Genomic DNA, 230686 nt, shown 5'->3' with positions numbered 1-230686 from the left:
GCGAACAGAACAAATTAGGGAAAGTGCCGCTACCATGACCTCCCGTCGCAGCATCGACAGCAGGATGCAGCAAACTCTTGAAGAGTTTCCAAGCACGGTTTCCGTCACCCAAACGAGCCCAGAAGTTTATCTTCCAAGCACGGCTCCAACCGGTACCCTCATCTCCACGACGGTTCAAGGTCATCCGGCAGGCTTCGGCAAGCTCGGGGGTAGCCTCCGGCGAAATCAGGTTTCCCGGATGCAGGCCGTAGAGATGGGAAACGTGGCGATGGTGCACATCCACTTCCTTATAATCCTCCAGCCATTCCTGCAAATATCCTTCCTTACTGATTTGCATGGGTGGGAATCTCTTCAGGTCCGCCTCAAGCTTCGCCACATAATCCGCATCACAATCCAGCAGGCGGGCGGCGGTAATGACATTGGTATAAAGCTCGGTGAGCAGTTGCACATCCATAGTGGGACCCACACAGATGCTGACGGGAGTCACGCTGTCACCCGGCACATAGAAACTATTTTCCGGAGAAGAAGTGGGGGCAGTTACCAGCCAGCCATGAGAAGGCTCCTGCACGGTGGTGGAACTAAAGAACCGGGCGGCACCTTTCAAGACGGGATAAATACGACGCAGATAATCCCTGTCTTGCGTATACAGATAGTGTTCCCACAGATGGGCACACAGCCACGCACCACCGGTATTGGTCGCTCCCCAGGAAGGATGTTCACCGGGAGCGGTGTAATTCCATACATTGGTCATCATGTGGAGCACCCAGCCATCTGCCTCATCGCCATAGAAGGTACGCGCACTTGCCTCTCCCGAAGGGATAAGGCGCTCCATCAGCGTCGTCAGCGGCTGATAGAGTTCGGAGAGGCCGGCTTGCTCCAAGGGCCAGTGGTTCATCTGGATATTGATGTTCGTATGATAGTCCCCGTTCCAAGGAGTCGATACTCCATTTGCCCAGAGTCCTTGCAGATTGGGCGGCAGACTGCCGGGACGGGTACTGCTGATAAGCAGATAGCGTCCGTAGTTATAGTACAGAGCAGCCAATGCCGGCGACTCCTGCTGTGTGAAGCGGAGGATGCGTTCGTTCGTCGGGAGCGTATCATCCGGCGTGGCAGGAAGCGTCAAGGAAACACGGTCGTAGAGGGAACGGTGAGCGGTGACATGGTTGGATAATGAAGAATGGAGAATGGCACATGGAGAATTAGCGGGGGCGGTGAAAGGACGGAGCAAGCTGTCGCAGACTTCCGCATAGCGTTCGCCCGGGAAGTCGGTACCGGCAGCGGCATAGGAGGTAGCGGCAGAAAGTATCAGCCAGGCTTCCTGCCCGTTCTTCAAGCGGATACCGTTTTCCGGGCTGACAGATGATTCACCACCGTTCTGTACGAGTTGCATGGCTACACAGTATTTCATACCGTCCAAACCGGGTTTACCGCTTTCCAACATGCCGTCCATCAAAAGGGTGTTCCCTTGGACAGTCACCGAGCTATGTTCCGCACGGCTCAAACGGGCAGAGAAATTCAGAGCTCCTTCACGTCCGGCAACCAGATGAATCAGCATGACATCACGGTCACGGGAAACAAAATACTCACGGCGATAATCGACATCTTCCAGCCTGAAAGCCGTATATGCCACCGCATCGCGCAAGTTGAGCCAACGGCGATAGTTGTTTAATGGAGAGTTGAGAATGGATAATGAAGAATTGTAGGTAAAATCTATATCCAAATCGCCCAATACCTGATAGGTTCCATATCTCCCGTCAGTCTCCTGCTTCTTCGGAACAAAACTGCTGTACATCAGCTCCTGTGCCTCTCGGTTCTTTCCCTCAAACAACAGTTGCCGGATGGCAGGCAGACTCTTCGAAGCATCCGGATTGCTATAATCCGCCTCCATTCCGCTCCATAATGATATTTCATTCAGCACAATGTGCTCACGGAGAATGCCTCCGTCGGGCATCATGCCCAAGCGTCCGTTGCCCAAAGGAAGAGTCTCCTCCCAGATAGCGGCAGGCGACGTATAGTACAACTGATGATTACAACTGTCGGCAGGCGCATCGGCTGCACGAAGCAGCAACGAGGCTGCAAGCAGAAATAGAGTGGCAAGTGTCTTCATATTGTTTTTTGATTCTGATTTCAGGCTGCAAATTTACTGCATACACTTTGCAGCATTGCTGCATACCTTTTGCAGTGACGCTGCAAAGCAATTGCAGTAGCGCTGCAAAAGGTATGCAGTACCACTGCAAAACAGTTGCACTGATTTTGCAGTGGTTACGCACTGATTATAAGATTATTGCATTTCGAACGAAACTACACCACGGACGTCGGCAGACGAAGCGCAAACGTATGCCTTGAACTTACCCGGTTCGTACTTCCAAGCTGCGGAAGCCTCATCGTAGAACTTCAAATCATCCGGAGTAAGGGTGAAAGTCACGCTCTTCTCCTCGCCCGGCGCCAAACCGACTTTTGCAAAATGTTTCAGTTCCTTTACAGGACGAAGCACACTGCATTTATCATCGCCTACATAAAGCTGTACAATCTCTTTTCCGGCAATGCTACCCGTATTCTTCACGGCAACTGTCACCGTCAGCGTACCGTCGGCAGCCATGGCCTTGGCAGAAGCCACCGGTTTGCCATATGTAAAGGTAGTATAGCTCAAGCCATGACCGAAGGGGAAGAGAGCCGGAATCTCCTTGGTGTCGTGCCAACGATAGCCCACCAGAATATCTTCCTTATACTCCTGCTTAATGCTGTCGCCCGGATAACTGAGTTCATCAAAAGCATGTGCACCGCAATCCGTCAACTTGGCAGGGAAAGAAAAGGGCAACTTTCCGCTTGGATTCACCGCACCACTCAGGATGTCAGCCAGAGACTTGCCACCCATGGAGCCTAAATACCAGCCTTGCACAATGGCAGGAACCCGGGATACCCACGGCATTTCCACCGCATTACCACTGAGAAGCACCAGAACCAGGTTCTTGTTTACCCCCAGCAAAGCTTCAATCAGTTCATCCTGCCCGAAAGGCAAGCCGTATTCCAGACGATCGCCGCCTTCACAATCCTGGAAGTGGTTCTTGTTCAATCCGCCTACCAGTACCACCAAGTCTGCCTTTTTCGCCATTTCCACGGCTTCTGCACGGAGTGAGTCTACCACATTCTGCGGAATTTCATCTGCACGGCCGTACATCGGACGACCGGCGGCATAGCCTTTCGCATAGGCTACCTTATCACCATAAACGGCACGCAAGCCATCCAGCGGAGATACCATATCCTTCACTTTCAGTTCGGAAGAGCCTCCTCCCTGATTCAGCAAGCGTACGGCATTATCGCCCACCACCAGGATATTCTGATACTTGGCTGCATCAATCGGCAGCAACGGGGCACCTTTCTTTATCACCGGAGCATTCTTCAACAGCACAATGCCCTCATTGCCTATCTCGCGGGCAGCGGCATAATGCTCTTCCGTAGCTACCGAACCATAGGGTTTCTGACGGTTCATCGCCGTACGGAATATCAAGCGGAGAATGCGGGAAGCCTTGTCATCTATTGTAGACATCGGCACTTTACCATCTTTCAACATCTGGAGATAAGGGTTAGCAAGGTAATAATCGTTATAGGTAAATACACTCTCGGACGTCAGACCGTTGGTGTAAGAACCCATTTCAATATCCAGACCGTTGACGGCAGCTTCATAGGTGTCGTGGGCACCGCCCCAGTCGGTAATGACACAGCCGTCGAACTTCCAGTCATCTTTCAGAATCTTGTTCAGTGTGAAATCGTTATGGCAGGCGTGCTGGCCGCGAATCTTATTGTAAGCGCCCATAATGCTCCAGGCACCTCCTTCTTCTACCGCAGCCTTGAATGCAGGCAGATAGATTTCATGCAAAGCACGGTCGCTAAGATTCACATCAATATGTCCGCGCCACAGTTCCTGGTTGTTCAGCGCATAGTGCTTGACACAAGCTGCCACTCCGTTCTTCTGCAACTCCTGGATGTAAGGTACGCACATCACACTGGCCAGATAAGGGTCCTCGCCCATATATTCAAAATTACGACCGTTCATCGGAGTACGGTAGATGTTGACGCCGGGGCCCAGCAACACATCCTTTTCACGATAGCGCGCTTCCTCACCGATGGCCTTGCCATACTTGGCAGACATGTCCGGATTCCAGGTAGCGGCCAGACAAGTCAAAGCCGGGAAAGCGGTAATGCTGTCATTGGTCCAGTTGGCATATCCCCAGTCATTCCAGTTGATTTCGGCACGGACACCGTGAGGGCCGTCGCTCATCCAAAGCTCGGGAATGCCGAGCCGCGGAACACCCGCACTGCTGAATTTACTCTGCGCATGGCAAAGGGCTACCTTCTCTTCCAGTGTCATCCGGCTGAGAGCATCCTTTACACGTGCTTCAATAGGTTGTGCATCGTCCATATAGACCGGTGTCTGTGCAGACACGGTACTGATGGAGCATGCAAGAAATAAGGTTGCTAAAAATTTATTCTTCATGTCTTAATTGGTTAATATGCTAATGTGCCAATTAGCACATCAAATTATCATTTAACTTTAATCGCCGTCGTCGCTTTCTCCAGTCCATCAGCCGTAGCCGTCACCTTGACACCACCCGGTTCACCGTTGTTCTGCAGTACCACCAGGCACTTTCCGTAGAAAGCCTTGCGGTGGTTGTCCTTGAACTTCTCCATAGAGATGGGGCTTCCGTTATCCACTCCAGCAATGAAGCCGGCACCTTCTACGGCAAAGGTCACATCGTTTTCGGCATTCGGACACAAATTTCCATCTTTGTCCAGAATCTCAACCGTAATGAAACTCAAGTCTTTGCCATCTGCCTGAATGGTACTGCGGTCGGGGCTGAGACGAATCTGCGCAGGTTCGCCCGCTGTCCGGATTTCCTGCTCGGCCACAGTCTTTCCTTCCTTGCGGGAAACAGCCTTTACCGTACCCGGCTCATACTTCACGCGCCACATGACGTGGAAATCGTCTTTTCCCTTGCTACGCACCCCCTGCGACTTTCCATTCACGAAAAGCTCCACTTCGTCGGCATTATTATAATATGCCCACAAATCGATGTCTTGTCCCTCCGTCCAATTCCAATGTGGGAAAAGATGCAACACCGCCTTGTCCGGACGCCACTCGGACTGATACATGTAGTAGACATCCTTCGGGAAGCCGGCCAAGTCGATAATGCCAAAGTAAGAGCTGCGTGCCGGCCAACCGTAAGGAGTAGGCTCACCGATATAATCGAAGCCCGTCCAGACGTATTGTCCACTGATAAAGTCGTTGTTCTTTACATGGCGCATAGTACCTTCGTGACGGTTGCCCCAAGGAACATGACAGTTGTCGTAGGAGGAGCAAGAGAACGAGGCATCATAGAAAGGCTTGTCCCAACGTTCGGGCCAGATGAACATCGAATCACTCGGCATCCGGTAGTAACCGCGTGTCATCAGGCCGGAAACACTTTCCGTCACGATGAACGGCTTGCCGGGGAAGTTCTCGGGAACACCTGCAAACCAGTCGTCATGGTAATTGAAGCCGATAATATCAAGCGCACTGGAACGGAACAAATGATTGTTCGGGTTCGGCTCGTTGCAGCCTGCCGTCACGGGGCGCGTGGCATCGAGCTTTCTCACCATATCCGCCAGTTTCTTTGTCAGCAGTGAGTTGACGGACATTTCTCCGTCCTTTGCCAGCATATCCGCACTGTGACCGAAGTTCAAGACCAGATTGGCCTCTTCCAGACTCAAGGTGTCGGCTTTGGCATCCGTCCACTGCTCCAGCACTTCGTTGCCGATGCTCCACATGAAGATAGAAGGATGATTGCGGTCACGCACGATAAGGTCTGTCAAATCGCGTTCGTGCCATTCATTAAAATAGCGTGAATAGTCATGGCGAGTCTTTCTCTTACGCCACATATCGAAGGCCTCATCCATCACGATAAATCCCATACGGTCGCAAAGGTCGAGCAACTCCGGTGCGGGAGGATTATGGGAGCAGCGGATGCCGTTGCAACCCATTTCTTTCAGAATCTCCAACTGGCGCTCGATGGCGCGCGTATTCACCGCAGCTCCCAGGCAACCCAAGTCATGATGCATGCAGACACCATTTATCTTCACTTGTTCACCATTCAGGATAAATCCTTTTTGTGCATCGAAGCGGAAAGTACGGATGCCGGTAGGAGTATAGTAACGGTCGAGTACCTCGCCGGTCTGCTTATCCTTGAGGATGCTTTCTACCCTATACATATAGGGCGTATCAATACTCCAAAGACGGGGATTCTTCAAGTGTATCTCCTGCTCCACTTCTGCCGGAGTAAGAGGCATCAACTGCGCTTCCGACACAGCCTCACCCACCGCATTGCCGTCAGCATCCACTAACCGGGATTGCAGGACGACATCGGCCATCTGTGCTTCTGCATCGTACTGTAGTTTGGTGCGTATCTTCAACTGGGCACTGTTCTTCGACACATCTTCTGCCGTAACATAGGTACCCCATTGCGCTATATGAGCTGGATTCAGCTTTGTCAGCCATACATTACGGTAGATGCCGCAACCGGAATACCAGCGCGAATTGGGCTGTTCGGCATTGTCCACACGAACCGCCAACACATTCTCCTCTCCCCACTTGATATAGGGAGTCAGGTCATAACTAAACGAGATGTATCCATAGGGGCGTGTTCCCAGTTCATGCCCATTAATATAAACGGTGGAGTTCATATAGACACCATCGAAATCTATGCGATAGCGCTTGCCCTCATCGACCTTATCGGCAATAAAAGTCTTACGATACCAACCTATACCACCAGGCAGAGCACCTCCCCCTGTTCCTGACGGATTGTCCCGACTGAACTCTCCTTCAACAGCCCAATCGTGGGGCAAGTTCAGTTTCCGCCAGTCTGCGTCATTATAATCCAGACGGGCTGCCGCCGTATCATCTCCCAAGCGAAAGGCCCAGTCGGCAGTAAAATCCAAGCTACGGTCATCGCCAGCTACCTCTTTAGGAGCATTGCAACCGGCCAATAGGGACAGCCCGATGGCCAAAGACAATATGATTTTATTCATGGTAATAAATATCTAAAAGATTATCGAGTGCCTACTCCTCTCTCACAGCTATTCAGAAGTGGGGAAGTGCCCGGCACCGAGGAACGACGAGATCGGTACCGGGAAGACTTCTCTCCCTGGCACCGTCGTCTATCATTCTGATTATAATTTTACGGTTTGTGCTTTTCCGTCATACTTCACCGTTGTACCTTTAGCCTTTAAGTCGAACGGTTGCGGCCGGTCTTTGCTTACCTTCACTACATTGAAAGTACGTTCCTTCAGCATACCAGGGAAGTCACCCGTACGGTCGCCGATAACCAGTGTACCCTCAGCATCGTTATAGGCAAACGGTATAGTGGCATATTGTCCCTTCTCATAATTATAGTTCACACCTTCATCCTCATAGAGCGTAAATGCGCCGTCCTTACCCGTATAAACATAGAGGGTGATTTCCGAAGCCGGTTTTTCATCACTGTATTGCATGTCCGGACCATAAGGTACAATGGCACCTTCGCATACGTAGAGCGGAATACGTTCATAAGGAGCATCTACTGTCAACTTCTGGCCGCCATCCACATACTTGCCGGAGTAGAAGTCATACCAACCACAGCTTGCCGGGAAATAAACCTCGCGGCTGCGTGCGCCATATTCGTAAACCGGAGCCACCATCAAGGCAGAACCGAACATGAACTGGTCACCTATATTGTTGACGTTTGCATCAGCTGTGAAGTCCATTACGAGCGGACGCATGATGGTATAATCATTGAAATAAGTCATACCTGCCAAAGAATAGATATACGGCATCATGTTGTAACGCAGCTTCGTATAATAAACGATGGAGTTGTAGCACGGATGTCCTGCCGGAGCGATATTCCAAACCTCACGGTACGGATACTGGCCGTGTGCACGGAACAACGGGCAGAAAGCACCGAACTGATACCAACGGGTATTCAACTCTCTCCATTCCTTGTAATCAGCATTTTCACGTCCAGTCTTGTTGAATTCCATCTGACCAGCCACATAACGGTTCTCTACACAGAATCCGCCGATGTCCATGGTCCAATAAGGGATACCGCTGACAGCAAAGTTCAAGCCGGCAGAGATTTGTGCTTTCATATCTTCCCAACGGGTAGCGATGTCACCACTCCAGGTGGCAGTAGAATAGCGTTGCAACCCTGCAAAGCCGGAACGTGTCAACAAGAAGACGCGCTTGTCCGGTTCCACGCCGCGCTGTCCGTCATAGATAGCTTCAGCATTCATCAGTGCGTATGCATTGAAGAACTTGGCAGAGGGGCCGAGTGCTGTCGGACCGCAAAGGTCCTTGCGGTATTGCAAATCCGTACAGTCGCGTATGTTCGGTTCGCTGGCATCCATCCACCAAGCGTCAACACCCAGAGGATAGTAGTGGTCTTGCATCTGCTTCCAGAAGAGCTTGCGTGCATCGGCATCGTATGCGTCATAGAAAGAGCCCAGATAGCCAGGACCGACCCAGTCTTTGATGCTGTCTTTGATAGCCTGCTGATACATCCAACCTTTTTCGTCAAATTCCTTGAAGTGTTCGGTCGTAGCATAGAACTTGGGCCATACGGAAATCATCAGACGTCCGTTCATGGCGTGGATGGAGTCGACCATTCCTTTCGGGTCGGGGAAACGTTCAGGGTCGAACTCATGGCTTCCCCATGCATTCTGCTTCCAGTGCAGCCAGTCGATTACGATATTGTCGATAGGAATCTGACGTTCACGGAATTCCTTCAAGGTGGAGAGAACCTCCTCACGCGTATTGTACTTCTCACGGCTCTGCCAGTAACCCATCGCCCATTTCGGCATAATCTGGGATTTACCTGTCAATGTACGGTAGCCGCTAATCACATCGTCCATATCATCACCATAAACGAAGTAGTAGTCTATTTCATTCTGCATTTCACCCCACCAAGAGAGTTTGTTCTGTTCTTCATCAGCCACCGGACTCAATACCCGCAGACCGCAGTAAGAAACACCGGCATCAGGCTTCCACTCTATCTTCAATGGAACGCGCTTGCCCGCTTCCAGATTGACAGCAAACTTATAACTGTTAGGATTCCAAGCCGTACGCCAACGTTCGGGAACCACCAACTCATTATCAATATATACTTTCATGTAGCCTGCATAGTAAAGGATGAAACGGAATAAGCCGCTTTCTGCCGGTTCTATTTCTCCCTCATAAACTACATCAGACCCTCCGAACGGGAAACCCGCAGGCAAATTAATCACCTTACTCAGATGTGCGGCACGGTCCAGATGTTCAAAATAAAGAGAATCCTCACGACGTACAAGGGTTTCCACATCTTTCTTGCCCGGAATATATGTACCGGTCAAAGCACCTTCCTTGCCCTCTTTATCATAAAGTTTGAAGACATCACCCAGTTGTGAGTAGTCACGCGGGTCACCGAAACGGCAGAGCGAATAGCTGTCCCAAAGCACACCGTAGTTTTTATTAGACACGATGAAGGGTACAGACACCTTTGTATTGTACTGGAACAGTTCCTCATTCTTACCTTTATAGTTGAACTCATCCGCCTGGTGCTGGCCCAAGCCATAGAAAGCCTCATCATTGCCTGCCGACTGGAATACCTGACGTACTGTATATCCTTTCGTACCTTCCACTTCCACCGGAGTAAAGGTCCGCCCGTCAGAGTCTTCAGCCAGAATCTGCTTGCCGTCGGCATCCGTGAAGCGTACCTCACCCGTTGTCTTGGACACAATGGCACATAATTCCGATGTCTTGACAGTCACTTCATCGCCCTGCTCTTCGACCTTAAAGTCGGTCTTATTCTGTTGAGGGATCACAATGAGACTCTGCTCCTTTGAGAATTCCTTCTCAGGAGTAGCCGATACATGAATGAGCTTCTCGCCCATTACTTCTAATCTTACTTTACGCACATCCGTCGGTTGCTGCTGCTTGACTTCCACAACAACACCGTTCTCGGTCTTTTGGAATCCGCCTCCGGAACATGCGGCGAGCATCCATCCGGCAAGCAAATAAACTGAAGTGTTTTTCAATTTCATATTACTGTTTTTAAAGTGAATTTTCTCTGATGTAAAAATAGAAAATTTCCTCCAAAAACGAGCCCCCCTGATGTTGAAACAAAAGGGCGCTTTTGATTCCCCTAAAAAACAATATGTTTCCATAAAGGGTATCTTTTGTTATTTGCCCTCTCTTTCCTGATAAACAGAGGGCAAAACACCGAATTCATCCTTGAAATATTTGCTGAAATACTTGGGGTTGTTAAAGCCCAACTGATACGCTATCTCCGATACATTCTGCTGACTCTCGCGCAGCATCTGCGCCGCTCTTTTCAGACGGATGACACGGATAAATTCAATGGGTGTCTTACCGGTTATCTGCAAGAGTTTCTTGTAAAGATGTACCCGGCTCATACCCAATCCCCGGCTCAACTCTTCTACGGACAAGTCACACCGACCGATGTTCGCCTCCACATATTTGATGGCATTTTCCACCAACTTTTCGTCCAGCGAAGTAATGGCTATCTCGCTCGGTTCGGGGTCGATGAGCGACTTTGCCTTGCGCTTCTTGCTCAGGTCAATCAGCTTGCGCATACGCAGAATCAGGATTTCCACATTGAAAGGTTTCGTCACATAATCATCTGCACCGATGGTCAACCCCTCCACTTTATCTTCCACAGCCTGCCGTGCAGTGAGCAATATCATCGGAATGTCACTCGTGCGTTTATCGGTCTTCACCCAGCGACACAGTTCATTTCCATCCATCTCGGGCATCATTACGTCGCTGACAATAACATCCGGCATCAGTTCCGGTATTTTCTGCCAAGCTTCCCGGCCATTAGAAGCTGACTGTATACGGAAATACAAGCTCAGACTATCTTTCATGAAGGCAACCAAATCTTCATTATCATCCACAATCAGGGCCAACGGCTTCTCTTTTTCATCTTCATTATCCTCCTCCATATCGTCCGGCAAATCATCCGGAAGCGGTTCCTCTTCCATATCCGGCAAAAGTTCCTCATGCTCTTCCACCTCTTCTGCAAGCGGTGCAGGCTTGGAAGGACTTACATGCACATGTTTAACCGGAAGCTCAATCAGGAACACACTACCGGACCCCACATTGTCAACAACGCGCACCGTGCCCTCATGCAGCGTCACAAAGTCGCGTACCAGGCTCAAGCCAATACCGCTACCCGTTGACTGGTGTTCCGGTTCTTCCTGCTCCACCTGATAGAAACGTTCAAAAATTCGCTCCTTGTCTTCATCCCTAATGCCAACACCGGTATCCGATACCTTTATCAGCAATCTTCCGGACATCTCTTTCGACATTTCCAATGCCACATCCACACGTCCCCCGTCCGGGGTAAATTTGAAGGCATTGGATAGAAGATTCATCACAACTTTACCAATTTTATCCTCGTCGAATGACATATTCAGCGATTCCATGGCCGAAAAGAATGTCAGATGTACATGTTTCTTTTCAGAAAGCATCAGGAAAGAAGCACAGATGCTACGCACATACGCCACAATATCCCCCTCGGACAAAGTGAGATGCAATCCTGCCATCTCATTCTTACGGAAATCGAGCAACTGGTTGACCAAATTCAACAAACGCTGCGCATTGCGGTACATCAGTTGCAGCTTGCCATGCAGTTTTTCGTCCGTAATCTCCTTCATCATACTTTCCATCGGCGATATAATCAGCGTAAGCGGCGTACGCAACTCATGGCTGACATTCGTAAAAAAGCGGAATTTCATCTGGCTCAACTCCTCCCTCTTCTTCGCATCTTCCTCTATCTGGCGGATTCTGAACTTATTACGTTCCCTCCGTTGTACGGCATAAAGTGAAAAGGAAACAACTCCTACTATCAGAAGAGCATAAACGATATATGCCCACGGAGTCATCCAGAAAGGCGGAAGAATGACAATCTTGAGCGAAGCCTCTTCAGTGCCCGCATATCCGTCACTGTTTGTAGCCTTCACTTTTAAGATGTAAGTCCCCGGAGCCAGATTGGTATAGGTAACGCGATGCATATCGGACATACTCGTCAGCCAGTTCTCATTAAATCCTTCCAATTTATAGAAATACTGTGTCTTTTCGGGCAGCACGAAATTGTCCGACGCAAACAGCACCGTGAACACATTCTGCTTATAATCCAAGACAACTTCTTCTGTTTCATTCAAAGCTTCCTTCAAGATGACACGTCCTGCATACTCCTTGCCCACCTTCACGTCTTCATTGAACAACTGGAAACCGGTAAACATAACCTTGGGCAACGTACGGTTATACTTTATGTTGCCCGGCTGGAAGCGATTCAGCCCATACAGTCCTCCCACTACAATCTCGCCCGTATGCAGTCGTTTGAGGGAACGCTGGTTGAAGTCACAACTCTGCAACCCGTCCTTGTCATTATAGGTATAGCAACGGAACACGGGCTGCTCCGTCTTGCTGTCAACGGACAACACCACGTTTATCAGTTCTCCTCCGGTGCTGATCCATATACTTTTGTTTTCATCTTCCGTAATACCTAATATCAATAGTTTGGAGAAACCGGGCTTGATAGGCACTTCGTACAATTCATCCCGTTTGCTGTCATATACATTCAAGCCTTCACGCGTGGCTATCCATAGCAAACCGCGACTATCTTCGTAAACTTGATTGATATTTTGGTTGGAAAGTCTGGTCTTACCCGATTTTGTACCTGCAAAATTTGTAATCTCGCCGGTCCTCAGGTCCATGAAAGCCATCCCTGCCGAAGTACCGATAACCAGATTATTGTCACAGCTGATGCAGAGGGATGAGATATAGTCCGACACAAGGTTTGAATTACCTGTAGAATAGGTGGTAAATATCCCCGTCTGAGGATTCAGGCATTGCAATCCTCCCCCTAACGTACCGATCCAGATATTTTTGTCCGCATCTTCTGCCAATGCCCATACATTGTCATAGACCAGCGAGTTACTGTCTCCCTTACGGGACCGGTAATGGATAAAGCGGTTCCCATCATAGCAATTCAGTCCGCCCCAGAAAGTACCTGCCCACACTCTGCCGCTACTGTCCCGAAGAAGGCAGACTATGACATCACTCGAGATAGAGTGGGGATCTGCCGTATGCGAAAAAACCATACGTTCATCTGTCACGCTATTCCAGCGCACCAGCCCGCGGTCGTTGGTTCCCAGCCATACGATGTCACCGCCTCCGTCCTCCACGCAATTGATGTCGCCTACATCGGCAATACCGAACTTGAAAATGCTTTCATTATAGAAAGAGATGCCTTTCTTGTAGGTTCCCACCCACATCGTACCGGCCTCATCTTCATAAAGAGCCGTTATTGTATTGTTGGACAGAGTACGCCCGTTATTAGGTTCATTCGCCAGACGGATTTTCCGTCCCGCCGGTTCTATCAATTCAACGCCATCCTGATCCCTGCCTACCCATATACATCCGTATTTATCCTGTGCCACTGCACGTACGGTATTGTAGGTGTCCGTTCGGGGAGAACGCTGTTCCCAAACCTTCTGAGAAAGGCTATAAATCCACATCCCCTCCACACTGAATATCCACGCCCGCCCACTATGGTCGACAAACAAATCAAAGGTAGCATTCTTTACTTCCCTGCAATCTTCGGCAATGCCCGGATTGGTCCACTTGATATTTTGCTTTTCCTCATCTATACAAGCCAAGATACCGTTACTCAGAACCAGCAGGATTCCTTCGCCGCATTCTTTCATGTCGGACACTTCGGCTTTCGCAAGCAGTTCATCCGCCCCCTTTACTGCTACGGCATTTTTCTGTTCCTCTCTATAGCTGTAAACACCTTTACCATTAATATAGATCCAGAAAGTCTTTTCCTTATCAATATAGATAAGCGAAGGATTTCCGGTCAGACCGATGTTCCACATCCAGGCTTCCACATTACGGTCAAAAACATCGGAAGCCGAGTTGTAAATGGCATACCCGCCTCCCGTACGTATCCACAAATTACCGGACGTATCTTCTTGTATATCCTCGACATAACTATCGGGAAGAGATTTCTCATCATCTTTCTGGCTGCGATAAATCTTTATATTGTAACCATCATAGCGGTTCAGCCCCGAAGCTGTACCAAACCACATGAATCCGTTTGAATCTTTATAAATAGCATTAACCTGATTATTGGAAAGTCCGTCTTTCACTTCCAAATGTTTAAACATGTAGTCGTGTGAAGCAGCAGAGAAACATACCATCCAAACCCACAAGAGCAGTAGTTGCAGTCTTTTCATACTATCAGAGCTAAGGGAAGTTATTTTTGTTGCAAATGAAGTGAAAAACGAACAGAAAAGCAAGGAAAGACAAGGATTTTTAAAGAAGGAGAAGCATATCCCTCGCGGACCAACTTCTCCATAACCAATCAAAAAAAACTATATCAACAATCCTTGTAACCTATAAAACCTATTTGTATGATACTTTTAAAAACTGTCTTTTACTCTATCCGCCACTCAATCAGTAAGGGTATTTACCGGCTGCGGCTCCCTTCATGATGCCCTCAATGGCATAAGCCTCCTTCGCCGTACCCGTACCACGATTCATGTCACCGCCGGTTTCCCAATAGAAGGGGACACAACCGTGTTTTTTGGCCTCTCGGGTGACTACCTCATTCCAATAGGCGCGGCTCTTGTTGTGCATCTCCCGGTCAATGTCGGGATAGGCAAGTTCGGAAGTACCCTCTATCTTGTCTTCTTTTGTCCGCTTCATGGCGCTGTACTCGCCTACAATCACAGGAATTCCCTTATCTGCATAGGCTGTCTTCATCTTCTGGAATTGCTGCTTCACATAATCTTCTTCGTAACCGGTGGCGTTATGAATGGAACCGGATACATGATTGTCCTTACCCCAATAAAGGAATACCTTGCCCCAAGTTTCGTCATGGTTCATCATGGTGAACTGATAGGGATCATAGAAGTGAACTTCCACCATCAGACGGTCGGGTACCTCATCCTTGGGCATCGTGTAGTCGTTCACCGTTTTGTCGATATTGGTATAAGGACCTTGCACAATCAGGCAACGGCTCGCATTATTCCCTCCGGTGGCACGCACGGCATCAATGAAGGTCTGTTCGTATTTCAAGATGACATCTATGGCCGATGTTCCAACGTTCCCCTGGTCTTGCTGTCCGGGTTCGTTACATCCGGCAAAGAGCAGGTGTTCGTCATAAGCATTCAGTTTATTGGCAATCTGTGTCCAGATAGCTTTCTGCTTGGCATCTACTTCGCTGCTGTAACCATGAGTGATACTCTCTTCAAGCCAACCGCCATCCCAATGGATATTGACAATGGCATACATATCATTGGCTACACAGTAGCCCACCACTTCGCTCACACGGTCGAGCCATGCAGCATCTATCTCATAGGTCGATGGATTCACAATGTAGTAATCCCACGCGCAAGGGATGCGCACCGCATTAAATCCCAATGCCTTCAGCCCTTTGATATATGCCTCGCTCACTTTAGGATTTCCCCATAACGTTTCGCTCGCTATCTTGTTCTTGTTATCACAAGCTTCCAGCGTGTTGCCGATATTGATACCTGCATACATCTTGGCGGCAAGTGTCCTGGCGTCGCTTCCCATATTGCCGACCTCGCCCGCAGCCTGTTTTACGGTCACAGTCTCCGTCAGGCTACCCAAAGTAAAAGTGATATGGCCTTCGCGCGCTCCCAGAGGATTGGAAGAGACGGTAAACTTGAAAATCTTGTCTTCCATGGCACGGGTATTGACCGCCTTTATCCAAGAAACATCAGAAACGGCTTGTACGTCACCATTGGTTTCCACCACCACAGAAACATCTCCTCCCGCAGCTGGCAGGTCGAAAGAGGTAGAGTTGGATATGATTAATCCGTCCGCAGACGTTTGTTTCACTGTGAAGCTCCCTACTTCGCTGCCTCCGGCTTTCACCGTTACCTTGGCTTCACGGTCACTCGTGTCCGTATTGGCTTCTGCCATAACGGTATACTTCAAAATACTACTCGAAGCAGAACTTTCGGCAGTAACCTTACACCACTCCGGTGCACTGCTGGTAACTTCCAATGCAACGTTCGACTTGATGTTCAGCGTACTTGTTCCTCCGGTCTTGGAGAAAGTCATTCCATCCGTCAGAATGTTCGCGGGAATCGTTATTTCCGGAGTCACAGTATCATCATTGCCGGAACATGCGGCAACGAAAGAAGAGAAAAGCAGTGCCGACAGCACCAGGCAAATTTGGAATTTTTCAATGATATTCTTCATCATGTCTTTACGTATTAAAAATAATGGTTAAATCAGTGAAAGCAAAAGTAACGGAAAAGGCGGAAAACACACCGATGTCATGTTATCTGCAACGGTATCATTTGTTTCCGAATAGGGTTCAAAAGTAATCATTGAATGACATCGGACACATCCGGCTTGTTTGAACCGAAGGAATACTTTATTTTTGCGTATAAATACTTCCTTCAACTACTGATTCGTATATCTGATAAACTATTTAAAATACAATGTACTTATGAGAAAAAAGATGATGTTATTTTTAGGACTGGCGCTCAGCCTGTCCTGCTTTTCACAAAACCGGCAAGGTTATCAAAATCCCGTTATTCCCGGTTTCCATCCCGACCCGAGTGTCTGCCGCGCAGGAGATGACTTTTATCTGGTCAACAGTAGTTTCCAATATTTTCCGGGCGTACCGTTGTTCCACAGCAAAGACCTCATCAACTGGGAACAAATCGGACACTGCCTGACGCGCCCCTCACAACTGCCGCTTCACGACGCCGGCCCGTGGGGAGGAATCTATGCACCCACCATCCGCTACAACGACGGTACATTCTACATGATTACCACCAACGTGTCCGACAAAGGCAACTTCCTTGTACACACTACCGACCCGCGTGGCGAATGGTCGGAACCCGTATGGCTCAAGCAAGGCGGCATAGACCCGTCCCTCTATTTTGAAGACGGCAAGTGTTACCTTGTCAGCAATCCGGGCGTAGGTATCTATCTGTGCGAAATCAACCCCAAAACCGGCGAACAACTCAACGAGTCCAAACGCATCTGGAACGGTACGGGCGGACGGCACCCTGAAGGGCCGCACATTTACAAGAAAGACGGCTGGTATTACCTGCTGATTTCCGAAGGCGGCACGGAATACGGGCACAAAGTGACAATAGCCCGTAGCCGCGATATAGACGGCCCGTACGAAGAGAACCCCGCCAATCCCATCCTGACCCACATCAACAAGAATGCACAGAACAGCCCGATACAAGGAACCGGCCATGCCGACCTGATACAAGCTCCTGACGGTTCGTGGTGGATGGTGTGTCTCGCTTTCCGTCCGCAAAGCGGCAGCCATCACCTGCTGGGACGCGAAACGTACCTTGCTCCCGTGCGCTGGGACAAGAATGCCTGGCCGGTAGTAAACGGAGATGGTACAATAGCCCTGCAAATGGATGTACCAACCCTACCGCAACATCCTCTTGCCCCCAAGCCTGCACGCACCGATTTCAAAAACGGCAAATTAGGTCCCGAATGGGTTCATATCAGAAACTATCATCCGGAAAACTATACTTTTGCTTCCGGTAACCTCCGTCTGAAAGCAACCCCCGTAAACCTGAACAACGGGAAAGGCAGTCCTACTTTTGCCGGCCGCCGGCAAGAACATATCGACTTCACAGCCACCACTTCCATGCAACTGAAAAAAGCCGCCAGTGGCGACGAAGCCGGCCTGACGGTCTACATGTTCGAATCGTCCCATTACGATTTATTAGTCAAGCAATTGGCAGACGGGAAACAAGCTGTAGTATTGCGCTACCAATTGAATGAATTGACCCATACGGAAAAGGAAGTTATTCTGCCCCAGGGGAAAGTACAACTCCGTGTAAAAGGCAGCAACGAAATCTATTCGTTCGAGTATGCCACAAACGGAAAGGACTTCAAAGAACTGGGCCGAATGAATACGCGCTATATCAGTACAGAAACTGCCGGTGGCTTTACGGGAATCATGCTGGGATTGTATGCCGTCTCCGGTTCTCAAACCTCAAAAGCATATGCAGACTTTGAATACTTTGATTACGAAGGAAAATAGCAGCCAATCTTAGAGAAAGCCCCTGCTTTTCTCCGCTTCCGCCCTTTTGTCTGTCCGGTTCAGTACAAAGATTCATGAACGGCCCACTTAGGTGAACAAGTTTGTTCACCTAAGTGGGCTGATTTGTTCACTACTATGAACAAGGCGGACCACTTTAGTGGAGATACCATAAAATCACTATGTTTATCGCAATAAGTACCCATCCCGTCCGAACAAAGTACAAGGCAAAGAGCTATCAAAGCGCCGCCTTACGGACCACCTCCTTTATTTTATTCTCTCTATGGTTCTTCAATCTATATCAGAACGATGCACACCGGTGAGGGCAAAACAAAAAATCCGGGATGGCCTGCATCCCGGATTTCCTATCTAACCAGTATATTTCCGTCTATCCCTCTTACCATTCAGGAACAGAGAAAAGAGTGTGGAACGTGAACTTCACTTCCATAGAACTGCTGAAACCAAGTTCCTTGATAACATCACCATCAGGAGTACCGAAAGCGCACCCTTTATCCTTTGTTGCCCCATAGCAATTCCAAAGTTCCAGACGATACTTCGGGGATTCATTGGCATCGAGCACTTTGGATGCATCAAATGTCACTTCCTTGCCATCCAGATAGAGGTTGTCAAGTGTGGCATGTAAACCGGGGAAATACTTGTAAATGTCAGCCACTTCAACGAAGGTCATGATGGAACCTGCCGCATAGTCGGCAGATTCGTACTTAATGTCGAACTGAGAAGCCACAAGGCTGTACTGGAAGTTCTCGTATTTCACCTCGAACGTAGCTCCTGCGTTATATCCCCATGCACTTCCCCAATCCGGATTGACAGTAACCAGATTGGGCGTATAAATACCTGCACCGGTACCGTCGGTAATGACGGTGCAGACAATCTCAAGCTTCTCCTTGAAATGGATGGCAGGCTCGGTACCTTGATTTTCTACATTGCTGAACGGACTGAGGGGAACTGCATTGCCTACAGAACCAGCCCCATAAGCATTGAACAACTGAACACGGTACTTACCGTTTCCTTCAATGTCGCCATAATAGAAGCGGTTGGCATCAAACCGGATGGAAGTACCGTCCAGCTTGATGTCGTCAATGCGTACAAACGAATTGGGATAGCGCTTCGCCATACCGGCAAAGTCAAGCGTAAACACCATAGCATCGGTACAAGTTCCCTCGAAAACAAACGTGTGCTGTCCAGCCAAGTCTTCGGGTGAAATGGCTACAAGCAGTGCATCCCAACTTCCTGCCCATGATGAATCGGCGATATTGAGCAATACAGGAACCTGCGCATCGGCATCGGCCTTGGCCTGGCTGTAATAGTTCAACGAATAGCCATAGTCGCCATCGGGCAGGGCAATCTGCAGGCCGTCGGCAGTCAACGACAGAATGTTCAGCTTACCACTCTTCGTGCCAATCCAAGTATTGGCACAAAGCACATCTATGTCGATGTCAATCACTTTATTCGCCTCGTCAATCGTAAACTTACCGGTTTCATCGGTCACGGTACCGTCTTCGGCAATACGATGAATATTCACCGTACCGTCCTCCTTGAGCTCCATATAACCATAGTCCTTTCCGTAAGTATAACCTATCCAGCCATTATCCGTACCCATCTCCCAATGAATCTGCTGTTCAATGTTGGGTTGTCCGTTGGAAACCGTACTCCAGTTGTCCGTAACACCCCACTGCGTGAAAGGTCCTTCAAACACGTGCTGCTTACCGTCCTGGCCATTGTCAAGATACCACTTCTGATAGAGCAGAGCCTTGTTGAACGGTACGTTCTTGGCTGTGGAAACAGCGCGTACAGCCATACCTTGATAAACTGCGGCAGTGATACGGTGATTGACAGAAGCTGCAAACTGGTAACCTACCGCAAATTCTGTATTGGAAGAGTTGACAGTACCGGTGAGGTAATATCCTTCAGTACCCAGCGCTGTCACATCGTTTGCCACACGCGTACCGGCTGCAGGCAGGAAGATGGAATTACCATTAGGACCGGTGAACTTGAAACCTGTCACTCCATTCTGCTCAGTCCACTCTTTCTGGCACAACGTGAAGAGTTCCTCGAAATCATCGGCAGTAGGCAGTGTGGCACGCCCTTGAAATGCACGGAAAGCCAAGTCGGAAGCCGTTTTATAAGTATCGGCCGAAGCATAGTCGGCAGGGTCGATGCTATTGTTGCATCCGGTCAAGTCACCGAATCCGAAAAGGCCACCCAGTCCAGTCTCGCTCTTGGCACCCACATTGAAGCGAGCCCACTTCACGGAGAGTCCCAGGTCGACAAGGTCATTGTCGAGATCGAAGTCATAGGCAGGAGTAGTGAAGCTCTTCACCTCACCATACACAATGCCGCTACCCAGATTGAGGTAAGCCGCATAATAGTATTGCGTTTCGGGCACCAACCCTTCATGGACGAATGAATAGCTGTCCTTAAGTTCCTCACTCTTCACTATAAGGCCTGCACGAACCGCTTCTACATCGGATGAAGTAGAGATAACAACACCACAAGTAGCATCGGCCGTAGCATCGGTCAATGTCCCACCCAATACAGCCGAGGCGAAGTCGACAGATGCGGCATCGGCAGTAGCCACCTTGGCATCGGTGGTGAGCAAGCTTTTCACCTCACCTTTGTAATACACCTTACCCTGCAAGCATACATAAGCCTGATAATAGAGCGTAGAGTTATTGTTCAACCCGTTCAACTGAGCACTGAAGGCGCTGCCGTCATAAGCAGCCTGCACGTCCTCGGGCAGGTTGTCTTGCGCAGAGCCATAGAAGAAGCCGGTCTTATAGCTTCCGGCATCCATGCCATCCAACCCGGAGAGCGTGGCATGGAGCGTAGCGGTAGTGGCGGTCACATCGGACGACCCCGTCACCACCGACGATTCGTTCAGAATCGGGGTGGTGTGGATAGTATAGTCGTCATCTTCACTGCACGAAGCCAGCGAAAGACCCAATGCAAGTGAAAGTATTCCTAAATATATCTTTGTCTTCATATATACTAAATTCATTTAAGTGGTTATTCAATGGTCATCGAAATTATCTCAACCTTCACATCCGGCTGTCCGTCTTCGGTGGCAGCCACAGTAGCAAGTCCCTTATTCTGGATACCGATACAGATACAACTGCTTCCTTCGTAAGTCACAGTGGCACCGGTGGTATTGGTCACGGACACAGTCTGTACAGCTCCTTCGGCAGTATCAAAGGCCACGGCATGAGCCAGGTTGTAGCAGTCGTCTTCCCAGGTATTTCCGATGTTATTGTCCATAATCACGGTCTTAGGAGTCGCGCCCTCGTTCCAAGTGATTCCACTCAGCACTTTGTACTGTATCTTCAGCGTCTGGTTCTTTTTCAACTTCACCTTCGTGATGTCGATCGGCCATCCCGCGTCACCACCGCCCCAAGGATTGTAGAACTGCAAGCGCAAACGATCGGGATTTCCGTCACCGAAAAGAATTTGTACCTTGCTGTTGTCTACCTTGATTTCAGTAGGCCCGGTAGGTCCGGTAGCGATAGGTTTGTAGTTGAGGTTGGCACAAAGATAAGAATCCACGGCTCCCTTGTCATTGGTCGTTGCAGGCACACCCATCTGGAAAGAGCTGGTGACATCGCAAGCCATTACGGTAAACTCGCTTCCCTTCACTTCCACCGTGCGCTTATCACCGGTAGCGGTGAGGACGGTTATCTCAACCGGATTGCCGTCGGCATCCATAAATTTCAATTTGCCGTCTTCAATGGCAAGCTTACCGGCATTGGTACCGTCATCCCATTTGTAGCCATCGGCCGTGCTGCTCAATACCAGCTCATAGTCGGCAATGGAAGCATCGGCCACAGGTGCCCATGAAGAACCGTACTGTCCCTTCACTACGCTTTCCCAAGCAGCAGAGCCACCATTCCACCATGTCCAGTCATAAGGTTCTTCATCATTGATGAGGAAGCGTGCCTCATTGCCCACATAGGTGACACCGTTGATTTCAGTAGTGAACAGTTTGGTTGCCAAATCTTCAATGGCAGGCTGTTGTACTTCGGCAGGCTGAAGCAAACCCGGATCTTCAGTCGGTATGATACTGGGGTCATTATAAGCCTCTTCGGAAATGAAGTTCCACACCAGCCACCACGGACCTTCGCTATTGGTACGCATCGTAGCTACCTGCAGCAGATAAGGAGTACATTCTATAATCTTGATGTCGTTGGTATAGTTGGAACAGACATCATCAAAACCCTCGTTATGCAATGAATAGGTACCGCCATAGAAAGATATGACAGGGCGTTTCGGGTCAGACACATTCAAGTTGAAAGTTCCGGTGGCATCCGTCGTGCCCGAAGCAGCCACCCGATGAAGTTCCACCGTACAGCCTTTCACAGCATCCAGGCCGAAAGTGATGTACGACTGGAAATAGGGGTCGTCTGCCGGAATGAGCCACGATTGGATACCCGGATCCCAGTTGGGAGCCCAATTGGCGCTACCAATCATAAGGTCGGTAATATTGCTTCCATCATTTTTCACATCAGTGTGGCTCATGTACATCACCGGTCCCGAACAACGGCCAATACCAAAGTTCTTGTCAATGGGAACCCACTTACGGCTCTTGCCCACTCCACCTGCAAGGTTAGCCCAGATAGGGTCTTCGAGCATGGCAAAGTTATTGGTCTCTACCTTGAAGGTATATGGTTCGCCATATACCGGACCTGCCGGTGTGGAAGCGCCGAAAGTCACGCTATATTCTCCGGCAAAAGGAAGTGCCAAGTCAAGAGTGGTCTTTTGAGAAGGACCGCTTGGAGTGACCCACAAGGGAGTGGCTCCCTTGATGAGCGAAGTCAGATGAATCGTATTAGGATCATTGGCATCAGGGGTCACCGTATAGGCGATACCTTCCACCAAATCATCGGAAACATAGGTTTTTGCCCCCATCTCGTACTCTTCGGGCGAGCAAGCGGAAAATATCAAAGCCGCTCCTGCCAATATGGAAAAGAATGATTTAAGTCTCATATCTTATTGTTTTTATTTTTTATTTACTCTATTAATGGTACTCACCATCCGGGATTCTGCACAAGTACACTCTGTGAAAGGTTAATTTGATTATAAGGAATCTGGCTCAAGCCTTTGGTGGCTTTCACACGGTCGGCCCGTATGGTTATTGCATCATCAGCGCCTCCACTCTTCACCTTGACACCATTCAAGGCGAGCTTCTCGGCTGCCACGTCTATACCTTGACGCAGGAGATCCCAATAATTAATGCTTTCAAAAGCAAATTCAAGACGACGTTCTTCCATAATAGCTTGTTGAGACACACTCTTAGCTTGATAGTTGGCCGATACTGTTCCGTTGTCATCAACCTGATAAGCACGCTTACGCACTTGGTCGAAATAAGTTTGCGCATTGGGGCTACCCAGTTCTGCGGCCATCAACAATACGTCGGCATAACGGATAATAACGTAGTCTTGGCGGTTCTGTGTCTGGAAGTCACCGCTACCATCCTGCTTACCGGCATGGCTTCCATCGGCATAGCAAAGGGGAGCATACTTCTTCACAGCATAGCCGGTATATTCACGCCAGTCATTAAAACTGGTGGTAAAGTCGGCCGAACCGGTGATTCCTTCCCCTACCAAATCAATGATAGAAGCCGAACGGCGGAGGTCACCAGTGGGAAACGCTTCCACAAAATCAGGATTTACCGTCAATGCGCCCCATCCCTTGCAATAGGGAGCAGCATTAAGCTGGCGCATACCCAACATCACCTGCCAACGGTTGGAGTCATTATTCCCGTTATAATCCTGAGTAGCGGTAAATTTCAACGCAAGAATGGTTTCCTTGTTTCCATCACCGGCATATGTACCCTTCAAAGTTTCATAGTCTCCTTTTTCGGCCACTTTTGCAGAAGAAGCCGGCCATAAATTCTTGAATTGCGGTACCAAACCATATTCTCCTGAAGCGATTACGTCTTCTACAGCAGCCAAAGCTTCGGCACGAGTCACCTCTACAGGTTCTTCACCGTAATATCCGGTATAGAAAAGATAGGCACGTGCCAGCAAAGCCTCGGCGGCATATTTTGTAATATGTCCGTCGTTCTTGGTATAGTCGGCCTTGGGATAAGCGTCACCGGGAATATTCTCGATAGCATATTTTAAGTCAGTAAATATGGCACTGAACACCTCTTTGGCAGGTGAAGGAGCGCGATTTTCGTTTACCGGTTCCAGAAAGAGTGGGATATTCCCCCATAAACGAACCATATCCAGATAAAGCAATGCACGCAACGTACGACATTCGCCCATATAGATACCACGTTTGCTATCCGATTCATTCCATACAATCTGCTCTTCATGAGCTATCAGCTCGTTGCAACGATAGACGCCCGCATAATAATTTTTCCAGTCACCTTCGTATAGGTTGAGGTCAGCCGGCGATTGGGAGATGTCAAAACGGTCAATGGCCTGATAGCCACGTCCATCGGCATTTCCGGTAGCGCCAAAACACTCGGCACTCATCACCTCGGAAGCCATATAAAACCCTACCATCATGGCTGATGAAGTCTGGCGCCAACCATCATAACAACCTATCAGAGCACGATAAGCATCTTTTTCAGTCTTATAGAATGTACCGGTTGAAGATTCAGTCTTCGACGTAACATCGAGAAAACTGTCGGTACACGAAGCCAGTCCCAAACTCAGGAGCAGGACACTTGCCATAAATATATTTTTGTTTTTCTTCATATCAGTCTATATTTTAAAATTTCAAGTTAACACCAAACAATACGGTACGGGGACGGGGGTAATAACCTAAATCAACGCCCGATACCCAACCTTGTCCGTTATCTCCTTCGGGACCATAACCTATTTCCGGATCCATGCCGTCATATTTGGTAAATGTGAACACATTCTGTACCTGAGCATAGATACGGCACTGGCTGATGACCTTACATCTCAGTAGCTTGGCAAAGTCGTAGCCCAAAGTAATGTTACTGATTCGCAGGTAATCACCATCCTGCACATAGAGGTCTGAGAACTGCCAGTTGAGATTCTGGTCTGTGACACGAGGTATGCGATTGCTGGTTCCCTCTCCTGTCCAACGTCCTAAAATTGCAGTAGTATAATTGGCTTGCTTGGAGGTATGGTTACGATAGCTCTGGACAATCTGCTGTCCGAAAGCACCGTTGGCCACTACAGAGAAATCAAGTCCTTTCCAGTTGAAACCGAGATTGAAGCCCATAGTGAAATCAGGAATACCGTTACCAAGATCGGTCTTGTCAAGCTCGTTCACCCGTCCGTCATGGTTGATGTCCACAAACTTCACGTCACCTGGTTGTACGTCAGCTTGCAGCACACCGTTACCAGCCTTAATCCAATCCTCTATTTCTTGATTGTTTTGGAATATGCCTGCTGTCTTGAAACCATAGAAATAACCGATAGGCTTACCATTCTCGGCACGATAGAATTCAGGAGTATTGTCATACAACTGGTTGGTAGAGCCATGAATGATACCATCGTCGTTAGGAATCTCTCCGACCTTATTCTTATTGTAGGCACCGTTGATACCGATATTGTAACTAAAGTCTTTGCCTATTTGGTCATTCCAAGTAAGATTGAGTTCCACACCGGTGTTTTTCACTCCACCGCCATTAATATAAGGAGCACCTGCTCCGGCAGTAGCAAGAATAGGAGCCACCACGAGCCAGTCTTTAGTATCTTTAATGTAGAAATCGAAATTAACACCCAGGCGACTGTTGAGGAATCGGGCATCAAGACCGATATTGGTCTGCTGTGAAGTCTCCCACTTGATGTCAGCATTAGCCAGACGACTAGGGTAAGCTCCCCAGTTGGTTCCGAGCTGTGCCGCAGCATCCGAGTCGCCGTAACCGCTGCCGAAAAGATAGTGTGTATTGGTACTCTTGATAGGAGCCAGATATTGGAATGCGTCAATGTTGGCATTACCCACTTGTCCCCAGCTGGCACGTATTTTCAGGAAGTCGAGCCAGTTTTGCGTACTTTCCATGAATTTTTCGTTAGTAATGGTCCATCCTGCCGATACCGAAGGGAAGTAACCAAAACGGTTGCCTTTGGCAAAGTTGCTCGAACCGTCTGCACGCAAAGTAGCATTGACCATATAAGTTTCTTTCCAGTTCCAACCCAATCGGCCGAAATAGGACACCTTGCGGCTCTCGGTATGCGGATTGCCACTGGCACCCAAGCCGTTGGTCGAATCGGAGGCCGTTCCGTTGCCCACAAAAGCATGCTCCCAATCATCAAAACCTTCTTTCAGCATACCATTTTTAGCTTCGATATAAGTGCCCTCGTAACGATAGGCTTCCATACCCAGCAAGGCGTTGAACGAATGTTCTCCCATAGTCCAGTCATAAGAAGCCGTATTGGTCCATGTCATACCCAAAGAGTGATTGGCATTTTGAGATACGGTAGTACGTTCTTCATTATATATATATTGGCTGAACTTGTAGAGAGGCTTGAAACTACGGTATTCGCTGGAACCATAAACCACACCGAATACAGACTTTATCTTCAAATTCTTGACAGGCTGCAATTCAGCATAAACATTACCGGAAAAAGTAGCCGTTTTGTTCTCATTGTTGCTGTCGGTCATCATTAAACCATAAGGGTTTCCATCACCTTTATTCCAGTCACTGGTACTGGTGTCATTGTAAGGCGAATCATAAAGATTATTATCGCTATAGACAGGAGCGATAGGCGATGTTCCGAATGCACCGCGTAAGGTATTATTATATTGGTTGCCTACACTGATACCGTTATTCATCTTATATACAAAACTCACCTGCTCGCCCACTTTCAAAATATCCTTGAAAAGTTTGTGCTCGCTGTTCACACGGAAATTGTAACGCGAATAGTTAGACACATCCGAACCGCCGACAATACCTTCCTGACTCATATATCCTAACGAAAGGGCATAAGTGGAAGTTGCGCTTCCACCAGTGACACCCAGCGTATAGCTCTCCGTTGTGGCATTATCTTTGAACATAGTATCTACCCAATCCGTATCATACACATTGCCATTGGCATCGTAAATAGACTGGTATTGGCTCCAATCGTAAGCCGAAAGTCCGCTATTCAAAGCCTGCTCATCCATAATGGCCATATACTCTTTTGCATTCAGCATATTAGCCTTACGAGCTACATTCTGTATTCCATAATAAGCATCGAAACTAATCTGCGCTTTACCTTCGCGCCCTTGCTTGGTAGTAATAAGCACTACACCATTAGCACCGGCCGAACCGTAGATAGCCGCACTAGCCGCATCTTTCAGTACATCTATACTTTCAATATCGGCAGGATTCAAAGTAGAAATATCACCACCCACACCATCAATCAGATAAAGAGGAGCACTATTTCCCACGGTACCAAGACCACGGATACTCACTTTCATGTCAGCACCCGGTTGACCGGAAGTCGAAGCAATACTTACACCCGGTGTCTGTCCCTGCATAGCCTGCAAGGGATTGGTTGTATTCATCTTGGCTATTTCGTCACCCTTCACCTGAACAGTGGCACCCGTCACCAATTTCTTCTTCTGGACACCATAGCCCACTACAACCACTTCATCCAACATTTCCGTGTCCTCCTTCAGCACCACATTGATGACGGAAGAAGTACCTACCTTGATTTCCTGTGATTGATAACCGATGTAAGAAAACACCAGTGTCTGTCCTTGTTGGGCACTTACCGAATACCGGCCATCAATGTCGGTAATTCCACCCGTAGCGGTTTCTCTCACCTGCACGCTGACACCTATCAACGGCTCACTATCCGTAGCCGATGTCACAACACCCGAAATGGTCTTGTTTTGAGAAGGATTAGCCTGCAGGCTACTGATTGCAGGTACAAGAAACAAAAGTACCAATGCAACACGGCATAAACGCAGATTTATGCACTTTTCCAAGAATGTTTTTCTCATTGTACATTATTTAATGGTTAATATCAAAGATTCATTGTGTTCTTCAATTAATACCAAAGAACTCGGATGCAAATGTATGGAGGAACAAGAAAAGAATGTCGAGAAATTGTTACGAAGAGTATATGATTTCGTTAATCAAGGCTTCTAAAATGTTACTAAAAAAGGTATAATTTGTTTTCCGTCCCTTCTCTAAGCCTTTTGAAGAGGGGCTATTCTTCCCATTCCCCTCAATACCGGAATTGGTTTCACCTCACTTTTCCATCCCCAATATACTTTCTCCGGAGTACAAAGAACCATTTCTTTCTAAAAACGTTCTCAAGGAAGAACAACCTAAAGCTTAACAGATAATGAAAAAATTAGTAGTATTTGCAGTACTTGCCGCAATCGTGGCAAGCTGCGCCGATGACAATCCGCCCCAGATAGAAAAAAGCAGTGAGTTGGTATCACCACGACTTTTGATGGACGTGTCCACAGAAAGCGGACAAAGCCCGCTGACCGGCATACTGACCATCATGCCCTGCAAGGCGGGCACCTCTATTTATTATGGAAACTACATAAACCGGAAGCTGACACCTTTTTACGGTTACTACCAAGTTAAAGACGGAGCTTTCTATAACGATGGCGTCAATCGAGAGTTATCCTTACCCGCAGGTCTCTATAACATGATTTATTGGGGAACCCCTAAATACGAGGAGCCGATTTATGCACATCCTCTCATGAGGGACCCGGTCTACATCTTAGGCGAAGACATGTCCCGGCAACACTTCTCCCTATTCAAAATGGAAGCGGACACAACCTATTATCCGGTATTCGACCTGGTACACGCCGTCCAGCCTGCCAACATTGGAAGTGAGGACCTGAAAGCATCCCTCAAACGGGTAGTGACCGGACTGAAAGTAATCATCAAGGACAAGAACAACGGCATCCTCAGTTCGAGCATCGACAGCATGGTGGTGCGCATCACCAATATTGCTGGAGAACTGAATTTCTACACCGCCGCTCCTCAAGGAAGCCCACGCACAGTAGCCTTCCCTCTGGTCCGTTCCGTCGACGGTACACAAATGAGCAACGCCACCGTCATGCTCTTCCCTTCTTTCGGGAAACCGGAATTCCAGATGAGCATCATACTGAAAAATGGAAACGTGAAAAGTTTCAAGCAAACATTGAACGGACCTTTGGAAGCAAACTCCAAACTGACCCTGACCCTCACTCTGGGAGACATCTTTTCCGAAGAATCATCCGGAGAATTCACCCTTGACAACTGGAACGAGGAAAGCCAGACAATCGATGTCCCTTCATTGGATTGAGCTTGCAGCATCAAGGAAAGATAGAACGGTGCGCGTCCATCTTATAAAAAGGCAACGTGAACCAGAAAGTGGAGCCCTTGCTCAACTGTGACTCCACCCCTATCTCTCCTTTCAGTTCCTTCACAATGTTTTGCGAAATGGCCAGTCCCAGTCCGGTACCTTGCTTAAAGGAATCCAGCTTCACAAAGCGGTTAAAAATCCCCTGCGCATTCTCAGATGATATCCCCGTCCCGGTATCGGTGACATAAAAACGGATATAGCTATTTTCGGGCATTCCGTAACCAATGGTAATGCTACCGGCAGCAGTAAACTTCAGCGCATTACTGATGAAGTTATTGAATACCTGAGTAATTCTGCGCTGATCGGTATACAGCAGCAAACCGGGCAATGGCGTAACCGTGACCAGACGCACGTCTTTATTGGTCAGCCTGATACTTGTAGCCTGCTCTATCTCGGACACCATTTTATTGATATCCACGTTAGCATAGACATACTCCAATGTACCGGCTTCTATCTTCGACAAATCCAGAATGTCATTGATGAGCTGCAACAGCAGTTCATTATTCCGCTCTATAATATCGAGATACTCCACCCGTTCTTCCTCAGACACTTCCGTGGCCAAAATACTCGAAAAACCAACTATTGCATTGAGCGGAGTACGTATCTCATGACTCATATTGGCCAGGAAAGCCGATTTTATCCGGTTGGACTCCTCAGCCTCCTCTTTGGCCAGACGTAGCTTGCGCTCCATGATTTTCAAATCAGTAATGTCCCAAGCAGTATAAACAATCCACTTGCGACCATCAGAAAGCTTTATAAAATTATTGTTCTGGAAGGTAAACCGCTCCTCGTTCTTCTTGGTAAAAAAACGTCGTATACCTTCTTGTGGAATCCCCGTCTTGACCAACTCTTCATCCTCCTTCCTAATTAAAGCCGCAGCCTCTGGCATTGTTTCAAAATCCGTCTTGCCTATAGCCTCTCTGGCCGAACATTCAAAGAGTTCCTCTGCCTTTTTATTCCAAAAAGTATAGCGCATCCCATCATTCACATCCTTCACTTTTGCCGCAATGGGAAGATTATCAAGAATGCCTTCCAACAGTTGCAGATACCTCTCCCGGTCCCTTTCCCTCAATTTCTTCATCCGCCTCTGCATGAAGAAAAAGAAGAGGCACAGCACCAATGTACCTAAAAGAATGGAAATATAGACCATCTCTCTTTGAACAAACCCGTCGGGAATATCAAGCCTTTCCTGCAAGGTGAAAGCAGTATCGAAAAGTTCGGGGCTTTCAGCCATTTTGTCAGCCAATGCCGGATGAACAAAGATTATACAAAAAGAGAAGAATATCGTCAGTAACCGAATACTTCCGAGAGGTAAAAAAAGAGGAACATGTTTTGTCATAATTGGCAAACATTTAATAATTAAATAGTTAGATAAGATTCCAGCTACTGCAAATTTAGAAAAAAATAAATGCGAAAACAGTATCTACGAAATAAATTTGCATTTTACACCCATTATTTTGTATTTAATGCCGAGAAGAGAATATTTTGAGAATAACCCAATACAAAAGGATGATACAGCACAATCAGCTAATGCCTATATGAGCTTATCAGGAAGGAATCGTCGCTTTTCAAAACATGAGATTAAAACCTTTTTTACGTCCAGTATTGTATTTCTCAATCTCTGACGCAAATGATTTTTTCAGCTGCGCTGCCATAAAGTCCAAGAAAGGCTGACTGTTCTCATCTTCTTGCGACTGCCGCAAAGAAAGAATATAGTCGCCCCTATCTTCTTTAAAGATTTTCGTCGGAAAAAGATGATGGCAGAACTGGATATAGTTCATCAACAAACGAGCCGTTCTCCCATTGCCATCTACCCACGGATGAACGGTTACCAAATTGAGATGAGCATTGAAACTCAATTCATATCGTTCCCGAAATGTTTCCATATTCTTTTGCTTTTCTCTCAATATAGAACAAAGTTCTTCTACTTTAGCGGGAACTTTAGGATAGCTCATATAAGAACACCCGCCCACCCCAGCAGTAACGCCGCACAAACGAAATTCACCTTTAGAAGAATCAAAAGAACCGCCCATTACATTATATACACTCCCAGTAGTACGCATTAGAGCAGCATTCAATTTTTGTAAGAAAACAGGCGTAATTTCCGCATTTTGTGCACTTTCTTCTTTGGCGAGTTCGTATGCCTTCTTCAAATCCTCATTCATCAGATGATAGACCAACGGCTTTCCTTTGGCTGTTACCCCCTCATCAAAAAGCAACTGGGTATCCAATTCGGTAAGTGTAGAGCCCTCAATAGCAGTAGAATGGGTAATAAGCGAATAGAGGTAGTACTTTTCATAGTCTACCGACTGACTGATACCAAGCCTCACAAATTCTTGATTCAGTACTTCTATCTCTTGCCAGATATCTGTTCCCATGAGCAAAGGGCATAAAAGATAAGTATAAAAAGAAAGCGGGAAAAGCATTAAAACTTTCCCCGCTTCTTTATTTCGTACCCAGACCCGGGGTCGAACCGGGATGGAAGTGAATCCACTGGTGTTTGAGACCAGCGCGTCTACCGATTCCGCCATCTGGGCATGTTTGACTTCTCAAATGCGGTGCAAAGATACAGCTTTTTTCTAAACCTGCAATACTTTTCCTAAAAAAAGGCGAAAAAAACGATAAAACCTGCTTGAATCATTCCTTGTTTGTAAAATATGCAGTACATTAGCAGAAACTTTTAAAATCAATAGCATGGTAACCAATAAGGATAATTTCTGTGTAATTATGGGCGGAGGAATCGGCAGCCGTTTCTGGCCATTCAGCCGCAAGACACTTCCAAAACAGTTTCTGGATTTCTTCGGTACAGGACGTTCCTTGCTGCAGCAAACCTTCGACCGCTTCAAGCAGGTAATCCCCATGGAAAATATACTTATCGTAACAAATGACTTGTATGCCGACCTTGTAAAAGAACAGCTTCCCGAACTTAAACCCGAACAGATTCTACTGGAGCCGACACGCAGGAATACAGCCCCCTGCATTGCGTGGGCTTCCTATCATATCCGCGCCTTGAATCCGAACGCCAATATAGTGGTAGCTCCTTCGGACCACTTAATCCTGAAGGAAGGCGAATTTCTGGCAGCTATCGAAAAAGGGCTGGACTTCGTTTCCCAATCGGACAATCTGCTGACACTCGGCATCAAGCCCAACCGTCCGGAAACCGGATATGGCTATATACAAATAGTCGAAGCCGCCGGTGATAATTTCTACAAGGTAAAAACCTTCACTGAAAAGCCCGAACTGGAACTGGCAAAAGTATTCGTGGAAAGTGGAGAATTCTATTGGAACTCTGGTCTGTTCATGTGGAACGTAAATACCATCATCAAGGCAAACGAAGCCCTGCTGCCCGAGCTGACTTCCAAACTGGCCCCCGGCAAAGATGTGTATGGAACAGTCCAAGAGAAACAATTCATTGATGAGAACTTCCCTGCTTGCCCCAATGTCTCCATAGACTTCGGCATCATGGAAAAGGCAGACAATGTATATGTGTCATTAGGCGATTTCGGCTGGTCTGATTTAGGAACCTGGGGGTCTTTGTATGATTTGTCTCCCAAAGATGAAGCAGGCAATGTAGCCTTAAAATGTAAATCCCTCATCTATAATAGCAAAGACAATATCGTGGTGCTGCCCGACAACAAACTTGCAGTTATCGACGGTTTGGAAGGTTATCTCATAGCCGAGTCGGACAATGTATTACTGATTTGCAAGAAAGATGAAGAACATACCATCCGCAAATATGTGAATGATGCCCAGATAAAACTGGGAGAGGAATACATTTAAATTAAAAATTAAAGGATAGGTGCCGAAGGCAAAAAAATAGCGGGAGCTGGATGAAGTCCAACTCCCGCTTCCGTTTATTTAGGGGAGGAAAATAAACCGATTAAAGCACTGCACGGATAGCTTCTGCCACAGCCTTGAATTCTTCGTCCGTCAGTTTCAGTTTGGGATTGGAGAAAAGCATATCTTTTTCGTTCTGCATAGGAATCAAATGTATGTGCGCATGAGGCACTTCCAGCCCCAATACCGCTTCTCCTACCTTTCTACACGGAAAGGCCTTGCCGATGGCAAGTGCCACTCTCTTGGCGAAAACATGCATCGCCGCCAAATCCTCATCGTTCAAATCGAAGATATAATCCACTTCCTGCTTGGGAATGACCAATGTATGACCTTTTACCAACGGATTGATGTCAAGGAACGCAAAGAATCTGTCATCCTCCGCCACCTTGTAGCAAGGTATTTCACCTGCGATAATTCTACTGAATATTGTTGCCATAGCTATAAATTATAAAATAAGGCAAGCCCGTATGCGGACCTGCCTTCCTTTAAAAGGATATGTTCACTACTTCCAGGTTAATCATGCCCTGCGGAACTTTAATTTCTGCGATGTCACCTACTTTCTTGCCAAGCAGACCTTGTGCAATCGGAGTATTGACGGAAATCTTTCCTTCCTTCAGATTGGCTTCACTTTCGGAAACGATAGTATAAACCATCTTCATGCCATTCTTCACGTTCTTAAGCTCTACCTTATTGAGAATCTGTACAGAATCGGTTTTCAACTTCGACTCATCAATAATCTTAGCGTCGGCAATGGTCAGCTTCAAGTTGTTAATTTTCATCTCAAGCATACCTTGAGCTTCCTTGGCAGCGTCATACTCTGCATTTTCCGACAAATCACCTTTGTCACGCGCTTCGGCAATGGCAGCCGATATTTTGGGACGTTCCACCGTCTCCAGGTGTTTCAATTCGGCCATCAATTTCTTGTAGCCGTCTTCTGACATATAAGCCATACTTTTTCCTCCTTAAATGTTATGTTAGTTTTTAATGGTACTATAAACAAAAAAGAATTCCAACATGGTCAGCATGCTGGAACCCTCTTTCCGATTTTCCTTTGCAAAGATAGCCTTTTATACAATGCGTGTCAAGCATAAAAGGCTGCTTTGTAACATATTTAAACGAAAACTTCTTATTTATAACATGTTACAGCAATGCTTTCACTGCCGCCTCCAGGTCTTTAATGCTCTCTCCACGGGCACTCAACTCATTGTTCTTGTTGACCAGGAACACAGAAGGCACATTCTTCACATTATAAGAAGCCGCTATAGACGAATAAATTCCATTGCCGTCGCGCACACAAATCCAAGGTAGATTGTCGGCAGTTGTTTTCCAATAGTGCTCGTCTGCATCCAGAGAAACCTGATAGATTTCCAATCCCTGGGCGGCATACTTGTCGTACAAGTCGCGCAACATATAATTATGTGTAGCAGAAACGGCACTCTGATAAACAGTGAAGTCCACAATAACAGCCTTGCCCTTCAGTTCGCTCAACTTACGTGTATTGCCCTTCATGTCACGCAGGTTAATGTCGATGATGCCGGTTTCGGAAATTGCCTCTTCGGGGATTTCCACCACCTTCTGCTGCGGAGTACGGGTATTCTTCATTCCCTTTATCACAATATTGTAGAGGTTCTTGGAGCGGTCGGCATCCGGATAATAATTGTTTAGGCTGGTTGCCACGGCTGCAAAACACTTAATGTCTTCCTTATTGTTCAGAGGGTCGAAAATCAAATAATTATTCAACTTCTGGAACAAGGCGAAATAGGCAGCAGCCGTATTGGGAGCGGCAAAAATATAGCTGATTTTCACTTCATCCTTATAGTTCTTCAATAAAGAGGCAAGACTGTCCTCAAAAACATCGGCACCTATCTTATGTGCCTGCACCGACTGCAGCAATGCATTCACATTATCCTGAAGCTTCATCAGCTTCAGCGTCAAGTCCTTTATCTTCGAGCTATTCGGAGAACCTTCCACTGTATAGGCAGTGGCGAAATCGGTATAAGGTGCCTTTACCAAAACCGTTTCCGTCGAATCTACCGAGAAATTAATAACCTTGTCGTCTACCCGCAGACGGTAAAATTCCGGAGACACCGGACGTACCTGCTTGAAGTGGAAAGAGCCATCCCCTTCCAGTTTTACAGAATCCAAAGGAACAATACCTTCCAATGCCGAGGCTTCCAAATAAAGCATCTTGCCGTCGGCACCAGACACTTCACCCTCTACTTTGAATTTCGGTTCGGAATTACATGCACCCAATGCTATTGCAGCAAGTGCCATAAAAAAGATTTTCTTCATATCGTATCTTCAGTTTTGTTTTGCAAACGTGCCTGCAAATATACTTCTTTTCAAGTTCAGTCAAAGCATTTTCCCTCGTTCTTCCATATAGAAAACTGCAAAAAACAACTAAATACAAACTTTTTATCTCATTCCCACCATTTTACATGAATAAATTATGTATCTTTGCACGAATTTTGAAAGAAAATTAGATATAAAACATTTTTTATGATTAACCCAATTGTTAAGACGATCGAGCTTCCTGATGGCAGAACCATCACGCTCGAAACGGGAAAGCTGGCAAAACAGGCAGACGGTTCTGTAATGCTTCGTATGGGCAACACCATGCTTTTAGCTACTGTTTGTGCCGCCAAGGACGCAGTTCCCGGAACAGATTTCATGCCATTACAGGTAGAGTACAAAGAAAAATTCTCCGCATTCGGACGTTTCCCCGGCGGTTTCACAAAGCGCGAAGGACGCGCTTCTGACTACGAAATCCTCACTTGCCGCCTCGTTGACCGTGCTCTCCGCCCCTTATTCCCTGATAATTTCCATGCAGAGGTATACGTAAACATCATTCTTTTCTCAGCAGACGGCGTAGATATGCCCGACGCTCTGGCCGGACTCGCAGCTTCTGCCGCACTTGCAGTTTCAGATATCCCCTTCAACGGACCTATTTCCGAAGTACGCGTAGCACGCATCAACGGACAATTCGTCATCAACCCTACCTTCGAACAACTAGAACAAGCCGATATGGACTTGATGGTGGGCGCCACTTATGAAAACATCATGATGGTGGAAGGCGAAATGGACGAGGTTTCCGAGCAGGACTTGCTGGAAGCGATGAAGGCCGCACACGAAGCCATTAAGATTCAGTGCAAGGCACAGATGGAACTGGCAGAAGAAGTAGGCTCTACCGTGAAACGCGAATATTGCCACGAAGTGAACGACGAAGAACTCCGTAAGGCCGTTCACGACGCTTGCTACGACAAGGCTTATGCCATTGCCGCTTCCGGAAACAAGAACAAGCACGAACGCATGGATGCTTTCGATGCCATCCGCGAAGAATTCAAGGCACAGTTCTCCGAAGAAGAACTGGAAGAAAAGGCAGCCCTCATCGACCGTTACTATCACGATGTGGAAAAAGAGGCGATGCGCCGTTCCATTCTGGACGAAGGCAAGCGCCTTGACGGACGTAAGACGACCGAAATCCGTCCTATCTGGTGTGAGACCAGCTACCTGCCCGGCCCTCACGGTTCCGCTATCTTTACACGTGGCGAAACACAGTCTTTGTCTACTGTGACTTTAGGCACCAAGTTGGACGAGAAGATTATCGACGACGTATTGGAACACGGAAAAGAACGTTTCCTTCTGCACTACAACTTCCCTCCGTTCTCTACGGGCGAAGCCAAGGCACAGCGCGGTGTAGGCCGTCGTGAAATCGGCCACGGCCATCTGGCATGGCGTGCATTGAAGGGTCAGATTCCTGCAAACTATCCGTATGTAGTACGCGTGGTATCCGATATCCTCGAATCAAACGGTTCTTCTTCCATGGCTACCGTATGTGCCGGAACTCTGGCATTGATGGATGCAGGTGTGAAAATCAAGAAACCGGTATCAGGTATCGCCATGGGATTGATTAAGAATGCAGGCGAAGACAAATATGCCGTATTGTCCGATATCCTCGGTGATGAGGACCACTTGGGCGACATGGACTTCAAGGTGACCGGAACAAAAGACGGTATCACCGCCACTCAGATGGACATCAAAGTGGACGGTCTGTCATACGAAATCCTCGAAAAGGCATTGCTGCAGGCTAAAGAAGGCCGCGAATATATCTTGGGCAAAATCACCGAGTGCATTGCCGAGCCTCGCGAAGACCTGAAACCTCACGCTCCGCGTATCGAGACAATGACCATTCCCAAGGAATTCATCGGTGCTGTCATCGGCCCTGGTGGAAAGATTATCCAAGGTATGCAGGAAGAAACCGGTGCTACCATTACTATTGAAGAAGTGGACAACATCGGTAGAATCGAAATCGCCGGTACCAACAAGAAGAGCATCGATGATGCTATGCGTATCATCAAAGGGATTGTAGCTGTCCCCGAAGTAGGCGAAGTCTACAAAGGCAAGGTACGCTCCATTATGCCTTACGGTGCATTCGTTGAATTCCTGCCGGGTAAGGACGGCTTGCTCCATATCTCCGAAATCGACTGGAAACGTCTGGAAACAGTAGAAGAAGCCGGTATCAAGGAAGGTGATGAAATTGACGTAAAACTTCTCGACATCGACCCGAAGACCGGAAAATTTAAGCTGTCACGCAAAGTATTGCTTCCGAGACCGGAAAGACAAGAAAGACCGGAAAAGAAATAAGAAATCTCTTATTCTTTAAGTATATAAAGCCTGGTGGAACCCCATCAGGCTTTCTTTTTGTCAATACTGCCAGAAATGGCTCTGAAAAAACAAGGCATAATGCTTGCATATTCCAAAAAGATTATGTTTTTTTGCTATGTAAAGCCTTATATTCCATAAAGAACCTCAATTAATGTCCGGTTTAAGGAGCCTACATACTATGAATCTTTTCTCACGCTTTTTCCAGGAAAACCAAGAAAAGTTTTTGGCTTTTGCTTATTCTTATCTCAGGGATAAAGCAGAAGCGGAAGACGTTGTGATGGAATCCATGATTGCCTTATGGGAAAACCGAGACCGCTGGGAAGAAAACAGTAACCTGCATGCCCTGCTGCTGACCATCATAAAGAACAAAGCCCTGCACGTACTCGAGCACAAGCAGGTGCGTCTGCGAGCGGAAGAAACCATCAGCAGCCACAACCTGCGCGAACTGGACTTACGCATCTCCACCTTGAAAGCCTGCGAACCGGACCAGATATTCAACACGGAAATACAGCATATCGTAAATAAGACCTTACAGGAAATGCCCGAGCAAAGCCGGAAGATATTCATGTTGAGCCGATACCAGAACCTGGCAAACAAGCAGATTGCCGATAGTCTGGACATATCACTTAAAACCGTAGAGGCACACATCACCAAAGTGCTGCGGATTCTCCGGCTGAGACTGAAAGATTATCTTGTTACCATACTCATAATATTAATATCCTAAAAAATGCTTCTACGGAATAGGGTTACCGCCCACTTTCCGGTTATATATACAAAAGGTAAAAAGAGCACGTTTTAGAAAAGAAATAAATTATTGACAATGAACCAAGAGCTATTATATAAATATTTCAAAGGTATTACTTCCGTTGAAGAAGAAAAGATGATACTCGACTGGATAGACGCCTCGGATGAAAACCGGAACATCTTCCTGAAAGAGCGCATGATATACGACATTTCCTTGTTCTCGGACAAGCAGGGAAACAATGAAAAGAAAACGGTGCGCATCATGCCGATGCTCCGCTGGGCGGCCCGTATAGCCGCCGTCACCATTGTCGCCATTGCCGGTTATTTCATCACCTCCGACTTTTTATATAACAAGGAGGTGCAGTTGCAAACAGTCACTGTGCCTGCCGGACAACGGGCCCAAATTACCCTCGCCGATGGAACACGCGTATGGCTGAACTCCAAGTCCACCATGAAATATGCCGCCAACTTCGGACGCAACGAACGAAATGTGGAGTTGGACGGAGAGGCCTACTTTGAAGTAGCCAAAAACAAGAATATCCCATTCTATGTACATACAGAAACGAACAAGGTAAAAGTTGTAGGAACGAGTTTCAACGTCTGTGCCTACAGTGGGAGCCATGAGTTCGGAACCACATTGGTGGAAGGTATCGTCGATATCTATCCGGCCAACAGCAGCCAGATAATCACCAGGTTGCAGAAAGACGAGGTATTTCTCAATGAAAACGGAAAATGTAGAAAGGCCGTCCTTCCTTCCTATGAATATCTACGCTGGAAAGAGGGACTATACTGTTTTGACGACGCTCCATTCAGCGGTATCCTCGGTAGACTGGAGAAATACTATAATGTAAAGATAACCGTTGCCAGTCCTCAACTGCTGAACTACGGCAGCTTTACCGGCAAGTTCAGAGAGCAGGACGGCATCGAACATATACTGCGGACCATCTCGAAAGACCATCCTTTCAAGTTCCGCATCAACGAAGAAAAGGATTCAATTGTTATATATGAGTAAGAAAAAAAGATCGGAAAGTACCCCCATACTTTCCGATCCGAAACAGTCAAAAATCGACCTTAATCAATTTATTAACTTAACACAGTGACAAAGATATGAGAAAAATTTTGTTGATGAGGCTTTTTTATCTAAAAAAATTAGATTTTAAGCAATTATTGCAAACCTATGAAAATCACATTATTCCTTCTCCTGCTTGTTATATTTCAGGTGTACAGCGGGAACTGCTACTCTCAGAATGCCAGGGTCAGCATTCAAAATGCCCAGCTGAGGGTAGGGCAAGTTCTCGAGCAAATTGAATCGCAAACAGAATACTTATTTGTATATAACAAACAGAACGTCGATGTACGCCGTACCGTCGACATCAATGCAAGCAACCAAACTGTTTCCGAAGTACTTGACCAAATGTTCAAAGGGACAGACATCAAGTATGTGATGGAAGGCAAAAACATCGTTTTAACCAAAAACAGCAGGAGTGCTGAGGATAAGACAGACACTCTGCAGGAAATGGCTACTGTAAGAGGAAAGGTGACGGACTCCAAAGGCGAACCGATTATCGGTGCCAACATTCTTGAAAAAGGGACCGCCAATGGTGTTATCACCAATACCGAAGGAGAATTTAGTATGAATATCCCTCCTTATGCCACTATTGTCGTATCCTACATCAGTTATGAACCGCAAACCATTGCCCTGAACGGTAGAAATAATCTCCACATCCGGATGGAAGAAAAGAACCTCGCCCTGGAGCAAGTAGTGGTAACCGCCATGGGTATCCAGAAGAAAATGTCCTCATTGACCTATTCTACCCAACAGATAAGCAGCAATGAGCTGACCCGTGCCAAAGAGCCGAACATGATTAATACACTGGCAGGAAAGACGGCCGGAGTACAAATCAATAAAACCGCCAATTTAGGAGGTTCTGCCAAAGTCGTCATTCGCGGTGCACGCTCTGCATTTGCCAGCGGCAACAACCAGCCCTTGTACGTAATTGACGGTGTTCCTATGCTGAACAGCTCAACAGAATCCACCTCCACCGTAATCGGCGGTAACTACGATGGATTGAACCGTGATGCCGGTGACGGGATTTCCAACTTGAATCCGGACGACATAGAAAGCATCAACATCCTGAAAGGTTCTTCTGCCGCCGCGCTTTATGGTTCGCAGGCAGCTAATGGCGTCATTCTGATCACCACTAAAAAGGGAAAGGCCGGACTGCAGCGCGTTACATTCTCCTCCAACCTGACCGTAAGTCACGCCATCAGTACCCCCGAATTCCAAAATACATACGGCCGGAACGAAGATGGCGGTACGGCAAGCTGGGGTACAAAAGGCAATGTAACGGACTATGACAATATAGGCGAGTTCTTCAGCAATGGCATCACCACTTTCAATTCGCTGGCTATCACTACCGGAAATGAAAAGGTACAAACTTATTTCTCATACGCCAACACCACGGCTAAAGGAATTGTGGACAATAACAAACTACAGAAGAATAACCTGAACCTACACGAAACGGCCAGCCTCTTCAACAACAAGCTGAAACTGGACGGCATTGCAACACTAATGACCCAAACCGTCAAGAACTCCCCTGCTACCGGCGGCTATTATCTGAATCCGCTGGTCAGCTTGTACAGTTTCCCACGTGGCGTAGACATGAGCACTTACAGAGAAAACTTTGAAACGTGGAATGCCGACCGCAATATGATGACACAAAACTGGATTGAAAAGAATGGAGATGGTACCGTCAGTGAATGGGGACAGAATCCCTACTGGCTGAAAAACCGCGTGCTCAGTGGCTACAAGCGTTATCGCGCTGTGGCATCGGCCAGAGCCAATCTGCACATTACGGACTACTTCAGCCTGCAGGTACGGGGTAATGTGGATTATATCAGTGATAAATTCGACAATAAGATGTATGCCACTACAGCTCCCAACATCGCCGGCAAATACGAGGACAAGGAAAACGGACGTTACATCTGGTCGGACAGCCAGGAAATCCAAGTCTACGGTGACGCAATGGTCTTGTTCAACAAGGAATTTGATGACTTTTCCCTCAATACGGCACTGGGAGCCAGCATCAACATGAGTAAAGTCAATTCACTGACGATAGACTCAAGGCTTGCTTCCCTCTACAAACCGAATGTATTTACCGTCCCCAATGTAGTGATGGACTCCAAAGCAGCCGTAAACCAGAGCATCGACAGCAAACGCACGCTCCAATCAGTATTTGCCACCATGCAGTGGGGCTGGAAAGGACTACTATACTTGGACATTACCGCACGTAACGACTGGTCATCCACATTAGCCCACACAGACAGCAAGAATACCGGATTCTTCTATCCCTCCATAGGAGCTACCTGGATTCTTAACAAAACCTGCTCCCTGCCCAAATGGATAAGTTTTGCAAAAGTGCGCGCTTCATGGGCGGAAGTCGGTAATGACCTCCCGATAGGAATCACCAATCCGGTAGACATCATCATGGTAGGCGGCAGTATCAATGTAAATACCGTAGAACAGCGCGGTGACCTGAAACCGGAAATCAGCAGCTCCATCGAATTCGGTACAGAATGGCGCTTCTTCCATCACCGCTTCGGAATAGACTTCACTTGGTATCAGACCAATACCAAGAACCAGTTGTTGAGAATGGACAATCCTACGGGCTCCACCTATAAATACCGGTATGTCAATGCCGGAAAAATACGTAACCAGGGTTTTGAACTGACGGTAGACGCCACTCCGCTACTATACAGAAACTTTTCGTGGAAGAGTCTCATCAACATGTCCGCCAACAAGAACAAAGTAGTGACCCTGCATCCTGACTATCCAGAATTTTCCTACTACGAAGAAGGTTTCAACGCAGGCTATCAGATGCGCGTCAAAGAAGGAGGCAGCCTGGGGGATATTTATGGAAATGCTTTCCGCCGTAACGAGGATGGCAGCATCATGGTTGATGAAACCAGCAAAAGGCCTTTGGGAAATACCGGAAACAAGGATTTGCTTGGGAATGCCAATCCTGACTTCACGATGGGATGGAGCAACACACTTACCTACAAGGACCTGGAGCTCTATTTCCTGATAGATTTCCGCTTTGGCGGCGAAGTCATGTCACTGACACAGTCTGAGTTGGATGCCAACGGCGTGACCAAAGTCACCGAAGATGCCCGCACCCGGGGATATGTAGAATACCAGGGACAGAAGTTCAACGACCCGAGAGCATTTTACAGCGCAGTAGGCGGCAGAAATGCCATCTCCGAATATTATATGTACGACGCAACCTGCATCAGACTCCGTGAAGTATCACTGAGCTATTCTTTCCCGAAAACGATACTGGAAAACAGTAGATTCATAAAGGGAATCGACGTATCATTGGCAGCGCGCAACTTGTGTTTCTTAAAGAAGGAAGCACCGTTCGACCCCGATGCAGTAATGTCCGTAGGCAACAACAATCAAGGAGTAGACGTGTTTGGCATGCCTACTACCCGGAATATCGGCTTTAACCTAAGATTAACCTTTTAAAATGAATACCTTATGAAAAACAAGTGCATCATATTCCTTTTCTGCCATAGCATATTGCTGCTTGCAGCTTGCACCGGCGGTTTTGAGAACGACAACGAAATCAAGGGAGGTTTCTCGGACGACAAAAAGGAAATAGATTTCCAGAACCTAACTGCTCCATTCGAACCCATACAGTCGGGCATCTACTTCAATATAGGTTCTGTAGGCTTAAATTGGGTATGGCAGATGACACAATCCCTGAACCATGACATGTTCTCCGGCTACTTCATGGACCCTATTCCTAAATTCATGAAATCCAACGCCTGCTACAACCTGAACTCAGGCTGGACCAATGCCGCATGGCAATGTACTTACGGATATGTCTACACGGAGGTGCAGAAGGCAGAAAAGAACTTTTATGGCAATGACAACTTGAAAGGCTACCTCGGCATTACCGAAATTTTGAAAGTGGAACTGATGCACCGCATTACCGATACATACGGTCCGCTGGTCTACCATCAACTGGGTGAGACACCCCGGGTTTACGGACAGCAAGAAGCCTATACACGCTTCTTTGCAGACCTGGACGAAGGGCAGCAATTGATAAGGGAATACCTGGACGAGGGCGGTGACAACAACAAATTCAAAGAGTATGATATGCTGACCAACGGCAAGACCTTGAAGGAGTGGTTAAAGTTTGCCAACTCACTACGTTTGCGCCTTGCCATGCGCATCTCCAATGTGGATGCAACACTTGCCAAAGACCAAGCAACCAAAGCACTGAATGACAATCAAGGTGTACTGGAAGGTGCAAGGGAAACCATCGCTGTAATGGGCAAGAACTATATCAATCCTTTGTGTGCCGTTGCCGGTTGGGGTGAAGTCTACATGAATGCCTCGATGGAATCCATTGTCAACGGTTATGAGGACCCGCGTGGCAAGAAATGGTATAACACCGCCCTTCTCGAAGGTTATCAAAAACAGTTGTTAGGCATTCCCATCGGCTTACCCATGAAAGACGGTGACGCCAACATTTACAGTTCTTGCTCTTCCCTCAACACAAGTACCATCGGCGAAAAGACCGGAGCCGTATTGATGAGTGCGGCGGAAGTCTGGCTGCTCAGGGCCGAAGCAGCCCTCCGCGGCTATACCAAAGAGAATCCCCGCACATGCTATGAATACGGGGTAAGTACTTCATTTACACAGTGGGACTGTGCCGGTGCTTCCGAATATCTGGAAAGCGACAAAACCCCTGCCGATTATAAAGATGTAGTCTCAGGCGGCAAGGTAGGCAAGGACATGAAAGCCTTGATTACCATATCCCCCAAATGGGAAGAAGATGCAGACATAGAGACGAAACTCGAAAAGATTATTACCCAGAAGTGGCTGGCATGCTGGCCCGAAAGTTATGAGGCATGGGCTGAGCAACGCCGTACCGGATACCCCAAACTTTTCAAGGTCCAAAACAACACCGGAAAAGTGATTGATACGGATATCATGATCCGCCGCCTTCCGTTCTCGACGGACGCCGCCACTGCCGACCCGGCACAATACGCCACCCTCACGGAAAAACTGGGTGGCGCAGATAACGGCGCCACCCGCCTTTGGTGGGATACGGGGAAAAACTCTTTTTAGAACAGACTCCACGCAACCGTAAGCCCTGCCATCACAATGGCTACCATGCTCATCAGCTTGATTAGGATATTCAAGCTCGGACCGGATGTGTCCTTGAACGGGTCTCCTACGGTGTCACCCACGACTGTAGCCTTGTGGACTTCACTGCCTTTGCCGCCAAAGTTACCTTCTTCCACATACTTTTTGGCATTATCCCATGCACCACCGGCATTTGCCATAAAGATGGCAAGCACGAAACCACTGCTCAATCCGCCAATCAGCAGGCCGAGCACACCGGGAACACCGAAAATAAGTCCCGTAGCAATCGGAACAATGATAGCTATCAGTGACGGAACCACCATCTCGCGTTGCGCCCCTTTCGTCGAGATTGCCACACAACGCTCATAATCAGGTTCCGTCTCTCCCGTAAGGATTCCCTTAATTTCGCGGAACTGGCGGCGCACTTCGTCTACCATATGGGCCGCTGCACGCCCTACCGCATTCATCGTCAATCCACAGAAAAGAAATGCCATCATCGAGCCCAGAAACATACCGGAAAGAACTTTCGGATTCATCAGCGTCACATCGTAGTGATGCATAAAGTCGAAGAAAGTGGCATCTTGAAGAGCCACGGCATCGCCATGAGGAAGCGACAGTTCGGTAGTCCCGAGGCGGGTCAGCCCGATACGGATTTCCTCGACATAAGAGGCCAGCAAAGCCAATCCCGTCAAAGCGGCAGAACCGATGGCAAAGCCTTTGCCCGTAGCGGCTGTAGTATTGCCCAAGGAGTCAAGCGCATCGGTACGCTTACGCACCTCTTCACCCAGACCGGACATTTCCGCATTGCCACCCGCGTTGTCAGCTATCGGTCCGTAAGCATCTGTAGCAAGCGTGATGCCCAATGTAGAAAGCATACCTACTGCGGCAATGCCAATACCATAGAGCCCCAGACCCACATTAGAGAAGTCGAAGCCCGAAGCAAAGAGATAAGAAGCAATGATACCTATCACCACGGCAATCACCGGAATAGCCGTAGAAAGCATTCCCAAGCCTATACCGGAAATTATGACTGTCGCCGGACCGGTCTTTCCGCTTTCACTCAGCTTTTGGGTAGGACGGTAGGATTGGGAAGTATAGTACTCCGTAGACCGCCCGATGATGATACCTACTATCAAACCCACTATCACGGAGCAGGAAATCCACAGCCAGTTGTCCAACTTCAGCAACCACAGGATAAAGAAAGTGGCGACAACTATCAAAATAGAGCTGAGATTAGTACCGAAAGCCAGTGAGTTCAGCAAGTCCTTCATCTTCGCATTCTCTTTGGTACGCACGGAGAAGATACCGATAATGGAAAGCAATATTCCGACGGCTGCAATCAGCATCGGAGCGATTACGGCCTTGAACTGCATCAGCGTATCACCCGAGTGGATAAAAGCCGCAGCACCGAGGGCAGCCGTAGCAAGGATAGAACCGCAATAACTTTCGTACAAATCAGCCCCCATACCTGCCACGTCGCCTACATTGTCGCCTACATTATCCGCAATCGTGGCAGGATTACGCGGGTCGTCTTCGGGAATACCGGCTTCCACCTTTCCCACAAGGTCGGCACCTACATCGGCAGCTTTTGTATAGATACCGCCACCTACGCGTGCAAACAATGCCTGCGTGGAAGCGCCCATACCGAAAGTCAGCATGGTAGTGGTAATGATGCAGAGTTTATGGGTGGGAGTCATTACATCTTCCGGAATTACAGCATTCAGCAACAGATACCAGAAAGATATATCAAGCAAGCCAAGGCCAACCACTACCAGTCCCATCACCGCACCGCTACGGAAAGCCACGCGTAGTCCGGCATTCAGCGATGTGCGTGCCGCATTGGCAGTGCGAGCCGATGCGTAGGTGGCCGTCTTCATACCCAAAAAGCCGGAAAGTCCGGAAAAGAATCCTCCGGTAAGGAAAGCAATCGGCACCCAGGAGTTCTGCACTCCGAAACCGTATGCCATAATGGAGAAAAGGATAACCAGCCCCAGAAATACCCAGCCCACAATCTTGTATTGTTGACGAAGGTAAGACATAGCACCTTTGCGCACAGCAGCGGCAATCTTAATCATCTGAGGCGTACCCTCACTCTCTTTCATCATCTGACGATGGAAATACCAGGCAAAACAAAGTGCCATAATAGAAGCGGCTGGAACCAGCCAGAATAGGATTTGGTCCATAGCATTTATTCGTATTAAAAGGTTGAACGAAAGCCTAAAAATATTGATTTGAAACGAAATAAGCAAATGAAAAAGAAAAGAAATCCAAGCAAGCATGTATTTATACTGGCGAATAAAACAACAAGCAGTACCCTTTTTTACCTATTTTTTGTATTTAATGAGAAGAATAGAGCACATATAGATATATATTACAACTTTTATAGTACCTTTGCAACAAGTAAACAAGCTAAAAACAAAGGCATTATGAAACCAATCTATTCTAACCTGACATGCAAGATGCTGGCTTTGACATTATGCAGCATTATGCTGGCATTCCTATCCATAGGATGCGAACATGACGTCTACAATCCCGATAATGGAAAAGACGATGAGAAGACTCCCAACTCTTTTGATTTTTCTACGACATCTTCCATCCAAGTAAACGTAAAGTATGATGTCCCCGAAGGCTATAAAGTACTTTTTGAAATCTATCTTGAAGACCCGTTCACGATTGACAAAGATGGCCAGATTATAAAACGCACAGACCTGGAACCGGTCATCAGACGCATGACAGACGGTAACGGTGCATATAGCGGCAAGGAAATCATCAATTCGGACCATGGGGACGAAGCATATATCTATACTTCTTATATAGGGGTCCCCACCCTCTTCAAAACAGTTATTGCAGGAGATGCCATTACTGCCGACATCAAATGGGATTCCACCGATGATAATCCGCAAACACGGGCGGAGGGATGGCAGGCACCCAAAGGATACCATGTATTAGGAACATGGAGCTCCAAAGGATATCCTCATTATTTAGACACAGACAACAAAATCACAATTCCCGGTGATGTATTGACAATCATCAATACGACCTTGAAGGAAGGAGGCACATGCCCTAAGCAATACCGACAAGCCATAGATTTTGAAATCAATGATCCGGAAGGGCGCAATGCGGAAGTATCCATCCGGATAATTGGAGGAACCAGCGGTGCAGCGAGCGCCTTTGGCTATTATTGCTATAGGGCAGACGCATCTTTAAGTGAAATTAAAAAAGCCCCCAAATGCATTGTTTTTCCAAACACTCTGATGGATAATTATTATAATAAAAAGGCTTCCGGACTACAAGGCGGTGAAAGTGTAAAGCTTCATTACATAGACCCCGACGGAGTGGACCAAGGCACCGTATTTCCCAATGGAGTAAAAATCGGATGGTTCCTATTGAATGACAGCTTCTATGGCGGAAACAATAAGCCTTTCTACTCTACTACAAAGCTGAATGGGGACGGCCGTACACATACAGCTGCATTCCGCATCGATGATTTTGTCGTATTGTCCTTTGAAGATTGGACAGACCAAGACTATAATGATATACAATTCAACGTATGGTCCAACCCCATCGAAGCCATCATCAATCCGGATATTCCTGATATCAAACCTGACGGTGGCAACGAGGATAAGAAATACAGTCTGGAATACAAAGGAATCATCGCTTTCGAAGATAATTGGCCCAGAAAGGGTGACTATGACTTGAATGATGTTATTGTAAAATACCAGTCCGTATTGAACTTCAATGATGCCAATCAGGTCCTTTCTACAGAAGACACCTATGAGTTGCTTTGGTCCGGTGCCACTTTCAAAAATGGTTTCGCTTACCAACTGAATACAGAACGCAGCAATATGTCAACTGAAATATTGGAAGCCCCCACAACTTTCAACGGACAAGGACTGGATACAGACCTTTCCAAAGCTACCGTCAATGTATTTCTAAGTGCGCTCGATGTAACAGAGAGAAATACAAAAACCGCTACATATAAGATAAAGAACACCTTCAAGACTCCACTATCACACGAAACGCTTGGAATTCCCCCTTATAATCCATTCATCATGGTACATGACGAATTGAAAGAATCACGCATCGAAGTGCATTTGGTCAACTATCCTCCTACTGAAAAGGCAGACATGGCTCTATTCCATACCGAAGAGGATTTGTCCTCTGTACCGACAAGCTATTATGTAGCCAATGGCAACTATCCTTTTGCCATTCATCTAAGTGGAGCCACAAACTTCAATACTCCTGAAACCCACCCGATAGACAAGAGCTTTGAACATTTTATGGATTGGGTCAATTCCAATGGAACAGATTATAAGGATTGGTACAAATAACCGATAAAAGATACTCCTTATAAAGAAAATGGCAACCATTCACAGGGTTGCCATTTCTTATATCTTCCTATGTTGTAATATAGTAGAGCGAACTTATTCCACCGTTACAGCCGTACCGCATGCCGTAACCATCAACATGCTGCCACTGCCTCCTACCGTTTCATAGTCCAAGTCTACACCAATCACGGCATTGGCACCCATAGCACGGGCATGTTCTTGCATCTCGCGCAAGGCTATATCTTTAGCTTCGCGCAGCACTTCTTCATAAGAGCCACTTCGCCCACCCACCACGTCGCGGATGCTGGCAAAGAAATCGCGGAATACATTGGCACCGATAATCGTTTCACCGGAAACGATGCCATAATAGCGGGTGATACGTCCACCCTCAATAGTCGGGGTTGTTGTTACTAACATAATTCATTTTTTTAGTTGTTGACATATTAGACGCAAGGAATGAAAGAAAGGTTGCAAAGCTTTGCTTTGGTCAGAACATCCGGCTGACACGAACTATACCTGCCACCAGCACATCTATCTCCTCCCGGGTATTGTAAAGCCCGAAAGATGCACGCACTGTTCCTTCGATGCCAAGACGCTGCATCAATGGTTGGGCACAGTGATGTCCCGTGCGTACGGCAATGCCAAGACGGTCGAGCAATGTACCCATATCAAAATGATGGATATCACCTACCAGAAACGATATGACACTACCCTTCTCTTCTGCCTCGCCGAAGATACGCATACCGGGAATCTCTTTCAGCCGTTGCATGGCATACTGGGTCAATTCGTGTTCATAGGCGGCAATCTTGTCCATCCCAACCAGCGAAACGTAGTCCAAAGCTTTGGCAAGTCCGGTAGTACCGATATAATCCGGCGTACCGGCTTCAAACTTGAAGGGCAATTCATTGAAGGTAGTCTTTTCAAAAGATACATGCTGAATCATCTCTCCACCGCCCTGATAGGGAGGTATTCTATCCAGCCACTCCTCTTTACCATAAAGCACCCCTACCCCCGTAGGACCATACACCTTGTGAGCCGAGAAAACGAAGAAATCGGCATCCAGATCCTGCACATCTACCGGCATGTGGGGAATGGACTGGGCACCGTCCACAAGCACCGGAACACCCTGCTCATGGGCAAAAGCAATCATCTCCTTGACGGGATTGACCGTACCCAGCACATTGGAAACATGCGCCACACTGACAATCCTGGTACGTTCGGAGAACAACTGCCTATATTCATCCAATAAGAGTTCGCCCTTGTCATTCATCGGAATCACCTTGATGGTAATTCCACGCTTGGCGGCAAGCAGCTGCCAGGGAACAATGTTGCTATGGTGTTCCATCACAGAAAGAATCACCTCATCCCCCTCCTGCATAAATTCCTCACCAAAGCTGGAGACAAGCAGGTTGATACTCTCCGTCGTACCACGGGTGAAGACAATCTCATTCGTGCTGCGGGCATTGATGAAACGTCTCACCGTCTCACGCGAGGCCTCGTGCAGCTCTGTAGCCTGCTGCGACAGGAAGTGCACTCCGCGATGCACATTGGCATTCACCGAATAATATTCGTCCGTAATGGCATTTACTACCTGGCGAGGTTTCTGCGTAGTCGCGCCGTTGTCCAGATAGACCAACGGCTTGCCATATACCTCACGGGAAAGGATAGGGAAATCAGCTCGAAGCCTCTCCCCCAGCCCCTCTCCCATAGGGAGGGGAGCCAAGATACTACTCTTATTTATATCGTTGTTCATAATGAATCGAAATTATAAGCTATCACTTGCAGATGGCGCACCCCTGGCATTTGTTCAGTTCCCCCCGGAAACGCTTCTCTACCAGCAGATGCAGACGGTCTTTCAAAGCATCCAAACGGATGGTGTCGATAACTTCGTTGACAAAAGCGAACATCAGCAGCAGGCGCGCCTCGCGCACCGGGATACCACGCTGCCGCATATAGAAGAGAGCGCTTTCATCAAGCTGCCCCACCGTAGCGCCGTGACTGCACTTCACATCATCTGCATAAATCTCCAGCTGAGGCTGGGTGTACATATGTGCATCTCGGGTGGCACAAAGATTGCGGTTGGTCTGTTGCGAACTGGTGTGCTGTGCGTCAGGGCGCACTAAAACCAGACCGGCAAAGGCACCTACAGCCTGCTCGTCAAGGACATACTTATAAAGCTCATTGCTGGTACAGTTGGGCACGGCATGGTCGATTGTCGTATGATTGTCCACATGCTGATTCTTGTCTGCAATGGCCATACCGCACAGATTCAGCTCCGCATGTTCACCGGCAAGCGTCACACGGGTTGTATTCCGTGTAGTTCCGTTGTGCAAGGTCATACCATTCAGCAATACATTACTATTGGCTTCCTGCCTTACATACATATTGCTGATACGTACCGTACTGGTGTGTGTCTCTTCGAGCTCATAAAAATCGAAAATGGCATTCTCACCGGCAAAGATTTCTATCACCTGCGTTGCCAGGAAGTTCACGCCGTCCATCGCATGGTCACACACCAACAAGCGGGCTTGTGCACCCTCCTCCAGAATAATCAGCACACGGCGGTTCACCATAAAATTGACGTCACCACGCAGGATATTCACCAGCTGAATAGGTTTCTCTACCACCACGTTCTTAGGAACATAAAACAGAACGCCGTCTTGTGCAAAAGCGGTGTTGAACGCCGTCACCCCATCCTCTGCCGTATCAGCCAACTTGCCATAATATTTCTTCACCAAATCGGGATGTTTCTCGGCCACCTCCTTCAGGCTGCCGAAGATAACCCCTTCAGGCAGATGGGACTTAGGCAAAGCCCTGCCATAAAAAGCATCGTTCACCACAAAATAAAGAGCAGTGCTCATATTGGGAACATCGCACTTGAACACTTCATAAGGATTCACCGGAATTTCCAACCGGTTCAAGTTCAAGCCATAATCCGGCTCAAAGAACTTGCTGATATCCGTATATTTGTATTTCTCCTCCTTACGGGTGGGAAAGCCCAAGCGCTCAAAGTCAGCAAAAGCAGCGGCACGCGGCGCATTCAGCACCTCGGCACTATGCCGGCATATCATCGCCTCCGTTTGGGAGAAAAGGTCTATGTATTGTTGCTCTACACTCATGTTTTCAGATTATGAGTTTATAATTCACCTGCTTCTTTCCTTATCCAATCGAAGCCACGTGTTTCAATCTCCTTCGCCAATTCCGGTCCACCGGTCTTTACGATACGTCCACCCAGCAGTACATGTACCGTATCGGGTTTGATATAGTCCAACAATCGCTGGTAGTGGGTAATGACCATAGCACTGGTTTCCGCAGTCTTGAGTTTGTTGAAACCGTCGGCCACAATACGCAGGGCATCCACATCCAATCCGGAATCCGTCTCGTCCAGAATAGCAAAAGTCGGTTCCAACATCGCCATCTGGAATATCTCGTTACGCTTCTTTTCACCGCCACTGAAACCTTCGTTCACGCTACGGTTGGCCAGTTTGTTGTCTAACTCCACAATGGCACGCTTCTCGCGCATCAGCTTCAGGAACTCACTGGCCGACAAAGCAGGCAGATGGCGGTACTTGCGTTGCTCATTCACAGCCGCACGCATGAAGTTCACCATCGACACGCCCGGAATCTCTACCGGAGCCTGGAAAGAAAGAAAGATTCCTTCATGTGCACGGTCCTCAGGACTCATGGCAAGCAAGTCCTTGCCATTAAAGGTAATTGAGCCGCGCGTCACTTCGTAAGCAGGATGGCCAACCAACACATTACTCAACGTACTTTTACCAGCACCGTTCTGTCCCATCAGTGCATGTACTTCTCCATCACGTATGGTCAAGTTGATGCCTTTCAATATTTCTTTGCCATTGATGCTGGCATGCAGGTCTTTTATCTCTAACATCTTTATATTTACTATTTGACTATTTACAATTTACTATTTATAAATCACCCCACGCTTCCTTCCAGCGAAATGGCAAGCAATTTCTGCGCTTCTACGGCAAACTCCATCGGAAGTTTATTCAAAACTTCTTTGGCATAACCGTTCACAATCAGCCCCACGGCATCTTCCGTAGAAATACCGCGCTGATTGCAGTAGAATATCTGGTCCTCACTGATTTTGCTGGTAGTGGCCTCATGCTCCACGATGGCCGTTTCATTGTGAATATCCATGTAGGGGAAAGTATGCGCGCCGCATTTGTCACCAAGTAGCAAGGAGTCGCACTGGCTGTAATTACGAGCATTGTCCGCTTTCTGTGCCACGCGCACCAAGCCGCGGTAAGAGTTTTCGCTCTTTCCGGCAGAAATGCCTTTGCTCACAATGGTGCTCCGGGTATTCTTGCCCAGATGAATCATCTTTGTTCCCGTGTCTGCCTGCTGATGGTTATTGGTTACTGCCACACTATAGAACTCCGCTGTCGAATTGTCGCCGGAAAGGATGCAAGACGGATACTTCCAGGTAATGGCCGAACCTGTTTCCACTTGTGTCCAAGACAGTTTACTGTCCACCCCTTTACAATGGCCACGCTTCGTCACAAAGTTATAGACACCACCCCGGCCCTCGGCATCACCGGGATACCAGTTCTGCACGGTGCTGTATTTCACTTCTGCACGGTCGTGCACCACAATTTCCACAATGGCCGCGTGCAACTGGTTCTCGTCACGCATCGGAGCCGTACACCCTTCCAGATAAGAAACGTACGAATCATCATCCGCCACAATCAAGGTTCTTTCGAACTGCCCCGTATTGCGGGCATTGATGCGGAAATAGGTGGACAACTCCATCGGACAACGTACCCCCTTCGGGATATAGACAAAAGAACCGTCGGAGAACACCGCCGAGTTCAGTGCCGCAAAGAAGTTGTCACGATAAGGCACCACCGAACCGAGATATTTCTGTACCAAGTCGGGATGCTCGCGTACAGCCTCGCTGAATGAGCAGAAGATGATTCCTTTCTCCATCAGCGTCTCCTTGAAGGTAGTCTTTACAGACACCGAGTCCATAACGGCATCCACAGCCATACCGCTTAACGCCATCTGCTCTTCCAGCGGAATGCCCAGCTTATTGAAAGTCTTTATCAACTCAGGGTCTACCTCATCCATGCTTTTCGGTCCTTCCTTCTTCTTCGTAGGGTCGGCATAGTAGGATATGGCCTGATAATCTATTTCGGGAATGCGGAGATGTGCCCATGTAGGCATCTCCAATGTCAGCCAGTGGCGATATGCCTTCAGGCGGAACTCCAGCAACCATTCCGGTTCTCCCTTCTTCTCAGAGATAAGCCGCACTACATCTTCATTCAGCCCACGCTCAATGATGTCCGTATGCACGTCGGTCGTGAAACCGTACTTATACTTCTCCTGAGTGAGTTCCTTTACATATTTATTGGGTTCTTCTTGTTGCATTACTTCTATAATTACAAATTATGAATTACAAAATCACGGTTCACGGTATCAGTCAAAGTCTCCGTTTACAATCTGCTCCGTAACCGCCTTTGCTGCGGGAAAGAATATCCCGGCAAACTCTTCCATAGGATAATATAACACTGATTCTTTCTTTTTTGTTTTGCTAATCAGCGTATTGTCTCCGTCTATAAATTCGATGACACCAATCAGCAGGCTCGTCAGCAGGAGGTACTTCAAAGCCCCTAGACCAGCCCCCAACCAATGATTGAGCCAGCCCAGCGAGACGGCCTCCATTGCCCGGGTCAGCAGAGAAGCCACCAGGGAGAAGAGCAAAGGAACAGCCAGCCAGATGAAGACAAATGCCAGTACTTGCGCCACTGTCATAGAGTCTGTCAACGTGGGGCACAGCTTCACTGCCAATGAGGCATACAAAGCCTTTGCCGCCAGCAGACCGACAATCAGCCCCAGCAGAGAGGCCAATTGCTTCACAAAACCTTTCATGAAGCCGATGATTGCGCCCAAGCCGAAAGCAGCCAATATGATGATATCTATAATTGCCATAAAATTAATGTACCAATGTGACAATATGCTAATGTGCCAATATGCTAATGGGTCAATGAGCAAATGGCTAATATGCAAAATGTGCCAATTGCCCTGCGGCATTTTCTGTACGCGCAGCCAATTGGCACATTAGCATATTTGCACATTATTCAATTATAATGTTTGCTTCACTTCTATTTCTTCGTAAGATTCGATAATATCGCCCACCTTGATATCGTTGCAGTTTGTCAGGCTGATACCGCACTCGAAGTTGGTACCTACCTCTTTCACGTCGTCCTTGAAGCGCTTCAGGGCATTGATGGCACCCGTAAAGATTACGATACCGTCGCGTATCAAGCGGGCCTTGTCGCTGCGTTTCACCTTTCCGGTCTTGACCATGGCACCTGCCACCAGTCCCACCTTCGTGATGTTGAACACTTCGCGCACCTCGATGGTTGCCGTTATCTGCTCCTTCAATGTCGGTGCCAGCATACCTTCCATGGCAGCCTTCACCTCTTCGATGGCATCGTAGATGACGGAGTACTTGCGGATATCCACACCCTCCTGCTCTGCCATCTTGGCGGCAGCACCCGAAGGACGTACCTGGAAACCGACGATAATCGCATCCGAAGCGGCAGCCAGCGAGACATCCGATTCGGAAATCTGACCGACACCCTTGTGGATTACGTTTACCTGCACCTGCTCCGTAGACAGCTTGATTAAAGAGTCGCTCAACGCTTCCACAGAACCGTCCACGTCACCCTTCACAATCACGTTCAGCTCATGGAAGTCACCCAGCGCCAGACGGCGGCCCACTTCGTCGAGCGTCAGCATCTTCTGCGTACGCAAACCTTGTTCACGCTGCAACTGTTCGCGTTTGTTGGCAATCTCGCGTGCTTCCTGCTCCGTTTCGATTACGTGGAACGTGTCGCCAGCAGCAGGTGCACCGTTCAAGCCCAATATCAGGGCAGGTGTAGAAGGACCAGCCTCCTGCATGCGTTGGTTACGCTCATTGAACATAGCCTTCACCTTACCGTAGCTGGTACCCGCCAGCACGATGTCGCCCATTTTCAAGGTACCGTTGGAAACGAGTACCGTAGCCACATAGCCACGACCCTTATCCAATGAGGACTCGATAATGGAACCGGTAGCACGGCGGTTCGGGTTTGCTTTCAGCTCCAGCATTTCTGCTTCGAGCAGCACTTTCTCCATCAACTCGGGTACACCGATACCCTTTTTGGCAGAGATATCTTGCGACTGATACTTACCGCCCCACTCTTCCACCAAGAAGTTCATGGCAGCCAGCTCTTCCTTAATCTTGTCGGGATTGGCAGTCGGTTTATCAATCTTATTGATTGCAAATACAATAGGAACACCCGCAGCCATGGCATGGTTGATGGCTTCCTTTGTCTGCGGCATCACGTTGTCGTCAGCAGCCACAATGATGATGGCAATATCCGTAGCTTTGGCACCACGGGCACGCATGGCGGTAAACGCCTCGTGGCCCGGAGTATCGAGGAATGTAATCTTACGTCCGTCGTCCAGCGACACGTGGTAGGCACCGATGTGCTGTGTGATACCACCCGCTTCACCGGCAATCACATTCGCCTTACGGATATAGTCGAGCAATGAAGTCTTACCGTGGTCTACGTGACCCATCACCGTTACAATCGGAGCGCGAGGTTCCAAATCTTCCTCATCATCCTCTTCCTCTACGATGGCCTGCGCCACTTCTGCACTTACATATTCTGTCTTGAAGCCGAATTCCTCAGCCACCAGGTTGATGGTCTCGGCATCCAGACGCTGGTTGATGGATACCATCATGCCAATGCTCATACAAGTGGCGATGACCTGAGTAACAGAAACATCCATCATGCTTGCCAACTCGTTGGCCGTCACGAATTCCGTAATCTTCAGTACCTTGCTTTCTGCCATTTCCATGTCTTCCAATTCCTGCATACGGCTGGAAGCCATGTCACGTTTTTCCTTACGATACTTGGCACCTTTGTTCTTTCCTTTGGAAGTGAGGCGTGCCAAAGTTTCCTTTACCTGCTTTGCTACATCTTCCTCGCTAACCTCCTGCTTGATGACCGGCTTCTTGAAGCGGTCCTTATTGCGGTTGCGGTTATTATTGGCATTGTTTCCACCAGGCTGGTTTCCACCTTGCGGGCGGGCACCCTGACCTTGCTGGGCACCTGCGTGTCCACGGTCGTTGCCACCACGCTGGAAGTTGGAAGCATTGTTGATGTCCACTTTCTCCTTATTGATACGGACACGTTTCTTCTTGCCGTTGGCATCGCCGGCAGCGGTATCCTTCAACTTGCTGTCATCACGGCGGATTTCCTTGATGATAGCTTCCTTCATCTGCTTCTTCTGATCCTGACGAATCTTTTCCTTCTCTTCACGCTCCTTGCGTTTCTCCTCTTTCGATTTCTTCTTTGGGCGTGTGGATTGGTTCAGGGCCGCCAAGTCTATCTGTCCGATAACATTAATCTTCGAAACAAACTCAGGCTGATGTATCTTGAAGATTTCTTCTCCTTCTTCTTTCCCCTCTTTTTCAACCGGTGCTTCTTCAGCTGCCGGTGCGGGAGCAGGCGCTTCTATCATTTCTTCCTTTTTAGATTCTTGTTGAGCCTCTACAACCGGAGCAGGTTCTTCCTTGACAACGGGTTGTGGCTGCGGTTCCGAAACGGGCTGCGGCTCGGGTTCAGATGCCGGCTGTACCTCCGGTTGCGGCTGTGGTTCCGGTTGGGGAGCAGGAGCAGGTTCCGGTTTCGGCGTTTCTACAACTGCCGGTTCCTCCACCTTCTTCTCCTCTACCGCTTTTTCCGCTTCTTTCTCTTTTTCCTGAGCAGGAGCAGGTCTACGGTTCAGTTTGTCCAAATCAATCTTGCCTACCGGCTTGAACTTCGGACGTGCGTCTTCCGGAACAACCGTCTTAATCTCTTCGGGCTTCGCTTTCTCCTGCGTTTCCCTATAGCCGTCAATAGACACGGACGCCTTGTTGCGGTCCTTGCTCTGACGTTCCTGGCTGAAACGCTCCGACTTTATCTTAAGGTCCTTATCTGTACTAAACTCCTTTTTGAGCAGTTCGAACTGTTCATCCGTAATTTTTGTGTTCGGATTTGCCTCAACGGTAAATCCCTTCTTTTGCAGGAACTCGACAGCCGTCGTAATCCCTACATTTAAATCTCTTGTTACTTTGTTTAACCTTATCGTCATCAATTTTTTCTATTTACGATTTAACCATTTACGATTTACGATTGATAATACTCGGAGCGGAACGACTTACATTTACAATCAAACTCTAATCGTAAATCGTAAATCGTAAAATCGTAAATCATTCATTCTCCTCTTCAAACTCCTGTTTCAAAATGCGCAATACCTCGTCCACCGTCTCTTCTTCGAGGTCCGTCTTCTCAATCAACATCTCACGGGGAGCGTTCAACACAGCCTTAGCCGTATCGATACCGATAGCCTTGATGGCATCGATAACCCAACCGTCTATTTCATCACGGAATTCGTCCAAGTAGATGTCTTCATCCTCTATGGCCTCATCCAACTCGCGGAACACGTCGATGGTGTACTCAGTCAACATACTGGCAAGCTTGATATTCAAACCTCCTTTACCGATAGCCAGCGACACCTCTTCGGGTTTCAAGAACACTTCAGCCTTGCGTTCTTCCTCGTTCAAGCGGATGGAAGAAATTTTGGCAGGGCTCAAGGCACGCTGTATAAACAACTGGATATTGGACGTATAGTTGATAACGTCGATATTCTCGTTGCGAAGCTCGCGGACAATACCATGAATACGGCTACCCTTCACACCCACGCAGGCACCTACCGGGTCGATACGGTCATCGTAGCTCTCAACGGCAATCTTGGCACGCTCGCCGGGGATGCGGGCAATCTTCTTGATGGTAATCAGTCCGTCATTGATTTCGGGTACTTCCATTTCGAACAGACGTTGCAGGAAGACGGGCGACGTACGGCTCAGGATAATCTTCGGATTATTATTCTTGTTGTCCACACGTGCCACTACGGCGCGGGCGGTCTCGCCCTTGCGGTAGAAGTCACTCGGTATCTGTTCGGTCTTGGGCAGCAACAGTTCGTTGCCTTCATCATCGAGCAGCAGCATCTCTTTCTTCCAAATCTGGTAGACTTCCGCATTGATGATGGTACCCACTTTATCAATGTATTTGTTGTAAATACTATCTTTCTCCAGTTCCAATATCTTGGAGGCCAGTGTCTGGCGCAAGTTCAAGATGGCACGGCGACCGAAGTTCGCGAAGATAACTTCATCCGTCACTTCCTCGCCCACTTCATAAGAAGCATCAATCTTTTGTGCTTCGGACAATGCAATCTGCAGGTTCGGGTTTTCCAAATCCTCGTCTGCCACTACCTCACGGTTACGCCATATTTCGAAGTCACCCTTGTCCGGGTTTACAATTACGTCGTAATTCTCATCGGTACCGAACATTTTCGCAATCACACTACGGAACGACTCCTCGAGTACGCTTACCATCGTGGTTCTGTCGATATTCTTCAGTTCCTTAAATTCCGAAAATGTATCTATCAAGCTGACAGTTTCTACTTTTTTGGCCATAGTCTTATTTAAAACTGATTAAGTATTTAGTGTATTTTATCTCTTCATACGTAAAGGTCAAGTCCTCGTCCACCAGCTTGGGACGCTTGGCACCTTCCTCTTTCACTTTCTTCTGAATGGTCACGACGAAATGCTGTTCGTCGGCTTCCTTCAACACGCCGCTGAGCTTGCGGCCGTCCTTTGCCAGCACTTCCACTTCCTTGCCGATGTGGTTAATGTACTGCTGCAGTACCTTGAAGGGCTGTCCGATGCCGGCCGAACCGACTTCCAACTCATAATCCTCATCCTCACGGTTCAACTTGGACTCGATGTAGCGGCTCAGCTCTACGCAGTCCTCAATCCAAACACCTTCTTTGTGGTCTATTTCCACCAAAATCTTGTCATCCGGGCTGATTGTCACCTCCACAAGGAAGTAGTCCTTTCCTGCCAGCCACTCGTCAACAATCTGACAAACAGTTTTCTTTTCTATCATAGATTAACCATTAGGAACAAAAAAGAGGAGCTTAATCGCCCCTCCACCTTTCATCCATTTTCGGTTGCAAAGATATAAATAATCTGTTCGACTACAAAATATTAGAGAAAAAAAGATTGATTTAACGGTTCAAACGGGAATTATATTACAGACAAGCCCTTTCAACACTTCAAGATAAGGGGTAAAACATATAATCTTATGAGACAGAAGCTTATACTTTATGAAATGAATTATCACGTTCCATACTGCATGAGATGCACATGTCAAGCACAACGAGATGCGCATCTCGGACAACATGAGATGTACATCTCATGCATACAATCTCTATTGTTTCAAGAAAAGAAGTAAGGAGGTACAAGCGGAAAGAAGATACTGTTGAAAGACAACGCGGAAAAATAAAAGGCCGATAGCTTGTTTCATGCTATCGGCCCTTTTACTATGGTTCTAAAGGTCTAAAAGACCTTGTCGTATCACTTATTCGGAGTCTCCCACTTCTTGGTATCCGTACAAACCACGTTCACTGTCTGGTCACCCGTCTGGATGCGGAAGTCACCTTTCTCCAGAATCCACTTGCCGTCATAGCCTACAAAAGCAAGGTCGGAGCCTTTCAGTTTCAGTGTCACGGTCTTTGTCTCGCCCGGTTTCAGTTCCACCTTTTCGAAAGCGCGAAGACGGCGGGTATCGGGAGTAAGGGAGGCAACGAGGTCGCTGCTGAAGAGCAGCACGCTTTCCTTACCAATGCGGTTGCCGGTATTCTTCACATCAACGGTGAAAGTAAGCACATCATCAGCGGTAAAGTCCGACTTATCCACCTTGAGGTTGCTGTATGCAAAAGTGGTATAGCTCAATCCATAACCGAACGCCCACTGTACGGACACTTGCGCATCGTAGTTATAAGCACCTTCCATCTGCTTGCCGATGTGTTCGCACGGTTTGTAGTCGTACGTAATCAGAGAGTTGATTTCCTTCGGATAAGTGAAAGGCATCTTTCCGCTGAAGTTGGCGTCGCCGGCAATGAGGTTTGCCAACGCATCGCCACCATAGTTACCCGGAAGCATAGTATTGACAACCGCTTTAGCCAGTGGCTCGATGTCGGCAATCAGACGGGGACGGCCTTCGTTCAGTATCAGGACGATGGGTTTGCCGGTCTTGGCAAGAGCTTTCACCAAGTCAAGCTGATTCTGGGAGAGGGTAAGGTTTGTCAAATTACCCGGAGTCTCGCAGTAAGAGTTCTCACCGATGCAAGCCACGATGTAGTCGGCAGCCGCAGCGGCAGCTACAGCTTTCTCTATCTCCGGAGTGTTTTCTTCCCACCAGTTGCCACCTTGCTTATAAGTGACGCCGGCTTCGTAGATGATATTCTCCGCACCGAATTTATTGGTGAAGGCCTCGAGGATGGTATTATATTGGCCTGCATGTTCATCGGCCTTGTCACCCTGCCAAGAGTAGGACCAGCCGCCGTTGAGGCAACGCATGGAGTTGGCATTCGGACCGGTAACCAGCAACTTCTTGCCTTTTGCCAGCGGCAATATACCGTCTGTATTCTTCAGAAGTACCAAAGATTCTTCGGCAGCCTGGAGGGCGGCAGCGGCATGTTCCGCACTACCGAACAAGGGGAAGTCTTTCAAGTCATAATAGGGCTTTTCAAACAGATTGAGACGGTACTTCAGGCGCAGTACACGGCGAACAGCATCGTCAATGCGGCTCATGGGGACTTCTCCTTCTTCCACCAGCTCCTTCAAGAGTGTACAGAACTTCCAGTCGTACGGGTCCATAGACATGTCGATACCGGCATTGATGGCAAGCTTGATGGCTTCCTTCTTATCCTTGGCTATGTGGTCGCGGCTATAAAGGTTGTTGATGTCCGCCCAGTCAGTCACAATCATACCGTCCCAGTTGAGGTCTTCTTTCAGCCACTTGGTCAGCAGCTCATAGTTGGCATGGAAAGGCAGACCGTTGTTCATGGCGGAGTTCACCATCACGGAGAGGGCACCTGCTTTCACCATTTCCAGATAAGGAGCGAAATGCTTCTCACGCATATCCTGCTCGGTGATGGAAGACGGCGTACGGTCCTTACCGGAAACGGGAACACCATAACCCATATAGTGCTTCATACAAGCGGCAACGTTGTTCTCGCCAATCAGGTTGGGGTTCTCGCCCTGGAAACCGATAACTGCTTCACGTCCCATTTCGGCATTGACGTAGGCGTCTTCACCATAATTTTCCCACATACGAGGCCAGCGCGGGTCACGTCCGAGGTCGGTCACCGGGGCATACGTCCAGGGAATGCTTCCCGCCTTTGTTTCATAAGCGGAGATGCGTGCACCTTCACGTGTCAGTTCACGGTTGAAGGTAGCTCCCATATTGACGCCTTGCGGGAAGAAAGTACCACCCAGCGTATAGGTAGTTCCGTGTATCTGGTCTACACCGTACACACAAGGAATACCCATCACCTCCATGGATTTCTCCTGAATGCGTTTGATGATTTCCTGCCACTTCTCCACGCTTTGTGCCACACCGTTAGGCACGTTCAAGATGGAGCCTACTTTGTATTTTCCGATGACAGAGTCGAGCATCGCCTCGTCCAACTGGAAGCCCTTGGCATTCTCAATACCCTGGATACGCATATAGAGCTGCATCATCACTTCTTGCGAAGGCATCTCCTTGCCCAGCTTGAACTCTTTCTCCAACTTATACCTCTTGACGATTTTCTTCAAATCATCTACAGTTATATCTTTCGGATTGAGACCGGCAAAAGGATTGGCGCGTTTCTGCAGGAGGTCTATGGTGAGTTCGCACATCTGACCGACTTTCTCGTCAAGCGTCATCTTCTTCAGCAAAGTCTCAATCTGCTGTTCTATTTTCTCGTCTCTTGGAATGGCAGGCGCAACAGTGGTCTGCGCCGTAGAAGTAAGTACTAACCCTGATAGGGCTAAAGATAAGATTAACTTTTTACTCATGGTTGTGATATTGGTTTATAATAGTTGCACTATCTGTTTATACGAGGTACAAAGATAAGAACATCCTGCCATACCAAAGGGTACAACAGGATGTTTTTTAGGGTATGATTTGTTATCTTTTCAGACAATCCTACTCTCATCTCTTCAAGAGGCTCATCGGTTCCTGAAGTTTCAAGATGTTGTTCGTCTTCTGCGTTGCGGCAGCTACTTCAGCCTCCAGCGTAGCCTTGATGTCGCGTGAGGAAGCCCCGACGAGGAACTTGTAGTTTCCGGGAGTTACCACCCATGCCGATGCAGCCTCATCGTAGGAAGCCAGGTCGGCAGCATTCACTTTCAGCGTCACCACAACCGCTTCGCCCGGTTTCAGTTCCTTAGTCTTGGCAAAGGCCTTCAGTTCCTTTTCGGGTTTGTTGGCAGCAGCATCAGGAGCGGATACATAAAGCTGAACCACTTCCTTACCTGCTACCTTACCGGTATTCTTCACTTCTACAGATACGGTATAGGCACCGTTGTCTGCCTTGACAGCAGCCTTGTCGTAAGCGAAAGTAGTATAACTCAAACCGTAGCCGAAAGGATAGGAAACCTGCTTGCCAAAGGTGTCGAAGTAACGGTAACCTACGTAGATGTCCTCTTCGTAATCGGTATAATCCACGTTCTTCACGTCGTTCTTCTTCTCGCCCTTGTTCACGAGGTCGGTGCTTACACGCATGTCTATCGGGAAGTTGGCGGAAGAAGCGGCATCTTCAAACTTCACCGGGAAGGTCATTGTCAGCTTGCCCGAAGGAGAAGCCTTGCCACTCAGCACGTCGGCCACACTGTTTCCTCCCTCCTGGCCTGCCTGCCATGCACAAAGGATGGCATCGGGAACAGATTTCCAAGAAGCGGTTTCAATCACCCCGCCGATGTTGAGTACCACCACTACCTTCTTTCCGGCAGCGTGGAAAACATCGGACACAGCTTTCAACATGTTCTGTTCCTCTTTGGTGAGGTTGAAGTCGGCTACCATACGGTCAAGGAACTCACCGGAGGTACGTCCCAGCGTCACCAGTGCCACATCGGCCTTGGCAGCCTGCTCGCGGATGACTTGTGCGGAAACAGCCATCTCAGCCGGACGGGTATCGGGCATGAACCACTCTTTCTTATCTTTGGACAGACGTTCTTTCTCGGCTTTCAGGTAAGCTTCATAGCTATTCTTCAGCGCTTCATCCACCACATAGCCGGCATTCTTCAAGCCGTCCAATAGCGAAACGGTATAAGCGCGGTTCACGTTGCCCGAACCTGTACCGCCTGCAATGAAATCGTAGGAAGTGCAACCGAAGAGTGCCACGTTCTTCACGTCGGCAGCCAGCGGCAGAGCACCGTTATCGTTCTTCAGCAATACCATGCCTTCCGTTGCCGACTGGCGAGTAACGGCAGCATGCGCCTTCAAATCAGGCTTGTTGGAGTATTTATATCCCTTGAAGTGGGGAGTCTGGAGAATCATCTCCAGAATACGCTTCACATTCTGATTGAGGATGGCTTCATCTAACGCTCCGTCCTGCACACCCTTCACGATGGCTTCGTACTGCTTGGGCAGACCGGGCTGCAACATGTCATTGCCTGCCACCATCTGTGCCACGGCATCCTTGCCGCCAAACCAGTCGGTCATCACCATGCCCTTGAAGCCCCATTCGTCGCGCAACATGGTTGTCTGCAACTCCTTGTTTTCCGAAGTGTAGACACCGTTCAGGTAGTTGTATGAGGACATCACGGTCCAAGGAGCGGATTCCTTCACGGCAATCTCGAACCCTTTCAAGTAGATTTCGCGCAAAGCGCGTGGAGATACATGCGCATCCGTAGCCATACGGTTGGTTTCCTGGTTGTTCACAGCAAAGTGCTTGATACTGGTACCCACACCGTTGCTCTGCACACCACGTACGTAGGCGGCGGCAATCTTACCCGACACCAACGGGTCTTCGGAATAATACTCGAAGTTACGTCCGCAAAGCGGGTTACGGTGAATGTTCAGCGCCGGAGCCAACAGCACGTCCGCACCGTATTCCAGCACTTCGTTACCGATGGACTGACCTACACTTTCCACCAGTTCCTGGTCCCAGGTAGAGGCGAGCAAAGTTCCGATAGGGAAATGAGTACAATAGTACGTAGCCGAATCCCCCTCACGCTTGGGGTCGATACGCAGTCCGGCGGGACCATCGGCCAGCACCACGGCGGGAATGCCGAGACGCTCGATCGGGTAGGTGGTTCCTGCCGCGCCCGGCACCAGCTTTTTCGTCGCACCGATTACGGCACTGTCACCCGAGAAACCTGCCATACCAGTACCTACTACCAGATGAGCCTTTTCTTCCAAGGTCATGGCGCCAATCACCTCATCCAGAGAGGACTTTCCAAGCTGCGGCACACCCGGTCCGCAAGCTGACAAAACAGCCATTGCTGCTGCCATGGATATGATATTCTTCTTCATAATCTTATTTAAATATCTTCGGTGCGAATTCTGTCAGGTAAATACGCCAGTTCTTCCAGATATGACCTTCTCCGGTTTCATAATATTCATATTTGTAACCCTTCTCGTCCAACATCTTGCGGTAGTCGTTATTGGCCTGGAACAAGAAGTCTTTATTACCGATAGCGATGTAATAGAGTGACGGTTTCTTGGCAAACTGGGTTTTCAGTTTGGCTTCAAGGTTGTCATAAATCGGAGACTTCACATCTTTGTTGGGCATGATGGCAGCCGAGAACAGCCCTACATAGTCGAACATGTCCGGATATTGCTTGGAGATGTGCATGGAGTGGAAACCTCCCATAGAGAGACCAGCAATGGCACGCCCCTTCTTGTTGGCCTGTGTACGGTAAGTCTTATCAATGAATTTCACCACGTCGGGGAAAGCTGTTTCGAAAGAGCCTTCCATCGTCTTGGGCAGATTCATGTTGGGAGCGGCAAAGCCCAGTGAAGATTCACCCGGAGCTGCTTCCAATGCGGCGTTGCCGTTGGTCATCACTACAATCATCGGCTTGGCCTTGCCTTGGGCGATGAGGTTATCCAGAATCTGTGCCGTACGTCCCAGTTCGCTCCATGCGTTCTCGTCGCCACCCATGCCGTGCAGCAGGTAGAAGACGGGGTAGCGCTTGCCGCTTGTCTCATATCCGGCAGGCGTATAGACAGTCAGGCGGCGGTCCATACCCAGCGTGGGGCTGTTGTACCATACCTTAGATACCGTTCCGTGGGGAACCTTATTCACCTTGTAGAGGTCGATGCGCTCGTCACCGCCGATGATGAACACGTTCGTCACGCTTGCCACGTCGCGAATCATATAGACGTTGGCAGGGTCGTTAATCTTCAGTCCGTCTACCAGGAAAGTGTAGCTGTAGAGTTCTGGTTTCAGCGGTTCGGGAGTAGTGAATTCCCACACACCGTCCTTGTTCTCTTTCAAATCTGCCACACCCGGACCATCAAACTCACCAAAAGGAGTCTTGATTTTCTGCGTAGGCAGGAAGTCGCCGGTTACTTGCACCTTTACGGCTTTCGGCGCCTTCAAGCGGAAAGTTACTGTATTGTTGTCGTGTATCTCAGGTGATACCACGGGGGCACCGCCCCAGAGAGCTTGTTGCGCGAAAGTCATCGCACACATCAGCAACAGAGCTGATAAAATAGAAATTCTTTTCATAATGAGTTTGTTATTTTGTTATTAAACAGATAGTCTATAATCCTGCACTTCGGATTGGCGAAGTGCAGGGTGAATCAATCGGCACGAAGTCACTTGAACAACTTCGGCGCGAACTCCGTCAGATAGATGCGCCAGTTCCTCCAGATATGTCCCTCGCCCGTTTCCAGATACTCGTACTTGCAACCGTTGTCATCGAGCAGTTTGCGGAAGTCCGTCACGCTCTTGAAGACAAAGTCACGGTTGCCGCAAGCGATGAAATAGAGTGCCGGTTTCTTGGCAAACTGCGTCTTCAGTTTACCCTCGAAGTCGGTATAGACCGGACAAGTGGACTTATCGTTCCTGGAAGCAGTACCCGAGAACAAGCCTACATAATCGAACATATCCGGATAGTACTTCGAGATGCTGCAAGAGTGGAAGCCACCCATCGAGAGGCCCGCAATGGCACGGTGCTTCTTGTCCGGCAATGTGCGGAAGTTCTTCTCCACGAATTTCACGATTTCCGGGAAAGAAAGTTCGAAGCCTCCTTCCGGAGCGGAAGCACGTTCCTTCGGACTCATGGAAGGGACAGTGAAACCTTTGGGCGATTCACCGGGAGCGGCATCCTGCCAGGCATTGCCGTTGGTCATCACTACAATCATCGGTTCTGCCTTGCCCTGCGCTATCAGGTTATCCAGGATTTGTGAAGTACGGCCCAAGGCAATCCATGCCTCTTCGTCACCTCCGGCGCCATGCAGCAGGTAGAAGACGGGATAACGCTTCTTGCCGTTCTCGTAGCCGGCGGGTGTATAAACCGTCAGGCGGCGGTCCATGCCCAGCGTGGGACTATTGTACCACATACGTCTCACTGTTCCGTGAGGCACTTTGTTCACCTTGTAGAGGTCGGCACGGTCACCGCCGATGATGAACACATTCGTCACAGTTGCCACATCACGAATCATATAGACGTTGCCGGGATCCATTATTTTCAGCCCGTCCACAAAGAAAGCATAGCCATAAAGTTCGGGTTTCAGCGGTTCGGCAGTGGTATATTCCCACACGCCGTCCTTGCCCTCCTTCATATCGACGATGCCCGGAGCGTCATACTCGCCCCTCGGTGTCTGGATGGTGTGCGGCGGCAGGAAGTCACCCGTCAACTGCACCTTCACGGCTTTCGGCGCCTTCAGGCGGAAAGTGACCGTATTGTCATCGTGAATCTCCGGCGAAACTACCGGAGCACCGCCCCACAAGGCTTGTTGCGCAAAGCTCATTGCACACATCAGCAACAAAGTAAATAAAAGTGTAAATTTCTTCATAATCATTTTAATTGTTTAAGGAGTTGGAGAAAGTTGAAGGGAATCAAATCTCATTTCTCAAAGCACCGGCTCACAAAAGGCAAACACATATACAATGCCGAATGCCAGTATTCACTGGTGTGCCCTCCGTCGCGCACGCGGAACTGGCAAGGAATGCCGGCATTGCGCATCGCCTGGAAGAACTCGATGTTACGGTCGAGCAGGAAATCATCGTCACCGCAATCCACAAACCACTGCACGGTGCGCAGAGCAGCTTTACGGGCCTCATCAGCCTCCAGCACATACTTGATGCAACTATGCTCCTGCACCGAACGGGTCAGCACAGCCATCTTGTTTGTGGGGTCGGGGTCTTTTCCCGCCGCCTCACCACTGACGGGGATGTTCATCAAGGCACTCATGGCGTATGCCGCACAATAGAGGTCGGGATAGCGCTGCGCGTAGCTCGTGGTTCCGCCTCCACCCATCGAAAGGCCCGCAACGGCACGATGCTGACGGTCGCCCACCACACGGTAGGTCTTCTCGATATAGGGCATGAACTCCTTGTAGAAGAAATCCTCGTAAGCCCATCCCGGCATGTTGAAGTAGCCGTTCCAGCACGTGGCCGGATTGCCTCCGGCGTTGGGGCTGACGATAATCATCTCGCACGCCTCGCCCGATGCCGTCAACTGGTCCATCACGTCCTTCACACGCTGGTCCGTAAACCAGCTGGTATTCACCCCCGACATGCCGTGCAGCAGGTAGAGAATGGGATACTTCCTGTCTGCCTCCTTGTCATAGCTCTGAGGCAGATAGATGGTATAGGCGCGGTGCGTCTTCAGCACCGTGCTGTAGATGCTGTCGGTCACGACCTTGCTTTGTGGTCCCCATGCAGGATTCTGTGCATTTGCCATCCACAACGAGCAGACGGCAAAAAGAGAAAGTATCAATCTTTTCATGGCATAGATTTTAAAAATGTACTACAAAATAAGTGCTTTCCATTCTAAAACGGATTGATATATATCAGTTTTTTCAGGTGATGTATATGCACACCTCATCTCTTCACCATGGGATGCACAGCCACCGGCACTTGTGCCCGCATGGCATCGTGCACTTTCTGCTTGCGTGCCTTTGCCACCTTCTGCACCGTGGTGCAACGCACGTCGGCCGAAGAGGCGGCAGCCATCCATTGATATTCACCCTTGGCCAACTCCCAAGAGCTGCTTTTCTCGTTGAAGGAGGCCATGTCCATCACGTTCCACTCCAATGTCAGGGTCTGGCTCTCACCGGGTTTCAGCAGGCGGGTCTTGCCGAAGGCTTTCAGTTCCTTGGCGGGCTTGTCCATGCCGCCCTCGGGAGCCTTGACATAGAGCTGCACGGCTTCACGGCCTGCCACCTTGCCGGTGTTCTTCACGCTCACCTTCATGCGGCAGCGGTCACCGTCGATGGCAGCCTCTTCCACCGCATATTCAAAGGTGGTATAGCTCAGCCCGTGGCCGAAGGGGTAAGATACCTCTTTACCGAAGGTATCGAAGTAACGGTAACCCACGTAGATGCCCTCCTCGTAGAGGGTGAAATCGACGTTGCGTTCCGGCTCTTTCGGCTTCTCCTCTTTCTTGTCGGACTTGAAGTTCATGCCGGTACCCATGGCGAACGACGGCATCTTGAACTCATAGTCGAAGGGGAAATTGGCATCCGACGGCGCGTCGCCATACTTCACGGCAAACGTCATGGGCAGCTTGCCGCTGGGGTTCACCTTACCCGTCAACACGTCGGCAATGCAGTTGCCCACTTCCTGCCCGGGCTGGAAAGCGCATACCAAGGCATCTGCCAGTTCTTTCCATGAAGCGGTCTCCACGGGGCTGCAGATGTTGAGAACCACCACCAGCTTCTTGCCTGCGGCACGATAGGCGGCAGACACTTGCTTTATCAGAGCCAGTTCGTTCTCCTTCAAGAGGAAATCTTCCACACGGCGGTCGCAGCCTTCACCACTGACACGTCCCAGCGTAAGCACGGCGATGTCGTTGGCTTTCACTTGCGCGGCCAGTTCCTCGGCAGTGGGCAGGAACTCTTCGGCACGGGGCAGCGGAGTAAACGCGAAAGGAGGGCGACCGTGGGGGAAGAGGCGTTTCTGCTCGTCGGCCATGTGCTTCTTGTAGCGGTTCAACAAATCCTTATCTACCGTATAGCCCGCATTGCGCAAGCCTTCTACCATAGACACCGTGTAGTAGCCGAAGCCCGTACTGCCGAATCCCATACCGGCAGGAACCATGTCGTAGGAAGTAGTGCCGTAAAGGGCTACCTTCCTGATGCCGGCAGCCATAGGCAGCGCATTCTTGTTATCCAGCAGCACGATGCCCTCGGCACCTACCCGGCGGTCCACTTGCGCATGGGCTTTGAGGTCGGTCTCGTTGGGATAATTGTAACCGGAGAAGGTGTGGCTCTTCACCACAAACTCCAGCACACGCTTCACGCTGAGGTTGAGGAGCGCCTCATCCAGCGTGCCGTTCTTCACGGCTTCCAGAATGGCGTTGTACTGGCGTTCCTGCCCCGGCTGCAACATGTCATTACCTGCCGCGATGGAAGTCACGGCATCTTTTCCGGCATTCCAGTCGGACATCACCAGTCCCTTGAATCCCCATTCATTGCGGAGGATATCTTCGGTCAGTTCGCGGTCTTCGCAGGTGTATTTGCCGTTCACCTTGTTGTAGGCGGTCATCACGCTCCAGGGCTGAGCCTCCTTGACGGCTATCTCGAAGCATTTCAGATAAAGCTCGCGCAAGGGGCGCTGCGTCAGTCGGGAGTCGTTGTTGTTGCGGTTGGTTTCCTGGTTGTTCACGGCGAAGTGCTTCAGGCAGGTGCCGGTACCTTCGCTCTGGATGCCGTTGATGTAGGCGGCGGCTATCTTGCCCACCAGCACGGGGTCTTCGGCATAATACTCGTGGTTTCGTCCGCAGAGGGCGTTACGCATCAGGTTGACACCGGGGGCGAGGAGCACGTCCATACCGTAGTCTTTCACTTCGGTGCCCAGAGCCTGGCCTACACGGTAGGCGGCATCGGGATCGAACGTAGCTGCCACCGTGGTGCTCGAGGGGAATTCGGTGGCGTGATAGGTGCGGCTGTCGAATTCCCGTTTGGAAGCCATCGCCAGGCGGTGCGGTCCGTCGGCAAGGAAAGCCGATGGGATGCCCAGGCGGGGAATGTCGTAGGTACGTCCGGCAGTACCGGGGAACTTGGAGTCACTGCCCATCGACATGCCGCAACCGATGACGAGGTGCACCTTCTCTTCGAGGGTCAGGGCACTGACCACTTCGTCAATGTTGTCGGCACGCAGCACGGGCGAACCGGTGGCGGGCACCGGCTGTGCATTCACAGCCAGCGCCACGCAAAAGGTGAAAAGGGGAGTTAAGAATCTTTTCATGTTTTATTAGAATTACCAACCTGTATTTTGCTTGATATTGGGATTCACATTCAATTCTGTGTAAGGAATAGGCAACAGCATGTGTTTGTCTTGGAAGCCATATACAGAATTTTTGGTATTTTCCGGTTCCAATTTAAATTCAAATATCGGATTACCTTGAGCATCCTTCATCACTTCACCTGTGGAAGGATCAATTTTCGGGAAATATCCATAAGCCGGAATAAACTTACCTTGCTCACCCAACACAGCTTTTGCATCCCCCCAACGAACCAAATCTTGGAATCGGACACTCTCCAAACAGAGTTCCAGACGTTTCTCCTTCTTCACATCATCCAATGTCACGGAAGAAAGTGGGGCAAGCTTGGCACGAGTACGGATTTCATTAATATACTTCACAGCCTTGTCGGCAGAGCCACCACCCATTACATGAGCCTCAGCGGCCATGAGTAATACTTCGGCATAACGCATCACACGCAGGTTAGTATATTGAAGACTTTGGAACCAACTTTGGTCGATAATGTTGTCTGAGCCCAAAAGACGGGTTTTCCAAAAGAAATAACCTTCGTTACCAACTAAATAAAGACCCGGATTGATAGCCATTTCCACTTCATTCATTTGTTCGTAAGTACGCATCGTACTTTTCAGACGATAACCGTCCACGCCTTCTCTTTCAACAAAAGCGTCATACAATGACTTAGTAGGATTGAAAAATCCATAAGTACCCATTGCAATGCCTTCTTCAAACAATGCCTTGGGGCCGTATGACATGTGACTTGTACGCCAGCCCAACATGATATAGAATTGAACGAACTGATTCCAAGCTTGTTCGCTGTTTTTGCGACGTTGCACTTCAAGCATAGATTCACTACAATTGTTGGTCACAGCATGTCCCAACATGTCAAAGCTGCCTTGATATAACTCATATTTCTTAGAATCAATGACTTCGTCCAAAACAGTAGCAGCATCAGAATATTTACCTTGGAAAAGATAAGCTTTGCCAAGATAAGCTTTAGCAGTTTCAAGCGTAACACGTGAAGTAGCATCCGCATCGTCCACATTAGCTTTGGAAGGCAAAGCCCCTGAAGAAATAGCCTCTTCAAGATTCTGTTCCACAAAAGCCCACAAAGCTTCAGGCGTGCTGTTGCTTACATGATACTCAGACGGAGCCAATAAGTGATCCACCAAAGGCGCATTCCCCCACAAAGTCACCAACTCAAAATAAGCCCATGCACGATAGAATTTTGCCTCAGCTACGGCACGTCTCATGACCGATGAATCTCCTGTGACATTCTCTATAATCAGATTGGCTTTATAAACCACAGCATAAAGCCCGGAATACAAACCAGAAATCAAACCGTTATCCGTAAAGAACGTAAATTCATTCAACTGCTCCATCATAGCATTATCACCACGAGAGCCACCGCCCGTATAGGCATCGTCAGAAAGACAGTTTTTTACATAAAACCAGTTAGAATACATATCACGCCAAGAGATAAGCATAGAAGCCACGGCAGCCTCAGCTTCCTCGTCAGTTTGGTAGTAATTTTCAGGACCTCCCAAACTACCATGCTTTTCAATATTCAAGCGATCTTCACAACCGGCACATACCAAAGTGAACAAGGCTGCAAAAAGTACATATATATAATGTGTTGCTTTCATTGTTTTATACATTAAATTTAAAAGTTAGAATTCTATATTGAAGCCAAGCACCACTTTCTTGGAAGCAGGATAACCGCCCATATCAATACCCATGCCTGTAGTAGCGTTAGCTGAAGATTCTGGGTCGAAACCGGGATATTTAGTGAAAGTGATAAAATCATCGAGTGAACAATAAAGGCGCATGTTATTGATAAACACTTTCTTCAACAATGATTTCGGCAAAGTATAACCCAACTGAATCTGCTTGATACGGAAGAAAGAAGCATCATAAACCATGGCATCCGACTGAATGTATTGGTCTATATTGTTGGCATTTGCCAAAGGCTTCGTACCGGTTGGATTGTTGGCAGACCAATGATTATCATACCAAACCTCTTTCAGGCGGTTACTTGTCTTATAATCGGGACGATAGTAACAATGAAAAATATCGTTACCTTGTGAACCAGTACCGAATATTGTCAGGTCAAGTCCCTTGTAAGCTGCCGTCAAGGTTATACCATACGTGAAGTCAGGAATAGCATCGCCAATGTAAGTCAAGTCACCTTCGTTGAGGCCGCCACTGTTATCAAGGTCTTTGAAAGTAGGATTGCCTTGCTCGTCCAAACCATTGAACTGATAGCCACGGAAATAGTACACCGGATATCCCTTCTCAAAGAAACTGAGCTGGTAAGTATGGAAAGAAGCTCCATTCAGACGAGGTTGCGAAGGGTCAAGATAAGTTACTTCATTCTTCAACGTAGCCAGGTTAGCACGAATGCTGTAGCTGAAATCCTTGATATTATCGCGCCAGCCCAGTTCAAATTCCCAACCTTTATTGCTTACGTTACCGGCATTCATCGGAGAAGTCTTTCCACCGATACTGAGAGAAGGTTTTGTATCTAAAACCAACAAATCTTTCGTCTTCTTTTCATAATAGTCCACACTGAAGGTCAAGCGGTCACGCAAAAAGCGAGCATCCAAACCAAAGTCAATCTGTTCGGAAGTTTCCCACTTCAATTCATCGTTACCCAATGAAGCAGGATTTACTCCGGTAGTAAAGCCATTGCCGCCAGTCAACGGATAAATGCCGCTGGAAGCCATATCCGTGCTATAGGCATAACCGCTCAATGCGGAAAGGCTACCGTTCTGTCCCCAGCTGGCACGCAACTTCAAGCTATTGACACTTTCCTTTACAGGCTCAAAGAACTTTTCTTCTGAAACCGTCCATCCCAAAGAGACTGCGGGGAAGTAACCCCAACGGTTCGTAACAGGCAATTGCGACATATCGGCTGCATCGGCACGCAAGGAGAATTGCGCCATGTAGCGACCCATGTAGTCATAGCTTGCACGACCGAAGTAAGACATTTTGGCAGAACGGGTCTTTTCACCATTCAGACCTTTGACTGCTGAGGAAGCAGCGTAATTCAGATAAAAGAATAACGGATTGTTCTGAAGTACGGCATGTTCACCATCCGGATCGAGAGATCCCTTTACATAGTCGTAAGAAGATTCCTGGAACGACATACCCAACATGGCATTGATGGTATGACCGTTGAATGACTTCACATAATTGGCAAAGTTTTCCCACTGATAGTAAATGCTTGTAGCAGACTGACTATTGATACTTACATAGTCACGTCTTTGGGTCGAATTGCCATAGAAAGGCAGGCTTGTGTTGGCAGAGCGAGTGCCTCCCAAACGATAACCGAAACGAGAAGTAAAGGTAAAGCCTTTGATAGGTGTGAAATCCGCATAGATAGAACCATTGACATTGAATCCGCTGTTACGGCCAATGGTGCTCTTACGCATCACAGTAGGATGGTAGTTTTCACCTTCATAGAAAAGAGAAGAGGCATAATAATTGCCGTTCTCGTCCTGCAACAATGTGCTGCCCTGATTCAAAGCGTTCTGCATGTGGGCAGGCAATTTATCGGGTGCGTAAGTATCAGGAGTCAAGGGATCCATCATCAGAACGGATTGCAGGAAGCTACCATACGCATTCTGCGTAGATACGCCACGGGTGTTATACTTCTCAATCTGGTTTGTCGTACCTACCTTCAACCAAGGCTTTATGTTGTATTCGGCATTAATGGTAGCCGTCATACGTTGGTAAACATCGTCTTTCCCTTTTACAATACCGTCATTGTCCAGATAAGTCAGCGACAAATAATAATTGCCCTGCTCGCCACCTCCGGCAAAAGCCAAGTTATGCTTCATCATCAATGAATTTTCAAAGGCAATATCCAGCCAGTCCGTACTGGTCTTTCCATCCCAATTGGCTTTTATGAAATTGGGGTCGAAAGCACTGCTTTCCGACATGTAATCAACGTATTCTTCTGCATTAAGCAACTTGGGCATACGGGCAATGGATTGCGTGGAAAGCTGGAAGTCATACGTAATTTTTCCTTGTCCGGCTTTACCTTTCTTTGTTGATATAAGGATAACACCGTTACCGGCCTCAGCACCATAGATAGCAGCGGAAGCAGCATCTTTCAGCACTTCCATACTGGCAATGTCATTGGGGTCGATACCGGCAATGCTGCTCATGCGTACGCCATCCACCACATAAAGCGGACTGGAAGCCGCATTGGACGAATAACCGCGCACACGTACCGTAGGTGAGGAACCCGGAGCGGCAGAAGTCGTAATCAACTGCACACCGGCTGTCTTACCCTGCAAGGCTTGTGAAGCATCACTGATAGTACGGTTTTGCATGTCTTCGGCCTTCACCTGCGAAATGGCTCCTGTCACGGAGCTTTTCTTCTGCACACCGTAACCTACTACCACCACTTCGTCCAGCGTCTCGCTGTCTTCTTTCAAGACAATGTTCATCACACCGGCAACGGCTTGTTTCTCTTGGGTTACGTAGCCGATGTAAGAGAAAATGATTGTCGCTCCCTGATTCACATTCAATGTATAATTACCGTCAATATCGGTAATACAACCGTTGGTAGTACCTTTCTCTACGATACTTACACCAATCATCGGTTCATTCAGGTTGTCAGTCACCTTGCCGGTCACTTTCACGGTCTGGGCTTGTGCCAGAGAGAAAGGAAGGCAGATTAAGAGAAAGAGTGCCATAGCGGCAAGTCTCTTTCGGGCTGCTTGATTCATGATTCGTTTCATTTTAGTTAGTTTAAAATTAGATTTATAGTTACATTATTGGTTACAAGTCGATGGTTATTAATAGGGTTGACACCAACCGTATTACATTCCCACGTCAGCAAAGCAACGCCGCCCCCGTCAGCGGGGCAACGTGCCCCCTCGTCAGGTTATCCCAAAGGATATTCGTTCTGGTCGCCGTCCTCACCGGAGCCGCTGTCCCCGCTTCCGCTGCCGGAACCGCTGTCCGGCACCTGATAGGCGGAGCCTACGCCCATAGGCTCGTCCAGCTCATAGACACGCGGTTTCACCACATTGTGACCGCCGCTGCCATACTGGGTACAAATCTTCACACGCCACAACCCGTCGGTAACCCCTGCGGGGAGGACGAAAATAAGCTGCTTCGGCTCGTTCACCGTCACATCTTCCAGGGGGACGAACACCTTCTTCGAAGGCGTTTCCACCGAGGTGAACGTTACGCCCACGGAAGCGTCCGCACCTGCCAGCTTGATGTTGCGACCGGTCAGGCGGATGTTCTTTCCTGCCTGCGGCGCACGGGTGGAAACCGTTCCATCGGCGGCACGGGTCTGCGCCACGGCACCGTTCAGCAACGGCCCTACCACGGCAGGCTGGGTGAAGAGTTCCACACGGCAGCCTTCCATCTCCGTGCGGAGCAGCGGCCCCATGCTGAGCGTGGCATACACCTTTACCTTCTTGCGGTCGATGGCCTGCGAAAGGTCGCTTTTCAGTACCGTGCCACCGGCGCAGGGGCGCATCAGGGCTGTGGGAGTGGAAACGATGTAGGAACTTGCCACGGCATCGGCCTTGACACGTTCGGCATCGTTGAGGACAGCGAAGATTTCGTCTTCGTTACGGTTCAGCCGCGTGGCCACCTCGGCTGCGATGTCGCGCAGGCTCACGGTGTCGGGCATGGTTTTGGCACGAAGATAGAAATCGTCTGTGCGCTCGGTCAGCGTGGCGTCGTATGCCACGAGGCTGACCAGTTTGGTAAATGTTTTTGCCATAATATTGAGTTGTTTTAATGTCGGTCCGATGAATGGGGAAACCGTTCACCGGACCGGCTCTATTATTTAAAGCCAACAATTCGGTTCTGCATCGGAAAGCCTCAGAATCCCCGTGTAGGGAACGCCCGTACCACCTCCAGCAGTTCCTTGTCGTGGTGGTGCTTCACCTCGCAACGGTTGTTGAAGAACATCGTGGCTCCTCCTTCTTCGGTATAGGCATCCCACTGGGGCAGGCCCTCTGCATTGGGATTGCCCGTGCGGGCGAAGTTCAGCCAGGCACCGCTCATCTTCTCGGCCAGGGCCTGCGCTTCGGCGCCACCGCCCGTCATGGAAGCATGAAGTACGGCATTGTTGAAGGCGAAAGGTATCTCCATGCAGTGCGTGCTGCGGAACATGCCATCGAGCACCGGAGATTCCCAGGCGAACATGTACATATAGACCGGAGCACCCTGCTGTGCAGCTTTCAGTCTGGCTTGCTCCACCGCACCGGGACGGAATACGAAATCCACATCCACCAAATCCTTGGGCCGGTAGCCGGGGTAAGCCTTCTCGAAGGCGGCGAGGAAGTCGTCCGTGCGGTCACCGTAGCGTTGTTTCAGGAATTCCACGGCTTTTTCTTTGGTGATGGTGCGGAAAGCGGGCACGTAGGTGCTCATGGTGAACTCGTGCAAGGTGGTTCCTATCATCACGGGCACGTCCTTGCTCTGTGCAGGCGCCTGCGGGTCGAAAGGTTGTGCGGGCAGCACGTCGCCATCCACAGTGGGCGCCCATCCGAAGATGAAGGTAGAGATGCCATTCTCTTTCTCAACCTCGGCCTTCACCTTGGCAACGGCTTTCTCACCGGCAGCAAGCAGCCGTTCGTAAGGCATCTTCTGCAGCTCGTCTATCTGCGAGGCTTTCAATCCCAACTCGTCCATCACGGCAGCGCCGATGCGACGTGAATACTTGGCATCCATCGTGCGAAGCATGGAGCCGCTCTGAACGATGGCCTTGTGGTAGAGCCCTTTTGCAGATGGAGTGGCAAGCAATGTGGAAACCTTTCCGCCGCCGCCCGACTGTCCGAAAATCGTTACGTTCTGTGCGTCGCCGCCAAACGCGGCTATATTCTTGTTTACCCATTGAAGTGCTGCCACGAGGTCGAGCAGGCCGGCATTGCCGGATTTGGCGTATTTGTCGCCGTAGGCGGAAAGGTCGAGGAAGCCGAGGACGTTGAGACGGTGGTTGAGCGTGACTACCACCGCATCACCTTTCTTGGCAAGGTTGAAACCGTCGTAGGAGGGAAGTTCCTGTCCGCTGCCTGCCGCATAGCCGCCGCCGTGAAGCCACACCATGACGGGACGCTTCTTGCCGTCGTTCAGGCCCGGAGTCCAGATGTTGACCCGCAGGCAGTCTTCGCCGGGATAGCCGTCGTCCCAGTGGAAGGCGAAAGCGTGCTCGTCGGCACCCCAGCCCATACGCACCGCCTGGGGGCAGGTGGGACCGAACATGCGGCTGCTGCGCACGCCTTCCCATTTGTCGGCAGGCTGGGGCGGCATGAAGCGCTCTGCCTTGGCGTAGGGAATACCTTTATATATATAGATACCGTCTTGCAGGAATCCTCCCACTTTGCCCGATTCGGTCTGGGCGACGGCGGTCTCGGAAGAGGCGATGATTTCGCCCGTGGCTTGTTGCGCGCCGGCGGTCTTCACGCCCGCTGTCTGTCCGCAAGAGGATAGAATCAGCAGGGAGGCCAACGCAAGCATGGATAAAGGTTGTCTTTTCATGGTTATATCTCGTTTTTTTAAGTTGATAATTTGTCTTTGACTTGCTTTCAGCGAACGAGTTGACAAGTTGTTCACTTGTTCACTTTTTCCGGTTGCAATATTACGCCGATTGCGCCGGAGAGGCTGGCCGGCATGTAAAAAGGATTTGCCCAGAGGTTTAAAAGCGCTTGCCCATAGGTTCAAATGTTTGCCTTTTTGTTCAAAACATGCTGCAAAGCAACTTATATTCAATTTTTTATCCTTATTTTCGCACATCATTCAAAACCTTTTAATATGACCTTGTCTAACCGGAAAATCCTCCGCACCCTGTTCCGCCTGCTGGCCGGAATTCTGTATGCCGTCTGCCTGTCGGCATGCGATGCCAAAGAGCCTTTACCCGAAAACCGGGATGCCGAAATCGAAAGCCCCGTCATAGCCAACGACCTCTCCAACCAGAAAGTCACCGCCATAGCCGAAGACACGCAAGGCCATATATGGATAGGCACGTTCCGCGGGCTGAACAAGAACAACGTGCACGACTACCACCAGTACTTCTGCACCGACGACTCGCTGGGACTGCCCGACAACCAGATTACCCACCTGCTGCGCGACTCGAAGAACCGCTTCTGGGTGGGCACCGTGAACGGCGTGTGCCTATACACCGACAAGGACAACTTCCGCATCATCCCCATCGAGGCCGACAACAAGAACGTGAGGCAGATTCTGGAAGACCGCAACGGGCGCATCTTCCTCAGCACCGGCTTCCAGCTCTACGCCTACCACCCCCGGGAGGAAAAGATTACCTGCGTGCTGCCCGAAATCTGCACCGGAAATACCTTCTACGCACAGTGCCACATCGCCCCCGACAACAACCTCTGGGTAATGACCTCCACCGGGCTCCGCTGCTACGACCTATCTACCCTGCAGCTGAAAGAGTCTGTCGCCCTCAGCGGCTATCCCTACTACTCGTACCTGCACAACAACGAGCTGTGGATAACCGGCAACCACACCCTCAGCATCTTCGACACCCGCACGCGCAGCTTCAAGCCGTTGCCGCAGCCCATCGCCCGAAACACCACGCTGTGCAACGCCGACATCGACTACATACACCCCTACGGCAACAACGGCCTGCTGCTGAACACCGCCAGACACGGCATGTTCTACTACAACCCGGGCACCGGCAGCGTGACCCGCCAGGGCGAGAACGGATTCCCCTTCGAGATGCCCCGCTTCCGAATCAGCCGGATGTTCACCGACTCGCAGCAGAACCTTTGGATAGGCTCCGTGGACCAGGGGTACACCGTGTGCTACCACTACAAGGAGCGGTTCAACAACGACAACTACCTGCGCTCCGAGCTGAACAACAAGTCCGTGGTGTCGCTAAGCGCCGGCAAGGACCACAAGCTGTGGATTTCCACCCTGATGGACGGCATCTACGTGTATGACACGAAGAGCAGCGAAATCAGGCACATCGACCCCGAAACGTTCTGGGGGCAAGAGAAACAGAAAGCCATCTACGTGAACCAGCTGATGGTGGACAGCGACAACAACCTCTGGATGACAAGCACCGACAGCGAAGTGCTGAAAGCCCGCTACACGCCCGACGGGCAGCTGAAGATAGAGGAACGGCACCGGATTTTCCTGCCCATGTCCATCGCCCAGTCGCCCGACGGAACCATCTGGATAGGCACCGCCACGGTCAACGTCTATGCCCTGCGCCCCGGCAAGAAGGAATTCGAGGCGATGAAGCTCTTCGAGGGGTTCACCTTCGTGCCCGGCCTGGCGATGATGGATAACCGCCGGCTGATGGTGACGGGCTTCTACCAACCCATCAAGCATATCGACATCGAAAACCTGGAGACGGGCACAGCGGACATCGCGGAAGAGGACCTGAAAGCCTGCATACGCCGCTCCGTATTCGTCCCCACGGCCTTGTACAAAGACACGTACGGCATTCTCTGGATAGGTACCGTAGGCAACGGGCTGATGTGCTACCATCCCGAAACGGGACGGATGACACCCATGCCCGGCACCTCCTGCCTCGACATATCGGGCATCGAGGAAGACCTGCAAGGCAACCTCTGGATAAGCACCCAATACGGACTGAGCAAATATGACCGGACAGCCGGACGCTTCACCAACTATTATGCCGCCGACGGCATAGGCGGAAACCAGTTCTACGACCGCGCCTCGTGCCGTCTGCCCGACGGGACGCTGGCATTCGGCGGCACGCACGGGCTCACGCTCTTCAACCCCATCGACGTGCCCATCAAGCGCAACATCCCGCTGCTGTTCAGCGACCTGAAGATACACAACAAGCTGATACGTCCGCAATTGCACGGAGGAACCATCGGCAAGCACCTCTCCTACTGCCCCGACATACACCTGGAGCACGACCAGAACAGTTTCAGCATCTCCTTCTCTGCCCTGAACTACAGCGAGTACGGACGAGTGCACTACCAATACCACCTGGAGGGTTTCGACAACTACTGGGTAGACGCCCGCAACAACCACGAGGCCTACTACGCCAACCTGCCTGCCGGAGAGTATGTGTTCCACGTGAAAATCACCAACAACGACCGGAGCATCGTGGAGGCCGAGAACTCCATCCGCATCCGCGTATATCCGGCCCCCTGGCGCACGTGGTGGGCCTACTGCATCTACTTCTTGTTGGCAACCGCCCTCGCCCTTCTCTTCCTGCGTGCCCTGCTCCGCGTCCGCGCCGAAAAGGAGGCCGCCCGCCGCGCCCGCCTGGAGAAAGAGCAGGAGCAACGGGTGAACCGGATGAACATGAGCTTCTTCGCCAACGTCTCGCACGAGTTCCGCACACCGCTCACCATGATTTCCGGTCCCGTGAACCAGCTCTGCGCCAATCCGCGGATAGAGGGTGCGGACAAGAACCTGCTGCACATCGTGCAACGCAGCGTGAACCGCATGCTGAGGCTCGTCAACCAGATGATGGACTTCAACAAGCTGGAGAACGACACCCTGCGCCTGCAAGTGAAGCGCGCCGACCTCATCGCCTGCCTGCAACGCCAGGTGGGCATCTTCCGGGTGAACGCCGACGACAAGGGCATCGACCTGAACACCTACGGACTGGAAGACACCTTCCTGATGTGGCTGGACGAGGACAAGGTGGAAAAGATATTCAACAACCTAATGTCCAATGCCCTGAAGTTCACGCCCCAAGGCGGTAAAATCAGTGTCGGCTTCGACGTAATAGACCGTGAGAAAGCCGCGCGGCTCTTCGGCCTGTCCGCCGACGGGCGCATCACGCAGTACGTCAAAGTGTCCGTGGCCAACACGGGACAGAGCATCCCCGAAGACAAGATAGAGAAGATATTCGAACGCTATTACCAGATAGGCAACCAAGCCGAAGGTACCTACAACTGGGGAACGGGCATCGGCCTGTACTACGCCCGCAGCCTGGCCGTACTGCACCACGGGCAACTGAAAGCCAGCCAGTCCGAAGAGGGAAGCGGCGCCGTGTTCACCTTCGTCCTGCCCGTGAACGACGCCGCGTATGCCGAAGACGAACGGGCAACGGAACAGAGCAACCAGTCGGAAGCCTTCCCGCTGGCCGCCGCCTCGCAGCCTGCCGAGAACAAGACCGGCACCGGCGAGAAGCAACCCACCCTGCTGGTGGTGGACGACGACACCGAAGTGGCACACTACCTGCGCACCCTCCTCTCCGCCCACTACAAGGTAATCTGCCGCTTCAATGCCGACGATGCGCTGAAGGCGCTGCATGAGGAGTCACCCGACCTGGTTCTGAGTGACGTGGTGATGCCCGGCAAGGACGGTTACCAGCTCTGCCGGGAGATAAAGGAGGACTTGCAACTCTGCCACCTGCCCGTGATTCTGGTTACGGCCAAAGCCACCGTGGAAAACCAGGTGGAAGGACTGGACACGGGAGCCGACGCCTACGTGACCAAGCCTTTCGACCCTGCCTACCTGCTGGCGCTCGTCAAGTCGCTGCTCAAGAACCGCGAGAAAGCGCGCAACATGCTGGGAAAGGCCACGCAGACGGACAAGATAGAAGAGAACATCCTCTCCCCGCAAGACAACGTCTTCATGACCGAACTCTACCACCTGATGGAGAGCGAGCTCTCCAACCCCGAACTGGATATTGCCCGCATGACCGAGCTGCTGAGAATATCACGCACCAAGTTCTACTATAAAGTAAAAGGACTGACCGGCGAAAGCCCCAGCACCTTCTTCAAGACATACAAGCTGAACCGTGCCGCCGAACTGATAACGGAAGGGAAACATACCGTCTCGGAAATTGCGGACATGACGGGATTCAGCACGCTGTCCCACTTCTCGAAGAGCTTCAAGAAGCAGTTCGGAGTGAGTCCGAGCGAATACGGCAAATAGAAGGACGGGCTACTTGGCTTGTTGTATGAGGGTTATGCCTTTCAGGAGTGAAGGTATAACCCTCATGCTTTTAACAGCCGGCCCTTGTATGCACGAGATGCACATCTCGTGCATACAAGGACTACGCCTTAAAGTGAGAGAGGAATAGCCATGTGTGTTACCGGGCTTCCGGAATATTAGTCGAATCATATACAATCATCGCCCGGCCTTCGGCCAACTTCCTCGCAGTGGGAGGCATCTTGATGAAATAGTTGGAATAAGGTTCCGAACCTTCCTGGTCTCCATTCATCAGCCTGTGGGAAATACGTATCATCGTCTGAATATAGGCCAGCGGCAAAGAAGATTTCAGATAAGGATAATGTCCGCACCAGATATCCTTGATGTGCCCTTCCTTCATGAGCTTTTCCATACGGCAACACGACTCATGGAAAGTGGCGATGGGAGACATCGGCACACACTGCAGCCATACTTCACCCGAGCCGAACGCATCACCCGAATAACAGTCTCCGTTTGCCTTGTCCAGGAGTACCACCGAGCCGGGCGTATGCCCGGGCATCCATGCCACTTCCAGCTTGCGTCCACCCAAGTCGAACACTTGTCCTTCTTCCATATAGAGGAATTCTCCTTGATAATCCGCCGCATGCTGGGGCACCAGCACCGTATCGGCCCGATGCATCCATACTTTATCGAAATACTTGATGCAGCCGGCATGGTCGGGGTGCATGTGGGTGACGATTACTTCCAGCGGTTTCCCGGTTATCTGTCCCACAATCTTATCCAAATCCGCACAACGCGTGCCGGTATCAATCAGCACGGCCTTGTCTTCGCCCTCTATCAGATACATGGTAGTATAGTCCCAAGTGGAAAATACCCAAGTCTTCTCTTTCAACAAGGAAACCTCTACCTCTTCATTCTTGAATACCGTTTGCGCCCCTATAGCCATACAAACAAACAGCAGGGCAAATATCACTAAGTTTCTTTTCATGTTTTTCTTCTTTATATAGTTAAACCGAATTGTGAATTTCTCAGGATAAATCAATAACCGGGATTCTGTTTCAGGTTGCTGTTCACCTCCAATTCATTTTCAGGAAACGGCAGCCACTCGTCGCGATTGGGAGTCCAACCCGCCAACGACTTTTCATTATCGACATAGGTGGTTTTGGTCGTATAACGGGCGTTGTAGATGCCTGCCGCCGTAGTGAGGTCATTATTCGGGTCAGGTACAATCTGGAAAGTCGGTAACTTTTTCCCTTTATCCGCCAATACCGCCGGAGCATCCCCCCAACGCTTCAGGTCCTGGAAGCGCATGCCTTCCATAGCAAGTTCCAAGCGGCGCTCCAGCTTTATATCGGAAAGCGTCACATGACTCTTTCTGGGAAGACGGGCCCTGTCGCGCACTCTGCCCAGATATTCGTCGGCACCGGCTTGGTCTCCCGCCTGGAGGCAAGCCTCGGCAGCCATCAGCAACACATCCGCATATCTGATGACCGGAGTATTGCTCTGGTTTCCACACCAATACCCTACAAATTCGTCATCGGTGCTTGCCAGCCATTTCAGACGGAAATAGCCTTCGCTGGCATATTTGTTGGTAGTCGTGTTCACCGCAATGTTCATGGCAATCACCTGCTCCCAGGTCCTGATCCAGGCATTCAAGCGATACCCGTCGGCACCCTCCTCAGCCACAAAGGCATCGTACAAAGACTTCGACGGATTGAAGTAGCTGTAACCGCTGGTAGTGTTGAACTTATAGTGCATGGACGCTTCCGGACCGGCTATAAAGCCATAGCCGAATCCCCAATTGGCCAAGATGCCGAACCAGCCCTCCTGAGAATACATGTTGGAAGGGTCGTAATGGCGCACACACTCCAGCACATACTCCTTGCAGCCGGCAGAGGCCGGATGATAGAATGTGCTGACATCGGCTATCAAATCATATTTGCCGGAAGAAATGACCTTCTCCAACTCACTTTTGGCATCGGCATATTTCTCCTGATACAGATAAATCTTTCCCAACAAGCAGCGGGCAGCCTCCAACGTGGCGCGGGTTCCCCCGTCCCTGTCTTCCAAACTCGTTTTCGAAGTGAGTTTCCCGGAAGTTATAGCTTCCGTAAGGTCTGTCTCCATGAATTTCCACAACTGTTCGGCAGTGGAGTTGGGCACCTTATACTCTTCCGAATTCTTCAATACCCTATCTACCAAAGGAGGAGTCCCCCACAAAGTGGTCAGTTCGAAATAGCAGATGGCTCTGAAGAATTTGGCCTCGGCAATGTTTCTTGCCTTCACTTCACTTTCAGCGGCATCGAACCGCTCAATCACCAGATTGGCCAGATAAATCGTGGCATACAACCTCTTATAATAGTTTTCCACCCAACCGTTCGTGGCCACTATCGCACTTTCGTATATCTCCTGCGCATACACCTGGTCGGAGCGGGCACCACCCGAATTGAAATCGTCTGCCAAGAAATTTTTCAGGAAGAAACCGTTGGCATACTGCGAGGCTTTCTCACCACGCCCGGAATAAGCATTCCGCCAGGACGCATAGACAGCAGCGATGGCAGACTCACACTGTTCATCCGTCTGATAATAATTCTCTTCATTCTCTACACCTTTCTGGGGAATATCCAGCAAATCGACATCGCATGCGGAAAATGTAAGTGCACACGCCAACAGTCCGGACAAGATATATTTTCTTTTCATATTTCTTCTATTTATTATTTAAAATGTAACTGATAAACCGAACACCACCTTCTTCGTTGTGGGATAATTTCCGTAATCCACGCCCATACCGCTGGTAGCCGTGGAGGAAACCTCCGGGTCGAGTCCCGGATACTTGGTGAACAAGAAGAAATTATCCAACGAGGCATATACTCTCAGCTTGTCGACCAGGAACTTCTTCGTAACCGTCCGGGGCAACGTATATCCCAGCTGTATCTGCTTGATGCGGAAATAAGAGCCGTCAAAAATATAAGCATCGGACAAGCCATACTTGTCTGCATTCGTATTCTGCGGCCGTGCAAACTTACGGCTGGTAGTCCCGTCCGCCGTCCAGCGCTGGTCGTACATCTCCTTCAGCGTATAGGATATGGAGTTATAACTGTAGGACATGAATACGTCATTGCCCACGGAGCCGTTGCCGAAAATCAGAAAATCAAAATTCTTGTAGTTGGCGGTCAACGTGATTCCATATGTGAAGTCCGGCATCGGTTTACCAATCATCGCCTTGTCACTGGCATCAATGGTACCGTCACCCGTATTATCCCTGAATACGGGATTGCCCTTGTCATCCAGATGATCGACCTGATAGCCTCTGAAATACCACACCGGATAGCCTACCTCGAATGCGGAGAACGAACCGTTCGAAGCCATTGTAGTGGCGCCTTCTATGCGTCCGCCGCTGACATGCGGATCCAGATAAGTGACCTCGTTCTTCAAAGTGGCCAGATTGGCGGTCACAGAATAGTTGAAATCACCGGCTTTGTCTTTCCATCCGGCCTCAAACTCAAAACCCTTATTCGTCACATTACCGGCATTCATCGGAGCCGATGAGTTTCCCGCCTCATAAGGAATGACAATGTTGGAAACAATCAAGTCTTTTGTCTTCTTCTGATACCAGTCCATACCAAACGAGAAGCGGTCGTTGAAAGCGCGCAAATCCATACCCAAATCCAGCTGTTCGGAGGTTTCCCACTTCAAGTCAGGATTATAGAGCTGCGAAGGTTTGGCAGAAGTGACATATTTCATCGCCGTATTGCTGAAAGAGTACCCGGCAGCCGAAGTCACCAGGGAATTGGAATACTTGTAACCGCTCAGATTGCTTGTGCTGCCATTCTGCCCCCAGCTTGCACGCAACTTCAGGAATGTGAGAGGGGTATTGTTCTTTTCCGTGAAAAAGCGCTCGTTGGAAATGACCCAACCGGCTGATACCGACGGGAAATAGCCCCAGCGATTGGTACCCGGAAGCACGGAAGTATCGGCTGCATCGGCACGCATGGCCGCTTGCAGCATATAGCGGTTCTGGTAATCGTAAGCCAAACGGCCGAAATAGGACAGCTTACGATTAATCAGATTATAACCGGCGGTACTCTTCACGGCATCTCCGGCAGGATACGAAACGTCGGCATACAAAGGATCGTGCTTGGCAGTCTTGTCTACACCGGCAGAAACATAAGTGAAGTTATTCTCGCTGTAGGACATACCCAGCATGGCAGACACATGATGCTTGTCCCACAAATCCGTACTATAATTCACAAAGTTCTCCCACTGATAATAGGTAGTAGAGGAGTTGGAGCGGCTGGCCCCGTTCTTATCCTTATTATTGGCGGAAGCCGAACCGTAATAGAGATTGTTATACTGATAAGTGTTTGCGTTCAGTTCCCTGTAACCCAGCCGGGTAGTAAACACAAATCCTTTGAAAGGAGTCAGGTTGGCATAGAGCGTTCCCATCAGACTGTTGCCGAAGTTTTTCTTGTCGCTCATGCGGATGGCTACCATAGGATGTATCTGTTCCATAGAACCCAGACAGCTGTAATAATCGCCCTTGTCATTGCGCAGCAAAGTAAAGCCGTTGGCAATCAATGCCTCCATTTGTTTAGGAAGCGCATCGGCTGCATACGTGTCCGCATAATAAGGAGCCATGGTCATCACGGTAGCAATCATACTGGAATATGAATTGCCCGCACTACCGTCATTGATGGATTTCTGCGTATATTTTGCATAATTGGCAGTAACACCTACCTTCAACCAAGGTTTAATGTTATAGTCGGCATTCAGCATGACGGAAAGCCGCTTGTAGGTATCCTTGTTTTCACGAAGAATACCATTGTCATACAGATTGTTTAATGACAGGAAGAAAGAGCCCTTGTCATTCGCTCCCTGAAAGTTGACCGTATGATGGGAGGATGGCGAAGCATTAAAAGCCACATCATACCAATCGGTAGTCGATACACCGTCCCATGTGCCGCTGGTAATAAGCTCCTGGATATTATCATCTGTAAAAGTAGGGTCTTGCTCCTTCTTTTGCAATAAAGCTTCTTGTGAATTAATCAGCTTGGGACGTTGCGCCAGGCTACTGATGGAATATTGAAAGTCGTAGGAAATGCTGCTGGTTCCTTTGCTTCCGCTCTTTGTGGTAATAAGCACTACGCCATTACCGGCCTGCGCACCATAAATGGCAGCGGATGCGGCATCTTTCAGGACTTCCATGCTTTTTATATTATTAGGATCCACAGCACTCAAGTCGGATACTATCAATCCGTCTACCACATAGAGGGGATCGGAAGTACCATTCGATGAAAAACCACGGACACGAATGGTAGGCGAAGCACCCGGTTGCGAAGTTGTGGATATCAGTTGTACACCGGCTGTCTTGCCCTGCAGGGCTTCTTCCACCCGGGTAATAGAGCGGTTCTGGATGTCTTCTGCCTTCACGGAAGAAATGGCGCCTGTCAGGTCGCTCTTCTTCTGTACACCATAGCCCACCACTACCACTTCATCCAGCGTTCGGGTGTCTTCTTTCATCGTTATATTCATTCTCTCTGATACGGCTTTCAGTTCTTGTGTCACATATCCGATGTACGAATAGACAATGACGGCACCTTGCTTTACCTTTAAGGAATAATTTCCCTCCATATTCGTAATCACTCCATTAGAGGTGCCCTTTTCAAGTACACTCACACCAATCATCGGTTCTCCCAAATCATCTGTAATCCGTCCCGATATCATCATCGGACTTTGCGCCAGCATAAAAGGTATTCCCACCCAAAGGAACAGCCAGAATGCCATCAGCTTTCTTTTAAAGTTGTTTTCCATAATGCTTAAATAATTAGATTTGTTAATAAAAAAGCTACATTCACTTATTGTAGGATTTCCGATACAATTTTATCAAAAGAGGAGATAAGAGGATATTGAGAAAATACAAAAACATTTCCTATATGTTCAGATATTGTTTCTTGTACGTTCAAAAGATTATCAATATGTTCAAAACATGCCATACAGCATATTCCAAGCGAAAAAATCACTGTTACAGCAAATATCACCTACTTATTTTCTTTCTACTTTTGTCTGCTCCATTGTAAAAAAACACTCTCCGCGGAACATACCTTAATACACTTCATATATGAAAAAAATCATTCTTTCCCTCATAGCTTTATCTGCAATAGCGGTGTCTTCGTGCCAACCGACAACCGCCAAAGCAGAAGCGGAAAAACAGGATGTTTATAGAATTTCGGCAACCATTTCCAACCAAAACATTACGGATTTCCAAGAAGACGCGCAAGGCTATATCTGGATAGGAACCACACGAGGACTGAACAGATTCAACGCACACGAATACCGGCAATATTACAGTTCCAACGACTCACTGCAACTGCCCGGAGATAGAATCCAGGATATTTTCATGGACTCACGCAAACGCTTATGGATAGCGACAACCAACGGAACATGCCGATATACCGACCAAGACAACTTCTGCCAGATACCCATAAACGTGCCCTATAATAATAGGAACGGACATCAGTTCATAGAAAGCAAGGATGGAAAAATCTTCCTAAACATGGTGGTACATCTCTGCGTCTATAACCCTGAAACAGACACTTTCAACCGTATTTTCATCAACTTTGACCCGGACAAGACCTATAAACAGACCTGCTACATAGATAACAACAACTGTCTGTGGGCCGTCAACCCCGTATCCATCCGATGCTACGACTCCCGAAACATGCAACTGACAGACTCCATACCCATGCCGCAGAAGATTACCTACTCTTACATGCACAACCATACCTCCCTATGGCTGGCAAGCAAGAACCGACTCTTCATATTCGATACCGAAAGCAAAAGATTCAAAACGACTCCCGAAGCAATAAGTAATCATCCCATCTTATCGAAAGCCGCCATCACCTATATACACCCGTACGACAAGAACAGGCTACTGATTTGCACGCAAAAGCATACGTTCCTTTACAACCACATAGAAAACACCGTCATACATGAAAAGGAAAACGGATTTCCATTTGAAGTCCCGCAACATGGCATCAAATGCATGTACACCGACTCGCACAAGAATCTGTGGATAGGCTCGCCGGACCAAGGCTATACCGTACGCTATCATTATAAGGAGCGTTTCAACAGCAACAATTATCTGCGTTCGTTCTTCCATCAAAAATCCATCATAGCCCTCGATGCCGACTCCTGCAACTTGTATATATCCACCCTGAAAGACGGAATGTATATCTACAACCTGAATACCAAGCATATAGAAGCTGTGAATATCAGTAGAATCCTACCTGCACAAAACACAGAAAATATAATTGTCAGACACATCTATCACGACAAAGACCGGCACATCTGGCTTGCCACCAATACCAATCAAGTCATAAAATGCGTGCTCGAGTCTAATCAATTAAAAGCAACGGGTATTTTTTCCGTCCCTTCCGTACTGTGCATAACGCAAGACCGTAACGGAACAATATGGGCAGGCAGCTTCAGCCAGGCAATATATGCCCTGAAAAAAGGTGAAAAGGTATTCACACCCGTATCACTTTATCCCCAGTCATTTTTCACCTTTACTCCTACCCTACGTCCCCTCTCCAATGGAGAAGTATGGATTGCCTCCTTTGCCAACAAGATTCGTTCAATAAATCCGGATACATGGAAAATCCGGATACCGGACATCTCGAGGGCAGACAGCCTGGCCTGCATACGCCGTTCTAAATTTATCCCTTCCGTGTTATACGAAGACAGCCAAGGAGATATCTGGATTGGAACCTCCCATAACGGTCTTTTACGATATACTTCGCAGAATCATAAATTATCTCCCATATCCGGCATTGGCTGCACAGAGATTTGCAGCATCGAAGAAGATATACAAGGGAACCTATGGATATCCACATTATACGGATTAAGTAAATATGAGCGCCGGACCAATCAAATCAGCAACTACTATGCAAGCGACGGTATCGGCGGCAATCAATTCTACGACCGTGCATCCTGCCGACTTTCAAACGGAACCTTAGTATTCGGCGGCACTCACGGAATGACATTCTTCAATCCGGTGGAAACTCCTTTCAAATACGATGTTCCCCTGACGTTCGAGAATCTGAAGATTCATAACAAGCTTGTATATCCCGGAAAGAATGCAATCATCGACAAGGACCTCTCCTACCAACCGGACGTATATCTGAAACATAGCCAGACCAGCTTCAGCATATCATTTGCCGCATTGGATTATAGTGAATACGAACGAATACACTATCACTACCAATTGGAAGGCATTGACCGCTACTGGATAAATGCACACACCAACCGGGAAGCTTATTATGCCAACCTTCCCACAGGAACCTATATGTTCAAAGTAAAAATCACCAATGAAGACCAAAGCATAATCGGAGAAGAAAAACAGTTGCGCATCATCGTCAAACCTGCTCCTTGGAATACCTGGTGGGCAAGATGTGCATATGCTCTGGCAATCATCGGAATAGCCGGTACACTTATACACAGTTGGCGGCGCGTAAGAATCGAGAAAGAAACCGCCTGCCGTGCCGAACAAGAAAAAGCACAAGAGCAGAAAATGAATAAGACATACATGAGCTATTTTACCAACATATCCCACGAGTTCCGGACACCACTGACCACGATGTTGGGTTCCATCAGACAACTGTGTGCCGCCCCCGGCCAATACAGTGCCAACCGGGAACTACTGAATGTTCTGCAAGACGGTATTCTGCGGATGCTCCAGCTAGTCAACCAATTGCTCGATTTCAACAAATTAGACAACGACAATCTGGGACTGGAGGTCCAACAGACCAACCTTGCCTCCACCATCAAACGAATCATCAGTTTCTTCAACATCAATGCCCAAAGCAAGAATATAACCCTTAGCATTCAGGGATTACACCATGACATCCTCTATTGGGCCGATGAAGACAAAGTAGAGAAAATACTGAGCAATCTGCTTTCCAATGCCATGAAGTTTACTCCTACAGGAGGTGAAATAGAAATCTCGTTCGCCATCGTCACACGCCAAGAAGCCGAGGAGTTCTTCTGCCTGACAGAACAAGACAAAAGCGTCCGGTATATCCGGATTTCCGTAACCAACACCGGAGAAAACATTCCGGAAGAACAGCTGGAAAAAATCTTTGAACGGTTCTATCAGATAAAAGGCAACAAAGGGACTTACAATTGGGGAACCGGCATCGGGCTTTATTATGCCCGATGCCTTGCCCGGTTGCACCACGGATACCTGAAAGCGGCAAACCGGAAAGAAGGGAACGGAGCCATGTTTATCCTGATTCTGCCCGCAGACGATTTCTCGTACACAAAAGAGGAACGGTTCTATGGCAAAAAAAAACTCATAGACAATACTTCCATAGAACCTGCGAAAACAGAACCGGATGCTACCCATGAAGGCAAAACAAGTCCAAAAACAATACTGATAATAGACGATGACCCGGCCATCATGCACTATCTGCAGATTCTGCTGACCCCGCATTATCACATCATCAGCCGACTCAATTCCACCAATATCTTCCAAACCATTACAGATGAAGCCCCAGATTTAATACTGAGCGATGTACTGATGCCGGACAAAGACGGTTACCAGCTTTGCAAGGAGATTAAAGCAAACCTACAATTCTGTCATATACCCGTCATTCTGGTAACCGCCAAATCCACCGTGGAAAACCAGATAGAAGGATTGCATACCGGAGCTGACGCATACGTGCCCAAACCTTTTGAACCGGCTTACTTGCTGGCCCTGATTGAATCACTATTGACGAACCGTGATAAAATGCGCAGTTTCCTGACGAACAATACCCGAACAAGCCGGATGAAAGAACTTGCCCTTGCCCCAAAAGACGAGGCTTTCATGGCAGAACTGTATAAACTAATGGAAAATGAACTGGATAACCCCGAACTGGACATCACGCGGATGGCCGAATTACTCAAAATCTCCCGTACCAAATTTTACTACAAGGTGAAGGGATTAACCGGCAAGAATCCAAGTGTCTTCTTCAGGACTTATAAACTGAACCGCGCAGCCGAACTAATCAAGGAAGGAACCTATACCATCTCCGAAATAGCGGACATGACCGGTTTCAATACCCTTCCCCACTTCTCTACCTGCTTTAAAAAGCAATTCGGCATAAATCCGAGTGAGTATCAATAAACCTTGTATGTCCCTTACCAGCACCCACGGCTCCCTCTAATTCCCTTAAAAGAAAGAGCCGTGGCCTGTATAGAGATTACTTCTGATAAAAGCCGCCAATCATCGCTTGCCATAAACCAGTTTCTTCGTCCGCGGGTCGCGGGAGAATTGTTTCATGAAATCCCACATCAACCGTGCATCAGGCTTGAAGTTCCAATGACCGTAGTCATTCACAGCCACAACTTTAATCAGCGGAATGTCTCCCTTGTAAAGTACTCCCGCTTCCATCGTGACGCGCTTGTTGGTGGAAATCACTTCCCTATCCTTTAGTGCTATGCCGAAGGTGGCATCTTTGGAAAAGTCAGGCCGGCTGCTCACCTCCATGCCGTTCATGGTCTGATAGGCAGTCCAGGCACAGAAGAAGGCATTGGTGCGCCAATTGTTTTCGTTTACAAAAGGCACGACTTCGTCGTCCGTACCCGTCACAGAGAAATAAGCGGTCTCCACACTGCCCCGTTTCTGCACCGCCTCGTTCATCAGGGCTTCGCCACTGTAACCGAACATATACCGGTCGGGGGTCAGCCCAGCCGATTGGGCACCCACAGCGGCAAATACGTGCGACTTGCGTATACCAAGTCCCGTAGCCGTGGCGGCTCCTGCCGAAAGCCCTTCGGCATATACCCGCGAAGGGTCTATCTGCGGATAGGTCTTCAACAGATGATACACCACCTGCTCGATGCCGTCCAACCCCATAGGAGCATAACCGTTGCCCTGCCACTCCAATTCGGCAACAATGAAGTTCTCCTCAACCGCCAACTCAATGAAGCCGGATGTCTCAGCCTGTGTACGCGGATCATTGTTGTTGCCATGCAGCAAAAGCAACAACGGCACAGAAGCCTTTTCTGCCTTCAAAGTAGCTTCCGGATGGAATTCATACCATAGGAAATCGCCTGTACCGATAAGGTCTTTCTTCATCACACGACGAGTGATTCCCCAATCTTCGGGCATGATATACGGCTCCAGCTCATACGTACCATATTGGTCGAATTGAGCTCCCGTGTACCAAGTATGTTCGTAATTGTTGAAACGGTAGTTCTTGCAAAGCAAAGTCTTCCAAGCTTCCGCAAAAGCTTCTTTCAGGGAAATGTACTTGTTTGCACTCACCACAACCTGCTGTAGAGGCTCCTGCCGGTTGGCATAACAAGCCAACCCGTCTTCTTTCCGCACCGGTTCCGCCTGATTCTGCAAGATATAGGCTGCCGCTACCTGCCGACTGTGTGTTCCGGCAATAAAAGCAGGAACGGGGGCGGCACCCTCAGCCGTCTTGGCCGGTCGGCCATTCAGCGATACGATACCGGCAACAGCACCCGCATGTCCGGCAATGGTTCTATTAACGAACGTCGCCCCCTTACCTATACCGATTATCTTCAGATTAGTAAAAACACGCATCTTGTTCAGGAAATTCTTATAAGCTTCCAAATCCTTCACCGCATCATACTCCTTTCCCAAGGGGTTCATCACACAGACCGTCCCCGAATAGGTGTGCGCATAGGACGCAATACCCAATTCATCCGTCAACGCCGCCGCTTCGGAAGCATCGCACGGCTTGTCCGGATAAATCACGAAAAAAGGGGAGAAGCCGGGAAAACGTCCCTCTACACTTTTGCACGTATCACGCGTAATGTAAACTTCCTGCTCCAACCCAGGAAAACGAACAAACGGAGGAAGCCCTTCAGGGGTTCCACCAGCCCCTTTCATCTGCAATGCAACTACAGAAAACAAGAGCCCAAAAATGAAATTCAGTTTCATAGTATCTTTAACAATTTGTTTTACGACCGCAATATTAGCGAATTACCCTCAAAGCATTCTTTCCTATTTGTTCAAATGTTTATCCTCCGGTTCAATTTTATTCATTACATTTGCAGTGTTTCTTAAAACCAACCGTATATGGCACATCGTCTTAATACCAACAAACAGTTTATGGTAGGCAACGGCATCCTTGCCTTTGCCGTGATTTTCGTAGTCGTCATCTTTGTCTACATGAGCATGAGGCTGCAACAACAGAAAGCGGAAAACCGCAACTTCATCGAAACCTATACCATCACACTGACGAAAGGCTTTGCCGGAGACTCCACCTCCATCTTCATCAACGACAGCCTGCTGGTGAACCGCACCATGACGGAAGAACCTTTCATCCTCGAGGTGAAACGCTTTGCCGAACAAAGCGCACTGATGATTGTGAACAATGCAACCGAGAAGCTTTCCCTGTTTGAGCTTAGCGAAAAAGGAGGAGAATACCGGTTCGAGAAGGAAGGAGAAGAGGTAAAACAACTGGCGCAGGAATAAAAAAGCTCAGCAAGGAGTGTTGTCAGACGTTATCAACTTTCATTTTATTTTTTCTTACATCAATATAAAGCAAATCATCATGGTCTGTTATACTATACAGTTCCATAAAATCCTCTGTTACCAAGTAATATTCGTCAAGCCCCTCACAGTCGCCGATAAATATATGTATATCAGACATTCTTGCTTTATAAACGATAAAATCCCTGTTCCAATAATCAATAAAAAAATAGAAAACGATATTTTTGTCAATTATATCCAATAGATGAAAATAAGGATCTTCCATGTTACAATCTATACTATATGGCACATATTTAAATTTCAGCCATAATGCACGAGGATTTCCAATTACAAATGTGTCATATAACCGTTGTATTAAAATCTCTTTATCGACATCTCCTATTTCCTGAAATGGAAGATGGTTATCTTTGATTGTTCGTTCTATTTCTTTATAATCAAACATGACATTTTGCTTCTGTTAATAATCTCGCATTATCCATACCGGTATTAACTTTCTGAGATACCTTTCAAACGTGATAGAAGAGGCAGACCGCTATATCTCCGTTTTGTATTTCCGGAGTTCTGTTCTCAATGCCTGAGCCCTTCCATCAGTCATCCGGTCGAGCAAAGCCCAGAAACGTTTCCCGTGATTCATCTCGCGGGTATGCGCCAGTTCGTGCAGCAACACATAGTCTATCAGATGTTTGGGAAGAAGTACCAGGTAATAGGACAGATTGATATTGCCACGCGTGGAACAGCTTCCCCAACGCCCGCTACTGGAATTAATCTTCACACTCTTGTAAGGAAGGTTATGTTGCATGGAAAGCATATACAGGCGGGGAGGAAGAATAATCTTTGCATTCCGTCGCAAAGCCTCCTCAATCACCTTACGTAGCCAAGCCTGCAGATTCTCATCCGAGAAATCCGCATCCGGCGGACAGATTATCTGCATTTCTCCCAACTCGGAACGGGACAAGAACCGTTCCCGTTGTCCGCCGACCAACGTCAGCTTGAAGAACTCCGTATCAATGCGGTAATCCAAATCAATCAGCTTTCTGACCTGCTTCTGTCTGGCAGCCCTCAAACGCGGACGAAGCTGCTCGATGGCATTCTCTACCTCGGCAAGAGAAGTCCGGGGAGGCACGGTCACGTGAATTCCATCCTCCTTTGTACGGAAAGTGAGACGCCGTGCCCGGGCATTGACCCGGACAAACAAAGGACCTAGCTCTTTATCTTCTATAATGCGGTTTACTGTCATAAATCAAAGCCTCTCCCGTAGGAAGGGGCGGGGAAGAGGCTTTGCAAATGAACAAAGAATCGTCCAAAAAAGCAAGCAAACACCTGACAAAAGCGGACGGAGTGTCCGATAATGAACACTATGTAAAAGTTATTACACTTTAGTTATCAGCGACTTACACTTGTGGCACAATAATTGATTAAAGTATGATGACCGAGCGTCCTTTGAAAAAAGCATTTCTACATGCAACTTTTTCAAGGCAAATCACGTCTAACTAATAAATACTGAATCACAAAAAACAAAAAAATATGAAAGCTCTAACAACATTTATCGCAATCGCCTTATTGGCATTCAGTACAACCGCTTGTTCACAACAACACACATACCGTTCCGGAGGCTTCGGCAGCAAGACGGTCAAGGCAAGCAAGAACTATGTAACCAAAGACATAAAAGTGAACAACTTCACCAAGCTGAGTGTAGCCGGCAGCCCCGACGTGACCTACACGCAGAAGTCCGGCAAACCGACAGTGGAAGTATACACCTCGGACAACATTGTAGACTTACTGGATATCCGTGTCAAGGACAATACTCTCTACATCGGCTTCAAGAAGAATGTCAGCGTATCCTACAATAAACTGGAAGTACGTGTGTCCGCAGAAAAGTTGAACGGCATTGCCGTGGCAGGTTCGGGAGACGTGGAACTGAAAAACGGACTGAAGACGGACAACCTCAAAATTTCCGTAGCCGGTTCGGGTGACATCAGTGGAAACAACATCTCCTGCATAGACCTCGATATTTCCATCGCAGGCTCGGGAGACATCAACAGCAGCGACATCACTTGCAATGACCTCCAAGTATCCGTTGCAGGTTCAGGTGACATGAAGCTGAACAACGTAACGGCCAACTTCACCAAAGCATCCGTTGCCGGTTCGGGCACCGCTATCCTGAGTGGCAGCACCCAAGAAGCTGAATACAGTGTGGCAGGTTCGGGTGATTTGTTTGCTTCCGATTTCGTTGCCAAGAAAGCATCCGCCAGTGTTGCCGGTTCAGGCGACATCAAGTGCCATGCCACAGATTTCCTGAAAGTACGCACCAGCGGAAGTGGCAGTGTAGGCTACAAGGGCAATCCGGAACTGGATTATCCGAAGAAAGGACTGTATAAGCTCTAACATTGGAAAATATAGACTTTAAGATTAATAATTATAAGCCTAAACTAAATTCTCTCTCAAATAATTACCTATAAAGATGACGAAGGACTCCCGCGAGGAAGTCCTTCGTTTTTTGTACGCCCCACATCTCCGAAGCACGGGAACAACTATCATTTATCTACATTCAGAATACCCGACTCATTGTCGCTGTTATTGATGCGTCTGTCGGATGATTTGTAACGCTTGCCGAACTCGAAGTTATAACTCAGCTTGATAACCGCCATCTGTCCTATCTCTTTCGCATGGCTCCACGAGGTATAGGGTGCCACTTTGCTTACCCGTTCCTTACCCGTCTTGTAGTTGTTGGTGAACGGGAACATCATCCCTACCCCCAGCTGCAGGCGCTTGTGGGTATAAGTGGCCAGAATGGCAGTCTGATTCTCGCCCTTATAAATCGTTTCGCCCATCAGTTCGTTCGCCCTTTTACTGAATTGTCCCAACAGAGAGAACTGCTTATAATTGAACACGGCAACCAGATTGTAATAGAAGTCATTATACGTATGGGTATAGGTATTGCCGTTAGACCAGTAACGTGTAAATCCACCATCTATACTCAGCGTCAGGAAATTCTTCAGACTACCAATGTTCAGTCCGCGGAATGTGAAAGAAGGGCCAAAGCGCAGAAACTGTGCAGAACGCTGGTTCTCGCTCATCGAAACCAACTTGTCTCCCTCGGCAAACACACTCTCCATGATGATATTCTTGTGATAGCCATGTGTCACATTCAGCATGAAGACGAACTTCTGCTTCATATAGGAGTAGTTCAACGTATTGTTAAAGACACTGTAAGTCTCCAATGCCGGATTGCCGCGTACTATCTGGATGGTATCTATCGCCTGCTCCACATTGGTCAACGCACTGAGCGAAGGAATCTTGGGTTCGACATTGAACCGATAGTTGATGTTGCCGTTCTTGTGCGGCGAGAAGTTCAGACGGACAGTGGGGGTAAAGGTGTAATAGGTATGTTCCTCCCCTCCTTCCTTGAAATAAGAGCGGGTCAATCCGGCACTCACACCATAACTCACTTTCTTGATATTTCCCTGCACCTCGGCAAACGCCGCTGTCTTTGCCTGGTTCATTTCCGAAACGACGGGTGAGGAGCCTGCATACTCGTTCCTGGCATACATCCGGTAGTGCCGCAATCCGGAACTGAATACGAGGGACTTGAAACGCTTGTCGTAGATGGCTTCACCGATGATGGAACGCTTGTTTCCCGTCACATCGGTTTCAAGCATCGCCAGGTCTTCGGCTTGAGGAGTATATTCGTGGTAGAGCCTGTTATTGTCGGTGTGCATCAGCGTACCGGTCACGCTCATCGTAAGCATCTGATTCTTCGGTAATGTACGCTGGTAATAAAGGTCGAGCGAAGGAGTGTAGCCGGACTGCTTGTTCTTCAGTCCGGAGAAGATATAGTTATCGGCATCCGCAGCATCATACAGCTTGTTCGACTGGTTCAGAGAGGGAGCATCATAGATACTGTTGCGGAACACGACGTTGAATACGTACTTATCCTGCTCCGTCAGATTGTAAGAGAGGTCGATATTGTGGGTAAAGTGCTTGTTTTGGTCGTGAAGCCCCTCCTGCACACGATGTATCGTCTTATTTTCCAACACATATGTCTCATCTATATCCGTATACGTTTTCTTGAAGTTACGGGCAGACAAGTTATAGAACAATCCCCATTGTGACTTTTTATGATTGAACTTGGCCACCACATTGTCCTCGCTAAACAATATGTGGGGAGCATTAGTGGCTTGTATATTGACCAGTCCGCCCGTTTCGCGGCGGCGGACAATGATGTCTACCACAGCCCCCAGGCTGCTGTCGCCATAGCGCTCTCCCGGATTTTCAATGAATTCTATTCTTACAATCTCCTTGGGCAGGAGGGCTGCCACTTCGGTGGAGGTAGCCACAATACCGTTGATACGTGTCTGTACGCTGCCGCCATTGGCTTCCAGGCCTTTACCAAGAGCATCCACCTTCAAGTGCGGAATGGCAAGGTTCAGCATCAGGTCGTAGGGATTATAGGAATTCTTCATGGCAGTAGCGGTGGGTACTACAACCATGCGGTCTACCTTCTGCGTGATATTGCTGCCCGATATTACCACCTCGTCCAGTGCTACCGACTGTTCTTTCAAGATAATGTCTCCCATCTGCACAGTGCCTTGGGGAGTCCTGATGACAATCTGTTCGCCGACGTAACCGATATAAGAGAGTCTTAACAGGAAATCCGAACCGGCAGTGGCTCTCAAAGCAAATTTACCTTTGCCATCAGTGGTGCTTCCCGTAACGAATGAAGAGTCGGGCAAGGAAATCAAGGCTACATTGACAAATTCCACCGGACGGTTCTGTTCATCTACAATTGTACCGTTTACTTTCACTGTTTGTGCCGCTGCGGCAAAGCTACCCAACAGGCATACGATAGCTATAACAAGAATCTTTTTCATAAATGCCGGTGTTTAGAGTTTGTCTTTTAAAGCTGACTCGATGATTGCCTTTATCTCTTCTGACGAAAGAGTTTCTTTATTGGTCCACTCCTTGTCTCTCTCCTCCGAGATATCCAATACGGAATCGCAATGTTCCGACATCAGCAGAAAGAGCATTTTCTCTGAAGTTTCGCCCGACGCGCTTATTACCTCATAGTGCACTTCGGCATACTTGCAAAATTTGCCGTCTACGTTACGACCACATTTACGCTCCAGGTATCCGTAACGGAATTTCTCACCTTCGCCTAACTGCGACTTAACATATTCCTTAGTTGCCGACTTTATTTTATACTGGTCGCTTCCGGGGAAGTAACATGAAGTAAGAGATACAAGTGCGAAACACGCTGCGATTGCCATTGTTCTGAATGTACTTTTCATAAGACTTTCTGTTTTTTGATTTGATGCAAAGTTAAGGCAAGAAGTCTCTTAACTCCTACTAAATCGCACTATTAAAAGTCTTAATACTTAGCACATAAAGCACTGATTATCAACAATGACATATTATAAAAGTCTTAATCCGGCCTCTTCCGGTCTAAATGCCTCTTATGCACTCCACAATATCCTGTTTTTCGCCTGCATTTATCTTCTTTCGGATGGAAGTTTTACGCACGTAGATGGTCGCACTTGTCTGTTGGGTCACCACTCCGATTTCTTTGGTGGAGAAACCTGCACAGAGCAAGCAGCATATCTGCACTTCCTTATCGGATAAGAGTTGTCCGAATCTTTCCACCATGCGGGAGTAGAATCCGTCGTATAGTCTATCGATTACCGGATAAAGGTCCGCCCAGGCAAGCAGTCCTTCCACCGGAATCTCCTTATTGCTGATGCCCGAGATAAGTTTCAGCAATGCCTGGTTCTGTGAGGTAGGTGTATTGGCAACAAGCCGTATGATACCCAGCTGCTGCAGAAGCAACTTCTTGAAGAAAGCGTCGCTATTCTCCTCTTGGTTATCCGATGCCTTCTGGGCATCTTCCAGTAGACGGGTCAGTGTATCAATACGTTCTTCGGCTTCGGCAAGGCGTTTCCTTCTGTTGCGGATATAGAAACTCAAGGACAGCAGCACCCCGACAAGCAGAACGGCAACCAGTACAGAATACATCCGCGTCTTTTGCCGCTTGATTATCAGCTCGTAGTTCAACCGCTGAAGATTGTTCTTGGTCTCCAGCTGTTGCTCTATTACACTGTTCTGGTCCCTCATCTCAACTCTGACGGAGTCGGCAAACCTGCCGAAGGTGATAATATCCAAAGGTGTACCGGAAGTATAGTCCAGAACGGTTTTCAGCTGTACCAATGCACTGCGTACGGAGAAGCCTTCGGCTTTATCTCCTCCGTGATTCTGTTCATTGGCCCATGCCTGGTTCCAGTAGTAACGGGCAGAATCAAGCTGATGAAGGTTGAGAAAGTTTTCGGCAAAGGTAATTTGCAGCATCACATGGTTACCCACTGCCGGCATCAGACGTTTGACACGGCGCAGGAGGTCATTGGATTTGACGTATTCGCGGTTATTGGCAAGCGCTGTGGCATAGTTCCTCATATAGTGACAAGCCGAAGCCGTATCGGCTGCCGCCAATGCCATATCGATGCTCCGTTCAAAATAATCAGAAGAAGAAGGATGGTTAATCAACGCCATATTAAGTCCTAAGTTATAGAATACGGAACTACGTTCTCGGACAGACAGTTTATCAGCGTATTGCAATATCTTTTCCATCAGCTCTATCACCTGGGAGTGATCATTTCTCTGATAAGCCACCTCTGCCTTTCCCCGATAAAAAAGAAGAAGCCAGAAGGTGTCTTTCCGGGCTATGGCATAGTCCAAGCCATTCTCAATCGCTTCATCCATGCGCTCCTCCTGCTTCATCCATTTATAATAGGAGGCTTCAAGCAGGTAGCCATCAAGCATACGGGAAGAGTCTTTCCGCTCACGATAGTAGTGTATCGCTTCAGGAAGCAGCGAATCTTCCGCCAATGACATACCCATACGGTAGCGGGCCTGCGCACAGTTCCAAACGAACTGCATCCACTCCGCTTCTGAAAACCCGACATCCTTTTCTATGGAATTAAGCAACTTCAGCGCACTGTCCGGACGGCTCTGCAACAAAGAGTCGGTCTGCGCCAAAAGTTTTTTGTTGCCATGACAGTCATTACAGCCTACAAAGCACATAATGCCTAAAAGCATAATACAGATGTATAGTATGTTTCTCATCTTCTCCATTGTATATATTTGCAGTGAGTAAAGTTGAGAAAAAAAACGGCAGACTCCAAACTATATATACTGTAAATAATAACTCCCTTAAATAAAAAGCCTTGTAACCCACAGGCAAGAACAACAAAGGGACGCTGCATCACGCGGCGTCCCTTCTATTTTAGTTAGTTTTTATAAGATTTTGAGAGAATTGAAACTTCACAGCCTCAAGTTGTTTTAATAAAGCACACTAACTATTATTATGTTTAAAGCAAATGAAAATGTTATTTTAAAAGCAAATGAAAATATCTATTCCTTGATTTCCAGCTCCTTGTTCACCCGGCGCAGGCTGTCCATCACCTGCTTCTCATGAGACACGGGCACATCTCCCGAAAGAGCTACCGACGGTGCGGAAATCTGTTTACCGATAGTATCGGCTGCGGCCACCTCCTCTACATCCGAGAAAAATGAATGTTGCATCACATTCCCCATAGAAAGGACCACTGCCACTACTGCAGCGGCTTTGAACAACGGCATGAAACGTGCGGTCAATGTCATGCGCTTTGCCTTGACCACCGGAACTTCCACTTCGGCAAGCACCCGGGCATCAAAATCCTCACCCAAATGCACTTCCTGCTGAAGCTGCTGATATACGAACAAGTCCTTGTAGCGAAGCAAGTGTCCGGGAACATCGTTACCGCTAAAGAAAGCACGCAGGCATGCTTCCTCTTCCAAAGAAGTTTCGCACTGCCAGTAGCGTTCCAAGAGTTGTTCTATATATTTAGAGTCCATAACCTTCTATATCAATAAACGTTTGTTTTACTTTTTGCCGCGCCCTGAAGAGGTTCACTTTTACCTGCTCCTCGGTCAAGTTCAGGACCGCTGCTATTTCTTTATAGCTCTTACCTTCCACATCCCTAAGCTGCATAATCAACCGCTGTTTTTCGGGAAGCTTGTTCATCAGCCGATGTATCAACGCCATCCGTTCCTTGTTCACCAGCTTCTCGTAAGGGCCCGATGCATCGGAGGCCTGCTCCATTTCGGGGGTCAGCTCCACGGTACGGGAGTCTTTTCGCTCGCTACGGTCTATCGCCAGATTTCTTGCCACTGTCAGGCAATAGGCTTCGATAGAGCCGAATTGCGACCACTCGTCACGCTTGTTCCAGACCCTTATCAGCGTTTCCTGCACGACATCCTCTGCCTCTGCCCTATCGAACGTAATTCTCAGGGCTAACCGAAAGAGCTTGTCCTTCAGCGGGAGAATGTCATTGCGAAAGCTGAGTTCTTGCATCTCTAATAAATTGACGGTTAAGTATTCAGAAAGTTACAGCCTATTGCCGTTTTTTTTGAATTATTTTCGGATACGGGTTCCACTGTTCCCGTTGATGGCTGATGCTAAAGTGATTACGACTTCGGACACACCCGCATTCAACGCCTCGAAAGAGTTCTCCAATTTTGGAATCATGCCACCTTGAATCACTCCATCGGCTACATATTGCTTAAATTCCTCCGGCGTTATCTGTGGAATCACGCTGTCATCATCGTCTTCGCTGCGCAGCACACCCTTCTTTTCAAAGCAGAACACCAAAGTTACATCGAACAAACCTGCCAAAGCCTTGGCGGTCTCTCCGGCAATAGTGTCGGCATTCGTATTCAGCATGTGCCCGTCTCCATCGTGTGTCAACGGAGCCATCACGGGAACCACACCCTTATGAATGAGGTCTGCCAAGAAAGCATCATTCACCTGCTTCACATCGCCCACAAACCCATAATCCACCTCCTTCACGGGACGCTTTACCGAACGGATTACATCCATATCGGCTCCCGTCAAGCCCAGTGCATTGACACCACGCGCCTGCAAGCCGGCAACGATATTCTTATTCACCAGTCCGCCATACACCATGGTCACCACCTTCAGCGTTTCGGTATCAGTGATGCGGCGGCCATTCACCATTTTACTTTCAATACCCAGTTGGGCAGCGAGCTTCGTGGCCGAGCGTCCGCCTCCGTGTACCAAGACCTTGTAGCCTTCGATGGCTGCAAAGTCATCCAATAACTTATAGAGGGTGGCTTCCTCTTCTACGATCTTGCCACCCACCTTTATTACAGTCAGTTTCTCCATTTTATTCCAAATAAGTATATCCGTACAGTCCGGAACGGTAATTAGACAAGAATTCCTTCCCTTCTTCCACAGAGATACGCCCTTCCTTGACGGACTGCGTCACCCAAGTTTCCAGCGTACGTACCAGTTTTTTAGGATTATATTGCACGTAATCCAACACCTCAGCCACCGTCTCGCCGTCAATCAGTTGGTCGATGGTGTAGCCTTTGGAATTGACAGACACATGCACGGCATTCGTATCACCAAACAGATTGTGCATATCTCCCAGAATCTCTTGATAAGCTCCGACCAGAAAAACCGCCAGATAGTAGTGTTCCTTGTCGCGCAACGAGTGCAACGGCAGGGTGGTCGTATCGGCACGCGAGCTGACGAAATTGGCAATCTTGCCGTCCGAGTCGCAAGTCATGTCCTGCAAGGTAGCCTCACGGTCGGGTCTTTCATCCAGCCGCTGTATGGGCATGATGGGGAACATCTGGTCGATGGCCCAGGAATCGGGCAATGACTGGAACAGCGAGAAGTTACAGAAATACTTGTCGGCAAGCAGCTTGCTCAACTTGCGGAATTCCTCGGGGCAGTGCTTCATGCCGCTGGCAATGGAGTTGATTTCGCGGCAGATACTCCAGTAGAGTTTCTCTATTTGTGCACGCGTATTCAGGTCGACGATGCCATGGCTGAAAAGGTCGAGTGCCTCTTCGCGTATCTGCTGCGCATCGTGCCAAGGTTCCAGCATACTGCGCTGGCTCAGATTATCCCAGATGTCATACAGTTCCTTCACCAGTTCGTGAGCATCCTCTCCCGGTTCCCAGTCGTCGTCCATTTCGGGCAGGGAAGCCGTTTCCAGCACTTCGAAGATAAGCACGGAGTGATGGGCAGTCAGGCTGCGTCCCGTCTCGGTAATGATATTGGGATGAGGGAACCCGTGTTTGTCGGCAACATCGACGAAAGTCGACACCACATCGTTGACATATTCCTGGATGGAATAGTTGACGGAGCTTTCGCTACTTGAAGAGCGTGTACCGTCATAATCAACTCCCATACCGCCACCGGTATCCACGAATTCGATGTTGAAGCCCATCTTGTTCAGCTGCACAAAGAATTGCGAAGCTTCACGCAAAGCATTCTTGATGCGGCGTATCTTGGTTATCTGACTGCCGATATGGAAATGTATCAGCTTCAGACAGTCCTTCATATCTTTTTTCTCCAAGAAGTCCAGCGCTTCGAGCAGTTCACTGGATGTCAGTCCGAACTTGCTGGCATCTCCTCCGCTTTCTTCCCATTTGCCACTTCCACTGGAAGCCAATTTAATGCGAATGCCGATATTAGGTTTCACCTTCAATTGCTTCGCCATCTTGGCAATAAGATTCAACTCATTAAGTTTCTCTACAACAAGAAAAATGCGTTTGCCCATTTTCTGTGCCAACAGTGCCAGTTCAATGAAGCTCTCGTCCTTATATCCGTTACAAACCACGAGGGAACCCGGGTCTGTATTGACCCCTATCACAGCATGCAACTCCGGCTTTGAACCCGCTTCCAGCCCCAGATTGAACTTCTTCCCATGGTTAATCATCTCTTCTACCACGGGACGCATCTGATTCACTTTAATGGGATAGATAATAAAGTTCTCTCCTTTATACCCGTACTCGTCGGCTGCCTGTCTGAAGCAGCAGGACACCTTCTCGATGCGGTTGTCCAGAATATCGGGAAAACGCACCAAGACCGGAGCCGCTACATCGCGCAACTGCAACTCGTCCACCAACTCTTTTAAATCGACGGCAACTCCATCCTTACGCGGTGTCACCACAACATGACCTTTGTCATTGATACCAAAGTACGAAGTGCCCCAACCAGTTACGTTGTACAGCTCTTCTGAATCTTCAATACGCCATTTTCTCATCAGTACATTTACTATTAGACTATTTACAATTTACTATTTTCCCACTATAGTGTGTCTTATTAAAGGGGGCGACAAAAATACACATAAATCTAATATATCCAGCTCCTCGGACTGAAAAATACACATTTACAAGGGATTAAAGTCCTAAAAGTTGGCGTAACCGTTGCACGGATTCGCTAATCTGGCTACGGCTTTCCAGATAACCGGCATCAAAACGATAACGGGCCTGCGAGTAGAAAGGCGCACGCTTGGCCAGCGCCTCCACAATGAAGGTGCGCAAATCCTCGTCCGTCTTGCCTTGCAGGATGGGGCGCTGCTGCTTCGCCACCCGGAGCCGGCGGAACAGAATATCGGGGTGTACATCCAGGAACACCGTCTGCCCGCAACCGTTCATGTACTCCATATTGTCAAAAAAACAAGGAGTACCACCGCCGGTAGAGACCACGACATCCTCAAATTCCCCTACTTCATGCAGCATGTTCCGCTCCAATTCACGAAAAGAGGCTTCTCCCCGCTCGGTGAACAATTCACGGATTGATTTGTGAAAACGTTCTTCGATGTACCAGTCCAAATCAATGAACGGCACATTCATTTCGCGGGCAAAAGCCTTTCCTAAAGTAGTTTTACCGGCTCCCATGTAGCCGGTCAAGAAAATACGTATCATATCTGCTACGAGTTACAGGTTTCCTGCAAAGGTAGCAATTCCAAGCTGAAAACGCCTCTGTATCAGAGAAAAATTTTGATACGCTTGCTTAAATCTTCGAATTCCTTTTCTCCCGGTTCACCGGTGGGTGTACCGAAGGGCATCTGTGCAATCATCATCCAGTCGTCGGGCAGGTTCCAGGTGCGACGTACCTCGTCGTCAATCAAGGGGTTATAATGTTGCAGGGAGGCGCCCAACCCCATATCTTCCAGCATAGTCCAGATGGCAAACTGGTGCATAGCGGAGGTATGCTGTGACCAAGTGGGGAAATTATCCTTATAGGAAGGGAATGTTTCCTGCAGCTTCTTGACTACAGAAGTATCTTCAAAATAGAGCACAGTACCGTGTCCGCTGGCAAAACAGCCGTCAATCTTGGCTTCCGTCTTGGCAAAAGCCTCGGCAGAGATGCGTGCTTTCAGGGTTTCCTTCACGATGTTCCACAATTTTTTATGTTCGTCGCCCAGCAACAATACAATTCTTGTAGACTGTGAATTGAAAGCTGACGGCACATTCTTTACGGCTTCACGAATAATGTGTACTATTTCTTCATCCAGTACTGGCGAATCGCTGCCGATAGAGTAATAACTACGGCGATGCGCCATGGCTTCTGCAAATGTTCTCTTCATTTTTTGTCCTTTCTTTTTTTATTGAGACTTCTCTTCTTTATTTTATATCCGCCATACAAAGAAACAAATAAAAGAGTTAAGTTGTTCGGATTTTCTTTTTTACCTTTGTCCGCAGTTATGAAGAAAGAAAAATATTACGTCGTATGGGCGGGAGTCAGCCCGGGTATCTACACTTCCTGGACAGACTGCCAACTACAGACCAAAGGCTACGAAGGAGCAAAATACAAGTCGTTCGAATCACGCGAGGAAGCGGAAAAAGCCTTTGCCTCTTCGCCGTACACGTACATCAAGCGGTCGGCTCCCTCTCCTGCCAAGACTATTCCCGGCGCCGACGCTCCCCTTCCTGCCGCCGTCGCAGAAAACAGCCTTGCCGTAGACGCCGCCTGCAGCGGAAATCCCGGTGCCATGGAGTACCGGGGAGTACACGTCGCCAGCCGTCAGGAAATCTTTCACTTCGGGCCGATGTATGGAACCAACAATATCGGCGAATTCCTCGCCATTGTCCACGGACTTGCCTTGTTGAAACAGAAAGGTTTCGACATGCCCATCTACAGTGACAGCGTGAACGCCATCAACTGGATAAAACAGAAAAAATGCAAAACCAAACTGCCGCGCGACGCCAAGACCGAAGAGCTTTTCCGCCTAATAGAACGTGCGGAGAAGTGGTTGCGCGAAAACACCTACACCACCCGCATCCTAAAATGGGAGACAAAGCAATGGGGGGAAATTCCGGCCGACTTCGGAAGGAAGTAAAAAAACGCGGGCACCCCGGATTCTTCATCCGGTTGTGCCCGCGTCAAGAAAATGATGCGGCCGAGCTTATGAATGAATAGCCGCCATCATGTTTTATTTGCTATACGATGCCTTCACGAAAGGAGCATCAAGCAAGTAGTCAAGACTCTGCTTCACACTCTCTTCTACGGGGCAGCTGTATTTCTCAATCTCAGCTACGATGTGGCGCACGCCAGCAGTATCCGTATTCTTGAAGATAGCATCATAACCTACCATACCACTCTGCCCAATCTCGCGGTGATCCTTGATATGGAGCATGGTGAAGCGTCCGGGATACTTGTTGAAGTAATCCACCGGGCTGTTCTGGCCGCGCACTACCCAGTAAACGTCCATCTGGAAGAATACATATTCGGGATTGGTGTGTTGCAGCATGTAGTCCAGCATCAGCTCCTTGTCTTCCACTTTCTGGAATTCATGGGCATGATTGTGGTAACCGTATTTCAAACCGGCAGCCTGGCAGTGCTTGCCCACTTCATTGTAATAGTCGCAGTAGGTCTGCAAGTCTTTCAATGTCTTGGGAACGGAGAGATACGGAGTCACGATATACTCCATACCGGCCTCCTTATGGGCAGCAATGCACTGATCCCACCATTTCAAGGCTTCCGTAAAGTCGCCCGAAGCCAGTTCCTCGTCCGACAACCCGTGGGTAGTGTGCGAAGAAAGCACGGTCATACCGCTCTTTTCCACCATCTGTTTGAACTCCTGGGGAGTCTTGCCGTAGAACTTACCGTCATTGTAGTTGGCGGCCTCCACACTGGTATAGCCCATATCAGCCAAATCCTTCAGAATCTGGTCGAGGTTACTGCCGTCCTTCACCAAGTCTCTTACAGAATAGAGCTGGATGGCTACTTCCTTTTTCGTCGTTTCCGGCGCCGTTTCCGTGCTGTGGCTGCTGCAGCTTGTGGCCATCATGGATAAGCACAGTGCTGACAAAATCATCATATGTTTGATTCTCATAGTACTATCTTTTTAGAAGGAATTAGTCGAGAACCTTTACACGGATGTTGCGGTACCAAACATCGTCGCCATGATCCTGCACACCGATAAAGCCTTCGTGGTTTTCGCCGCCACAGTTGTTCAACAGTTCGAAAGCCAAGGGCCACTTCTCTTCGCTGAACTTGCTTGCCTGCAACATTTCAGTCCACTGCTTAGTCCACAAGTGATACTCCAGTACATTTTCATCGTTCTGTCCGTGAACTACAGTACCTTTGTATACCATAATCTTGGCCTTGTTCCATTCGCCGAAAGGTTTGGCGTTCTGCGGAACAGCAGGTATCATGTCGTACAAGGAAGCAGCCTGACGGTTATTGTCCTTACCCAGCTTGGCATCCGGATGATTGGCGTTGTCCAGCACCTGGAATTCGGGAGCAGAGATATAGATGGGTTCCAGCACTTCGTTGCCGTCCTTGTCCTTTGAAGTAACTTCCTGAGCCAGATAGAAGATACCGGAGTTACCACCTTTGGAAATCTTCCATTCCAGTTCCAGCTCAAAGTTCTTGAACTTATGGGCGAAAATCAAGTCACCGCCTTCACCGGTCTGTCCTTCGCCGGTACCGGTTCCACAGAATTTGAGGCAACCATCCTCAATAATCCATCTGGAAGGCACTTTGTCCTTACCGTATCCACGCCATCCGTCCAGGCTCTTTCCATCAAAGATAGTGATATAACCGTCCGCATCAATCGGCAGGTTCAAGCTGTCCGTTTCAGGCGCTTTCAGAGACTTGGAATAAGACACCGCAGTAGTAGTAGGAGCCGCTGCTTCCTCCGTAGCGTTCGATTTTTTTGCACCGCCGCCACAAGAAGCGAGTATACCGCCAATAAGGCAGCAAGCCAAAGGATAATATATTTTCTTCATAATCTGAAAAATTAAATGATTAGTATTCGTTTATGAGCACCGGAAACCAGGTTCCGGTGCTCTTTTTAATGTTTATCTGGGCATATCGGGCAACTTCCAGCCTTCACGGTAGTTATGCTTGATGAGCTCTTCTGCAAAAGCCTTGGCATTTACCGGATCTGTCCATGTCTTGTCGAAGCTCGGATGGCCGTTGTGTATCTTGAAGCCGTCCTTGATGACTGTACGCAATGTCTCGTCGTCGCCGATATTGGTGAAGCGCATGTTGGCGCCATCCCATTCCAGTGTCTTGTTCAAACCCTGCAGACGGATGGCCAATACACCCATTGCCACCATTTCGTTCATCGGTCCTGCTTCAGAGAAATCAGACTTAGGCATTACGCGGCTGGAAGGACTTTCCTTACAAGCACGTACCCAGTCCATCTCATGACCGCCATTCATAGCCTTCGGCACACGGCGGCAAACCTTCGGTGCATTGGGCACGCGGCCAGAAAGTAACCACGGGTTCTGTCCGTAGCAACCGCAAATCAGCGTATCCTTCGTTCCGTGGAAGATAGTCAGACCGCCGCCGCTCTGCATCAGTTGCTTTCCTTCGGGGAAGCCTTTCGGACGGTCGGGCATCATGCCACCATCATACCAGTGAACTTCCACTTCGGGCATAGCCACCTTCGGCATATTCTCGCGTGCGGGGAAAGTCAGCTTCACGTGCTGTGCTTGCGGAGCGCAGGCATTGAGCAACAATGTAGACGAACCTTCTACCTTGGTAGGATACAGCAACTTCAAAGCTCTGAACGGCTGGTGCAGGATGTGGCAAGCCATATCGCCCAAAGCACCCGTACCATAATCCCACCATCCACGCCAGTTCCAGGGATGATAGATTTCGTTATATGGATTCATCTTGGCAGGACCGGTAAACAAATCCCAGTTCAGGGTTTTGGGAATGCGGTCTTCCTTTTCGGGAACATTCAATCCTTGCGGCCAGATGGGACGGTCGGTAGCACATTCCACCTTCGTCACGTCACCGATTTCGCCGTTCCATATCCACTCGCATACCAAGTCGGTACCCTCGTCCGAGGAACCCTGGTTACCCATCTGGGTAACTACTCCCGTAGAAGCGGCGAGGCGGGTAAGCAGACGGGACTCATATACGGAGTGCGTCAACGGTTTCTGGCAATATACATGTTTGCCCATCGTCATGGCATCAGCAGTGATGATGGCATGTGTATGGTCGGCAGTAGCGATGATAACGGCATCGATGTCCTTGCCCATCTCATCGTACATCTTGCGGTAGTCCCAATACTTCTTCGCATTGGGAAGCTCATCGAACACACCTTTCGCGTAGCGCCAGTCTACGTCACAAAGCGCCACGATATTTTCCGTAGCCTTTACATGGTTGATGTTGGTGTGCCCCATACCGCCGATACCTACGGCAGCAATGTTCAAACGGTCACTGGGAGGCACGTGTCCGTGGCTCTTACCCAAAATGCTGCTTGGAGCAATGGTAAGACCCGCCAAAGCTAAACCTCCGGTCTTAAGAAATTCTCTTCTTGTAAATTTCGACATGGTTCTTTAGATTTTAAAATCGGTTAATATAATGAGTTTTAAAACAATCCTTAATTACAGTAGGCATCAGACTACCGTCTTCTTCGGACGGAGCAGTCCGTAACCTTCTTTCATATGCCTCCGGCGCTCCCTGATTTCCTCCAGCGTCTGCAAGTCGCCTATGCCGGGCAGGTCGTGGCGGCGCGCATCCTCCAGGAAGGTCCATCCGTATTGGGAAGCAATGGCCGAGTCTCGCATCTGCGGCAATCTCGGATCGCGTTTCCCGCTCTCGATGGAGTCGGCCATAATATTGCATAGCTTATCCAGGTTCTTCCCGCCAAACGGCTTCTCCAGGCGAAGCGTACGGTTCACGCCATGAAGCTCCACTACGGCAGTCCGGAAATCATGCGTCATGCGCACGATACCTTTTGTACCGATAATGTCCGTATATGCATTATGAGTCTGGTTTCTGGAGAGTTGTCCGTAGACGAAGCCTTGTGTGACATCGAAGGCGATGCCGTTCTCGAACGTACCGTGGCACTGTACCCACCAAGGGTCCTTGTAGTCCCACATCCGCATGCCTTGGGCATGCCAGGTCTTGTATTCACTGTCGGCATACCAACGGGCAATGTCTATGTAGTGCATGCCGCAGTCGTGGTAGGCGGGACCCTCATATTCGTGTCCCTCGCCCGGCGCCAATCCCGGAGTCATGTGGCAGATGCGCAAGATAGCCAGTTCGCCAATCTCGCCTTCATCGATAAACTGCTTCATAGCCTGGTGATACCAGGAGTTCCGCAGATAAAGGTTGACAGCGGCAATGCGATCATACTTTTCAATCAGGTCCACAATTTCCCATTCCTTGTCAATGGTATCGGCAATGGGTTTCTCCGTCAGGATATGCTTATTGCTCCGGACAGCTTTCTCTATTTGTTCTTTTCTGGAATTTGCCAATGCAAAAAGACCAACAGCTTCTACACTCTGGTCATCAAAGATTTCTTGTTCATCGGATATGATTCTGGATGAAGGGGAAAGGTTTCTTGCCAATTCTCGGGAGGCCGGATCAGTATCGCAGATATATGCGATGTCCCATCGACCGCTTTTCTGCATTTCCTCCCAATACATTTGCCCCATTCTGCCGAACCCTATCAAACCAACTTTTATTTTCATGGTAGGCGAATATTAAATATTTACAGTTATAGTATTATCGGGGTCGATTGAATTACATGATTAAGAGTACTTGGACTGATAGTCATAGTAGCTGTCGTCGTAGACGTTGGATATAATTTTTTCATGGCATTTGCAATGTTTATGTATGTGTTCTTTGCAAAAATAGGATAATTAGCGATAGAATGGAAGCAAGCAGATATTAAAAAAGCGTAAAAGGTAAAAGAACACCCTTTATTCACCATCGCCTAACAGCCGTGAAACACTCTGCCGGCAGCCGTCAACACCCACTTGCATCATAGATTCTGCGTAAGAAATATAGAAGAGAAAGAAGAATTAATAGGCTGTTTGCAGGAAATTAACTTCCTATTTAGTCATAACAGCCTAGCACAAGCGGGTGGAAGCAAAGTACGCAGAATTTTATTTCTATGAGAGAGACTGCATATCATTCAGTCTCTTATAATAGCCGTTCTTCTCGAGAAGTTCCTCGTGCTTACCACGTTCCACGATTTCACCTTCATAGAGTACACAAATCTCATCCGCATTCTTGATGGTGGAAAGGCGGTGGGCGATGGCAATCGTGGTACGGGTCTTCATTAGCCGTTCCAGAGCCTCCTGCACCAGTCGTTCGCTTTCGGTATCGAGTGCTGAAGTGGCCTCATCGAGTATCAGGATAGGCGGATTCTTCAAGATGGCACGGGCAATACTGATACGCTGGCGCTGTCCGCCGGAAAGCTTGCCGCCACGGTCGCCAATGTTGGTCTGATAACCGAGTTCGGTCTCCATGATGAAGTCGTGGGCATTGGCAATCTTTGCCGCTTCGACCACCTGCTCCATAGTTGCATTTTCCACACCGAAGGCAATGTTGTTGAAGAAGGTGTCATTGAACAGAATGGCCTCTTGGTTCACGTTTCCTATCAACGCACGCAGGTCGTGGATGCGAAAATTCTTAATATTCACACCGTCAATTGTAATCTCACCTAACTGCACATCGTGATAGCGCGGCAGCAAATCCACCAATGTAGATTTGCCGGAGCCGGACTGGCCGACAAGTGCAATGGTCTGTCCTTTGGGCACCATCAGATTGACGTGCTTCAACACTTCGCGCTTGCCGTCGTAACTGAAGGAGAGGTCCTTAAATTCAATCCGGTCATTCATCCCGTGCAGCGGCAACGGGTTTACCGGTTCCTTAATGGGGTTCTCGGCTTTCAGTATTTTGTCCACACGTTCCATGGATGCCAGACCCTTTGGAATGTTGTATCCTGCCTTTGCAAAGTCTTTCAACGGATTGATGATACTGTACAGAATCACCATATAGAAGATGAACGTTGATGCTTCCATGGAAGTGCCGTCGCCCAGAATAAGCAGACCACCGAACCATAGTACCAATACAATGAGCAGCGTACCGAGGAATTCACTCATCGGATGTGCCAACGACTGACGGATGGCTACCTTGTTGGTTGCATCACGCAGCTCGTCGCTGCATTGCTTAAAACGGTCCACCATCTTGTCTTCTGCTATAAAAGCCTTGATTATACGCAGTCCACCAAGCGTCTCTTCCAGTTGCGACATGGTATCACTCCATTTCCCTTGGGCTTCCAACGACTTACGCTTCAGTTTCTTGCCGACTTTTCCCATCAGCCAGCCCATACCCGGCAATACCAGGACAGTAAACAGAGTCAGCTGCCAGCTGGTTACAATCAGAGTGGAAAAATAAAGCAGAATCAAGATAGGATTCTTGAGCAGCATATCCAGTGAGCTGGTAATGGAGTTTTCAATTTCGCCTACGTCACCGCTCATACGTGCAATGATGTCCCCTTTCCTTTCTTCAGAGAAAAAGCCGAGCGGCAAGTGCATCACTTTGGAATAGACCATCACGCGGATATCGCGTACCACTCCCGTACGAAGGGGAATCATAATGGCGGAAGAACCGAAATAGCAGGAAGTCTTCAGCATGGTCATGAAAGCAAGGAAAAGCCCCATGAACAGCAATGTCATCTGTGGCCCGTGTGTCTCAATCATCTGGGTGACGTAGTAATAGAAATTATTCACCGCCACTTCCTTGATGCCTTCGCTCCCCCACTCCATGTACTCGTACACTTTGGTATTCTCCCCCGTTTTGAAGAGGATATTGAGAATAGGAATCAACAATGTGAATGAAAATACGTTGAATATGGCAGACAGTACATTGAGCACGATTGCCCAACCGATATATCTCTTGTAAGGCGACACAAAGCGTCGCATCAGCTGCAGAAATTCCTTCATTGCTTGTAGTTAAGTGAATTATGAGGTCGCAAAGATACAAGAAAACGAGGGAATGGAAAAGGGTTTCAGGTTATTTCTGCCTAACCTCCCCCAAAGTATTCAGCTTCACACCTTCAGTTTTACCGTAATTTTGAAATCAGTTTCATCAATGGATAGAACACATGTTCCTCCATATCGTTGCAAAATCTTCTAACGAACTTATGGGGAGTGCTCCAGCTCTCCAGCGAAATAGTATCGTATTTCCTGGATAATTTCCGGAGCTTTCTTTTAGAGATGCTACGACTATAAATGCTTCCTGCTTCTCTGAATGTACGGAGTTCCTTCAAGATGAAACAATCCGGATAATTAGCATGGCAATAGGTTCCATAAGTTTCGAATTCAGAAAATCCATTTGGCTCATCCGCAGGAGTTGCATTGATAACCTTCTCAAACCATGAACCGCCCGGAATAGCAGAAGATTCTATCTTCCGAATCAGTTCTTTCATAATAGGAACAGAGACAAGCATGTGTTCGGCTATAAATGAATAGTCCGTGCCCTTGCCATAACCGATAAGTGCCTGCATCGTTCTGAAGTAAGGCTCATGGTATTCTGTTTTCGGAGTAAACACCATTTTTTCGGGAGTAAGAAAGGACACCGGGTTAAGAGGTATGGTGTCACTATCCCATATCAGATAATAATCTTTGGCGTATCGGCTACGCGCAAATTCCATCTTGAGGAACTGCTGGTAATACCATCCGAATCTATACTCACATGTGAAGTGCCGCCCGGCTATTGCCTCCAGCTGCCGACGGTCCGCAACAATCTCTTCCTCATCAATCAGGCTGATATTATATCTGCTCCGAAACCTTTTTGAGAAGAAACCGAAACTATGCTTGTCTGTTATAAGATAGATATTATCGCTTTCTATATTCCGATGAATATAAAAAACAGTCTTCTTGACAATCAAGCAGTCTTTGGAAGAAACACATATCACGACATCCATGCCACTACTTCTTTTTTATCTGATTCTTATTCCGCTTTGACGAAGACGAGAAGATGGAATTTATTCTATACAAGAACAGAACGAGTTTCCGGGCACGTTTGGAGAACCTCCTTGTATGGCTCACTATGGGGATTATTTTACCTAACTCGGAATTCTTATATTCATTAAGTTCCATCCGGGTTCTATCGAGTTCCAACAAGCTATCATAAAATGCTGCCGGTATGTTATCCTTTATCCAACGCATCCGCTCGTCTACCCCTAAAGACCCGCTGGACGCACTGATTCCATTTCCGTCGTATTCGGCAATGCATACCGGCACACGTTTATAGCTGCATCCTTTCAGGATGATATTCTCTACAATATGAATCCAATCGGATGCCAAGATATAGTCCGTTCTGTATCGTTGATTATTGAAAAGGGAGCGACGAATGAAACACACTTGATGACAAATGGTATCTTTCAGTAAAATGAAGACAAGGTCGAGAGGAAAAGGAGATTGTATATCTATCTTCTTATCTGCCGAAACAGCAACCCTTACATCGCCATAAATGTATTCCGTCCCATCAAAATCCACCTGACCTAAAACATCTCCCACCAGAAAATCACCGGAATTAAGGAATTGCAAGTATTCTCCACCAGCATGTTCTATTCCCTTATTCATTCCGTCGTATATCCCTTTGTCCGGTTCTGACACCCAGAATGTCACATGTGGGTTTCCTTCCGCATACTGCTTGATTGTTTCCAGACTACCATCCTTGGAACCGGCATCAATAATGATATGCTCGTAAGAGGAAAAAGACTGGTGTCTGACGCTTTCCAACGTTTTGCCTAGACCACTGTTGTTATTAAAGTTTACAGTTATAATGCTTAGTTTAGGTCTCATATCGATAAATGTAGATTTCTATAATTTGTAAATATACGCCATATTATTCATTCATTGAGAACAATAACGAAGTGGCTCTATAAAAACACCGGATTCAGAAACAGTTCCTTCCACGGATATTCCACTTCATCATCACAAAGGACTACTGTCTTTTCCGGATTATCCTCTAAGAGAGCACCGTATTTGCCCAAAGTCCCTTTACTGGTAATCTGATGCCGACAACAGGCTATCAAAAACAAGTCCATATATCCTTTATCCGAACCGTTTATATCGACAACCTTACAATTACCTTCCGTAAGATAAAGTTGCGGAATAAGTTCATCCCTCACCCAGTCCGGCTCATCCGAAAAGAAATAGAAGAAAGAAGACATATCCCTATCCTGCATATAAGCCACTGCCGACTTGAAATACTCCAATGAAGCAGGTTTGCCGTAAGCCGGAATTTCCACTTTCAAGTCCCCACGCCTTACGTGAACAGCTACGGAACAAGGACGTGAACCAATCTCTGAATACAGCAATTTATTCTGTGCATCCAGCACCTCGGGCATTACTCTAAAAAGCGACCGGAATGCAGGAAGCCAAATATCAGCCGGAACATGATAATAACCACCTAAATAGACCGGAGGCTTCTTTTGTAGAAATGAAAAGTCATTTTCCCGACTCAACGTATTGTTCCCCAAATTATAATATTTCCTCTTATACACGTCAACAGCTACTTTCGAAGCCTTCTTTACAGATAAATAGGGAAATGCTTTCTGCAAATCAAAGTTTCTGACAAAATGATAATCCATATCGCTCCCCCACTCTTTAAAGAAGGTCAAGTCATATTCCACCCTATATCCTTTTTGTCCAAAAAGATGTCCCAGCAAATACTGATGCATCTGTGAGCAGACCCCACCATCCATCAAAAGTACCACCTTAGGAGCCAACATTCCATTTTTCAGAAGAAAACGATATATTTTACATTTTATCTTGTGCAATATATTCATTCTATAGTTTGTTTTTTAAGATATAATATTTTACCCTCAAATTCCCCCAAAAGGTTGAAAGCTTGTAAGCCTTCAACAGCTTACGTTCCCGCCTGGACAGATTTTCAACCAAATCCGGGTATCGCTTCACATCAGCAACCAACCGTCTCATGTCATCTACAACATCCCCGTATTGTTTCCAGTAAAGACTCGTATATGCAGTCTGAAGATGCATATAGGCAATCTCCTTTCCCAATTGTTCCGACAAACCTTTGGCAGACACATATTTCTCAATCCATCGTTGATAAGCCCTGAAATCCTTATACTTTTCCTCATTCGGCAGACAAGACATCGAGGACGAATTTCTATAATAATTAACAGTAGGAATATTCAAAGAAACAATCCTATCAGTCGCCAGAATCAATTGTGTCATCATGATGGCATCCTCACCTATCGATATATCGGCGACAGTTTCAATCTTGTTGTTAAGAAACAATGAACGTTTTTGAAAATGAGACCACACACTCCAATAAGCCTGCAAATTCAATTTCTGCCTAAAATAACTGATTCCTGAAATCTCACCGAATGTATAAGGCTCTGAAAGAACAGGCCCCTTGTCCGGATAACAAAAAAGGAAAGAAGATGCAACAATATCAGCATCAGTTTCTTCTGCCCTACATACTAACTTTTCAATAGCTCCATCAATCAACGTGTCATCACTGTCAAGATGCTGGATATATTTTCCGTTTGCCTTCAATATCCCGGTTTTCCTGGCGAGAGGCAGCCCTTCATTTTTCTTGTCTATACAAACAATACGCCTGTCAACTTCCATATATTTCTGGATTATTGAACGGCTGCCATCAGTACTCCCATCATTCACTATTATAATTTCCAATCGGCTATAGTTCTGATTTATCACACTAAAAATGCAATCCTCAATATATTTCTCTGTATTAAAAACAGGTATGATAACAGAAACCAACGGCAAAGCATCACTATTCATACATCAAAGCTTTTAGTCTATCACAAAGATTCAAACAACTCTTTCCATTTCTTTCCCACAATCTGCGGAGAGTACTCTTGCGCTTTCACGACAACATTCTGCCGCATTTGTTTCAACATATCGGGGTTCTTCAATAGCTTCAACAGTGTTCGCGCATATTTAGATTGATTAAAAGGCGATACAAGAAATCCATTCACTCCTGACGGTGAAATTATCTCCCGCACTCCGGCGCCACAATCATAAGCCACGGGCACTACTCCATTCGCCTGCGCTTCTGTCAAGCAAAGCCCCCACCCCTCAAAAGTAGATGTCAGACACACCACCGATGCCTCCCTATAAAAACCGGACACATCTTCCTGATAGCCCAAGAAACGAATCCTTTGCAAATTGTAGGCAGTAGCTTTCTGCTGAAGATTCTGCCTTTCAACACCATCACCAATCAGAAGCAGCTCCCAATCCGGCACTTGTTTATAAATCCGCTTCCAAACATCAATCAACCTATCCACACGTTTATCAACATAAGTAAAGCGCCCTACAAATAATATTTGTTTCTTCTTATGATGGTTGACCGAAAGAATTTGCCTTTCAGAGTTGGGTATCACGTGAAATTTATTGTTCTCAAAAGGTACACCAAGTTTCTTTATCAGCTTATATTTATAATCTTCGCATAATACAACATATGCATCAGCCCGTCCATACAATTTTTTATGTTGTTCAATAAACGGCTTATCATATTTCGGAAACCATTTTTCCCTTGGACAAGTTATAAAACGCCATTTCAACATTTTCAACCACGAACCTTCGGCGCGTTTTCCTTTATCTGCCACTTTTGCCACAGCCTCCCATAAAGGAATACTATGCGGCGCGAATACCAGCTTGCAATGAACACCGTCCATGATGTAATCCAGATGTTTCAAAAGATGTATAGGCAATACAAAAACATCAATAAAGAGTGAATTTATAATTTCAATAAAAGCATTTGCATTCTCCAACGAATTAATGTCCTTATCAGGAAGTTCTATGACTTCTATACCAGCTACATCATACGTTTTATGGCATAAAGCCACAAAGCTTTCATAACCATAGCCAGATAGATAATTAGCTATATCAATTGTAACCCTTTCTGCTCCTCCACAAGGAAACACTTCATGAAAAAATAAAATTCGCTTCATAATTAGTTTCAACTCAGACTCTAATACAAATCACTTTCCCTACATCATAAAAAGCTATCATTTAGTCCAAAAGTTATTTTCTTTTTCGTTTCTCTTTACTACGATAATATGCAATAAATAAAGAAGGGGCATACTTATATAAAAAGATATGCATAATTCCCTTTCCTTTAGGTAACGGTGATAGTCCCTTTGCTTTCATTTGCACAATCATCTCATGCTGGAATCTTGCCGGTATCCCTTTTCTTATTCCTATACGAAAAGTAGTCAATAGCCTTCTTGCAATCAAATTTTTAAAAAAACTATTCATTTTTTCCGTTTTCACATTCTTTTGTCTAAATGCTTCCAAGCTCTCCATAGCCTGAAGCATATAAAGAGAAGCGTGTTCATCATAATTCATCATAAACGAATCTGAATTCTTATAATAATGATAGAAAATTATAGATGAATATTTTACACGCCTTGCATAAAAGAAGATTCTGGGAATAATTTCTTCATCTTCATGACGAATAGGTAAGAACTTCAATTTATGTTCTTGCCAGAAAGAGGCTCTATAAGCATTGCACCAGACCACTTGTGGCAAAAACTGTTGCATAAAATCCGTTCCAGACCAAACTTGAGCCGACAAGACTTTTTCATCAGACACTCGATTAAACTCTTTGGGAAGTTTTCCTTTTTCATCCCAATACTGAAAATCCATTATCAAAATGTCTAATTCATCCTTTTCAAGAGAGTCATAAACATATTGTAAGACATTACTTTGAATCCAGTCATCCGCATCAACAAATAAAAAATATTTTCCTTTAGCTTTCCGACAACCATAATTTCGTGCCTCACTGACACCGCTATTTTCTACTGTTATGCAATGAAAATAAGAATAACGATTGGAATATTCATGTAAAATAGCTCCAGTTCTATCTGTTGAACCATCATTAATTACGATAACCTCATATTCCTTGGTCGACAAATCTTGATTTACCAATGAATCAAGGCAACGCTCCAGATATTTCTCTGCATTATATGCCGGAACTATAATAGACATCTTTATTTCAGCCATACTCAATCAGTTTTAATACTTATGACGTTTCGATTTGAAGATTGACCTTATCAACCGATAAGCTTTCCGATAGAAGTCCTTATGATTATAAATAAGATAACGTTTCAAAGAAAGAGAAAAGCCCAATTGCCCATAACCGACATAGTCAAATTCATGCATTTTGGTAATCACATCACGAATGACTTCATCAGTGGAAATAGAGGCTTCTACCATCATTGTATGATCCAGTAAGCGTATTCCACGACGCATGACATAAACTCCAGCTTTATCCCATATACCTTTTTCAAGTATGAACTTCACTTGCTCGTAGACGCTCTGAAAAAGGTTATATTCTTTCTGGGGATTATACCTGCTCTGCATCGTGCTCCCCTCCCGTATCATATAATGGTATTTAGGAGTATCCTGCATCACAACCTTCTCTGCTCCATAAAATACCCGATAGCAAATGGCCAAATCCTCAAAAACACGATTAACCGGAAAGACAATACCTGCAAACAGGCTGCGTTTGAACAATTTATCCACCATATAGTTTCTGACATGTTTGTCTACTGCCAGAGCGCGAATACCCTCATCACGAGTAAACACAAACTGCTCTCCCGAAGCATACTTCGCCACACTCTTCCCACCTTTGTCCCTATAATGCGAACAAATGGATATATCCGTTCCATTCTCTTTCAACAGGCGATACAAGAATTCGTACATATCCGACTCAATCCAGTCGTCGCTATCCACGAAACCAAGGAATTCACCTTGAGCTACCGCCAAACCTCTATTCCTGGCTGCGCTCTGACCTGCATTTGCCTGATGAAAAACTCTTATCCGTCCATCCCTTTGGGCAAATAAATCACAAAGCTCTCCCGAACCATCGGAAGAGCCGTCGTCAATCAATATTATTTCCAGATTCTTATAAGTCTGCCCGCAAATGGATTGCAGGCATTTCTCCAAGTAATTCTTTACATTATAGACCGGTACAATAATACTTATCAGAGGTAGTGTCTCAGTGTTCTCCATAAGCTATGACAATTACCATAACCGCAAAGTGGCCATCAACGGATAACCCACCCGCCATCGCAATTTAAACTTACGTACCAGATTCCAGGGCTTGGTTCTGGTCTTACCTTGAAAATACCAGATGTAGTTGTTTACGGCATCCAGTACCCGTGAAGAGGACTCACCGTCCAGATGGGCTTCATGCTTGTGCACATAAGCACGCATCCGTTCCATCAGTTCCGCCGGACGGGAAATGGCCTTTTCTATCGCTCCCTCTACAGCATCCGTGTCAGTGACATTCAGCAAATGAGCTCCCGGCATGGTGTTGCAATAGGTCACCACCGGTTTGTCCAACATCATTGCCTCAACAATCACAGACGAAGCATCGGACAACAGCACATCCGCACTGTTCAGCAGCTTGGCATCGACAAGTCCGCTCTCGTGGAAAGTAATGTTGGGACAGGATGCAGCCAGTTCCTTGTATTTCTTGAGGACTTCCATATCCGAGAATTTCGGATGGAACGAAATAATCCAATCCCAATCCTTCTCGTGCACCAGTCTCTTGATGGTATCAAACAGATGAGGGGCGGAAGTTATATTCTTTGTAAATGTAGAAGAGTACAAGACTACCGGACGTGCATTATGAGGAGTGTGCGCACGTTCTTTCACGAAAGTATCCGCCTTGCACCAGCCCGTTTCGTATACCTTGAAGAAGCCGTATTTCCTCTCAAGTTCCTTGAAAGGAAGAGTGCTCGTTTCTCCTTGCGTGCAATAGACATCGAACCATCCGCGGACAGAAAAATGGTCGTCCTTTTCATCGCCACGCTTATTGATGGGGTAGCCATGAAAAAGGGAAACTTTCACTCCCGGGAAGAAATCATAAATATAGTTGCCCGGCGCAAACACGGCAATAGGCTGATAATCCATCACTTCCTGAACAGATTGAAGCCACCTCTCATCTTGATCCAACAGAACCGGGCAGTCTGGCTCGATAAACCATGCAACATCGTCTCCTCTACGCTTGATTTCGTCCTGAAGCGGGCGAAGTATAGGATAGGAATAGGCTACCGAAACGAAAAATAAATAATGCTTCTTCATACACTCAAAATATCACGGCAACGACACAATCGTCACCTCAAATTACCAATAGAACAATAAAATCCAGCCCTTAGTTTGTAACAGTTTTGCTTTCTTTGCTTTAAACGTCTGCAAAGTAAATACAAGAATTCTGCATATACTGCATCAATCCAGAAAAAAAAATGACTTTTATCAACTTTTCTCCAAAAGTTGCTGTTTATGAAGCTTTTTCTTCTCTAAAATATCTATCTTTGCACCCCAATATTTTAAAAATACTATTTTATGAGAAGAAACCTTTTTCATTGCTCCGACAGTCAACAAGGGGCAACAGATAAAGTGACTCTTTTGTTCGGAATCACCATTTTTTTCAAATTCCTGCTATTCGATTTCATCTGGAGCATACCCACCACATTCGCTTCATTCTCTACCATCGAATTTTATGCAACCAAAATAATAGCCACCCTCGTACTTCTCGTCCCCTATAAGTTCTTCCGGCTCTGGAAAACAGAGATAGTTATCATGCTTTTGCTGGATATACTACTGATTGTCAACCTAATGTATTTCCGCACCTACTATACTGCCATCCCACTTAACAGCTATGGACTTTCTGGAAACCTCGCCGATTTCACCGGAAGCGTTTACGACTCTTTCCGCTGGTACGACATCTTCTTCCCTCTATCTACCATTGCCAGTATCCCCCTTTATTGGCATTACAAAAGAAATACCGCCGGAAGAACATCATACAAGTATTACGGAGGAGCTTTGGGAATCGGTATTCTGCTGTTTACCATCACCACCCTGGCCAAAGGAGGATTCAAGGAAGCATACAACACCGTCCGCCAGAAAGCCTATCTGTGTGCAAGCACCACTTCCATGTATACCGTCTTCGGAAGCCTATGCTATGACCTCATCAACCAGAAGCAGGAGACCACCCCACAGATACAGCAAGAGATAAAGGAGTGGCTGAGCCAGAAACCCGGACATCACCCTTTGGCCGGACGTATCGGAATCCGCAACAACTGCATCGTCATCCTGGCAGAATCTTTGGAAAGCTGGGTACTCGAAAGGGAAGTGGAAAGGCAAGAGATTACTCCATATCTCAACAAACTGCTGCAAGACTCCACCACCTTATACGCTCCCCACGTACTGACGCAAGTGAAAGGAGGACGTTCCATTGATGCACAGCTGTTGCTTTGCGCCGGTATGCTGCCTATCAACAGCGGCACATACAGCAGCCAATATCCTGACCACACCTACGGAACCCTGCAAAAAGCCATGCATCAGCAGAAGAACTCGCGCAACTACCTCCTGACCATTGATAAAGTATCGACCTGGAACCAAGGCGTCATAGCCTACAGTTTCGGGACCGACACCATCATTGCTTATCATGACTTTGAACTGACAGAAGCCTTTGGCACGCACAAACGTACCGGAGACGGCTCCTTCCTGGCGCAATGCCGCCAAAAAATAGAGAAGGGGGAAATCTGGAAGAAGGGGGAGAATGTTTACATGCAGCTGGTGACCTACTCCGGCCATGCTCCCTTCAAATTGCCTGAAGAATTGAAAGAGATTCATTTCTCTCCGGCCATTCCACAGAAAATGAATGACTACATGACCACTGCACGCTATACGGACAAGGCGATAGGAAAATTCGTGGAGTACTTGAAAACACTCCCACAATACGACGAGACCCTTATCGTCATCACCGGTGACCACGAAGGACTGGCTACCTACCGTGAAGAATTGTGTAACGCCCCCGGTGGCAAGGGTATCGTATCCGACAAGACATTCACCCCTTTCATCATAGTAAACTCTCCAGTAGGCATGCGTTATGATAAAGTGATGGGACAAATCGATATGTACCCCACCTTACTGAACCTGCTCCAACTGGATGATTACTACTGGAGCGGATTGGGCCAAAGCATCCTCGACCCATGCAAGAAAGGATTCGCCATCAGCCCCCAAATGGAGGTGGTAGGTGAAGAGCCCACCCCGGCAGAAGCCGAGTTCGCCAAAAAAGCATACGATATTTCCGACCAGATGATACATTTTGATTATCTTTGCTCAAAAGCGAAGATAGGCGGCACCTCAAAATAAAAAATGAACAAGTTCATTTTGTTCTGCTTTCGGTTTGCACTATCTTTGCACCGTTCAAAAGAAGTAAAATGTAAATAAAAGCAATGAAGGTACATATTCATCCGCACTATGCCGCCTACGAGAGTTATATCCGAGCCATCCCATCGGAAGAATATGAACGGGAAGAGGTTTATTGTAACCGAAGGAACACAGTCGAAAGAGTGCGGTTCGGAGACAAGGACTTCGTAATCAAGAAATACAAAAGACCTGCCCTCATAAACTGCCTCATTTACACTTGGTTCCGCAAAAGCAAAGCGCAGCGCGCCTTTGAATATGCAGAACTTTTTCTGCAACGGGGAATAGAGACCGCCCCTCCGGTAGCTTATATAGAAATCAAAAAGAATGGTTTCTTCCACACCGGATACTTTATTTCCGAATACCTCCCCTACCCGCTTGTTACGGATATGTTCGGTACGGAAATGGAGGAAGAAGAGAAAAAACGGCTAAGACATGACCTCGTAGACTTCACTCTCCAATTACATCTGAACAAGGTCTTGCCACTGGACTATAATCCCAAGAATATATTTTACCGGAAGACAGACGGCAAATATCACTTCGCCCTCATTGACATCAACCGCCTGAAGCTCGGTAAAGTGCCCGGTATCAGAATGTCCATGAATGCCTTCAGCCAACTGGGTATTCCCGCCGATGACTTCATGAAAATAATACCTCTATATGCCGAGCAAAGAGGATTCGATATTGAAGAATGCATATTCTTCACTCTCTTCAGCAGACTGAAATGGAGAAAGCAAAGACAATTTAAAAATTTCGTCAAAAGCAAGCTTCATTTCTGAAATGTCGTATCTTTGTACCAACGAGATTAGAAAATTATGCAAGATTATATCACCCAGTCCATCCAAGAAGGTATCAGGCTCAAAGAAAATATCCTGAACAACCGGCAAATGCTTGCCGACATCGAAACTGTCGGCAATCTGATAGTACAAGCCCTTCGACAAGGGCACAAAGTCTTGCTTTGCGGTAACGGCGGCAGTGCAGCCGATGCCCAGCATATCGCCGCCGAACTCGTCGGACGTTTCGTGACCGAACGGGAAGGCCTGCCCGCCATCGCCATGACAACCGACACTTCCATCCTGACCGCAGTCAGCAATGATTATGGCTTCGACCGCGTCTTCGAACGGCAGACAGCAGCCTTGGGAACGAAAGGTGATATTCTGATAGGCCTTTCTACCAGCGGCAACTCTCCCAACGTAGAGCATGCCTTGCAGAAGGCACAATCTATGGGCATCACCACCATAGGGCTCCTGGGAAGGGATGGAGGAAGGTGCAAGGAACTTTGCAATTACCCGCTGATTATACAGCACGCCGAATCTGCCAGGATTCAAGAAGTGCACATTACCATCGGACATATCTTGTGCGGCATCGTTGACAATAAACTGTTCTCCCATGAATAAAGCGATTTTCCTTGATCGGGACGGTACCATCAATGTTGATTTCGGCTACGTTTATAAGACCCAAGAGCTTGAATTATTGCCCGGTGTAGCCGAAGCACTCCGTATTTTTCAAGAATTGGGTTATCTGCTGATTGTCATCACGAACCAATCCGGTATTGGACGTGGCTACTTTACACTGGAGGACGCCGAACAGTTCAACCGAGCACTCGCCCAAGAGCTGGAAAAACATGGAGTTATACTGAACGATTTCTATACTTGCCCTCACGCTCCGGAAGAACATTGCGAATGCCGTAAGCCTTCTCCTTTCATGGTGACGGAAGCGATGAAGAAATATGAAATCGACCCATCCCAATCCTATATGTTCGGAGATAAGAAATCGGATACGGAATGCGGCGAAAGAAGTGGTGTCAAGTCCTTCCGGGTCACCTCTGAGCATTCACTTCTATATTGGGCCAACCAATTAAAAAACAACCTATTATGAATACAGAATTAAACAGTATAAAGGGAAAGAAGGTACTCGTTATCGGAGACGTGATGCTGGATACTTACCATATAGGGGACGTGAAAAGGATTTCTCCCGAAGCCCCCGTACCAGTGGTCCGTGTCACCCGTACCTACAATGTATTGGGAGGAGCGGCCAATGTTGCAAGAAATCTGTTGGGACTGGGTTGCTCGCCGTATGTCGTCAGCCTGCTTGGCAACGACCACAACGGAAACACAATGCAGGAGATGTTCGCTGATTTGGGTATCAGAAACGAACTGTTTCATACAGAACACCCAACCATCACCAAAACCCGCGTAATAGGCAACAGCCAGCAAGTAGTACGGCTGGACTTTGAAACAGAAAATGAATGCCTGAACGAAGAGATTGAGCAGAAACTGCTGGATGCCGTGAAGCGTGCACTCCCCGAAGTGGACATTGTCGTGATTTCGGATTATGGCAAGGGAGTATGCAATGATACAGTATGCCAGCAGGTTATATCCGCCTCTGCCGGGCAAGGGAAGAAGGTCATTATAGACCCCAAAGGGACAAATTGGGAGAAATACCGTTCCGCAACCATCATCACCCCCAACCTGAAAGAGCTTTCGGCTGTTTCGGGAGTGGATGTGAGAAATGAGGATAAAGAAATCCATAGCGCAGCAGACCGGATACTGAAGGAGTATAACCTTACTTCTCTATTAGTGACACGTTCCGAAAAAGGCATGTCATACATAGCTCCCGATGCCTCGCAGGACATTCCTACCGAAGCAAGGGAAGTATATGACGTTTCAGGTGCAGGCGATACTGTCGTGGCAACTTTAGCAGCTGCGCTGGCAGCCGGTATCCCTATTGCAGATGCCATTTATCTTGCCAATAAAGCGGCCGGCATTGTAGTCGGGAAAATAGGCACCAGTCCCATTCTGTTCAAAGAGTTGCAGGACGAGTTACAAATCGGGAAACCGGCCAGCAAACTTATTCCTATTTCCCAACTTGCAGATACTATAAAACAACTGCGTGCGCAGGAGCGCAAAATCATATTCACAAACGGCTGCTTCGACATTCTGCACAAAGGACACGTGTGCTATCTGGAAAAGGCCAAAAGACTGGGGGACGTACTTATCGTAGGATTGAATTCGGACAGCTCAGTAAAACGTCTGAAAGGGGAATCGCGCCCCATCAATGATGAAAGCGCCCGCTCCACAGTCCTGGCAGCCTTGGAAGCAGTGGACTACGTAGTGATTTTTACGGAAGATACCCCTCTGAATCTCATCAAAACAGTTGCACCGGACGTGTTGGTAAAAGGTGGCGACTATGCCATAGAAAACATTGTAGGCAGGGAGTACGCCCAAGAAACAGTAACTATCCCTTTCGTAGACGGTTATTCCACTACAAAGACTATAGGCGCCATCAACCAAGAGAAGCAATAATCTTTTCAGCGACTTGTTGGGGGGTAATATCCACCATACACTTCTGATAAACAGCCAGCTTGCATTTACCCCGTCCGTCTTTGGTGCACGGACGGCAAGGCAGGGCTGTTTCGAGTATTTCCACCGTAGGTCCCGTAGGGAAACCGAAGGCCGTAGGTCCCATCAAGGCAAAAGCAGGAACACGGAACAAATCAGCGGCATGCATAAAACCCGTATCAGCGCTGATTACCAGATTGGAACGCAACACTATGTAAGAAGACTCCATCAATGAGGTTTGTCCCGCAAGGTTAACTACCCGTTCCGGTGCAGCACTTCTGATTTCCTCACAGAAAGTATCCTTCGGACCAGCCAGAATGACAAATCTATACTCAGGAAGAAGGGCAACCAATTCTTTCCAATAGGAAACGGGCCAGCGTTTCATTTCCCAGTTGGCAGACGGCACCAGCGTAATCATATCTTTGGTTACAAAGTTCTCATACTTGCTACGTATTTCATCCGGGAAATGCCAGTCGTGATAGTTGTCCGGAAAATGCGTAATTCCCCATTTCTTCAATGGTTTCTGAAAAGACACCATCCCCCTGAAAGGCTTGTCGAAATGATTGATTCCCAGTTTAAACAACAAAAAGCGTTTGCCTCTCTCTTTGCTCCGCAAAGCAACGTAAGGTTTCACAAAAGGCAATGGAGACACTATCAGCTTCAATATGTTGGAACGGATATTACTATGAGCGTCATAAATGTAGTCGAAATGCTCTTTTCTCAAATCAGCCGCCATTTTCAACAATCCGGCAAGTCCGGTCTCCTTGTCAAACGCCCAGATTTTATCAATCCTGCCATCCATCGACAAGGTCCCCACCATATCTTTCCGGGTAATCCAATGAATTTCCACATCTGCAAACCGTTCACGTATTCCACCGATAATTCCCATACACTGGATAATATCCCCTATCGAACTGAAACGGATAATTAAGAATTTGGTCATAACAAATTTATTAGAATTGCTGATTCGGCACAAAAGTAAGCGTTAACAACGAAAAAACAAACCAGACTACTCAAAATCTGAAAACAGAGCAACTCTTTATTACAAAAAGAATATGATAATTAAAGGATAAATTCAATTGGAAGTTCTCATTTATTTATATAAGTTTGCATCATATTTCATACAATGCACCTACTGAATAAAAAACGAAATCAATGGAGTACAAACTATTGTATGCCCTAAGAAGCGGGAAGAACATCAAACTTATCTATTATATAAAGAATATGCTCGGTATGCTGATACCCAATATATTCTTTCAGATGCAGCTTCGTCATAAGTTGGCATCTTTATCCGACAGAAAAGATAAAGACTACATTTTATACCGAGTAAACTACTATAACAAACTTTTACCGGGTGCAATATTGCCCGAATCGGTACCTGCACTCGCAGAACATAAACTAAAAGGGCACAAAGTCTATATCTATGATACCCGCTGCTATACCCGCTGGTTTTCCCAACAACTACGGTTGAACCTATGTGCCGGTGATGTGGATTTCGTCCCACCAATCCCATCCATTTCAAAAAGCCGTCTTATAACTGAAAACAACGGAAACGGGGTTATTATGAAACTCAACAAGATAAGGCATTTTATTTTTGTCCGTGACAAGAAAAAATTTACAGAGAAAAAAGATATGGCTGTCTTTCGCGGAAAAGTAACAGACAAAGAGCAGCGAATCAAATTCATGAAAATGTATTTTGGCCATCCCATGTGCGATTTGGGAGATATCAGCCGGGATACTATCAATCCTACGTGGTGCATTGGAAAATTGACCATTAAAGAACAATTGGAATACAAATTTATTCTAGCCATAGAAGGCTATGATGTTGCCAGCAATCTAAAATGGGTAATGTCTTCCAACTCTATTGCCGTAATGCCCCGTCCTACTTGTGAAACTTGGTTCATGGAAGGCACATTAATTCCTAACTATCACTACATTGAAATCAAACCGGACTTCTCTGATTTGGAAGAAAGACTGCAATATTACATGGCTCATACTGATGAAGCTCAAGCAATAATCGAACATGCACATGAGTATATAGAGCAATTCAAGAATAAAAAACGGGAACAATTGATATCCCTTCTTGTATTGGAAAAGTACTTCAAGATGACCGGACAACTCTAATCATTGATAGCATTATTACATCATTGACTTTCAGTTACACCGGTAATCAGGCTCCATATTCTCTGTAGGGCTTATCTAAATCCAGATAGTGGAAATTATGCTGTCTCTGCCCGCTTTGTTTCGGTATAACCATGTAGTCTCCATATTTTCTGGTCAGATAGGTATCATAATCTTGTACTCCCCACACAGTTTCGTCCTCAAACGAAACGGGAGTCGGAGTTCCCAGCTCTGCCTTGGGCATGATGCCGCGCATACCGTCATCATAATCACAAACTAAAGAAGACTTGTCAAAGTCATAGGTGGTCATCACATTTCTGATACTCCTCTGTACGCCGGCAGTAGTAAAAAGTCTCCGGCACAGCAGCGGCAACCATGAGCCGGGACCTTTCCCATGCTTATAAGGGTCGCGGTAGATAAAATAGAGCACCCGCTTGTAAAATTCATACCGGGCAAAATGAATCCTCTGTTTCAGGTTGCTTTGCGGTACACCGTCCAATGGAAATACGTCCAAGTAGATACCTCCCAAGTATTTCAAATGCATACGCTCAATAAGAGTCGTATCCGCATCTTGTATCTTGGCAAAAGGTAATGGATAATTCGGATCATTTTCTGCGCAGACAGCCTCATAAGGCTGGGGAAGCCACTCCTTGGAATGAGACATCAACAAATCATAATCAGCCCTCGGCATACCGATATCCAAATCATCGTCCCAAGGGATAAATCCCTTATGACGGACTGCACCAAGCATAGTACCGGCCATTATATAATAGCGCAAACCATGTTCTTTACAAACTTTATCCACAGCAAGCAATATCTTCAAAATACGAAGCTGCAAAGGACGTATATCATAATCTGCCATAAAAATCAGCCCATTAATTAATAAAGTTGTGAAGGAATCAACCGCTGTGCTTGTTCAAAGTCATTCACCGTATCAAGCTCCACAGAAAAATATTCGGTAGTGTCAAGCGCATAGAAAGAGTGTCCTTGTGGTATGAGACGCTCAAAAGCACGTTCATAGAAGATATTATCCAAACCTTCTTTGGTAATCATAACCTCCAATTCCCGGAAAAGCGCTTCTGTATAAGCGGCAGACATCTTCTCGATGCCAATAGACTCGCCAATAGCTCGGGATATGGAGCACGTCTTACTGATTTCCAACACCTTGCCATCATTGTCCGCTATTACCTTGATTTCCTCTTCCCCCAATGTATGATGGTTCAGAGCCAACGCATCCGCTTGACCATATCCAAGCAACTTGGCTACAATCTGCGGGTCAAAAAGGATATCGCTGTCCAGCAACAGAATGTCCTCTTTATCTACATAAGGCCGTGTAAGCCATAAAGAGTAGATATTATTGGTAGAAGCATATTTCTCATTATAGATAAACGTAACCTCCAATGCCGGATAATGAGCTTCCAGAAAGTTCACAATCTGCTGCTGTCTATAACCGGTGACAATGACAAACTCCCGAAAGCCATTCTGCAGCAATGCATCAAAGGCTCTTTGCAGCAAACAACGCTCTCCAACTTTCAACAGACATTTTGGAGTGGTATCAGTCAACGGACGCAAACGCGAAGCTATCCCTGCAGCCAATATAACCGCTTTCATTGTAATGCAATTTTTTTAATGGTGTCAATGACAATACGGTTCTGTTCAGGACGCCCCAAGGTAATACGCAAATGGGTATTGATGTCTGGTTCATTCATGAACTTCACCTTATAATCCTCGTCGGCAAAAGCTTTCTGTAAGCGTTCTTTCAAGACAATCGGATATTTTATAAGGACAAAGTTCGCCACCGACTCATATACCTTGAAACCAGGCAACGTCCCTATCTCCGCTTCAAAGCAGGCGCGACTCTCATTCATCAGCCGTGCTATATTCCGGTAATGCGCATCCGATTTCAGTGCGGCAATAGCAATATCCTCAGAGATACGGTTATAACCCAGATATTTGTTGCTGTATTTGCCAAAGTTGGCCAACTCCTTACTCATAAACCCAAAACCCATGCGCAATCCGGGCAATCCGTAGAACTTGGAAAGCGTGCGTGAAATAATCAGGTTGGGATATTTATCAACCAGCATTTTAATATAGTCCGTATCAGTAGATACGAAAGAGGCATAGGCTTCGTCCACCAAAACGATGGTTGTTACGGGCAACTCAGCCAACAAAGCGTCCAATTCTGCAGGGGTCAGACCGTTACCGGTGGGATTATTGGGCGAAGCGATTAATAAGACCTTGGGATTCTCACGCTGTACCATCTCTTTCATGGCAGCGAAATCATATTTAAAGGTATTGCCATCCTCATACAATGGATACTGCAACGTATGCCCGTCCACTTCATCAGCAATGGATTTATAGTACCACCACGAGAATTTAGGAATGAGCATCGTCTTGTTCCCATCCTCTTGGGTCAGGAAATAGTGGACTGCTTGTTTCAATATATCTTCTCCACCATAACCCAACAGCACCTGCGGCTCATCGATTCCGTAAGTCTCGGACAGATAAACGGACAGAATGCTCTTCTTGCCTTCGTCGTAGATACGGGTATAGAAACAGAGTTTGTTTATATCAAAATTCTTTAGAGCCTCCACCACCTCTTGCGAAGGTGCGTAGTTAAACTCATTGCGGTCCAAATAATTCATATCTTAGGTTTCTTTTGTTAATACTTTCCGATAACACTCCATCGTCTCACGCGCCATCTGCTCCTCCGTGAAACGCTGTGCCCACTTCAGCCCCTCCTCAATCATGGTGGCACGCAAAGAAGGCTCTTGTGTACGGGCAATCGCTGCCGCCAATCCCTCCACATCATGGGGACGCACATACAATGAATGCTCCCCCCCCGCTTCTTCAAGACAAGAGCCGGTTGCTGCTACCACCGGAATGCCGGAATGCAAAGCCTCAAGAATAGGGATGCCAAAACCTTCGTAAACGGATGGGTATACAAAAGTCTCGGCCGACTGATAAATGGCAGGTAAATCGTCCGAAGGGATACCATGCAGAAAATGTACTCTGTCTTGCAATCCGGCTTTTGTCATAAACTCTTTCAGCTGATGGATATAGGCTGTGGGTCTCCCTACCAGAACAAAATGCAGTTCATCGGGCAGATACTCCAAAGCCTTCACAATGGCCAGCGCATTTTTACGCTCCTCAATGGTGCCCACCGACAAGATATAGCGTTCGGGCAACCGATAACTCCGCATCACCTCCTTGCGCTTATCCTTACCGATACGGCAGGCATACAGAGAACTACACCCTTGGTAAATAACGGAAATTTTATCCGCAGGAATTCCATAATAATGTATGATGTCACGCTTGGTACACTCACTCACGGCAATGATGTGGTCTGCATGCTTGCATGCATAGCGGCATTTGTAGTTATAAATCAAGCGGTCGACCAACGAAAAACAATGTGAAAGTCTCAGGAAAATAAGGTCGTGAACAGTCACCACACTCTTTACTTCCCGTACCCGATGGATGGTCAAGGGAAGTTCGTTACTCAGTCCGTGGAACAGCTGTATGTTGTCCCGTTTCAAAGTCCTGCGTATACCTCCCACGCGCCACAACGAAGTCATTCCTCTCCAGAGCCAATAAGATGGATAATGTACCGATACCGTTCCCCGGCTTTCAGCCACCATCGACGAGAGTTGCTGATTTTCACGGTGTACCGGAGCATACAACCAATACTCGTTTTCCGGAGCAAAGGCTGACAATGACTGCACCACATACCGGCTGTAATTGCCCAATCCCGTAAAATTCTGCACAGCCCGTTTTCCGTCGTATCCTATTCTCATCTCTAAAAAGTTTCAGCTGCAAATGTACAAGATAATCCTCATATAGCAGTCTATTTCGCTTTCCTTTTTTGACAAAAACACAAATTCACCTATAAAACATAAAATAAAGATGAGCAATCACTTGCTGTCTGTTACAAAAACCAAGTACGGAATCGGGCACATCCCCATTGCCCAATCCGTACTAGCTCATTGTTTTATCCTTCAAACACCTTATCTCCTTCCCGAAAACTACTTTATTCATCATCGGCCCACTGTTATGAACCAATTCAACCACACTAGTGAGCTGTTTAGTTCACTCAAGTGAACATCACGGCTCACTAACGTGGGCTGCTGAAGAATCCAAAAGTAAAACGAAAGAATGAAAAGGATGCAACAGAAGAAAGAAGGATGCGGAACGGAAGAAAACACGGGTGAGAGCAAAATTTACCCTCACCCTTTTCGATTGCTCTCACCCACCCCTGCAATGCCGATGAATAGGGAAGTTGAAGAAAAGAGTGAGAGCGGTGAGGGCAGAAATGCAAACTTAAAAACGGAAAGAGTCAAATTATTTTCCGGGCATTACTTAGCCACTTTGACGGATTAGTCGTATCTTCGCACGATGGAAAATCGTCGAAAAGAACAGCAGCATTATGAGAGTCATTGTTGACAACAAAATACCTTTCATTAAAGAAGCCATCGAAAAAATAGCCGACAGCGTGATTTATACTCCCGGCAGAGACTTCACTCCGGAGTTGGTAAAAGATGCCGATGCACTGATTATACGTACCCGCACCCGCTGCAACAAGGAATTGCTGGAAGGCAGTAAAGTCCGCTTCATTGCTACCGCCACCATAGGCTTCGACCATATAGATACGGAATATTGCCGTGAAGCAGGCATCGCTTGGACCAATGCCCCCGGATGCAATTCAGCATCCGTAGCTCAATACGTGCAATCAGCCTTACTATTATTGCAACAACTCAAAGGAGTACAACTGTCCGAATTGACATTAGGCATCATCGGCGTAGGCAATGTGGGTAGCAAAATAGCCCAAGTAGGGCAAGAACTAGGCATGCGTGTCCTGAAGAATGACCTGCCCCGGCAAGACAAGGAAGGAGAGAGCGATTTCAGTTCCTTGCAAGCACTCGCAGCAGAATGTGATATCCTCACCTTCCACGTACCTTTATATAAGGAAGGGCCATACAAAACATTCCATTTGGCAGACCATACTTTCTTCCGGTCATTAAAACGCTGTCCCGTCATTATCAATACCTCACGTGGAGAGGTGATTGAAACCAATGCGCTCCTGAATGCCTTAGAAGACGGACTGATTTCCGATGCCATCATTGATGTATGGGAGAATGAGCCTGATATCAATCTTACCTTATTAAATAGAGTGTTCCTTGGAACTCCCCATATAGCCGGTTATTCAGCCGACGGAAAAGCCAATGCCACCCGTATGTCCCTGGATGCCCTTTGCCGTTTCTTTCACATCAAAGCCGACTACCGCATCGCTCCCCCCCAACCCCGGAACCCGATTATTACCGCCGACAACCTGGCAGAAGCATATCTGCAAATGTATGACCCGAGAAGGGACAGCGAAGCACTGAAAACACATCCCGAACAATTTGAAAAATTGCGGGGAGACTACCCGCTACGAAGAGAAAAAGATGCTTACACTTATATCCCAAAGTAGCACATACATTTAGAGATACAGCCCGATAATACAAAAGACGTCACTATATAAGTTCCTCACGCCTTTACTATCAATGCCGAATCAGAGGAAACTATAGGCAAAACATTACAATATCAATGCAAAAAATACAGTTAGAGAAATCACTCAGTGAAGGATTTATTTTTTATGCAATTTCAACTCTGACGATTGCCATACAATTTCTGTTTTATCTGATTCACAGTCCCCGGCTCGCCATGATGGACGTGGGAGGCTGGATGTTTTATATAACGGCCGCTTGCTCACATGCCGCCTTGTGGGCACTTATTCCTTACATCATATCCTTAATCGTAGCCATTACCGTCCGGCGCCATCAAGCCGCCGCCATCACACACATTATTCTTGTATCATTACTCAATATACTTGCTTACATAGACGGCAGTGTGTACAGTCTTTACAAGTTCCATATCAATGGTTTTGTACTGAATCTCCTGGTTGGAGAGGGCAACAGTGAGATTTTCACATTCAGCTTCTGGCTTTATCTGAAGATTGCAGGAGTATTAGTGGGTATATTTGCCGCCAATACTTTGCTAAGAATACTTGCAGGCCATTGTTATACCCGCTTTCACCGCTGTGGCTTCCGTCCTGTACTTGCCACTCTGATTTTGTTTGCACTATTCTCTAACTTTTATCATGCCTATGCCGCCGTAGTGCAAAAGACTTCAGTGATTCGCAGCGCCCCCTGCCTGCCCTATTACTTCCCGCTTACGGCAACCCGCCTGATGATGAAGTTAGGAGTGGTCTCATCCAAGGATGTCATTAAAATGAACTTCAACAACAAGAAGCAGTCTGCTGACCTCAACTATCCGATAGATTCTTTGAAATACGAAGTCCATTCCAACCCCAAGAATGTAGTGCTGATAGCCATAGACTCATGGAACTACCGCGCCTTTAACCAGGACATTACACCTCATATCAGCCACTTTGCCGACAGTTGCAGCAGATTCACCTCCCATCTAAGCAGCAGCAATGGCACACGTGGAAGTATCTTCGGGCTTTTCTTCAGTCTCTCATCCATCTACTGGACTGATTTTGAGGTATCGGGCATACAGCCCCTGCTCATAGAAGAACTATTGAAGCAGAATTATCAGATAGGTATTTATCCCAGTGCTACAATCGTCAACCCGCCATTTGCCAAAATACTTTTCTCAAAGGTACCCGACTTGCGTACCCATACCGAAGGAAAAACCGTTTATGACCGCGACTGCCGTATTACAGCAGATTATCTGCAAGCACTCGATACGCTGGGCAGCGGTACAAAACCTTTCTTTTCCTTTCTCTTCTATGATTTGGCACACGGATATGAAGTGCCGAAGGACAAGCTTTATCGTTTCCAACCGTCCTGGGAGTTCGCCGACTATATGAAACTGAACAACGACATAGACCCTACTCCTTTCCTGAACCTCTACTACAACTGCGTGGCGGAAGCCGACTCACTGGTGGGATGCGTCCTCCACAAACTTGAAGAAAAGAAACTGCTAGACAATACCCTGGTCATCATTACCGGAGACCATGGACAAGAATTCAATGAGAATCATAAAAATTATTGGGGCCACGGCAGTAATTATTCACCGGTACAAACACATATCCCCTTCCTATTATATGAACCGGGAGAACAGCCACATACCTACCATCACCGTACCACGCACTATGATTTTGCACCAACCCTAATGAATAAAGTGCTGGGTGTAACCAATCCGCCTTCCGATTACAGTATGGGGCATTTAATAACCGATACTTGTCCACGGAACTGGCATATCGTGGGCGACAATCTCAATTATGCCTTTATCGTAGAAAATCATACTATTCTGGAAAAACACCCTTCCGGATATATAGAGATCAGCGACAGTGCATTGAATCCCCTGGAAAATTACAAGATAGACAACCGTAAGCTGAACGAGGCCATCCTCTCCCTTAACCGATTCTATAAATAACTGGGAGAGAGACCTTCCACCAACTCCTCTATCACCTTCGGATAGTATTCATACTCCAGCCGGTGGATGCGTTGCGCCAGCTCCTCCGGCGTATCGCCCGGCAATACGGGGCATTTCTGCTGGCAGATAATGCCGCCTTCGTCATAATGCTCATTCGTATAATGGATGGTAATACCGCTTTCCTTTTCGCCGGAAGCAATCACTGCCTCGTGCACACGGTCGCCGTACATTCCCTTTCCACCGAACTTGGGCAGCAACGAAGGATGTATATTTATCATTTTATTGGGATAAGCATGCAGAATATTGTCCGGCACACGTGCCAGGAATCCTGCCAATACCACAAAATCAATATCATGTTCTCGAAGCGTCGACAAAACAAGCTCTCCACTTTCCCAATCGCTCTTGGCAAACCAGACACAAGGCACTCCCAGCCCCTTGGCACGCTCTAAAACAAACGCATTCTGCCGGTTAGTCAAAACCAGAGCCACACGTGCCGAACCTTTTTCCCGGAAATAACGGATGATATTCTCGGCATTCGTACCACTTCCCGACGCTAAAACTGCGATATTTTTTCCCATAATCCCTCCAATTACTGCACAAAACCGTGAAAAATGTGCAAAAAGGTGCATTTAATTCATCAAATATTTGCGAGGAATGATAAATATTCATTCCTTTGCACCGCAAATTTAAAGAAATAAAACTAATTATTAATTAAAAACTTAAAGTTATGTCTGAAATTGCATCAAGAGTGAAAGCGATTATCGTCGATAAATTAGGCGTAGAAGAATCAGAAGTTACTAACGAAGCTAGCTTCACTAACGACCTGGGAGCTGATTCTCTTGACACTGTAGAACTTATCATGGAATTCGAAAAGGAATTCGGTATCTCTATTCCCGATGACCAGGCTGAAAAGATTGGTACTGTAGGTGATGCTGTATCTTACATCGAAGAACACGCTAAGTAATCTTATCCATTCGTTTATAACATGGAATTAAAAAGAGTTGTAGTAACAGGTCTCGGCGCCATTACTCCCATTGGCAACAGTGTTCCCGAATTCTGGGAAAATCTTGTGAATGGGGTTAGTGGAGCAGGACCTATTACTCATTTCGATGCATCGCTTTTCAAGACTCAGTTTGCATGCGAAGTAAAAGGCTTCGATGCTACCAAATATATAGACCGCAAAGAGGCCCGCAAGATGGACTTGTACACACAATATGCCATTGCAGTAGCCAAAGAAGCGGTAGGTGACTCTGGGCTTGACGTCGAAAATGAGGATTTAAACAGAATCGGTGTCATCTTCGGCGCCGGTATCGGTGGCATCCGTACATTCGAAGAAGAGGCGGGCAACTATGCCCTGACCGGTAAGGAAAACGGCCCCAAATTCAATCCGTTCTTCATCCCCAAGATGATTTCGGACATTGCTGCCGGACAAATTTCCATCATGTATGGTTTCCATGGTCCCAACTACGCAACTTGTTCTGCATGTGCCACTTCCACAAATGCCATTGCCGATGCGTTTAACCTCATCCGTTTGGGTAAGGCAAATGTTATCGTGTCCGGTGGTTCGGAAGCTGCCATCGCCGCTTGCGGTGTAGGTGGTTTCAATGCCATGCATGCATTGTCAACCCGCAATGATTCTCCCGAAACTGCATCCCGTCCGTTCAGCGCAAGCCGTGACGGATTCATCATGGGTGAAGGTGGCGGTTGTCTCGTTCTCGAGGAACTGGAACACGCCAAGGCACGCGGTGCCAAAATCTATGCGGAAGTTGCCGGCGTAGGAATGTCTGCCGACGCTCATCACTTGACAGCCTCTCACCCCGAAGGTTTGGGAGCCAAGTTAGTGATGCTGAATGCGTTGGAAGATGCAGAAATGAAACCCGAAGAAGTAGATTATATCAATGTTCACGGTACATCTACTCCCGTAGGTGATATTTCGGAAGCAAAAGCAATCAAAGAGGTATTCGGACAGCATGCGTATGAGTTGAACATCAGTTCGACAAAATCCATGACCGGCCACTTGCTGGGCGCTGCCGGTGCGGTAGAATCCATTGCAAGCATCCTCGCCATCAAGAATGGCATTGTTCCTCCGACCATCAACCACGAAGAGGGTGATAACGACGAAAACATCGACTATGACCTGAACTTCACGTTCAACAAAGCACAAAAGCGCGAAGTGAACGTAGCTTTGTCCAATACTTTTGGATTCGGTGGTCATAATGCGTGTGTCATTTTCAAGAAATACGCAGAATAATAAGGTCGTGTTACGTAACCAAATAGATAAAATAAGGCTCTTGTTCCGCAAGGATAGAGAGTCTTATTTTTGTTTTTACAGAATTCTCGGCTTCTTTCCACGTGACATCAAGGTCTATCAGCAGGCTTTGCTGCATAAATCCATCTCCATGCGCTCCGAAAAAGGACGTCCCATCAACAACGAACGGCTGGAATTCTTGGGCGATGCTATCCTCGACGCCATTGTAGGAGATATTGTCTACCGCCATTTCGAAGGACGCCGCGAAGGTTTCCTTACCAATACCCGTTCCAAAATTGTACAGCGGGAAACACTCAACAAACTGGCCGTGGAAATCGGACTGGACAAACTGGTGAAATACTCCACCCGCTCCTCATCCCACAACAGCTACATGTACGGCAATGCATTCGAAGCCTTCATCGGCGCCATTTATCTGGACCAGGGCTACGACCGCTGCAAGCAGTTCATGGAAGAGAAGATTTTCAAAAACTATATCGACCTCGACAAGATGTCTCGCAAAGAGGTCAACTTCAAGTCAAAACTCATCGAATGGAGCCAGAAGAACAAAATGGAGGTGTCATTCGAGCTTATCGAGCAGTTTCTCGACGAAGAATACAATCCGATGTTCCACACCGAAGTCCGCATCGAAGGGATATCGGCAGGTACCGGCACCGGTTATTCCAAGAAGGAGTCGCAACAAAATGCGGCACAGATGGCATTGAAAAAAATTAAGGATGCCGCTTTCAAGGAGGAAGTCCAGGCAGCCAAGGAGCGAAACCATGCAACAGAAACCTCCACAGAAGAAAATCCCATGGCAGAAGCTGTTGAAGAATCCCCACAAGAAAAATTAGCCGAAACAGATTCCCATCCGACGTCCCTGGACAACTAAGTCATTGTCTTCCGTCACCAGCTTCAACTTGCCCGCAATCTCCTCCAGCGGTGCAGAAGCTATTTCATTCCCCTTCAAGGTAATCATCCGCCCGAACTGCCCGTTGGCAATCAGTTCCGTGGCATGTCCGCCCATACGTGTGGAAAGGTTACGGTCAAAAGGTGTGGGTGAGCCGCCCCGCTGAATATAACCCAACACAGTCTCACGGGTCTCGATACCCGTCTCATACTCTATCTCCTGAGCGATATACTCGGCGGCACGCTTCCGCCCGTCCGTCTGTATACCTTCGGCTACCACCACGATGGAGTAAGGCTTTCCTTTCTTCAGCCGATTCAGAATCGTTTCTCCGATACGGTGGATATTATAGGGAATCTCCGGAATCAGAATCACGTCACCACCGCCTGCCATACCGGAGTATAAGGCTATCCAACCTGCCTTGTGCCCCATCACCTCAATCACCATCACCCGTTTGTGCGAGCTGGCCGTGCTGTGCAACCGGTCGATGGCATCCGTAGCAATGCTGACGGCAGAATCGAATCCGAAGGAGAAATCAGTTCCCCAAATATCGTTGTCTATGGTTTTAGGTACAGACACAATGTTCAGCCCCATAGCAGAGAGTTTGGCGGCTGTCTTCTGCGTACCGTTCCCGCCGATACAGACTACACAATCAAGCCCCATCTCTTCGATATTCCGCGCTATCAGTGCCGGTTTGTCCACGCCGGACATCACGCCGTTCTTCTTAAAGGGCTTCTCGCGCGAAGTACCGAGCATCGTACCTCCCAAGTTCAGCAAACCGGATAAGGATTTTTCGGTAAACGACTCCACATCCTTGGTCAGCAGCCCCTGAAAACCGCTGTGAATGCCAATTACTTCCATTCCATAATGGTTGATAGCTGTTTTACATACACCGCGAATGGTAGCGTTGATGCCGGGACAGTCGCCTCCTGAAGTCAAAATACCTATTCTCATGATATTTTTGTTTGAATTATTGTTCTATAGGTCCGTAAAGATAGAAAAAAAAGAGAAAAAAGATAGAGATGCCGATAAATAAGATTATTTTTGCGGTTTAAAATAAGATTTCACAAAGAACGATGAATATTACAAAGTTTCTGAATAAGGTATATTTTGCTCCCCGTCTGAAAGAAATCGAACAATACACCAGCCATGCCGGTGAATTGCAACAGCTTGTACTGCAGCGCCTCGTCCGGACAGCGGCAAACACGGAATGGGGAAAGAAGCATGACTATGCCTCTATCCGTACTTATGAAGATTTCAAGAAGCGCCTTCCCATACAAACTTACGAAGAAGTAAAACCTTATGTAACCCGCCTGCGTGCCGGTGAGCAAAATCTGCTTTGGCCTTCGGAAATACGTTGGTTTGCCAAATCATCGGGTACCACCAACGACAAGAGTAAGTTCCTGCCCGTCAGCCGGGAGTCCTTGCACGACACGCATTACAAGGGAGGCCGGGATGCCGTTGCCATCTATCTGGGACAGAATCCCGAAAGTCGTTTCTTTTCCGGTAAAGGGCTTATCCTTGGAGGCAGCCACGCTCCCAACCTGAACACCAACCACAGTCTTGTAGGCGATCTCTCCGCCATCCTCATAGAAAATATCAACCCACTGGTAAACTTTGTCCGCGTACCCAGCAAGCAGACGGCCCTGATGGAGCACTTCGAGCCCAAAATGGAGGCCATCGCCCGCGAAACCATCCATGCAAATGTCAGCAACCTTTCCGGCGTACCGTCCTGGATGCTTGTACTCATCAAACATATATTGGAAAAGACGGGAAAGCAGAGCCTTGAGGAGATATGGCCCAACCTGGAGGTGTTCTTCCACGGCGGCGTTGCCTTCACTCCCTACCGCGAGCAATACAAAGACGTGATCCGCAGCAGCAAGATGCATTATGTAGAGACTTATAACGCCTCCGAAGGCTACTTCGGCACGCAGAACGACCCTGCCGACCCTGCCATGTTGCTGATGATTGACTACGGTATCTTCTACGAGTTCATCCCGCTTGAAGATGTAGGCAAGGAGAATCCGCGTACCTTCTGCCTCGAGGAGGTGGAGCTGAACAAAAACTACGCCATGGTAATCTCCACTTCTGCCGGTTTGTGGCGATATATGATTGGAGATACGGTGAAGTTCACATCGAAGAACCCCTATAAGTTCGTCATCACCGGACGTACCAAGCACTTTATCAACGCGTTCGGCGAAGAACTGATTGTGGATAACGCGGAAAGAGGACTTGCCAGGGCATGTGCCGAGACCGGTGCACAAGTAGTAGATTACTCTGCTGCTCCCGTGTTTATGGACAAGCATGCCAAATGCCGCCACCAGTGGCTGATAGAGTTTGCACAAATGCCGGACAGCCTGGAGAAGTTCGCCAAAGTATTGGACGATACCCTGAAAGAGGTGAACTCCGACTACGAGGCTAAAAGGCAGAATAACCTGGCGCTGCAACCGCTGGAAATCATCGTCGCCCGTCCCAACCTCTTCCATGACTGGCTGGATAGCAAGGGGAAACTCGGCGGACAGCATAAGGTGCCCCGGCTCAGCAACACGAGGGAGTATATAGAGGAAATGCTGGAACTAAACCGGTAAATTACTATATCATAAAAATCAAGCGCGGATTACGCAAATTACGCGGATAAATTAATAAATCCATGTAATCTGCGTAATCCGCGTTTTACAAATCAGTCAGTACGTTTTGACTTTACTTTTTCATTTCAACAATCAGCCTCAAGGATTAGAAATTATATGCCAGCCCAATTCCCAGCACTTCCTTAAACTGCACCTTGGCGCCCTTCTTCACTCCATTGTCATCAAACGTTTTCACATCATTGTCATACTTCAGAGTTGTATTGATGGTAGCCGACAATACTTTATTGATTTTCATGCTGATAAGTACATCCCAATTCACATCTATGTTTCCAAAATCTTTGCTGTAAGGAGTAAAGAAATCAGCCGTAGTAATCAGATTCACATTCTCCATCACGGGCAATTCAGCACGGGCTTTCACAAAAGCGCCACCCTCTATCTTGAAGTGGTCACCCGGGTCTACACCAAAAGCACCCAAATCGGAAAGATAGTCATCAGTCACGAAAGTCATCTTGGTGGAAACGGGTGAAAGCAGTAGAGAATAGTTACTCTTAGGCCTCCATTCCATACCCAGGGCGATATTCGAATAGGCAGGAGCAAAGAAATTGGAAATCTGGTGCTCTTTGTCGGGATAGTCATATCCTTTGGCAAACTGGGTATTCAAATCACCCATCAGTGTATAGAACCAGACGTTGTCTGTAGAATATCCCAACTGAGTGGAAAGCCCTATTTTATCACTACTTTTCCTCATCCCCTGAGATTTGGTTTTCGACAAGCCATAGTCCAGCACCATGTTGGTGACCCAGAGCCAGTTTCCTTTCTTGTGTGTCAGTGATGCATTCAAGTAGGCATTTCCAGCAATGGAATTCTCACCTCCTGCCGACCAGTTGGCCATGGCAGTCTGTGACATATTAAGACCAGTCACTCCTTTCAATACCCAAGCTCCCTCCTGATAACCTTTATCATCCGTCTGAGCATAAGTTATGGTTGCTAAAGCAGCAAACAACATTACAATATATATCCTTTTCATATTACAGTTCGTTTTAAAAGTTTCTCATAAAAAGACGTCTCATAAAATTAACAACATTTACTATCTTTTGTTCGAGAAGCTATAAAACGAATGTAAGGTTCAGAGAATAATTCCACCGCCCAACAAGTATCCGTCCTTATCATAGAAAGCCGCTGCCTGCCCGGGTGCAATGGATTCCAGCGGCTCTATCAGACGGACACGTAACAGACCTTCCACCGTAAGAGTCACCCTGCACCGGTTTGCCTGCTTACGGTAGCGTATCTTCACAATAACCTCGTTTGCACCCAGCACACGACTATTCTCCACCAGGTTCCAGTCTCCCAGCCACATTTCCTGCCTGTAGAGGGAAGAGAGCGGAGCTAAAACGACTTCATTGCTTTCCACTCTTGTCTCTTTCACAAAAACAGCCTTGTTCAGATGGATACCCAAGCCCCTACGTTGCCCTACGGTATAAAACGGATAGCCCTCATGCCATCCCAAGAAATCCCCCTTTTCATCGACGAATCTACCTTTACCGGGTAATAGTGTTTCAGGAACCTCACGCTTTAAAAAGGAACGGTAATCCAAAGGGCAAAAGCACACACCTATACTGTCTTTCTTCGCAGCCACCTGCCCGAAACCACGCTCCGCCGCATACGAGCGCGCCTCATTTTTCGTAATATCTCCCATCGGAAGCAACATACGCTGCAGGATGTCCTGCTTCAATCCCCACAGAAAGAAAGTCTGGTCTTTGTCCTTATCTGCAGCAGGAGCTATATAATACTTTCCTCCGGACAAGACTTTACGCACATAATGTCCGGTAGAAATCCAATAAATCCCCTTTTCATCGGCTATTTTAGCCAACAGCGCCCACTTCAGCTCATTATTGCAGACCGTGCAAGGAACGGGAGTACGCCCCCTTAGATACTCTTCCACAAAATAGCGGATAATACGCGAACGGAAAAGCTCGCGTGCATCATAGGTAATGTGTTTCATCCCCAGCTTCAGGGCCAGAGCCCGTGCATCTTCCAAATACCCGGTCTCATCTCCTGCCTCATAGAAACGGAAAGTCACGCCAGTCACCTCATAACCGGCTTCCTGCAACCTCATGGCGGCCACGGAACTATCCGTGCCGCCACTCATGCCAAGCAATACACGTTTATCTGACTTCATGGATACAAAAGTAATAAACGAAGGTGAAATCCGTTGCATTTACTCTTATAAAACAGAATATCATTATAGATTTTCACAGATTTATTATACCTTTGTACTCCTAAAAGAACTAATAATCAACTGTTATGGAACATCAACTGACCATTTACAACACTTTAAATAGAAAAAAAGAGCTGTTCGTACCGCTGCATGCACCGCATGTAGGCATGTATGTCTGCGGACCGACCGTGTACGGTGACCCGCACTTGGGACATGCACGCCCTGCCATCACTTTCGACCTGCTGTTCCGCTACCTGACGCACATCGGCTACAAGGTGCGCTATGTCCGCAACATTACCGACGTGGGCCATCTGGAGCACGATGCCGACGAAGGTGAAGACAAGATTGCGAAAAAAGCCCGTCTGGAACAACTGGAACCAATGGAAGTGGCACAGTACTACATCAACCGCTATCATAAGGCGATGGATGCATTGAATGTGCTGTCTCCCAGTATCGAGCCACATGCCAGCGGCCACATCATCGAACAGATAGAACTTGTAAAGGAGATATTGAAGAACGGATATGCCTACGAAAGTGAAGGTTCCGTTTATTTCGATGTAGAAAAATACAATAAGGACCATCACTACGGCAAGCTCTCCGGACGCAACCTGGATGATGTTCTCAACACCACCCGCGAACTGGACGGACAGAGCGAGAAGCACAACCCCGCAGACTTTGCCCTCTGGAAATGTGCGCAACCGGAACACATCATGCGTTGGCCTTCCCCGTGGAGCGACGGCTTCCCCGGCTGGCACGCCGAATGTACAGCCATGGGAAAGAAATACTTGGGCGAGCACTTCGACATTCATGGTGGCGGCATGGACCTTATCTTCCCGCATCACGAATGCGAGATTGCACAATCCGTAGCTTCCCAAGGGGAAGATATGGTACATTATTGGATGCACAACAACATGCTGACCGTGAACGGACAGAAAATGGGTAAGTCTTACGGTAACTTCATCACATTGGAAGAGCTCTTCAAAGGCACACACCCCATGCTGGAGCAAGCCTACAGCCCAATGACCATCCGCTTCTTCACCCTGCAAGCCCACTACCGCAGTACGGTAGACTTCAGCAACGAAGCTCTGCAAGCCGCCGAAAAGGGATTGGCAAGACTGATGGATGCTGTACATGGACTGGACAAGATTACCCCTGCTGCAACCTCCACCATAGACGTGAAATCCCTGCGTGCCAAGTGTTACGAAGCCATGAATGATGACTTGAACTCACCGATTGTCATCGCCCACCTCTTCGACGGCGCCAAGATGGTAAACAATATCCTAGCTGGAAACGATTCCATCACAGCCGAAGACCTGAAAGAATTGAAGGAAACCTTCCACCTCTTCTGCTTCGACATCTTAGGATTACAAGAAGACAACGCCTCCAACGAAGAGCGTGAAGCTGCCTTCGGCAAGGTAGTGGACATGCTATTGGAAGAGCGTTCAAAGGCAAAAGCCAACAAAGATTGGGCTACATCCGACAAAATCCGCAATGAACTCACCGCGCTCGGTTTCGAGATTAAGGACGGTAAGGACGGAAGCGAATGGAAGCTGAATAAATAACGAAGGTATCATAACTCACCACAGAATCATACAGATTGGGGTAAGTTTTAGGCAGAAGAACAAAAGAACATATTTTTCTCTTGTTCTTCTGTTCTTTTAACTGAAAAATAAAATCTGTATAATCCTATGGTGATTGTGTATTTTGATACATCCCTGTTAGAATACGAATCCGAACCCGGCATACCACCCTACTTTCTTCGTCTGGTTGGACCAATTCAATTGTATCTCCACTGGTCCCAGAAAACTCTTGTACATATAGCCGATGCCTACCCCTGCCATATCAACCGATTCGGAAGAGTCAAGAATCTGATGAAACTTCCCGGAGTTTCGCCCATAACTGCCCATCACTGATATATACTGGTTTTTCAAGATACGCTGTCTGAGGTTCAGCCCTGCAACCAGCAATGCGGCTTGTGACAGTTCCGCACGGTTGATGCCCGTAAACGGTATCTGCTGTGGCATATAGCGCCCCGGTATGGTCCCCCCCACCATATTGATGATGGCAAAAGGATAATTATCGCTTCCGGACAATACGCGTCCATAAAACGAAGGAGTGACAGTGAGCTTACTCGACGGAGAGAAACATCCCTGCCAACGGGCATCGAAAACAGAAATAGGATTGTTGTCTTTATACTGGAAGAGGTTATCCGTATAGAGATGGTAGGATACCGCCCACGACATGCCTTTTGTAGGGGCGCTCCTCTCATTCAAGTTGTTGAACACAAGTCCGGCAAAGTAACTGAATAAGGACGAATTCTCAAACAGTGCCGAAGCCAACGGGTCGAGCGACAGCAAATCATGATAGTGGTAGTAATCAAAGTCAATGCCCAAACTGACCTGGATATTGTTCCAGTCCTTCGCCGCCCCCATACGGACCAGCTGATGTGTAAAAGTCAAATCCAGCGCCCGTTTGCCTTCATTATAAATATTCATATCTTTATAGTCGAACTGATAGGCAAGTCCTGCCTGCCATCCACCGTCCCACTGATAACTATATCCGAGTCGTGCCAGTGTACGCTTGCCCAGACGGGCGGTGAGGCTGGCCAGCGACTCCCGCTGCCGGCCGAAATAGAAGTCCGTATTTGCCTGCAACGCCGCCAGTTCTTCCGTATCAAAACGAAAACCGACATTCAGCTTGTTCTCCCGTACAGCAGGGGCGGCTATTTGGGAATCAACGGGAATCTCCCTATCAACAGCCGCGCCGGGCAAGCGGAAAGGTCCCGGGCGGCGAGGCTGATAATCTTCTGCAAGTCCCAGCTTCCGTTTCAGGGCAAGCAGTCCGTCCCAACTGTCCATGGCAGCACGCTCTCCCCGCACCATCAAAGTGTCGATGGCCTCTTTGGTGAAACTTGCAGCCGAATAGCCGGTGACATCCACCTTTATCAACACGTCGGTATTACGCAGATTCTCACGGTATTTCTTCTCTCCTTGCAGATTGATGATTTGCCCGAAGATGTCTTTCACCGATTTCAGCTCGGAAGCCTTAAGCAGCGGACTCTGCACATCCACCCCGATAATGTAGTCGGCCCCCATGGCAAGCGCCACATCTACCGGATAGTTATTCACCATTCCACCGTCCACCAACACCATTCCATCCAGGTCTACCGGAGCAAACACACCGGGAATGGACATGCTGGAACGCATGGCAGTGGCCAGTATTCCCTCATGGAACACTACTTCGCTGCCATTCACCAGATTTTCCGACACGCAGGCAAACGGAATAGGAAGACGGCTAAAATCCACAGAATCCTGGTAACCTTCTGTCAATGTGGAGAACAAACGTGCCAGATTCTTCCCTTTTATGATACCCGCATCCGAAACAGCGGCAGATTTCAAAGAAAACGGAATGGAGAGTACATAGCGCTCCGACTTCAACCGGTCATCCAGCAACACATCCTTAGGATTGGGGGCATCCGAGAGCAAGAATTTCCAGTTCTGGGCATTCACCATACTGTCCAATTGCTGTGGGGTATATCCGATAGAATACAAACCGCCCACAATGGCCCCCATACTAGTGCCCACCACATAATCTATAGGGATACCCGCTTCTTCAATTACTTTCAGAGCACCGATATGCGCCGTCCCTTTGGCGCCACCCCCACTGAGTACGACAGCCACTTTCGGACGCCCGGACGCCCAAAGGACCATCGGCAAAAACAACAAACAAGCCCATAGTCTATACTTCATCTCCATCATTTACTTAATACGTATTGGTAATTTATTCCATTCTGAATCAAACAACCCGCTCCGACAAATAGTTCACTATCAGTCGAAGCGGGTCGCAAAAAACGTTCAAGCAATTTATGGAGGATTATCTATAACCCATTTCCAATCAATAAGGTATCATATCCTTCAAGATACCTTCCTTATACCAAGGATCATCAATCTCTTTCAACACTTTGCCCATCTCTGCGCAAAGGTCTTTTACGACTTCTTGGTTTTCTTCCAAAGAAAGGTTATTCATCTGATACGGATCCTTTTCATCGTCAAACAACAAACTTTTGACCAGCTTATGGTTTTCGCGGTCAATGTAGAGCGCCAGCGTGTAGCGCGCCGATTTAAAGCCGCGCGACGAAGGGAAGTAGGAACGGACCATGCCTTCCGCATCCTTCTCACCGTCCAGGTTCTGGATGTAGAGAGCGCCGGTGGGACGTACAATATCCGCCTTTTCATCGAAGAAAAGCGGTGCATAGTTGCGCCCCTGCACCTCGGCCGGAATGGAGTCGGCAAGACCGGCAAGCCCCAACAAGGTAGGCATGATGTCCGGCGAGGAAAGCATCAAGTCGTCCACGCGAGGCTTAATCTTATCGGGAAAACGCACCAGGAAAGGAACGTTCATGGACTCGGAGTACGGGGAATTCTTCGGGTCTTCCGTATGCTGGCTACACATGGTCTCTCCATGGTCGGAGGCAAACACGACAATGGTATTCTTGTCCAGCCCGAGTTCCTTCAAGGCATCAAGTATCTGACCGAAAGCACGGTCGACACCCGTCACAGAAGCAAAGTAGTAGCGTGCACTCTCTGCCTTGAGCATCTTGGAGTCGGCATTCGGACGGACGAGCAAGCTGTCCAGAGGCTGGTTTTTATAGAGATTGAAATCTTCCTCCATACAGTCGTCCAAAGAACGGTACGGACTATGGGGAGGATTCATGCCTACCATAATGAAGAAAGGTTTCTTCGGGTCGCGTACATTCCCCTCGTTCTTCAGATAAGACACCACCTTGCCCGATTCGTGTAACGGTGACCACTCGCGCGGGTCGTGGCGACGGCCTTCCGTATCCCAGTAATGCGGATTCTTGTGTTCGTCAAAGGTACCGTAAGAATACCAGTAATTGAACCCATGACGACGTTCTTTCGGCGTATAGGCATCCCATGCAGGTACACGGTCTTCCACATACTGTCCGGGACGTTCGGGGTCGTTGGGGGTAGGAAAGTCGGCATGCAGTTTGCCAAAGTAGGCACAGTCATATCCGGCATTGCAGAAAACATCACTCACACACACAGCATCCTCACGCAGGGAGCTGATGGGACGGCTCGAATTGCAATTCAATGGAATACCACTCTTATTAGGATACATTCCCGTCAACAGAGAACCACGGTGGGGACTGCTCAACGGGCAGTTGCTCATGGCAGATGTCAATACCACCGACTCCCGGGCAAAATCATTCAAGCGTGGGGTATGCACCGGGTCATTCCGAAAGTTCACTTTCTCGCGAAAACCTTCCTGGCCCCAGAACTCCATCGCCTGGTTACGGTATTGGTCGGGAAAAACGTAAATGACATTCGGCTGGACGGATTGTTCCGCCTGCGGGGCTTTACAGCCCTGCAAGGCGAACAAACCTAAACCACCTAACAAAATATTTAATTGAGTTTTCATTTTTCCAAGTCTCTTTTACGCATCAATCCTTCCAGGAAGTAATAGTCGGCATAATTCAGCGGTACATCAATCTCCGCACCGTGAGGAATACTGCCCACAGAGTGCATCAGGATGAAGTTGCCGTTGGTACCCACCTTGGCACGGTAGGAAGGAGAAGCGAGGCTTTCCATAATCCGGTCGGCGGTTTCCTTGTATCCCTTATCCGGCAGATAAGTACTCAGCTCGTAAAGGGCGGACGCCGTGCAGGCAGCTGCCGAAGCATCGCGAGGTTCATTCGGGATATTGGGAGCATCGAAATCCCAGTAGGGAACCAAGTCTTCCGGAAGATTCTTGTTGTTGAAGATAAAGTTGTAGACCTTTTCAGCCTGCTCCAGGTATTTGGCATCGTGTGTATAGCGATAGCACATGGTATAGCCGTACAAGGCCCACGCTTGTCCACGTGCCCAAGCAGACTCGTCGGCATAGCCTTGTGCAGTCTGTCTCTTACGGACTTCACCGGTTTCGGGGTCATAATCCACCACATGATAGCAGCTGTTGTCCTCACGGAAATGGTTAGCCATAGTCGTATCGGCGTGCTTCCGGGCTATGTTGTAGAAAGTGGAGTCGCCGGACAGCTTGGAAGCTTCGAACAGCAGTTCGAGGTTCATCATATTATCAATGATAACGGGACATTTCCAGCCACGTTCAGCCTGCCACCCCTTGTCTGCATCCCATGACTGAAGTACGCCTGCTGCAGGGCGGAAACGGGTAGACAATGATTTGGCTGTCTGTATGATGACCGGCTTGTACTCCTCCTTACCCGCAAAACGGTATCCGTTCAAGTAGCTGCTGCCAATCATAAAGCCCACATCATGGTGCCAGGTAAGGTATTGTACCGAATCCAAATCCTCGGTATACTTCTCTGCCAGCGGCAGCCACTTCTGGTCACCGGTCAACTCGTACATATGCCAGATATTACCGGGGAAGAAGCCGGAACACCAATCGTCGATAGGTACATAGACAATGTTCCCATCCTTATCAATGGTACGGGGATTAAGGATTTTACCGGATTTTTCGATAATGTCTGTCTGAATTGTCTCCTGAGCCACAGCATTATCAATGTTTTCTTGGATAAAGTTGCTTTCAGCCTGCTTTTGCCCTGCGCAACCTGCCAATACAAGGAGGGAGATTCCCAATGTAGTGAGGACTGTTTTCATAATAAGGGATTTATTTATTAAGAGTTTATGATTTTTCATGCTGCAAAAGTAGAGCAAGTGTACAGATTTGACCCGCCTAAATAATTCAATTAATGGCTAAAATCGTTACTTTTGCGTCCGGAAGCACATATTTTCCACCCATTAATCACTAAACATTAATCATTACTCCCCATGACCGCACAAGAGTTTTTTAAGAACGACCGCTTCGCCACGAATGCAGGTGTAGAACTGATAGAAATAAAGGAAGGATACAGCAAGGCACGCCTGGTTATCACGGCAGAGCATCTCAATGCAGGAGGCCGTACGCAAGGAGGGGCCATCTTCACCCTTGCCGACCTGGCACTGGCAGCAGCAGCCAACTCCCACGGAACATTGGCCTTCTCTCTTTCGTCCAATATCACCTTCCTGCGCAGCAGCGGACCGGGCGATGTACTGTATGCCGAAGCACGCGAACGCTACATCGGCCGCACCACCGGATATTACCAGATCGACGTCACCAACCAGGAGGGAAAACTGATTGCCACTTTCGAATCCAGTGTATTTAGAAAAGGGGATAACATCACTTTTTCCTTACCACAGACGTCATCGGATAGCGGTTGCCCCGGACACTCTTGAAGAATGCCTTGGCCGAACCGAAATTCAAATACATGTCCAAGCGAATGGGAAGGTGGTTCTTATCATCGGATACGAAGAAGGTGATGACCTCCTTCTCCTTACCTTTCTTGTACTCTACGAAAGAGAATACCAAGCAGCGGTAAACGGTGTCGTTATTCGCCTTGACCTCCTCCTTGCCGCGGTAAATCAACGTCTGCTCTTCCACCCTGCGTCCTGTGGCCATGGGAAAGAGTATCTTCTGCCCTACCTTGTAGTCTTTAGGGTCATAAGAGCGCGCCTGCGCCAAAATGCTCAACATATCGAAGATACAGCGACTATCACTGTATTCCATCTCCTGAGCCTCACGCACGGGATTGTGCCAGGTGCGTCTCTGCTTTACATTCGCCAGTCCGTCCGAGTAGGAGAACCAAGCCTCGTCCACCGTATGGCGGCTTCCCTCCTCCGCCGCTTTACGGAAGTAGATCGGCTCCAACCTATCGCTGACATAACAAGTCAACGTATCACGCATCTTGAAGAAAAAATCGGTCTTTTTACTGCCTACACAAAGCAAGTTAAAGCGAAATGCAGGCTCGGAATGGTAAGTCGTGGCATTGGTAGTGAGGCTTGCCAGACCCACCTTCTTCCAAATGAACTTCCAATTGAAATATAAATCGTACATGACATGCTCGCCCGACTGGAAAGCTTCATTCTTTGCAGTACATTGGGCCTGAACAGACTGGGAGGTTCCCAAACAGACCGCTCCCACCATTAATAGAATGAACAATTGCTTCCGCCTAATAGCTATGGCCTCTACCACTGTTGCGGCTGCTATTGCCACTGCGGTTATTTTTGTTCCTGTTTTGCTTTTTCTTGTCTTCATCTGGTTTTTGTTTTTTTAGTTCGTCCGGCTTCTGCCTATCCAGGGACTTGGCCTTAATATCCCATTCCTGGGTCAAATCAAAGTTCGCTTTAAGCTCCAGAACCATCGGATAATAGTAAACCATTTCAGGCTGGCGCTTCTCGGCATAGTTTCCCGTATCCCAGACGCCATTCCCATTCGTATCATTTATCAGCCGCGCTCCATATTTGCCCGGATTGAGGAAATAGAAATCGGCTTTCCCATCCACCACCGGCACCGTGCGCAGCACTTTGTCCTGACCGTCCAGTAGTTCCACAAAAGCCAGAGAGTCCGCTCCATGCACATTAAAGAATATCTGCCCGTACTCTTCCAGCTTCTTGGCCTTGAAGTCCTTCTTTATCTTGTCGGAGAACAACCCGTACAACCCGCGTATGGCAGCAGAATCCACTTCAAATGTATAGCTTTCGCCGGGTGCCCATTCGGCAAACAGATTATAACGCTTCAAGTCCAAAGAGTCGCGCATAAAGTCGAACGGGATATCCTGCCACAACGAGTCCACTTTCAGTTTCAGATGGAAAGCGGTGGTATCTATGCTTGCCACCGGCTCCGTAAACGACAGAGTAAGATAATCATATACATCGATTGCAGAAGGGGCATACACATCTACAGCCAGGAATTCCGTCGGCTCGGGCTCTTCCACCTCACCTTCCTTCAACTTCTTCTTTTTCTTCTCACGCTCTTTCTGTTCCTTTTCCTTCGCTTCCTGCTTCTGCTTCTGCTGCTTGTCGTATGTCAACTTCGCCAGCACATTCAAAGTATCGGTACGGGGTACCAATCGTTTCAGGCTATCCGTATACAAATAGGTGATACTCATTTTTAGGGAATCCTGCTTATAGAGCAGAGAATCCTTTATCCAATAATGAATCGTATCGTTCCGGCCGGTAGGCTGTTCTATAACAAACGCATCTTCCTCATTAAAGTTCAATCCTTTCAATAAAGGCAACGTGTCTGCCGGAGCAGTGAAATAGAGCGAAAACTTCTCCGGAGTCAACCGTTCGGCCTTCAAAAAACGTTGCGAGAAGGAAAGCTCCTTGAAAGCACGCAGCAGAACATCATCCGGAAGGTAGTGGGTATATTGACGTTCTACAATCGTATCTACTGTCAGCGAGTCTATCCAGGTCGTATCCTGGCGCATGCGCTCTTCCATGGAAGGAATGATGATAGAGTCATTAAAAGCTATCACTTCCGTCGGCTGGGAATAGGCAAAATTCTGGTCGGCATCCTGCAAGGCATAAATGCGATACTTGCCGGGAGCCACTCCACGGATAGAGAAGCGTCCGCGACTGTCCGTACGCCCCACCCGCTCAAAAGGAAGTTTGGTAAAAGCGGAGTCGGCCAGATTGGCATGCAGACCGACCAGCATTCCTTTCACCGGTTCAAGATTGGCCGCATTCAGTACTGTACCGGCCACAGCCATAGAGTCGAGACGGTCGCCCGTAGAGAAAGAATAGAAGAAATTCTCCAAGGGATTCCCCTCATTATTATCCTGGATGGCATCACCAAAATCGAATGTATAAGTAGTATTGGGTTTCAATGTATCCTGCAGAGTGATGACCACCTTCTTCCCATTAGACTTAATTTCGGGCTGCTGCACCTGCGGAGGGGATATTACAATCTTCTCATTCGGCTTGTCAAGCTTGATAAATTCATCGAACTCAATGGAAAGTTTATTTTTATTGTGATGGAGTGCGCCGGGCGTGGGAGTACCGGAAATAAAACGCGGAGGAGTCTCATCATAAGGTCCTCCTTCAATACGGCCCACACTGGCACAAGAATACAGTGCGGCAGCTATGGCAACACCCCCCAACAACCTGCGGAAAAGCGGCTTCATTTTAGTATGGCGTTTACGTTCTAACATGCTGCAAAAATAAAGGTTATCTGCCAATTAGCGGTATGCTTTACAGTATTTTAATCAAAAAATGTCCTTTCGTTCTCATCTATGTATGAAACATAGTTAAAAAAGGAAGTGTTTCACCCCTTATATACTAAGAAAAGAATATTTTTGCAGACGAAAACTGAATAGGAGTATTCAGTTTTCTTTTTCCTGCCTTATTTCTAAATCATGAATTACACACGAAAACGCCTTTCAAGAATCGAAAAAAAGAAGAATATAAAATTATACAGAGAACAAAAAAGAGTATGAAGAGTAGATTAGTATTATTGGCATGTTGCCTGGCACTGCTCAGCAGTTGCGGACAAGGCGACAAAGGAACGGGTAAAGCTCCCGAATTTGCAGTGATTGAGGCAAAGACCACCACTGCCAACTTGACAAACAGCTACCCTGCTACTATCAAGGGTAAACAAGATGTAGAAATCCGCCCGATGGTGAGTGGGTTCATCACAAAATTGCACGTGGACGAAGGCGCAACAGTGCGCAAAGGACAAGTGTTGTTCAGCATCGACCCCGTACAGTATCAGGCAGCCGTAAATTCGGCCAAAGCTGCTGTTGAAACAGCCAAAGCTGCCGTAAACACACAAGAACTGACTGTAAACAACAAACGTGAACTGAACAAGAAAAACATCATCAGTGACTACGATTTGCAAATGGCCGAAAACCAGCTGGCACAGACAAAGGCACAACTAGCACAAGCCAATGCCCAATTGGTCAATGCCAAGAACAACTTGTCATACACCAGTGTAACCAGCCCCAGTGACGGTGTAGTAGGTAGCATTCCCTACCGCGTAGGTAGCTTGGTTAGTCCTTCCGTAGCCAGCCCGCTGACTACCGTTGCCGACATCTCCGAAATGTACGCCTACTTCTCCATGACCGAACGCCAACTCTTGTCACAGATTCGTGAAGGCGGTAGCACCAAGGAAATTCTGGAAAAGATGCCGAATGTACAGTTGCAGCTCATCGACGGAACCATGTATGCCGACAGTGGCCGCGTGGAGACAATCAGCGGAGTCATTGACCAGACTACCGGTTCGGTAACCATGCGTGCCCTCTTCCCCAACAAGCACAACGTGCTGCGTAGTGGAAGCACCGGCAATGTGGTATTCCCCAACCCGCTGCATGATGTCATCATGATTCCACAGTCTGCCACTACCGAAATCCAGGACAAGCAGTTCGTATTCGTACTGCAACCGGACAACACGCTGAAAAATACCGAAGTTAAAGTGTTCAGCTTAGACGACGGCAAGTATTATTACGTGACGGAAGGTTTGAAAGCAGGCGAAAAAATCGTTATCGAAGGGGTACAGAACCTGAAGGACGGACAGTCCATCACGCCCATCACGCCTGCTGAAAAGGAAGCCGAATACCAGAAGGCCCTAAAAGACCAGAAAGAAGGCAATATTCAGACTGCGTTTCAATGAAAGAATGAAAAATAAAAAAATTCTTCAATTTTTAATTCCTTAATTGTTCATGAAATGAAATTAGATAGATTTATTAACCGTCCGGTACTATCAACGGTAATTTCCATCCTGATAGTAATCTTAGGAGTTATTGGTCTGGCTACCTTGCCTATCACCCAATACCCGGACATTGCACCTCCCACCGTATCGGTAAGTGCGACTTACCAAGGTGCCAATGCCCAAACGGTGCTTAACTCCGTTATCGCTCCGCTGGAGGACCAGATTAACGGTGTGGAAAATATGATGTATATGAGTTCGAGCGCCACCAACAGCGGTTCGGGCGACATCTCCATCTACTTCAAGCAAGGTACCGACCCCGATATGGCAGCGGTGAACGTACAGAACCGCGTTTCCATGGCGCAAGGCTTGCTGCCTGCCGAAGTTACCAAAATCGGTGTAACCACCCGTAAACGCCAGACTTCCATGTTGATGGTATTCTCCATCTATGATGAAAAAGACCAGTACAACATCGAGTTCCTGGAAAACTACGCCAACATCAACCTTATCCCTGAGGTGAAACGTGTCAACGGTGTGGGCGATGCCATGGTATTGGGACAAGACTACTCCATGCGTATCTGGCTGAAACCTGATGTAATGGCCCAATACAAACTTATCCCCAACGATGTGGTTGCCGCCTTGAGCGAACAGAACATCGAAGCGGCTCCCGGCCAGTTGGGTGAGCGCGGTAACCAAACCTACCAGTATACCCTGCGCTACAAAGGACGTCTGCAACAGACTACGGAGTTCGAGAACATTGTCATCAAGGCCTTGGAGAACGGTGAAATACTCCGTCTGAAGGATGTAGCAAATGTGGAACTGGGCCGTCTGTCATACGGATTCAACAATATGGTAAACGGACATAAAGCCGTGAGTTGTATCATTTTCCAGATGGCAGGCAGTAATGCCACGCAGACCATCTCGGATATCGAGGCCCTGCTGGACGACTATTCCAGCAAACTGCCCGCCGGCTTGAAGATAAACATTGCACAGAGTGCCAACGACTTCCTCTTCGCTTCCATACATGAGGTAATCAAGACATTGATCGAGGCCTTTATCCTGGTGTTCATCGTAGTGTATATCTTCCTGCAGGATATGCGCTCCACGTTGATTCCCGCCATCGCCATTCCCGTGGCGTTGATTGCCACCTTCTTTGTATTGAAACTGATTGGCTTCAGTATCAACTTGCTGACCCTTTCGGCCATGGTGCTTGCCATTGCGATTGTGGTCGATGATGCCATCGTCGTCGTCGAGGGCGTCCATGCCAAGCTGGACCAGGGCTACAAATCGGCCCGTACAGCTTCCATCGATGCCATGAGTGAACTGGGTGGTGCCATCGTCTCCATTACGTTGGTGATGATGTCCGTATTCGTTCCCGTGAGCTTCATGGGAGGTACGGCAGGTACTTTCTACCGTCAGTTCGGTTTGACCATGGCGATTGCCATCGGTTTCTCGGCTCTGAACGCCCTGACCCTGAGTCCTGCGCTGTGTGCCATCTTCCTGAAACCTCACAACGGCGGACACGAAAGTCTGAAAGAGCGTGTAGGCGTTGCCGCCAAGGAAGCCCGCAAGATTATGATTGCACGTTATGCCGACTCTATAGGCCGGTTGATGCGTCCCGGCATTACACTGCTCTTCGTGACGGTAGCTATCCTGGGCATGATTTTCGGTCTGTTCAGCTTCAGCGAACACCCCATTCTGTGTAGCTTGATGATTATCATCAGTGTGCTGGCGTTGGCAGGTATGACTACCGACAAGTTCAAACAATCCTTCAATGACTCATACAACGGTATCCTGGGCAAGTATAAGAAACAAGTGCTGTTCTTCATCCAGAAACGCTGGATATCGGCAGGACTGGTTATCGGCTCTATTGTACTGTTGGGCGTATTCATGCAGATAACCCCGACCGGTATGGTGCCCAACGAAGACACCGGTACCATCATGGGCGCTGTGACACTGCCTCCGGGCACTTCACAAGAACGCGCACAAGAGATTTTGAACCGTGTGGACAGCTTGGTTGCTGCAGACCCTGCCGTACAGTCACGTACCGTTATCTCAGGTTATAGCTTCTTGGGCGGTCAAGGCCCCTCCTACGGTTCACTCATCATCAAGCTGAAGAACTGGGAAGAACGTTCCACGATGCAGAACTCCACGATTGTGTACGCCACCTTGTACATGCGCGCCCAAAAGATTATCAAGGAAGCGCAGGTATTGTTCTTCGCGCCACCTATGATTCCGGGTTACTCGGCTTCAAGCGACATCGAGTTGAACATGCAGGACAAGACGGGTGGTGATTTGAACCACTTCTTCGACGTGGTGAACAACTATACTGCTGCCCTGGAAGCGCGTCCGGAAATCAACTCCGCCAAGACCTCCTTCAACCCCCACTTCCCGCAATACCAGCTGGACATTGATGCTGCCGCTTGTAAGAAAGCAGGCATCAGCCCCAATGATATCTTGACTACCTTGCAGGGATATTACGGTGGTTTGTATGCTTCCAACTTCAACAGCTTCGGTAAGATGTACCGCGTAATGGTACAAGCCGAACCTGATGCTACCAAGAATATGGAAACACTGCAAAGCATCAAGGTGCGCAACGGCAACGAGATGGCACCTATCACGCAGTTCATCTCCATCAAGAAAGTATATGGTCCTGACGTCATCAGCCGTTTCAACCTCTACACCTCCATGAAGGTGATGGTGGCTCCCGCATCAGGCTACACTTCCGGTCAGGCTCTGCAAGCCATTGCCGAAGTGGCGCAGGAAAACCTGCCTGCCGGTTTCGGTTATGAGTTGGGAGGTATGGCGCGTGAAGAGGCCGAAACGAGTGGCAGCACTACGGGACTCATCTTCATATTGTGCTTCGTATTCGTTTATCTGTTGCTGAGTGCCCAGTACGAAAGCTACATCCTGCCTTTATCCGTATTGCTGTCCGTGCCGTTCGGTCTGCTGGGTAGCTTCCTCTTTGTAGGCGGTATAGGCGCATTGGGCAGCATCCCGGCACTGAAAATGATTCTGGGTACGATGTCCAATGACATCTATATGCAGATTGCCCTCATCATGTTGATGGGTCTGTTGGCCAAGAATGCCATCTTGATTGTAGAGTTTGCCCTCGAACGCCGCAGAATGGGTATGAGTATCACCTGGGCAGCCGTATTGGGTGCCGCAGCCCGTCTGCGTCCTATCTTGATGACGTCGTTGGCAATGATTGTCGGTCTGCTCCCGCTGATGTTTGCTTCCGGTGCGGGTGCCAACGGTAACCGTACGCTGGGTACGTCTGCCATCGGCGGTATGTTAATCGGTATGATTCTGCAAATCTTCATAGTGCCCGCACTGTTCGTGGCATTCCAGTACTTGCAGGAGAAATTCAAGCCGATGGAATGGGAAGATGTGGACAACTCGGATGCAGAACCGGAGATTGAACAATATACAAAATAGTGATTAACGATTAGCGATTATGAAGAAAATAATATGCCTGATGTGCGCAACTGCTTTATTGAGCAGTTGCCACATCTACAAATCATACGACAGACCCGAAGACATAACAACTGCCGGACTGTATCGCGACACGGCGTCCGTGAACGATACATTAGCCGCAGATACGGCCAACTTCGGTAATCTGCCTTGGAGAGAAGTGTTCACAGACCCACAGCTGCAGACACTTATCGAGCAAGCACTCACCAACAACGGTGACCTGCGCAGTGCCGCCTTGAACGTGAAACAAGCACAAGCCGCACTGATGTCTGCCCGTCTTGCCTATGCTCCGACGCTTGCCTTGTCTCCGCAAGGAACCGTCAGCAGCTGGGACAAGGGAAAGGCTACACAAATCTACTCCCTGCCCGTCACCGCAAGCTGGCAAATCGACCTCTTCGGCCAACTGCTGAACCCGAAGCGACAAGCAAAGGTTAGCTTGAAGCAGACGCAATTCTACGAACAAGCCGTCCAGACGCAAGTCATCGCCGGCGTAGCCAACATGTACTACACCCTGCTGATGCTGGACCGCCAACTCCAAATCACCGAAGGCACCGTCGAGATTCTGAAAAAGAACCTGGAGACCGTGCAAGCCATGAAAGATGCAGGCATCTACGGAACCACTTCTGCTGCCGTAGAGCAGAGCCGCACTGCCTACGCTCAAGTCATGGCATCACTGCCCGACATACGCCAGAGCATACGCGAAACCGAAAACGCCCTCTGCCTGATGTTGCACCAACCAGCACAGAACATCGCACGCGGTGTGCTGGAAGAGCAACAGCTGCCTACGGAATTTTCAGTAGGTATCCCCTTGCAGTTGCTATCCAACCGTCCGGACGTGAAAGCTGCCGAGATGTCACTGGCTGCCAACTACTATAACACCAATAGCGCCCGTGCCGCTTTCTACCCGCAGATTACATTGAGCGGTTCAGGAGGCTGGACCAATAACTCCGGTGCAGGTATCGTCAACCCGGGCAAACTGCTGGCTTCCGCCATCGGTTCGCTGACGCAACCCTTGTTCTATCGCGGTGCCAACATTGCCCGTCTGAAACAAGCCAAGGCACAAGAGGAGCAGGCTAAGATTCAGTTCCAAACCGCCCTGCTGAATGCCGGAAATGAAGTGAGCAACGCCCTGCATCTGTATCAAATGGAGAAGGACAAAGCCGTTTCACGCACTATTCAAGTAAATTCTGCCCGCCAAGCTGCCTCAGATACAAAAGATTTGTTTAACTTAGGCACGTCGACTTATCTGGAAGTCTTGTCTGCCGAGCAGTCTTATCTCAGCGCACAGCTTGCAGAAGTATCCGACACCTTCAGCAGCATGCAGGCGGTTATCAGCCTGTATCAAGCGCTTGGAGGAGGAAGAGAATAAAATGAGCGATAAGTGATTAGTGGTTAGCGATTAATGAAATAGTAAATCCTAATCACTAACCATTTATCACTAATCATTAATCATTAATCGCTAATTACTATGATAAGTCCGTTAGCTTATGTAGATTCTGCCGCAAAAATCGGCAAGAATGTAACCATCCAGCCCTTTGCTTTTATCGAAGGGAACGTGGAAATCGGTGATGACTGTATTATTATGTCGGGGGCAAAAATTCTGCACGGTACCCGCATGGGAAAAGGGAACAAGGTGCATCACAATGCCGTTCTGGGTGCCGAACCGCAAGACTTCCATTATACGGGAGAGAACAGCATGCTGATTATCGGTGATAATAACGACATCCGCGAGAACGTGGTTGTCAGCCGTGCTACCCATGCAGGAAGCGCTACCCGCATCGGCAATGAAAACTACCTGATGGATGGTGTACACCTCTGCCACGACGTGCAGATAGGCAACCATTGTGTACTGGGCATCAAGACTACCGTAGCCGGAGAATGTCAGATAGACGACTGCACCATTCTGAGCAGCAACGTCATTCTGCACCAATACTGCCACATTGGAAGTTGGGTACTGATCCAAGCAGGCTGCCGCATATCAAAGGATGTACCGCCTTATATCATCATGAACGGTAATCCGGCGGAATACCACGGTATCAACGCTGCTGTGCTTCAACACAAACACCAGGTGACCGAACGTGTATTGCGCCATATCGTAAATGCCTACCGTCTGGTATACCAGGGAAACTTCAGCGTGCAGGATGCCTTGCAGAAGATTGAAGACCAAGTACCGATGAGTGACGAGATACACAATATCATCAACTTCATCAAGAATTCCAAAGGAATCGTGAAGTAAAAACCCTTCTTCGGGCACGAATCACGCAGACTATTACGGATGGATAAATTCTTTTCTGTAAGTTTGCGTAGTTCGTGCCTTTTTCTAAAGACCTTTACAGATATTTCTCCCACAAATATCTCAACGGACTAAGCAATCTTTCAGTCACACTTCGTTCGTCTGTCATGACCTCTGCCATACCGGTCAGTTCTCCTTTGAATTCCAGCTGTTTACCATAGGAAGTGCATAAGTCTTGCGGCAGGCTTATGGTGACGGTATAGGCGCTTTCATCGTCTGCCAACAACGAGACGGACATTACCTTCCCCGTCAGGAAACCGAACTCCATGTATGGATAACCGGTCACGCTGATGTTTACCCGCTGTCCGGGCATTACTTTACCCGAACCTCCGGCGGGAAGTTTTATCTTTCCGATGATGCTTCCCGGGGCTTTGGCTACGATGGAGAACACCTTGTCTCCGCTACTGACGTTCTGGTTCTTTTGCCAGATGTGGTTGTAGGAGAGTATGCCGTTTGCCGGGCTGACGAAGAGATAAGCCAGTTCCCAATCATTGATGCTGACTTGCAATTCGTTGTAGGCAGTTTTCAGGGCCACATTCAAGTTGTTGGACTCCCGGCTTTGCTCCATTTGTGTTTCGATGATGCTTTGCTGCAACTGCGCTTCCTGTATTCTGGCGGAAGACAGTGAGGTCATTAGCTGTTCCCGGCTCTGCTGCTTGTTCAAGAATGTTTGTTTGGCTTCCTCGTATTCCGATTGTGCAGTCAGCCCTTCATCAAAAAGTTGCTTCTCGCGGTTGTGTACGGTAGAAGCTATCCGCACTTGTTCCTTGTCCAGTTCTGCTTGTCTGTTCAGGTGGGCGATGTAGTTGCGGTATTCCTGCAACTCCCGGCGGGTGGCCTCCACCTTCTGTTCGTACAGATTCAGTGAGAGGAAGTTGCGGTAGTCCGTCAGGCTTTTCAGGAAAGAGGCGTAGGCGTTCTGTATGCTTCCCAGGGACAGCTTCTCCGGGAACTGCGCGGTGCAGACGCTGCTGTCTGCCGGATTGAAGGATGCCAGCTGCTCCTTCAGGCGCAGCACGTCTTCCGTCACGACAGGATTCTCCAGTACGGCGATGATGTTTCCCGTCCACACGGAATCCCGGTCCTTGTGGTACACCTCCTTTATTTTCCCGCTTCCCCGTGCCACCATCCATATCGGCGGATGCTCCGTAGTGATGGTAATGGAAGCACTTATCACGTCGGGATATTTAAAGAAACACCCGCCTATGAAGAAGAGTGCCAGCACCACGAAGAACACCGTGATGCCCCATCGTACCAGTGCATGCGGCGGACGGGTCAGTATCTCCTGCACCTCCTCACTCCGCAATTCTATGTCCTTCCTCCCGTTTTCCATTTTCAACTTTCCATTCTCAAAGCTCCAGCTGATTCTTCACCAGCTTATAATACCTTCCTTCCCTCGCTATCAGTTCCTCGTGCGTCCCCGTTTCCGCTATCCGTCCCTGCTCTATCACCACTATCCGGTCTGCATTCCGCACGGTACTCAGCCGGTGGGCCACCACTACCGATGTCCTTCCTTCGAAGAAGCGCTGCAGGTTCTCCATGATGATGCGCTCGTTGTTGGCATCCAGTGCGTTGGTGGCTTCGTCGAAGAAGATGAATTCCGGGTTCTTGTACACGGCGCGGGCGATGAGTATGCGCTGTTTCTGTCCCTGGCTCAATCCGTGCCCTTCCTGGCCTATCCGGGTGTTGTATCCCAATGGCAGTCCCTCGATGAATCCGTGTATGTTTGCCACTTCCGCCGCATGCCGCAGGCGTTCCTTGTCGATGTGCTCCACCCCGGGGGCGATGTTGCCGGCAATGCTGTCCGAGAAGATGAACCCGTCCTGCATCACCACGCCGCACCGTTTGCGCCACTCGCGGATGCTGAAGTTCTCCAGCGAGGTGTCGCCCAGCAGTATCTGTCCGCTTGCAGGCGGATAGAATCCTAATAGCAGCTTCACCAGCGTGGTCTTTCCGCTTCCGCTCATTCCTACGATGGCTGTCTGTCTGCCCGATGCGATTTCCAGACTGATGTTGTCTAAGGTGGGCGTTTCGCCGAGCGGGTCGTATTTGAAACTCAGGTTTTCTATCCGCAGGTCTTTCCCTGTGGGTATCTCCCTTATCAGGTCTTTTGTGGGGTCTTCTTCATCGGGGCTGTCCCGCACCTCGCCCAGGCGGTTTGTGCTGAGGCGCGCGTCCTGCATGTCGCGGGCAAAGGTGATGAGTTCGTTTATCGGACTGTTCAGTTGTCCGATGATGTACTGCACGGAGAGCATCATGCCCAGTGTCATTTCCCCTTGTACCACCAGCGAGGCCACCAGTCCCGTGATTACTATGTTCTTGGTCTGGTTTATCAGTACCGCTCCCGAGTCCTGGTACTGCCTCAGCGCAAGGCTCCGGATGTTCACTTTGAACAGCCGTGCCTGTATGCGTTCCCATTCCCACCGCTTCTGCTGCTCGCAGGCACTCAGCTTTATCTCCTGCATGCCGTTCACCAGCTGCACCACCGTGCTCTGGTTGGCGCTCTGCTGGGCAAACCGCTTGTGGTCCAGTTCCGCCCGTTTCTTCATGAAGAGCCAGACGTAGGAGATGTAGAGTGCGCTCCCTCCCATGAAGATAAGGAAAATCATGCCGCTGTACACCAGCAGCACGATGCCGAATATCAGGATGTTGAAGGTGGAGAACGCCACGCTGAGGCTGCTTCCGGTCAGGAAGTTCTGTATGCGCGTGTGGTCGTTGATGCGTTGCAGGATGTCGCCCGTCATCTTGGTGTCGAAGTAGCCCATAGGGAGCTTCATCATCTTGATGAGGAAGTCCGAAATCAGGGCGATGTTGATGCGTGTGCCCAGATGCAGCAATATCCATCCGCGTATGAACTCCACGGCGCTGCTGCTGAAGGACAGCATCAGTTGGGCAATGAGCACCAGGTAGATAAATCCGAGATTTTGGTTGTTGATGCCGAAGTCCACGATGCTCTGCGTGAGGAAGGGGAGCATCAGCTGTATCATGCTGCCCAGCAGCAACCCCAGCAGCAGTTGTCCCACCAGTTGCTTGTAGGGGCGCAAGTAAGAATAGAGGAAGCCGAAGCCTTTATAGTTTGTCTTTTCCCCCTCATCTTCTTGTGCATAGAATTCCGGTGTAGGTTCCAGCAACAGTGCCACTCCCGTATCTTCTCCGTCCGTTTTGGCGCTGAGCCAGCAACGGCAGAATTCTTCCCGGGTGTATTTCAGCTTGCCTGCTCCGGGGTCGGCCACCCATACATGCTTGTCGTTCATCCGGTAGACCACGACGAAATGTTGCTGGTTCCAGTGGACGATACAAGGTAAAGGGGCTTCTTGCAGCATTTCGTAGCTCACTTGCACACAGATGCTCCGAAATCCAATCTTCTCAGCCGCTTCGCTGATACCCAGCATAGAGACACCTTCGCGAGTGATGAATGACTTTTCCCTCAGACCTTCCAAAGAATAGCGCTTGCCATAGAAGGCGGACACCATGCGCAGGCAGGTGGGGCCGCAGTCCATCACGTCGTGCTGGGAGTAGTGAGGAAAGGATTTCATTTGATTAACTATATAAAAAGTCAATATCTTTGATGTTATAATAGCTTGGAAATTTCCTCCCATTAATAAATAGAATGGGGGTAGTGTAAAACTTATGTGTTATACACCATTTTTCTTGTGCATTGATGAAAGGCTCGTATTTAGGGATTTCATCCAAGAACTTAATGTTATGTAGGATTTTATTTTTACTGATAGGATAGTTATCAACATATTTTTTTAGTATCATGGCAAATAATTGGGGATTCTTTTGATAGCCAGAGAGAATATGGGAAGCTATTACTATCGATTCTGGATGTTTCTTTTGGTCTAACAAAAATATTAAATCCAATTTGGTATTGGCTTTTCTTTGAAGGATGGGCATTAGTTTTTGTAGCTCTTTTATGCATGAAACACAAATAGGACTGAAAATAAGAGTAAGGCATATTTCGGCATCTGGATTTCCTATTGATATTTTATTCACTTTGTCAACATCTGTAAGACAAAGTTCTTGTTGAAAAAGATATTGGGAAATGTTTTCGTCATATATTAATTCGTTGTATTTTCTTTTCAAGGTGGTGTGTTCTTTTTGAGTGGCAATTATCGGCTTGATGACTATATAGATAGATGTAACAGTAACGAAGATCGTCGTTATTTCTATTATTGATTTCAAATGTAGCAATTCGTATATATAATTCATCTTTAAAGTACATATACTTAGCATAAACAGAAAAACGAATACCACTTGTACAGAAAGGCAAAGGGTACACCATTTTCTTGCTATGAATTTCTGATAAAAAAGAGAATAGCATACATATCCGATACTGCAAACAGACAGGAAGTTTATAAGTGCCTGTGCTGTACCAAATGGTAGGAATAGTAATACAATTAAAAGAGATAAAAAATACACAAAACCTATATCGCTCCAAGAAACAAGTCCGAGGAAATATGCGTCTTTGAAATCCAAGATAGAAGAACAATCTATATTATTCTTATTTCCGGTGGCTGAACATAATTTTTTAATGTGTACATTGTACTTGTCTATTTGGTCTACAAACAAAAGTATGGATGCAGTCAGTCCTCCTAAAACGCCTGTAAGATATAGATAAAAAAGAATGCCTCCTTCGTGCTTTAAAATAAGTAAATATGCGAATAATATGGCTACACACAATATAAGCATAGGATATTTTATTTGCTGAATGATTGTGCTGAATTTCATTTTTAGTGGAATACTGATTTTACCTGGTCGGTTATCCATAATAAGGATGTTACCGTCCCACATATCTTCAAAATCCTTTCTCGATATACTTTCTATCTTTCCTTTCTCATCAATAGTCTGAATAGATTCGGCAGTAACTTTTGTTATAAACAGGAACAAATCCACATTTGTAATAACATGAGCAATGAAAGGAGAGGGTATATTTGTCAGTTCTTCATAACTGGTATGTATGGCAAAACTATCTTTGCCCATCCTATGTAATATATACTGGAAAGATAGGAAACTGGGAAAATCCGGATGTTCCTTCAATATTACATATAATGCAGCAGAATATTTGCAGCCATAATATTTTGTGATAATCTTCAAAATGGTTCTTGCATTGTCTTTTATTATTTTTTGATGTGCATTCATTCTGTTGCTTTACTGTTTTAAATATTTGTCTATCGTTGTTGCCGCTTGTTGGTCACTTGGTCTTGGAGCATTCACTTCAACAATATTGCCCTGTTTGTCGAAAATGATGTATCGGGGAATTAATTCCAGCTTTAGCTTTTCCAGTATTTTACTGTTCTTTGGGTTTGTGATGAGGAAATTGTCGGGTACTTCCGACAAGCCTTCCTGCTCTACTGCCTTTTTCCAGCTGCTTTCCTGGTCCTTGAAGGCGAGATAGACGAATACCACATCTTTTCCCTTGTACAGCTCTCTTAGCTTTGCCGATGGAGGCATTTCTTCCCGGCAGGGTACACACCAGCTTGCCCAAAAGTCCACATAAATGACCTTTCCCCTGTTTTTTTTCAACAATATGTTCAAGTTGGTAGGCTTTCCGTGGATGTCCTTCAGCAATAACTGGTTGGCATCGGCAGACAAGTTATATTGGTCTCTTATCTTGTTGGGCAGCAGTGTGTCTTGGGTGATATGGATATATTTGTCAAGATAGCTGTTTACGTCTTGTGCCGAAAAGTTTTCGCCGATTTCTTTGATGCAGCGTTCAAGCAGGATTTGTTTTGATTTTGGCTGAAATGTTTTCGGAGATAGCTCATCGAAGGTTTGACGCCAGTCGTTGCTTCCTCCCTGCGATTTGCGTATTGTCGGGATGTGCTGATTCAAAAACCAGAGGTAGTAGTCCAGAAATTCACGGTAGGAGGGATAACGGATATATTTGTCGGCTATTCCGGGCTCCATTTGGCGGTAGAAGGCGGTGTCTTCATTCAGCATTCTCCGGGATTCATAGTCTTTCAGCTTGAGCAGGTATTGATAACGGTCGTGTATCTCGCTTGAGATAAGTTTCTGTTCTTTAAAGGAATTGATAGTATCTGTGTAGTTCTTTTTGTAACTGTCGAACATGGATTGTAATGAATCCAAAGGACAATAATCTATTATTAATGAAGTCCAATTGTTGGCTCGTATCATGTTAATGCTTTGGGCAATCCGTACCCAATCGCTTCCCAAGCATGTTTTTGCTTCTAAGCCGGAGTGTGTCCTCCCTTTACGCAATTCATAGTTCATATTATAGATTCTGTTGCGTTCCGGGTGATGCTTGCTGCTTAAAATGGGGTAGTTCAGGCTATCCATTGAAATAGTAATGGTATCCCCTTGCATTAAAGGGTAGTAGTTGAACTCAAAATCCCCATAGTTGAGCCCCAGCTCCTTGAAATGTTCAGTGGAATAGAGGGTTATGGTATCGAAATCTTTGTCCGGCATGTATTCCATAAGAGTTCCTATACTGTCGGTATAGAGGACTTTAGGCATCGGCACGTGTCTCACTCCTCCCGGTGTCCTGTGGGGCTTAGGATGGTAATGATTGAAACATACTACAATATTCTTTCCACATTTCTCATTGATGGCTTGTTGCCGGCAAGATGAAATGCTTATTACCAGAAAAAAGATGATACATATATACTTCATAAGTATAGGCTTTTAATTTATGATGATATTAAATAATGAATAGGAAAATTATTAGTTTGAATAACAATTTTCCTATTCTGTAACCTGCGGATTATCCGCAGTAGCTACTTGAAGGGCAGCTATCACAGCACCAATTTCCCTTGGCGGTAGCCATGAATTGAGCTTGAACTTTGGTTACACCGCACTCTACTCTACCACTTGGAGATTTGTAGCCACAAGTACCAAAACCACCTTTGATAGCTCTCATTTGTTTTTTATTGAGGGCTTTCGCTTTTAAGTCATTAAAATTCATAGTGTTCAAGATTAATTTAGTTCTACTCTATTAAAGCTTTTCGATTCCGCTTATATTTAGTGCACAAAATATCATAAATTGAAGTAGCCTTCCAAGAATATGTCATCTGTTTCTATTTCAATGGAGTATTCTCCGCTCTTCTCACCGTTAAGGTCTATATTAAGAGTAACAGGATTACTACATGTCTCTGAATAGACCGTTTCACCGGTAGTTTCGTTGGTGATAGTGATAGTGGCAGACTCAATGTTTTCATTGAAGCTGACATTTACCACATTATTATATAGGTAAGCATCTACTATCGGCATATATATGCTACGGACTACAGGACCTCCTTCTTTATTAATAGGTGGTATATAGTCGCCAGGAACTGTTTGTTGGAGAACAATCTTTATACAATCATTCACTTTCTCCGCATGTACTGCTATATTGCCAAGAGAGAAAATTGTTAGCAGGATAAATAATAGTCTTCTCATATTTATACGTTTTATTTGTTTTCGTTGTCATAAATATAGGACTATTTTAGCTTATGGATATGTATAAAACATGTATAAAGTGATGTATAAAGTGCTGTATAACGGTGCTTATATATGTATAAATAGTTAATTTGTCTTAACGCACAGTTCCTTCAACACCTTTTGCAGAGAAGTTGAACCGTGAGGAAAGCCCATCCGCTTCTCAACAATGCGATTCGCTTTTTTGTAGACGGTGTCTCGTTTGCAGCCCAACAGACATCCGAAATAGCTGACCGGCAAATCGGTCAGGTATAGACAGCAGAGGTGAATTTCTTCTTGCAGCAGTTTGCAATCCGCACATAGCCTTAAGGTGATTTGGTTCCAACGTCGGTCTGTTTCGGCAATCAGTTGCAACCAGTCCTCCTTTTCCATGTGCAGCTCCGAGCTGTCATGGTCTTTGTAGTCTTGGATGATTTGCTTCATCTTGGTTTTTACATCCGAATATTTTTGTGTGCTTGTCAAGAGCAGAACTCGTTCGTGGTTCAGGGCTTCCAGCTCATTACGCAATTGCTTTTTCTGCGCTGCATCATAATGCAGTTGTTCCAACTCTCTTTCTAAATATGCGATTCTGTTTTCTTTCTGCCGTTGCTCTTCTTCAAGTTTGGCATTTTGTTGCTGCATTGCGGTTTGTACCTCTTTCAGTCTGTCCTTTTCTTCCTCCAAAAGGAAGGTTCTTCTCCGGTATCTTTTCAGCATGTACAAGGCCAAGAACGCTGCCGCTACAACAGACAACAGGAGACCGTTATATTTACTGATGACTGAATCGTGTTTCTTCTGTTGATGGGCTATCTGGGCACTCTTTTCGGCATCAATCACGGAATAGGCTTGTCTGTTACGGTTGTTCCGCAAACTATCCGTGTAGATGGAGCCGGTTCGTTCCAAGTCCAATGATGTTTTAAAATCTCCGGAAGCTTTTGCTATATCTGATAATAACTTGTAAACTCCTGCTTTTATGGCATGACTCTTATCAGGAAGGGCTTTGTTTAGATAGAAGGAGGCAGAGTCATATTGCCGGTTCTCGTAATAGGCATTTCCTAATATATAGAAAGCATTGTAGCAGAAAGTTGTATCTTCCTGCAGGGCAAAGTTTTGCTTGGCAAACTCCACTGCTTTCTTTCCATTCTCCATTCTGTAGTACAATGTGCTTAGTGCAGACAGTATGGTTCTGTTCAGAGTTTTGTTGTTTGTCATTTTAGCCATATACAGTGCTTGCAGCATCAGTTTTTCAGCTTTCGGATAGAATGACTTCCCTTTTTCCATCCGAATCATTCCCTGCTGTGACAAAGCTTCTGCCTGAAGCAGCGAATCTTTCAGCAGGACAGCCATTTGCTCCGCTTCCCGATATATGGAATCTGCTTGCTCATTTAAATCTTGTGCATAATACAAGTAACCTATATTATTGCAGATAAGGCTTTGCAAACGAATGTTTTTTGTTTTTTTTGCTAAGATGTTCGCTGTAAGAAAGCTGGTAACGGCTTCCTCTGCTTTCTTCATGTCTCTGTAAACGCATCCCCAATAGTAATATGCCCGTGCTTGCAGTAGGGCATCCTCATGCGTGTCATAGTAGCGCACGGCCACTTGTATCAGCGAATCATCCGTCTGCACCATGTAGTTCTTGTCCCGTGCCTGCGTCAGCAGCAGTGCATGGTAGGCACGGTCTGCTTTTGTGCTCAGGCTGTCGGTTGAGATACTTTCCAGCATGTGCAGTGCGCTGTCCGGATGCAAATTCATCAGCGAGTCTGCCCGTACCAATAGTGTATTGTAGTCCGTCTTTTCGGTGCAGGCTGCCAATAGTGCGGTCAGTATGGCTATGAGGGCTATGGTTCGTTTTCTCATGCAGTTTGCAGCTTGATATACTGCAAAAATAATGTTTTTTGTTTAGCTTATCCTTGTCCGGTCGTGTTTTTTTCAAAGGATGCATTCCCGTTTGAACCGTATTCATCGTGTGCTGTACAGGGTTTCTTTGTGTTCCGCATACGTGTTTCTCCCGAGAAACCTTTTGATTTGCCAATGTTCTACTATAGTGAACAAGTCAGACCACTAAGGTGAACAAATCAGCTCACTTAGGTGAACAAATCAGACCACTTAGGTGAGCCGTTGTCAATACGCTGCGTTTGGCACAAGAAATATATATGCTTTTCTCAATAAAGGACGGGGAGAGACGGACGAAAGCCCGTGCGTCTTGAGGGGAGTGATAGTAAGCAACAGGATAAAGCCGAAAGGGTGAGGGCAAATTTTGCCCTCACCCTTTTTATTTGCTCTCACTCACCACCGCAATGCCGATGAACAGGGCGTTTCAGGAAAGCGGTGAGGGTAGTGAGGGCAGGTTTGCAAACTTTCTCTTTTGAACTTGCTGAAGATCTGATTCCGAATACCGGGTTCACACGGAAAATACCGCCTCCTTACTCGAAATGCAGTGCACCGAAGAACTCCGGACAATGGAAGTTCGGCTTCTCCAGTTCAATCGGATTCCAGGAAAGGAAGTGGGGGGTCTGAAGCTTGTCACCACACTTATAGAAGTTGGCACGAATGGTCTGGCCATCCAATGAAGTGATGCGGTGCAGGAAGAAAGCGGAATAGGGAACGACCAGAGCCACTTCCCAACTGCACTCTCCTACTCTTTCTTCAAACGCTTCACGTCCCAAAGAAGCCCAGCGTTGCACCTTGTCGAGCACTTCCTGCGGGGCATGCTGGCGGTTTCCACGTCCGGCACCCGCACCGATAAGCAGCGTTCCGGCACAATTACACTCCATATTGTAGTACACTCCGTCACCGGCAGGCACAGAGAAGAACTCTATACAAGCATCTTCCCAGACCGGACCGTTATCGTGTCCTGCCACGGCGCGTACACTCGCTTCCCTTACCTTGAAATGCAGCAGAATGGCATCTTCCGTATGCGCTATGCGGAACGCCACATCGGGAGTATAAGGAAAAGCAGCCCAATTCACTGTGTTCACGGGCTGAAACGCCACCTTCTCTTCATCCAGAAGAGCCGGAACCGACTCTACCGGTATATTGGCCACACTTACTTTTTTTACATTCAATTCTTTCATTTTACTATTTTGAGGATTAATTGCAGACAGCGGCAACATGCAAAGAGCTGCCGCTATCGTCATTAAAAACTTTTTCAGATACATGAGTCAATGAATTTTTTCATCTCCGGTGTATGCTCCTCCACGCTCTGCAACAGTTTGAACTGAGCCTTGGTACGCACAAGATTGTGCTCCGGATACTGGATTTTATAATAAGTATCACCGTTGATATAATCTGCCAGGAAGCGTACGCACTGCATGTATGGGAACAAGGCAGCCGCATAAGGCAGATTCTCAATCTCTATCGGCAACAAGAAGGATTTGCCCGATTCCAGATAACCCTTGGTAAATGCCTGGAATATTTCCATATTGAAGTTCACATTATCCAGATTCTTGTCATCTTCCACCCCCGTGTTGGCACCTGAGCGAAGGAAATCGCCATAATCGGAGAAGATGAAGCTGGGCATCACCGTATCCAGGTCGATGACACAAAGCACCGTACCGTCTTCGTCGAACATCATATTGTTCACTTTCGTATCACAGTGGCATACCCGTTTGGGCAGTTTGCCTTCACGGAACAAGCGTTCTGCCTTGCACATTTCATCGGCACGTTTTTCTATTTCATCCAGGAAGTACCGCACCTCCTGCACACGTCCCGCCGCATCGGCAGCCACAGCATCACGGAGTTGCTTCAGGCGGAACTCCATGTTGTGGAAATCGGGAATTGTCTCGCCCAATGTATCTGGAATGTCGGCAAGCATAGCCTGGAAATTACCGAAGGCAGTTCCCGCATAATAGGAATATTCGGGGTTCACCGTCTCGTAAGTCTTGGCACGAGGAATAAAAGTCATGATACGCCAGTAGTTCTCACCGTCATACCAATAGGTTTTCCCTTCGGCCGTGGGGATGAAATGAAGCACTTTACGCTCGACATCGGCCTCTCCTTTCTCTTCCAGCTTCTTACGGATATGCCCGGTCACAGCCTCGATATTAGACTGTAACATCTCTACATTCTGGAAAATGGCATGATTGATACGTTGCAGAACATAGTCCGGCGCATCGGCCTCAGCGGTGGTCACTTTGTACGTATCGTTAATCAGGCCTGAGCCTAAAGGCTTGATTTCACGAACCGTACCCTGCATTTGAAAATGAGATACAATAGATAAAAGGTCTTTCATGATAATAAATGAATTAATTTGTTTACAAAGATACGCCGATTGCCATCTATCAAAAGACAAGTATCGTTCGGCGCGCTTCCAAAATTATACATTTATCCAAACATAACCGCAAAAACTGCCTAATAAATAAGAAGTCTTGTACAAAATATACCTATATTTGTAACTGAAACCTTAAAAACTACCCGAAAAGTGCGAACGTTTATCATCCGGCTGCTTCTTGTTTCAGTAAGCATGATTGCTGCAACCCTGCAGGCGCAGAACATCACCTTCAACCATCTGACAACCGACGACGGTCTGTCACAATTCTCCGTGAACAGCCTTTACATCGATGAAAACGGTGTATTATGGATTGGAACCCGAGAAGGCTTGAACCGTTATGACGGAGAAGACATACAAACTTACAAGCTGCAGAAGAACGACCCTTACAGCCTTTTCTGCAACACCGTGCTGCGCATGGCCGGCAACCGTAACGGAAAAATCTACCTGCTCTGTACGGAAGGAGTAGCCGAGTTCAATCTCGCCACCCAAAGATTCACCACCCTGCTGCAAGGAAATGTGCACAGCATATATTACAAAGAGGCCCTTTTCATCGGAAAACAGAATGAAATCTACCGCTATAACGAGCAGACCGGGAACTTTGACCTCTATTACCAGCTTCCCGGAAAAAGTCTGGAAATCTGCTGTATGCATCTGGACAAAGGACAAATGTGGATTGGAACGACCACCGACGGAGCATACCGCCTGCAACTGGACAAGAACGAGCTGACCCACCCCATCCTGAAAGGCAACATCACCAGCATATACCAAGACAGCGAAGGCGAGTTATGGATTGGCAGCTGGGAAGAAGGGCTGCACCATGTAAAGACCGACGGAACCATCGAAATCTTTGAATACGACGCAAAGAACCCTTACAGCATCTCTTCCAACTTCGTGCGAGCCTGCTGTGAAGACAATCTGGGAAACATCTGGATTGGGACATTCAACGGATTGAACCGGTATGACAAAAGTACGGGACTCTTCCAGAACCACACTGCCAGTGATGCCCAGAGCGACGGACTGACACACTCTTCCATCTGGTGCATCGTAAAGGACAACCAAGGAACGCTGTGGCTGGGGACCTACTTTGGCGGCGTCAACTACTTCAACCCCGAGTACGAGATATACAGCCGCTATATGTATTCGCCCATCGAAAAGAAGGGGCTGAGCAATCCGGTTGTAGGCCGCACCATCGAAGACAAGGACGGCAATCTGTGGATTGGCACCGAAGGGGGCGGACTGAACTATTACAACCGCCGTACCCGTGAGTTCAAATGGTTCCGCCCGGAAATCGGTCCCAACAGTATTTCCCATAACAACATCAAGGCTCTCTATTATGATGCCTCCAAAGACATCATCTGGATAGGAACCCATCTGGGCGGACTGAACAGACTGGACATACGCTCGGGGCGATTCACACACTACCGCATGGAAGCAGGTAATCCGGAGACCTTGCCTTCCGACATCATCCGCGATATCGCGCCTTACCAAGACCACCTGGTGATAGCCACCCAAAACGGAATCTGCCTCTTCGACCCTGCCAACGGGAAATGCCAACAACTGTTCCAGGACAGCAAAGAAGGCAAAAAAATCAAGATGGTGGCAGATGTCACTTTCGACAGCAACGGTACGCTCTGGATTGCAGCCACGGGCGAAGGTGTGTTCAGCTACCGTTTCGATACCGGCAAACTGACCAACTACCGCCATGATACTGCCGACCCACACAGCATCAGCAACAACAATGTAAACAACATTACCCAAGACAGCAAAGGCAATCTGTGGTTCGCCACTTCGGGCAGCGGACTGGACTTATACCGCCCTGCCAGCAACGACTTCGAGAACTTTGACCAAGCGAAGAACGGCCTTTCCAGCGACTGTATCTATGAGACGGAGGAATCCCCCACCAGCGGCAAACTGCTGCTCATCACCAACGAGGGCTTCTCCATCTTCGACTACCGGCAAAAGGCATTCCTGAACTACAGTGCCGAAAACGGTTTCCCAATGACTGCCGTCAACGAGAATGCCCTTTGCGTGACCCGTGACGGAGAAATATTCCTGGGAGGCACGCAGGGAATGATTTCTTTCCATGAAATGGAGTTGAACTTCACGCCGAAACCCTACAAAATCATCCTCTCCCGCCTCATTGTGAACGGAACGGAAATACAAGTGGGAGATGAGACCGGTATCCTGCAGCAAGCCTTGTACTGCACCCCCGAGATTACGCTCAACGCTGACCAGTCCATGTTCAGCATAGAGTTTGCCACTTCAAACTATGTAGCCGCCAACAAAGACGACATCATCTATAAGCTGGAAGGCTTCTCCAACGACTGGAACAGTGCCCGTGGACTGCACAACATCACCTATACCAACCTGAATGCCGGAACCTATAACTTGATTATAAAGCCCAACGGAAAAGACGAGAGCCTTTGTCCGCAAGTCCACCTGACCATACACGTGTTGCCTCCCTACTACAAGACTCCCCTTGCCTATCTTATCTACCTGATAGTGACGGGAATCCTGCTCTGGTATCTGGTGCGTACCTACAAGTCCAGAATCAAGTTGCGTGAATCACTGAAGTACGAACAGAAGCACATCCGTGACGTAGAGGCCCTGAACCAGTCAAAGCTACGTTTCTTCACCAACATTTCCCATGAATTCCGCACCCCGCTGACACTCATCGTGGCCCAAGTGGAAACGCTGATGCAACTCCAGAACTTCACGCCTGCCATATATAACAAGGTACTGGGCATCTACAAGAACAGCATACAGCTACGGGAACTCATCACCGAGCTGCTCGACTTCCGCAAGCAGGAACAAGGGCACATGAAGATAAAGGTAAGTCCACACAACATCGTGAACTTCCTATACGAAAACTATCTACTTTTCCTGGAATATGCCAGCGCCAAACAAATCAGCCTCTACTTCGAGAAGGAAACAGACAGCCTCGAAGTATGGTATGACCAAAAACAGATGCAGAAAGTGATAAACAACCTGCTGTCCAACGCCGTCAAGCATACCAAGGCGGAAGACAGCATCACCCTCAGCATCAAGACCGAAGGCAGCAATGCCGTCATCCGCGTGACCGATACCGGCAGCGGCATAGATGCCCGGGAAGTGGACAAGATATTCGACCGCTTCTACCAGATAGACCAAATGGACTCTACGGATGCAAGCAAGACGGGTACGGGTATCGGCCTGGCATTGACGAAGGGTATCGTGGAGCTCCATCACGGCACCATCCGTGTGGAAAGCGAACTGGGCAAAGGTAGCAGCTTCATCGTAAACCTGCAATTGGGGAACGCACAGTTTGACGAAGAGCAAATAAATAAGAATGCAGACAGTGTGCAACAAATAGAAATTCCCAAACCGGAAAACGATGCCCTGCTCAAGGCGGAGCTGGAAGAGAGTGCTCCCATCAAACGACTCCCGGATGCAAAAATCCTGATAGTGGAAGACAACGACTCCATCCGCGACATGCTGGCAGGTATCTTCAAGCCCTTCTACGAAGTGCTGACTGCGGCCGACGGAGCGGAAGGACTTGCACTGGTGCGCAGCGAAATGCCCAATATCGTAGTCAGCGACGTGGTGATGCCCAACATGTCGGGAACGGAACTGTGCAAACAGATAAAGAGCGACTTCAACACCTGCCATATTCCCGTGGTACTGCTCACGGCACGTACTGCCATCGAACAGAATATCGAGGGACTGCGCATCGGTGCGGACGACTATATCACCAAGCCGTTCAACACCAATCTATTGATTTCGCGCTGCAACAACCTCGTGAACTCGCGCATCCTCCTGCAGGAGAAGTTCAGCAAGCAGCCGCAAGCCTTTGTACAGATGCTTGCCACCAACCCCATAGACAAGGAGATTCTGGACCGTGCCATGGCAGTCATCGAGCAACATCTGGACGATACGGAGTTCAACGTCAACGTCTTTGCCCGTGAAATGGCAATGGCACGCACCAATCTGTTCACCAAGCTGAAGGCTATCACCGGACAAACTCCGAACGACTTTATCCTGACCATCCGCCTGAAGAAAGGCGCTCTAATGCTGCGCAACAATCCGGAGCTGAATATCACTGAAATTGCGGACCGGATCGGTTTCAGTTCTTCACGCTATTTCTCCAAATGCTTCAAGGACATTTACCATGTCAGCCCACTGGCCTACCGCAAAGGAGAGAATGGAGGAGAGGAAAGTACGGAAGACAGTGAAGAGACATCTTAATATTGTACATCAAGCCATCGCATGATACGGTTTGTACTTTTTCTCCCTTCCCTTGTACTTCCTTATACACCCGATTCCATAAAACCTCTTACCTTTGACCTCAGAATTACAATCTAAAGTCAAAGAACTATGAAGCATTTTTCCCCCTTGTGGTCTCTGATTCCCGGTGCAGCCCTGATAGCGGGATGCGGAAGCCAACCTAAAGACAAGACTTCGGAGCACTCGCCGCAGAAGCCCAATGTAGTATATCTGATTGCTGATGACCTGGGTATCGGCGACCTGAGCTGTTACGGTGCCACCAAAGTAAGCACTCCCAACATTGACCGCCTTGCCGGACAAGGCATGCAGTTTACCAACGCTTATGCCACTTCTTCCACCAGCACTCCTTCCCGTTTCGGCCTGCTGACGGGCATGTATCCCTGGCGACAGAAGAATACCGGCATCGCTCCGGGCAATTCCGAACTCATCATCGATACCGCCTGCGTCACTATGGCCGATATGTTCAAGGAAGAAGGCTACGCCACTGCAGCAGTGGGCAAGTGGCACCTCGGCCTGGGCCCTAAAGGCGGTACAGACTTCAACCACTCCATCAAACCGAACACCCAAGACATCGGCTTTGACTATGAATACATCATCCCCGCTACCGTCGACCGCGTTCCCTGCGTCTTTGTAGAGAACGGACATGTAGTGGGCCTCGACCCCAACGACCCTATCACTGTGAGCTACGACCACAAGGTCGGTGACTGGCCCACCGGTCTCGAAAACCCCGAACTCGTCAAGATGAAACCCAGCCAAGGGCACAATAACACCATCATCAACGGCATCCCCCGCATCGGCTGGATGACCGGCGGCAAATCCGCCCTTTGGACAGACGAAGACATTGCCGACGTGATTACAGACAAGGCCAAGAACTTCATCACAGCCCATAAAGACGAACCTTTCTTCCTTTATATGGGTACGCAAGATGTACATGTTCCCCGCGTGCCACATCCGCGTTTCGCCGGCAAGAGTGGTTTGGGCGTACGTGGCGACGTCATCCTCCAGCTGGACTGGACCGTGGGTGAAATCATGCACACTTTGGACAGCCTCGGCATTGCCGACAACACCATTTTTGTATTCTGCAGTGACAACGGTCCCGTCATAGACGACGGCTATCAGGACCAGGCACGCGAACTGCTGAACGGCCATACTCCCATGAAGTACTACCGCGGTGGGAAGTACAGCGCTTTCGATGCCGGTACCCGCATTCCCTTCATTGTACGCTGGCCCAATGGCATCAAGCCCGGCAAACAACAAGCCCTCTTCTCCATGATTGATGTATACGCTTCATTCGCCGCCCTACTGAACCATCCGCTGGAAGCAGGCATCGCTCCCGACAGCCGCGACCAGCTCAACAACTTCCTGGGAACCGATACTGCCGGATGTGACTATATTGTACAACAGAATCTGGACAATACACTCTCCATTATCCAAGGAGACTGGAAATACATAGAGCCCAGCGACAAGCCGGCACTGGAGTATTGGACAAAAATAGAAATGGGCAACGCCCCGCAGCCCCAACTGTACAATCTTTCCATTGATCCGTCCGAAAAAGACAATGTGGCAGAAGCCCATCCGGACAAGGTAAAAACGCTCTCTGCCCTACTGGAAGAGGTGAAGGAAGCAAAGAACCAAAGTGAAAGGGAATAAAAGTACAAGAGTGGTATAGTTCGCAAGTTTTGTACGAATTCGTACTTTTTGCGAACTATTAACTAATGCATTTGTATATTCCATCCCCTACATTTGCGATGTGATTCAACTCTGAAGTGAGTACAAAACAAAGAAACAACCTTTATTAATAACTAATTAAATTAATATTTATGAAACAGAAATCCAGCTTCTTTAAAGCATTAGGTATTATGTTGCTTTCTGTCCTATTTGCCACGCAGGCCAATGCACAGAATCTCACAGTAACAGGTACAGTGACTGACAACTTAGGTCCGGTGATTGGTGCTTCTATCCAGGTGGAAGGAACAAGTAACGGATGTATCACAGACATTGACGGAAACTACACCCTTCCCAATGTTCCGGCAAACGCAACTCTCGTATTCTCCTATATCGGATATCAGACACAAAAGATTGCCGTAGGCGGAAAGACCAAAATCGACGTAAAACTGGCAGAAGACAGCCAATTGCTGCAGGAAGTTGTCGTAGTGGGTTACGGCGTTCAACGTAAAAGTGACCTGACCGGTGCAGTTGCTTCTGTAAAAGCAGCAGATGCATTGAAGAATACCCCGACCGGTAATGTATCCGATGCATTGCAGGGACGTATGGCCGGTGTATCAGTTCTCTCTGGTTCCGGTAATCCTACTGAAGACAATACCATCCGTGTACGTGGTATCAACTCTATCACAGCAGAAACCGGTCCTTTGGTTGTTATCGACGGTTTCATCGGTGGTTCCCTTCAGTCGTTGAATCCTTCCGATATTCAATCTATCGAAGTATTGAAAGACGCATCTGCAACAGCTGTTTACGGTTCTCGCGGTGCAAACGGTGTAATCTTGGTTACTACCAAAAACCCATCCCAAGACAAATTGACCGTATCTTTTAATGCATTTGCCAACATCAAGACTGTAGCCAAGTATGCTGATAATCTTTCTACCTATGAATATGCCAACCTGGTTAATGACTATGGTAAGGAATATTTTGGATACGGCGACAATCACTATTATAGTGCAGAGCAATTAGCAGCCTTCAAGTCTGGCAAAGCAGGTTATGATTACTCAAGAGAAATCTTCCGCAGCCCTGCCGTTACACAGAACTATGAAATGTCTATTGCAGGTGGTGGCGAAAAGACTACTTTCCTGGCATCTCTCCGCTATCAAAACGATGAAGGTATCATCAAGGAGTCAAGTAGCCAAATCTACAGCTGGCGTTTGAAAGTAGATACCAAAATCAAGAAGTGGCTGAAAGCTGGTATGAACATCTATGGTCACTACAGAGAAACAAGTACTCCACGTGTCAATGAATATGATGGTTTAATCCAACAAGCAATGTACTTTCCCAGTACTATTGAACCGCAAGATGAAGATGGAAACTACAATAATTCATTTTTTGAGGGTAGTTCAACTTACAATCCAATGGGGCATATTTGGGAAGCAGACAATGCCAACAAGACAATAAATAATCGTATACAAGGTTATGTCCAGTTTGACATCATGGACGGTTTGAGCTTCCGCTCACAACTGGGAGTTCTGCTTGACAATAGACTAAACACTTCCGTACAAAATGACAAAAGTTACTATGCTTTCAAGAATAGCAATTTATCGCAAGGTCAAGCACGTAGTTACTGGAACACTTCCTGGTTAAACACCAACACATTAAGTTATGTAAAAGAATTTAATGCTAATCATCGTGTCAACGCAACTGCTGTTTTCGAACAGTCTTATGATAATAATTTCAATCATACCGGTACTGCTTATGGTTTGGATTATATTGATAGGATCGGTATAAACAACTTGGCATGGTCAAATGCAGAGCTTGCTACCAATAGCTCCGACCGTGTTATCAATACATTAATGTCAGGTATGTTACGTGTAAACTACGTATTTATGAACCGTTACATGGTTACTGCATCTATTCGCGCAGATGGTTCTTCACGTCTTGTTGATAAATGGAGCTATTTCCCATCTGCAGCTTTGGCTTGGGACTTGAAACAAGAAAGTTTTTTGAAAGACAACAGCTTTATCGACCAATTGAAACTTCGCCTCGGTTATGGTTCTGTAGGTAACCAAGCTGTAGAAGCTTACCGCCCCTATTCCAAACGTACTCCAATAAGAAATAGTGATGGCTCCACCTCTTATAAAGTAGACCGCCCTGCTGCTCCTTACCTAAAATGGGAACGTAACGACCAGTTCAATGCAGGTGTTGATTTTGGTATACTCAACGGTCGCATACGCTTGACTGCCGATTGGTATAGCAAATTATCCAAAGATATTTTGTTGGATCTGGCACAACCAACACACATGGGATTTCCCTCATTGTTGATGAACTCTGGCGAAATCAAGAATACTGGTATAGAGTTCACAATCAGTGCAGACCCATTTACCGGTAAAGGCTTCAGCTGGCATACCGACGTTACTTTATCGCATAATAAAGGAACTTTCAACAGCATACCTACAGCTAACCATCGCCAACAGCAAGCCGGAAGTTTCCAAAATCAATTATTCCAGATGATTGAAGGTGAAAAATTAGGTACATTCTGGGGATATACTTTCGGAGGTATCTGGCAGGAAGATGAAGTGAACGCTCCATTCGTAGACGCCAACGGTCAAACAAATGGCAAAACAAACGGTGAAGTCTATAAAGTCGTAGCTGGTAACTCTAAATATGTAGATACCAATAAAGACGGAGTACTGAATGATGCAGACCAAGGTATCATCGGCTGTGGTCAACCGACATTTAACTGGGGTTGGAACAATAGCTTCAATTACAAGAATTTTGATTTCTCATTCTTTATGGTAGGTTTCCATGGCTTTGATATATACAATGCAACTCATCAAATGGGATTCAATACAGTTTCCGGTCAGAACATGGCTGCAGTAACTCCAATGCGTGACTTCTTGAACCGTTGGACGCCAACCAATACAAATACAGATGTACCGGGTTTCGTACAAGGAGGCACAGAAAACAAAGTATTCAGCAGTCGTTTTGTAGAAAATGGAAGCTTTATCAAGATGAAAAGTATCACCTTGGGTTACACTTTGCCCGAATTAGCCTGCAAATCACTTGGTATCAGCAATCTCCGACTTTATGTTTCCATCCAGAATCCGTTCCATATCACCAACTATTCCGGTCTGGATCCTGAAGCAACAATGGGAAGCCCACTGATACAAGGTGTTGATTGGGGCTCATATCCTAACAGCCGTAATTATCTGATTGGTTTAAATTTTGCATTCTAATGATTTACCTTTTAAACAAGAATAATATGAAAAAATTAGCATATATAGCAACAATAGCCTGCAGTATGTTCCTGACAACTTCTTGTGTAGACCTGACCCAAGAGCCACAGTCTTTCATTACTGATGAAGATTACATTGCCAGCATGGACCTAACAGGTCTTCAACAAGCTGCAACAGGACTTTATAACGATTTATGGAATGGGAACTATGGTTTTAACTGCCGTTTACAACGCATAAATGTATGTGCAGATGATATTACTTATCGTGCGGCAAAAGCAAATAATGAATTGGCCAATTACTATAGACTATCTCCCAATATCACAGCCAACACTGCAGATTTCGATACTACTTGGTCACTATTTTTTGCCGTTATCAACCACTCCAATACACTTATTAATAAGACGGTATTACCGGAAAATGCAGACCAAGCCAAGAAGTTTGAAGAAGTATTAGGAGAAGCTTACTTCCTCCGTGGACTTTCTTATTTTTATTTGGTACGCATGTATGGTGATGTACCCCTAATTCTAGCAGAAACAGACGCTTCAACGTACATGCCGAGAACTGCTGTTGCAGAAATCTATGATCAAGCGATTATTCCTAGCTTGAAAAAAGCAGTAGAAATATTACCGGCAAAAAGTCGCAGCGGCTTCAGCTCTACTCCTTCCAAATGGGCAGCCGAAGCTTGTCTGGCAGACGCTTACATGACAATGGCCGGTTGGCCTTTGAAAAGAGGACAAGAGTATTACTCACTGGCAGCGGCTGCAGCTAAAGACATCATAGACAACTCTGGTTTGTACCTGACCGAAGAATATGCAGAATTGTGGAAAGAAGCCAATAAAGCACAACCCAATGAAGTAATGTTTGCCATCCACCATAATGCGAAGATGAAGACGGCAAGTAACTATGGAAAGTCTTACTACCCCAGCGATTTTGCCCCCAATGCCGGTTGGTCTGACTACTATGCAAACGAAAGCTTCTTTCTAAATTATCCGGATGATGCACGTAAAGAGTGGAATTATATGACAGAATGGGAAACTAAAAACGGTCATGTCACTTATAAAGAAAGTGCCGATAAGCTTCCCGCCATTTCCAAGTATTATGACTATGACAACGGCGCACCCGGTAAGAGTGCCCAAGCTAATGGTATCACTTGTATCTACCGTTACGCCGATGTCCTGCTGATGTACGCAGAAGCTTCCACCCGTGCCACAAACAGTGTAAACGCACAAGCTTTGGATGCCATTCAGAAAGTACAGAAACGTGCCGGTTATGCACAAGACCAGCTGACCACAACTACTGATCCTACAGCTTTCACAACAGCTGTATTCAACGAACGCGGTTGGGAATTCTTTGCAGAAATGAAACGTTGGTTCGAACTTGTTCGTCTGGAAAAGGTAAGTGAAGTTAGAGCCGAGACTTGGAATGGTTCGCTTTTCCAAAGCAACAACCATTATTACTTCCCCATACCTTATCAGCAAATCCGTCTGACACAGTGGACTAATAATGCAGGCTACTAATACTGATAAAAACGTAATAACACAAAACTTCTAACCTTATTTATCAAGAAATCAAATAGACCTTAATCAATTTGATATGTACGAAAGGGAGGGGCCGTGAGGTTCCTCCCTTTTATTTATCAATACAATGTAATACTACCCAAACAACATCCAACTAAATCAGGGAAAAGACATCCAGCTGGAAACTAAAAGCTTCATGCTGAAAACTAACAATATAAGACTATCCCTAATAGATAAAACAACGATATCACTCTATTTCCAATACTCTCATTAGAGCGTGATAGATAGGTATGAAAAAACACCTATCACACCCTAATAAATTTATAATCACATATATACTCCTTTGCGTGATAGCGTGACAGATGTTTTTATTTTTTTGTGTAGAAACAAAAATACCAGTAAATGCTATTTCTTTTCCGTACTTTCAAAGTGGCGTTGCTGCTGTTCCACCTGCTTCATTTCATTGATACGTTCCTGCTCTTCCCTGGCAAGGCGCTCTATTTCATTGAAGTCAATCTCTCCGACTTCAGTTTTTCCAAAGATTTCCGTCTTTTGCGGAACCGGAAGCTCTCTATACAAGGCTACACGTTCCGCAGGCAAAGTAGCTATTTCAATCACTGCCTGGGGATGGAACTGTATACCTGGATGCAAAAGACGTGCTTTTATTTTGATAGTACCTGCTTTCGTTGTTGTACGGATCAGTGCAGGTGCAGTCCCCCAACGACTGACACGGGGATTGGCTTCTACCTCTCTTCCACCGACCAACTCTCCTTCTCCTTCCACCTCAAAAATAACGGTTTCTTGAGAAAGGCGCTTTACATAGCCATCCTTATCGGTAATGGAAGCAATCACCGTGACCATATCCGAACCATTGGCACGCAGGGGCAGTCCAGAATCAACAGTCAGTACAAGCTGTTCATTACGTTTGGAAGGCATATTCTTGGTCCTAGCAACAATCTTGCCATCCAGGAATCCCTCAGCCACAATACTACATTGTTCCGGTTTCCCGGCCCGATGAAGTGCCCGGACATCCACAAAGCTATAAGCACCCTTAAAAACAACGGGAGGATGACGAATCCCCTTCTCCTCCAGCAACGGCACTTGCACAAGGGTGTCTTTTTCGTTCACAATGACACGTACACTATCACAGTTGGTATAAACCACTATATCCTCGGGGGAAAAAGGAGTCATGGCATTAGCTATATACACCATCGGCCCACTATCAGCCTGCTCCAAGTGCAGGTGCGGATCACGCTGGCTCATCATCATGTAATAGGAATACTTTGGCTGACGGAACATATCCATCAGTCCTCCCCAGAAAGGGTCAGGATGATAACCACGCTGGTGGTCAAACGAATGCCACAAGGCACCTCCTATATGCCCCCGAGGAGATTTGTAGAACTGATCAACCGTAAGAGAGCCGCCATAATCCTTGCGGGCATAGTGCTGGGCCTGGCGAATCTGTGGCTCTTCACCCCATTCACGTGCCACACGGCTGTAAGAATTGTGGGAATTCCAGTCATCCACACAGTCACCATACTCCCGGGTAAAGCAGGATTTGCCTGCATTCCGGTAAAACGCCTCGTTCTTGGGGGCTGTATAAACTACATCATATCCCATTGCTCCTTTGCTCTTGTCATCAATGGCAGCATAGCAACCCGGAGCCGGATACTCTTCATGAGTAGCCCGATAGGCATTCTGTGCGAAAGACTCCGGAAAAGCCGTCTCATTAAGTACCGGTTCCCACAGAAGGACAGACGGATGATTACGGTCTCGACGGACCATATTACGGATGTCGGAAAGGATACGTTCTTCAAACACCGGTTCCGGATTCCAGTACTGCCAGCCGGGAGTGGCTACAATAATGAACATGCCCAGTTCATCGCAGGCATCCATAAATGCAGGGTCTTGGGGATAGTGTGCCGAGCGTATAATCCGGAAACCAGCATCACGCATTTTCTTCACGTCCAGCCAATGCAGGTTGTTGGGTACGGCATTCCCGATATAAGCATAGTCCTGATGGCGGTTTACCCCCATCAGCTTGTCTCCGAACGGCTTACCGTTGATATAGAGACCGTCGGCACCGCGAAACTCAATGCTTCGGATACCGATACGGGAAACAACAGCGTCGCACAGCTTGCCGTTAAGATAGACAGAGGTGCGGAGCCGATACAGATTCGGAGTATCGGGATGCCACAAAGACGGATTTCTGACAGTGAGCTGCTGCATGACGTGTCCATCACTTCCGGCAGACAAGCTGAGACTTTTCCTTGTACTGGCCACCTGCTTGCCAACAGCATCCAGCAGGGTTGACTCCACTACCACCCGGCAACCACTCTCTCTATCATTGACGATATGAGTCTTGACATTCACCCGAGCCTTTTGGTCCGACACATCCTCATAGCTGACAAACACGCCTCCCCCAGCCACCTGGCCAGCCTCATTGGCATCGCTTACATGCACGTCACCGGTACAGATAAGATAACAATCACGGTAGATGCCACCAAATACACAAAAATCCATCGTATACTGTTTGCGCCCCGGCGGGAAAGAAGGGTCATCACTGTTATCAGCACATACGGCAACGGTTACCTCATCACCTGGACGCACACCAACAGCAGTCAAATCTATACTCACCGGGAGAAAACCACCGAAGTGCTCCCTTACCTTGTAACCATTGATATAAAAGCTGCTTTTACCCATAACCGCCTCAAAATAGAGGGACAACCGCTTACCTTGATACCGAGTATCGACAGTGAAACGCTTGGAATACCAGGCCGGCCCCTGATAATTGCGAGAACCGCTCGCCTCGGAAGGAACCAGCTGTACGGTATGCGGTAGGTTTACCAGCTCCCACTTGCTGTCATCCAGTTGCAAAGGATCAGCTTTTAAAGGAATATCCCCCCGATGAAAACGCCATCCGGGATTAAAGTCCAATACCTCGCGGCCGGAATTGGGCACCGGATAAAAACTGGCAGCAGAAAAGTGTTCTTGTGCTTGCAGTACACCGATGCAAGCCCAGAAAATAATTAATAAAAAAATCTTTTTCATAATCTATATCATTGATTTGTCATTCTATCCACACGTATTACCGCCGGTTTTCCACAAAGCATCCCCTGCGGCATAGGTACTTTGATTTCCCTTCCATTGAGAACAATCCGAATCCCTTTCAGAGCCGCATTCATGCAAGCATCGGTGACAGAAACCACAATCTCCCCTGCTTCTTCCCTTATCAGCACCGCACACGGGGCAGAAGCGGAAAGAGACAAACCTTCTGCCTGCAAACCTTTATTGCCGGGATACAAGACAGCTTCCACCACCTTTCCATCCATAGAGCAGACCGCCTGCACCAGGGTATCGTTCTGCAATACCCGGAACGGCAGTTCATCCGACGGCATCTGCCGGCCTGCATAAACCACATAGCCATAGGTATCATCAACCGGACGCTGTCCATGATTTGCCCACAGACGGAGGATTCTGGCTTCTGAGGGCAAGCCTTGTTTCTTTTCATTCACCTTGTTCCGCTTCACCCAATCTGTGGGACGAGTCTCGCAAGTAACAAATGCTTCACGGGTATACTCAGGAAGTATCCGATAGGCAAACTTACCTTTCTGCACCAGCCAGAGGGGAGTACCATCTGCCGACAAAAGCGAGTGAGTACCGGAAGCGACAAGCTCCATTTTTCCCCTTTTCATCGAGAAAACTTCATCCGTCCAAGCCGTCTGGTCGATGGTGGTACGAATCTCCCCATCCAGTTCAGGACGCTTATTGGTTACGCCCGCACCTAAAGCTACCATGTAATCTCCCAGAATGAAATAAGACTTATATGCCTTGAAGCCATAAAGAACCTCGTTCAAGCCCTCACTGTTCCCCTTGTCGTTCACACCCTCTTTCGCAGAAGCGTTCATCTTTTCGAAGATATATCCTGCAACGGCATTACTCCCGCCATCCGTAGCACCGGCAGCAAAATTACTCCTGCTGCAATAACCACGCCAATTCTCTACGGGAACCAGCTTGTCCATGCCTTCGCGTGCAGTCACACCCGGGGAAGCGGTGACATCCCAACCGCCCATAATCCGGAAATACTCATCGCCGCTGCGCTGGAACAACGTCATTCCATCCGTCGGATAGAAATTGTAGGCATCAGCAAAACTGGCGGCACTCTCCAGTCCGTCACAACGGACAGAGGCCATATTAATCGTGATATGATAGTCGGGGGTCTTCTTTATCAAGTCGTCGTTGTTGAAGAACCAACGGGTACCGGAATAGATGCCCGGAGCATACTCCTCCATCATGATGCGATTCTTCTTCACCTCTTGCTGCAATTGCAACAGTTCCCGCTGCTCTTCGGGGGTGAAAGAGTCCATCCAGTTGCCGATAAGGTTATCCAGCATTCCGGCATAAGGGATGGAAAGCTCTGTGGGATTATATACATACGAGCCACGGTCCAGGCAAGGAAGGCGATATCCCTTATAATAATACCAGGCACCACCACGCAGGAAATTAAGAAGTGCCTGCACATTATCCCGGCCCAGATTCTTGGCCCAGGGAGAGCCTTTCAGCATATTCAGCATTTTAAGTGCATTGGAAGTCCCGTCAATGGGATAGCCCCAAATCAGGCATTGCTTTCCATGTCCCCAACCTGCCCCGTCGGCAGTGAATCCCTCAGTCCAAAAAGCATCGGAATACGTAGTTTGGGAGGTCATACTGATACCGCGCTGGCAAACTTCCGCCAGCAAGTCTATCATAGGAATGGAACGGTACATGGCGGCCACGGGCAATAGGGAACGATAGGCCAATGCATTGCCGCCCACCCACCACACATGGTTGCGGAAACGGGAAATGGAAACTACATTCCCATCGGTTTCGTCGTGGCGGAGAGGTTGGGTCCAGGCTTGTAAGGCAATGGTTTTCAACATATCACATGCCTCTTGCAGCAATGTGCCGCCTTTCCCGCCTTCCGCATCATCCATCTGTTTCAGATAGCAGAAATAAGTATTGACCGCTGCCGTAGGTATGGCAAAGCAAGATGCATGGAAACGGGGACCGTCATTGGGGCGTCCTGCCTCGATACCGCCGTAATGCAAGATTGCCTTCAGCACTTTACCGGACAAGGCCTGCTCTTCTGTCAGTTCACCTTTACGATAGGCATCCGCTACTTTCCAGATACGGTTGAAGGCATCCGCCACGAACAAGCCTATTTCGGCCTGCGGGTTGGAGTAAGGCTTCTGAAAGGCATTCTCTTTGCGGAATTGCTCTTCCTGCTCCCTTAAACCAGAAAAGATACCGTCGGCAGTGAGTTGTGCCAGGCACTCCTGCGCACTCAACCGGGTGTCCAGGGAATGATAACGGTAAGGATGCTGCGCAAAGGAAGCGCGGAAAGCCTCGATGGACTTCTCCTTCTCTGCATCTCCCCGCTGCCGGGCTTCGTTGTAGTAACGGTGATAATTATTGAAAGCAAACTGTGTTTCCTTCTCCTGCGGAAAAGCAGGTGCGACCAAGCAAAGGCCGAGAATGGTCAGAATAAGGTTTCTCTGCATATTAGAATCGTATTGGTTATTGTATAATGTCCGATTATATTTTCAGCAAATATAATGAAAGGCAGAGGGAAGAAATGACGGCAATCATACAAAACAGATGCAGTTTTCGTACGGAACTGGCTGAGTGCGGCAGCAGGCATAAAAAGATTGGCTATCTTTGTTTCATCATAATAACCTTATTAACAACATTCCCCATGAAAAGACATCATCTGCTTTTTCTCTTTGCCGCTTTCATAGCTATAACGTCTTCTGCCCAGAAGCTGGACAATCTGGTAGAACTGAAACAGAAGTCGGAAAACCCACTGTTTCATCACTTGGACAAAGCTCCACGTACACCAGCTTTCGAGTGCGAAGGCTATTGGGCCTGGGGAAGTTCGGTAGTGAAAGGAGATGACGGCAAGTACCATATGTTCGTTTCCCGCTTTCCCAAGAGCTTGCCGTTCCATCCGGGATGGATGGTAGCCTCGGAGATTGTACATGCCGTATCCGAGATACCGCAGGGACCTTATCGGTTCAGCGAAGTGGCCCTCCCTGCCCGTGGTGCGCAATACTGGGACGGACGCTCCACACACAATCCACGCATTTTGAGGCAGAACGGGAAATACTACCTTATCTATATGGGTTCCACCCACCCCTTTGCCGACCCTACTTACGAACAACTCACCCTGAAAAGCCCCTGGTGTACCGTTGCCCGCGCCAACAAACGCGTGGGACTGGCCGTTGCCGACTCGCCCTACGGTCCGTGGAAACGCTTGGACGAGCCCATCTTGAAGACCAAGCCCAATACTTTCTACAGTTTTCTGACCTCAAATCCCTCGCCTATCATTCAAGAAGACGGTTCGGTGATGATGATATTCAAGGGGCGACATTACACGAACGGTTACCTGCACTCGGCCATGAGCCTCGGAATGGCTTATGCTCCTACCATAGAAGGCCCTTATCGAGTGCTGAACAATGACTGTCCCATCTTTGAAGTAGACGGTCAGGGCGAAGCGGAAGACCCTTTCCTCTGGAAAGATGCAGACGGCTATCATGCCATCTTCAAAGACCATGTAGCCAAGTTTACCGGCGAACGGGGCGGAGGCGTCATGGCACATTCCAAAGACGGCATCCAATGGACGGTGGACAAAGACCCGAAAGCCTACTCGCTCACTGTGGAGTGGGAAGACGGCAGCGTGGAGAAGCAAGGACAACTGGAACGCCCCTTCATCCTCTTCGAGGACGGAAAGCCTGCCTACATCTTCTTTGCCACGATGGACGGGCCCGGAGGATTCGAAAATGCATCCCGTTCTTGGAATATGGTGATTCCCATCAAAGATCGGAAGTAAAAATGTGTATCTTTGCAGCCATGAACGAGAACATATTACCCATCCACTTCGCCCCGCTGCAAGGCTACACCGATGCCGTCTACCGGCGGGCGCATGCACGCATATTCGGCGGCATAGAGACCTATTACTCTCCTTTCGTACGCATGGAGCACGGAGAAATCCGGCGGAAAGATGCCCGTGACATTGAGCCGGACAACAACCCGGACCTGCACCTCATCCCCCAGCTCATTGCTCCGGATGCGGACAAGCTGGAGCACATAATGTCCCTTTTCATCGAAAAAGGATACCAGGAAGCGGACATCAATCTGGGTTGTCCTTTTCCGATGCTGGCCCGGCGCCACAATGGCTGCGGCATGCTGCCCTATCCCGAAGAAGTGAAGGCGCTGCTCTCCGAAGCCATCGACCGACATCCCGACATCCGTTTCTCCGTGAAGCTGCGTCTGGGCTGGGAGCAGGCAGAGGAGTGTCTTGCCCTGCTACCGCTGTTCAACGAACTCCCCCTCGCACACATCATCCTGCACCCGCGTCTGGGCAAGCAGCAATACAAAGGAGAGGTAGACCTGGAGGGATTTGAAGCTTTCTACAAAGAGTGCACCCACCCTCTGTTCTACAACGGAGACCTGCATACCGCGAATGATATCCGTTCTATCACCACACGGTTCCCCCGATTGGCAGGTATCGTCATCGGCCGCGGGCTACTCGCCAATCCTGCCCTGGCGCTGGAATACAAGCAAGGAACCCCGATTTCTCCCGATGAAATGGCGAAAAAAGTGGGACAACTACACACCGAGGTCTTCAACGCCTATCAAGAGCTACTGCAAGGCGGTGAGGCACAGCTATTAATGAAAATGAAAAGTTTCTGGGAGTACCTATTGCCGGACGGAGACCGCAAAGCGAGAAAGACCATTCATAAGACCAGCAAACTGGCAAACTATCAGTCAGCAGTAAGCAATCTGCTCGGAACATATTAAACAACCGTTTCCAGTATCTTTCTCTATAGGAGAGAAAGGCTAAGACTCCTATACCGAATACCCACAACACCCGGATGTATTCACCCAAAACATGGGGATGTATTACCCCAAAACATCCCCATGTTTTATAGCACAACACCCGGATGTTATGGGGTAAAACATCCGGGTGTTGTGGGTATTCAGTATCAATGTCTAACCTATACTCTCCCTACCTCTTTAGCTCTACCTCTAAGCTTGCAGCATCCCGGCAAGTAAAGCGCAGCACAGTCTGATTCTTGTCTGCCGACAACACCTTGCAATAGGGCGTCTCGGCAACCTTCCACTGTCCCTTCAAAGTAACGGTTACGGGAATCTCCTGACTCTCATTGTCAGTCCACGGGCGTGAATAGATACTGCGCTCAATACGTTTTCCGTCTTTATCGAAAGCCTCGTCACTCGGACCACGATACAAGGCCAAGTCGGGCTGGGAAACAGTCAGCAGAAGCTTGTCCTTATATTCGCGTATCATGACAAGGCACGATGTATCGGCTTTCTGCAACAATCCACCGTCGGGCAGAGCCTGCGGAGTCTCAAACAAGACGTAAGAAGTAAGACCGTCTGCCGGAGAACGCACAATGTGGGCGTTGCGGTCTTGCCGGAGAATCTTGTAAGTGGGTTTCTTGGCGAATGCCTTCAAAGCGGCGGCATCCGTGTGGGGCAGCACTGCATATTCGTAGGAAGCGCCTTTCGGGGCTTTGCCATGTTGCAATGTCAAGGACACCCAGTCGCCGGAAGTAGGCTTGGTGCTACGCTCGCCTACGGTCACTTGCGGGAAGTTCTTCTCATATCGGGCAGTAGGACGGGAAGCTTTGGAAATGTAATAACCTACGCCGTTGGGGTCTATATAAGTCTGTCCATCACTCTGATAGGACTCCCAGTACCGGCGGGTTTCGGGAGTGGTGGCGGCAAGCTGGAACACGGTGGTTTCCGTTGGATATTCGGTATTTAGGTTTTCGATGTCCGTACCGAGGCATACAATGGTGCCGTCGAAGAAATGGAACGACTTGCGGGCACGGTGAGAACCGTTATACTTATCATGTTCATGCAGCACCATACCGAAGTTACCGTTCAGATGTGCTTGGGACAAACCGCCGGCAAAAGCTTCGTCGGAATAGAGCATCTCCTCCATGCCGGAGAAGGTATCGACATTCAATACCCGGGCACGCAGCTGGTCGAAAGGCAAATGAATGCTCGTGACACCCGGAATACGATTCCAGTCGAAACCGGCCTCCTGCCAGCCACTGGTGGCAAAAGTAACCATTTCATCGGGTTTTCCGGTAAGAATCTGCATGCTGCCATGTGCCAGATAACGGCCATAGAAGTTGGCGGGGAGATAGTGCTCGGCAGCCCAGAGGTAACGGGAATGTCCGCGTACTACGGCAGCCCAGTTGCTGCGACGCTGTACGGATACACAACCGTAACCCAAAGCCAGATTGCCTTGCGGGTCGGGTTCCGGACGGAAGCCTTGGGCTTCGAGCAACTTCTTCATCTCCAATTCGTGGCAGGTAGAAGCCTTCGGCAGATAGTCGGGCGCATTCTTGTCCGGAGCTTCTGTATAGGCAACCAGGCGCAGATAGGCAGCAGCCATTTCGGGGTCATACTTCTGCTTGCCATCCGGCGTACCGGCAATGGCCATCGTGGCATATTGGATAGGTATCAGGCTTCCTCCCCCGTTGGGATGGCGTCCGGACATGGAGAGAGACCATTGCTTCAGATTGCAATAGAAACGCATGGTGAGAAGCACTTTCTTCACCGTCTCGTGTGCCTGCTCGGACAGACGGAACTCGGTACCACTCAGCAAGTAAATCATATTAGTGGCACCGTCCAGACCGCCCACTGCATAGGCAGGATAATTGTTGCAATGATGGAAGCAAGCACCGTCCGGCTTGAAAGAACCGGCCAATCCCGGCGCAGGAAGGCAGCCATTGTCCAGCCAACGGGAGAAGGAACGCAGGTATTGCAGTTTCTCCGGTGTATCCTCCATAATCAGAATGCTGGCTATGCGGCCTTGCAACTTGGTGTTGAACGTATCTATATCAATACCGTTGACGGCAGGTTCGGGATATACCTCATTGGTGATGGCATACCAGTTGAGCGTACGTACCGCCTCTTCCAGCTTACCTGCCTCACGCAACACGTCCTTCATCAAGAAATAAGCCACAAACAGACCGCGCATACTATATCCGTAATGGTGGATATTCCCCCAGCAACTGCCGTAGGCAATACCCTGGTCGGTGGCGTTATCGTACATGGCGATGAATTTCTGCTTCAACTCGTGTTTCAGCGCCGCATCCTCCGCATTGTTGTAGGCGATGGCGACGCGTTTCATCAGGTTGAAATAGTCGCTTATCTCTATCCCCAGTCTGGAGAACATATCTTTGTCCCAATCGGGTACCATACGTTCGTATGCCTCGGAGTGACGTACGAAATAGATAGGACGTCCTGCTACCTTGCCGTTCTTGTAGGTAATCCGATAAAAATCATACTTCTCACGGATGGACTGCATCTCCTTGTCCGAAAGCGCGGAAGGTGTGTAGAGCATGCCGCGGAAACGCTTCTCCATAACCCGTATATCCTGCTTCTGCGCCTTGGTCACGTCTGTTAGAGGGATGTCCGGTTTCCACAAGGAGTGTTCGTAGATAACCAGCCAGTGGTTGGTGGTTCCCTTATTTACAAACGGTACCTGCAAGTCGGCAGTCTGCTGGCGGGCATCTACCTTGCTGGCAGTAATCAGATGGTCGAAAAAGAGTTTCCCTTTCACGTCGGGGGCTACAATGCGGATTTCGTCCATCCCTTCTTCCGGGGTGCCTTGCATATCGCGTTCATAACATACCCATGCTCCGCGCCAACCGGTGAAGTTGATGCCAAAAGGAAAAGAGGTGCATACCTTGCCATCCTTCAGGAACTCGAACCGAATCTGCTTGTCCTGGGCCTGCTCATTGTACACCCATACGATGAAAGCCGAAAGATAGGTGTCTTTCCCCGTCGGGTCTTTCTTCTCAAACTTCAAGTCTTTTTTGATAGACAGTGCGGCACCCGGCTCGAAAGTCCAGCTCAAACTGTGGTCGCCATCCCTATAATGTTCGTCGCTAATGCCCAACTGCGAACCAGCTGCCGTAGTGACAAACGCCGGAACCTGCTTCTCCTCAAAAGAAAGCAAGCGCTCATTCTTCACGATTTGTGCATGTACACTGCCCGGCAGCAACATGCAAACGAGCGCTACCGCTCCTATTTTCCATTTACTGAATTGCATCATGTCTGTTTATTTAAGGTTATCGATATTTGCTACTTGGAAATCTGCAAAACGTACGTGGTTCTGCCACAACCGTAAGGCGAAATAGCCGTCTCCTTTGCCATCGGCAACCGGTAAGCTGAAAAGCTCTTCACCATCCATGGCATAAGTGGTGGCTCCATTCTCCACACGGATTTTAACTTCATACCAATGGTTGGGCTTCAAAAGGTGGGCGGCATCGGTATACTCTTTCAAGATGGGTTTAATCTTTGCATCGTCCACTCCATAATACTCTCCATGGTATTCACGGAAACGCGTAGTTCCATTATCATTACCGCCGTAGCCCACATAGTAAAGGTCCAGCGTATTGTAATTCTTGAACTCGCCGTTGCGCCATGCACTGCGGGCAAAGAAGTCATCCGGATGCCGGGGGTCATCGGCCCCCCAAAAACAATTCAAGTCGCTGAGACGGTCGTAGCTACCATTCTCAACCACCACTTGTACCCGGTAGGTAATCTCATAGTTTCCCGTCAACCGTTCCTTATACCAAAGGGACAGCCCGTCCGGAGATACAATATCCATCGTATCGCCGATACATGTAATTTCCACTTTTCCGGAAGAATCCTCCACGACCCAGGCGGTAAGCCGGCAGGAAGCGCCCATCTCCATACCGGGGAGGACACATAAGAGAAGTTGCATCAAAAGAAGTTGTAACCGCATATTTCAATGTATTAGTACGGTACAAAGAAACCCCTCTTTTTGGAAAAAGAGGGGCATAAATCGTACAGAAGAAGGATAAAATAATGATTGAGGCGGATTTCTGCCCCCACTTCATCAGGGATGAAGTTCTTCGAAAGCCTTGTTTTCCTCTTGTACCGCCTGAATAGTTTCTTCCAGTTCATTGATAGGGAGATCGAAGTTGTACCAGTCGTTATAGCAGTCGGTGACATACCACTTGCCGTCTGTCAGTTCAAAGACCACACGAAGGGAAGGTTCTGATTCATCATAGCCTGCTTCGAACTCTTTATGGGCAGGCTCATTGACAGTGAAGTGAGAAATATAGGTACCTCCCTCCTCTTCGGTAGTACGTCCTTCCTTCAGCGTTTCTTCGTCTAGCAATGCCCACTTCTCGCGGGTGAAGGGAAAAGTCTGTTCCGTCTCACCGTCATCCTTCAAGAGGGCGATGGGAGACTTCAAAGGAAACTTGATTCGGGAATACTGGAATGAAGCACTGGACGTGAATTTCTGAAGAAATGTCTTGAAATCCTCCTCTTCGGCAGCCAGACCATTGAGAGTCGTCAGCATGAGTGCCGCAAACAGACAAAAAACAAAGCGGATAGCCTTCATATACTCGGATTATTTTTCAATGCGCAAAGATAATATAAAAGTAATAAAATGCTAAGGCTATGGGGCGATAATTATTATCATCTATGTTTCAGATACTCGTAACCAAACCGGCAACGCAAGCAGTCTTTCTTGTCACAATATTCCTTTTGAAGTTGAAGCAGAGCCTGCGAATCGGCAGCGGTAGATACCGGCAAACCGGCACCATCCCAAAGTCGGGTTACGTGATTGTTTTCGGCCTTCAAGGATTCAAGGAAACGGGTGGCACGGTCACACAAAACGTCATCGGCCTTGTGCAGGCCATAAGCATAAAGAAACGGGATGACCGTATTGATGGCAATCAGATTCAAGGCACCGTCCCCTACCCGCTTTTCCCTCCGGGGTGAAACCTTTCTGAAATTGAAGTGCTCCTCCCAATACGCGGAAGTCTTGGCAGCCAGTATCTTCTTCACCGCCTCCAGCGTTTCAGCCTCCATAACACGCGAGAAGAGCGACTGCTCCTTGTGATACAGACAGGCAAGCTGGGCGAGGCGTACATGTGGAAAGTTATCGGGACGAAGACGCAGAAACCGCCACTGCTCAACAGACATGGGAGCTGGCAGCTCGAACTTGTGTTGCAGGTAGCGGAACTCTTTCTGAAGTATCAAATAATAATCATCTGCCTCTGCCGAGACCTCCTCCAGCAGGCCTGCCTGCCCCAGGAAGAAAGCCTCCACTTGAAACAGACTGTCCCGATGCTTGTCTACGGCGCGGAATGGAAGGCGGTTTGCCCATGCCTCGAAAGCATCCCCATTCAGCCCGAAGCCGAAGTTACGAGCAAGAGTAATGAAGAAAACATCTTCCCAATGATGATTGCAGCGTTCGAGCCGCTGGGATATGACGCATGCTTTCTGCTCAAAACGCTCTACCTGCAAAGCGGACAGCCAGGAATGGACGGTCAGCTTTGGAAGGGAGGCAAGGATGGAATAGCAGGGAGGATAAATCTCTGTCTGCCGAAGCTCTTCATAGCGCAAGCGGACAGTGTCGGGGCAAGTGAGCACCATCTGGGGAACCAGCTCACCGTTCGTGCGGTACACATCACAATTCGATTCGCCCACCACGTGCAGGATGACGGTATCATACGCCTTGTCACGGTCGTGCCTATGGAGCAGCCAGTCTGATGCCTGCGTATGCACTTCGACGTTGCCCACCCAGAGCGTACCGTCTATTTTCAGTTTGGCATTAAAAAAATCGGGGCCTGCATTCATGTTCGGCAAACCGGGATCTATCACTTCTACCGGCCGGCCGGAGGTTGTCTGGAGCAATGACAAAGGAAATATTTTGTGCTTCCAAACATAATGCAGTAGTTGTTCCATGTTAACAAGACGTTAATGTTGAGCACAAATGTAAGAAAAAGATTATCTTTGCGACCTATAGTTTGTTGATAAACTAAATAAAAACAGATAGAAACAATGAAAATCGCATTAATCGGCTACGGAAAAATGGGCAAGGAAATCGAGAAAATAGCCCTTGGCCGCGGACACGAAATTGTAAGCATCATCGATGTCGACAATCAGGAAGACTTTGAATCGGCAGCCTTCAAGAGCGCCGACGTTGCCATAGAGTTCACCAACCCCATGGTTGCATACAATAACTATATGAAGGCATTCCGCGCCGGGGTCAAACTGGTATCCGGCAGTACGGGCTGGATGGCGGAACATGGAGACGAAGTGAAGAGACTTTGTACCGAAGGCGGCAAGACACTGTTCTGGTCGTCCAACTTCAGTCTGGGAGTAAGCATATTCTCTGCCGTCAACAAGTACCTCGCAAAGATAATGAACCAATTCCCTGCCTATGATGTGACAATGAGCGAAACGCACCACATCCACAAGATGGACGCTCCGAGCGGAACGGCCATCACGCTTGCCGAAGGTATTCTGGAGAATCTCGACCGTAAGGACAAATGGATAGAAGGAACTTTCCAGGCTCCCGACGGAACCGTTTCGGGCTCTACGGAATGTGCAGCCAATGAGCTACCCATAAGTTCTATCCGCGAAGGAGAAGTACCGGGCATCCACAGCATCCGCTACGACTCCGAAGCCGACAGCATCACTATCACCCACGATGCCAAGAATCGCAGGGGATTTGCCTTGGGAGCTGTCCTTGCTGCCGAATATACCGCCAAGCACGAAGGTGCTTTGGGAATGAGTGACTTGTTTCCATTTTTAAAAGACTAAAACATCATGAGAAAAGCAACACGCACCCAATGGATTAAATTCAGTATAGTCACCCTGCTCTACCTTGCCTTTCTGGTTTGGGTAAAAAGCTGGCTGGGACTGATTGTACTACCCTTCATTTTTGACATCTACATCAGTAAGAAGATACCCTGGGGGTTCTGGAAGAAATCGGAGAATCCTGCCGTACGCAGCATCATGAGTTGGGTGGATGCCATCGTATTTGCGCTGGTAGCCGTCTACTTCGTAAATATCTATGTGTTCCAGAATTATCAGATACCGTCTTCCTCACTGGAGAAATCCTTGTTGGTAGGCGATTTCCTTTATGTCAGCAAGATGAGCTATGGCCCGCGCGTACCGAATACGCCGCTTTCCATGCCGCTGGCACAACATACACTACCGGTATTCAACACCAAGTCGTACATCGAATGGCCCCAATGGGAATACAAACGTGTACCGGGCTTCGGCAAAGTGAAACTGAACGACATTGTGGTGTTCAACTTCCCGGCAGGCGACACGGTAGCCACCAACTTCCAGCAGACAGACTTCTATACCCTTGCTTACGAAGAAGGAAAACGCGCGTATCCCAACAAGGTGAATATGGACAGCCTGACACGCAAGCAGCAACGTACCGTCTATGATTTGTACTACAATGCCGGACGTAACCTCATCCGTTCCAATCCGAGAATGTACGGTGACATTGTCATACGCCCCGTTGACCGTCGTGAAAACTATGTAAAACGTTGCGTAGGCCTGCCCGGCGATACGTTGCAAATCAAGAAAGGACAGGTATACATCGACGGCAAGGCCATCGAGAACCCTGCAGAAATGCAGTTCAACTACTTTGTACAGACTACAGGTCCTTATATCACCGATGATATGTTCCGTGAACTGGGCATCAGCAAAGAGGACCAGACACTGATGACCGACGGTCTGGGCTGGGAAGAGAATCTGATTGAGATGGGACTGGACCGCCGGGATGCCCAAGGAAGACTGGCGCCGGTCTATCATCTTCCGCTTACCAAAAAGATGTACGAGACCCTTTCGGGCAACAAGAAACTCATCAGTAATATTATCATCGAACCGGGAGAGTTCTCGGGACAGATGTATCCGCTGAACCTTTACACCAAATGGGACCGCAATAACTACGGTCCAATCTGGATTCCCGCCAAAGGTGCCACCATCAAGCTGACCGAGGATAACCTGCCCATCTACGAACGCTGCATCGTTGCCTATGAAGGCAACAAACTGGAAGTCAAGGAAGACGGCATCTACATCAACGGTGAAAAGACCGACTCCTATACCTTCAATATGGACTACTACTGGATGATGGGCGACAACCGCGACAAGTCCGCCGACTCCCGTTACTGGGGCTTTGTGCCGGAAGACCATGTCGTAGGAAAGCCTATCGTAGTATGGTTGTCACTGGACAAAGACCGAGGCTGGTTTGACGGTAAGATACGCTGGAACCGGATATTCAAGTGGGTGGACGGCATTAAATGAAAAAAGGATGGAAGATAGCAATTACAATAGTTGGAGTGGCACTCGTCGTGGTACTGCTTCGGGGTTGTGTGGCAACTTCCTATCTTATCCCCTCTTCCGGCATGGAAAATTCACTGTACCAAGGTGAGCGTATTCTTGTGGACAAGTGGAGCTATGGCCTGCGACTACCTTTCATGAAGTTATGGGGGTATCATCGTTGGGCAGACAGTCCCGTACCTAAAGAGGATATTCTAGTATTCAACAATCCTGCCAATCTTTCAGAACCTACGATTGACCGGCGGGAGGTCTTTATCAGCCGTTGCATCGGTACTCCCGGAGATACCTTGTTGATAGATTCACTCTTTTCTGTGATTCCTTCCGAGAAGAATGCACCCGACCAGAAGTTCCTTTATTCCTATCCCAGGCAACGGGAACGGCAGCTGGATTCATTACTGTCCATCCTTTCCATCGCTCCCAACAAACTATTGGGGCAGGATTCAACAAAGAATATACGCAGTTTCAGCCGTTATGAACACTACTTGCTGGAACAAGCCATGAACGGAAAGTGCTGGATAGAACCTATTGTCAAGGAAGATTCTATGGAGATGCTGAAACCTCTGATAATCCCCAGCAAAGGCAAAGCCGTGCGCGTATATCCGTGGAACAAGACTTTGTTGCGAAATACCCTGGTACTTCACGAAAAGAAACAAGCCGAAATCAAAAACGACACCCTTTATGTGGAAGGCAAACCCGTGCAACACTGCCATTTTACCAAAGACTACTACTGGGTAAGTGCCAACAATACCATCAATCTTTCGGACTCCCGTCTTTTCGGTTTCGTCCCCGAAGACCACATCATAGGCAAGGCATCTATCATCTGGTTCTCCAAAGAAAAGGGAACAGGACCTTTCAGCGGTTACCGATGGGGCAGGATATGGAAAAGAGTGGAATGACAAACAAATGAAAGAATAAAAATGAAAATACAAACAATGAACAGTAGCTTCAATCGTAAATCGCAAATCATCTAATCGTAAATATACTGATGAAAACAGTTTTTCTTTCTTCCGCCTATTTGGCTCCCATAGAATATTATACCAAATTGCTGGCATACGATAAAGTATTCATCGAACAGCATGACCACTATATGAAGCAGACTTACCGCAACCGCTGCACCATTGCCGCACCGGACGGCGAGTTGGCACTTTCCATCCCTACCGTAAAGCCGGATAGCCTAAAATGCCCGATGCGCGATATCCGTATCTCCGACCACGGTAACTGGCGGCATCTGCACTGGAATGCGCTTGAATCTGCCTACAACCACACTCCTTTCTTTGAATATTATAAAGACGACTTCCGCCCTTTCTATGAAAAGAAGTATGAGTTTTTAGTCGATTTCAACGAAGAACTTTGCCATCTTATCTGTTCTCTGATAGACATACAGCCCGATATGGCACGCACCACCGAATACCGGACTGAATTCACTCCGAATGAAGCGGATTTCCGCGAACGCATCCATCCGAAGAAAGACTTCCGACTGAAAGACCCGGAGTTCTCTCCCAAACCCTATTACCAGGTCTTTCAGGAGAAGCACGGCTTTCTGCCTAACCTGAGCATTGTAGATTTGCTGTTCAATATGGGGCCGGAGAGTTTGTTGATGTTGTAGGTTACTTATGGGAATTAGGGAGTTCATTTCTAAACGGGTTTGAGATAAATGTTAGTATCACGAGGGGACAAGTTGACAAGGCAACAAGCGCCTTGCGGTATATCATTTACTTCATTTCTGCCCCGTTATGAACCGGGAAAAGAGCCGAATAGCAATCTGCATTATTTACAAACAACACAGATTCAAGAAACAGTAGCATACTGAACCTAATTCAGTCGTATAGTGAATAGGGCTCAGTCGTATAGTGAATGCAGCACACCAGAATAATGCTGATAATCAAGAAGTTGCAAAAACACAGTCAGAACCTTGATAAATTACAACAAATTATCAAAATATCATTGTGCTCATTTCGTAGCGGGATTGAACACAGAGGTACGAAGTATCCACCTCCCCTTTAGGGGATTCGGGGAGTATTCAACCCCTGCTTCGCATCACTTATTGAACCTCTGCAAGAACTCCGCCAGGTTCTCCCCTTCTTCCAGGCCCAGCTTTTTCCGAAGGCGATAACGGCTGATTTCCACTCCGCGCAGAGAGATGTTCAGCAAGGGAGCTATCTCTTTGGAGAGCAGGTTCATCTTGATATATGCACAGAGCAGTTTATCCTTGTTGTTCAATTCGGGATATGCCTCTTCGAGTTTTCTGAAGAAGTCGTGGTAGACAGAGTCAAAGGTGCTTTGGAAAGCCTGCAAGTCGTCATCGTGCTCAATATTCGTTTCAATCTGTCCCAGTAGCCGAAGTGTTTTACGCCGGAGGGAAACCAAGTTTTCTTCACTGATGGAATGGGAAATGCCTAATACTTCTTTCTTGATACCCATCAGCATCTCATTCTTGCGCACAATATTCAAGGTAGTACGGATTAGTTCTTCTGATTTATGGCTTAACTCCGCCTGCAAGTTCTCCTCTTTCAGTGAGTCAATCTTCTGGTCTTTCAATTCACTCTCTTTCTTGAATTCTTGTTTCTGCCTGTAGAGCTCCAGCTCTTTTTGCATCAACAGATGCTTCCGGCTGACAGCTATGCGATAGGCTATATAATATAGTAGTAAACCCACAGCGACTGCATATATCAGGTAGCTCCACCAGGTGCGATACCAAGGAGGCAAGATTTCAAATGAGAACGAAGTCATTACCAACTCCTGGTCTTTATCGGTCATCAATTTTACGCTAAACACATACTTACCTTCATGCAGACCCGTAAATTCTTTAATAGTATTCTCACTGTACTCGCTCCATTCTCCCCTTTCGCTCCCCTCGCTCAAGCGATAGGAAAAAAGAGCCGATTGGGATGCATCGTTACTGTTCACATTATACTCTATGCGGAGGGAGTTGTGTTTATAGGGAATAGTGACAAGAGAATCTGTGTAATGATAGCTACGCCCGTAAATCAATGAGTCGCGTCGTCCTGTGAGATATACACGGCGTATCTGTAGAGATAGCTTTTCCTTACCCACAGTCGTCGATGAAAAGCGTACCAGGGAAAAACCTTCTTCCGTTCCCACCACAGCTTGCCCGTCATATACATTTACATGCTCATAGTTCTCTATCAAAGAGCCCTTCAAGAATGTGTCATGAGGCAATTTTGAATAGGTATTCTTCACAGCATCGTAGCGCAACAACTTGAGAGCTTCACCTGAAACGTACCATATATTATGGGCCATATCCATGGTGAGATAACTGTAAGCGGCTTTCCCGTCCAACATATTTTCCAACTCATGATATTCTTCCAGACTATCCGTGGCTTGATTGTAGCGCCATAACCCGTAATGTGACACTGCAACTGTTTCACTGTTTACCTGCGTCAGAAATATATCATAACCGGAAGGGAAAGCGCTATGGTTATACTTTTTCAAACTTACCACTTCCTGCAAATCATCCGACAGAATCAAGCGGCAGACACCTCTGTCCTTATTTGTCACCCATAACGCATTACCCGAGCTTTCAGCCATTAGGCTTTTTGCAGCATAAGTGAAATTCTTAAGCCGGAAAGCAGGCTGCCAACGCCCGGCCACTTTTTTCAGTAAATGCAACCCACTATATTTACCATAAGTACCCGCAATCAGCACATCCGGGTGACCGTTCAAAGGGACAAGGCTCCTGACACCTTTTATACCATCCAAATGCTCCATCTTATCGCCGTCTATCACAAAGACACCGTTGTCCGAAGCACAGAACAGCTTACCGTCATAGTTTAGGAAAGACCACATCTGTCCACCGGTTCCGGGAACAAAAGTCATCGGTATCTCTTTGTTCAGTTCTGTGGATGGTAGTGTTGTATAAAGGCCCTGATTGGAAGCCAGATACAACTTACCCTGATAAACGATAGAAGAATATCCGGACCCAATGACCGGTTTATTACCATATAGAGAAGAAACGGGCGAACTCAAATGTACACAGTCAATGCCATTATCCAGCCCCAACCAAAGGTTGTTCAGCGCATCGAAAGACATACTGAGCACTGTTTTGTTCTGCAATCCACTATTAATGGAAATCACATTCATTTCATCCTTTTCCAAATCAAGCAAACAAACCCCATCCTGCACAGAGCCAAGTGCCAGCAAAGACTGGTTAAGAGCAGCACAAAACACACGATTGTGCTGCATAAAGCTATCTGCAACACTATTGAACTTCTGCACCGTCTCGCCATCATAGATAAAAAGGCCGTTGTAACGGGTGGCTATCAGAATCTTGCCACTATAGGGTAATAGTCCCGATACCCTGCCCAGCATCTCCGAACCCGGCACCAAACTGAACTTCTTTCCATCCATCACCAGAACTCCCTCGGCCGCACCGATATAGAACTTATTATATAAAATGGCCGAAGTATAAATCTCACCCGGATACTCCAAGTATTCCAACTTATTATTTTCCCAGTAGAACAAACTACGGTCTGATTGGAAATAGATTCTCTCTTTATCCTGCAATATGTTCCATATCACGCCAACTATTGAATTCGGGGGCAAATTATCCGAAAGGCATGTATAGTCCAATCCGCCCAGCCTGTTTGGAGTGAAATAACCGAACCGCCCGATTCCACCGATATAAATCCGTCCGTCATTCCCTATTCTCATGGCCCGCGCCTTTGCATTACGTATAGGGTAAAGATTCCAGCTTGCACCGTCAAATTCGAGTAAACCGTTACTATTGGCCACATACATCCAACCGTTATCGTGTTGCTGTAACATCCAGTTTTGATTACCTGCCTTATAAGTATGGCGGGTATAGTTCGTTACCGGGCGTTGCCATCCTGCATTCAACTGCACCGACAGCAATAACAAAAGGGTAAGTATAAAATAGGACTTGCTTTTCATAGCGGTCAACATTTGCGTTTATGAAGCAAAGATAACTCCTTTACTCTAAAGTAGTATTCCACCACATCATCTTTAACAGATTTATTCAGAAGAAGCATACTTGAAAGAAAACGTACTTATAACCAACACCTTACAACATTCGTGAGAAAGTAATGATGTAGTCAAAACCGGCATTTGATGTAATTATGATGTAGCCGACTTCGGAATACGAATGCCTCATACCTGTATATTTGCCATCACTCTACAGAAGAATGCATGGAAATCGTTCTTCTTAATTTTAAATCAAAATATAGTAGTATGAAAACACTCTTGAAGAACAGTCTGACTTTTCTTTTGATGCTGATGCCGGTATTGGCTTTCGCCCAGCAAGCACCTCAGATAATGAATGTCAGCGCACGCCAGACGACATCCCTCGACGGGCAGTGGAAAACAATTGTAGATCCTTTTGAAAACGGCTACTACGATTACCGTCTGAAACCCTATGACGGAGGTTATGCCCAGGACAAGACTTATTCCGACAAGACCAAGTTGCAGGAATACGACTTTGAAACGGATAAACTGCTGTTTGTTCCCGGAGACTGGAACACACAGCGTCCGCAATTGTATTATTATGAAGGAACCGTATGGTACCGCAAACATTTTGAATACTCCTTGCAGCCGGGCAAGCGCCTTTTCCTAAACTTCGGAGCTGTTAATTACGAGGCTATCGTGTGGCTGAACGGCAAACGTCTGGGAAGGCACATCGGCGGGTTTACTCCTTTCAACTTTGAAATTACCAACCTCCTGAAAGAAGGCACGAACAGCCTCGTGGTCAAGGTGGACAACAAACGCCTGCCCGAAGCTGTGCCCACGGTCAATGCAGATTGGTGGAACTTCGGTGGAATAACCCGTCCCGTCACTCTGATAGAAATGCCTGCAACCTATATACGCGACTATTACGTACAGTTGGCAAAGGATGACAAGAACATGATTGAGGGCTGGGTGCAACTGGAAGGTTCTGACAAGGAACAGAAGATAACACTGGATATTCCCGAACTGAAAGTAAAGAAAGAAGTCACGACCGATGCCAACGGGTATGCTTCATTCCTAATAAAAAGCAAACCTATACTCTGGACTCCGGAGAATCCGAAATTATATGCCGTGAACCTGGCTTCCGAAACGGATAAGGTTTCTGATGAGATAGGTTTCCGCACGATTCGCACGGAGGGCATCAAGATATTGCTGAATGACAAGGAAATCTTCTGCAGGGGTATCAGCATCCACGAAGAAACTCCCTATTACAGTGGTCGTGCTTACTCAAAAGACCATGCCCACACATTGCTGAGTTGGGCAAAGGAACTGGGATGCAACTTTGTTCGCCTGGCCCATTATCCCCATAATGAAGAGATGGTGCGCGAGGCCGAACGTATGGGCTTCCTTGTATGGTCCGAAATTCCCGTGTATTGGACGATTCACTGGGAGAACAAGGATACTTACCAAAATGCGGAGCAACAATTGTGCGACATGATTGCCCGCGACAAGAACCGTTGCAACATCATCATCTGGTCTATTGCCAACGAAACTCCGCACAGCGAGACGCGTCTCACGTTCCTCTCTAATCTGGCAAACAAAGCAAGAAGCCTCGATAGCGTCCGCCTAATTGGCGCAGCTATGGAGAAGGAAGAAGTACAGCCGGGTGTTCTGACGGTAAACGACCCGTTGGGAGAGCTATTGGATATCATCAGTTTCAACGAGTATGTGGGCTGGTACGATGGCGACTCTGAGAAATGTGACCGCGTGAACTGGACATTCGATACTCAGAAACCGGTATTCATCAGTGAACTCGGAGGCGGTGCTTTGTACGGGCGCCACGGCTCACCCAAAGAACGCTTCACGGAGGAGTATCAGGAAGATTTGTATATCCGCCACGTGAACATGTTGAAACGTATTCCGGGACTTGCCGGCACTACTCCGTGGATATTGAAAGATTTCCGCTCACCGCGCCGCCATGTACCCGAGATTCAGGACGACTTCAACCGTAAAGGACTGGTTTCTGACAAAGGACAGAAAAAGAAAGCATTCTTTGTTTTGCAGAAATGGTATAAAGAATTAACCGAAGCATATAAATAGCTCACAACAAGACCTCATTAATAACTCTAAAAAAGAAAGGACGCCTATGAAGTAACACCTATGAGAATACACTTTCTTTATAGGAAGCAGCTCAACTGTTTTCTGTAGAGAGAAAGAAGATGAAGGTTATCATCTTCACATGAAAATTAACCTTTAATTTATTCATTCAAAATTAAGTCTAATATGAAACATTTTTTGGTATTCCTATTACTCTTTATTGGTATCGGAAGTGTCACGGCACAAAATGCCAGAATTACCGGTACAGTAAAAGATAACACAGGAGAGGCGGTTATCGGTGCTAATATAAAAGTAAAAGACAGCACCGGCGGCACAATCACAGACATCGACGGACATTTTAACATTGAAGCCTCATCTAATGCAACTCTTGTAGTATCTTTCATCGGATACATTACTCAAGAAGTACCCTTGAAAGGTAGAACCAATGTAGTAGTAACCCTCTCGGAAGACTCTCAAACACTGGATGAGGTCGTTGTAGTGGGTTATGGAACTCAGAAGAAAGTAAACCTGACCGGTTCTGTTGCAGCAGTAAAAGTCGATGAAAAGATTGCCAGCCGTTCCATCACAAACGTATCTTCCAGTCTCTCGGGTTTGGTGCCGGGATTGGTAGTGAGCCAAACAACCGGTTTTGCAGGTGGAGACGGTGCTTCGCTGAAAGTACGCGGTTTGGGTTCCATCAACAATTCTGACCCATTGATTGTAGTGGACGGGATGCCGGATGTAGATATCAATCGTATTAATATGAACGATATTGAAAGCATCTCAGTCTTAAAAGATGCAGCTTCGTCAGCCGTTTACGGTTCGCGTGCAGCCAACGGTGTTATCTTGATTACCACCAAAGGCGGTTCTAAAGAAGCCAAATCCAAAGTGACTTATAATGGTTCTTATGCCTTATCAAGCCCCGTAGAGTTTTACGACTATTTAGCCGACTATAGCCGTGCACTGACCATGCAGATGCGCTCTGCTGCCACAGGTAACAAATCGACCAGTTTCCAGCAGGGTACGGTAGAGCAATGGATGGCCATGGGCTTGGTAGATCCTATTCTTTTTCCGAACACCGACCAATATGACGAAATGTTCCGTACCGGTGCCATCATGAACCATACGGTTTCAGCCTCCGGCGGCAACGATAAGATAAATTTCTATACTTCACTCGGCATCATGGACCAGGAAGGTCTGCAAATCCACAATGACTACAGCCGTTATAACATGCGTTTGAACGTGGATTATAAGGTTCGTGATAACGTAAAAATAGGTATCAGAACAGATGGTAGCTGGTCAGAGCGCCAGACACCTCGCGGCGCAGGTTTGGAAACTGCAGGTTTAAAATATGTCATCTCCGGTATTTTGAACAAGCATCCTGAAACAGGTGAATACGGCGGTGCCATGGCTTATGGAGAATCTGCTTCTGCCGGTAATGCTGTTGCCGAATACGAAGCTTATCGCACAAATACTTCCCGCAAAGAATTTAATGGAAACGCTTACTTGGAATGGGAACCGCTTAAGGATTTGAAGTTGAACGTCAGTTACGCTTTGCGCTATTATAACCAGTTCAGCAAAAGCATCCAGAATGTGGTGAACCAGATGAACTTCCAGACCAACAGTATAGCCCGCACCATGCCGGATACAGGTGATATCATCAGCAATTCCAATAACGAAGGTCATAAGACTTTGTTCCAAGGACGTATCACTTATGAAAAGGAAATCTTCAAAGGGCATCATATTTCCGCCATGTTCAATGCAGCCGAAGAATACTGGTTCCAACGCAACATGGGTGCAGGACGTAAGAACCGTTTGCACAACAGCCTTGAAGAACTGGATGCAGCTTCCAAGGAAGTACAGACCAACGACGGTAAATCCGAATCCGAAGGTTTGCGTTCTTTCATAGGGCGCGTCAACTATACATTATTTGATAAATACTTGTTTGAATTCAACTTCCGTTCCGACGGTTCTTCCCGCTTTGCCAAAGGACATCAATGGGGTTTCTTCCCATCAGCTGCTGTAGGTTGGCGTGTTTCGGAAGAAGCCTTCTTCGCCCCGTTGAAGAAAGCAATCAGTAATGCCAAGTTCCGTGCTTCTTACGGTTCTCTGGGTAATAACTCCGGAGTAGGACGTTACGAACAAAAAGAAACAATGGGAACTACCAATTATATTGTTGGAAACAACGGTCTTGCAACCGGATTCAGTGCCAATAAGATGATTAACCAAGACCTTTCCTGGGAAGAAACCCGTGTCATCAATATAGGTTTGGACTTAGGATTCTTCAACAACCGACTGACTGCGGAACTCGACTGGTACGACCGTTTCACCACCGGTATGATTCGTGGTTCCAGCATATCTTCGTTATTAACCGGTTATTCGGCACCGAATATCAATGTGGCCGACCTGCGTAACCGCGGTATTGAAGTGAATCTGAACTGGCAGTCCAGTATTCGCAAATTCGAATACAGCGTCAATGTAAACGCTTCTTATAACGTAAATAAGCTGGAGAAATGGGGTGACTATCTGAACCGTGGGTGGATTATGCTCGACATGCCTTACCACTTCCTCTATATGTATGAAGCTTATCCGGGTTTGGTGCAAAGCTGGAATCAACTCTACAATGCACCCTATCAAGGAGATGCCTACAACGCACCGGGTGACATTATCCTCAAAGACTTGAATGGTGACGGTAAAATCAGTGACCTTGATAAGAAAGCATACACCGACAAATACCGCGATACCCCGATGGGACAATTCGGTATTACTTTGACCGGAGCCTACCAGGGTTTTGATATCCAGGCTTTGTTCCAGGGTAACTACGGACGTTCTGATGTATGGTTGGATGATTTGAACAATACCAAGATACCGGATAACCGTTATGCATTCCAACAGTTCCATTGGAGTGATTCTTGGTCGTTAGACAATCGTGGTGCCTCCCTACCCCGTCTGCTGAATGGTAGCGGCGGTAACAAGAACCGTGAAGAAAGTACATACTGGGCTTATAATACCAACTATTTCCGTTTGAAGAACTTACAGGTTGGTTATACCGTTCCCGAACGTTATATGCAGAGAATCGGTTTCAACCGTGCACGTATCTACTTATCCGGTGAGAACCTCTTTACTTTAACTCCCTGGAAAGGTATCGACCCTGAAAAGCCTCATGGAAACGACCTATACCCATTGGTTAAAACCTACTCAATCGGTTTGAATATAGAATTCTGATAACTCAACAAATAAGAAAGAATATGAAATATATTAAGTATATAGCATTAGCCGGACTGGTCGGTTTAACATCTTCTTGTATAGATGACCTGCTGAACCGTCCTGCTACAACAGAAGTATCTTCGGACCTCTTTTGGACAAGTACAGATGATGCCTTGTCCTCTACCTACGGTGTTTACAACGCAGTGCGGACTTTGTTTGCAACTGATTACTACTACGACGGGCATGGCGAATTCCAAAATACTCGCGGTAAGAGTATCGGTGATATTTCTTCATGGGGACCCGGAACGCCGGGCAGCGGATTTTCCAGTATGTGGAACAATGCATACCGGGTTATCAACCGTGCCAACTACACCATTCAGTATGTAGAGCAAATGATTCAAGCAGAACAGAATGCCGCAACCAAAGCATCTTTGGAGGCTATCAATGCCGAGAATTACTTCCTGCGTGCATTGGCCTATTTCCGTTTGGTTCAAAACTGGGGTGATGTTCCTTACTATCGCCACGTACTCAGCGGCAATGATGAAGCATGCTCATTGGTACGCACCCCTATTGCTACCATCATTCCTGAACTAATCACCGATTTACAGAATGCATCCGAAAAGCTTCCCGCAAGCTATGGTGATAAGTACGGACGTGCCACGCAAGTTGCCGCACTGGGCTTTAAAGCAAAAATAGAATTGTACTATGCTTGCTGGAACAAGAACGGATGGCCCGAACTGGAAGGCTTCGAGCCGAGCAGCAGTGTAGCCCAAACCTATTATGCCGCCGCTGCTTCAGACTTCAGCAAAGTAATCAACAATTATGGCCTGACAATCTTTGGTGATGGTAATCCCGGCACTGAAGACAAACCCAACTATAGAGAGCTGTTCCAATATTATAATGAAAATTGTTCGGAAATCATCTTCTCCATTACTTATGGCGGTCCTTCTCTCGGCCAGGGTGAAAGTTTGTTGCGCGACTTCGGTACCCGTACCACCGGTAATGCACAATGCTGGATTATGCCTACTGTCCGCTTGGCAAACCGTTATCAATCAACTGTCACCGGTGATTTCTGTGATGAGCTTATCTTGTCTAAAGATGCTGCACTCCCTAATGGAGCGCGTAACCGTGCCAGCTATGAGAATCGTGACTGGCGTATGAAATCGACCATCATGTGGGATGGTGAGTCTTACAAGAAAATTACAACGGACGGCCTGACAATGGGTGACGAATATACCTGGATGTTCGGTGAAAGAAATGAGGCCAACGGTTTCATCAATAATGATGCCAGCAATCAAACCGGTTATATCTTCCGTAAATGGATACGCCAGGAAGCCGGTTGGGAGCGTACAGATGGTCCGCAGGATTTCTATCTGATGCGTTTGGCCGATGTGTATCTGATGTATGCCGAAGCTGTCAACGAAACGTCCGGTCCTACCAGCGAATGTGTAGCCTTGCTGAATAAGATTCGCAGCCGTGGCAACCTGCCGGCTTTAACACCCGACAAGTATGCCAATTCCGAAGCATTCTTCAATGCCATTGAGCAAGAACGTATTGTGGAACTGGCCACTGAAGGTATGCGTCCATTCGATATTCGCCGCTGGAGAAAAATCCATGACATATGGGGAGAGGCAAACAGTGACGGTTTAACCTTGTATGATACAAATGGCACACGCATACGTGATGAATTCAAGAATGCACCCGAACTCAATTTCCAAAAGAATTATATCTACCAGATTCCAGAAAACGAAAGAAACCGCAACCCGAATCTGACTCAGAATACTCCGTGGAGATAAGCAATTACCATAAAGTTCATTAAATACAAAAAGAATCGTATGAAAAACCTATATAAAATATTGACTCTTGTCATAGTATGTCTTTTGTCCCAATCATGCAATGATTATCCGGTAGATGATAATGGTTTGCTGGTTACTGACAGTGAAGAATGTTACATCTCTTCCCTCATATTGAGAGGACCGGATGATAGGGACGTATTGATAAGCGGTGTTACCATCGATGACGAAAACAACACCATTACGGGGATAGCTAAATTTGGTACCAACATCAAGAAACTGAAGCCAGAATGTGGTACTGCCAAAGATTGTATCGTAACTCCGACTATGGGAGTGTGGACTGATTTCAGCCAACCCCGCCAGTACACTGTAATTTCCGGTAATCGTCAAGTGAAGAAGACCTATACGGTCACTATCACTTTGCAAGGAGAATAATCAATCAGTATAAACTTCTAAGAAACAGAATATTGTTATGAAACTATTGAAATATGCAATGCTGCCCTTCATCGCTCTCTCTTGCTTCGCATGTAGCGATGACGATGAATCTGCCATTAAAAATGACATGATAAAGAAGACGGTTTCTCCTGCCATAGCCGGAGAAAAAATAGAGTTTGCCTATGCCATGGGAGCCACTAATGGAAGAATAAATAAGGCTGAAGCAGTTGCCTCCATTACCGGAGCAACCGGTACGGGATTTGAGCTGCACTCCTGGTTCACAGCACAGACCGGAATGGATGTTAACGGTGTACATTATGGTGCCGGTGAAGATGTGCCTATCCAAACCGTTAAAGACGCATCTACCGACGGTAGCATTTCTACAGCCAACCTGATGGAGAAAGTCGATGCGCATTACATCAACCCGACCATTGCCATTGGAACCACCCAGACAGACCTCATTGCCGCCACACTACGCTATAACTTCGTAGTGCCCGAAGATGCAAAAGGCAAAACATTCAGCATTACCTTTACTGCCGTTTCCAGTACAGGCGACCGAGTGTCTTACAAAACCCCTAATTACAAAATCTCCAAGATGGACATGAAACGTCTTATCGAATTGGAGAACGAAGGTGCCTGCTACTTCTCTATCGAAGACATGAAGGCTTATACCAAAGAGGAAGTAAACGCTCTGAACTTGTCCGGCAAGATTGATTTCATCTATAACTACCAGGCCAAACTGAATGATTTTGACTATGCACACTCTTTCGTATCTCCTGCAACGGACCCGAAATTCATCGCCATCAGTGGTATTGTCCCCTCGGGTGCTACCAACAACACCCCCATGGAACAACGTGCCAATGTGCATGATGCCCAGTTGAAAGGAAGCAATCCGGCTGTTTACGTGGACGATATAGACTTCGAGACGCTGGATTTAGGCGGAGCCATGAACTATGTACTGAACCTGAAAAAGGACGATAGTGCATTTATGAAGACTGCCGACGGTAAATGGGCTGCATACATCTACGTGAACAGCGTTGACGGTAGCGGTAAGATGACAGTAAGTATCAAACGTTATCCTTTGTAATCTAACCCCTTACACAACATGAAGCGAATAAAAACATTGACTTTTCTGCTCATGATTATCCTCTCTGTAGGAGTATCTGCTCAAAATCCCCGGTCGGTCTTTACCGACCGACCGGTGGATGAGGCAGCTATATATTTCACTCCCGAGAATTTTAAAGTGAAGGCTGACGGGCGTATGGATGTTTCCGAAGCCTTGCAAGAAGCATTGAACCGAACCAAACAAAAAGAAAATGGTTGCGGTATCCTCTTTATCCCCGAAGGAGTGTATAAACTCAACAAGACGATTTACATCCCCTCAGGTGTTCGTATCATTGGTTATGGTGGCAAACGCCCGGTTTTTGTCCTTGCCAAGCAAGCACCCGGTTTTCAGGAAGTTACCCGGGAAACTGCAAAAGGGAAATACCTTTTTTGGTTTATCGGCGGCGGCTACCGCCCGGGAGGCCGTATAGGCGATGCCAATGCAGGGACTTTTTATAGTTCAATGATGAACGTAGATATTCGCATTGAAGGCGGAAATCCCAATGCCTCTGCCATTCGCGCACATTTTGCACAGCACTGCTCTATTTCCAATGTAACCATTCATGTGGGAAAAGGCCGTGCGGGTATTGTCGATGCCGGAAACCATTTGGAGAATATAGCCATTTACGGAGGAGAGTATGGAATTGACACAGACAAGTCAGCTCCCGGATGGCCTATTATGCTACTTAACTCCTATTTTGAAGGACAACGTAAGAGTGCCATCCTTACTAATGAAGGAGGATTGACCATCGTTCGTATGCGGGCAAAGAATGTACCCGTAGCCGTAGAGATTAAAGAGAATGCTCCCGACAGGCTATTTATGGAAGATTGCATTTTCGAGAATGTACACCGCACCGGGGTTATTCTGACAGATGCAGGAAATGCAGCAACACAAATCAACCTTAGAAATATTCAATGTAAAAACGTTCCTATGTTTGCGTTGGAGCGCTTTACAAACCAACAAATACCCGGTAAAGAAAAAACATACCGGGTAACCCGTTTCACTTTCGGTTTTAATGCCGACAGTCTGGAAGACACTCCTCAAATAGTGCGCCGGACAGAAACAGAACCTATTAAGAGCATTACTCCTTTGGATACCGGTGACACCCCGATGCTTCCTGCTACGGAACAATGGATAAACATCCGCAACTTGGGTGCCAAAGGAGACGGTTTCAGTGATGATACACACATTTTCCAGGAAGCAGTACAAAAGTATGCCAATATCTATATTCCCCAAGGATGGTACGTTGTAAAAGAGCCGTTGACTCTGAAACAAAACACGAATCTGATAGGCCTGCACCCCGGCACTACTATCCTATTAAGCTTGGGCGGCAATCCCGCATTCAGCGGCTTCGGTGCCCCGCAAGCACAGTTGACTACTCCCCAAGGTGGAAAGAACATCGTATGCGGTATCTTCCTGAATGCCGATGCCTACAATTACCGGGCTGTCAATTGCAAATGGATGGCAGGCGAAGGCTCTTATATGTATGATGTCAAATTCAGCGGGCACGATAAAGCCCGTTTCTTCCACAACGGACAAAGTGCTGCCAACCCTTTGGAGAAACCTATGTCCATCACTCCGGAAACTCACGACCTCATTACCCGTGCTTGGGACAACCAGCATTGGAGCCTATGGATTACAAACGGAGGAGGAGGCTCATTCCGGGATATATGGACAGCCAACGAATATAGTTCGGCAGGACTGTACATCAGTCATACAGATACCCCGGGACGTATTTACGGAATGTCTTTAGAGCATCATTTACGCAATGAAGCCATCTTCCGCAATGTTGCCAACTGGAAAATCTACGACTTCCAGTTTGAAGTGGAAGCAGAAGGCATCGATACGCAACCTTTGGACCTGATAGACTGCAAGAACCTGACTTTTGCCAATTTCTATTCCTATCGCGTATCGCGCATGTTGAAATCCTATCCGTCGGCTATACGCACCTGGAATTGCAAGGATATTGAGTTTCTGAATGTTCACAACTATGCACATGCCCGCGTAAAGTTCACTTCCAATGCCAGCCTTTACGATGTCAATACCCACCGGGAAGCACGCCGTTGGGAACTGGCACGCCTTTCATTGACCGGCAAGGAAAGCCGTAAATACCCATTGAGCCAGGAAAAAGGAAAAGCCGAACTTGTAGTCACCGGATTTGAGTTCATTGACGGACTGGCACAAGACAGCCGGGGAAATATATATTTCTGCGAGCATCGCATGCGCCGCATCTATAAATTGGATGCCCGAAGCGGGCAGGTAACTTCTATTGCCGATTTCCCCTGGAACGCAGTAGCACTGGCATGCGATACACAAGACAACTTGATTGTCGTTACCAAATACATCTCCCAACCCGGCTATAATAATGACGATACCCGTAACGGCAACCGTCCTCTATTCGGCTGGAAAGGTTCGGGAGGGCTGTGGGGCTTCAATTATGTTCCTAAGCTTTACGCAATACGTCCCGATAATCCGGATGAAAGTTTCCAAGTTTTACCGTTAGTGGATATGAAGCAATTTGCTGCACCGCAACAAATTTATTATCCGGGTAATAGAACCATCACTCAAAGCGAGTATTACAACGGAAGAAAGCCGGAACAATGTTTTGTTGCTCCCGACGGTGTAACCATCATTCCGAATTACGAAGATTTATTCCGTTGTTCATCTCTGGTTAAGGCAGTACCGGGCAAAACAGTCTATACATTGGATGAATATCACCAACGCGTAATCCATGCGGATGTAGATGCCCAAGGCTTCTTGCAAAACTGTCGCATATTTGCCGACGGAGGCGACCGGAGCGTAGTTACGGACTCTAAAGGCAACGTATATGTAGCCAACGGAGACATTTCCATATTCTCCCCGTCAGGTGAATCCATAGGTACGTTAGAGGTGCCGGAACGTCCCACGTCTCTACTGATATCAGGAAACAAGCTCTATATCACAGCTCTTTCTTCGCTCTATCAAATAGAGCTTTAACAATAGGATTATCATAATAAGAGATTAGGATTATAAATCATGACAAAGTGATATTTTCATAGGTTAGATTTTTAAGTTTGTAACTAAGGTTGCGATTCAGGTTTAAGTTAAAGAGGCGGATAACTACTTGTTTTTTTTACATCCGTCTCTTTTTTAGTAGTTTTGGCAGTAATATCATTTATAACATATCACCATGGAAAGAGAGAAAAATACACTCCCGCAAAAGGCCTGCCATTGGATGGCTGCCGTTATTATATCCTTATTTGTCCTGCCCCCTGTCCACGCCCAACGCCAAACCCAAACCATCAACGACAGCTGGAAGTTCCTCAAAGGAGAATGCACCGCAGCAGCCGACAGTGCCTTTGACGACAGCAAATGGACATCCATCCATCTGCCCCATACCTGGAATACCGATGCTTATACCGAAAAGGATTACTACCGCGGCACGGGCTGGTATCGCCGGCAACTGACCTTGCCGCAGGGCTGGAAGGAGAAACAGATTATCCTGAGACTGGATGCTGCCGGCAAATCAGCCACTATCTATATCAATGGCAAAAACGTAGGTGAGCATGCCGGAGGATATACCGCCTGTTCATTCAACATCACGCCGTTCCTCTCTTTCGACACACCCAACACGCTGGCCGTATGCGTGGATAATGCCCGCCAGGATATTGCTCCCATCTCCGGAGACTTCACTTTCTTTGGCGGCATCTACCGGGATGTTTGGCTTACGGCGGTTCCCAACCAGCACTTCAACCTAACGAACCACGGCTCGGACGGTCTGTTCATCAGCACCCCGCAGGTTTCCGAGGAGCAGGCAACCCTCTCCATACGCGGTGAAGTAAAGAACGATGCACCGGAAAAAGCGACGTTGGAACTGACGCACACCATCTACCGCCCGGATGGTACCCTGCTACAAACACTCAAGAAGAATATACAGCTAAAAGCCGGAGAAACCTACGCTTTCAGCAACGAGACAACCCCGGTGTTGAAACCTGAATTGTGGACTCCTGAAACGCCCCGCCTCTACCACGTAGAAACAACCCTGCGCAACCGTAAGACCAAAACCTTGCTGGACCAAAGCAATCATTACACCGCTTTCCGCTGGTTCCGGTTCGACGGAGATGAGGGTTTCTTCCTCAACGGAAAGCCCTATAAACTGCGCGGCATCTGTCGCCATCAAGACCAGAAACCCATAGGTCCCGCGCTGACAGACGAGATGCACCGGAGAGACTTCCTGCTGATGAAAGAGATGGGGGCCAATTTTATCCGTATCTCCCACTATCCGCAAGACGATGCCCTGCTGGAGATGTGCGACAAGCTGGGTATGCTGGCATGGGAAGAGATTCCCATTATAGACATTGTGCCCGATACGCCGGGTTATGGAGATAACTGCGAACGAAACTTGCGGGAAATGATTCGCCAGCACTACAACCACCCTTCTATCATCACCTGGGGATATATGAACGAAATATTGCTCGTAACCCAACGGAAGTACAAAACCGAAGCGGAACTGAAGCCGGTACTGGAACGCACACTGGCACTGGCCAACAGGCTGGAACGGGTACTGAAAGAAGAAGATAGCACCCGCATAAGCACCATGGCATTCCACGGCAGCAACAGCTACAACGAAACCGGATTAAGCAAAATCACCGATATTGTAGGCTGGAACTTATACCAGGGATGGTATGGGGGTGACCTCACGGGCTTTGAGAAGTTCCTGGCACAACAACACCAAAACCATCCCACTCACCCGATGATTGTAAGCGAATATGGTGCAGGTTCGGACAAGCGATTACATTCGCTGCATCCGCGTGCTTTTGACTTCAGCATCGAATACCAGCAGAAGTACCTCGAACACTATTTGCCGGTATTGGAAGATACACCTTATATCTGCGGCGGCACGCACTGGAACTTTATCGACTTCTCTTCTGCCCTGCGAGACGAATCCATGCCACGCATCAACAATAAAGGGTTGGTTTATGCCGACCGTACCCCGAAAGATGTATATCACTACTATCAGGCAGCTTGGCGCAAGGACATTCCGGTGCTGCATATTGCCAGCCGCGACTGGACAGACCGTGCCGGCGTGCAGCAAGGCAATGCTCCCGTATATCTGCCGGTCAAGATATACACCAACCTTTCTGAAGTAGAGCTGTTTATCGACGGTATTTCATTGGGAAAGCAGAAAACAGAGAACTACACGGGCACCTTCGAAGTTCCATTTTCTAACAGAAATCCTTTCCTATTCGCACAAGGAAACTATCAAGGAAAGACAGTGCAAGACGGGCTAAGAATAAACTTCACTCCCATACCGGCATGCCTGGATGCAAACAACCTGAAAGGGTTGGAACTGGCCGTTAATGTAGGAAGCCAATGCTTCTTCACCTCGGACGAAAGCCAACTGACCTGGCTACCCGACCAGCCTTATGCCGCAGGCAGTTGGGGATACATCGGCGGTAAGGAGGGAACTGCACAAACCGAAATCCAAAACACGGCAGACGACCCCTTGTTCCAAACCCTCCGGAATGAGATAGAAGGTTATCGCTTCGATGCTCCCCAAGGTGTATATGAAATAGAGCTTCTCTTTACCGATATCTTCCGCCGGAATGCGGGCATTGCCTACCAACTGGACCGGAACGGGCAACAAGAGAACCGGGAAAACACATTCGGCATTTCCATAAACGGGGAAGTGGTGGAAGAGAGCCTCTCTCCCTGCAAAGAAAGCGGGTACTTCCGTGCTTTGCGAAAGAAGTACTACATTACGAATGACAAAGAATACATCGATATACGCTTCCATTCAACAAGCGGTACTTGCTTCCTGAACGGTATTAAACTCAGAAACATTTATTAATCAATAAAATAGAAAACCATGAAACTAAAAGTAGTACAATGGGTGCTTGCTTTATTGCTTCTGGCGCCTTGCACACAAGCACAATCCATCTGGGATGCCACGCACCTTGCCAACGTAAAACAGTCCATCCATGAACCTTTCTACGCAACCGCCTACCAAGCATTGCAAGCGGAGGCCGATAAACTATTGGATGTACAGCCTCTTTCCGTGATGATGAAAGAGAAGGTGCCTGCCAGTGGCAACAAGCACGACTACATGAGCCAGGCCCGCTATTATTGGCCGGACCCCACAAAGCCCGACGGACTGCCTTACGTGAGCCGCGACGGCGAATCGAACCCCGAATTGAACAAGCTCGACCGCAACCGCCTGGGAGCAACCGCCAGCCGCGTCACCACGCTGGCATTGGCCTGGTACTTCAGCGGAGAAGAGAAGTATGCCCAAAAGGCAACGGAGCTTATCCGCGTATGGTTCTTCGACAAGGATACACGCATGAATCCCAACCTGGAGTATGCGCAGATGATACCCGGACACAACGGCGGCAAAGGCCGTTGCTACGGCGTGCTGGATAGTTACTCCTTTGTAGAGATGCTGGATGCCGTGAAGTTGTTGGAGCAATCGAAGTCTTTTACGGCCAAAGATTCCAAGCAGCTGCAAGCATGGTTCGGCAAGTTGCTGAACTGGATATTGACCAGCCCGCAGGGACAAGAAGAATCCCGCCAGGCCAACAACCACAGTACGGCCTACGATGCGCAGGTGATAGCCATTGCCCTCTACACCGGCAACCTTAAAGTAGCCCGGGAAGTTATCAACGCCGTTCCTGCCAAGCGCATCTTCACCCAGATAGAACCGGACGGACGGCAGCCGCATGAATTGCGCCGCACGCTTGCCTTCGGTTATTCCCAATACAATCTGACCCATCTACTCGACATCTTCTGCATGGCAGAGAAAATAGGAATCAGGATTGATAACGCCACCTCTCCCGACGGACGCAACTTCTACCGGGCAATGGATTTCCTGGCGCAATATGCAGGAAAGGGTACAGAGGAATGGCCTTACCAACAGATTAGCGAATGGGACTACAAACAACAGGAATTCTGTAAAGACCTATACCGTGCCGGCTTGCTCAACCCTGCACGCAAAGACTATCTGAGACTATCCAAAGCCCACAGAGTCATTCAGTGGAAAGACCGCTTCAACTTGCTCTATGTGCAACCCTCCGAAGTGGATAACGCCTATGCCTTTGCCTGCAAACAACTGGAATTTGCCATGCAGTGCGCCGACAAAGCAAAGAAAGAGGAGAAGAATGCTGCCCGGCGTCGCGTCATGCCGCGCAGCATCCATAAAGACGGTTCGCTGGCTATGATACATCCCCACGATTGGTGCTCGGGTTTCTTCCCCGGCTCGTTGTGGCAGGTATATGCCTATACGCATGATGATTACTGGCGCCGGGCTGCCATCTCGTGGACCTGGCCTATTGAAGAAGCCAAGTGGCACAAGGGCACGCACGACCTCGGCTTTATGATGTACGACAGCTTTGGAAAGGCGTATGAACTGACGGGTGAACGCTCTTACAAGGATGTGGTGCTGCAAAGTGCCAAGACTTTGATTACCCGCTACAGCCCGAAGGTGAAAAGCATCCGCTCATGGGACCACAATCGCGACCGATGGAAATATCCGGTCATCATCGACAATATGATGAACCTAGAAATGCTGTTCCGCGCCACGCAGTTGACGGGCGATTCCATTTACTGGAATGTCGCCGTGAACCATGCCAACACTACACTGAAGAATCATTTCCGTCCGGACTACTCCTCTTATCACGTAGTGGACTACCATCCGGAAACAGGTGAAGTCCGCCTGAAGTGTACACACCAGGGAAACTCGGACGACTCCTTCTGGAGCCGCGGACAAGCCTGGGGGATGTACGGCTTTGCCATGTGTTACCGCTTCACCAAAGACCCCGCCTATCTGAAACAATCGGAAGGCATTGCCGACTTCTTCCTCAACCTGCCCAACATGCCGGCAGACGGCGTGCCCTACTGGGATATGAAGATGGATGTCATTAAGGACTGCACCCCCGATAACATCAACCCCGACGTACCACGCGATGCTTCTGCCGCCGCACTCATCGCTTCGGGTTTATATGAACTCTGCACCTACGTAGCTCCGGAGAAGGGTAAACAGTATCGCGCCGTTGCCGACAAGATTGTCGATAGCCTCAACAAGCATTACCGGGCAGAACCGGGCACTCACTACGGCTTCCTGCTGCTGCATTCCACGGGACATCATCCGGGAGGAAGCGAAATAGATGTGCCGCTGAACTATGCCGATTACTTCTATCTGGAAGCGTTGGCAAGGAAAGAGGCGCTGGACATGAAATAAAGTTTATTCGCAAGTTGCGGATATGTATCCGGGGCTTGCGAACGCTTATCCGCGCACTGCGAATGTTTATCCGCAAGCTGCGAACAGAGAATTGTCTTAAGAGAAAAGAACTTTTCTCCCTATACCTCAGAACTTTGTCCTTAATACCTAACAACTTTTATATATATACCCCGCAGGACGTATATATGTATCATTTTTATAACATACCATGAAAGCACCCCGAATCCTACTTAGTCTATTGTTCAGCAGCCTGTTGTTGCAGGCACACGCACTGATTCCTACCGACCGCAAGCAACGTCTTACGGAGCATTGGGAGTTTATCCGCCAGGATATGGGAAGCATTTGGGAAGTGATGCGCCCTATCACCGGAGCAGGAAAGCCCGAAACCGTTCCCCTCTGGCTGAAAGTCACCCTGCCCCACTGCTTCAATGCGGAAGACGCCGTTGACCCTGATGTGAACTATTATCAAGGCCCCGGCTGGTATCGCACCATGCTCAACATAGAGAATCCCTATACCAACGGACGTACCTGCCTGGAGTTTGAAGGCGCGGGACAGAAGACAGAGGTATATGTCTATACCACCCGAATCGCTTCGCACGTGGGTGGTTACGACGAGTGGAAGGCAGACATCACCGAAGCCGTGGAAGCATTCCGTCGCACGCCGCTCTGCCGGGAGCGTTTCGGCGGAAAGATTCCTATTGCCATTCGCTGCGACAACAGCCGCGACACGGAGCTTATTCCTTCCGATATGTCCGACTTCAACCTCTACGGCGGACTCTACCGATATGTCAACCTCGTCTATACGCCTGCCGTCCATTTTGAGCAGATACGGATAGAAGCAACAACCGATGAGAAAGGGAAGCAAGGCAGTATCTCGATAGACATTGCTTTCGGCGGACTATCCGGCAAGGAGAAGAAGGCAAAAGAGTTCTCTCTCCGCGTCTTCTCACCCGAAGGCAAGGAGGTTAATTCCATATCATCCGAGCTTACGGAAATATCCTCGTACCAGATCTCCCTGAAACGCCCGCAGCTGTGGAGCCCCCACTCTCCCGCTCTCTACACCTGCGTGGCAGAACTTATCGACAACGGAGATACCCTGCGCACCACCCAGCACTTCGGCTTCCGCCATTTCCGCTTCGAAGAGAAAGGGCCTTTCTACCTGAACGGCGAACGGCTGCTGCTGCGCGGCACCCACCGCCATGAAGACCATGCCGGAGTAGGCGCTGCCTTGACCGAAGAGATGATGCGCACCGAAATGCAACAAATAAAAGAGATGGGTGCCAACTTTATCCGCCTGGGGCACTATCAGCAGTCCGGCATCATTCTGCGGCTCTGCGACGAGCTGGGACTTCTCGTCTGGGAAGAAATACCCTGGTGCCGCGGCGGTCTGGGCGGAGAGAGCTACAAGAACCAGGCGCGCCGGATGCTCACCAATATGATTGAGCAACATCGCAACCATCCTTCCGTCATCCTGTGGGGGCTGGGCAATGAGAACGACTGGCCGGGCGATTTCCAAACGTTCGAAAAAGACAGCATACGCGCCTTTATGGGCGAGCTGCACGACCTTGCCCATCGCCTCGACCCGACGCGCTCCACAGCCATTCGCCGCTGCGAGTTCTGCAAAGACATTGTGGACGTTTACTCCCCCACCATCTGGGCGGGCTGGTATGGCCGCCGCTTCCGCAACTACCGCGAGATGGAGACGGCCGGAATAAACGCCACCACCCGTTTCCTCCATGCCGAATGGGGAGGCGACAGCCATGCCGGGCGCCATATGGAAGTGAACAAGGAGACGGGCAGAAAAGGAATAGATAACTTCGACATCGAAGCCGCAGACCGCAACGGCGACTGGAGCGAAAGTTATATCATCCGCCTCTTCGACTGGCACCTGAAAGAACAAGAGACCATGCCCCGGCTTACGGGGAGCCTCTTCTGGACTTTCAAGGACTTCTCCACTCCGCTGCGCCCGGACAATCCCATCCCTTACGTCAATCAGAAGGGGGTGGTGCAACGCGACGGCACCCCGAAAGAGAGCTATTACGTCTTTCAATCCTATTGGAGCAGCAAACCGATGCTGCACATCTATGGACACTCCTGGCCGGTGCGCTGGGGTAAGCCGGGCGAGCCCAAGGAAATTCTGGTCTATTCCAACTGCCCCGAAGTGGAGCTGTTTGTCAACGGTGTGTCGCAAGGACGGAAGAAGCGCAACAGCCAGGACTTTCCGGCAGCAGGGCTGCGCTGGAATGTGCCATTACGAGAAGGAAACAACAAGATTACCGCCACGGGCTATGACGGCAAGCTGCGCCTCGACGATGAAACTCAGCAGGAGTATCAAACCCGAACCTGGGGCAAACCGTCAAGAATACTTCTGACGCAGACCGCCCAGGATGCGGAAACCATACTTGTGCAGGCTGAACTGATAGACGAAAACGGCATACGCTGCCTGGATGCCTGCCAGTTCATAGAATTCGGCTGCACGGACAGTGAAGCGTTGCTCCGCAACCAAGGCACCGCGCAAGGCTCACGCCGCATACAAGCTGCTAACGGGCGGGCAAGTATCCGCGTAAACAAGCAGCACGCACCCGTCGTGGTGAGTGCATCTGATAGCAAACGAATCTTAAAAACCGCACTAATTTCCGTTTCCGGCCAGTAAGATAAGTATTTTAGCACTCTATTTAAGCACTGAAAATGATTTAATCCCTAACTTTGCGAAAAAGATTCATTTTATAAACTAATACATAACATTATGAAGAACTTATTCAACATCAAAGACAAAGTAGTAGTAATAACCGGCGGAACAGGAGTATTAGGGAAAGCTATCGCTCTTCATCTGGCGGAAGAAGGAGCGAAAGTAGTAATCTTAGGTCGCAAAGCAGAGGTAGGAAACGCCATCGTCAACGAAATAAAGACAAATGGCGGAGAGGCCTTGTTCCTTACTACAGACGTGATGAACCGGGAGATACTGGAACAGAACCTGGCAGATATACTGAAAGCCTATGGCCGCATAGATGCCCTGCTGAATGCAGCCGGCGGAAATATGCCGGGTGCCACCATCGCGCCCACGGGCACTTTCTTCGATTTGAAGATAGAAGAGTTCCAACGGGTGCTGGAATTAAACCTGACCGGTACCGTACTGCCTACACAAGTTTTCCTCAAACCGATGGTGGAGCAGAAGACAGGCGCTATTGTCAACTTCTCCAGCATGGCTGCTTTCCGCCCCATGACGCGTGTAGCCGGATATGCTGCCGCAAAAGCCGGTATCTCCAATTTTACAGCCTTCATGGCTACGGAAGTTGCCAAGAAGTTTGGTGAAGGTATTCGTGTAAATGCCATCGCACCCGGATTTTTCCTCACAGAGCAGAACCGTGCCCTGCTGACGAACCCGGATGGAAGCTACACGGAACGTGGGCAAGATGTGATTCGCCAAACTCCCTTCGGACGTATGGGCCGTGCAGAAGAGCTTTGCGGAACCATCCAATACCTCATCAGCGATGCTTCCAGCTTTGTCACCGGTACGGTGGCTGTAGTGGACGGAGGGTTCAACGCATTCGCCATGTAAATAGTAAATTGCAAATCATCAAACAATAAATAACATGATTCTTTGTGAACAAACCTGGCGCTGGTACGGTCCCAACGACCCGGTAAGCCTTTGGGACATCAAACAAGCCGGGGCTACCGGCATTGTAAACGCCTTGCATCATATTCCAAACGGGGAAATATGGACAGTAGAGGAAATCAAGAAACGGAAAGAAATGATTGAAGCCGTCGGTCTGCGCTGGTCTGTAGTAGAAAGTGTACCCGTACACGAACATATCAAGACCCAAACCGGAGACTTCCAGAAGTATATCGACAACTATAAAGAGAGCTTGCGTAACCTGGGCAAATGCGGCATTCACATTGTCACCTACAACTTTATGCCCGTACTGGACTGGACACGTACCGACCTCGCCTACGAACTACCCGACGGCAGTCGTGCCCTCCGCTTTGAACGTGCCGCTTTCATCGCCTTCGACCTCTTCCTGCTACGTCGTCCCGGTGCAGAAGGCGAATACACCGATGAAGAAAAGGCCAAAGCCCGTGCCCGCTTCGAACAGATGACAGAGGCAGACAAACAACTGCTTGTACGCAACATGATTGCCGGACTTCCCGGCTCAGAAGAAAGCTTCACCCTGGAACAGTTCCAACAGGAACTGGACCGCTACAAGGGCATCACTCCGGAACGCCTGCGTGCCAACCTGATCTATTTCCTGCAAGAAATCACTCCGGTAGCCGACGAAGCAGGTGTCATGCTCGTTATCCATCCGGACGACCCACCGTGCTCCATCCTCGGCCTGCCACGCATCATGAGCTGTGCTGCCGATTTCCAGGCACTGATTGACGCTGTTCCCAACAAGAGCAACGGTCTTTGCCTCTGCACCGGTTCGCTCGGTGTAAGCAGCGCCAACGATTGTGCAGCCATCATGCAGCAATTTGCCGACCGCATCAACTTTGTCCATCTGCGCAGTACACAACGCGACGCCGAAGGCAATTTCTACGAAGCCAACCACCTGGAAGGAGACGTGGACATGTATCACGTGATGAAAGCCTTCCTTGAACTGCAACAACGCCGTGGTGTCTCTATCCCGATGCGACCCGACCACGGACACCAGATGGTAGACGACTTGAAGAAGAAAACCAATCCCGGCTATTCCTGTATCGGCCGTCTGCGCGGACTGGCAGAGCTTCGTGGACTGGAAATGGGTATAGCCAAATCGCTGTACGAATAAGGCACAAGATATAGCAAGCATAAGGAAAGAACAGGAAACCCTCCGTCCGAAACTTTGAAGTTTCGGACGGAGGGCTTCCCTTTATAAGTTTTCTGCCATCAGCCGCCTCTTCTTAAGGCACTGTCTGCCGACATTTATTTACCTTCTTTTGCAGCAAGCACTTTCCATACAACGGCACTCAGCGCAGCACCCACAAACGGAGCTACAATGAACAGCCACAACTGAGAGAGAGCCTCGCCACCCTGGAACAGTGCCGGACCGATGCTACGGGCAGGATTGACAGAAGTTCCCGTAACAGGAATACAAACAATGTGCACTAATACCAACGTAAGACCAATGGCCAATCCTGCAAGATTACCCGCCCCCTTCTCGGAATCAGTAGAACCTAACACAACCAGCACAAAGATAAACGTGAACACAGCCTCTGCAATGAATGCCTGCAACATCATTCCGTCAGCAAACCCATTGGAACCGGTAGCCGTAGGACCACCATGAGCGCCCGTAGACACCAATGCATAAAGAATGGCAGAACCGATAACCGCCCCAATAACCTGAAACACCATATACATGGCTGCATCTTTCCCGCTCATCCTGCCGGACAACAGAACGCCCAGGGTAATGGCAGGATTAATATGACAGCCCGAGATTCCTCCGATAGCGTATGCCATCGCCACAACGGACAAGCCGAAAGCAAAAGCCACTCCCAGCGTTCCGACACCTGCACTAACCGCCCCCGCCGCACTTCCGGCAAAGACAGCACTACCACATCCCATCAGGACAAGAACCATTGTCCCGATCATTTCTGCTAAATACTTCTTCATGATAGTTTTTATTAAACATTGATTTCTGCAAAAATAAATATAAAAGATGAAGATCTGCCCAAACACGGCGGTAAAAACTCACCCATTACTACAAAACATCACTGCTTTGACTCTAACATCCAGCATATCTGCATCTTCCTTAGCCAACCCGAAGAAACTCAGAAATATAAGAAAACATATTGGCTTGTAAAGAGTACAAAGAAAGGGTGCAACCTCACGGCCACACCCTCCATCTACACTATCTTTGATAATAACCTAAAAGGAAACTTTATTTTCCTACATCATTTCAATTCAAAAGGAACCGTTCCCTTCACATCGGCTGCCGAAGCTGCTATGACAGCCTCGAACTTGCCCGGCTCGGCCACCCAAGCGTGCTGGGTGTCATCGAAGAAGCTAAGAGCCTCCTTATCAATGGTAAATGTGACTTCCTTTGTTTCGC

At 47.9% G+C, this 230686-nt stretch carries 149 protein-coding genes and 1 tRNA gene (2 of these 150 only partly in view); 54 read left to right on the top strand and 96 right to left on the bottom strand.

The window, feature by feature from the left end:
• From DWZ03_RS09300 to DWZ03_RS09275, 6 genes are all read right to left on the bottom strand, one after another.
• Positions 1-2107 carry the 5' portion of a glycosyl hydrolase family 95 catalytic domain-containing protein gene (locus tag DWZ03_RS09300; RefSeq protein WP_120129714.1) on the bottom strand. 356 nt of this gene lie to the left of the window's left edge, so 2107 of the gene's 2463 nt are visible here — the first part of the coding sequence; its start codon is at positions 2105-2107; its stop codon lies beyond the left edge, outside the window.
• 174 nt (positions 2108-2281) lie between these two features.
• Complete coding sequence (locus tag DWZ03_RS09295) at positions 2282-4495, bottom strand: glycoside hydrolase family 3 C-terminal domain-containing protein (protein WP_005833629.1); 2214 nt, start codon at positions 4493-4495, stop codon at positions 2282-2284.
• Positions 4496-4542: 47 nt separating this feature from the next.
• The gene (locus tag DWZ03_RS09290) at positions 4543-7062 is read right to left on the bottom strand and encodes a glycoside hydrolase family 2 TIM barrel-domain containing protein (protein WP_120129711.1); all 2520 of its coding nucleotides are present in this window, start codon (positions 7060-7062) and stop codon (positions 4543-4545) included.
• Between the two features lie 141 nt (positions 7063-7203).
• Positions 7204-10086: a TIM-barrel domain-containing protein gene (locus DWZ03_RS09285; protein WP_120129708.1), complete on the bottom strand. Its 2883-nt coding sequence runs from the start codon at positions 10084-10086 to the stop codon at positions 7204-7206.
• 138 nt (positions 10087-10224) lie between these two features.
• Positions 10225-14307, bottom strand: a complete 4083-nt coding sequence (locus DWZ03_RS09280; RefSeq protein ID WP_229075246.1) for a hybrid sensor histidine kinase/response regulator transcription factor — start codon at positions 14305-14307, stop codon at positions 10225-10227.
• A gap of 220 nt (positions 14308-14527) precedes the next feature.
• The gene (locus tag DWZ03_RS09275; RefSeq protein ID WP_120129705.1) at positions 14528-16309 is read right to left on the bottom strand and encodes a cellulase family glycosylhydrolase; all 1782 of its coding nucleotides are present in this window, start codon (positions 16307-16309) and stop codon (positions 14528-14530) included.
• A gap of 250 nt (positions 16310-16559) precedes the next feature.
• Here DWZ03_RS09275 and DWZ03_RS09270 point away from each other — a divergent pair, with 250 nt between their 5' ends.
• Positions 16560-18131, top strand: coding sequence for a glycoside hydrolase family 43 protein (locus DWZ03_RS09270; RefSeq protein WP_098032271.1), 1572 nt, complete (start codon positions 16560-16562; stop codon positions 18129-18131).
• A gap of 394 nt (positions 18132-18525) precedes the next feature.
• Here the strand turns inward: DWZ03_RS09270 and DWZ03_RS09265 are convergent, their stop codons facing one another.
• The 4 genes from DWZ03_RS09265 to DWZ03_RS09250 are packed head-to-tail and all read right to left on the bottom strand — an operon-like array spanning position 18526 to position 28055.
• The gene (locus DWZ03_RS09265) at positions 18526-21147 is read right to left on the bottom strand and encodes a hypothetical protein (RefSeq protein WP_120129702.1); all 2622 of its coding nucleotides are present in this window, start codon (positions 21145-21147) and stop codon (positions 18526-18528) included.
• An 8-nt stretch (positions 21148-21155) separates the two neighbouring features.
• Entirely contained in the window at positions 21156-23126 is a 1971-nt protein-coding gene (locus tag DWZ03_RS09260) for a hypothetical protein (protein ID WP_087332889.1), read from the bottom strand.
• Positions 23127-23167: 41 nt separating this feature from the next.
• The gene (locus DWZ03_RS09255) at positions 23168-24847 is read right to left on the bottom strand and encodes a RagB/SusD family nutrient uptake outer membrane protein (protein WP_057258761.1); all 1680 of its coding nucleotides are present in this window, start codon (positions 24845-24847) and stop codon (positions 23168-23170) included.
• Positions 24848-24860: 13 nt separating this feature from the next.
• Complete coding sequence (locus tag DWZ03_RS09250; RefSeq protein WP_120129699.1) at positions 24861-28055, bottom strand: SusC/RagA family TonB-linked outer membrane protein; 3195 nt, start codon at positions 28053-28055, stop codon at positions 24861-24863.
• Positions 28056-28402: 347 nt separating this feature from the next.
• Here DWZ03_RS09250 and DWZ03_RS09245 point away from each other — a divergent pair, with 347 nt between their 5' ends.
• Positions 28403-29362 (top strand): FimB/Mfa2 family fimbrial subunit, encoded by a 960-nt coding sequence (locus tag DWZ03_RS09245; protein ID WP_005833650.1) that lies wholly within the window; start codon positions 28403-28405, stop codon positions 29360-29362.
• A 10-nt stretch (positions 29363-29372) separates the two neighbouring features.
• On the opposite strand, the gene DWZ03_RS09240 is transcribed toward DWZ03_RS09245, so the two are convergent.
• From DWZ03_RS09240 to DWZ03_RS09230, 3 genes are all read right to left on the bottom strand, one after another.
• Positions 29373-30761, bottom strand: a complete 1389-nt coding sequence (locus DWZ03_RS09240) for a PAS domain-containing protein (protein WP_005824402.1) — start codon at positions 30759-30761, stop codon at positions 29373-29375.
• Between the two features lie 229 nt (positions 30762-30990).
• Complete coding sequence (locus tag DWZ03_RS09235; protein ID WP_034525383.1) at positions 30991-31800, bottom strand: Fic family protein; 810 nt, start codon at positions 31798-31800, stop codon at positions 30991-30993.
• A 75-nt stretch (positions 31801-31875) separates the two neighbouring features.
• Positions 31876-31959, bottom strand: a tRNA-Leu gene (locus DWZ03_RS09230).
• Between the two features lie 157 nt (positions 31960-32116).
• On the opposite strand from DWZ03_RS09230, the gene DWZ03_RS09225 reads away from it, so the two are divergent.
• The gene (locus DWZ03_RS09225; RefSeq protein WP_120129696.1) at positions 32117-33202 is read left to right on the top strand and encodes a mannose-1-phosphate guanylyltransferase; all 1086 of its coding nucleotides are present in this window, start codon (positions 32117-32119) and stop codon (positions 33200-33202) included.
• Positions 33203-33302: 100 nt separating this feature from the next.
• On the opposite strand, the gene DWZ03_RS09220 is transcribed toward DWZ03_RS09225, so the two are convergent.
• The 3 genes from DWZ03_RS09220 to DWZ03_RS09210 all read right to left on the bottom strand — a co-directional run bounded on the left by DWZ03_RS09220 (position 33303) and on the right by DWZ03_RS09210 (position 35551).
• Complete coding sequence (locus DWZ03_RS09220; RefSeq protein ID WP_005824396.1) at positions 33303-33695, bottom strand: HIT family protein; 393 nt, start codon at positions 33693-33695, stop codon at positions 33303-33305.
• 49 nt (positions 33696-33744) lie between these two features.
• Entirely contained in the window at positions 33745-34209 is a 465-nt protein-coding gene (gene greA / locus DWZ03_RS09215) for a transcription elongation factor GreA (RefSeq protein WP_005824394.1), read from the bottom strand.
• Positions 34210-34399: 190 nt separating this feature from the next.
• Entirely contained in the window at positions 34400-35551 is a 1152-nt protein-coding gene (locus DWZ03_RS09210; protein ID WP_044468761.1) for a thioredoxin-like domain-containing protein, read from the bottom strand.
• Positions 35552-35758: 207 nt separating this feature from the next.
• On the opposite strand from DWZ03_RS09210, the gene pnp reads away from it, so the two are divergent.
• From pnp to DWZ03_RS09185, 5 genes are all read left to right on the top strand, one after another.
• Positions 35759-37903 carry a polyribonucleotide nucleotidyltransferase gene (gene pnp / locus DWZ03_RS09205; protein ID WP_005824386.1) on the top strand — a complete coding sequence of 715 codons (2145 nt, stop codon included), beginning with the start codon at positions 35759-35761 and terminating at the stop codon, positions 37901-37903.
• 172 nt (positions 37904-38075) lie between these two features.
• Complete coding sequence (locus tag DWZ03_RS09200; RefSeq protein ID WP_005833682.1) at positions 38076-38648, top strand: RNA polymerase sigma-70 factor; 573 nt, start codon at positions 38076-38078, stop codon at positions 38646-38648.
• 96 nt (positions 38649-38744) lie between these two features.
• Positions 38745-39680: a FecR family protein gene (locus DWZ03_RS09195; RefSeq protein WP_005833683.1), complete on the top strand. Its 936-nt coding sequence runs from the start codon at positions 38745-38747 to the stop codon at positions 39678-39680.
• 165 nt (positions 39681-39845) lie between these two features.
• Entirely contained in the window at positions 39846-43193 is a 3348-nt protein-coding gene (locus DWZ03_RS09190; protein WP_120129693.1) for a SusC/RagA family TonB-linked outer membrane protein, read from the top strand.
• Positions 43194-43205: 12 nt separating this feature from the next.
• Positions 43206-44807 (top strand): SusD/RagB family nutrient-binding outer membrane lipoprotein, encoded by a 1602-nt coding sequence (locus tag DWZ03_RS09185; protein WP_120129690.1) that lies wholly within the window; start codon positions 43206-43208, stop codon positions 44805-44807.
• Here the strand turns inward: DWZ03_RS09185 and DWZ03_RS09180 are convergent.
• Positions 44804-47008 carry a sodium-translocating pyrophosphatase gene (locus DWZ03_RS09180; protein ID WP_044468114.1) on the bottom strand — a complete coding sequence of 735 codons (2205 nt, stop codon included), beginning with the start codon at positions 47006-47008 and terminating at the stop codon, positions 44804-44806. The genes DWZ03_RS09185 and DWZ03_RS09180 overlap by 4 nt on opposite strands.
• A 66-nt stretch (positions 47009-47074) precedes the next feature.
• Between DWZ03_RS09180 and DWZ03_RS09175 the strand changes: the two genes are divergently transcribed.
• Positions 47075-49156 carry an LruC domain-containing protein gene (locus DWZ03_RS09175; RefSeq protein ID WP_016272032.1) on the top strand — a complete coding sequence of 694 codons (2082 nt, stop codon included), beginning with the start codon at positions 47075-47077 and terminating at the stop codon, positions 49154-49156.
• A gap of 93 nt (positions 49157-49249) precedes the next feature.
• Here the strand turns inward: DWZ03_RS09175 and DWZ03_RS09170 are convergent, their stop codons facing one another.
• From DWZ03_RS09170 to DWZ03_RS09080, 19 genes are all read right to left on the bottom strand, one after another.
• A complete protein-coding gene (locus DWZ03_RS09170; protein ID WP_005824368.1) occupies positions 49250-49570 on the bottom strand; it encodes a heavy metal-binding domain-containing protein in 321 nt (106 codons plus the stop codon).
• A gap of 70 nt (positions 49571-49640) precedes the next feature.
• Positions 49641-50861, bottom strand: a complete 1221-nt coding sequence (locus tag DWZ03_RS09165) for a cysteine desulfurase (RefSeq protein WP_120129688.1) — start codon at positions 50859-50861, stop codon at positions 49641-49643.
• Between the two features lie 67 nt (positions 50862-50928).
• Positions 50929-52272, bottom strand: a complete 1344-nt coding sequence (gene sufD / locus DWZ03_RS09160) for a Fe-S cluster assembly protein SufD (RefSeq protein ID WP_022401832.1) — start codon at positions 52270-52272, stop codon at positions 50929-50931.
• A 17-nt stretch (positions 52273-52289) separates the two neighbouring features.
• On the bottom strand, positions 52290-53045 hold the full coding sequence (sufC, locus tag DWZ03_RS09155) for a Fe-S cluster assembly ATPase SufC (protein WP_005824362.1): 756 nt from the start codon (positions 53043-53045) through the stop codon (positions 52290-52292).
• A 44-nt stretch (positions 53046-53089) separates the two neighbouring features.
• Complete coding sequence (gene sufB / locus DWZ03_RS09150; protein WP_005824359.1) at positions 53090-54544, bottom strand: Fe-S cluster assembly protein SufB; 1455 nt, start codon at positions 54542-54544, stop codon at positions 53090-53092.
• A gap of 48 nt (positions 54545-54592) precedes the next feature.
• On the bottom strand, positions 54593-55105 hold the full coding sequence (locus tag DWZ03_RS09145) for a CvpA family protein (protein ID WP_117688914.1): 513 nt from the start codon (positions 55103-55105) through the stop codon (positions 54593-54595).
• A gap of 153 nt (positions 55106-55258) precedes the next feature.
• Positions 55259-58306 carry a translation initiation factor IF-2 gene (gene infB, locus DWZ03_RS09140; RefSeq protein ID WP_005833691.1) on the bottom strand — a complete coding sequence of 1016 codons (3048 nt, stop codon included), beginning with the start codon at positions 58304-58306 and terminating at the stop codon, positions 55259-55261.
• A gap of 118 nt (positions 58307-58424) precedes the next feature.
• The gene (gene nusA, locus DWZ03_RS09135; RefSeq protein ID WP_005833693.1) at positions 58425-59690 is read right to left on the bottom strand and encodes a transcription termination factor NusA; all 1266 of its coding nucleotides are present in this window, start codon (positions 59688-59690) and stop codon (positions 58425-58427) included.
• Between the two features lie 4 nt (positions 59691-59694).
• Positions 59695-60162, bottom strand: coding sequence for a ribosome assembly cofactor RimP (gene rimP, locus DWZ03_RS09130; RefSeq protein ID WP_005824352.1), 468 nt, complete (start codon positions 60160-60162; stop codon positions 59695-59697).
• 470 nt (positions 60163-60632) lie between these two features.
• Positions 60633-63122: a glycoside hydrolase family 3 N-terminal domain-containing protein gene (locus DWZ03_RS09125; protein WP_120129685.1), complete on the bottom strand. Its 2490-nt coding sequence runs from the start codon at positions 63120-63122 to the stop codon at positions 60633-60635.
• Positions 63123-63258: 136 nt separating this feature from the next.
• The gene (locus DWZ03_RS09120; protein WP_120129682.1) at positions 63259-65583 is read right to left on the bottom strand and encodes a glycoside hydrolase family 3 C-terminal domain-containing protein; all 2325 of its coding nucleotides are present in this window, start codon (positions 65581-65583) and stop codon (positions 63259-63261) included.
• Positions 65584-65587: 4 nt separating this feature from the next.
• On the bottom strand, positions 65588-66784 hold the full coding sequence (locus tag DWZ03_RS09115) for an esterase (protein WP_016272040.1): 1197 nt from the start codon (positions 66782-66784) through the stop codon (positions 65588-65590).
• 89 nt (positions 66785-66873) lie between these two features.
• Positions 66874-68076: an esterase gene (locus DWZ03_RS09110; RefSeq protein ID WP_044468434.1), complete on the bottom strand. Its 1203-nt coding sequence runs from the start codon at positions 68074-68076 to the stop codon at positions 66874-66876.
• 50 nt (positions 68077-68126) lie between these two features.
• Positions 68127-69011, bottom strand: coding sequence for an alpha/beta hydrolase (locus DWZ03_RS09105; RefSeq protein WP_044468431.1), 885 nt, complete (start codon positions 69009-69011; stop codon positions 68127-68129).
• A gap of 95 nt (positions 69012-69106) precedes the next feature.
• Positions 69107-71473 (bottom strand): glycoside hydrolase family 3 C-terminal domain-containing protein, encoded by a 2367-nt coding sequence (locus tag DWZ03_RS09100; protein WP_117703785.1) that lies wholly within the window; start codon positions 71471-71473, stop codon positions 69107-69109.
• Positions 71474-71485: 12 nt separating this feature from the next.
• Positions 71486-73132, bottom strand: a complete 1647-nt coding sequence (locus DWZ03_RS09095) for a RagB/SusD family nutrient uptake outer membrane protein (RefSeq protein WP_044468430.1) — start codon at positions 73130-73132, stop codon at positions 71486-71488.
• 24 nt (positions 73133-73156) lie between these two features.
• Entirely contained in the window at positions 73157-76237 is a 3081-nt protein-coding gene (locus DWZ03_RS09090; protein ID WP_117703786.1) for a SusC/RagA family TonB-linked outer membrane protein, read from the bottom strand.
• A 146-nt stretch (positions 76238-76383) separates the two neighbouring features.
• The gene (locus tag DWZ03_RS09085; RefSeq protein WP_052573186.1) at positions 76384-77238 is read right to left on the bottom strand and encodes a DUF4469 domain-containing protein; all 855 of its coding nucleotides are present in this window, start codon (positions 77236-77238) and stop codon (positions 76384-76386) included.
• 101 nt (positions 77239-77339) lie between these two features.
• Positions 77340-79001 carry a carboxylesterase/lipase family protein gene (locus tag DWZ03_RS09080; protein WP_181979444.1) on the bottom strand — a complete coding sequence of 554 codons (1662 nt, stop codon included), beginning with the start codon at positions 78999-79001 and terminating at the stop codon, positions 77340-77342.
• 273 nt (positions 79002-79274) lie between these two features.
• Here DWZ03_RS09080 and DWZ03_RS09075 point away from each other — a divergent pair, with 273 nt between their 5' ends.
• Positions 79275-83357 carry a two-component regulator propeller domain-containing protein gene (locus DWZ03_RS09075; protein ID WP_044467446.1) on the top strand — a complete coding sequence of 1361 codons (4083 nt, stop codon included), beginning with the start codon at positions 79275-79277 and terminating at the stop codon, positions 83355-83357.
• A 157-nt stretch (positions 83358-83514) separates the two neighbouring features.
• On the opposite strand, the gene DWZ03_RS09070 is transcribed toward DWZ03_RS09075, so the two are convergent.
• The 3 genes from DWZ03_RS09070 to DWZ03_RS09060 are packed head-to-tail and all read right to left on the bottom strand — an operon-like array spanning position 83515 to position 89165.
• On the bottom strand, positions 83515-84342 hold the full coding sequence (locus DWZ03_RS09070; RefSeq protein ID WP_005833720.1) for an MBL fold metallo-hydrolase: 828 nt from the start codon (positions 84340-84342) through the stop codon (positions 83515-83517).
• Positions 84343-84392: 50 nt separating this feature from the next.
• Entirely contained in the window at positions 84393-86054 is a 1662-nt protein-coding gene (locus tag DWZ03_RS09065; RefSeq protein ID WP_005833721.1) for a RagB/SusD family nutrient uptake outer membrane protein, read from the bottom strand.
• A gap of 18 nt (positions 86055-86072) precedes the next feature.
• Positions 86073-89165: a SusC/RagA family TonB-linked outer membrane protein gene (locus tag DWZ03_RS09060; RefSeq protein ID WP_005833722.1), complete on the bottom strand. Its 3093-nt coding sequence runs from the start codon at positions 89163-89165 to the stop codon at positions 86073-86075.
• A 307-nt stretch (positions 89166-89472) separates the two neighbouring features.
• Here DWZ03_RS09060 and DWZ03_RS09055 point away from each other — a divergent pair, with 307 nt between their 5' ends.
• Positions 89473-93519: a hybrid sensor histidine kinase/response regulator transcription factor gene (locus tag DWZ03_RS09055; protein WP_120129679.1), complete on the top strand. Its 4047-nt coding sequence runs from the start codon at positions 89473-89475 to the stop codon at positions 93517-93519.
• Positions 93520-93618: 99 nt separating this feature from the next.
• On the opposite strand, the gene DWZ03_RS09050 is transcribed toward DWZ03_RS09055, so the two are convergent.
• Entirely contained in the window at positions 93619-95307 is a 1689-nt protein-coding gene (locus DWZ03_RS09050) for a PHB depolymerase family esterase (RefSeq protein WP_044468376.1), read from the bottom strand.
• A 138-nt stretch (positions 95308-95445) separates the two neighbouring features.
• Between DWZ03_RS09050 and DWZ03_RS09045 the strand changes: the two genes are divergently transcribed.
• The gene (locus tag DWZ03_RS09045; protein ID WP_005833728.1) at positions 95446-95844 is read left to right on the top strand and encodes a hypothetical protein; all 399 of its coding nucleotides are present in this window, start codon (positions 95446-95448) and stop codon (positions 95842-95844) included.
• A gap of 22 nt (positions 95845-95866) precedes the next feature.
• Here DWZ03_RS09045 and DWZ03_RS09040 read toward each other — a convergent pair whose 3' ends face one another.
• Both DWZ03_RS09040 and DWZ03_RS09035 read right to left on the bottom strand, forming a co-directional pair.
• On the bottom strand, positions 95867-96304 hold the full coding sequence (locus DWZ03_RS09040; protein ID WP_005833730.1) for a DUF6756 family protein: 438 nt from the start codon (positions 96302-96304) through the stop codon (positions 95867-95869).
• Positions 96305-96394: 90 nt separating this feature from the next.
• Entirely contained in the window at positions 96395-97099 is a 705-nt protein-coding gene (locus DWZ03_RS09035; RefSeq protein ID WP_035457492.1) for a SprT family zinc-dependent metalloprotease, read from the bottom strand.
• Between the two features lie 287 nt (positions 97100-97386).
• On the opposite strand from DWZ03_RS09035, the gene DWZ03_RS09030 reads away from it, so the two are divergent.
• Complete coding sequence (locus DWZ03_RS09030; RefSeq protein WP_005833734.1) at positions 97387-98247, top strand: head GIN domain-containing protein; 861 nt, start codon at positions 97387-97389, stop codon at positions 98245-98247.
• Between the two features lie 149 nt (positions 98248-98396).
• On the opposite strand, the gene DWZ03_RS09025 is transcribed toward DWZ03_RS09030, so the two are convergent.
• The 9 genes from DWZ03_RS09025 to DWZ03_RS08985 form a co-directional block, all read right to left on the bottom strand.
• Positions 98397-100733 carry a TonB-dependent receptor gene (locus DWZ03_RS09025; RefSeq protein ID WP_016272054.1) on the bottom strand — a complete coding sequence of 779 codons (2337 nt, stop codon included), beginning with the start codon at positions 100731-100733 and terminating at the stop codon, positions 98397-98399.
• A gap of 12 nt (positions 100734-100745) precedes the next feature.
• On the bottom strand, positions 100746-101150 hold the full coding sequence (locus DWZ03_RS09020) for a hypothetical protein (protein WP_005825870.1): 405 nt from the start codon (positions 101148-101150) through the stop codon (positions 100746-100748).
• Positions 101151-101304: 154 nt separating this feature from the next.
• Complete coding sequence (locus DWZ03_RS09015) at positions 101305-102984, bottom strand: LuxR C-terminal-related transcriptional regulator (RefSeq protein ID WP_044468420.1); 1680 nt, start codon at positions 102982-102984, stop codon at positions 101305-101307.
• Positions 102985-103263: 279 nt separating this feature from the next.
• Positions 103264-103746 carry a hypothetical protein gene (locus DWZ03_RS09010; protein ID WP_005833742.1) on the bottom strand — a complete coding sequence of 161 codons (483 nt, stop codon included), beginning with the start codon at positions 103744-103746 and terminating at the stop codon, positions 103264-103266.
• Entirely contained in the window at positions 103736-104245 is a 510-nt protein-coding gene (locus DWZ03_RS09005) for an RNA polymerase sigma factor (RefSeq protein WP_005825876.1), read from the bottom strand. The genes DWZ03_RS09010 and DWZ03_RS09005 overlap by 11 nt, the downstream gene beginning before the upstream one ends.
• 60 nt (positions 104246-104305) lie before the next feature.
• A complete protein-coding gene (gene argB / locus DWZ03_RS09000; protein ID WP_005833745.1) occupies positions 104306-105076 on the bottom strand; it encodes an acetylglutamate kinase in 771 nt (256 codons plus the stop codon).
• 1 nt (position 105077) lies between these two features.
• Positions 105078-106970 (bottom strand): biosynthetic arginine decarboxylase, encoded by a 1893-nt coding sequence (speA, locus tag DWZ03_RS08995; RefSeq protein WP_005825878.1) that lies wholly within the window; start codon positions 106968-106970, stop codon positions 105078-105080.
• 136 nt (positions 106971-107106) lie between these two features.
• Complete coding sequence (locus DWZ03_RS08990) at positions 107107-107634, bottom strand: shikimate kinase (protein WP_016272059.1); 528 nt, start codon at positions 107632-107634, stop codon at positions 107107-107109.
• A 62-nt stretch (positions 107635-107696) separates the two neighbouring features.
• Positions 107697-108299, bottom strand: a complete 603-nt coding sequence (locus tag DWZ03_RS08985; protein ID WP_044468416.1) for a nitroreductase family protein — start codon at positions 108297-108299, stop codon at positions 107697-107699.
• A gap of 117 nt (positions 108300-108416) precedes the next feature.
• On the opposite strand from DWZ03_RS08985, the gene DWZ03_RS08980 reads away from it, so the two are divergent.
• On the top strand, positions 108417-109052 hold the full coding sequence (locus DWZ03_RS08980) for a viroplasmin family protein (RefSeq protein ID WP_120129738.1): 636 nt from the start codon (positions 108417-108419) through the stop codon (positions 109050-109052).
• Positions 109053-109145: 93 nt separating this feature from the next.
• On the opposite strand, the gene DWZ03_RS08975 is transcribed toward DWZ03_RS08980, so the two are convergent.
• The 13 genes from DWZ03_RS08975 to DWZ03_RS08915 form a co-directional block, all read right to left on the bottom strand.
• A complete protein-coding gene (locus DWZ03_RS08975; RefSeq protein WP_005833753.1) occupies positions 109146-110048 on the bottom strand; it encodes a sugar phosphate isomerase/epimerase family protein in 903 nt (300 codons plus the stop codon).
• A 22-nt stretch (positions 110049-110070) separates the two neighbouring features.
• The gene (locus DWZ03_RS08970; protein WP_120129677.1) at positions 110071-110946 is read right to left on the bottom strand and encodes a DUF1080 domain-containing protein; all 876 of its coding nucleotides are present in this window, start codon (positions 110944-110946) and stop codon (positions 110071-110073) included.
• A gap of 72 nt (positions 110947-111018) precedes the next feature.
• The gene (locus DWZ03_RS08965; protein WP_005825899.1) at positions 111019-112506 is read right to left on the bottom strand and encodes a Gfo/Idh/MocA family protein; all 1488 of its coding nucleotides are present in this window, start codon (positions 112504-112506) and stop codon (positions 111019-111021) included.
• 66 nt (positions 112507-112572) lie between these two features.
• Positions 112573-113652 (bottom strand): Gfo/Idh/MocA family protein, encoded by a 1080-nt coding sequence (locus tag DWZ03_RS08960; protein ID WP_044468789.1) that lies wholly within the window; start codon positions 113650-113652, stop codon positions 112573-112575.
• 423 nt (positions 113653-114075) lie between these two features.
• Entirely contained in the window at positions 114076-115914 is a 1839-nt protein-coding gene (locus tag DWZ03_RS08955) for an ABC transporter ATP-binding protein (RefSeq protein WP_005833760.1), read from the bottom strand.
• A gap of 119 nt (positions 115915-116033) precedes the next feature.
• Positions 116034-116897 carry a DUF6492 family protein gene (locus DWZ03_RS08950; protein ID WP_117866446.1) on the bottom strand — a complete coding sequence of 288 codons (864 nt, stop codon included), beginning with the start codon at positions 116895-116897 and terminating at the stop codon, positions 116034-116036.
• Between the two features lie 4 nt (positions 116898-116901).
• The gene (locus DWZ03_RS08945) at positions 116902-117780 is read right to left on the bottom strand and encodes a glycosyltransferase family 2 protein (protein WP_117958972.1); all 879 of its coding nucleotides are present in this window, start codon (positions 117778-117780) and stop codon (positions 116902-116904) included.
• Between the two features lie 77 nt (positions 117781-117857).
• Positions 117858-118769: an alpha-1,2-fucosyltransferase gene (locus DWZ03_RS08940; RefSeq protein ID WP_057087415.1), complete on the bottom strand. Its 912-nt coding sequence runs from the start codon at positions 118767-118769 to the stop codon at positions 117858-117860.
• A gap of 1 nt (position 118770) precedes the next feature.
• Positions 118771-119751: a glycosyltransferase family 2 protein gene (locus tag DWZ03_RS08935; protein WP_117958971.1), complete on the bottom strand. Its 981-nt coding sequence runs from the start codon at positions 119749-119751 to the stop codon at positions 118771-118773.
• A gap of 20 nt (positions 119752-119771) precedes the next feature.
• On the bottom strand, positions 119772-120923 hold the full coding sequence (locus DWZ03_RS08930) for a glycosyltransferase (RefSeq protein WP_120129674.1): 1152 nt from the start codon (positions 120921-120923) through the stop codon (positions 119772-119774).
• A gap of 73 nt (positions 120924-120996) precedes the next feature.
• Complete coding sequence (locus DWZ03_RS08925; RefSeq protein ID WP_120129671.1) at positions 120997-121977, bottom strand: glycosyltransferase; 981 nt, start codon at positions 121975-121977, stop codon at positions 120997-120999.
• Positions 121978-121989: 12 nt separating this feature from the next.
• Entirely contained in the window at positions 121990-122988 is a 999-nt protein-coding gene (locus tag DWZ03_RS08920; RefSeq protein WP_120129669.1) for a glycosyltransferase family 2 protein, read from the bottom strand.
• A gap of 12 nt (positions 122989-123000) precedes the next feature.
• Entirely contained in the window at positions 123001-124065 is a 1065-nt protein-coding gene (locus DWZ03_RS08915; protein WP_009037396.1) for a CDP-glycerol glycerophosphotransferase family protein, read from the bottom strand.
• A 261-nt stretch (positions 124066-124326) separates the two neighbouring features.
• On the opposite strand from DWZ03_RS08915, the gene DWZ03_RS08910 reads away from it, so the two are divergent.
• The 5 genes from DWZ03_RS08910 (at position 124327) to hldE (ending at position 129500) form a co-directional block, all read left to right on the top strand.
• Positions 124327-126141 carry an LTA synthase family protein gene (locus tag DWZ03_RS08910; RefSeq protein WP_120129666.1) on the top strand — a complete coding sequence of 605 codons (1815 nt, stop codon included), beginning with the start codon at positions 124327-124329 and terminating at the stop codon, positions 126139-126141.
• Positions 126142-126224: 83 nt separating this feature from the next.
• A complete protein-coding gene (locus DWZ03_RS08905; protein ID WP_009037398.1) occupies positions 126225-126974 on the top strand; it encodes a lipopolysaccharide kinase InaA family protein in 750 nt (249 codons plus the stop codon).
• 36 nt (positions 126975-127010) lie between these two features.
• Positions 127011-127592: a D-sedoheptulose 7-phosphate isomerase gene (gene gmhA, locus DWZ03_RS08900; RefSeq protein WP_008662056.1), complete on the top strand. Its 582-nt coding sequence runs from the start codon at positions 127011-127013 to the stop codon at positions 127590-127592.
• Entirely contained in the window at positions 127585-128073 is a 489-nt protein-coding gene (locus DWZ03_RS08895; RefSeq protein ID WP_016272073.1) for a D-glycero-alpha-D-manno-heptose-1,7-bisphosphate 7-phosphatase, read from the top strand. The genes gmhA and DWZ03_RS08895 overlap by 8 nt, the downstream gene beginning before the upstream one ends.
• On the top strand, positions 128070-129500 hold the full coding sequence (hldE, locus tag DWZ03_RS08890) for a bifunctional D-glycero-beta-D-manno-heptose-7-phosphate kinase/D-glycero-beta-D-manno-heptose 1-phosphate adenylyltransferase HldE (RefSeq protein WP_016272074.1): 1431 nt from the start codon (positions 128070-128072) through the stop codon (positions 129498-129500). The genes DWZ03_RS08895 and hldE overlap by 4 nt, the downstream gene beginning before the upstream one ends.
• On the opposite strand, the gene DWZ03_RS08885 is transcribed toward hldE, so the two are convergent.
• A complete protein-coding gene (locus tag DWZ03_RS08885) occupies positions 129481-130479 on the bottom strand; it encodes a glycosyltransferase family 9 protein (RefSeq protein ID WP_035447675.1) in 999 nt (332 codons plus the stop codon). The genes hldE and DWZ03_RS08885 overlap by 20 nt on opposite strands.
• 212 nt (positions 130480-130691) lie before the next feature.
• Here DWZ03_RS08885 and DWZ03_RS08880 point away from each other — a divergent pair, with 212 nt between their 5' ends.
• Complete coding sequence (locus DWZ03_RS08880; RefSeq protein WP_057097429.1) at positions 130692-131660, top strand: glycosyl transferase family 90; 969 nt, start codon at positions 130692-130694, stop codon at positions 131658-131660.
• A gap of 46 nt (positions 131661-131706) precedes the next feature.
• Here DWZ03_RS08880 and DWZ03_RS08875 read toward each other — a convergent pair whose 3' ends face one another.
• From DWZ03_RS08875 to DWZ03_RS08860, 4 genes are read right to left on the bottom strand one after another with little or no spacing between them, the layout of a single operon-like run.
• Positions 131707-132519 (bottom strand): phosphorylcholine transferase LicD, encoded by an 813-nt coding sequence (locus tag DWZ03_RS08875; protein WP_057281887.1) that lies wholly within the window; start codon positions 132517-132519, stop codon positions 131707-131709.
• A 17-nt stretch (positions 132520-132536) separates the two neighbouring features.
• Positions 132537-133268 (bottom strand): NTP transferase domain-containing protein, encoded by a 732-nt coding sequence (locus tag DWZ03_RS08870; protein ID WP_005825963.1) that lies wholly within the window; start codon positions 133266-133268, stop codon positions 132537-132539.
• A complete protein-coding gene (locus DWZ03_RS08865; protein WP_022401857.1) occupies positions 133265-134302 on the bottom strand; it encodes a pyridoxal phosphate-dependent aminotransferase in 1038 nt (345 codons plus the stop codon). The genes DWZ03_RS08870 and DWZ03_RS08865 overlap by 4 nt, the downstream gene beginning before the upstream one ends.
• Before the next feature lie 3 nt (positions 134303-134305).
• Positions 134306-135451: a glycosyltransferase family 4 protein gene (locus tag DWZ03_RS08860; protein WP_120129663.1), complete on the bottom strand. Its 1146-nt coding sequence runs from the start codon at positions 135449-135451 to the stop codon at positions 134306-134308.
• 367 nt (positions 135452-135818) lie between these two features.
• Between DWZ03_RS08860 and DWZ03_RS08855 the strand changes: the two genes are divergently transcribed.
• The 3 genes from DWZ03_RS08855 (at position 135819) to DWZ03_RS08845 (ending at position 139094) form a co-directional block, all read left to right on the top strand.
• On the top strand, positions 135819-136034 hold the full coding sequence (locus tag DWZ03_RS08855) for a hypothetical protein (RefSeq protein ID WP_044467390.1): 216 nt from the start codon (positions 135819-135821) through the stop codon (positions 136032-136034).
• 46 nt (positions 136035-136080) lie between these two features.
• The gene (pdxB, locus tag DWZ03_RS08850) at positions 136081-137124 is read left to right on the top strand and encodes a 4-phosphoerythronate dehydrogenase PdxB (protein ID WP_022401860.1); all 1044 of its coding nucleotides are present in this window, start codon (positions 136081-136083) and stop codon (positions 137122-137124) included.
• A gap of 116 nt (positions 137125-137240) precedes the next feature.
• Positions 137241-139094 (top strand): sulfatase-like hydrolase/transferase, encoded by a 1854-nt coding sequence (locus tag DWZ03_RS08845; RefSeq protein WP_057259202.1) that lies wholly within the window; start codon positions 137241-137243, stop codon positions 139092-139094.
• Here DWZ03_RS08845 and purN read toward each other — a convergent pair.
• Positions 139085-139672, bottom strand: a complete 588-nt coding sequence (gene purN / locus DWZ03_RS08840) for a phosphoribosylglycinamide formyltransferase (protein WP_016272085.1) — start codon at positions 139670-139672, stop codon at positions 139085-139087. The two genes, DWZ03_RS08845 and purN, sit on opposite strands and share 10 nt — an antisense overlap.
• 149 nt (positions 139673-139821) lie before the next feature.
• Here purN and DWZ03_RS08835 point away from each other — a divergent pair, with 149 nt between their 5' ends.
• The 3 genes from DWZ03_RS08835 to rnc are packed head-to-tail and all read left to right on the top strand — an operon-like array spanning position 139822 to position 142231.
• A complete protein-coding gene (locus DWZ03_RS08835; RefSeq protein WP_004291965.1) occupies positions 139822-140058 on the top strand; it encodes an acyl carrier protein in 237 nt (78 codons plus the stop codon).
• A 21-nt stretch (positions 140059-140079) separates the two neighbouring features.
• The gene (gene fabF / locus DWZ03_RS08830; RefSeq protein ID WP_005825984.1) at positions 140080-141345 is read left to right on the top strand and encodes a beta-ketoacyl-ACP synthase II; all 1266 of its coding nucleotides are present in this window, start codon (positions 140080-140082) and stop codon (positions 141343-141345) included.
• Positions 141346-141352: 7 nt separating this feature from the next.
• On the top strand, positions 141353-142231 hold the full coding sequence (gene rnc, locus DWZ03_RS08825; RefSeq protein WP_172679983.1) for a ribonuclease III: 879 nt from the start codon (positions 141353-141355) through the stop codon (positions 142229-142231).
• Here the strand turns inward: rnc and DWZ03_RS08820 are convergent.
• Positions 142190-143200, bottom strand: coding sequence for an ATP-dependent 6-phosphofructokinase (locus tag DWZ03_RS08820; RefSeq protein ID WP_005833813.1), 1011 nt, complete (start codon positions 143198-143200; stop codon positions 142190-142192). The genes rnc and DWZ03_RS08820 overlap by 42 nt on opposite strands.
• A gap of 122 nt (positions 143201-143322) precedes the next feature.
• On the opposite strand from DWZ03_RS08820, the gene DWZ03_RS08815 reads away from it, so the two are divergent.
• A complete protein-coding gene (locus DWZ03_RS08815) occupies positions 143323-144834 on the top strand; it encodes a GH3 auxin-responsive promoter family protein (protein ID WP_005833815.1) in 1512 nt (503 codons plus the stop codon).
• A gap of 145 nt (positions 144835-144979) precedes the next feature.
• On the opposite strand, the gene DWZ03_RS08810 is transcribed toward DWZ03_RS08815, so the two are convergent.
• Entirely contained in the window at positions 144980-145861 is an 882-nt protein-coding gene (locus DWZ03_RS08810; RefSeq protein ID WP_005825995.1) for a DUF3078 domain-containing protein, read from the bottom strand.
• Positions 145862-145960: 99 nt separating this feature from the next.
• Positions 145961-147013, bottom strand: a complete 1053-nt coding sequence (gene mnmA / locus DWZ03_RS08805; protein ID WP_034532616.1) for a tRNA 2-thiouridine(34) synthase MnmA — start codon at positions 147011-147013, stop codon at positions 145961-145963.
• 125 nt (positions 147014-147138) lie between these two features.
• Between mnmA and cysS the strand changes: the two genes are divergently transcribed.
• A complete protein-coding gene (gene cysS, locus DWZ03_RS08800; RefSeq protein ID WP_008662079.1) occupies positions 147139-148614 on the top strand; it encodes a cysteine--tRNA ligase in 1476 nt (491 codons plus the stop codon).
• 156 nt (positions 148615-148770) lie between these two features.
• On the opposite strand, the gene DWZ03_RS08795 is transcribed toward cysS, so the two are convergent.
• From DWZ03_RS08795 to DWZ03_RS08785, 3 genes are all read right to left on the bottom strand, one after another.
• Entirely contained in the window at positions 148771-150801 is a 2031-nt protein-coding gene (locus tag DWZ03_RS08795) for a patatin-like phospholipase family protein (RefSeq protein WP_171028974.1), read from the bottom strand.
• Positions 150802-150946: 145 nt separating this feature from the next.
• Complete coding sequence (locus DWZ03_RS08790; RefSeq protein ID WP_016272089.1) at positions 150947-152491, bottom strand: sulfatase; 1545 nt, start codon at positions 152489-152491, stop codon at positions 150947-150949.
• Entirely contained in the window at positions 152488-153687 is a 1200-nt protein-coding gene (locus DWZ03_RS08785) for a glycoside hydrolase family 88 protein (RefSeq protein ID WP_005826007.1), read from the bottom strand. The genes DWZ03_RS08790 and DWZ03_RS08785 overlap by 4 nt, the downstream gene beginning before the upstream one ends.
• Before the next feature lie 171 nt (positions 153688-153858).
• Here DWZ03_RS08785 and DWZ03_RS08780 point away from each other — a divergent pair, with 171 nt between their 5' ends.
• The gene (locus tag DWZ03_RS08780) at positions 153859-154302 is read left to right on the top strand and encodes a PaaI family thioesterase (protein WP_005826009.1); all 444 of its coding nucleotides are present in this window, start codon (positions 153859-153861) and stop codon (positions 154300-154302) included.
• Here the strand turns inward: DWZ03_RS08780 and DWZ03_RS08775 are convergent.
• A complete protein-coding gene (locus tag DWZ03_RS08775) occupies positions 154247-155161 on the bottom strand; it encodes a DUF3108 domain-containing protein (RefSeq protein WP_120129657.1) in 915 nt (304 codons plus the stop codon). The two genes, DWZ03_RS08780 and DWZ03_RS08775, sit on opposite strands and share 56 nt — an antisense overlap.
• On the bottom strand, positions 155076-157031 hold the full coding sequence (locus tag DWZ03_RS08770) for an Ig-like domain-containing domain (RefSeq protein WP_005833829.1): 1956 nt from the start codon (positions 157029-157031) through the stop codon (positions 155076-155078). Before DWZ03_RS08770 ends, DWZ03_RS08775 begins: the two co-directional genes overlap by 86 nt.
• A 308-nt stretch (positions 157032-157339) precedes the next feature.
• On the opposite strand from DWZ03_RS08770, the gene DWZ03_RS08765 reads away from it, so the two are divergent.
• From DWZ03_RS08765 to lpxA, 4 genes are all read left to right on the top strand, one after another.
• On the top strand, positions 157340-158515 hold the full coding sequence (locus DWZ03_RS08765; protein ID WP_005833830.1) for an efflux RND transporter periplasmic adaptor subunit: 1176 nt from the start codon (positions 157340-157342) through the stop codon (positions 158513-158515).
• 54 nt (positions 158516-158569) lie between these two features.
• On the top strand, positions 158570-161989 hold the full coding sequence (locus DWZ03_RS08760) for an efflux RND transporter permease subunit (RefSeq protein ID WP_005826019.1): 3420 nt from the start codon (positions 158570-158572) through the stop codon (positions 161987-161989).
• A gap of 19 nt (positions 161990-162008) precedes the next feature.
• Positions 162009-163394 (top strand): TolC family protein, encoded by a 1386-nt coding sequence (locus DWZ03_RS08755; protein ID WP_117878299.1) that lies wholly within the window; start codon positions 162009-162011, stop codon positions 163392-163394.
• A 99-nt stretch (positions 163395-163493) separates the two neighbouring features.
• Positions 163494-164261 (top strand): acyl-ACP--UDP-N-acetylglucosamine O-acyltransferase, encoded by a 768-nt coding sequence (gene lpxA, locus DWZ03_RS08750; RefSeq protein ID WP_005833833.1) that lies wholly within the window; start codon positions 163494-163496, stop codon positions 164259-164261.
• 94 nt (positions 164262-164355) lie between these two features.
• On the opposite strand, the gene DWZ03_RS08745 is transcribed toward lpxA, so the two are convergent.
• The 9 genes from DWZ03_RS08745 to DWZ03_RS08705 all read right to left on the bottom strand — a co-directional run bounded on the left by DWZ03_RS08745 (position 164356) and on the right by DWZ03_RS08705 (position 175965).
• Positions 164356-165651: an HlyD family secretion protein gene (locus tag DWZ03_RS08745; protein ID WP_087332857.1), complete on the bottom strand. Its 1296-nt coding sequence runs from the start codon at positions 165649-165651 to the stop codon at positions 164356-164358.
• A gap of 16 nt (positions 165652-165667) precedes the next feature.
• Positions 165668-167854 (bottom strand): peptidase domain-containing ABC transporter, encoded by a 2187-nt coding sequence (locus DWZ03_RS08740; RefSeq protein WP_016272093.1) that lies wholly within the window; start codon positions 167852-167854, stop codon positions 165668-165670.
• A gap of 4 nt (positions 167855-167858) precedes the next feature.
• Entirely contained in the window at positions 167859-169460 is a 1602-nt protein-coding gene (locus tag DWZ03_RS08735) for a vitamin K epoxide reductase family protein (protein WP_120129655.1), read from the bottom strand.
• 9 nt (positions 169461-169469) lie between these two features.
• The gene (locus DWZ03_RS08730; protein WP_120129652.1) at positions 169470-170951 is read right to left on the bottom strand and encodes a TlpA family protein disulfide reductase; all 1482 of its coding nucleotides are present in this window, start codon (positions 170949-170951) and stop codon (positions 169470-169472) included.
• A gap of 91 nt (positions 170952-171042) precedes the next feature.
• Positions 171043-171243, bottom strand: coding sequence for a TIGR04149 family rSAM-modified RiPP (locus DWZ03_RS08725; RefSeq protein WP_016272096.1), 201 nt, complete (start codon positions 171241-171243; stop codon positions 171043-171045).
• A gap of 71 nt (positions 171244-171314) precedes the next feature.
• Positions 171315-171548, bottom strand: a complete 234-nt coding sequence (locus tag DWZ03_RS20190; RefSeq protein ID WP_229122453.1) for a DUF3244 domain-containing protein — start codon at positions 171546-171548, stop codon at positions 171315-171317.
• Positions 171549-171842: 294 nt separating this feature from the next.
• A complete protein-coding gene (locus DWZ03_RS08715; protein WP_016272099.1) occupies positions 171843-173591 on the bottom strand; it encodes a hypothetical protein in 1749 nt (582 codons plus the stop codon).
• A gap of 566 nt (positions 173592-174157) precedes the next feature.
• Positions 174158-174892: a carbohydrate-binding family 9-like protein gene (locus tag DWZ03_RS08710; protein WP_120129649.1), complete on the bottom strand. Its 735-nt coding sequence runs from the start codon at positions 174890-174892 to the stop codon at positions 174158-174160.
• Positions 174883-175965, bottom strand: coding sequence for a phosphotransferase enzyme family protein (locus tag DWZ03_RS08705; RefSeq protein ID WP_120129646.1), 1083 nt, complete (start codon positions 175963-175965; stop codon positions 174883-174885). Before DWZ03_RS08705 ends, DWZ03_RS08710 begins: the two co-directional genes overlap by 10 nt.
• Before the next feature lie 189 nt (positions 175966-176154).
• Between DWZ03_RS08705 and DWZ03_RS08700 the strand changes: the two genes are divergently transcribed.
• The 4 genes from DWZ03_RS08700 (at position 176155) to DWZ03_RS08685 (ending at position 186685) form a co-directional block, all read left to right on the top strand.
• Positions 176155-180228 carry a hybrid sensor histidine kinase/response regulator transcription factor gene (locus tag DWZ03_RS08700; protein ID WP_009037414.1) on the top strand — a complete coding sequence of 1358 codons (4074 nt, stop codon included), beginning with the start codon at positions 176155-176157 and terminating at the stop codon, positions 180226-180228.
• A gap of 129 nt (positions 180229-180357) precedes the next feature.
• Entirely contained in the window at positions 180358-181917 is a 1560-nt protein-coding gene (locus tag DWZ03_RS08695) for a sulfatase family protein (protein WP_120129643.1), read from the top strand.
• 170 nt (positions 181918-182087) lie between these two features.
• Positions 182088-185168: a SusC/RagA family TonB-linked outer membrane protein gene (locus DWZ03_RS08690; protein ID WP_005826038.1), complete on the top strand. Its 3081-nt coding sequence runs from the start codon at positions 182088-182090 to the stop codon at positions 185166-185168.
• 26 nt (positions 185169-185194) lie between these two features.
• Complete coding sequence (locus DWZ03_RS08685) at positions 185195-186685, top strand: RagB/SusD family nutrient uptake outer membrane protein (RefSeq protein WP_034522898.1); 1491 nt, start codon at positions 185195-185197, stop codon at positions 186683-186685.
• A 405-nt stretch (positions 186686-187090) separates the two neighbouring features.
• Here the strand turns inward: DWZ03_RS08685 and DWZ03_RS08680 are convergent, their stop codons facing one another.
• Both DWZ03_RS08680 and DWZ03_RS08675 read right to left on the bottom strand, forming a co-directional pair.
• The gene (locus DWZ03_RS08680; protein ID WP_120129640.1) at positions 187091-189736 is read right to left on the bottom strand and encodes a glycoside hydrolase family 2 TIM barrel-domain containing protein; all 2646 of its coding nucleotides are present in this window, start codon (positions 189734-189736) and stop codon (positions 187091-187093) included.
• An 8-nt stretch (positions 189737-189744) separates the two neighbouring features.
• Complete coding sequence (locus tag DWZ03_RS08675; RefSeq protein WP_120129637.1) at positions 189745-192225, bottom strand: polysaccharide lyase family 8 super-sandwich domain-containing protein; 2481 nt, start codon at positions 192223-192225, stop codon at positions 189745-189747.
• Positions 192226-192419: 194 nt separating this feature from the next.
• Here DWZ03_RS08675 and DWZ03_RS08670 point away from each other — a divergent pair, with 194 nt between their 5' ends.
• The gene (locus tag DWZ03_RS08670; RefSeq protein ID WP_005833843.1) at positions 192420-193553 is read left to right on the top strand and encodes a glycoside hydrolase family protein; all 1134 of its coding nucleotides are present in this window, start codon (positions 192420-192422) and stop codon (positions 193551-193553) included.
• Positions 193554-193555: 2 nt separating this feature from the next.
• Positions 193556-194524: a tRNA-dihydrouridine synthase family protein gene (locus DWZ03_RS08665; RefSeq protein WP_005833845.1), complete on the top strand. Its 969-nt coding sequence runs from the start codon at positions 193556-193558 to the stop codon at positions 194522-194524.
• Positions 194525-194732: 208 nt separating this feature from the next.
• Here the strand turns inward: DWZ03_RS08665 and DWZ03_RS08660 are convergent, their stop codons facing one another.
• The 4 genes from DWZ03_RS08660 to DWZ03_RS08645 all read right to left on the bottom strand — a co-directional run bounded on the left by DWZ03_RS08660 (position 194733) and on the right by DWZ03_RS08645 (position 200494).
• Entirely contained in the window at positions 194733-197819 is a 3087-nt protein-coding gene (locus tag DWZ03_RS08660; protein ID WP_120129635.1) for a chondroitinase family polysaccharide lyase, read from the bottom strand.
• A 6-nt stretch (positions 197820-197825) separates the two neighbouring features.
• The gene (locus DWZ03_RS08655) at positions 197826-198515 is read right to left on the bottom strand and encodes a DUF6250 domain-containing protein (RefSeq protein WP_005826049.1); all 690 of its coding nucleotides are present in this window, start codon (positions 198513-198515) and stop codon (positions 197826-197828) included.
• A gap of 114 nt (positions 198516-198629) precedes the next feature.
• Positions 198630-199142, bottom strand: a complete 513-nt coding sequence (locus DWZ03_RS08650) for a hypothetical protein (RefSeq protein WP_005826053.1) — start codon at positions 199140-199142, stop codon at positions 198630-198632.
• 77 nt (positions 199143-199219) lie between these two features.
• Entirely contained in the window at positions 199220-200494 is a 1275-nt protein-coding gene (locus tag DWZ03_RS08645) for a DUF2851 family protein (RefSeq protein ID WP_005826054.1), read from the bottom strand.
• A 96-nt stretch (positions 200495-200590) separates the two neighbouring features.
• Here DWZ03_RS08645 and dapB point away from each other — a divergent pair, with 96 nt between their 5' ends.
• The 4 genes from dapB (at position 200591) to DWZ03_RS08625 (ending at position 204497) form a co-directional block, all read left to right on the top strand.
• The gene (gene dapB, locus DWZ03_RS08640; protein ID WP_005833852.1) at positions 200591-201355 is read left to right on the top strand and encodes a 4-hydroxy-tetrahydrodipicolinate reductase; all 765 of its coding nucleotides are present in this window, start codon (positions 200591-200593) and stop codon (positions 201353-201355) included.
• Positions 201356-201361: 6 nt separating this feature from the next.
• A complete protein-coding gene (gene lepB, locus DWZ03_RS08635) occupies positions 201362-202855 on the top strand; it encodes a signal peptidase I (protein WP_120129632.1) in 1494 nt (497 codons plus the stop codon).
• Complete coding sequence (gene lepB, locus DWZ03_RS08630; RefSeq protein ID WP_005833856.1) at positions 202852-203787, top strand: signal peptidase I; 936 nt, start codon at positions 202852-202854, stop codon at positions 203785-203787. The genes lepB (DWZ03_RS08635) and lepB (DWZ03_RS08630) overlap by 4 nt, the downstream gene beginning before the upstream one ends.
• An 89-nt stretch (positions 203788-203876) precedes the next feature.
• Positions 203877-204497, top strand: a complete 621-nt coding sequence (locus DWZ03_RS08625; RefSeq protein ID WP_005833857.1) for a WbqC family protein — start codon at positions 203877-203879, stop codon at positions 204495-204497.
• A gap of 431 nt (positions 204498-204928) precedes the next feature.
• Here the strand turns inward: DWZ03_RS08625 and DWZ03_RS08620 are convergent, their stop codons facing one another.
• Positions 204929-207814, bottom strand: a complete 2886-nt coding sequence (locus DWZ03_RS08620) for a hypothetical protein (RefSeq protein ID WP_016272111.1) — start codon at positions 207812-207814, stop codon at positions 204929-204931.
• Between the two features lie 285 nt (positions 207815-208099).
• Here DWZ03_RS08620 and DWZ03_RS08615 point away from each other — a divergent pair, with 285 nt between their 5' ends.
• The 11 genes from DWZ03_RS08615 (at position 208100) to uxuA (ending at position 229426) form a co-directional block, all read left to right on the top strand.
• Complete coding sequence (locus tag DWZ03_RS08615; RefSeq protein WP_016272112.1) at positions 208100-209911, top strand: glycoside hydrolase family 2 protein; 1812 nt, start codon at positions 208100-208102, stop codon at positions 209909-209911.
• 183 nt (positions 209912-210094) lie between these two features.
• Complete coding sequence (locus DWZ03_RS08610; protein WP_009037426.1) at positions 210095-213133, top strand: SusC/RagA family TonB-linked outer membrane protein; 3039 nt, start codon at positions 210095-210097, stop codon at positions 213131-213133.
• A 23-nt stretch (positions 213134-213156) separates the two neighbouring features.
• The gene (locus DWZ03_RS08605) at positions 213157-214911 is read left to right on the top strand and encodes a RagB/SusD family nutrient uptake outer membrane protein (RefSeq protein WP_120129629.1); all 1755 of its coding nucleotides are present in this window, start codon (positions 213157-213159) and stop codon (positions 214909-214911) included.
• A gap of 39 nt (positions 214912-214950) precedes the next feature.
• Entirely contained in the window at positions 214951-215343 is a 393-nt protein-coding gene (locus DWZ03_RS08600; protein ID WP_005833867.1) for a hypothetical protein, read from the top strand.
• A gap of 37 nt (positions 215344-215380) precedes the next feature.
• Positions 215381-216430, top strand: a complete 1050-nt coding sequence (locus DWZ03_RS08595; protein ID WP_120129627.1) for a DUF4466 family protein — start codon at positions 215381-215383, stop codon at positions 216428-216430.
• 18 nt (positions 216431-216448) lie between these two features.
• The gene (locus DWZ03_RS08590) at positions 216449-219424 is read left to right on the top strand and encodes a glycosyl hydrolase family 28-related protein (RefSeq protein WP_016272115.1); all 2976 of its coding nucleotides are present in this window, start codon (positions 216449-216451) and stop codon (positions 219422-219424) included.
• A 193-nt stretch (positions 219425-219617) separates the two neighbouring features.
• Positions 219618-222278 carry a glycoside hydrolase family 2 TIM barrel-domain containing protein gene (locus DWZ03_RS08585; RefSeq protein ID WP_120129624.1) on the top strand — a complete coding sequence of 887 codons (2661 nt, stop codon included), beginning with the start codon at positions 219618-219620 and terminating at the stop codon, positions 222276-222278.
• Between the two features lie 18 nt (positions 222279-222296).
• Positions 222297-224660 (top strand): alginate lyase family protein, encoded by a 2364-nt coding sequence (locus DWZ03_RS08580; protein ID WP_005833875.1) that lies wholly within the window; start codon positions 222297-222299, stop codon positions 224658-224660.
• A 208-nt stretch (positions 224661-224868) separates the two neighbouring features.
• Entirely contained in the window at positions 224869-227313 is a 2445-nt protein-coding gene (locus DWZ03_RS08575; RefSeq protein ID WP_120129621.1) for a glycoside hydrolase family 2 protein, read from the top strand.
• Positions 227314-227406: 93 nt separating this feature from the next.
• Positions 227407-228219: an SDR family oxidoreductase gene (locus tag DWZ03_RS08570; protein WP_005833879.1), complete on the top strand. Its 813-nt coding sequence runs from the start codon at positions 227407-227409 to the stop codon at positions 228217-228219.
• Between the two features lie 34 nt (positions 228220-228253).
• Positions 228254-229426, top strand: coding sequence for a mannonate dehydratase (gene uxuA, locus DWZ03_RS08565; protein ID WP_057256585.1), 1173 nt, complete (start codon positions 228254-228256; stop codon positions 229424-229426).
• Between the two features lie 134 nt (positions 229427-229560).
• On the opposite strand, the gene DWZ03_RS08560 is transcribed toward uxuA, so the two are convergent.
• Together DWZ03_RS08560 and DWZ03_RS08555 are read right to left on the bottom strand one after the other, a co-directional pair.
• Complete coding sequence (locus DWZ03_RS08560) at positions 229561-230247, bottom strand: MIP family channel protein (protein WP_022401890.1); 687 nt, start codon at positions 230245-230247, stop codon at positions 229561-229563.
• 281 nt (positions 230248-230528) lie between these two features.
• Positions 230529-230686, bottom strand: the 3' portion of a protein-coding gene (locus DWZ03_RS08555) for a glycoside hydrolase family 3 C-terminal domain-containing protein (protein WP_016272120.1). The gene runs 2068 nt beyond the window's last position; 158 of the gene's 2226 nt are visible here — the last part of the coding sequence; the start codon falls outside the window, past its right edge; its stop codon occupies positions 230529-230531.

Origin of the sequence: Bacteroides sp. AF29-11 (genome assembly GCF_003602895.1) — a bacterium.
Taxonomy (GTDB): domain Bacteria; phylum Bacteroidota; class Bacteroidia; order Bacteroidales; family Bacteroidaceae; genus Bacteroides; species Bacteroides uniformis.
Note: the sequence above shows the minus strand (reverse complement) of the source record. Positions and strands in the feature narration are given on the sequence as shown.

Coding starts and splice junctions, on each gene's coding strand:
- DWZ03_RS09295 (WP_005833629.1), bottom strand. CDS start 4,495: ATGAAGAATAAATTTTTAGCAACCTTATTTCTTGCATGCTCCATCAGT.
- DWZ03_RS09290 (WP_120129711.1), bottom strand. CDS start 7,062: ATGAATAAAATCATATTGTCTTTGGCCATCGGGCTGTCCCTATTGGCC.
- DWZ03_RS09285 (WP_120129708.1), bottom strand. CDS start 10,086: ATGAAATTGAAAAACACTTCAGTTTATTTGCTTGCCGGATGGATGCTC.
- DWZ03_RS09280 (WP_229075246.1), bottom strand. CDS start 14,307: ATGAAAAGACTGCAACTACTGCTCTTGTGGGTTTGGATGGTATGTTTC.
- DWZ03_RS09275 (WP_120129705.1), bottom strand. CDS start 16,309: ATGATGAAGAATATCATTGAAAAATTCCAAATTTGCCTGGTGCTGTCG.
- DWZ03_RS09270 (WP_098032271.1), top strand. CDS start 16,560: ATGAGAAAAAAGATGATGTTATTTTTAGGACTGGCGCTCAGCCTGTCC.
- DWZ03_RS09265 (WP_120129702.1), bottom strand. CDS start 21,147: ATGAATTTAGTATATATGAAGACAAAGATATATTTAGGAATACTTTCA.
- DWZ03_RS09260 (WP_087332889.1), bottom strand. CDS start 23,126: ATGAGACTTAAATCATTCTTTTCCATATTGGCAGGAGCGGCTTTGATA.
- DWZ03_RS09255 (WP_057258761.1), bottom strand. CDS start 24,847: ATGAAGAAAAACAAAAATATATTTATGGCAAGTGTCCTGCTCCTGAGT.
- DWZ03_RS09250 (WP_120129699.1), bottom strand. CDS start 28,055: ATGAGAAAAACATTCTTGGAAAAGTGCATAAATCTGCGTTTATGCCGT.
- DWZ03_RS09245 (WP_005833650.1), top strand. CDS start 28,403: ATGAAAAAATTAGTAGTATTTGCAGTACTTGCCGCAATCGTGGCAAGC.
- DWZ03_RS09240 (WP_005824402.1), bottom strand. CDS start 30,761: ATGACAAAACATGTTCCTCTTTTTTTACCTCTCGGAAGTATTCGGTTA.
- DWZ03_RS09235 (WP_034525383.1), bottom strand. CDS start 31,800: ATGGGAACAGATATCTGGCAAGAGATAGAAGTACTGAATCAAGAATTT.
- DWZ03_RS09225 (WP_120129696.1), top strand. CDS start 32,117: ATGGTAACCAATAAGGATAATTTCTGTGTAATTATGGGCGGAGGAATC.
- DWZ03_RS09220 (WP_005824396.1), bottom strand. CDS start 33,695: ATGGCAACAATATTCAGTAGAATTATCGCAGGTGAAATACCTTGCTAC.
- greA (WP_005824394.1), bottom strand. CDS start 34,209: ATGGCTTATATGTCAGAAGACGGCTACAAGAAATTGATGGCCGAATTG.
- DWZ03_RS09210 (WP_044468761.1), bottom strand. CDS start 35,551: ATGAAGAAAATCTTTTTTATGGCACTTGCTGCAATAGCATTGGGTGCA.
- pnp (WP_005824386.1), top strand. CDS start 35,759: ATGATTAACCCAATTGTTAAGACGATCGAGCTTCCTGATGGCAGAACC.
- DWZ03_RS09200 (WP_005833682.1), top strand. CDS start 38,076: ATGTCCGGTTTAAGGAGCCTACATACTATGAATCTTTTCTCACGCTTT.
- DWZ03_RS09195 (WP_005833683.1), top strand. CDS start 38,745: ATGAACCAAGAGCTATTATATAAATATTTCAAAGGTATTACTTCCGTT.
- DWZ03_RS09190 (WP_120129693.1), top strand. CDS start 39,846: ATGAAAATCACATTATTCCTTCTCCTGCTTGTTATATTTCAGGTGTAC.
- DWZ03_RS09185 (WP_120129690.1), top strand. CDS start 43,206: ATGAAAAACAAGTGCATCATATTCCTTTTCTGCCATAGCATATTGCTG.
- DWZ03_RS09180 (WP_044468114.1), bottom strand. CDS start 47,008: ATGGACCAAATCCTATTCTGGCTGGTTCCAGCCGCTTCTATTATGGCA.
- DWZ03_RS09175 (WP_016272032.1), top strand. CDS start 47,075: ATGAAAAAGAAAAGAAATCCAAGCAAGCATGTATTTATACTGGCGAAT.
- DWZ03_RS09170 (WP_005824368.1), bottom strand. CDS start 49,570: ATGTTAGTAACAACAACCCCGACTATTGAGGGTGGACGTATCACCCGC.
- DWZ03_RS09165 (WP_120129688.1), bottom strand. CDS start 50,861: ATGGGAGAGGGGCTGGGGGAGAGGCTTCGAGCTGATTTCCCTATCCTT.
- sufD (WP_022401832.1), bottom strand. CDS start 52,272: ATGAGTGTAGAGCAACAATACATAGACCTTTTCTCCCAAACGGAGGCG.
- sufC (WP_005824362.1), bottom strand. CDS start 53,045: ATGTTAGAGATAAAAGACCTGCATGCCAGCATCAATGGCAAAGAAATA.
- sufB (WP_005824359.1), bottom strand. CDS start 54,544: ATGCAACAAGAAGAACCCAATAAATATGTAAAGGAACTCACTCAGGAG.
- DWZ03_RS09145 (WP_117688914.1), bottom strand. CDS start 55,105: ATGGCAATTATAGATATCATCATATTGGCTGCTTTCGGCTTGGGCGCA.
- infB (WP_005833691.1), bottom strand. CDS start 58,306: ATGACGATAAGGTTAAACAAAGTAACAAGAGATTTAAATGTAGGGATT.
- nusA (WP_005833693.1), bottom strand. CDS start 59,690: ATGGCCAAAAAAGTAGAAACTGTCAGCTTGATAGATACATTTTCGGAA.
- rimP (WP_005824352.1), bottom strand. CDS start 60,162: ATGATAGAAAAGAAAACTGTTTGTCAGATTGTTGACGAGTGGCTGGCA.
- DWZ03_RS09125 (WP_120129685.1), bottom strand. CDS start 63,122: ATGAGTAAAAAGTTAATCTTATCTTTAGCCCTATCAGGGTTAGTACTT.
- DWZ03_RS09120 (WP_120129682.1), bottom strand. CDS start 65,583: ATGAAGAAGAATATCATATCCATGGCAGCAGCAATGGCTGTTTTGTCA.
- DWZ03_RS09115 (WP_016272040.1), bottom strand. CDS start 66,784: ATGAAAAGAATTTCTATTTTATCAGCTCTGTTGCTGATGTGTGCGATG.
- DWZ03_RS09110 (WP_044468434.1), bottom strand. CDS start 68,076: ATGAAGAAATTTACACTTTTATTTACTTTGTTGCTGATGTGTGCAATG.
- DWZ03_RS09105 (WP_044468431.1), bottom strand. CDS start 69,011: ATGAAAAGATTGATACTTTCTCTTTTTGCCGTCTGCTCGTTGTGGATG.
- DWZ03_RS09100 (WP_117703785.1), bottom strand. CDS start 71,473: ATGAAAAGATTCTTAACTCCCCTTTTCACCTTTTGCGTGGCGCTGGCT.
- DWZ03_RS09095 (WP_044468430.1), bottom strand. CDS start 73,132: ATGAAAGCAACACATTATATATATGTACTTTTTGCAGCCTTGTTCACT.
- DWZ03_RS09090 (WP_117703786.1), bottom strand. CDS start 76,237: ATGAAACGAATCATGAATCAAGCAGCCCGAAAGAGACTTGCCGCTATG.
- DWZ03_RS09085 (WP_052573186.1), bottom strand. CDS start 77,238: ATGGCAAAAACATTTACCAAACTGGTCAGCCTCGTGGCATACGACGCC.
- DWZ03_RS09080 (WP_181979444.1), bottom strand. CDS start 79,001: ATGAAAAGACAACCTTTATCCATGCTTGCGTTGGCCTCCCTGCTGATT.
- DWZ03_RS09075 (WP_044467446.1), top strand. CDS start 79,275: ATGACCTTGTCTAACCGGAAAATCCTCCGCACCCTGTTCCGCCTGCTG.
- DWZ03_RS09070 (WP_005833720.1), bottom strand. CDS start 84,342: ATGAAAAGAAACTTAGTGATATTTGCCCTGCTGTTTGTTTGTATGGCT.
- DWZ03_RS09065 (WP_005833721.1), bottom strand. CDS start 86,054: ATGAAAAGAAAATATATCTTGTCCGGACTGTTGGCGTGTGCACTTACA.
- DWZ03_RS09060 (WP_005833722.1), bottom strand. CDS start 89,165: ATGGAAAACAACTTTAAAAGAAAGCTGATGGCATTCTGGCTGTTCCTT.
- DWZ03_RS09055 (WP_120129679.1), top strand. CDS start 89,473: ATGAAAAAAATCATTCTTTCCCTCATAGCTTTATCTGCAATAGCGGTG.
- DWZ03_RS09050 (WP_044468376.1), bottom strand. CDS start 95,307: ATGAAACTGAATTTCATTTTTGGGCTCTTGTTTTCTGTAGTTGCATTG.
- DWZ03_RS09045 (WP_005833728.1), top strand. CDS start 95,446: ATGGCACATCGTCTTAATACCAACAAACAGTTTATGGTAGGCAACGGC.
- DWZ03_RS09040 (WP_005833730.1), bottom strand. CDS start 96,304: ATGTTTGATTATAAAGAAATAGAACGAACAATCAAAGATAACCATCTT.
- DWZ03_RS09035 (WP_035457492.1), bottom strand. CDS start 97,099: ATGACAGTAAACCGCATTATAGAAGATAAAGAGCTAGGTCCTTTGTTT.
- DWZ03_RS09030 (WP_005833734.1), top strand. CDS start 97,387: ATGAAAGCTCTAACAACATTTATCGCAATCGCCTTATTGGCATTCAGT.
- DWZ03_RS09025 (WP_016272054.1), bottom strand. CDS start 100,733: ATGAAAAAGATTCTTGTTATAGCTATCGTATGCCTGTTGGGTAGCTTT.
- DWZ03_RS09020 (WP_005825870.1), bottom strand. CDS start 101,150: ATGAAAAGTACATTCAGAACAATGGCAATCGCAGCGTGTTTCGCACTT.
- DWZ03_RS09015 (WP_044468420.1), bottom strand. CDS start 102,984: ATGGAGAAGATGAGAAACATACTATACATCTGTATTATGCTTTTAGGC.
- DWZ03_RS09010 (WP_005833742.1), bottom strand. CDS start 103,746: ATGGACTCTAAATATATAGAACAACTCTTGGAACGCTACTGGCAGTGC.
- DWZ03_RS09005 (WP_005825876.1), bottom strand. CDS start 104,245: ATGCAAGAACTCAGCTTTCGCAATGACATTCTCCCGCTGAAGGACAAG.
- argB (WP_005833745.1), bottom strand. CDS start 105,076: ATGGAGAAACTGACTGTAATAAAGGTGGGTGGCAAGATCGTAGAAGAG.
- speA (WP_005825878.1), bottom strand. CDS start 106,970: ATGAGAAAATGGCGTATTGAAGATTCAGAAGAGCTGTACAACGTAACT.
- DWZ03_RS08990 (WP_016272059.1), bottom strand. CDS start 107,634: ATGATACGTATTTTCTTGACCGGCTACATGGGAGCCGGTAAAACTACT.
- DWZ03_RS08985 (WP_044468416.1), bottom strand. CDS start 108,299: ATGAAGAGAACATTTGCAGAAGCCATGGCGCATCGCCGTAGTTATTAC.
- DWZ03_RS08980 (WP_120129738.1), top strand. CDS start 108,417: ATGAAGAAAGAAAAATATTACGTCGTATGGGCGGGAGTCAGCCCGGGT.
- DWZ03_RS08975 (WP_005833753.1), bottom strand. CDS start 110,048: ATGAGAATCAAACATATGATGATTTTGTCAGCACTGTGCTTATCCATG.
- DWZ03_RS08970 (WP_120129677.1), bottom strand. CDS start 110,946: ATGAAGAAAATATATTATCCTTTGGCTTGCTGCCTTATTGGCGGTATA.
- DWZ03_RS08965 (WP_005825899.1), bottom strand. CDS start 112,506: ATGTCGAAATTTACAAGAAGAGAATTTCTTAAGACCGGAGGTTTAGCT.
- DWZ03_RS08960 (WP_044468789.1), bottom strand. CDS start 113,652: ATGAAAATAAAAGTTGGTTTGATAGGGTTCGGCAGAATGGGGCAAATG.
- DWZ03_RS08955 (WP_005833760.1), bottom strand. CDS start 115,914: ATGAAGGAATTTCTGCAGCTGATGCGACGCTTTGTGTCGCCTTACAAG.
- DWZ03_RS08950 (WP_117866446.1), bottom strand. CDS start 116,897: ATGGATGTCGTGATATGTGTTTCTTCCAAAGACTGCTTGATTGTCAAG.
- DWZ03_RS08945 (WP_117958972.1), bottom strand. CDS start 117,780: ATGAGACCTAAACTAAGCATTATAACTGTAAACTTTAATAACAACAGT.
- DWZ03_RS08940 (WP_057087415.1), bottom strand. CDS start 118,769: ATGAATATATTGCACAAGATAAAATGTAAAATATATCGTTTTCTTCTG.
- DWZ03_RS08935 (WP_117958971.1), bottom strand. CDS start 119,751: ATGAATAGTGATGCTTTGCCGTTGGTTTCTGTTATCATACCTGTTTTT.
- DWZ03_RS08930 (WP_120129674.1), bottom strand. CDS start 120,923: ATGAAGCGAATTTTATTTTTTCATGAAGTGTTTCCTTGTGGAGGAGCA.
- DWZ03_RS08925 (WP_120129671.1), bottom strand. CDS start 121,977: ATGGCTGAAATAAAGATGTCTATTATAGTTCCGGCATATAATGCAGAG.
- DWZ03_RS08920 (WP_120129669.1), bottom strand. CDS start 122,988: ATGGAGAACACTGAGACACTACCTCTGATAAGTATTATTGTACCGGTC.
- DWZ03_RS08915 (WP_009037396.1), bottom strand. CDS start 124,065: ATGAAGAAGCATTATTTATTTTTCGTTTCGGTAGCCTATTCCTATCCT.
- DWZ03_RS08910 (WP_120129666.1), top strand. CDS start 124,327: ATGAGAAGAAACCTTTTTCATTGCTCCGACAGTCAACAAGGGGCAACA.
- DWZ03_RS08905 (WP_009037398.1), top strand. CDS start 126,225: ATGAAGGTACATATTCATCCGCACTATGCCGCCTACGAGAGTTATATC.
- gmhA (WP_008662056.1), top strand. CDS start 127,011: ATGCAAGATTATATCACCCAGTCCATCCAAGAAGGTATCAGGCTCAAA.
- DWZ03_RS08895 (WP_016272073.1), top strand. CDS start 127,585: ATGAATAAAGCGATTTTCCTTGATCGGGACGGTACCATCAATGTTGAT.
- hldE (WP_016272074.1), top strand. CDS start 128,070: ATGAATACAGAATTAAACAGTATAAAGGGAAAGAAGGTACTCGTTATC.
- DWZ03_RS08885 (WP_035447675.1), bottom strand. CDS start 130,479: ATGACCAAATTCTTAATTATCCGTTTCAGTTCGATAGGGGATATTATC.
- DWZ03_RS08880 (WP_057097429.1), top strand. CDS start 130,692: ATGGAGTACAAACTATTGTATGCCCTAAGAAGCGGGAAGAACATCAAA.
- DWZ03_RS08875 (WP_057281887.1), bottom strand. CDS start 132,519: ATGGCAGATTATGATATACGTCCTTTGCAGCTTCGTATTTTGAAGATA.
- DWZ03_RS08870 (WP_005825963.1), bottom strand. CDS start 133,268: ATGAAAGCGGTTATATTGGCTGCAGGGATAGCTTCGCGTTTGCGTCCG.
- DWZ03_RS08865 (WP_022401857.1), bottom strand. CDS start 134,302: ATGAATTATTTGGACCGCAATGAGTTTAACTACGCACCTTCGCAAGAG.
- DWZ03_RS08860 (WP_120129663.1), bottom strand. CDS start 135,451: ATGAGAATAGGATACGACGGAAAACGGGCTGTGCAGAATTTTACGGGA.
- DWZ03_RS08855 (WP_044467390.1), top strand. CDS start 135,819: ATGCAACAGAAGAAAGAAGGATGCGGAACGGAAGAAAACACGGGTGAG.
- pdxB (WP_022401860.1), top strand. CDS start 136,081: ATGAGAGTCATTGTTGACAACAAAATACCTTTCATTAAAGAAGCCATC.
- DWZ03_RS08845 (WP_057259202.1), top strand. CDS start 137,241: ATGCAAAAAATACAGTTAGAGAAATCACTCAGTGAAGGATTTATTTTT.
- purN (WP_016272085.1), bottom strand. CDS start 139,672: ATGGGAAAAAATATCGCAGTTTTAGCGTCGGGAAGTGGTACGAATGCC.
- DWZ03_RS08835 (WP_004291965.1), top strand. CDS start 139,822: ATGTCTGAAATTGCATCAAGAGTGAAAGCGATTATCGTCGATAAATTA.
- fabF (WP_005825984.1), top strand. CDS start 140,080: ATGGAATTAAAAAGAGTTGTAGTAACAGGTCTCGGCGCCATTACTCCC.
- DWZ03_RS08820 (WP_005833813.1), bottom strand. CDS start 143,200: ATGAGAATAGGTATTTTGACTTCAGGAGGCGACTGTCCCGGCATCAAC.
- DWZ03_RS08815 (WP_005833815.1), top strand. CDS start 143,323: ATGAATATTACAAAGTTTCTGAATAAGGTATATTTTGCTCCCCGTCTG.
- DWZ03_RS08810 (WP_005825995.1), bottom strand. CDS start 145,861: ATGAAAAGGATATATATTGTAATGTTGTTTGCTGCTTTAGCAACCATA.
- mnmA (WP_034532616.1), bottom strand. CDS start 147,013: ATGAAGTCAGATAAACGTGTATTGCTTGGCATGAGTGGCGGCACGGAT.
- cysS (WP_008662079.1), top strand. CDS start 147,139: ATGGAACATCAACTGACCATTTACAACACTTTAAATAGAAAAAAAGAG.
- DWZ03_RS08795 (WP_171028974.1), bottom strand. CDS start 150,801: ATGAAGTATAGACTATGGGCTTGTTTGTTGTTTTTGCCGATGGTCCTT.
- DWZ03_RS08790 (WP_016272089.1), bottom strand. CDS start 152,491: ATGAAAACTCAATTAAATATTTTGTTAGGTGGTTTAGGTTTGTTCGCC.
- DWZ03_RS08785 (WP_005826007.1), bottom strand. CDS start 153,687: ATGAAAACAGTCCTCACTACATTGGGAATCTCCCTCCTTGTATTGGCA.
- DWZ03_RS08780 (WP_005826009.1), top strand. CDS start 153,859: ATGACCGCACAAGAGTTTTTTAAGAACGACCGCTTCGCCACGAATGCA.
- DWZ03_RS08775 (WP_120129657.1), bottom strand. CDS start 155,161: ATGAAGACAAGAAAAAGCAAAACAGGAACAAAAATAACCGCAGTGGCA.
- DWZ03_RS08770 (WP_005833829.1), bottom strand. CDS start 157,031: ATGAAGCCGCTTTTCCGCAGGTTGTTGGGGGGTGTTGCCATAGCTGCC.
- DWZ03_RS08765 (WP_005833830.1), top strand. CDS start 157,340: ATGAAGAGTAGATTAGTATTATTGGCATGTTGCCTGGCACTGCTCAGC.
- DWZ03_RS08760 (WP_005826019.1), top strand. CDS start 158,570: ATGAAATTAGATAGATTTATTAACCGTCCGGTACTATCAACGGTAATT.
- DWZ03_RS08755 (WP_117878299.1), top strand. CDS start 162,009: ATGAAGAAAATAATATGCCTGATGTGCGCAACTGCTTTATTGAGCAGT.
- lpxA (WP_005833833.1), top strand. CDS start 163,494: ATGATAAGTCCGTTAGCTTATGTAGATTCTGCCGCAAAAATCGGCAAG.
- DWZ03_RS08745 (WP_087332857.1), bottom strand. CDS start 165,651: ATGGAAAACGGGAGGAAGGACATAGAATTGCGGAGTGAGGAGGTGCAG.
- DWZ03_RS08740 (WP_016272093.1), bottom strand. CDS start 167,854: ATGAAATCCTTTCCTCACTACTCCCAGCACGACGTGATGGACTGCGGC.
- DWZ03_RS08735 (WP_120129655.1), bottom strand. CDS start 169,460: ATGAATGCACATCAAAAAATAATAAAAGACAATGCAAGAACCATTTTG.
- DWZ03_RS08730 (WP_120129652.1), bottom strand. CDS start 170,951: ATGAAGTATATATGTATCATCTTTTTTCTGGTAATAAGCATTTCATCT.
- DWZ03_RS08725 (WP_016272096.1), bottom strand. CDS start 171,243: ATGAATTTTAATGACTTAAAAGCGAAAGCCCTCAATAAAAAACAAATG.
- DWZ03_RS20190 (WP_229122453.1), bottom strand. CDS start 171,548: ATGCCGATAGTAGATGCTTACCTATATAATAATGTGGTAAATGTCAGC.
- DWZ03_RS08715 (WP_016272099.1), bottom strand. CDS start 173,591: ATGAGAAAACGAACCATAGCCCTCATAGCCATACTGACCGCACTATTG.
- DWZ03_RS08710 (WP_120129649.1), bottom strand. CDS start 174,892: ATGTATCTGAAAAAGTTTTTAATGACGATAGCGGCAGCTCTTTGCATG.
- DWZ03_RS08705 (WP_120129646.1), bottom strand. CDS start 175,965: ATGAAAGACCTTTTATCTATTGTATCTCATTTTCAAATGCAGGGTACG.
- DWZ03_RS08695 (WP_120129643.1), top strand. CDS start 180,358: ATGAAGCATTTTTCCCCCTTGTGGTCTCTGATTCCCGGTGCAGCCCTG.
- DWZ03_RS08690 (WP_005826038.1), top strand. CDS start 182,088: ATGAAACAGAAATCCAGCTTCTTTAAAGCATTAGGTATTATGTTGCTT.
- DWZ03_RS08685 (WP_034522898.1), top strand. CDS start 185,195: ATGAAAAAATTAGCATATATAGCAACAATAGCCTGCAGTATGTTCCTG.
- DWZ03_RS08680 (WP_120129640.1), bottom strand. CDS start 189,736: ATGAAAAAGATTTTTTTATTAATTATTTTCTGGGCTTGCATCGGTGTA.
- DWZ03_RS08675 (WP_120129637.1), bottom strand. CDS start 192,225: ATGCAGAGAAACCTTATTCTGACCATTCTCGGCCTTTGCTTGGTCGCA.
- DWZ03_RS08670 (WP_005833843.1), top strand. CDS start 192,420: ATGAAAAGACATCATCTGCTTTTTCTCTTTGCCGCTTTCATAGCTATA.
- DWZ03_RS08665 (WP_005833845.1), top strand. CDS start 193,556: ATGTGTATCTTTGCAGCCATGAACGAGAACATATTACCCATCCACTTC.
- DWZ03_RS08660 (WP_120129635.1), bottom strand. CDS start 197,819: ATGATGCAATTCAGTAAATGGAAAATAGGAGCGGTAGCGCTCGTTTGC.
- DWZ03_RS08655 (WP_005826049.1), bottom strand. CDS start 198,515: ATGCGGTTACAACTTCTTTTGATGCAACTTCTCTTATGTGTCCTCCCC.
- DWZ03_RS08650 (WP_005826053.1), bottom strand. CDS start 199,142: ATGAAGGCTATCCGCTTTGTTTTTTGTCTGTTTGCGGCACTCATGCTG.
- DWZ03_RS08645 (WP_005826054.1), bottom strand. CDS start 200,494: ATGGAACAACTACTGCATTATGTTTGGAAGCACAAAATATTTCCTTTG.
- dapB (WP_005833852.1), top strand. CDS start 200,591: ATGAAAATCGCATTAATCGGCTACGGAAAAATGGGCAAGGAAATCGAG.
- lepB (WP_120129632.1), top strand. CDS start 201,362: ATGAGAAAAGCAACACGCACCCAATGGATTAAATTCAGTATAGTCACC.
- lepB (WP_005833856.1), top strand. CDS start 202,852: ATGAAAAAAGGATGGAAGATAGCAATTACAATAGTTGGAGTGGCACTC.
- DWZ03_RS08625 (WP_005833857.1), top strand. CDS start 203,877: ATGAAAACAGTTTTTCTTTCTTCCGCCTATTTGGCTCCCATAGAATAT.
- DWZ03_RS08620 (WP_016272111.1), bottom strand. CDS start 207,814: ATGTTGACCGCTATGAAAAGCAAGTCCTATTTTATACTTACCCTTTTG.
- DWZ03_RS08615 (WP_016272112.1), top strand. CDS start 208,100: ATGAAAACACTCTTGAAGAACAGTCTGACTTTTCTTTTGATGCTGATG.
- DWZ03_RS08610 (WP_009037426.1), top strand. CDS start 210,095: ATGAAACATTTTTTGGTATTCCTATTACTCTTTATTGGTATCGGAAGT.
- DWZ03_RS08605 (WP_120129629.1), top strand. CDS start 213,157: ATGAAATATATTAAGTATATAGCATTAGCCGGACTGGTCGGTTTAACA.
- DWZ03_RS08600 (WP_005833867.1), top strand. CDS start 214,951: ATGAAAAACCTATATAAAATATTGACTCTTGTCATAGTATGTCTTTTG.
- DWZ03_RS08595 (WP_120129627.1), top strand. CDS start 215,381: ATGAAACTATTGAAATATGCAATGCTGCCCTTCATCGCTCTCTCTTGC.
- DWZ03_RS08590 (WP_016272115.1), top strand. CDS start 216,449: ATGAAGCGAATAAAAACATTGACTTTTCTGCTCATGATTATCCTCTCT.
- DWZ03_RS08585 (WP_120129624.1), top strand. CDS start 219,618: ATGGAAAGAGAGAAAAATACACTCCCGCAAAAGGCCTGCCATTGGATG.
- DWZ03_RS08580 (WP_005833875.1), top strand. CDS start 222,297: ATGAAACTAAAAGTAGTACAATGGGTGCTTGCTTTATTGCTTCTGGCG.
- DWZ03_RS08575 (WP_120129621.1), top strand. CDS start 224,869: ATGAAAGCACCCCGAATCCTACTTAGTCTATTGTTCAGCAGCCTGTTG.
- DWZ03_RS08570 (WP_005833879.1), top strand. CDS start 227,407: ATGAAGAACTTATTCAACATCAAAGACAAAGTAGTAGTAATAACCGGC.
- uxuA (WP_057256585.1), top strand. CDS start 228,254: ATGATTCTTTGTGAACAAACCTGGCGCTGGTACGGTCCCAACGACCCG.
- DWZ03_RS08560 (WP_022401890.1), bottom strand. CDS start 230,247: ATGAAGAAGTATTTAGCAGAAATGATCGGGACAATGGTTCTTGTCCTG.